This is a genomic window from Flavobacterium sp. NLM, from assembly GCF_002210235.1.
Taxonomy (GTDB): Bacteria; Bacteroidota; Bacteroidia; order Flavobacteriales; family Flavobacteriaceae; genus Flavobacterium; species Flavobacterium panici.
Window position 1 is genome coordinate 1 of record NZ_LIAC01000009.1, and the last position, 229,983, is coordinate 229,983.

Annotated in this window: 207 protein-coding genes and 3 tRNA genes; 112 read left to right on the forward strand and 98 right to left on the reverse strand. The window is 33.1% G+C overall.

Features of this window, described 5'->3' with window-relative positions; genetic code table 11:
* The 5 genes from nagB to APR43_RS12245 all read right to left on the reverse strand — a co-directional run.
* A partial coding sequence (gene nagB / locus APR43_RS12225; RefSeq protein ID WP_088636415.1) for a glucosamine-6-phosphate deaminase occupies positions 1–973 on the reverse strand: 973 nt, incomplete at its 3' end.
* Positions 974–1,303: 330 nt separating this feature from the next.
* Positions 1,304–2,677 carry a sugar MFS transporter gene (locus APR43_RS12230; protein WP_240514950.1) on the reverse strand — a complete coding sequence of 458 codons (1,374 nt, stop codon included), beginning with the start codon at positions 2,675–2,677 and terminating at the stop codon, positions 1,304–1,306.
* A gap of 206 nt (positions 2,678–2,883) precedes the next feature.
* The gene (locus tag APR43_RS12235; RefSeq protein ID WP_053473964.1) at positions 2,884–3,810 is read right to left on the reverse strand and encodes an SDR family NAD(P)-dependent oxidoreductase; all 927 of its coding nucleotides are present in this window, start codon (positions 3,808–3,810) and stop codon (positions 2,884–2,886) included.
* A 5-nt stretch (positions 3,811–3,815) separates the two neighbouring features.
* Entirely contained in the window at positions 3,816–4,919 is a 1,104-nt protein-coding gene (locus APR43_RS12240) for a phosphotransferase enzyme family protein (protein WP_053473963.1), read from the reverse strand.
* Position 4,920: 1 nt separating this feature from the next.
* Positions 4,921–5,829: a sugar phosphate nucleotidyltransferase gene (locus APR43_RS12245; protein WP_053473962.1), complete on the reverse strand. Its 909-nt coding sequence runs from the start codon at positions 5,827–5,829 to the stop codon at positions 4,921–4,923.
* Positions 5,830–6,149: 320 nt separating this feature from the next.
* Between APR43_RS12245 and APR43_RS12250 the strand changes: the two genes are divergently transcribed.
* A complete protein-coding gene (locus APR43_RS12250) occupies positions 6,150–7,190 on the forward strand; it encodes a substrate-binding domain-containing protein (RefSeq protein ID WP_053473961.1) in 1,041 nt (346 codons plus the stop codon).
* 410 nt (positions 7,191–7,600) lie between these two features.
* Here APR43_RS12250 and APR43_RS12260 read toward each other — a convergent pair whose 3' ends face one another.
* The 5 genes from APR43_RS12260 to APR43_RS12280 form a co-directional block, all read right to left on the reverse strand.
* Entirely contained in the window at positions 7,601–8,236 is a 636-nt protein-coding gene (locus APR43_RS12260) for a carbohydrate-binding family 9-like protein (protein ID WP_053473959.1), read from the reverse strand.
* A gap of 72 nt (positions 8,237–8,308) precedes the next feature.
* Positions 8,309–10,174, reverse strand: coding sequence for a T9SS type A sorting domain-containing protein (locus APR43_RS12265; protein WP_053473958.1), 1,866 nt, complete (start codon positions 10,172–10,174; stop codon positions 8,309–8,311).
* A gap of 408 nt (positions 10,175–10,582) precedes the next feature.
* On the reverse strand, positions 10,583–11,773 hold the full coding sequence (locus tag APR43_RS12270) for an MFS transporter (protein ID WP_165590708.1): 1,191 nt from the start codon (positions 11,771–11,773) through the stop codon (positions 10,583–10,585).
* Between the two features lie 65 nt (positions 11,774–11,838).
* Positions 11,839–12,420, reverse strand: coding sequence for a TetR/AcrR family transcriptional regulator (locus APR43_RS12275; protein WP_053473956.1), 582 nt, complete (start codon positions 12,418–12,420; stop codon positions 11,839–11,841).
* Between the two features lie 144 nt (positions 12,421–12,564).
* Positions 12,565–12,990 carry an NUDIX domain-containing protein gene (locus APR43_RS12280; protein ID WP_053473955.1) on the reverse strand — a complete coding sequence of 142 codons (426 nt, stop codon included), beginning with the start codon at positions 12,988–12,990 and terminating at the stop codon, positions 12,565–12,567.
* 95 nt (positions 12,991–13,085) lie between these two features.
* Here APR43_RS12280 and APR43_RS12285 point away from each other — a divergent pair, with 95 nt between their 5' ends.
* The 3 genes from APR43_RS12285 to APR43_RS12295 all read left to right on the forward strand — a co-directional run bounded on the left by APR43_RS12285 (position 13,086) and on the right by APR43_RS12295 (position 15,285).
* A complete protein-coding gene (locus APR43_RS12285) occupies positions 13,086–13,994 on the forward strand; it encodes a helix-turn-helix domain-containing protein (RefSeq protein WP_240514951.1) in 909 nt (302 codons plus the stop codon).
* Between the two features lie 72 nt (positions 13,995–14,066).
* Positions 14,067–14,897 (forward strand): NAD(P)H-binding protein, encoded by an 831-nt coding sequence (locus APR43_RS12290; RefSeq protein WP_053473953.1) that lies wholly within the window; start codon positions 14,067–14,069, stop codon positions 14,895–14,897.
* Between the two features lie 4 nt (positions 14,898–14,901).
* Positions 14,902–15,285, forward strand: a complete 384-nt coding sequence (locus tag APR43_RS12295) for a DUF5367 family protein (protein WP_053473952.1) — start codon at positions 14,902–14,904, stop codon at positions 15,283–15,285.
* A gap of 890 nt (positions 15,286–16,175) precedes the next feature.
* On the opposite strand, the gene APR43_RS12300 is transcribed toward APR43_RS12295, so the two are convergent.
* Positions 16,176–17,612, reverse strand: a complete 1,437-nt coding sequence (locus tag APR43_RS12300; protein WP_053473951.1) for a glycosyltransferase — start codon at positions 17,610–17,612, stop codon at positions 16,176–16,178.
* Positions 17,613–18,146: 534 nt separating this feature from the next.
* Between APR43_RS12300 and APR43_RS12305 the strand changes: the two genes are divergently transcribed.
* A complete protein-coding gene (locus APR43_RS12305) occupies positions 18,147–18,596 on the forward strand; it encodes a response regulator (RefSeq protein WP_053473950.1) in 450 nt (149 codons plus the stop codon).
* Between the two features lie 10 nt (positions 18,597–18,606).
* A complete protein-coding gene (locus APR43_RS12310) occupies positions 18,607–22,254 on the forward strand; it encodes a PAS domain S-box protein (protein ID WP_053473949.1) in 3,648 nt (1,215 codons plus the stop codon).
* A gap of 104 nt (positions 22,255–22,358) precedes the next feature.
* On the opposite strand, the gene APR43_RS12315 is transcribed toward APR43_RS12310, so the two are convergent.
* Both APR43_RS12315 and APR43_RS12320 read right to left on the reverse strand, forming a co-directional pair.
* Positions 22,359–22,736 carry a lipocalin family protein gene (locus tag APR43_RS12315; RefSeq protein ID WP_235992044.1) on the reverse strand — a complete coding sequence of 126 codons (378 nt, stop codon included), beginning with the start codon at positions 22,734–22,736 and terminating at the stop codon, positions 22,359–22,361.
* Positions 22,737–22,914: 178 nt separating this feature from the next.
* Complete coding sequence (locus APR43_RS12320; RefSeq protein ID WP_053473947.1) at positions 22,915–23,877, reverse strand: hypothetical protein; 963 nt, start codon at positions 23,875–23,877, stop codon at positions 22,915–22,917.
* A 352-nt stretch (positions 23,878–24,229) separates the two neighbouring features.
* Between APR43_RS12320 and APR43_RS12325 the strand changes: the two genes are divergently transcribed.
* From APR43_RS12325 to APR43_RS12390, 13 genes are all read left to right on the forward strand, one after another.
* Positions 24,230–24,421 carry a hypothetical protein gene (locus tag APR43_RS12325; protein WP_053473946.1) on the forward strand — a complete coding sequence of 64 codons (192 nt, stop codon included), beginning with the start codon at positions 24,230–24,232 and terminating at the stop codon, positions 24,419–24,421.
* A gap of 54 nt (positions 24,422–24,475) precedes the next feature.
* Positions 24,476–26,170: a tetratricopeptide repeat-containing sensor histidine kinase gene (locus APR43_RS12330; RefSeq protein WP_053473945.1), complete on the forward strand. Its 1,695-nt coding sequence runs from the start codon at positions 24,476–24,478 to the stop codon at positions 26,168–26,170.
* A gap of 6 nt (positions 26,171–26,176) precedes the next feature.
* Positions 26,177–26,845, forward strand: coding sequence for a response regulator (locus APR43_RS12335; RefSeq protein WP_053473944.1), 669 nt, complete (start codon positions 26,177–26,179; stop codon positions 26,843–26,845).
* A 158-nt stretch (positions 26,846–27,003) separates the two neighbouring features.
* Positions 27,004–27,234 (forward strand): hypothetical protein, encoded by a 231-nt coding sequence (locus APR43_RS12340; RefSeq protein ID WP_053473943.1) that lies wholly within the window; start codon positions 27,004–27,006, stop codon positions 27,232–27,234.
* 1 nt (position 27,235) lies between these two features.
* Positions 27,236–27,517, forward strand: a complete 282-nt coding sequence (yidD, locus tag APR43_RS12345) for a membrane protein insertion efficiency factor YidD (protein ID WP_053473942.1) — start codon at positions 27,236–27,238, stop codon at positions 27,515–27,517.
* Positions 27,518–27,636: 119 nt separating this feature from the next.
* Positions 27,637–28,134 carry a hypothetical protein gene (locus APR43_RS12350; RefSeq protein ID WP_053473941.1) on the forward strand — a complete coding sequence of 166 codons (498 nt, stop codon included), beginning with the start codon at positions 27,637–27,639 and terminating at the stop codon, positions 28,132–28,134.
* On the forward strand, positions 28,131–29,375 hold the full coding sequence (locus tag APR43_RS12355) for a DUF4407 domain-containing protein (RefSeq protein ID WP_053473940.1): 1,245 nt from the start codon (positions 28,131–28,133) through the stop codon (positions 29,373–29,375). Before APR43_RS12350 ends, APR43_RS12355 begins: the two co-directional genes overlap by 4 nt.
* Positions 29,359–30,903, forward strand: coding sequence for a DUF4407 domain-containing protein (locus APR43_RS12360; protein ID WP_053473939.1), 1,545 nt, complete (start codon positions 29,359–29,361; stop codon positions 30,901–30,903). The genes APR43_RS12355 and APR43_RS12360 overlap by 17 nt, the downstream gene beginning before the upstream one ends.
* A 3-nt stretch (positions 30,904–30,906) precedes the next feature.
* Positions 30,907–32,649 carry a hypothetical protein gene (locus APR43_RS12365; protein ID WP_053473938.1) on the forward strand — a complete coding sequence of 581 codons (1,743 nt, stop codon included), beginning with the start codon at positions 30,907–30,909 and terminating at the stop codon, positions 32,647–32,649.
* A gap of 2 nt (positions 32,650–32,651) precedes the next feature.
* Positions 32,652–33,161 (forward strand): hypothetical protein, encoded by a 510-nt coding sequence (locus APR43_RS12370; protein ID WP_053473937.1) that lies wholly within the window; start codon positions 32,652–32,654, stop codon positions 33,159–33,161.
* 99 nt (positions 33,162–33,260) lie between these two features.
* The gene (locus tag APR43_RS12375; protein WP_053473936.1) at positions 33,261–34,316 is read left to right on the forward strand and encodes a type I restriction endonuclease; all 1,056 of its coding nucleotides are present in this window, start codon (positions 33,261–33,263) and stop codon (positions 34,314–34,316) included.
* A 116-nt stretch (positions 34,317–34,432) separates the two neighbouring features.
* Entirely contained in the window at positions 34,433–34,840 is a 408-nt protein-coding gene (locus tag APR43_RS12380) for a hypothetical protein (protein ID WP_053473935.1), read from the forward strand.
* 430 nt (positions 34,841–35,270) lie between these two features.
* Positions 35,271–36,623 (forward strand): GH1 family beta-glucosidase, encoded by a 1,353-nt coding sequence (locus APR43_RS12390; protein ID WP_053473934.1) that lies wholly within the window; start codon positions 35,271–35,273, stop codon positions 36,621–36,623.
* Positions 36,624–36,736: 113 nt separating this feature from the next.
* Here the strand turns inward: APR43_RS12390 and APR43_RS12395 are convergent, their stop codons facing one another.
* Together APR43_RS12395 and APR43_RS12400 are read right to left on the reverse strand one after the other, a co-directional pair.
* Positions 36,737–37,102, reverse strand: coding sequence for a hypothetical protein (locus APR43_RS12395; protein WP_053473933.1), 366 nt, complete (start codon positions 37,100–37,102; stop codon positions 36,737–36,739).
* A gap of 160 nt (positions 37,103–37,262) precedes the next feature.
* Positions 37,263–37,796, reverse strand: coding sequence for a 5' nucleotidase, NT5C type (locus tag APR43_RS12400; protein ID WP_053473932.1), 534 nt, complete (start codon positions 37,794–37,796; stop codon positions 37,263–37,265).
* A gap of 88 nt (positions 37,797–37,884) precedes the next feature.
* On the opposite strand from APR43_RS12400, the gene APR43_RS12405 reads away from it, so the two are divergent.
* Positions 37,885–38,634, forward strand: a complete 750-nt coding sequence (locus APR43_RS12405; RefSeq protein ID WP_053473976.1) for a DeoR/GlpR family DNA-binding transcription regulator — start codon at positions 37,885–37,887, stop codon at positions 38,632–38,634.
* Positions 38,635–38,704: 70 nt separating this feature from the next.
* On the opposite strand, the gene APR43_RS12410 is transcribed toward APR43_RS12405, so the two are convergent.
* From APR43_RS12410 to APR43_RS12460, 11 genes are all read right to left on the reverse strand, one after another.
* Positions 38,705–40,144 (reverse strand): TolC family protein, encoded by a 1,440-nt coding sequence (locus tag APR43_RS12410; RefSeq protein WP_053473931.1) that lies wholly within the window; start codon positions 40,142–40,144, stop codon positions 38,705–38,707.
* Positions 40,137–43,304 carry an efflux RND transporter permease subunit gene (locus tag APR43_RS12415; protein ID WP_053473930.1) on the reverse strand — a complete coding sequence of 1,056 codons (3,168 nt, stop codon included), beginning with the start codon at positions 43,302–43,304 and terminating at the stop codon, positions 40,137–40,139. Before APR43_RS12415 ends, APR43_RS12410 begins: the two co-directional genes overlap by 8 nt.
* A gap of 128 nt (positions 43,305–43,432) precedes the next feature.
* Complete coding sequence (locus APR43_RS12420) at positions 43,433–44,515, reverse strand: efflux RND transporter periplasmic adaptor subunit (protein WP_053473929.1); 1,083 nt, start codon at positions 44,513–44,515, stop codon at positions 43,433–43,435.
* 173 nt (positions 44,516–44,688) lie between these two features.
* A complete protein-coding gene (locus APR43_RS12425) occupies positions 44,689–45,060 on the reverse strand; it encodes a hypothetical protein (RefSeq protein WP_053473928.1) in 372 nt (123 codons plus the stop codon).
* Positions 45,061–45,245: 185 nt separating this feature from the next.
* A complete protein-coding gene (locus APR43_RS12430) occupies positions 45,246–45,656 on the reverse strand; it encodes a GNAT family N-acetyltransferase (RefSeq protein ID WP_053473927.1) in 411 nt (136 codons plus the stop codon).
* A 97-nt stretch (positions 45,657–45,753) separates the two neighbouring features.
* Positions 45,754–46,371 (reverse strand): hypothetical protein, encoded by a 618-nt coding sequence (locus APR43_RS12435; protein ID WP_053473926.1) that lies wholly within the window; start codon positions 46,369–46,371, stop codon positions 45,754–45,756.
* A gap of 85 nt (positions 46,372–46,456) precedes the next feature.
* Positions 46,457–46,849, reverse strand: coding sequence for an ACT domain-containing protein (locus APR43_RS12440; RefSeq protein WP_053473925.1), 393 nt, complete (start codon positions 46,847–46,849; stop codon positions 46,457–46,459).
* 10 nt (positions 46,850–46,859) lie between these two features.
* Complete coding sequence (locus tag APR43_RS12445; protein ID WP_240514952.1) at positions 46,860–48,122, reverse strand: alpha/beta hydrolase-fold protein; 1,263 nt, start codon at positions 48,120–48,122, stop codon at positions 46,860–46,862.
* A 93-nt stretch (positions 48,123–48,215) separates the two neighbouring features.
* Positions 48,216–50,087, reverse strand: a complete 1,872-nt coding sequence (locus tag APR43_RS12450; protein ID WP_053473924.1) for a M1 family metallopeptidase — start codon at positions 50,085–50,087, stop codon at positions 48,216–48,218.
* 195 nt (positions 50,088–50,282) lie between these two features.
* Positions 50,283–51,863 (reverse strand): NADP-dependent glyceraldehyde-3-phosphate dehydrogenase, encoded by a 1,581-nt coding sequence (locus tag APR43_RS12455; RefSeq protein WP_053473923.1) that lies wholly within the window; start codon positions 51,861–51,863, stop codon positions 50,283–50,285.
* 74 nt (positions 51,864–51,937) lie between these two features.
* Positions 51,938–52,249, reverse strand: coding sequence for a rhodanese-like domain-containing protein (locus APR43_RS12460; RefSeq protein WP_053473922.1), 312 nt, complete (start codon positions 52,247–52,249; stop codon positions 51,938–51,940).
* 474 nt (positions 52,250–52,723) lie between these two features.
* Between APR43_RS12460 and APR43_RS12465 the strand changes: the two genes are divergently transcribed.
* Together APR43_RS12465 and APR43_RS12470 are read left to right on the forward strand one after the other, a co-directional pair.
* The gene (locus APR43_RS12465) at positions 52,724–53,350 is read left to right on the forward strand and encodes a Crp/Fnr family transcriptional regulator (protein ID WP_053473921.1); all 627 of its coding nucleotides are present in this window, start codon (positions 52,724–52,726) and stop codon (positions 53,348–53,350) included.
* Positions 53,351–53,748: 398 nt separating this feature from the next.
* Positions 53,749–54,534 carry a sulfite exporter TauE/SafE family protein gene (locus tag APR43_RS12470; protein ID WP_053473920.1) on the forward strand — a complete coding sequence of 262 codons (786 nt, stop codon included), beginning with the start codon at positions 53,749–53,751 and terminating at the stop codon, positions 54,532–54,534.
* Positions 54,535–54,801: 267 nt separating this feature from the next.
* Here the strand turns inward: APR43_RS12470 and APR43_RS12475 are convergent, their stop codons facing one another.
* From APR43_RS12475 to APR43_RS12515, 9 genes are all read right to left on the reverse strand, one after another.
* Positions 54,802–55,197, reverse strand: coding sequence for a helix-turn-helix domain-containing protein (locus APR43_RS12475; protein WP_053473919.1), 396 nt, complete (start codon positions 55,195–55,197; stop codon positions 54,802–54,804).
* A 544-nt stretch (positions 55,198–55,741) separates the two neighbouring features.
* Entirely contained in the window at positions 55,742–56,179 is a 438-nt protein-coding gene (locus APR43_RS12480) for a hypothetical protein (RefSeq protein WP_053473918.1), read from the reverse strand.
* Positions 56,179–56,628 carry a Panacea domain-containing protein gene (locus tag APR43_RS12485; protein ID WP_053473917.1) on the reverse strand — a complete coding sequence of 150 codons (450 nt, stop codon included), beginning with the start codon at positions 56,626–56,628 and terminating at the stop codon, positions 56,179–56,181. Before APR43_RS12485 ends, APR43_RS12480 begins: the two co-directional genes overlap by 1 nt.
* A 355-nt stretch (positions 56,629–56,983) precedes the next feature.
* Complete coding sequence (locus APR43_RS12490) at positions 56,984–57,742, reverse strand: SDR family NAD(P)-dependent oxidoreductase (RefSeq protein WP_053473916.1); 759 nt, start codon at positions 57,740–57,742, stop codon at positions 56,984–56,986.
* Positions 57,743–57,842: 100 nt separating this feature from the next.
* On the reverse strand, positions 57,843–58,433 hold the full coding sequence (locus tag APR43_RS12495) for a Crp/Fnr family transcriptional regulator (RefSeq protein WP_053473915.1): 591 nt from the start codon (positions 58,431–58,433) through the stop codon (positions 57,843–57,845).
* Between the two features lie 202 nt (positions 58,434–58,635).
* On the reverse strand, positions 58,636–59,106 hold the full coding sequence (locus APR43_RS12500) for a barstar family protein (protein ID WP_053473914.1): 471 nt from the start codon (positions 59,104–59,106) through the stop codon (positions 58,636–58,638).
* A 163-nt stretch (positions 59,107–59,269) separates the two neighbouring features.
* Positions 59,270–60,346 (reverse strand): cytochrome d ubiquinol oxidase subunit II, encoded by a 1,077-nt coding sequence (cydB, locus tag APR43_RS12505; protein WP_053473913.1) that lies wholly within the window; start codon positions 60,344–60,346, stop codon positions 59,270–59,272.
* A gap of 2 nt (positions 60,347–60,348) precedes the next feature.
* Complete coding sequence (locus APR43_RS12510) at positions 60,349–61,695, reverse strand: cytochrome ubiquinol oxidase subunit I (protein ID WP_053473912.1); 1,347 nt, start codon at positions 61,693–61,695, stop codon at positions 60,349–60,351.
* Between the two features lie 301 nt (positions 61,696–61,996).
* Positions 61,997–62,587 carry an HD domain-containing protein gene (locus APR43_RS12515; RefSeq protein WP_053473911.1) on the reverse strand — a complete coding sequence of 197 codons (591 nt, stop codon included), beginning with the start codon at positions 62,585–62,587 and terminating at the stop codon, positions 61,997–61,999.
* A 173-nt stretch (positions 62,588–62,760) separates the two neighbouring features.
* On the opposite strand from APR43_RS12515, the gene APR43_RS12520 reads away from it, so the two are divergent.
* The 8 genes from APR43_RS12520 (at position 62,761) to APR43_RS12555 (ending at position 70,581) form a co-directional block, all read left to right on the forward strand.
* Positions 62,761–63,798: an SMI1/KNR4 family protein gene (locus APR43_RS12520; RefSeq protein WP_053473910.1), complete on the forward strand. Its 1,038-nt coding sequence runs from the start codon at positions 62,761–62,763 to the stop codon at positions 63,796–63,798.
* A gap of 199 nt (positions 63,799–63,997) precedes the next feature.
* Complete coding sequence (locus APR43_RS12525; RefSeq protein WP_053473909.1) at positions 63,998–65,416, forward strand: MBL fold metallo-hydrolase; 1,419 nt, start codon at positions 63,998–64,000, stop codon at positions 65,414–65,416.
* A 145-nt stretch (positions 65,417–65,561) separates the two neighbouring features.
* Positions 65,562–66,131 carry a YeeE/YedE family protein gene (locus APR43_RS12530; RefSeq protein ID WP_371079497.1) on the forward strand — a complete coding sequence of 190 codons (570 nt, stop codon included), beginning with the start codon at positions 65,562–65,564 and terminating at the stop codon, positions 66,129–66,131.
* 10 nt (positions 66,132–66,141) lie between these two features.
* Positions 66,142–66,621: a DUF6691 family protein gene (locus APR43_RS12535; RefSeq protein ID WP_053473908.1), complete on the forward strand. Its 480-nt coding sequence runs from the start codon at positions 66,142–66,144 to the stop codon at positions 66,619–66,621.
* 460 nt (positions 66,622–67,081) lie between these two features.
* Positions 67,082–68,659: a glycerol-3-phosphate dehydrogenase/oxidase gene (locus APR43_RS12540; RefSeq protein WP_053473907.1), complete on the forward strand. Its 1,578-nt coding sequence runs from the start codon at positions 67,082–67,084 to the stop codon at positions 68,657–68,659.
* Between the two features lie 227 nt (positions 68,660–68,886).
* Positions 68,887–69,348, forward strand: coding sequence for a MarR family winged helix-turn-helix transcriptional regulator (locus APR43_RS12545; protein ID WP_053473973.1), 462 nt, complete (start codon positions 68,887–68,889; stop codon positions 69,346–69,348).
* 4 nt (positions 69,349–69,352) lie between these two features.
* Positions 69,353–69,985, forward strand: a complete 633-nt coding sequence (locus APR43_RS12550) for an NAD(P)H-dependent oxidoreductase (RefSeq protein ID WP_053473906.1) — start codon at positions 69,353–69,355, stop codon at positions 69,983–69,985.
* 29 nt (positions 69,986–70,014) lie between these two features.
* Positions 70,015–70,581 carry a YceI family protein gene (locus APR43_RS12555; RefSeq protein WP_053473905.1) on the forward strand — a complete coding sequence of 189 codons (567 nt, stop codon included), beginning with the start codon at positions 70,015–70,017 and terminating at the stop codon, positions 70,579–70,581.
* A 63-nt stretch (positions 70,582–70,644) separates the two neighbouring features.
* On the opposite strand, the gene APR43_RS12560 is transcribed toward APR43_RS12555, so the two are convergent.
* Positions 70,645–70,962, reverse strand: coding sequence for a type II toxin-antitoxin system RelE/ParE family toxin (locus APR43_RS12560; RefSeq protein ID WP_053473904.1), 318 nt, complete (start codon positions 70,960–70,962; stop codon positions 70,645–70,647).
* Positions 70,953–71,189 (reverse strand): hypothetical protein, encoded by a 237-nt coding sequence (locus tag APR43_RS12565; RefSeq protein WP_053473903.1) that lies wholly within the window; start codon positions 71,187–71,189, stop codon positions 70,953–70,955. The genes APR43_RS12560 and APR43_RS12565 overlap by 10 nt, the downstream gene beginning before the upstream one ends.
* A 227-nt stretch (positions 71,190–71,416) precedes the next feature.
* Between APR43_RS12565 and APR43_RS12570 the strand changes: the two genes are divergently transcribed.
* The 17 genes from APR43_RS12570 (at position 71,417) to APR43_RS12655 (ending at position 87,024) form a co-directional block, all read left to right on the forward strand.
* Positions 71,417–72,694 carry a hypothetical protein gene (locus APR43_RS12570; RefSeq protein ID WP_053473902.1) on the forward strand — a complete coding sequence of 426 codons (1,278 nt, stop codon included), beginning with the start codon at positions 71,417–71,419 and terminating at the stop codon, positions 72,692–72,694.
* Positions 72,695–72,992: 298 nt separating this feature from the next.
* Positions 72,993–74,393 (forward strand): anthranilate synthase component I family protein, encoded by a 1,401-nt coding sequence (locus APR43_RS12575; RefSeq protein WP_053473901.1) that lies wholly within the window; start codon positions 72,993–72,995, stop codon positions 74,391–74,393.
* Positions 74,394–74,589: 196 nt separating this feature from the next.
* Positions 74,590–75,030: a hypothetical protein gene (locus APR43_RS12585; protein ID WP_053473899.1), complete on the forward strand. Its 441-nt coding sequence runs from the start codon at positions 74,590–74,592 to the stop codon at positions 75,028–75,030.
* A gap of 89 nt (positions 75,031–75,119) precedes the next feature.
* Positions 75,120–75,686, forward strand: a complete 567-nt coding sequence (locus APR43_RS12590) for an anthranilate synthase component II (protein ID WP_053473972.1) — start codon at positions 75,120–75,122, stop codon at positions 75,684–75,686.
* 83 nt (positions 75,687–75,769) lie between these two features.
* Positions 75,770–76,762: an anthranilate phosphoribosyltransferase gene (gene trpD, locus APR43_RS12595; protein ID WP_053473898.1), complete on the forward strand. Its 993-nt coding sequence runs from the start codon at positions 75,770–75,772 to the stop codon at positions 76,760–76,762.
* Positions 76,763–76,833: 71 nt separating this feature from the next.
* Positions 76,834–77,619, forward strand: a complete 786-nt coding sequence (gene trpC, locus APR43_RS12600) for an indole-3-glycerol phosphate synthase TrpC (protein WP_053473897.1) — start codon at positions 76,834–76,836, stop codon at positions 77,617–77,619.
* A 140-nt stretch (positions 77,620–77,759) separates the two neighbouring features.
* Positions 77,760–78,392 (forward strand): phosphoribosylanthranilate isomerase, encoded by a 633-nt coding sequence (locus APR43_RS12605; protein ID WP_053473896.1) that lies wholly within the window; start codon positions 77,760–77,762, stop codon positions 78,390–78,392.
* Between the two features lie 12 nt (positions 78,393–78,404).
* Positions 78,405–79,586 carry a tryptophan synthase subunit beta gene (gene trpB, locus APR43_RS12610; protein ID WP_053473895.1) on the forward strand — a complete coding sequence of 394 codons (1,182 nt, stop codon included), beginning with the start codon at positions 78,405–78,407 and terminating at the stop codon, positions 79,584–79,586.
* A gap of 126 nt (positions 79,587–79,712) precedes the next feature.
* A complete protein-coding gene (locus APR43_RS12615; RefSeq protein ID WP_053473894.1) occupies positions 79,713–80,030 on the forward strand; it encodes a gamma-glutamylcyclotransferase family protein in 318 nt (105 codons plus the stop codon).
* A gap of 8 nt (positions 80,031–80,038) precedes the next feature.
* Entirely contained in the window at positions 80,039–80,776 is a 738-nt protein-coding gene (locus APR43_RS12620; protein WP_053473893.1) for a carbon-nitrogen hydrolase family protein, read from the forward strand.
* A gap of 107 nt (positions 80,777–80,883) precedes the next feature.
* Positions 80,884–81,645 carry a tryptophan synthase subunit alpha gene (gene trpA / locus APR43_RS12625; RefSeq protein ID WP_053473892.1) on the forward strand — a complete coding sequence of 254 codons (762 nt, stop codon included), beginning with the start codon at positions 80,884–80,886 and terminating at the stop codon, positions 81,643–81,645.
* Between the two features lie 45 nt (positions 81,646–81,690).
* On the forward strand, positions 81,691–81,933 hold the full coding sequence (locus APR43_RS12630; protein WP_053473891.1) for a hypothetical protein: 243 nt from the start codon (positions 81,691–81,693) through the stop codon (positions 81,931–81,933).
* Positions 81,924–82,241, forward strand: coding sequence for a type II toxin-antitoxin system RelE/ParE family toxin (locus tag APR43_RS12635; protein WP_053473890.1), 318 nt, complete (start codon positions 81,924–81,926; stop codon positions 82,239–82,241). Before APR43_RS12630 ends, APR43_RS12635 begins: the two co-directional genes overlap by 10 nt.
* Positions 82,242–82,400: 159 nt before the next feature.
* Complete coding sequence (locus tag APR43_RS12640) at positions 82,401–83,030, forward strand: TetR/AcrR family transcriptional regulator (protein ID WP_053473889.1); 630 nt, start codon at positions 82,401–82,403, stop codon at positions 83,028–83,030.
* A complete protein-coding gene (locus tag APR43_RS12645) occupies positions 83,020–84,339 on the forward strand; it encodes a TolC family protein (protein WP_053473888.1) in 1,320 nt (439 codons plus the stop codon). The genes APR43_RS12640 and APR43_RS12645 overlap by 11 nt, the downstream gene beginning before the upstream one ends.
* 11 nt (positions 84,340–84,350) lie before the next feature.
* Complete coding sequence (locus APR43_RS12650) at positions 84,351–85,430, forward strand: HlyD family secretion protein (RefSeq protein WP_053473887.1); 1,080 nt, start codon at positions 84,351–84,353, stop codon at positions 85,428–85,430.
* A gap of 4 nt (positions 85,431–85,434) precedes the next feature.
* On the forward strand, positions 85,435–87,024 hold the full coding sequence (locus APR43_RS12655) for an MDR family MFS transporter (RefSeq protein WP_053473886.1): 1,590 nt from the start codon (positions 85,435–85,437) through the stop codon (positions 87,022–87,024).
* Positions 87,025–87,253: 229 nt separating this feature from the next.
* On the opposite strand, the gene yaaA is transcribed toward APR43_RS12655, so the two are convergent.
* Entirely contained in the window at positions 87,254–88,012 is a 759-nt protein-coding gene (gene yaaA / locus APR43_RS12660; RefSeq protein ID WP_053473885.1) for a peroxide stress protein YaaA, read from the reverse strand.
* A gap of 531 nt (positions 88,013–88,543) precedes the next feature.
* On the opposite strand from yaaA, the gene APR43_RS12665 reads away from it, so the two are divergent.
* Genes APR43_RS12665 through APR43_RS12675 form a run of 3 tightly spaced genes read left to right on the forward strand, consistent with a single transcriptional unit; the run spans position 88,544 to position 91,347 of the window.
* Positions 88,544–89,974, forward strand: coding sequence for a CCA tRNA nucleotidyltransferase (locus APR43_RS12665; RefSeq protein WP_053473884.1), 1,431 nt, complete (start codon positions 88,544–88,546; stop codon positions 89,972–89,974).
* On the forward strand, positions 89,975–90,325 hold the full coding sequence (locus APR43_RS12670; RefSeq protein ID WP_053473883.1) for a hypothetical protein: 351 nt from the start codon (positions 89,975–89,977) through the stop codon (positions 90,323–90,325).
* Positions 90,322–91,347 (forward strand): COX15/CtaA family protein, encoded by a 1,026-nt coding sequence (locus tag APR43_RS12675; protein ID WP_053473882.1) that lies wholly within the window; start codon positions 90,322–90,324, stop codon positions 91,345–91,347. Before APR43_RS12670 ends, APR43_RS12675 begins: the two co-directional genes overlap by 4 nt.
* A gap of 250 nt (positions 91,348–91,597) precedes the next feature.
* Here APR43_RS12675 and APR43_RS12680 read toward each other — a convergent pair whose 3' ends face one another.
* The 9 genes from APR43_RS12680 to APR43_RS12720 form a co-directional block, all read right to left on the reverse strand.
* Entirely contained in the window at positions 91,598–92,365 is a 768-nt protein-coding gene (locus APR43_RS12680; RefSeq protein WP_053473881.1) for a LytR/AlgR family response regulator transcription factor, read from the reverse strand.
* A gap of 39 nt (positions 92,366–92,404) precedes the next feature.
* On the reverse strand, positions 92,405–92,773 hold the full coding sequence (locus APR43_RS12685; RefSeq protein WP_053473880.1) for a 2TM domain-containing protein: 369 nt from the start codon (positions 92,771–92,773) through the stop codon (positions 92,405–92,407).
* Between the two features lie 19 nt (positions 92,774–92,792).
* The gene (locus tag APR43_RS12690) at positions 92,793–93,098 is read right to left on the reverse strand and encodes a 2TM domain-containing protein (protein WP_235992041.1); all 306 of its coding nucleotides are present in this window, start codon (positions 93,096–93,098) and stop codon (positions 92,793–92,795) included.
* 2 nt (positions 93,099–93,100) lie between these two features.
* The gene (locus tag APR43_RS12695) at positions 93,101–93,430 is read right to left on the reverse strand and encodes a 2TM domain-containing protein (RefSeq protein WP_053473878.1); all 330 of its coding nucleotides are present in this window, start codon (positions 93,428–93,430) and stop codon (positions 93,101–93,103) included.
* Entirely contained in the window at positions 93,430–93,735 is a 306-nt protein-coding gene (locus tag APR43_RS12700; RefSeq protein ID WP_053473877.1) for a 2TM domain-containing protein, read from the reverse strand. The genes APR43_RS12695 and APR43_RS12700 overlap by 1 nt, the downstream gene beginning before the upstream one ends.
* On the reverse strand, positions 93,735–95,075 hold the full coding sequence (locus APR43_RS12705; RefSeq protein WP_053473876.1) for a histidine kinase: 1,341 nt from the start codon (positions 95,073–95,075) through the stop codon (positions 93,735–93,737). Before APR43_RS12705 ends, APR43_RS12700 begins: the two co-directional genes overlap by 1 nt.
* Before the next feature lie 20 nt (positions 95,076–95,095).
* Complete coding sequence (locus APR43_RS12710) at positions 95,096–95,716, reverse strand: hypothetical protein (RefSeq protein ID WP_053473875.1); 621 nt, start codon at positions 95,714–95,716, stop codon at positions 95,096–95,098.
* 44 nt (positions 95,717–95,760) lie between these two features.
* A complete protein-coding gene (locus APR43_RS12715; protein ID WP_082356473.1) occupies positions 95,761–96,168 on the reverse strand; it encodes a DUF2141 domain-containing protein in 408 nt (135 codons plus the stop codon).
* Positions 96,169–96,602: 434 nt separating this feature from the next.
* On the reverse strand, positions 96,603–98,762 hold the full coding sequence (locus tag APR43_RS12720) for a TonB-dependent receptor (RefSeq protein WP_053473873.1): 2,160 nt from the start codon (positions 98,760–98,762) through the stop codon (positions 96,603–96,605).
* Positions 98,763–98,904: 142 nt separating this feature from the next.
* Here APR43_RS12720 and APR43_RS12725 point away from each other — a divergent pair, with 142 nt between their 5' ends.
* The 10 genes from APR43_RS12725 to APR43_RS12770 all read left to right on the forward strand — a co-directional run bounded on the left by APR43_RS12725 (position 98,905) and on the right by APR43_RS12770 (position 107,196).
* On the forward strand, positions 98,905–99,363 hold the full coding sequence (locus APR43_RS12725; protein ID WP_053473872.1) for a DinB family protein: 459 nt from the start codon (positions 98,905–98,907) through the stop codon (positions 99,361–99,363).
* 163 nt (positions 99,364–99,526) lie between these two features.
* The gene (locus APR43_RS12730; RefSeq protein ID WP_053473971.1) at positions 99,527–99,985 is read left to right on the forward strand and encodes a YciI family protein; all 459 of its coding nucleotides are present in this window, start codon (positions 99,527–99,529) and stop codon (positions 99,983–99,985) included.
* A gap of 6 nt (positions 99,986–99,991) precedes the next feature.
* Positions 99,992–101,485, forward strand: coding sequence for a hypothetical protein (locus tag APR43_RS12735; protein ID WP_053473871.1), 1,494 nt, complete (start codon positions 99,992–99,994; stop codon positions 101,483–101,485).
* A 3-nt stretch (positions 101,486–101,488) separates the two neighbouring features.
* Entirely contained in the window at positions 101,489–102,064 is a 576-nt protein-coding gene (locus tag APR43_RS12740; RefSeq protein ID WP_053473870.1) for a sugar O-acetyltransferase, read from the forward strand.
* Positions 102,064–102,453, forward strand: coding sequence for a VOC family protein (locus APR43_RS12745; protein WP_053473869.1), 390 nt, complete (start codon positions 102,064–102,066; stop codon positions 102,451–102,453). Before APR43_RS12740 ends, APR43_RS12745 begins: the two co-directional genes overlap by 1 nt.
* 379 nt (positions 102,454–102,832) lie before the next feature.
* Positions 102,833–104,110, forward strand: a complete 1,278-nt coding sequence (locus APR43_RS12750) for a chloride channel protein (protein WP_053473868.1) — start codon at positions 102,833–102,835, stop codon at positions 104,108–104,110.
* A 79-nt stretch (positions 104,111–104,189) separates the two neighbouring features.
* The gene (locus APR43_RS12755) at positions 104,190–104,789 is read left to right on the forward strand and encodes an HPP family protein (protein WP_053473867.1); all 600 of its coding nucleotides are present in this window, start codon (positions 104,190–104,192) and stop codon (positions 104,787–104,789) included.
* Positions 104,790–105,077: 288 nt separating this feature from the next.
* On the forward strand, positions 105,078–105,620 hold the full coding sequence (locus APR43_RS12760; protein WP_053473866.1) for an IS1096 element passenger TnpR family protein: 543 nt from the start codon (positions 105,078–105,080) through the stop codon (positions 105,618–105,620).
* A gap of 113 nt (positions 105,621–105,733) precedes the next feature.
* On the forward strand, positions 105,734–106,093 hold the full coding sequence (locus APR43_RS12765; RefSeq protein ID WP_053473865.1) for a four helix bundle protein: 360 nt from the start codon (positions 105,734–105,736) through the stop codon (positions 106,091–106,093).
* A gap of 44 nt (positions 106,094–106,137) precedes the next feature.
* Positions 106,138–107,196: a nucleoid-associated protein gene (locus tag APR43_RS12770; protein ID WP_053473864.1), complete on the forward strand. Its 1,059-nt coding sequence runs from the start codon at positions 106,138–106,140 to the stop codon at positions 107,194–107,196.
* Between the two features lie 89 nt (positions 107,197–107,285).
* On the opposite strand, the gene APR43_RS12775 is transcribed toward APR43_RS12770, so the two are convergent.
* Entirely contained in the window at positions 107,286–107,867 is a 582-nt protein-coding gene (locus APR43_RS12775) for a TetR/AcrR family transcriptional regulator (RefSeq protein WP_053473863.1), read from the reverse strand.
* A 72-nt stretch (positions 107,868–107,939) separates the two neighbouring features.
* Positions 107,940–108,692 carry an SDR family oxidoreductase gene (locus tag APR43_RS12780; protein ID WP_053473862.1) on the reverse strand — a complete coding sequence of 251 codons (753 nt, stop codon included), beginning with the start codon at positions 108,690–108,692 and terminating at the stop codon, positions 107,940–107,942.
* 232 nt (positions 108,693–108,924) lie between these two features.
* On the opposite strand from APR43_RS12780, the gene APR43_RS12785 reads away from it, so the two are divergent.
* Positions 108,925–111,294 carry a GAF domain-containing protein gene (locus tag APR43_RS12785; RefSeq protein ID WP_053473861.1) on the forward strand — a complete coding sequence of 790 codons (2,370 nt, stop codon included), beginning with the start codon at positions 108,925–108,927 and terminating at the stop codon, positions 111,292–111,294.
* Positions 111,295–111,629: 335 nt separating this feature from the next.
* Here the strand turns inward: APR43_RS12785 and APR43_RS12790 are convergent, their stop codons facing one another.
* Positions 111,630–112,808: a Pycsar system effector family protein gene (locus tag APR43_RS12790; RefSeq protein WP_053473860.1), complete on the reverse strand. Its 1,179-nt coding sequence runs from the start codon at positions 112,806–112,808 to the stop codon at positions 111,630–111,632.
* A gap of 27 nt (positions 112,809–112,835) precedes the next feature.
* On the opposite strand from APR43_RS12790, the gene APR43_RS12795 reads away from it, so the two are divergent.
* The gene (locus APR43_RS12795; protein ID WP_053473859.1) at positions 112,836–116,564 is read left to right on the forward strand and encodes a metallophosphoesterase; all 3,729 of its coding nucleotides are present in this window, start codon (positions 112,836–112,838) and stop codon (positions 116,562–116,564) included.
* A 163-nt stretch (positions 116,565–116,727) separates the two neighbouring features.
* On the opposite strand, the gene APR43_RS12800 is transcribed toward APR43_RS12795, so the two are convergent.
* On the reverse strand, positions 116,728–117,585 hold the full coding sequence (locus APR43_RS12800) for a hypothetical protein (protein ID WP_053473970.1): 858 nt from the start codon (positions 117,583–117,585) through the stop codon (positions 116,728–116,730).
* 158 nt (positions 117,586–117,743) lie between these two features.
* Positions 117,744–118,796: a hypothetical protein gene (locus tag APR43_RS12805; protein ID WP_053473858.1), complete on the reverse strand. Its 1,053-nt coding sequence runs from the start codon at positions 118,794–118,796 to the stop codon at positions 117,744–117,746.
* 107 nt (positions 118,797–118,903) lie between these two features.
* Between APR43_RS12805 and APR43_RS12810 the strand changes: the two genes are divergently transcribed.
* Genes APR43_RS12810 through APR43_RS12820 form a run of 3 tightly spaced genes read left to right on the forward strand, consistent with a single transcriptional unit; the run spans position 118,904 to position 123,017 of the window.
* Positions 118,904–119,812, forward strand: a complete 909-nt coding sequence (locus APR43_RS12810; protein WP_053473857.1) for an ABC transporter ATP-binding protein — start codon at positions 118,904–118,906, stop codon at positions 119,810–119,812.
* A gap of 7 nt (positions 119,813–119,819) precedes the next feature.
* Positions 119,820–120,656, forward strand: a complete 837-nt coding sequence (locus tag APR43_RS12815) for an ABC transporter permease (RefSeq protein WP_053473856.1) — start codon at positions 119,820–119,822, stop codon at positions 120,654–120,656.
* Positions 120,657–120,671: 15 nt separating this feature from the next.
* Positions 120,672–123,017 carry a T9SS type B sorting domain-containing protein gene (locus APR43_RS12820; RefSeq protein WP_053473855.1) on the forward strand — a complete coding sequence of 782 codons (2,346 nt, stop codon included), beginning with the start codon at positions 120,672–120,674 and terminating at the stop codon, positions 123,015–123,017.
* Positions 123,018–123,188: 171 nt separating this feature from the next.
* Here APR43_RS12820 and typA read toward each other — a convergent pair whose 3' ends face one another.
* Positions 123,189–124,985, reverse strand: a complete 1,797-nt coding sequence (gene typA, locus APR43_RS12825; protein WP_053473854.1) for a translational GTPase TypA — start codon at positions 124,983–124,985, stop codon at positions 123,189–123,191.
* A 222-nt stretch (positions 124,986–125,207) separates the two neighbouring features.
* On the opposite strand from typA, the gene APR43_RS12830 reads away from it, so the two are divergent.
* Positions 125,208–126,863 carry a PAS domain-containing protein gene (locus APR43_RS12830; protein WP_235992075.1) on the forward strand — a complete coding sequence of 552 codons (1,656 nt, stop codon included), beginning with the start codon at positions 125,208–125,210 and terminating at the stop codon, positions 126,861–126,863.
* A 6-nt stretch (positions 126,864–126,869) separates the two neighbouring features.
* The gene (locus APR43_RS12835) at positions 126,870–127,280 is read left to right on the forward strand and encodes a response regulator (RefSeq protein ID WP_053473852.1); all 411 of its coding nucleotides are present in this window, start codon (positions 126,870–126,872) and stop codon (positions 127,278–127,280) included.
* A 229-nt stretch (positions 127,281–127,509) separates the two neighbouring features.
* Here APR43_RS12835 and rpsT read toward each other — a convergent pair whose 3' ends face one another.
* The 5 genes from rpsT to proS all read right to left on the reverse strand — a co-directional run bounded on the left by rpsT (position 127,510) and on the right by proS (position 129,773).
* Positions 127,510–127,761: a 30S ribosomal protein S20 gene (gene rpsT, locus APR43_RS12840; protein ID WP_053473851.1), complete on the reverse strand. Its 252-nt coding sequence runs from the start codon at positions 127,759–127,761 to the stop codon at positions 127,510–127,512.
* Positions 127,762–127,915: 154 nt separating this feature from the next.
* Positions 127,916–127,987: transfer RNA gene (locus APR43_RS12845), tRNA-Glu, on the reverse strand.
* A gap of 44 nt (positions 127,988–128,031) precedes the next feature.
* Positions 128,032–128,103: transfer RNA gene (locus tag APR43_RS12850), tRNA-Glu, on the reverse strand.
* Positions 128,104–128,144: 41 nt separating this feature from the next.
* Positions 128,145–128,216, reverse strand: a tRNA-Glu gene (locus APR43_RS12855).
* A 78-nt stretch (positions 128,217–128,294) separates the two neighbouring features.
* A complete protein-coding gene (gene proS / locus APR43_RS12860; protein WP_053473850.1) occupies positions 128,295–129,773 on the reverse strand; it encodes a proline--tRNA ligase in 1,479 nt (492 codons plus the stop codon).
* 101 nt (positions 129,774–129,874) lie between these two features.
* Between proS and APR43_RS12865 the strand changes: the two genes are divergently transcribed.
* The 5 genes from APR43_RS12865 (at position 129,875) to APR43_RS12885 (ending at position 135,427) form a co-directional block, all read left to right on the forward strand.
* Positions 129,875–130,846 carry a hypothetical protein gene (locus APR43_RS12865; RefSeq protein ID WP_053473849.1) on the forward strand — a complete coding sequence of 324 codons (972 nt, stop codon included), beginning with the start codon at positions 129,875–129,877 and terminating at the stop codon, positions 130,844–130,846.
* A 50-nt stretch (positions 130,847–130,896) separates the two neighbouring features.
* A complete protein-coding gene (locus APR43_RS12870; protein WP_053473848.1) occupies positions 130,897–132,417 on the forward strand; it encodes an OmpP1/FadL family transporter in 1,521 nt (506 codons plus the stop codon).
* A gap of 163 nt (positions 132,418–132,580) precedes the next feature.
* Positions 132,581–133,891: a 30S ribosomal protein S12 methylthiotransferase RimO gene (gene rimO, locus APR43_RS12875; RefSeq protein WP_053473847.1), complete on the forward strand. Its 1,311-nt coding sequence runs from the start codon at positions 132,581–132,583 to the stop codon at positions 133,889–133,891.
* Between the two features lie 42 nt (positions 133,892–133,933).
* Entirely contained in the window at positions 133,934–134,488 is a 555-nt protein-coding gene (locus APR43_RS12880; RefSeq protein ID WP_053473846.1) for a hypothetical protein, read from the forward strand.
* Positions 134,489–134,521: 33 nt separating this feature from the next.
* Positions 134,522–135,427, forward strand: a complete 906-nt coding sequence (locus APR43_RS12885) for an N-acetylmuramoyl-L-alanine amidase (RefSeq protein ID WP_053473845.1) — start codon at positions 134,522–134,524, stop codon at positions 135,425–135,427.
* A gap of 416 nt (positions 135,428–135,843) precedes the next feature.
* On the opposite strand, the gene APR43_RS12890 is transcribed toward APR43_RS12885, so the two are convergent.
* From APR43_RS12890 to APR43_RS12920, 7 genes are all read right to left on the reverse strand, one after another.
* Positions 135,844–136,935, reverse strand: coding sequence for an outer membrane beta-barrel protein (locus APR43_RS12890; protein WP_053473844.1), 1,092 nt, complete (start codon positions 136,933–136,935; stop codon positions 135,844–135,846).
* Positions 136,936–137,529: 594 nt separating this feature from the next.
* Entirely contained in the window at positions 137,530–138,495 is a 966-nt protein-coding gene (locus APR43_RS12895; RefSeq protein WP_082356478.1) for a glycoside hydrolase family 5 protein, read from the reverse strand.
* An 11-nt stretch (positions 138,496–138,506) separates the two neighbouring features.
* Positions 138,507–139,739, reverse strand: a complete 1,233-nt coding sequence (locus tag APR43_RS12900; protein ID WP_053473843.1) for a glycoside hydrolase family 27 protein — start codon at positions 139,737–139,739, stop codon at positions 138,507–138,509.
* A gap of 89 nt (positions 139,740–139,828) precedes the next feature.
* The gene (locus APR43_RS12905) at positions 139,829–140,887 is read right to left on the reverse strand and encodes a hypothetical protein (protein ID WP_053473842.1); all 1,059 of its coding nucleotides are present in this window, start codon (positions 140,885–140,887) and stop codon (positions 139,829–139,831) included.
* 17 nt (positions 140,888–140,904) lie between these two features.
* Complete coding sequence (locus tag APR43_RS12910) at positions 140,905–142,503, reverse strand: RagB/SusD family nutrient uptake outer membrane protein (RefSeq protein ID WP_053473841.1); 1,599 nt, start codon at positions 142,501–142,503, stop codon at positions 140,905–140,907.
* A gap of 12 nt (positions 142,504–142,515) precedes the next feature.
* Positions 142,516–145,713, reverse strand: a complete 3,198-nt coding sequence (locus APR43_RS12915; RefSeq protein ID WP_053473840.1) for a SusC/RagA family TonB-linked outer membrane protein — start codon at positions 145,711–145,713, stop codon at positions 142,516–142,518.
* A 309-nt stretch (positions 145,714–146,022) separates the two neighbouring features.
* Entirely contained in the window at positions 146,023–146,901 is an 879-nt protein-coding gene (locus APR43_RS12920) for a helix-turn-helix domain-containing protein (protein ID WP_053473839.1), read from the reverse strand.
* A 305-nt stretch (positions 146,902–147,206) separates the two neighbouring features.
* Here APR43_RS12920 and APR43_RS12925 point away from each other — a divergent pair, with 305 nt between their 5' ends.
* The 7 genes from APR43_RS12925 to APR43_RS12955 all read left to right on the forward strand — a co-directional run bounded on the left by APR43_RS12925 (position 147,207) and on the right by APR43_RS12955 (position 155,782).
* Positions 147,207–148,343, forward strand: a complete 1,137-nt coding sequence (locus APR43_RS12925; RefSeq protein WP_053473838.1) for a glycoside hydrolase family 26 protein — start codon at positions 147,207–147,209, stop codon at positions 148,341–148,343.
* 173 nt (positions 148,344–148,516) lie between these two features.
* A complete protein-coding gene (locus APR43_RS12930) occupies positions 148,517–149,908 on the forward strand; it encodes an MFS transporter (protein ID WP_053473837.1) in 1,392 nt (463 codons plus the stop codon).
* A gap of 25 nt (positions 149,909–149,933) precedes the next feature.
* On the forward strand, positions 149,934–151,124 hold the full coding sequence (locus tag APR43_RS12935) for a glycosidase (protein ID WP_053473836.1): 1,191 nt from the start codon (positions 149,934–149,936) through the stop codon (positions 151,122–151,124).
* Between the two features lie 5 nt (positions 151,125–151,129).
* A complete protein-coding gene (locus APR43_RS12940) occupies positions 151,130–152,320 on the forward strand; it encodes an AGE family epimerase/isomerase (protein WP_053473835.1) in 1,191 nt (396 codons plus the stop codon).
* Positions 152,321–152,552: 232 nt separating this feature from the next.
* The gene (locus APR43_RS12945; RefSeq protein ID WP_053473834.1) at positions 152,553–153,107 is read left to right on the forward strand and encodes a hypothetical protein; all 555 of its coding nucleotides are present in this window, start codon (positions 152,553–152,555) and stop codon (positions 153,105–153,107) included.
* A 3-nt stretch (positions 153,108–153,110) separates the two neighbouring features.
* Positions 153,111–154,346 (forward strand): glycoside hydrolase family 26 protein, encoded by a 1,236-nt coding sequence (locus tag APR43_RS12950; RefSeq protein ID WP_053473833.1) that lies wholly within the window; start codon positions 153,111–153,113, stop codon positions 154,344–154,346.
* A 149-nt stretch (positions 154,347–154,495) separates the two neighbouring features.
* Positions 154,496–155,782, forward strand: coding sequence for a glycoside hydrolase 5 family protein (locus APR43_RS12955; RefSeq protein WP_053473832.1), 1,287 nt, complete (start codon positions 154,496–154,498; stop codon positions 155,780–155,782).
* A gap of 298 nt (positions 155,783–156,080) precedes the next feature.
* Here the strand turns inward: APR43_RS12955 and APR43_RS12960 are convergent, their stop codons facing one another.
* On the reverse strand, positions 156,081–157,037 hold the full coding sequence (locus APR43_RS12960) for an aldo/keto reductase (RefSeq protein ID WP_053473831.1): 957 nt from the start codon (positions 157,035–157,037) through the stop codon (positions 156,081–156,083).
* 170 nt (positions 157,038–157,207) lie between these two features.
* Between APR43_RS12960 and APR43_RS12965 the strand changes: the two genes are divergently transcribed.
* Positions 157,208–157,438, forward strand: coding sequence for a DUF433 domain-containing protein (locus tag APR43_RS12965; protein ID WP_053473830.1), 231 nt, complete (start codon positions 157,208–157,210; stop codon positions 157,436–157,438).
* Complete coding sequence (locus APR43_RS12970) at positions 157,438–157,773, forward strand: DUF5615 family PIN-like protein (RefSeq protein ID WP_053473829.1); 336 nt, start codon at positions 157,438–157,440, stop codon at positions 157,771–157,773. The genes APR43_RS12965 and APR43_RS12970 overlap by 1 nt, the downstream gene beginning before the upstream one ends.
* A gap of 102 nt (positions 157,774–157,875) precedes the next feature.
* Here the strand turns inward: APR43_RS12970 and bglX are convergent, their stop codons facing one another.
* From bglX to APR43_RS12985, 3 genes are all read right to left on the reverse strand, one after another.
* Positions 157,876–160,173 (reverse strand): beta-glucosidase BglX, encoded by a 2,298-nt coding sequence (gene bglX / locus APR43_RS12975; RefSeq protein ID WP_053473828.1) that lies wholly within the window; start codon positions 160,171–160,173, stop codon positions 157,876–157,878.
* Positions 160,174–160,410: 237 nt separating this feature from the next.
* The gene (locus APR43_RS12980) at positions 160,411–161,790 is read right to left on the reverse strand and encodes a sialate O-acetylesterase (protein WP_053473827.1); all 1,380 of its coding nucleotides are present in this window, start codon (positions 161,788–161,790) and stop codon (positions 160,411–160,413) included.
* On the reverse strand, positions 161,780–162,871 hold the full coding sequence (locus tag APR43_RS12985) for an SGNH/GDSL hydrolase family protein (RefSeq protein ID WP_053473826.1): 1,092 nt from the start codon (positions 162,869–162,871) through the stop codon (positions 161,780–161,782). Before APR43_RS12985 ends, APR43_RS12980 begins: the two co-directional genes overlap by 11 nt.
* A gap of 196 nt (positions 162,872–163,067) precedes the next feature.
* Between APR43_RS12985 and APR43_RS12990 the strand changes: the two genes are divergently transcribed.
* Positions 163,068–163,568 carry a C40 family peptidase gene (locus tag APR43_RS12990; RefSeq protein ID WP_053473825.1) on the forward strand — a complete coding sequence of 167 codons (501 nt, stop codon included), beginning with the start codon at positions 163,068–163,070 and terminating at the stop codon, positions 163,566–163,568.
* Between the two features lie 57 nt (positions 163,569–163,625).
* Here the strand turns inward: APR43_RS12990 and APR43_RS12995 are convergent, their stop codons facing one another.
* Complete coding sequence (locus APR43_RS12995) at positions 163,626–164,039, reverse strand: DUF1573 domain-containing protein (protein WP_053473824.1); 414 nt, start codon at positions 164,037–164,039, stop codon at positions 163,626–163,628.
* 163 nt (positions 164,040–164,202) lie between these two features.
* Here APR43_RS12995 and APR43_RS13000 point away from each other — a divergent pair, with 163 nt between their 5' ends.
* The 4 genes from APR43_RS13000 (at position 164,203) to APR43_RS13015 (ending at position 167,644) form a co-directional block, all read left to right on the forward strand.
* A complete protein-coding gene (locus APR43_RS13000) occupies positions 164,203–165,468 on the forward strand; it encodes a sensor histidine kinase (protein WP_053473823.1) in 1,266 nt (421 codons plus the stop codon).
* Positions 165,465–166,151, forward strand: a complete 687-nt coding sequence (locus tag APR43_RS13005) for a response regulator transcription factor (protein ID WP_053473822.1) — start codon at positions 165,465–165,467, stop codon at positions 166,149–166,151. Before APR43_RS13000 ends, APR43_RS13005 begins: the two co-directional genes overlap by 4 nt.
* A gap of 107 nt (positions 166,152–166,258) precedes the next feature.
* Positions 166,259–167,023, forward strand: a complete 765-nt coding sequence (locus tag APR43_RS13010; RefSeq protein WP_053473821.1) for an MBL fold metallo-hydrolase — start codon at positions 166,259–166,261, stop codon at positions 167,021–167,023.
* Positions 167,024–167,122: 99 nt separating this feature from the next.
* Positions 167,123–167,644 (forward strand): hypothetical protein, encoded by a 522-nt coding sequence (locus tag APR43_RS13015; RefSeq protein WP_053473820.1) that lies wholly within the window; start codon positions 167,123–167,125, stop codon positions 167,642–167,644.
* 13 nt (positions 167,645–167,657) lie between these two features.
* Here the strand turns inward: APR43_RS13015 and APR43_RS13020 are convergent, their stop codons facing one another.
* A complete protein-coding gene (locus APR43_RS13020; RefSeq protein ID WP_053473819.1) occupies positions 167,658–169,862 on the reverse strand; it encodes a B12-binding domain-containing radical SAM protein in 2,205 nt (734 codons plus the stop codon).
* 132 nt (positions 169,863–169,994) lie between these two features.
* On the opposite strand from APR43_RS13020, the gene APR43_RS13025 reads away from it, so the two are divergent.
* Positions 169,995–174,071 carry a T9SS type B sorting domain-containing protein gene (locus APR43_RS13025; protein ID WP_053473818.1) on the forward strand — a complete coding sequence of 1,359 codons (4,077 nt, stop codon included), beginning with the start codon at positions 169,995–169,997 and terminating at the stop codon, positions 174,069–174,071.
* A 73-nt stretch (positions 174,072–174,144) separates the two neighbouring features.
* Here APR43_RS13025 and APR43_RS13030 read toward each other — a convergent pair whose 3' ends face one another.
* Positions 174,145–175,422, reverse strand: a complete 1,278-nt coding sequence (locus APR43_RS13030; protein ID WP_053473817.1) for an MFS transporter — start codon at positions 175,420–175,422, stop codon at positions 174,145–174,147.
* A 271-nt stretch (positions 175,423–175,693) separates the two neighbouring features.
* Here APR43_RS13030 and bshC point away from each other — a divergent pair, with 271 nt between their 5' ends.
* The 3 genes from bshC to APR43_RS13045 all read left to right on the forward strand — a co-directional run bounded on the left by bshC (position 175,694) and on the right by APR43_RS13045 (position 179,395).
* Positions 175,694–177,283, forward strand: coding sequence for a bacillithiol biosynthesis cysteine-adding enzyme BshC (gene bshC / locus APR43_RS13035; protein WP_053473816.1), 1,590 nt, complete (start codon positions 175,694–175,696; stop codon positions 177,281–177,283).
* 202 nt (positions 177,284–177,485) lie between these two features.
* Complete coding sequence (locus tag APR43_RS13040) at positions 177,486–178,757, forward strand: acyltransferase family protein (RefSeq protein ID WP_053473815.1); 1,272 nt, start codon at positions 177,486–177,488, stop codon at positions 178,755–178,757.
* 218 nt (positions 178,758–178,975) lie between these two features.
* Entirely contained in the window at positions 178,976–179,395 is a 420-nt protein-coding gene (locus APR43_RS13045; protein ID WP_031456090.1) for a nucleoside-diphosphate kinase, read from the forward strand.
* Positions 179,396–179,506: 111 nt separating this feature from the next.
* Here the strand turns inward: APR43_RS13045 and APR43_RS13050 are convergent, their stop codons facing one another.
* The 3 genes from APR43_RS13050 to APR43_RS13060 form a co-directional block, all read right to left on the reverse strand.
* Positions 179,507–180,223, reverse strand: coding sequence for a hypothetical protein (locus APR43_RS13050; protein WP_053473814.1), 717 nt, complete (start codon positions 180,221–180,223; stop codon positions 179,507–179,509).
* 140 nt (positions 180,224–180,363) lie between these two features.
* On the reverse strand, positions 180,364–180,660 hold the full coding sequence (locus tag APR43_RS13055) for a DUF721 domain-containing protein (protein ID WP_053473813.1): 297 nt from the start codon (positions 180,658–180,660) through the stop codon (positions 180,364–180,366).
* On the reverse strand, positions 180,641–181,081 hold the full coding sequence (locus APR43_RS13060) for a hypothetical protein (RefSeq protein WP_053473812.1): 441 nt from the start codon (positions 181,079–181,081) through the stop codon (positions 180,641–180,643). Before APR43_RS13060 ends, APR43_RS13055 begins: the two co-directional genes overlap by 20 nt.
* Positions 181,082–181,470: 389 nt before the next feature.
* On the opposite strand from APR43_RS13060, the gene APR43_RS13065 reads away from it, so the two are divergent.
* Positions 181,471–181,989 carry a hypothetical protein gene (locus APR43_RS13065; protein WP_123924585.1) on the forward strand — a complete coding sequence of 173 codons (519 nt, stop codon included), beginning with the start codon at positions 181,471–181,473 and terminating at the stop codon, positions 181,987–181,989.
* A 93-nt stretch (positions 181,990–182,082) separates the two neighbouring features.
* A complete protein-coding gene (locus tag APR43_RS13070) occupies positions 182,083–183,153 on the forward strand; it encodes a serine hydrolase domain-containing protein (RefSeq protein WP_053473810.1) in 1,071 nt (356 codons plus the stop codon).
* Positions 183,154–183,170: 17 nt separating this feature from the next.
* On the opposite strand, the gene APR43_RS13075 is transcribed toward APR43_RS13070, so the two are convergent.
* From APR43_RS13075 to APR43_RS13140, 13 genes are all read right to left on the reverse strand, one after another.
* Positions 183,171–183,764 (reverse strand): Zn-dependent protease, encoded by a 594-nt coding sequence (locus tag APR43_RS13075; RefSeq protein WP_053473809.1) that lies wholly within the window; start codon positions 183,762–183,764, stop codon positions 183,171–183,173.
* A 207-nt stretch (positions 183,765–183,971) separates the two neighbouring features.
* Complete coding sequence (gene ftsY / locus APR43_RS13085) at positions 183,972–184,925, reverse strand: signal recognition particle-docking protein FtsY (protein WP_053473807.1); 954 nt, start codon at positions 184,923–184,925, stop codon at positions 183,972–183,974.
* Positions 184,926–185,192: 267 nt separating this feature from the next.
* On the reverse strand, positions 185,193–185,345 hold the full coding sequence (locus APR43_RS13090; RefSeq protein ID WP_008468081.1) for a DUF4295 domain-containing protein: 153 nt from the start codon (positions 185,343–185,345) through the stop codon (positions 185,193–185,195).
* 77 nt (positions 185,346–185,422) lie between these two features.
* Positions 185,423–185,605, reverse strand: a complete 183-nt coding sequence (gene rpmG / locus APR43_RS13095) for a 50S ribosomal protein L33 (protein WP_008253902.1) — start codon at positions 185,603–185,605, stop codon at positions 185,423–185,425.
* Positions 185,606–185,632: 27 nt separating this feature from the next.
* Positions 185,633–185,869 carry a 50S ribosomal protein L28 gene (gene rpmB / locus APR43_RS13100; RefSeq protein ID WP_008468080.1) on the reverse strand — a complete coding sequence of 79 codons (237 nt, stop codon included), beginning with the start codon at positions 185,867–185,869 and terminating at the stop codon, positions 185,633–185,635.
* Positions 185,870–185,940: 71 nt separating this feature from the next.
* A complete protein-coding gene (locus APR43_RS13105) occupies positions 185,941–187,194 on the reverse strand; it encodes a competence/damage-inducible protein A (protein ID WP_053473806.1) in 1,254 nt (417 codons plus the stop codon).
* Positions 187,195–187,390: 196 nt separating this feature from the next.
* The gene (locus tag APR43_RS13110; protein WP_053473805.1) at positions 187,391–187,735 is read right to left on the reverse strand and encodes an Hpt domain-containing protein; all 345 of its coding nucleotides are present in this window, start codon (positions 187,733–187,735) and stop codon (positions 187,391–187,393) included.
* Positions 187,735–188,346 carry a fumarylacetoacetate hydrolase family protein gene (locus APR43_RS13115; RefSeq protein WP_053473804.1) on the reverse strand — a complete coding sequence of 204 codons (612 nt, stop codon included), beginning with the start codon at positions 188,344–188,346 and terminating at the stop codon, positions 187,735–187,737. The genes APR43_RS13110 and APR43_RS13115 overlap by 1 nt, the downstream gene beginning before the upstream one ends.
* Positions 188,347–188,434: 88 nt before the next feature.
* Complete coding sequence (locus tag APR43_RS13120; RefSeq protein ID WP_053473803.1) at positions 188,435–189,205, reverse strand: 3'-5' exonuclease; 771 nt, start codon at positions 189,203–189,205, stop codon at positions 188,435–188,437.
* A gap of 207 nt (positions 189,206–189,412) precedes the next feature.
* Positions 189,413–190,771 carry a dihydrolipoamide acetyltransferase family protein gene (locus APR43_RS13125; RefSeq protein WP_053473802.1) on the reverse strand — a complete coding sequence of 453 codons (1,359 nt, stop codon included), beginning with the start codon at positions 190,769–190,771 and terminating at the stop codon, positions 189,413–189,415.
* Between the two features lie 83 nt (positions 190,772–190,854).
* The gene (locus APR43_RS13130) at positions 190,855–192,018 is read right to left on the reverse strand and encodes a glycosyltransferase family 2 protein (protein WP_053473801.1); all 1,164 of its coding nucleotides are present in this window, start codon (positions 192,016–192,018) and stop codon (positions 190,855–190,857) included.
* A gap of 21 nt (positions 192,019–192,039) precedes the next feature.
* The gene (locus APR43_RS13135) at positions 192,040–193,353 is read right to left on the reverse strand and encodes a pentapeptide repeat-containing protein (RefSeq protein WP_053473800.1); all 1,314 of its coding nucleotides are present in this window, start codon (positions 193,351–193,353) and stop codon (positions 192,040–192,042) included.
* 77 nt (positions 193,354–193,430) lie between these two features.
* Positions 193,431–194,612, reverse strand: a complete 1,182-nt coding sequence (locus APR43_RS13140; RefSeq protein WP_240514953.1) for a hypothetical protein — start codon at positions 194,610–194,612, stop codon at positions 193,431–193,433.
* A 120-nt stretch (positions 194,613–194,732) separates the two neighbouring features.
* Here APR43_RS13140 and APR43_RS13145 point away from each other — a divergent pair, with 120 nt between their 5' ends.
* Complete coding sequence (locus APR43_RS13145; protein ID WP_053473799.1) at positions 194,733–195,314, forward strand: hypothetical protein; 582 nt, start codon at positions 194,733–194,735, stop codon at positions 195,312–195,314.
* 285 nt (positions 195,315–195,599) lie between these two features.
* Here the strand turns inward: APR43_RS13145 and APR43_RS13150 are convergent, their stop codons facing one another.
* Positions 195,600–196,787 (reverse strand): DUF5009 domain-containing protein, encoded by a 1,188-nt coding sequence (locus APR43_RS13150; protein WP_053473798.1) that lies wholly within the window; start codon positions 196,785–196,787, stop codon positions 195,600–195,602.
* Positions 196,788–196,914: 127 nt separating this feature from the next.
* Between APR43_RS13150 and APR43_RS13155 the strand changes: the two genes are divergently transcribed.
* The gene (locus APR43_RS13155; RefSeq protein ID WP_053473797.1) at positions 196,915–197,652 is read left to right on the forward strand and encodes a tyrosine-protein phosphatase; all 738 of its coding nucleotides are present in this window, start codon (positions 196,915–196,917) and stop codon (positions 197,650–197,652) included.
* A gap of 27 nt (positions 197,653–197,679) precedes the next feature.
* Entirely contained in the window at positions 197,680–198,651 is a 972-nt protein-coding gene (locus APR43_RS13160; RefSeq protein WP_053473796.1) for a hypothetical protein, read from the forward strand.
* On the opposite strand, the gene APR43_RS13165 is transcribed toward APR43_RS13160, so the two are convergent.
* Complete coding sequence (locus APR43_RS13165) at positions 198,635–199,324, reverse strand: DUF4386 domain-containing protein (protein ID WP_053473967.1); 690 nt, start codon at positions 199,322–199,324, stop codon at positions 198,635–198,637. The genes APR43_RS13160 and APR43_RS13165 overlap by 17 nt on opposite strands.
* 17 nt (positions 199,325–199,341) lie before the next feature.
* Positions 199,342–199,773, reverse strand: a complete 432-nt coding sequence (locus tag APR43_RS13170) for a DUF6326 family protein (RefSeq protein WP_053473795.1) — start codon at positions 199,771–199,773, stop codon at positions 199,342–199,344.
* A gap of 530 nt (positions 199,774–200,303) precedes the next feature.
* On the opposite strand from APR43_RS13170, the gene APR43_RS13175 reads away from it, so the two are divergent.
* The 4 genes from APR43_RS13175 to APR43_RS13190 all read left to right on the forward strand — a co-directional run bounded on the left by APR43_RS13175 (position 200,304) and on the right by APR43_RS13190 (position 204,472).
* Positions 200,304–202,166: an ABC-F family ATP-binding cassette domain-containing protein gene (locus tag APR43_RS13175; protein ID WP_053473794.1), complete on the forward strand. Its 1,863-nt coding sequence runs from the start codon at positions 200,304–200,306 to the stop codon at positions 202,164–202,166.
* Between the two features lie 121 nt (positions 202,167–202,287).
* On the forward strand, positions 202,288–202,770 hold the full coding sequence (locus APR43_RS13180) for an FKBP-type peptidyl-prolyl cis-trans isomerase (RefSeq protein ID WP_053473793.1): 483 nt from the start codon (positions 202,288–202,290) through the stop codon (positions 202,768–202,770).
* A 20-nt stretch (positions 202,771–202,790) separates the two neighbouring features.
* Positions 202,791–203,570 carry an O-methyltransferase gene (locus APR43_RS13185; protein WP_053473792.1) on the forward strand — a complete coding sequence of 260 codons (780 nt, stop codon included), beginning with the start codon at positions 202,791–202,793 and terminating at the stop codon, positions 203,568–203,570.
* Between the two features lie 50 nt (positions 203,571–203,620).
* Positions 203,621–204,472, forward strand: coding sequence for an alpha/beta fold hydrolase (locus tag APR43_RS13190; RefSeq protein ID WP_053473791.1), 852 nt, complete (start codon positions 203,621–203,623; stop codon positions 204,470–204,472).
* 381 nt (positions 204,473–204,853) lie between these two features.
* Here the strand turns inward: APR43_RS13190 and APR43_RS13195 are convergent, their stop codons facing one another.
* Complete coding sequence (locus APR43_RS13195; RefSeq protein WP_053473790.1) at positions 204,854–205,519, reverse strand: DUF6565 domain-containing protein; 666 nt, start codon at positions 205,517–205,519, stop codon at positions 204,854–204,856.
* Between the two features lie 290 nt (positions 205,520–205,809).
* Between APR43_RS13195 and APR43_RS13200 the strand changes: the two genes are divergently transcribed.
* The 9 genes from APR43_RS13200 to APR43_RS13240 all read left to right on the forward strand — a co-directional run bounded on the left by APR43_RS13200 (position 205,810) and on the right by APR43_RS13240 (position 217,550).
* The gene (locus tag APR43_RS13200) at positions 205,810–206,496 is read left to right on the forward strand and encodes an ABC transporter ATP-binding protein (RefSeq protein ID WP_053473789.1); all 687 of its coding nucleotides are present in this window, start codon (positions 205,810–205,812) and stop codon (positions 206,494–206,496) included.
* 131 nt (positions 206,497–206,627) lie between these two features.
* On the forward strand, positions 206,628–207,197 hold the full coding sequence (locus APR43_RS13205; protein WP_053473788.1) for a cob(I)yrinic acid a,c-diamide adenosyltransferase: 570 nt from the start codon (positions 206,628–206,630) through the stop codon (positions 207,195–207,197).
* Positions 207,198–207,459: 262 nt separating this feature from the next.
* On the forward strand, positions 207,460–207,681 hold the full coding sequence (locus tag APR43_RS13210; RefSeq protein ID WP_007138072.1) for a DUF2795 domain-containing protein: 222 nt from the start codon (positions 207,460–207,462) through the stop codon (positions 207,679–207,681).
* 87 nt (positions 207,682–207,768) lie between these two features.
* On the forward strand, positions 207,769–211,116 hold the full coding sequence (secA, locus tag APR43_RS13215; protein WP_053473787.1) for a preprotein translocase subunit SecA: 3,348 nt from the start codon (positions 207,769–207,771) through the stop codon (positions 211,114–211,116).
* A gap of 251 nt (positions 211,117–211,367) precedes the next feature.
* Positions 211,368–211,745: a hypothetical protein gene (locus tag APR43_RS13220; protein WP_053473786.1), complete on the forward strand. Its 378-nt coding sequence runs from the start codon at positions 211,368–211,370 to the stop codon at positions 211,743–211,745.
* A gap of 98 nt (positions 211,746–211,843) precedes the next feature.
* Positions 211,844–214,003 carry a TonB-dependent receptor gene (locus APR43_RS13225; RefSeq protein ID WP_053473785.1) on the forward strand — a complete coding sequence of 720 codons (2,160 nt, stop codon included), beginning with the start codon at positions 211,844–211,846 and terminating at the stop codon, positions 214,001–214,003.
* A 117-nt stretch (positions 214,004–214,120) separates the two neighbouring features.
* Positions 214,121–215,716: a PepSY-associated TM helix domain-containing protein gene (locus APR43_RS13230; RefSeq protein WP_053473784.1), complete on the forward strand. Its 1,596-nt coding sequence runs from the start codon at positions 214,121–214,123 to the stop codon at positions 215,714–215,716.
* A gap of 368 nt (positions 215,717–216,084) precedes the next feature.
* On the forward strand, positions 216,085–216,651 hold the full coding sequence (locus tag APR43_RS13235; protein ID WP_053473783.1) for a DUF2306 domain-containing protein: 567 nt from the start codon (positions 216,085–216,087) through the stop codon (positions 216,649–216,651).
* Positions 216,648–217,550: a YARHG domain-containing protein gene (locus APR43_RS13240; protein ID WP_053473782.1), complete on the forward strand. Its 903-nt coding sequence runs from the start codon at positions 216,648–216,650 to the stop codon at positions 217,548–217,550. The genes APR43_RS13235 and APR43_RS13240 overlap by 4 nt, the downstream gene beginning before the upstream one ends.
* A gap of 193 nt (positions 217,551–217,743) precedes the next feature.
* Here APR43_RS13240 and APR43_RS13245 read toward each other — a convergent pair whose 3' ends face one another.
* From APR43_RS13245 to cysC, 4 genes are all read right to left on the reverse strand, one after another.
* On the reverse strand, positions 217,744–218,406 hold the full coding sequence (locus APR43_RS13245; RefSeq protein ID WP_053473781.1) for a TrmH family RNA methyltransferase: 663 nt from the start codon (positions 218,404–218,406) through the stop codon (positions 217,744–217,746).
* Between the two features lie 60 nt (positions 218,407–218,466).
* Positions 218,467–219,435, reverse strand: coding sequence for a hypothetical protein (locus APR43_RS13250; protein WP_053473780.1), 969 nt, complete (start codon positions 219,433–219,435; stop codon positions 218,467–218,469).
* A 12-nt stretch (positions 219,436–219,447) separates the two neighbouring features.
* Complete coding sequence (locus APR43_RS13255) at positions 219,448–220,131, reverse strand: aspartyl/asparaginyl beta-hydroxylase domain-containing protein (protein ID WP_053473966.1); 684 nt, start codon at positions 220,129–220,131, stop codon at positions 219,448–219,450.
* 117 nt (positions 220,132–220,248) lie between these two features.
* Positions 220,249–220,782: an adenylyl-sulfate kinase gene (gene cysC, locus APR43_RS13260; protein WP_053473779.1), complete on the reverse strand. Its 534-nt coding sequence runs from the start codon at positions 220,780–220,782 to the stop codon at positions 220,249–220,251.
* A gap of 927 nt (positions 220,783–221,709) precedes the next feature.
* Here cysC and APR43_RS13265 point away from each other — a divergent pair.
* The 3 genes from APR43_RS13265 to APR43_RS13275 all read left to right on the forward strand — a co-directional run bounded on the left by APR43_RS13265 (position 221,710) and on the right by APR43_RS13275 (position 226,468).
* Positions 221,710–222,399, forward strand: a complete 690-nt coding sequence (locus APR43_RS13265) for an SIR2 family NAD-dependent protein deacylase (RefSeq protein WP_053473778.1) — start codon at positions 221,710–221,712, stop codon at positions 222,397–222,399.
* 205 nt (positions 222,400–222,604) lie between these two features.
* Positions 222,605–223,951 (forward strand): adenylosuccinate lyase, encoded by a 1,347-nt coding sequence (purB, locus tag APR43_RS13270; RefSeq protein WP_053473777.1) that lies wholly within the window; start codon positions 222,605–222,607, stop codon positions 223,949–223,951.
* A gap of 282 nt (positions 223,952–224,233) precedes the next feature.
* Positions 224,234–226,468 carry a cation:proton antiporter gene (locus APR43_RS13275; protein ID WP_053473965.1) on the forward strand — a complete coding sequence of 745 codons (2,235 nt, stop codon included), beginning with the start codon at positions 224,234–224,236 and terminating at the stop codon, positions 226,466–226,468.
* Between the two features lie 269 nt (positions 226,469–226,737).
* On the opposite strand, the gene APR43_RS13280 is transcribed toward APR43_RS13275, so the two are convergent.
* Both APR43_RS13280 and APR43_RS13285 read right to left on the reverse strand, forming a co-directional pair.
* A complete protein-coding gene (locus APR43_RS13280; protein WP_053473776.1) occupies positions 226,738–227,376 on the reverse strand; it encodes a peroxiredoxin in 639 nt (212 codons plus the stop codon).
* A gap of 370 nt (positions 227,377–227,746) precedes the next feature.
* Positions 227,747–228,658: an AEC family transporter gene (locus tag APR43_RS13285; RefSeq protein WP_053473775.1), complete on the reverse strand. Its 912-nt coding sequence runs from the start codon at positions 228,656–228,658 to the stop codon at positions 227,747–227,749.
* 525 nt (positions 228,659–229,183) lie between these two features.
* On the opposite strand from APR43_RS13285, the gene APR43_RS13290 reads away from it, so the two are divergent.
* Positions 229,184–229,983 (forward strand): IS110 family transposase (locus tag APR43_RS13290; RefSeq protein WP_088636416.1); only part of this gene is annotated, 800 nt, incomplete at its 3' end.

The following is a 229,983-nucleotide window of genomic DNA, read 5'->3' on the forward strand; positions in this document are numbered from 1 at the left end:
TATCGTATGCCGGACCAGAATCTGCCAATAAATCGCTCATTCCGTTTTCGATATAATCGGCGTCGGTAAGCATTAAAATTGGTTTTTTAAGATCTAATGCTAAACCTAAAACTGCTTTTCTGGTTAGTTTATCTGTCCAAACGATTTTTTCAACCAGCCAAGGTTTGTTAATTCTTGTTAGTTTTGAAGATGCTTCTTTATCTAAAATAAAAACTGCATCATCATGTTCCTGTAGAAATGAAGCTGGAACTCTGTTTGTAACTTCATCTTCAACAGATCTTTTTACAATATTTGCTTTTCCTTCTCCCCAAGCCAATAGAATTACTCTTTTGGCTTCCATGATTTTCTTTACCCCAAGTGTGATTGCTGTTCTTGGTGTATTGTTTAATCCGAAGAAATCTTTACTTGCTGCAACTCTTGTGATGTGATCTAAAGCTACTAATCGAGTTTTTGAGTTTTGAAGTGAACCTGACTCGTTAAAACCAATATGTCCGTTTCCACCAATTCCAAGAATCTGCAAATCGATTCCGCCCAAAGCTTCAATTTTAGCTTCGTATTCGTGGCAGTAATCTGCGATTTGTTCTTTTGTTAAAAGTCCGTCTGGAACGTGAGCATTTTCAGGTAAAATATCAACGTGATCAAACAAAAGTTCTTTCATGAAACGAACGTAGCTGTTGATTGAGTTGGGTTCCATTGGATAATATTCATCCAAATTGAAACTAATTACATTTTTAAAGCTCAATCCTTCTTCTTTGTGAAGTCTTACCAGTTCTGCATACAATCCTTTTGGAGAAGAACCTGTTGCTAAACCTAAAATACAAGGTTTATTTTCTTTTTGTTTCGACTGGATTAAAGCTGCAATTTCCTGTGCAACGGCTTTTGAAGCTTCGCCTGAATTTTCAAAAACAACGGTGTTGATGTTTTCGAAGCGTTTTTCAAAACCGGTTGCTTTGTCTATTTTACTTTTTAACATTGTGGATATTTTTAATATGTTTTTGATTTAATTTTTGAATGTCTTTTGGTTTAAAAAAGACATGAGTTGAGCTGGAGCACTTCAAATTTGGGTGTTTGAATGCTTGATTTTTTTATGTTGAAATGTTATGTTTTTTTGAAGTTACTAGACAATCTTGTCATCTCGACGAAGGAGAGATCGCACTAGAAACTCCGCAAAGTAAGTCGTCAATCTTTGTCGAGTTACGTGTGCGATTTCTCGTTCCTCGAAATGACAAACTTTGTGGTGAAACTTTGTCGAGTTTTTTAGTGCGGTTGCTTCGTTCCTCGCAATGACCCTACTTTGGGTTATTTACCATTTCCTGTATTTATGTCCTTTGAAAGCAAAAAACACAATCATTAAATAAGATGGTAATAATATTAAATACGCTAATTGATTTCCGCTTTTTGCTGTTTCGGTAATTCCTTCGGCTGCATTTGAGGTGTTGATTGTATCGGCAAGAAGACCGTAAAATAATGGAAAAACTGCACCGCCAATAATTCCCATAATTAGAATTGCGCCACCAATTTTTGTATATCCGCCTAAATCCTGAAGTGCCATTGGCCAAATTGCCGGCCAGCAAAGTGCGTTTGCTAAACCTAATAAAGCAACCAGAATAATTATCAACGGCAATTGTGGAATTCCCGGTAACTGAATCATAATTTTAGGAGAAAGTATTACGATTAATGAAACCAAAATAAGTCCTAAAAATCCGGATACTTTTAAGGCAGAAACCTGCGAAACGTATTTTGGAATCAATGTAATTCCCAGAATATAGCCGATAACCATAAAAGTCATTGTGAAAGAAGTTAGTTTTAAGTAAAAAGAACCGCTTTCGCCATAAACTTCCAATTGTTTTCCGAATCCGCCGATGGAATCTCCGGCCAGAACTTCTGCAGCAATGTAAACCATTAATGTAATTACGCCAAAAACCAATTGCGGATGTTTGAAGGCTTGTTTTATTTGTTTGAAAATACTTAAATGTTCAACTTGTCCTTCATCATCTAAATTGATTTCCGGAAGTGGAGAAAATTTTACCAAAACAGCCAAAACTACCATAATCACTGCCATATAAATATACGGAGTCTGCAATTGCAAAGCCAACGCATCTAAAGCGCTTTCTTTTTGTACCGAAGTCATAACGGCAATTTTATCTGCGGAGTAATCTCCAATATTCGATAAAACCAAAGAAGTCAATAATAACGGAGCCAGAAAACCTGCCAGTTTATTGGCAATTCCTAAAACGCTGATTCTTGCTGCGGCACTTTCACGCGGACCAATCACAACGACATACGGATTTGCTGCTGTTTGCAAAACGGCTAAACCTGTTCCCATTACAAATAATGCGATTAGGAAAAATCCAAAAGTTCTTGACGCTGCGGCGGGATAAAACAAAAGTGCTCCCACTGCAATTACGCCCAATCCTAATGAAATTCCGTTTTTGTAACCTACTTTTTCGATTAAAAATGAAGATGGAATCGCCATGACAAAATAGGCAATATAAAAGGCAAACGTCACAAAATACGATTGTGATTCGGTTAGTTCACACGCTAATTTAAAAAATGGAATCAGCGGCCCGTTTAACCAGGTTACGAATCCAAAAATAAAAAACAAAGAGGTTAAAATAACCATGGGAATCAAAGTGCTGTTTTGCTCTTTTTTTAAGGTAAGATCGATTTGTGACATATTTTTGGTTTTTGTTTGGTTTGTTCTTTGTTAGTAATTTTAACAATAGAAACATAGATTTGGGCGGTTTAAAAAAGACATTCACTTATTCAAATAAACATAGCTATGTGTGGAAACTTGTTTCTTTGGTATTCTTTTTTATACACATTTAAACCTATGTTTCTATGTGTTTAAATATTTATGCATTATATATTTTGGTCAAAAAACTATTTGCTGACTAATTCCTGATGGTAAAAAAGAATGGTTTCTTCTAATGCCTGATCAATTGTATATTCTGGTTTAAACCCCAATTGATTGAATTTTTCAGGATTGGCTTTTGAATGTTTGATATCGCCCGGTCTTTCGTCTAAAAATTTGATCTGCGATTTAGAATTGGTGATTTTTATAATTTTTTCGGCCAATTCTAAAACCGATGTACTGTGTCCTAAAGCAACATTATACGTTTCATTTCCTTTTTGCGAAGCGAGAATATTAGCTTTTACTACATCTTTTACATAAATAAAATCTCTGGTTTGTGATCCGTCTCCATAAATGGTTATCGGTTCGTTTTGAAGTGCTTTATTGATAAAAATGGGTACTGCCGCCGCATAAGCCGATTCTGGATTTTGACGCGGACCAAATACGTTGAAATATCTTAAAGATGCCGTTGGAACCTTATATTGATCTAAATACATTTTTAAATAATATTCGCCGTCTAATTTGGTAATCGCGTATGGTGTCATTGGTTCCGGAAACATCGTTTCTACTTTTGGTAAAACCGGATTGTTGCCATAATTCGCTGCCGATGTTGATAATACGACTTTGCAATCTATATTATTTTTTGCAGCTTCAAGAATATTAATGGTTCCAATCGTATTGATTTCAATACATTCTTTAATTTTTAAAAGAGATTCGGGAACGCTCACTAAAGCTGCCAAATGAAAAACACCACTTGCTCCGTTTATTACTTCATTAACCAAATTTTCGTCGCGAATGTCGCCTTTTACAAATTCAACATTTAATTCGTTTAGGTTATGTTCGAATCCCGTTCTAAGACTATCAAGTATCAAAACTTGGTGTCCTTGATTCGATAAATGTTCTGCAATATGGCTTCCTATAAAACCGGCACCTCCGGTAATAACATATTTTTTCATCTTTTTTATTTTAATGATCCAATGAAATTCAAATTATAATCTTCCATTTCCCTGAATTGTTCTGTAAGGCTTTCAATCAATTTGAATTGGTTTCTTGAACGATCTAAATTATGTTCCGGATATTCTGTTTTATAATACACATCGTCATTTAGGAAATCCGTTAAAAAACGAAGCGCCATTATGAAAGTCATTGTTTTTGCACCAAGCGGAAGATATTTTATTTCTAATGTTGAAAGCGATGAATTTGTCTTCTCCAAAAATCCTTTTACATACGCTTTGTAAAACTCTAAATTGAAATTTACCAAATCGAGATTTTGTTCGTCTTCGGCTGCTGTGTTGCAGATTGTTCTGATGGCATCTCCAAAATCATAATGAATAATTCCCGGCATAACGGTATCTGTATCAATCACACAAAGTCCTTTTTTATTTTGGTCAAAAAGTGCATTGGAGATTTTTGTATCGTTGTGCGTAACTCTAAGTTTTATTTTTTTAGCGTCTTTTAGATTTTGAAGAATGTGCATTTCTTCTTTTAAATCCTGAACATTTTGAATTAAGATTTTTGCCTGCTCAATTCTTTGTTCTGAAGCTTCTTTTAAAGCAGTATCAAACTGCGAATAACGAAACGCCATGTTATGAAAATTCGGAATTACTTCTGTCAATTTTCTGGCATCAAAATCGCTGGTAAGATTTAAAAATTCTCCGAAAAGTTTTCCGCCTTCATAAGCAATTTCTTCATTGTTTACGGTTTCAAAAGTTAAACTTCCTTCTATATAAACCATTACATTCCAGAAATTTCCATCTTTGTCCTGATAATAAAAAATGCCTTTTTTTGTTCCGATAAAAGTTAAAACCCTGCGCTTTAATTCAGCTTCAGATAAATTTTTTAATTTTTTCTGTAAATGTTTACTAACGCTTACTTTATTAGCAATTAATCCCGGAACATCTTTAAAAACACCTTCGTTAATACGCTGTAAAATAAATTGTTTACCACTTTGAGTCGTTAGTAAATACGTGTCATTAATATGACCGGAAGACAGTTCTTCGAAGGTTTTAAAAACCTCGATATGGTCAAACTGTTCGAATATAAATTTTAGTTGTTCGGCTGTCATATTACCAAAGATTTGTTGGATAAACTTTTTGCGCTCTTAACTTTTCAATTTCTTTTTTTACTATTTCTTTATCCTCTTTATAGGTTACTCCAAACCATTTTGCATTGGACTGAAGTACTTCGACAGACGCATTATCTGATTTTAAAATCTCATTTACGACAGATGTAATAAAAAACTCGGCTTTTAAATCGTGTTCGTTTTCTTTTAGGAATTGCTCAAAAAGTGCACCTCCAAATTCAAAACATTTTGGTGTAAAGCCCCAAAAATTCATAGAAACGATTGTATTTTCATCAATAGGAATAAATGCTCCGTTATCGTCTTTACGCATTAATTTCCCGTCTATTTTTTCGATATGCGTACGTTCTGTAACATCCGTCAAGTAATTATTTTCATCAACCTGACATTCACCTCTGGAAACAAAGCCATGATCTGAAACGGTATTTTTTAAAAGATATGCCATCATATTAAAATTGTATGATTCTTTATCTAATTCAGTCAAGGCTTTTGCCATGATTTCAAAAGCTTCTTTTCCGTAAAAATCATCGGCGTTTATGATGGCGAAATTTTCGGTTACTTCATCTTTTGCCATTAAAAGTGCGTGTCCGGTTCCCCACGGTTTTTTTCTTTCCGGATTTAAGTATTGCGGCGGTACATTTTCAATTTCCTGAAAAACATATCCTACCTCAGCTTTTCCTTCTAGTTTTTTATTGAATATTTCTTTACACTCTTCTTCAATGTTTTTACTTATAATAAATACAAATTTTCCAAAACCTGCCTGCAATGCATCATATATCGAAAAATCCATAATGGTATCTCCTTCGGGCGTAAATGTATCTAACTGTTTTAATCCTCCATATCGACTTCCAATACCTGCCGCCAGGATCACGAGAGTAGGTTTACTTTTGCTCATTTAAATAGTATTATTAGTTGGTTATTATTTTTAAGGTTTTTGGTCGTTTTTCGGCTTTTAAAAATGATTCTGTAAAAGCGATTATTTTGCAATTTTTAGATATTAAAAATTTCTCTTATAAATTGAAAAATAAATATTAATCTGACAATTATATCGTTAATATGATGCGTAATGTGATTAATATTCGGCTAAAGTATATATTAATATTTTATAAAAAAAGAAAATAGTGTTAAAATGTGCTCGAACACAATAAAAATGTTTTCGAACACATGTGATTTAATATTTTCTCATATTTGATTTTTATATATATTTGTTTCTATATGGATAAGATTTATACAATTAAGGATATTGCAGAACTTGCAGGAGTCTCAAAAGGGACTGTTGACCGTGTTTTGCATAAAAGAGGAAAAGTGTCTGAAGATGCCCTGAAAAAGGTGAATGAAGTTCTCGACAGAATTGATTATCAGCCTAATCTAATGGCACGAAGTTTAAAGAAAACTCAGATTTACTCGATTTGTGTCCTTATTCCTGATTCTGCAAACGATCCGTATTGGCAGCCTTGTATTGATGGTATAAACGATGCCAAAAAAGAGTTTAAATCTTTTAACGTAAAAGTGGAGATTTTCCTGTTTGATCCTACGAGCACGGCTTCTTTTGTAGAAACGAATCAAAACGTATTAAATTCTTCTCCAGATGCGGTTCTGCTTGTGCCGTTATTCCATAAAGAAGCTCTTGATGCTATTGAAACCTATAATTCTAAAGGTATTATTTCGAGTATTTTTAATAATCAGCTTAAATCGAGTGCAATAAAAAGTTTTGTTGGACAGGATTTATTTCAAAGCGGAAGAATTGCTGCACGTTTATTAGATTTATTGATTAAGAAAGGTACAATCGCAATTGTTCATATTGATGAAGATTACGAAAATGCTATTCACATGCAGGAAAAAGAGAAAGGTTTCAGGGATTATTTTGAAAATCTTGAAAGCAAAAAATTCGAAATTAAAACTTTTAAAGTAAAACATCCACAATTTAAAACTACTTTAAAAGAATATCTGGAATCAAATCCAGCTATTGAAGGTCTTTTTGTAACGACTTCTAAAGCGTATCAGGTTGCAAAAATTATTGCCAAAAATCCTGAAAAGAAAATCGCGCTTGTGGGTTATGATTTATTAGAGAATAATCTGGAATATCTGAACAATAAAACGATAGATTTTTTGATTCACCAAAATCCGAAACGTCAGGCTTATTTAGGAACTACGAGTTTAATTGAGCATTTTATTTTTGAGAAAGAGATCAGCCCCGAAAAATTACTTCCAATTGATATTGTAAATACTGAGAATGCTAAGGATTATTTTTTATAGGTTCTTTGCGTATATTTTTTTTAACACATAGAGACATAGGTTTTGTTGCGCTTAAAAAAGGCGTTTCACTTGCATTAACAAACATAGCTTTTCTACGCAATCTTGTCATTCCGAGGAAGTACTTTTGATCTTTATCTTTAAGCTCGCTACATAAAACATAGCCAGTGGTTTCAACCACTGGAACGCAATAAGAGAGCGCAATAAATTATCATAATTCGTTTCCCACGGTTGAAACCGCGGGCTATATTTGCCAATCTTTGGTGGATTTAAACACATAGAAACATAGGTTCAAATGTGTAAAAAAGAATATTAAAGAAACTAGTTTCACACATAGCTATGTGTATTAATGCAAGTGAAACGCCTTTTTTAAACGCAAAGAAAAGCTATGTCTCTATGTGTTTAAACAAACTCTAGCCTAAAGTCAGCGTTCCAAAAGAACTGGCAATATGAAAATTTGGAGTTTCTGTATTTGGGTTTACCCACGTAATCCAAGTTGGTTCAAATAATTTATTTTCCTGTTTTATGTATTTCGCCCTGAAAATTCCGGCTTCAATAACGTTGTCTTTTATTAAATGAAAGTTTTTCAGCGATTGAATGCTGATGGCGAATTCTACAATAAAATGATCGCTTTTTATACTTGATTTTACCGACAAAGTATTTTCCGGCCAATTCCAGTCAAAGTCAAATTTCTTTTTCGGAGAAGCTATGAAATCCATGATTCTTGGCGTTGGATCAATTTCCATACAATAATAGGGATTTAGGTTTTCATCTGTTCTAAAGAAAATCTCAACTCTGTCAGATTCTCCAATACTGTCAATAGAATCGTCTTGTCTGTCAATGTGAATGTTATCATCGTAAACCTTGTAGCAGAAATAAATATTTTCAGTATCCCATAAAGATCTGAATTCGATTTTTTCAGGTTCTAAATCACTCCAGGGCGAAGTAAAATCGGTTAATGTTTCTGCTTTATCCCAAAAAGGATTATCACCCAAACCATTTATTTGTAAAATGTTTTTCTCGATTCGGTTTACATTGTAATTTTTCATTCTAAAAAGGTACGCAATTTTGAAAAAAATAAAAAGGAGCAAAAGAAAAAATTCTTCTGCTCCTCAATAGTATTATTTTAAGTAAATTTTATTGTGCGTTATTTCGTTATCGGCATTAATTTGAAGAATTATTAATTGTGAATTGACCTTCAAACCTGAAATATTAATTCTTGCTGATTCAACCGAACTGAAATCTTGTTTTAAAAGTTCTCTTCCGTTTAAATCCAATAAAATAATATGGGCTGAATTGACGCTTTTTCCGAAATTAATATTGATTTCATCTGAAGCCGGATTTGGGAAAACAGAAAAGCTTGGGGCAATTTGTTCTTCAGCAACTTCTAATGTTGCTGCTTTTTTAGAGGTCGATCCTGTCTGTAATTCAGAACAACCAATATCAATTCTTCCGTTTCTTTTTCGAATATCATCATCAAAATCTAAAGTTCCCGAATTAGTCGAACTATAAGTTGGATCACCTTTGTCTGTTGCAAAAGCTCCCGAAGCCAGCGTAAAATTAAACGCCGCAGCATTTACAAATCCCGGAACACCAACTACAGAATTTACGTCTTGTCCGGTTGCTGTGGCAAACTGCGCCGCATTATAAGATCCGGTTGTCGAGCTTCCGTTAAAACTTGTTCCTGTTAAGTCGATGATGAAATCGGTATTTGTTTCTCTGTAATATAAATTATAGTTTGAAACAAAACTTGAAATTGTATATCCGTATGAAGCTAAAAATGCTTTTTTACCCGTTGTCGCATACATAATATTGTTTTTGTATGTAATTCCCGAACTGTTTTGAAAATGCACTTCACCTCCGTAAATATCGGCTAATGTAGAAACTGCAGTTCCCTGAATTGTAGTAACTCCGTTAATCGTTGCTCCGGTTCTGTTTTTGTAAAAAGTATTATTGAAGATTTTGGTATTTCCCACACTTGTAGTATAACCAGATCCGTTAACACCTCCAAAAATTGCTCCTGTGATTACATTGTTATAAACCGAATTGTTGTTGACAATATGTCCTGTAGAAAGACCTCCGTTTCCGGTTGAAGTATTTTGTTCTGCACCAACAGAAAGTCCTACTCCACAATTGAAAACTTCATTTCTTTGTACCGTACAATTTAAAGCACCGTCTACATAAATACCCGCGCTATTGGCAACAGCACTCATACAATTAAAAACTTCATTGGAAGCAATGATACCGTTTCGCGCCTGATTATTGCTTGCTGCTCCGGTTGATAAATAATTTCCTGCGGCCACAATTCCAATATTCGCAATGTCATAAACCGTATTTCCAGAAACCGAAAATCCGTTTACGTTTCCAGTTACGGTTACAGCTTCTCCCCAGCCTGTTGCGCAATTTGCAACTTCATTAGTTTCGATTTTTACGTTTGTAATGGCATATGTTCCGTTTCCTCCGTCGACTTTTATGGCATTGGTAACAATACCGCTGTTTGCAGGAATCGCCGAAAGATTATTGCTAATCCAGCCGATATTTTTAACAATACAATTTTTGATTGTAATGTTATTCAAATTGGCTGTTGCACCAGAATTGGCTAAAATCCAGATTCCTTTGCTTCCGTTTCCAATTTTGTTCGAAATCGTTAAACCATCAATAGTAACATTGCTTGTATTCACAATTCCTAAAACATACGTATCAGTACTTGTCCATCCTGAAGCGTTTACTACTACAGCGCCAGATCCGCTTTTTTGAATCGTTAAAGGTTTTCCAACAAAAATGGGTCCTGTAACAGCATAAGTTCCGGAAAGCACTAAAACGGTTCCTCCTGATGGCGCGGCCTGAACTCCTTTTACAATGGTTTTATACGGCAGCGCGGCGGTTCCCGTACCTGTTGTATCGTTTCCTGTTGTGGAAACATAGGTTTGCGAAAAACCTTGTACAAAACACATTAAAATAAAAAATGTAATTTTCTTGACTTTCATAATTTTGATATTTTGGGTTAACAACTAAAAAAAATTATAGATAGAATATTGCAATATTTTCTATTTCAAATAAGCCGCTTCTGCCTTTCAATTTTAGAACTAAAAACATCAATTTAATGTTCTATTTTGTTCTTTTTGAATCACATAAAAAAGCTTATTTCTGACTAAAGTAAATATTGTATTGTAATTTGCAAGAAAATAATTAGAAAAAATGTGTTCGAACACAAAATTTTAATATTTTGAAAGTTTTTTAGTACAGGTTTTTGACTTATTTTGACAAAACATTAAATGTGTTTGAGCACAAATAAATATTATACTACAAATAATATTGTGTTTAAATTTTAAAACCAAAAAAGATGCCTTTAAAAACTCAATTTTAAAGGCATCTTTTTATAGTAATTTTGAAGCTTAGTTTTTCAATCTGTATTTATTGAAAATGATAAAAACGATACCCACAATTGCAAGCAAAGAGATGTTTGCTAATCCTAATAAAAACTGACTTTTTACAGCGTATATATTCACAAAACTATAGCTAAAAAGAGCACTTACCATATAAGCTCCTCCGCCGGTTAATCCGCTGGCAACTCCGGCATTTTTAGAGAATCGGCTTAAACAATAACCCAAAACAATATTGTATATAAAACCTCCGCAGATATTCAGTCCCATTGTAAAAATGACCAAAGTGTAAATATTACTTTCTAAAGAAGAAGTAAAAATCATCAACAAAGCCAAAATCAGCTGAATGGTTATGGCTGTTCCCACTTTTTTTGCCAAAGGGTTTTTGATCATCGATTTTGCCGTGATTCCGCCAATCATAACAGATAATCCAGATAATAAAGCGCTGTAACCTGTTGTTATTGCCGAATATCCAAAAATACGTTCTATGATAAACGGACTGGTTAAATTGAACATAATAACGATCGCAAAAGTGATTCCCAGAATTACGAACCCTAAAGTAAAATCAACCGATTTCAGCATGTTTGAATACGTATTGGTAATGGCTTTAAATTTAAACGGATGCAGTTCTTTTATGGTTTCTCCACTATGGCGAAGTTCTAAAAGTAACATAAGCAGTGATAATCCGCCAAGGAAATAGAAATTAGATTTCCAGCCGAAACTATGTTCCAGGTATCCGCCTAAAAATGGAGCCATAATTGGCGCGCTGGCCCAAATGATAGAAAACAAACTAATGTAACTTTTTAATTTATCACCTTTAAATAAATCGACAAAATAAGCACGTTTTGCAATTACAATAAAAGCAATCGCAATTCCCTGAATAATACGCATGGCATAGATTACATAAATATCCGGAACGAGCGCAATAACAAAACTGGCTGCTGAGAACACGGCAAGCGATGCAATGCTGATTTTAAAACGTCCAAAACTGTCTAATATACTGCCAATAAAAATTTGGCTTATGCCGAGGCTGAACATAAAAAATACTAATGTAAGCTGAATGGCCGATGCCGAAACATTCAAATCTTTTGCCATTGCGGGAAGCGAAGGCAGATAAATATCTGTTGCAAATCCTGATAACGGAATTAAGGCTAAAGCCAATATGGTACTGAATCCTTTGTGATCCTCTTTTAAATTTCTCATTCTAATTATTAATTTATTCATTACAAAATAGACCAATCGGTCTAAAATATTTTAAAAAAAATATGTTAGATCACATATCTTTCAAATTCATTTTTTAAGATTTCTAAAACAACTTCCATTTGGTTGTTGTTATCAAAAACTTTTCGGCATAAAATAGCGCCTTCTATCATCGAAAATGCCATTATAGCAAATTTTTCAGGGTTGATTTCTGCCAAAAGCTCTTTGTTTTCAACTCCCAATTCAATTATATCCGTATATCTTTTATGCGCTGAAAGAATAGCTCTTTTTACCTGCTCTTTTATAGCCGGGTTTGTATCATCTGCTTCAATTCCAAAATTTAAAATTGGACAGCCGTCGGTCATGTTATCTTTATTTTCATAAACTGCCAATAATTTATAAAGCTTTTCTTTTGCTGTTTTTCCCTGCGAAACCGCATTGTCTAATTTGGCCGCTAACTGCGATCTTAAATACAAAAATGATTCTTTACAAATTTCTTCTTTGCTTTCAAAATTTCCGTAAATACCGCCTTTTGCCAGCTTTGTGGCTTCCATAATGTCGCTTAGAGAAGTTCCGGCCATTCCTTTTTTATTGATAATCGCAGCCGATTTTTCAATAATAAACTGTTTTGTACGTTCTGCTTTACTCATAATCTTTTTCATTTTGACACTGCAAATTTAGACCGATCGGTCTAAATTTGCAAACTTTTTTTAATTTATTTTTCATAAATCATTAAAAGTCAAGCAAAATCAAGAGTTTATATTTTTATTTTAAAAGAGAAAACGAAGCAATTATTAAAGAAAATAATCTAGTTTTAATTTTTCAAAAGCAATTTTATCGGTAGGAAGAACGAGCGGACAAGCTTCTGAATTCATATCAAACCATTCTAATTTTTCAATAGTTGGAATTTGAATATTTAATTCTTCCATATTCAAAATCTTAACCTGATAATAAATCGTAAAAATTTGCCTGTTATCTTTCATTCTGGAAACTATAAAATTTTCTTGTGTATAAATGTGTTTTATAACTTCTATTTTCAGGTTTAGTTCTTCCTGAAATTCTCTGTGCAGACAGTCAATTGTTCCTTCGCCAAATTCAAGTCCGCCGCCCGGCAGTTTGCAAATATGTGATCCGGCATAGCTTTCGTGCAGCGCTAAAACTTTGTTATCATTTACACAAAACGCATAGACTCTGACATTAAATCCAATTAATTCGCTCATAAAGTTTTAATTAACAACTTGCCGTTTTACAAAAATAAGCAATTGATCGCCTGCTGTTGAATAATATCTATTTAAAAAATAAATAGTAACTTTTCATGCTTTTTATTCAAACCTCAGCTTCCATTATGACAACCGATATTATAGAATTACATGATTGTATTGTTTTAGTAGAGCAATCGAATACGACTAAAACTATAGTCCAGAAATGCGAAATTGATGGCGATGCCGTGGGTTTTGCTTTTTATGGTTCGGGCAATGTTGAGCTGGAAATCAAGCATAATAATCAGACGAAATATTTAATGAATACTACGGGTTTGGCCATTTGTTTCTTCGGAAATCAAAAAGTTGAATTCTCGCATAAAATTGAACCAGATAAACCTTTGCAGTCCATTAGTATTTTTACCAAACTCAAAAATCTAAATTCACTTCCGCAGGCAGAAAGGGAGATTTTCGAAAATTACCTGCCACAGTTATTAAACCCGAAAGAGCATTTTGTAAAAGGCCCTTCTTTTTATATGACGCTAGAAATGCAATTGGCGGTTCAGAAAATATTCAATACATCGTATACCGGAAATACACGTTTCTTGTTTTTAAAAAGTCAAATCAATGAACTTTTGGCACATTTCTATGCACTTTTAGCTTCTGATAAAAAATCGGAATTATCAGAGATTGATAAAAACAAACTTTTTCAGGCTAAGGAAATTGTAACCACGCATTATTCTACACCGCCTTCTATAACTCAATTGTCACAAATGGTGGGTTTAAACAGCAATAAATTAAAGAAAAATTTCAAAGAACTTTTCGGGATTCCGGTTTTTAAATTTGTTCAGGAAGAACGGTTGAACAAAGCGTATGAATTACTCCGCGAAAGCGAAAAAACAGTTCAGGAATCGGCTTGGGAAGTTGGGTATGAAAGTCTGAGTTCGTTTTCGAATGCTTTTCATAAAAAATTCGGAATGCGCCCAAATGATGTAAAACAGCAATTCTTTTCAAACAAATCATAATTCTTTTACGACAAATGATTCTTTTTTAATCGAAGCAACTTTGTATCAGTAATCATTTAAAAAGATATTGATATGAAAACCAAAATTTTAGTTCTGGGTTCTACCGGAAAAACAGGAAGCAGAGTTGCTGCAAGATTAGAAAATAATGCTGAAGTTGAACTTCGTTTAGGTTCACGAAATGAGAAAATCCCTTTTGATTGGGAAAAACCAGAAACCTGGGAAAATGTTGTAAAAGATATTGACACGGTTTATATCACTTTTCAACCAGATTTAGCTGTTCCTTTTGCTGCAGATGCGATAGAAAATTTCACCAATATTGCCACAAAATCTGGCGTGCAGAAAATAGTTTTACTTTCTGGAAGAGGCGAACAAGAAGCGCAGGTTTGCGAAGAAATCGTAAAGAAAAATGCTAAAAACTGGACAATAATCCGCGCCAGCTGGTTCAATCAAAACTTTAGCGAAAGTTTCTTTTTAGATCCAATTTTGTACGGAATTGTTGCTTTGCCAAGAGCCGAAGCACTTGAACCTTTTACAGATGCAGATGATATTGCCGATGTTGTGACGGCTGCACTTTTAGACGAAAGTCATAACGGAAAAACGTATGAATTAACCGGGCCAAGATTATTGACTTTTAAAGATGCGGTTAATGAAATTGCCAATGCAAGTGGCAGAAATATTAGTTTTCAAAGTTTGAGTTTGGAAGAATATACGCAAATGCTAAAAGAATATCAAATTCCTGATGATCACATTTGGCTGGTAAATTATTTATTTGAGCAGGTTTTAGACGGAAGAAATTCGAGTGTGACTTTTGATATTGAAAAAGTGCTGGGCAGAAAAGCAAAAGATTTTAACGCTTACGCGAAAGAAACAGCCAAAACCGGAATTTGGAATCCTGAAAATTAAAAAGATGAAATATATCAGAGCAATATTTTCAGGAATTTTGGTTTGGTTCGCCGTTAGTATTTCTTTTTATATTTTAGAACAAATTCCTGTTGTAAAAGATTCCTTTTTCTGGCAGTCGGTTATTGTGGCGATTTGTATTGTGTTTTTCGCCATTGGTGCAGCGAAGTTTTATTATCTGAGAAATTATAAAATGGACGGTTTAAAACTCGGAATTATAATGTCGCATACGGCTTTGTTTCTGGATATAATTATTACGGTTCCTTTTGTTGAAATTCCAAACGGACGAAATTACGAGAGCTTTTTTACGAGTCCAATTTTATGGATTTTGGCTTTTGTAAATGCGGTTTCTGTTTTTCTTTGGCGAAAGCTAAATAAAAATGTGGTTTAATTTTGCCTCGACTTTTGAGACTACCTCTTTATTATTTTACATCTTACTTTGTTCCGTAGGAACATTTCATTGGTAGAAAATTATATTGTTATAATGGTTTTACGTTCCGTAGGAACGTCTGATTGGCTTTTTTTTAATAATCTGAATTATCAAACGTTCCTACGGAACTCAAATGCGGCTGGTCATTATTTTTTTCTACCTACGAAACATTCCTATGGAATGATAAATCGAATATCAAAAAGTGACCAATTAAGTCACTAAAAAAAACAAAATAATTATAGAAAAAGAGGCCGTCTCGACTTTGAGAGCCTCTTTATTATTTTACATCTTTCCTTGTTCTGTAGGAACATTTCATTGGTAAAAAATTATATTGTTATAATGGATTACGTTTCTTAGGAACGTCTGATTGGCTTTTTTTTTTAATAATCTGAATTATCAAACGTTCCTACGGAACGCAAATGCGGCTGGTCACTATTTTTTTCTACCTACGAAACATTCCTATGGAATGATAAATCGAATATCAAAAAGTGACCAATTAAGTCACTAAAAAAAACAAAATAATTATAGAAAAAGAGGCTGTTTCGACTTTGAGACAGCCTCTTTATTATTTTACATCTTTCCTTGTTCTGTAGGAACATTTCATCGGTAGAAAAATTATATTGTTATAATGGTTTTAGGTTCCGTAGGAACGTTTGATTCACTTTTTTTTTAATAATCTGAATTATCAAACGTTCCTACGAAACGCAAATGCGGCTGATCTTTATTTTTTTCTACCTGCGAAACATTCCTATGGAATGATAAAAATTAATCTCTTTAATACCATAAAAAAACTCCTGTTAGTGGAACAGGAGTTTTTCGGATTAATATATAATAGTAGTCAGTGGAATTTATTATCCTCGTGTAAGCCAGCCTTTTTTACGAACTGTAATAATTGAGTAAGGTGCAATCCAAAATAATGAAAAGGTATAGAAAACACTATAGGAATAGGCCCAAAATGCTTCGCCTAATGAATATCTTTTCGCATAGAATAAAACTGAAAAACTTGATACCAGCAATATTCCTAAAAGTGCAGAACTGATGAACAATAACGGATGTACTGCAATAAAATAGATCATGAATATAAAAAACGGATAAGTCATTAATATTCTTATAAACTGTTCTGTATACAAAAGTCTTGCTCCCACTTTAGATTCTTTTCTAAAATCTTTCCAAACATATTTTGCCATCATAATGTTTTCACGAACATTGCTTCTTCCCCATCTTATGAACATTTTGTACAATCCTGTATAATCTTCGGGAACGTTTGTTAAAACATAGGCATTACGCTGAAACAATACATGATGTCCTTGTTTTAAAATCATATTGGTCATGGCACGGTCTTCTCCAATGTCTGACGGCTGTCCCATAAAAGTCTGGTCAATCCATTCTGGCAGGCAGGCAAAAACAGCTGTTCTTTTGTAAGCTGCCAAAGCTCCCGGAGTACAAAGTACAGAACCTAATGCACTTTCGGCAGAACGCATGAATTCAAAACTCATTACAAAACTTACGTTTAGCATTTTTGGTAAAATTGCTTTTTCGTTGTTCAAAACCTGAACGTTTCCTGCAACGGCTCCACATTTTTCATCAACTACAAACGGACTTACTAAGTTTCTTAAAGTATCTTTTTTAACGATTGAATCTGAGTCAACAGTTACAAAGATTTCTCCTTTTCCTAAATTAAATCCACGGTATAAAGCGTGACGTTTTCCTTTATTTTGCGGCTGCTGGAAAATAGAAACACGATCGCCTAATTTTAATTTTGCCTGTTGAATCCAGTACCAAGTATCGTCTTTACTTCCATCGTCGATTGCTAAAAGCTCTAATTTATGAGCCGGAAAATCACTTTCGGCCAGACTCATTAAAGTTTCATACACTAATTTCCCTTCGTTATAAGCCGGAACAATTACGGTACAAGTTGGCAGTAATTCATCTGATACTGATTCGATTGGTTTGTATTTGAAATACAGAACTACGTTGTACAAAAACATTCCGCCTTTAAAAAGAAATAATGCTACGGTAATAGCTAGAAAAATAATTCCTCCCGTTGAGTTTAATCTTTCTAAATGCAGCTGATCAAAATCCGGCTGCAATTGAACAACTAAAAGAGATCCTGCAATTAATAATAAAAATGTTGCGGCAAGAACCATGAAACCAAAAAGGCTTTTTGGTCTTTCTATATGTGTTTTGGTTGAGTTGTTGTTTATTTTAAAAATAGATGGGCTGATTACTTCGCTGCTGATATCGCCTCCTGCATAAAATTGTTTTGAAATAATTGTTTCGCTTTCCATGTCCTGTTTGTTTGTATTAATTCACTAAAATGGCTTTTATCAAATGGTCTTTCTTTGCATTTTTCTTAAGTAAACATCAAAAAAATTAAAGAGTGACATGTTCCCAATTTGCAAGCGTTGTGCCATTTAGGTTTTAAGCTGGATTTAAGCGGTTTACGAATTATTACATAAAGTAAGGTGTGTAATAATTTTACACTTTGTAGAATGTTTATACAGTTTTTTGTGTGTAAACAGCAGTAAAATAAGGGATTTTTGAAAGCGCAAAGAAGTGTCTCAGAATATAAAAACGCATCCTTAATTCAAAAATTGTATTTGGTTTTGATAGTTTTTATAATTGTAATTTTATTTTAAAAAAACGAAAACTTTTACTTACAAAAGAACTATGTATCAAATTATTAAGAGAGAATCTTTTCAGATTTTAATTTAAATGAGTTAATTTTATAGGTATATAAGTAATTTTCCTGCGAAAATTAATTTTATCTTAGCACAAAACAATTCATTTTTGTTCCTATTTTTTTAAACATTTTATACTGCATGAACCAACAGATTTACAAAATTTTACTTGCTGACGACGACGATGATGACTGCTCTTTTTTTGAAGAAGCTCTTGATGAACTGTCGCTTGCAACAACTCTTGTAACTGTAAATGACGGCGTTCAGTTAATGAATTTTTTGGATGATAATTCTGGAAAGGATCTTCCTGATGTTCTTTTTCTGGATTTAAACATGCCTAAAAAAAATGGATCTGAATGTCTTACAGAAATCAGACGGATTGAAAGATTAAAAGATTTCCCTATTATTATATTTTCAACTTCTCTTGATACCAAAATTGTAGATGTAACCTACGATATGGGCGCTACATTTTATATTCGAAAACCCGGCGATTTTTCAAAACTAAAAACCGTTATTGAAAATGCACTTATCGCAGCTTCTCAAAATAATTTTAAACAGCCTGAAAGAGCGCATTATATAATTCAACCCTAATTTATTTTGAATGAGCCAAGAACATAAGGGACATTATTTTCTAGCCGATGGCGGTGAAATGGGAGTGTTAATTCGGTCCAAAGACTGGAGCAAAACTCCTTTAGGTGACCCTGAAAACTGGCCTCAAAGTCTGCGAACCATAACTTCTGTTATGCTCAATAATCCTTTTGGAATGTACATTGCCTGGGGAAAAGATTTTACGCAGTTATACAATGATGCTTTTTTAAAAATTATTGGTTCTGAAAAGCATCCTCAGGCTCTAGGAAATTCTCCCAAAGATACATTCTCGGAAATCTGGAATATTACAGAGCCAATGTTTGAAGAGGCGATGCAGGGAAAATCAGTTTCTTTTCCTGATTTTGTTGTTCCTTTAAATAAAAACGGAGTTGTAGAAACTTGTTATTTTGATTTTTCTTATTCTCCCATCCGAATTGAAAATGGTGAAGTTGGCGGCGTTTTAGTAACTGTTATTGAAACTACTGCAAAGAAAAAAGAAGTTATAGATCAGGTTGAAGCGCGTTCCAAACTTGAGGAAAGTGAACAAAAAATAAGACAATTGGTTGAAAATGCCCCTTTTCCTATTGCAGTTTATGTGGGAGAAGAAATGCGTATTGAACTCGCTAATGAATCTATTATAAAAGTTTGGGGAAAAGGCCATGATGTAATTGGAAAATCCTATCGCGAGATTTTGCCGGAACTCAACAATCAGTCGGTTTTTGAACAGGTTCTGGGTGTTTTAAAAACCGGAAAATCTTTTCATAATAAAAACGCTCAAATTGATATTACGATAAACAATAAACTGGAAACTTTTTATTTCAATTATAGTTTTACGCCGCTTTTTGATACAAACGGAAATGTCTATGCTGTTATGAATACAGCAGCAGAAGTTACTGATTTGCATCTTGCCTCTAAAAAAATTGAAATTGCAGACAAACGTTTTCGTGATACGGTCAAACAGGCGCCCATTGGGATTACTATTTTACGGGGCCCGGATTATATTGTTGAATCTGCAAATGAGGATTATCTTAAACTGGTTGCACGAGATGAAGAAAGTTTTGTAGGCAGACCATTATTTGATTCTCTGCCTGAAGTTAAAGATACTGTTGACTCCTTATTAAAAAATGTTTTAACAACCGGTATTCCTTATCATGGTAATGAAGTTCCCATTCCTTTAAACCGATATGGAAAATTAGGGATTTGGTATTTTGATTTTCTTTATCATCCTTTAAGAGAAGAAAATGGTGAAATTACAGGCATAATTGTCACAGTAACAGAAGTAACAGAAAAAGTCGAAGCCCGTAAAAAAATAGAACAAAACGAGGAACGCTTAAATATTATTGTTGAAGCCAGCGAATTAGGAACCTGGGAATTGAATGTAAAAACAAGGGAACCGCGTTATTCACAAAGATATCTTGAAATTATAGGCGGTTATAAGGAAGAAATTATGTTGTCGCACGAACAATTGCTGCAGCATTTGCATCCGGATGATATGCATATTAGAAACAAAGGTTTCAAAGATGCACTTAGTTTAGGAGCACTTCATTATGAAGTACGTACAATATGGCTAGATAAATCGATTCACTGGATTGAAGGAAGAGGAAAAGTTTTTTACGATGAAAATGGTAATCCGGAGAAATTAATTGGAACAATTAGAGATATTACTCCCGAGAAAAAACACCAGCAGGAAGTAGAACAAAGTGAAAAAAGATTTAGAAATCTCGTGATGCAGTCTCCTGTTCCAAAAGCTATTTTGAAAGGCAGCGAAATGGTTGTTGAAATCGCTAATTTAGCTTTACTTGAAACTATTTGGAACAAAAAAGAAAGTGATGTTCAGGGGAAAAAACTATTTGAAATTTTCCCGGAACTTCTCACTCAAAAATACAGTCAATTATTGAATGAAGTTTTTGCTACGGGAAAAACACATTCTGAAATTGAATCCCCAATACTTATTAACGGAAATAATGGCGAACAGCTTTTTTATATTGATTTTGAATATGCTCCAATATATGAAACAGACAATAGTGTTTCTGGAATCAGGGCTACAATAATCGATGTAACGGAAAAAGTTGAAACCCGAAAGAAAATCGAAGAAAGTGAGAAACGTTTCCGCTCTTTAACAGAAAGTATTCCGCAGTTAATCTGGGAAACTGATGAAAAAGGAAATGCGTTATTTACTTCTGGAAAATGGGAAGAATATACCGGAATAAAACCTGCGGGAGAAACGGAATGGAAAGCGATGATTCATCCTGATGATTATGAGGAAAATATCAAAATTTGGACGCACAGTTTAGAAACCGGACATGTTTACAGAACTGATGTAAGGGTCTTAAGAAAAGACGGAAGCTACAGATGGCATGCCGTTATTGGTGAACCTGTTCTGGATGAAAATAATAAAATCATTAAATGGGTTGGTGCTTTTACGGATATTCATACCGAAAAAGCTTTTACACATGAACTTGAGCAGCAAGTTACGGCGAGAACCAAAGAGTTAAGCCAGATGTATGATTCGCTTAAAAAAAGCGAAGAACGTTATCATTTAATGGTCGAGGAAGTTCAGGATTATGCGATCTTGTATTTAAATCATAAGGGAATTGTTGAAAACTGGAATGTAGGAGCTGAAAAAATTAAAGGTTATAAAGCACAAGAAATAACCGGAAAATATTTTGGCGTTTTCTATACTCCGGAAGATCAAAAAAATAATCTTCCAAATACTTTGCTTGAATTAGCCAGAGAAAAAGGCCGTGCGGTACAGCAAGGCTGGCGCGTGCGTAAAAACGGAAATTTATTTTGGGCAAGTGTCGTTATCACGGCGGTTCATAATAAAAATAATGAAGTAATTGGTTTTTCGAAAGTTACGCACGATTTAACCGAGAAAAAAAGAGCCGACGATAAAATTAAACTGAACGCGTTAGAACTGGAACAAAAAAATGCTGAACTGGAACACATGAACAAAGAACTTCAGTCTTTTGCTTATATTTCAAGTCATGATTTGCAGGAACCGCTTCGAAAAATTCAAACTTTTGCATCACAGATCTTAGATAAGGAATTTGAAAATTTATCAGATTCCGGAAAAGATAAATTCAAAAGAATGCAAAATGCTGCGAAGCGTATGCAGACTTTAATTAATGATTTGCTTTCGTATTCGAGAACAAATATCCAGGAAAGAATATTTGAAAAAGCGAATCTTTCAAATATAATTGATGAAGTAAGAGAGGATCTTAAAGAAGAACTGGAGCAAAAAAATGCGGTGATTGAAAACAACGATATTGGCGAAATAAATATTATCCCGTTTCAATTTAGACAGCTGCTTTATAATTTAATCAGCAATTCACTTAAATTTTCAAAACCGGATATTCCGGCCGTAATAAAAATTAACAGCGAAATTGCAAAAGGTTCCCATTTTAAGGTAGATGCTTTAGCAAAAGAAACCCGCTATTGTCATATTACTGTTTCAGACAACGGAATTGGTTTTGAATCTCAATATAGTAAAAAAATCTTTGATGTTTTCCAGCGTTTACACGGAAGGGATCAGTATACCGGAACCGGAATTGGTCTTGCAATCGTAAAAAAAATCGTTGAAAACCATAACGGAATCATTACAGCAAAAGGCGAAAAAAATAAAGGCGCTTCGTTTGATATTTACATTCCGCTGGAATAATTCTTCCACTAAAATTCATAAAAAAAACGGAAATAACTTTACTAAGTCATTTCCGTTTTTATTCCTGATTCTTCGAATTAGGAATTTACCTTAAAACCAATTTCTTATCTGGTATAAACTGTAATTATACCTGTAGTTTTGTCTTTAATTTTCAGTTCTTTATTAGTAAGGTTCATAATGTCACTCGTTGAACTTACATTACCAACAGTTATTGTTAAATCATTATGAGATCTTACATAAGTTCCTGTAGTTTCTACCAAAGCACAATTCTCACCGCTATAATCACCAATCACTGCTGCGTTACTTACCCTTAGATCTAAATAATCTCTATTGGCAGTACATCCTTCTTGATTTTCCGCTGCATCCACTAATACTTCATTTCCATTTACAATTGTTCCGGTTTTACTTAGATTATATTTTCCTGCTAACGGTACAATTGTTTCTCCTTCATTATCATCGTTGCTACAAGACGTAGCAAACATTCCCAAGCTTAAGGCTAATACGAATAATATGTTTTTACTTTTCATGTTGATTTGTTTTTATATTGATTTAATTTAATAATGCTAAATTAAAAGTATAATCTTACATAAATTTCCATGATTTTACGAATATTTTACATAAATCGCATTTTTTTCAAAAAGTCTGTATTCCTCAAGAGATTTATTTTTTTACCACATATTTATGGATGATATAGGGAGTTATTGGTCTTAAAGCTCTGCCGTTTTCCGGATGCATTCCATGGGTATTAAAAAACTCAACACTATCTCCCACCTTAGCGTACCAAACAACAGCTTTTTCATTTTTAAAAAAGGTTGTTGTATCGCAAACCTTAATTCTTCGAAGATCAATAATTCTTTCATCATAAGGTTCAGGCGCGTTAAATGTTCCTATTCCTTCCATTTTCAAATCACAGCTTACTTCTTCATAATGGTCACCAGACCATTGCATGCAATCATTTTTTAGTAAGGTTAAATAAATGATAAAACCTAATCCAGCGAGAACAGCTGCAATTCCTGAATATCTCCATATTCCAATTGGTGGTTTCTTACCGCCAAAAGTTGATGCTGATTCTTGTTTTTGTCCTTCTTGTTTTAATTCTGATTCTGGTTCCTCACTTTGATTTTCTTCTGGCTCTTCAATTTTCTGATCAATAACATTTTCGTTTTTCACCTCATCTATCAAATCATCAGAAGAATTTTGTGGACTAAAAAATTTGGTATCTCTAAGATCATTTATTAATTCTAAATCATCTGGATCAATTTGTTTTCTAAACTTGTTAAAAGGTCTTAATTGAAAATCAACAAGTATAGCCGCAAGATCTACAACTTCCATTTTATCTGGATCAGTTTCTCCTTTAAGAAAAGTTTCAATTGGCCTAAATTGATTTGTATTACTTCTAAATTTATTTTTTGTGTTTAAATCAAAAGGAAATCCTAACAGAGTATTAAAAACTACTTGATCATCTTTAGAAACAGGTTTTGTTTCAAATATTTCCCAACATAATTTATTGAGTTTTCCTCTTGTTGGCGCACTCAGATAAATGTAATCTTCTCCATTTTTTACTTCTTCATACTGTTTTATAACAGCCTTTTTATATAAGTCTTCCAGAGTAATGTTATTCATAAGCTCATGTTTTTTTTTGGAATTTCAAGGAATTTTAAGGAATTCTAAGGATTACAAAAAACTAAATCGGAAATCCCGGAATTCCATATCAATACTGCTCTACAACCGCCGTTACTTTGCTTCAACAAAATTAGTTAGCGCTTTGATCTGCAGGTCAAAAACAAATGTACAAAACTAGTTTATTCAAAAAGTGTGGAAAACCGTAAGACGGAGTTTATCCGGGAAGTATAAATAAAAATCTTACTGTTCTACGCACTTCACTTCCCAAACAAAATTTGGTATTGCACTCAACCAAAAACCCGGAAAAGTTCCGGCCAGCAATGCCTATGTCTAATTTTTAAATTTTAAAAAAATGAAATCATTATATTTATTGGGAGCGTGCGCGCTATTGTCAACTACATTATTTTCTTGTACTGCTGACGAATTTGATACAACGAGTAAAAAAACTGAAATACAAAAAGATGTGGTTCGAGACAGCATACAAGCAAGCGAACCAGATGGTCCTGGTGATGATCCAATTAATCTTCCACCACCAAAAAAATAACAAATAAATTCTGTTATTTTTAATAAATGACTAATTTCGGGGAAAGTAATCTTTATGTTACGATCCCCGTTTTTTTGTTTTTTTATCTTTTTTCTTTTTCTTTCCTGTGAGGAAAAAACAAATGTATTGCTTAAACCCAATAAGAATGAAAAAGAAGCTAAAGCAATACAGCAAAAAGCCACAGAACAATTTCAAAAAAGCAATTACAATAGTGCATTTTACTACTTCAATAAATCAAAAATTACATTTGAAAATTTAAAAGACAGTACCAATGTTGTCTACAATTTAATTCAAATGGGCTATATACAACAAATAAACGGCGATTATTACGGAAGTAAAGAGACATTTACAGAAGCTTTGCCTTTTATCAAAAAAAAGGATATTTACAGTGCTGCAATCAATAATTTCTTCGGAATTGCCGATAAAGAACTTTCCATTTATGATGATGCCATATTTTATTATAATCAGGCAATAAATGACTCAAAAGATGTCGCATCCAAACAATCTCCACTTAACAATATTGCTGTTGTTTATATTAAACAGAAAAAATACGACAAGGCTGTTAAAATTCTGGAAGGAATTTTAGAAACTAAAGCATTCGATAAATTTGTAAAAAGTAAAGCAAGAGTAATTGATAATCTCGGATTTGCCTATTTTAAAAAAGGCTTAAATGAAAAAGGACTTCAACTAATGAATGAAAGTCTTGAGTTAAGAACAAAAGCAGATGATTTATACGGAAGTATTGAAAGCCATCTTCATTTAGCAGAATTTTACTCAAAAATCAACATTCAAAAATCAAATGAAAATGCTAAAAAAGCTTACGAAATTTCTACTAATCTAAATAGTGTTGACGAACGTTTGAAGGCATTATCTTTTTTAATTTCTAATGGTTCCGGTACAAAATATGCCCAGCAGTATATTTCAATAAATGACAGTATAATCAAAATTAGAAACAACTTTAAAAACAAGTTTGCTAAAATTAAATACGATTCTAAAAAAGAAAAAGACGAAAATCAAAAACTTCGATTAGAAAAAATAGAAAATGAATTATCACTTCAAAAAGTAAAATACCAAAGAATATTTTTCATAATCGGGATTGTATCGCTTTTCTTTCTATTGTTATATTTAAGGAAGTTTTATCAAAACCGAAACCGAATCGAAAAGATAAAAACCGCCTACGATACCGAAACCAGAATCGCAAAAGACATTCACGATGAATTGGCCAATGATGTTTTTAATACCATAACTTTTACCCAGACACAGCCGCTGGAAATTCAAAACACAAAAGAAACTTTACTGCAAAAACTGGATCATATTTACAGTCGTGTGCGCGGCATTTCCAGAGAAAATAATGATATTGACACTGGATCAAATTACTCTGACAATTTAAAAGAAATGCTTTCTACATATAATAGTGACAATACGAATGTTATTATTACTAATATCGAAAAGGTAAATTGGGATTCTATTGAAGATTTAAAAAAGATAGCAATTCAGCGTGTATTACATGAATTAATGGTCAATATGAAAAAGCACAGCGAGGCTCAATTAGTTGTTTTGAAGTTTGAAAATGCTCAAAATACTTTATTGATCGACTATAAAGACAATGGAAAAGGCTGTGAAAAATCAAAAATTATAAAAAATGGTTTACAAAATATGGAAAACCGTATTCTGGCCATAAAAGGAACTATTACTTTTGAAACTGAACCAGATAAAGGTTTTAAAGTAAATATAACAATGCCTAAATAAAAGCCTATGTTTAAAAAAGTAATAATAGCCGAAGATCTTGATGCAATGAACTTAGGAATTCAGCAAGTTTTAAAAGATTTAAATATTGAAGATTTTCAACACTCTAAATTTTGTGACGAAGCGTTTTTAAAAATACGCGCTGCCATTCAGCAAAATGAACCTTATGATTTGTTAATTAGTGATCTTTCGTTTAAAACAGATCATCGTAAATCGGATATTGCTACTGGAGATGAACTGGTTCAAAAAGTTCGCGAGCTGCAGCCCAATATTAAAATTATTGCTTATTCTGTAGAAGATAAAAGTTACCGCATTAAATCTCTTTTTAACAATGCCGAAATTGATGGTTTTGTCCTGAAAGGTTTAAATAGTATCGAAGAGTTAAAAAAAGCAATTAATATTATTTCGACTTCAGATCAGATATTTATTTCTCCCGAAGTTGCTTCGGCTCTTCAGGAAAAAAACAATTATGAAATTGACGATGTCGATATTAAAATTCTGAAATTTTTATCTGCCGGAACTTCGCAGGATGAAATAATAGAAATTTTTAAAAGCACCGATATCAAACCCAACAGTAAAAGCGCCGTAGAAAAAAGATTGTCTAAACTCAAAGACTTTTTTAAAGCGAATAATACCGTTCATTTAGTTTCGATTACAAAAGATATGGGTATTATTTAATTCCTTATAATTATACTTTCTTCAAGCTCCTTCGGGGGCTTTTTTTATTTCTTCAAGATAAATTTATGGATTATGGATTTCCGTAAAATACTGGTTTCAAATAGGTTTAAGTTTGAATTATTAAAATCAATTTAAATATTAATTAAAATCAAAAAGTTATGGAATTCAAAGTAATACCTTTCGCCGCTTCAATCGATTTAAAGAAAAACACATCAACGCAAATTGCCGAACAATTAGAAAGCGCAATAAAATATCATACCGAACAAGGTTGGAAATATGTCAGAGTAGAAAACATTACAACTTTTGTTAATGCTGAAATAGGATGTTTTGGATTTGGAGCAAGACCCGCCCAAACGCTTTTCACTCACTTAATTGTTTTCGAAAAATAAAATGAAATATTTCATCTTATTAATTATTCGAATGTATTGGATTTTAATTCCTCAGTCTAAAAGAAGAAAATGCATTTTTAAAAAATCCTGTTCTCATTATGTTTTTGAAACAACTCAAAACGAAGGATTAATAAAGGGATTAAAAGCATTTCAATTTCGATATAAAAACTGCAGAGGAAACTTTTCAATTTTTCAAAATCCAATTAATAACGAAATTCAGATGATTCTTCCTTCACAAATAATAATTGATAAAGAGGAAATTGCTGAAAGATTAATTACTTAAATCATAAACAAAATCAGGTATTTGTACTCTTTCTCCAAGAGTCAATTCTAATTAGATTTATCGAATATCACATATCCTAAAGCCTTGAAATTTTGCTTTCACAATATCTAAAATATTTATTGAAACAGATTGCCTTTACTAAAACAGTATTGGCCAGATTCTTTGTCATTCTTTTTAAAAAAAATAAAAATATTGAACTTTTAAAATTGAACTACGAAACAAATTGCGTGTTCAAAAACAGTTTTGTTATTATTGATTATGAGTTCAATAATGCCTTGTGGTATTCATTTAACAATAAAAAGACTTTAGAAAAGAGCATCAAAATTTTCAATCTTGAAAATATCTTTCCAAACATGGATATAGTTGTACATGGTTTTTTTAGAAAGAAGAAATACTCGTTAAAACTTGAACCATCCTTAAAAATAGAAAATCAAAGCTTCAAAACGAATTTTTCAAATCTTTCTTTAAATCTAAAAGAGAATCACATTCCTCAATTAACTCATTCTTCAATTGAGATTTCTATTTCAAAACCAGAGATAAAAACATCAAAAGTTAATATAAAAAATCAAGCTCTTAATTTAAAACATAATACTTATAACCAAAACGAATTTATATGACACGAGAATATTACAAACTACCAGAATCAAGTCCATTAATGCGCTTTTTATGGAAATGCGCAGGAGGAGATCGTTACTTACTTGAAAGAGCTACCTATTCCGACCAAATAAAATACATGTGTTTGGGAGGAATTGTTTTCGCAACTGGAGCTTTGGCTGGAATTGCAGGTGGGTATGCCTTTTATACCATATTTGAGCCGCGAGGATCTGCAATTGATAATCCTATTGATTTACAAACTATTTGTATAGCATTTTTCTTTGGAATTGTTTGGGGGTTAATGATATTCAACATTGACCGTTTCATTGTAACAAGTACTGGTAAAGGAGACGGAACTGAAGCTATTACTATAGGGGAACTAAAAAGCGCTCTTCCTAGAATTTTAATGGGAATGATTATCGCAATGACAATTTCAAAACCTGTAGAAATTAGAATGTTTAAAACAGAAATTGACATAAAACTACGAGAAAAACAACTTGAGCAACAAGCTGAATATCAAAAAAAAGTAGATAAAACTTATGCTGATCGAGAAAAACTATTAACATCTGAATTTGGAACTATAGCAAAAGAAAGAGATGCATTGAATAATCGTATTAAAGTCGCTGAACAAGCTTATACTGATAATTTAATGGGAAAAGCTAAGGGAATTGTTGGGGGCAACGGACCATTATCAAAGGCATTAAAATCACAATTGGACGATTTAACCAATCAATTAGCAACTTTTGATAAACAAAATGGAAAAGATTTGGCTGAATTAAACAATAGAAAAGATATGCTACGAATTGAAAAAGATAAAGCACGAGCTGATAATACTAAAATAGCTAATGGTCTAGATGGTTTACTTGAGCGTATAAAAATTGCTCATGAAGTAGCCGGTTTTTGGATTTCTCTTTTTATCACTTTATTATTCATGGCAATAGAACTTACTCCTATTTTCTTCAAGCTAATGTTAACCAAAACGACTTATGACTATTTAGCAGAAAACAGGGATGAATTAATCAAAGCAGAGTACGGAATTGAAGTGAAATACGATTATTACAAAGACAAACAGGGAGTTGAAAAACATTTAGTAATTAATCATGAGGCTGAAAAGTTAATTTTTGAAAAAATTAAAGTTACAGAAATTCAAAAGGAGCTTACAAAATATGCTGTTGAAAAATATAAAGAAAGAGAAATGAATAAAATAGATAACAATCTGGATGCTTATATAAATTCAATCGAAAAAAATGAACAAAGCAGTTAACGAAATTCGGCTTTTTTTATTTACCTGTTCTGGAGAAGATAATTACATTTTAAAAAGATGTAATAAACGAATCCAGACAAGATTTGCTTTACTTGGCTTTTTTGTTCTTCTAATATTTATTGGATGTTTTTTTAGTGCAACTTTTTTTATTATTTCATTATTTAATGGAGCTCACTTTTTCGGCATCTCAATTGGTCTTATTTGGGGAGCAGTAGTTGTAAATATGTATTTATTATTACTCCATACTATCTCACCAGCAATAATTCCTTTATCATCAAAAAGAAAAAAGAGCAAAAACTCCAATAACAATGTCGAAATAAATCCGATCCAAAACAGTTTTGTAAATCTTTCTATGATTTTGAGGATTGGTTTCATGACATTATTAGCTGTCATTATTGCTCAACCTCTAAATGTATATTTACTTTCATACTCCATACAAAACGATATTGAAAAACATAAAATCTCGGAAAGAATTAAGCTATATACATTAACAAATAACCAATTAATTAAAGAAGAGCTTATAAATCAAAAAGAATTTAATAACAAAGCTATTAGCCAATTAAATTATAAAGAAACAAACTCCCTTCAAAATCAAATTGGTATAATAAATTCAAAAATTAAAACAGATAGTTTGTTCGTTATAAACGCAACAAAGAAATTAGCTCAATTTAATAAAATTGATAAAAAATTTAGTTTAAGTAACAAAGAGGAATTACAGAAAACAAAAATATTAAATGACCTGGAAAATTTGTTAACCAATGAATTAACATCAGATCATAATTTTATAATAGATATAAATTCTATAGTTATAGGAGGTTCACTAAAAACAGATTTTGATAATTTCAAAAACAATTTAAACACATTAGTAACAAATAAGGTTGATAACTATAATTCTTTAAATAGCCTTTTAAATAAAAGCAATTTTTATGTAAAAACAATTCAATTATTGTTTACTGGAAATCCAATTTCATGGATTATTACAGTAATTGTTTGTTTAGTATTTCTTTTCCCGATTTATTCTAAATACAAAGCCCGTAATTTATGTTCGAGAATATTTAAAACCAATGAAAGAAATGAACGTGATATTGTTAAATTAAGAGAAGAACTTATAAAAACAACAGATTTTAATTGGCTAGAAAGTAAAATAAAATCAGTTAATATAAACAGTATTAATACATCAGATTATTATTTCCAACGAATGTTAATCGAGCATCGAATTATTCTAGAAGAGTACGAAAGTTCAAAAAAAATATTTACAAAAATCCTATCTCATAATATATCATCTTTCAATAAAGAATCCCTAAAAAGACTAAAGCCATTATTAGAAAAACTGAAGCAATTTAATAGTCAAAAGTATAATACAATCGAAAGATCAATTAATAAAGAATATACGGATGAAGAAATGCGTAAATATGAATATTGGTTAGATTCTCCTTTTAGAACTAAAATGAGATTAATCACAAAGATTTCAAATGATGAAAAAGGATTACTAGAATTTCTCTATGATCAAAAAACCGAAAACGATTAGAAAATGCTAGATAAAATAGTAAATATCATCAATGAAGAAACCTTTATAGGAGAAGATAATCTAACCTATAAAAAAATCACATATGAAATTCTAACACCAAGAAAAACATATTTGAAAGGAATTATTTCGGGGAAATATAGAGGAGTCAAAATCGATGACGATTATGAGAAAGCTGATTTATTTGATTTTGAAATTTATGAAGCAAATGTAATAACTGAAAGTCGAGATGACTTTAGAGCTAACAAATCTTTCATTTTTCCTAAAGATTTTGAAAATGTTATTAAAAGGAAAAGAATAAAAGGGGATAAATTTCCAAAAGAAAAATTACCCAAAGATCTTCCTGTTACAATAACTGCAAATGAAAAATTATTTGGAGTAAATGTGTTAGAACCTGAATTATTTGAATTTGAAATAATAAGAAAACTTCATCAAACAGAAGGTGATGAAATTTTTGGGTCATTTAATGCTTACATTACAGGATACATTATTGATGAAACAAGGGAAATTGAAGAGAAAGTTATTTTAGTTCAAGATGAAGTAACTTGTATTCCAGAATCTCCCTCAATTTGTATATGTAGCAATATAGAAACAGGCAGAACAGAAACTAGCAATAATTATATCCGAAGAGAATATAAATGCAAAAATCATAATCATAATGTTTGGGGTAATTGGGAATATTTAAAAAATAGTCAACCATTAAATTTTAAATCTCCTAATACTAATGGCAATCCAGGGTGTGCAAGTCAAAGTTTGGGAATTCTTGGTATTTTATTCGGATTTGCATTTCTCATATTTATATTACCTAACATTTTATATATTATTGCTCTTTTCGTAATTATTCTAGTTTTGGGTAATCTTGGATCATTTTTCAAACCATTATTTAGAATAATTGGAATATTATTTTTAATTGGATTTATTTCTTCTCTAATTCATTCTATTAGTACACAATCACATACCTATAATCCAAAACCGCTAATTGTTGATTCACCAAGAGAAGTAACCCCCTACATTCCTATTGACGAAACTAGACATGAAGACCAAAATATTGAAAATGATAGTATCATAACAAGATATAGATCTTGGAAAGATTATTCTGGAAACAAATATGAAGGTGAATATAAAATTAAGTTAAGCGATTATAGAAAAGCTCATTTATTCAAGGAAAGTCTTCGTTTAAGCACAAATACTGTAAATGCTTATGATAAGGTTGTTTTTGATTTAAAAGAATTTGATAAAAGCAATTTTAATAGTTTATTCCAACTTTTTGATAGTATTGGTAAAGCAAAAAAATTAAACGAGATACAATTTGCAGAAATGATTGTAACATTTGTTCAAGATATACCATATGCCTTAGTTCTTGATAAAGACTGCAATTCTAATTTATACAGTGATCGCTTTACGAGAAATTATCTTTTAAGCAATAAAGGAGATTGTAATGGAAACCAACGATTCGGAATCAATACTCCTGTAGAATTTTTAGTCAATCTAAAAGGAGACTGCGACACACGCACATTATTATTATACAGCATTTTAAGCCATTATAATTATGATGCGGCACTTATGAGTAGTGAATTTTACGGACACTCAATAATTGGAATTAATTTACCAATTAATGGCACTACTTATAATTATAACAATCAAAAATATATTCTGTGGGAAACGACAGCTCCAAATGCTAAACCTGGAAATATATCAAATGAAATTTCAAATTTAAACAACTGGAGAATCTCCTTAAAATCAAAATAATCATGGACAAACAAAGTTTATTTTTCACCTGCCTTGTGGCAATAGTTTCAACTTTATTAATGTTAATGTCACTACAATTTTTAGCAAAAAAATTAAATATCAAATCTGAAGAGCAAGAAAAAATAAAAATTTCATACACAATATGGTATGTCTCCATTCTAATTAGTTATTTCCTATTTTTAAAAGTTGCTTTAGAATTAATTGAAAATTCAATTGAAATAATCATTTATTCCAAAACAATAGAAAATACATTTTTAACATCAATGCAAAAAATTACAATTTTTATTGGCTTTACATTTTTCTTCACTTTCATATCTTATTTCACATCTGAAAAAATATTGCAATTATCATTTGGTAAAAGATTAGATAGTATTGAGATTGAAAAGGAAAATATTGGTTATTATCTTATAAAAGGTTTTTTATTGGTCCTCTTAACTTTTTCTCTAATAACTATTTTTGAACATTTCTTAAAATGGTTTATTCCAACGGTAGATACTCCATTTTATCATTAGTCATAAATAGATTGTAAAATTTTACTGCATTACGGATTTCCATAATACACTGATTTTTATTGGTTTTACATTTGAATTATTAATTTAAACTACAAACCAATGGAAATGAATATTCAACTAAAATCGTTAGCCGATAAAATAAATCAGCTGAAAAGTAAAATTGAAACAGAAGAATCTACAAAACATGCTTTTGTATTGCCTTTTATACATATTTTGGGTTACGATGCTTTTAATCCGCTAGAAGTTGTTCCTGAATTTACTGCAGACCTCGGCTTAAAAAAAGGAGAAAAAGTAGATTATGCTATTTTTCAAAATGGAGAACCAATTATAATTGTTGAATGCAAAAGCTGGAAAGAAAAACTTACGGTTCATAATTCGCAGTTATTTCGCTATTTTCACGTTACTAAAACCCGATTTGCCCTTTTAACCAACGGAATTAATTATCAGTTTTTTACAGATTTAGACGATCAGAATAAAATGGACGAAAAACCGTTTTTGGAATTCGACATCTGCAATCTCAAAGAAAATACGATAAACGAAATTGCAAAATTTCATAAAGCCAATTTCGATGTAGATAATATTGTAAGCAACGCCAGTTCATTAAAATACATTAAAGAAATCAAGAAGCTGATTAATGCTGAATTAGAAAGTCCGTCAAACGATTTTACAAAAGTATTTGCCAGTAAAATATACACGGGAAGATTAACTGAAAAAGTCGTAGATGAATTTAAAGATTTGGTTCAGAAATCTGTCAGTCAATTTATTAATGACAAAATTAATGACCGATTAAATGCTGCTTTAACTAAAGAAACGATTAAACAGCAAGACGAAGAAATTACAACAGTTGAAGACGATAATAAAGTTAATACTACCGAGGAAGAACTTGACGCTTATCGTATAGTAGTGGCTATTTTACGTCGAAAACTGCCAACCAGCCGAATCGTTCATCGTGATACGCAATCTTATTTTGGAATCTTGCTGGACGATAACAACCGTAAACCTTTGTGCAGACTGCATTTAAACGGAGGTAAAAAATACATCAGCTTATTTAATGATAATAAAACAGAAGCAAAAATTTCTATTTCTTCTATTGACGATATTTATCAATTTGAAAAAGAATTATTAGATACAGCTGCCCTTTACGAAACAGAATAAAAACCCGTATAAGTACTCATTTTAAAGACCATAATTCTAATTAGATTTATCGTTGCTTTAAAAACTATAAAATATTTAAAAATAGGATTTTAAGTCTAACCAAATACCAAAAGCCTATGTCAAAAAACTACTTCATCTTATTTTTATTGTTTACGTTTTATTCCTGCGAAAAAGCCTCTGCTCCGCCTCCACCGCAAATAAATACATTTTATAAACCGGTAATTACAGCAGACGATCGTAAAACGATTACTCCCGAAGAAGCAAAAACGTATCATGTAAATAAAACCTATCACTACGAATACAGAACCGGAAATTCTGGGAATTATGAATACAATTATGATGTAAAAGGAATAAATGCAACAGGCGATTCGGTTTTTGGAAATATTAACGTGCAGGGAAAATACGGCGCCGGAATTTTAACGGACACAGTTGCCGAAATAGAAATTAATACCGAATGGATCGCATACGGAAAATTAAAGGCTGTTGATAAAAAAGGAAACGAATACAATTTAATTGTCAAATAAAAATGCACTAATGAAATATACTTTACTCTTATTTTTTGTTTTTTTAACCTCTTTTTCTTCTCCAGATAGCAGTGTTTATATCTGCGGATCAAGCGGATCGAAAAAATATCATTATAAAGAACATTGTCGGGGTTTATCATCCTGCAGGCAGGAAGTGGTCAAAACATCACTCAAACAAGCTCAGGGCCTTGGTTTAACACTTTGTGGATGGGAAGATTGATTTATCTTCCCGTTTTTTATTTAATTATTTGATAATAATGACTTTACAATAAATTCACATTAGTTTTCGTAATTTGAATAAAACTAATCGTTATGAAATTCTTTAACCTAAATTTTCTGGTATCATTCAAAGAATGGCTTTTTTTAAGAGCTATGCAATCTTCTTTCCTTCATTAATAAGCAGTTTAAAAATAAAGGAAAGTACTATTGAATGAATAAAATTGAAAACTCATTTTTGAACAAAAACCAATTTGGTGAAGATTTCTTGTGGGGTGTTTCTACCGCCGCTTTCCAAATTGAAGGAGCACATGATTCTGACGGAAAAGGTTCTTCTATCTGGGACGTTTTTACTTCTCAAAAAGGAAAAATAAAAAACGGACATCATGCCCTAACCGCCTGCGATTTTTATAATTCTTACCAAAATGATATTGATTTAATAAAGGAATTAAATATTCCGAATTTTAGGTTCTCTATCAGCTGGCCTCGAATTATGCCAACAGGAACTCATCCTGTAAATCAAGCTGGAATAGATTATTACAATAAAATTATCGACTCCTTACTTGCATCTGGAATAGAGCCCTGGATTACGCTTTACCATTGGGATTTACCACACGAACTCGAATTAAAAGGAGGCTGGACAAACCGCGAATCGGTTTCCTGGTTTTCAGAATATGTTGAAGTTTGTGCCCAGTATTTTGGTGATCGTGTAAAAAACTGGATGGTAATTAATGAACCTTCAGTATTTACTGGAGCGGGATATTTTTTAGGTATACATGCACCTGGAAAAAAGGGAATTACCAATTATCTAAAAGCGATGCATCACGTAACGCTGGCAACGGCTGCGGGCGCTAAGATATTACGAAACAAAATTCCGAATGCGAATATCGGAACTACCTTTTCATGTACGCATATTGAACCGGCAACAGATAGTCAAAAAGATGTTGAAGCCGCAAAACGTGTCGATACTTTATTAAACCGAACTTTTATCGAGCCAATTTTAGGTTTGGGATATCCGCAGAAAGATCTTCCGGTACTTAAAAAGCTTAATAATTATATTTTAGAAGATGATTTAAACAATCTCGATTTTGATTTTGATTTCATCGGATTACAATGTTATACGCGTGAAGTTGTAAAATCTTCTATTTTAACTCCTTATATTGGCGCCGAATTAATAAGTGCCGAAAAACGAAATGTAATTTCAACTGATATGGGCTGGGAAGTTTATCCGCCTGCATTGTATCACGTTCTAAAAAAATTCAACGAATACAAAGGCATCAAAAAAATTATCATTACTGAAAATGGTGCCGCTTTCCCTGATACTGTTACAAACGGAAAAGTATTCGATATAAAACGAACACACTTTATTCAGGATAACTTAGAACAAATCTTAAAAGCAAAAGAAGAAGGTTTAAATGTAGAAGGTTATTTTGTGTGGAGTTTAACCGATAACTTTGAATGGGCAGAAGGTTATAATGCCCGATTTGGATTAATTCACGTTGATTTCGAAACACAAAAAAGAACCATCAAAAACTCAGGATTATGGTTTAAAGATTTTTTATCATAACCTGCTTAAATAATTTTAACGCAAAGATCGCAAGGAATTTTATTTAAATATTTTTAGAAACCGCAAAAGTTCGCAAAGCTTTATTTTAAATATTAGCTTTGCGAACTTTGCGATTAATGAAATCTATATTTATAAGCTTGTTTTAAAATTCCGACATGGATTTTCCCATTTGTTTTTAAATGGGCAGTTACCATAATATATCTTTCTTCAGGATACTTTATTTCATAATTAAATACTGTGTCCTTTACTTTTATCTGAAGCTGGTGTTTTCCTTCGTCAGAAACTGGCAAATCAGCTGTTTCATAAGTAGGTAATCCCTTTGCCGCTTTTAAGTTAATATCCTGAACTTTCTCTTTATCCAGAAGCACTTCCATCTTTAAATTATCTAACTTCATATCTGTAGGCTGCTCAAACGAAACAACAAATTTTTTGCATCCAAAAAGGCAAAAAACGATTAATAACAGTAGAACTTTTTTCATAAAAATAATCTTTATTATTTTATAAATATAAATATTTTTATTGATCTGACTGCTATTTTTCAGTATAACCACGAAAGCTTTTTAAATATAAAAAGCCTTTCAGAATTTCTTCTAAAAGGCTTTTCTCTTCAAAAAACAATAAAATTATAACCTTTACAGCTTATAATGTTTCCTTTAAAAGCGCAACGGCTTCTTTCCAGTTATTTACTCTTATATGATGATCTTGATTCACATTATGAAATGCAGTGAACATAATAGGTTTTCCCATACAATAATCTAAATTTTTGCAATGATCATCAATCATATAATCGGTATTGATAATTCTTTTGCTGCCGCATAAAATAATATTATCCCATTTAATAAAAGGAAAATGCTCCGCAAGCCAGGCCATTTTTTCTGAAAGTGAAATAGGAAATTCTGTTGCGGCAGACACAATAAAGATTTCAAAATCTTTATCCAATTCAAGTAAACTTTCAACAGCATCGGGCATTACAGGCAATGTCCTAAAGAAGTTTTCTGAATGCAAAAGTTTATGAATAAAATCTCTTTCTTTAAAAGCAACATCAGAAGTTAATCCTTTAATACTTTCCTTTGATAAAGTAGTTCCGTGAGCTTTATTGTAATGGTCAATTAATTGTGCGTCAATGTCGGCAAGTACACCATCCATATCTATTGCAATTGTTTTCTTTCTCATTGTAAATTTATTTTGCGGTAAAATTATGCAAAAATTGCAATATATTGCAATTTTTAACTTATTTTTGCAATATAAAACCGCAAGTAAAATGAAAAAGGAAGAACGTCAACAGGTTATATTAGAATATTTATCTAAAGAACATCGGGTAACATCTATAGAATTAAGTGAATATTTAAGCGTTTCAGAAGATACTATCCGACGTGATTTAAAAGAACTTTCAGATCAGGGACTTTTAAAAGCCGTTCGCGGAGGCGCGGTTGCTCCTTCTCCAATTCCTTTGCATTATAGAAAAAGAGAAAAACACGATGTTGAAAATAAAAAGATTATTGCCGAAAAAGCGATTTCGTATTTAAAAGACGGGCAAGTTGTTTTTATTGATGGCGGAACAACTTCTGTAGCTTTAGTTTCGAGTTTTCCTTACAATTTAAAATTAACCGTTGTTACAAACAGTTTTCCCGTTGCTTTATTAGTGGAAGATTTACCGAATATTGAATTAATTTTTGCCGGAGGATTAATGAGTAAAACCTCTTTTACAACTTCTGGAATTGATACAATAGATTTTTTACGAAATTTTAGGGCAGATGTTTGTATTCTGGGAATTTGCAGTATTCATCACGAGCGTGGTATTACAGGCGTTTTATATGATGATTCTCAAATTAAAAAGAGCATGATTCAGAATTCTAATTTTGTCATCGCACTGAGTTCTATTGAAAAAGTGGGAACTGCAGAAGCTTATTATATTTCCCCAATTACAGATATTGATGTTTTGGTTACCAACATTTCTCCTGAAGATGAAATTTTAAAAACATATAAAGAAATAGGTTTGACTATTCTTTAAATAACAAATAAAAAAGCCTTTCAGAATTTAACTTCCGAAAGGCTTTTTCTCTACAAATTAACAGGCAATATTATTTCCATCCGCCGCCCAGGTCTCTGTAAACATGAACTGCAGCATTTAATTGTTCTTTTTTAGTATCTATTAATTCTAATTTAGCTTCTAATGCATCTCTTTGCGTCATTAAAACCTCAAAATAATCTACTCTTGCTGATTTAAACAAATCGTTTGAAACATCAATTGATTTATTTAAAGCGTCAACTTGCTGTGATTTTAAATCGTAACCTTTTTGAAGATTATCAATTTTAGAAAGCTGGGTTGAAACTTCTAAATATGCATTCAGGATGGTACGATCGTAATTGTACAACGCCTGAAGCTGTCTTGCATTAGCACTAGAAAATTCTGCTTTAATCGCATTTCTGTTAATTAACGGCGCAGCAATATCTCCGGCTAATGAATATAAAATCGATTCAGGGAATGTAAACAAATAAGATGGTTTAAAAGCCTGAACTCCAAAAGCTGCTGAAATATCTAATGAAGGATAAAATTCTGCACGAGCGACTTTTACATCTAATTTTGCAGCAACCAATTCTAATTCTGCTTGTTTAACATCTGGACGATTTGTTAATAATTGAGATGGAATTCCAGAGTTTACAGCTGCCGGAAGCAAATCTGTAAAATTGGTTTTGTCTCTTTTAATATCCTGTGGATATCGTCCTAACAAAAAGTTGATTTTGTTTTCGTTCTCTTTTATTTTCTGCAAAATATCAAACTCCAGACTTTTTGAAGTTAAAACCTCAGCCTGAAATTTCTGAACTCCAAGTTCAGTTGCTCTCGCCGCTTGTTTTTGAATTTTTACAATTTCTAAAGCGTTTGTCTGTAAAGTAATCGTTTGTTTTACAATCTCTAATTGGCTGTCTAAAGCTAATAATTCATAATAATTATCAGCAATCTCAGCAATAAGGTTTGTAATCACAAAATTTTTACCTTCAACTGTAGCTAAATAACGGTTTACAGCTGCTTTTTTAGAATTACGCAGTTTTTTCCAGATATCTACTTCCCAGTTTGCATAAGCTGCAATGGTATAATCCGGTAACGGATCTGGAGTTTCGATTCCCGGTTTAATTTCTGTTGTTGCATCACCCGCACCCTGGCTTGTGTAACGTCCTACTTTTTCGATTCCTGCACCGGCACGAACGCCGACAGTTGGCAATAGCGCCCCTTTACGAACTCTGATATCATTCTTTGCAATTTCAATTTCCTGCAAAGTCATATTCAGTTCCTGATTGTTTTTTAAGGCAACATCAATCAACTCTACAAGGTTTTGATCCTTAAAGAAATCTTTCCATTTTAAAGTCGATGTATTTGTTGTGTCCTGCGATTTTACGCTTCCAAATGCTTCCGGAACCGGAGCGCTTGTACTTGCTGTTTCAGCTGCAGGGGCTTTACATCCTGCCACGGCAAGACATAAACCCAATGCAATACTGTATTGATATAATTTAACTTTATACATGATTGTTATCAATTTCTTCTGTTAATGGATTTTCTTCTTCATGTTTTACCAGTTTGTGTTTCTCAGCAATTTTGGCAAATATGTAATACAAGCCCGGAATTACAAATACTCCGCAAATAGTTCCTATAAGCATACCTCCAGCGGCCGCAGTACCAATAGTTCTGTTACCAATTTTACCCGGACCAGTTGCAAATGCAAGCGGTAATAATCCCGCAATAAACGCAAATGAAGTCATCAAAATAGGACGGAACCTTGCTTTTGCTCCTTCCATTGCAGCTTCTAAAACGGTTCTTCCGGCTGCGTGCCTTTGTATCGCAAACTCTACAATCAATACGGCATTTTTACCTAATAAACCAATAAGCATTACCATGGCAACCTGCGCATAAATATTGTTTTCTAATCCTGCAACTTTCAATAAAAGGAAAGCTCCAAAAATACCCGCAGGTAAAGAAAGAATTACAGATAATGGTAAAATAAAACTTTCATACTGAGCTGCTAATACCAAATAAACGAATCCTAAACAGATTAAGAATACCCAAATTGCCTGATTACCTTGTGCAACCTCATCGGCAGAAATACCTGCCCAGTCAATATCATAACCTCTAGGTAATTTTTTAGCTGCTATTTCCTGAATGATTTTAATAGCTGTACCAGAACTGTATCCCGGAGCAGGTCCACCACTAATCTCTGTAGAAGTGTACATGTTATGTCTCGTAATTTCCGAAAGTCCGTATACTTTTTCTAACTTCATAAAAGCAGAGAAAGGAACCATTTCATCACGATTATTTTTCACGTATAATTTCAGAATATCATCTGGCTGTGCACGATATTCCGGAGCAGCCTGAACGATTACTTTATAGTTAATACCGTATTTAATGAAACTGATCTCGTAGTTACTTCCCACAAGAGTTGACAAAGTGTTCATGGCGTTTTCAATAGAAACTCCTTTTTGCTGTGCCAAATCATTATCAACTTTCATCATATACTGAGGGAAACTCGCACTAAAGAAACTGAATACGTTAGATAACTCTGGACGTTTGTTCAATTCTTCAACAAACTCCTTATTAACTTCTTCCAGTTTTTTGAAATCTGTAGTACCTGTTTTATCTAATAAACGAAGCTCAAATCCTCCCGCAGCTCCATATCCTGGTACCGCCGGCGGTTGGAAAAACTCAATATTTGCGCCTGCAATATCTTTTGACTTTTCTTCCAGTTCCGTCATAATTTCCTGAACAGATTGTTTACGATCGTTCCAGTCTTCTAAATTGATCAAACAAGTTCCCGCATTTGATCCTGTACCTTCTGTCAAAATTTCATAACCCGCTAATGCAGATACTGATTTTACACCTTCTACAGTTTCTGATATTTTTTGAAGCTTCAAGGCAACATCATTTGTTCTTTCTAATGATGAACCCGGAGGAGTTTGAATAATAGCGTAAAACATTCCCTGATCCTCATTCGGGATAAATCCAGAAGGAACTGTGCTGCTGATTAACCATGTTCCGGCACAGAAACCAAGAAGTGCTATAATTGTAACAGCTCTTCTGTTTACGATTTTACCTAATACATTTTGGTATTTACCTTGTGCAAGGTTGAACTTGTTGTTAAAACCATCAATAAATATATTTACAGGAGTTCTCTTTTTAGGTTTACCGTGATTGTTTTTCAACATCATTGCACAAAGTGCCGGTGTCAAAGTCAATGCCACAATACCAGAAAGAATAATCGCTGTTGCCATTGTAATCGAGAACTGTCTGTAGAAAACTCCAACAGGACCAGACATAAACGCAACCGGAATAAATACAGCCGCCATCAAGAAGGTAATCGCAATAATTGCCCCTGCAATTTCGTGCATTGCTTTTTTAGTCGCTTTTAATGGCGAAAGATGTTCTTCTTCCATCTTGGCGTGAACGGCTTCGATTACCACAATCGCATCATCGACGACGACCCCAATTGCTAATACTAAAGCAAACAACGTAATTAAGTTCAATGAAATATCAAAGAATGTCATGAACACAAATGTTCCAACTAATGAAACGGGTACCGCAATTGCCGGAATTACCGTAGAACGCCAGTCTCCTAAGAAAAGGAAAACTACTATACCAACTAAAATAAAAGCTTCAACAAGAGTGTGAATTACTTTTTCAATAGAAGCATCAAGGAATTTAGAAACGTCATAAGAGATTTCATAATTCATTCCTTTTGGGAATTTTTGCTTGATTTTTTCCAGTTTCGCTTTTACATCTTCAATAACCTGATTCGCATTACTTCCAAAAGATTGTTTTAATACAATCGCTGCAGAAGGTTTTCCGTTCAGGTTAGAATAGATATCATACATCGAGCTTCCAAATTCAACAGTTGCAATATCTTTCAATCGCAAAAGTTCTCCGTTAGCATTCGATCTTACCACAATATTTCCATATTGTTCTTTTGTTGTAAAACGTCCAGAATATTTCAATACATATTCAAATGCCTGAGAACGTTTACCAGAACTTTCTCCCGTTTTACCCGGCGAAGCCTCCAAACTCTGACTTGATAATGCTTCCATTACCTCATCTGCAGAAATTTTATACGCTAACATACGATCTGGTTTTAACCAAATACGCATGGCATATTCACGTGTTCCTAAGATATCTCCTGAACCAACTCCATTTACCCTTTTTAATTCAGATAATACGTTGATATCGGCATAGTTGTACAAGAACTTCATGTCGGTGTTTTTGTCCGTACTATAAAGGTTCACGTACATCAGCATACTCGGAACTTCACGTGTAATCTTAATACCCTCTCTAATTACTAAAGGAGGAAGTTTATTAGTAACCGAAGCCACACGGTTTTGAACGTTAATCGCTGCCTGATTAGGATCTGTTCCTAAATTAAATACAACCTGAATACTCGCTTCACCATCATTTCCGGCATCAGAAGTCATATATTTCATTCCCGGAACACCGTTTAAGGCTCTTTCCAACGGAATTACAACAGATTTAATCATAAGCTCTCCATTCGATCCAGGGTAATCCGCAGTAACGTTTACCATAGGAGGAGAAATCGAAGGGAATTGGGTAATTGGTAAATTCAATACCGACAATACTCCTAAAAAGACAATAATCAACGATATTACTATCGACAATACGGGTCTTTGAATAAATTTATTAAACATTTTTATATTTTTTTAATGATTAAACTTATTTGAAGTTTAAAAAAGGGTTTCAAGTTTCAAGTTTAAGGTTTCAGGTTTTCAGTGCGTAAACTTGAAACCTGAAACCTGAAACAATTAAAACAAAAAACTTACTCCGCTTTTAAGCGCAGGTTATTAATTACCTTTTTAGGAGACTCAAATTCGTATTTGATTTTGTCATTTTCTTTTACTTTCTGAACACCTTCAAGTAAGATTTTATCATTTTCATTAAGTCCCGTTTTAATCACATACAAATCAGGAATTTCACCTGTAATCGTGATCTCTTTTGAGCTTACTTTATCATTTTTATCAACTATAAAAACATATTTTTTATCCTGAATTTCGTAAGTCGCTTTTTGCGGAATTACGATTGCATTTTTAAGAGGAACCATCATTTGAACTTGTCCTGTTTCTCCGTTTCTAAGCAATTTTGCCGAATTTGGGAATCTTGCTCTAAAAGCAATATTTCCAGTTTCATTGTCAAATTCACTTTCGATAACTTCTACATTTCCTTTTTCTTTAAAAGTATCTCCATTAGCTAAAACCAAATTCACTTTGTTTTCGGCACGATCTTTAACATTTGTCTGATACTGAAGATATTCTGGCTCAGAAACATTGAAGTAAGCAAACATTTGACTGTTGTCTGAAAGACTTGTCAATAATTCACCTTCGTCAATAAGACTTCCTAATTTCAAAGGAATTCTGTCGATTGTTCCGTCAAACGGAGCTCTGATTTCTGTGAATGATAAATGAAGTTTTGCTAATGCAACTTCTGCTTTTGCAGATTGCAGTTTCGCCTGAGCAACGCTCAATTCGTTTTTAGAAACGATATTTTTATCTGCAAGTAATTTAGCATTTTGCAGTTCAATTTCTACTGATTTTTGTTCAGCCTGTGCTTTCAATAATTCTGCCTGATACATGTTTGGCATAATTCTGAACAATAATTGTCCTGCTTTTACAAACTGTCCTTCATCAACATAAATGTTTTGTAAAAACCCTTTTTCCTGGGCGCGGATTTCGATATTTCGAACAGACTTAATCTGCGAAACGTATTGTTTTGTAAATGAAGTATCAATTCTAACCGGATTTGTAACCGTGAATTTTTCTGCTTCTTCTTTCTCTTCTTTTTTAGATGTACAGCTAGTTAGGCACACTAGGGCAAACAAGCCCGTGAACACGATAATTTTTTTCATGATTTAGTTTGGAAATTAAGCGATTGAATGCTTGGAATAATGATTTCTTAAATGATAAAATGCATCAGCCAGCCTGAAGTCAGAACTTAATTTTCATATAAGCAGAAGTAAAAAAAATATACATCAACGAGATATGGAGATCACGACTTAGGTAACCGATGTATACTGTAAAATCAAATTCTTAATACTCGTTGAGTAATGTAGATAGGATTTGAATGCCCTAAAGAAGGCGTAAAAATTTTAAAACGATTGGAATCATTCGCAGCAGACTGATCTGAAAGTGCCAGATACAAATTGTCTACTAAGCTGTACGAAGCAGCAAAAAGCTTATTCGTAAGTAAAGCATCATCATTTCCTAACAGATCTTCTTCAAGATCAACATCGGCATCTTCAATTATAGAAGTTCCACGATCCTGGCTCGTGAATTTAACTCTGTGTTTCTGTGAAAGATTATGATGATGAGAAAAAGTATTTGCATTAAGATATTGGCCTCCGCCTAGCAGAAGCAAATTCATGAATACTAAAAATACTATTAACTTTCTCATTTGGGTGCGAAAGTAGTAAAACTATCAAAACAAAAAAAGAATTTTTAACAAGGTTTAACAGTTATATAAAACGAAAACGTTTTCATTTTTTTATTACATTAAAATTACATTCAAAAACGACGTTTTTTAAAGTATTTTAAGACAATAAACATCTTACTATTAAATTGTTAGCAGAATGTAGGAATCTATTTTAAGAAATTGATTTCCATAATGGTATATTCCTGTCCGGCTTTGGTGAAAGTTTTAAAAGTATCTTTCATTCCAAATTTTTCATAAAAAGACTTTTTATTGGTTCTGGCATTGCACCAAACTTTTTCTAAATCCCTTTCTTTAGCAAATTGTAAAATATATTCTAAAAGATGAGAAGCAATTCCTTTTCCCTGAAATGCTGATAAAGTAGCTAATTTTCGAAACTGCATTTCTTTACCTTCAATAAAACAGGAAATTATAGAAACTAATTTATGATCTTCAAAAACTCCAAAATGAAATCCTGAATTGTCTTCTTCTAATTGTACAAATTCAAAAGGCTGGTCCGGCCACATTACTTCGTGTCTTATCTGCCAGGTTTGTGAAGCCTGAATTGGTTTAATTTCCATTTTATGTTTATTTCTGAAAGTTCAAAATTACATCAATTTTAAAATAAAAAGGGAACCTTAAAACAGATTCCCTTTTCAATTATATTGATTTTTTGAATTACTTCTCTCTTATAAAATAAACTTCAGAATTATTTTCGGTTATTTTCTTGACGCCTTTTTTTCCGTACTTCCCTATATTAATGGCACGCATTACTTTATTATCATCATTTAAAAGACAATCCCAAACCCTTCCATCTGATAAAATAAATGCCGAATATAAAGAATCTGATCTGTCATCATTAAAATAAAGTAAATCCTCAGTTTTAACCAGCGTTTTTACTTTTGATTTGCGATCCTGTTCATAAAATAAAATTTTATCCTGCGCTATTTCTACTAATTTATCAACTTTTTGTTTTTTAAAATCTTCATTAGCTTTAAGTGTCCAAATTGGTTTATCGCCTGTAACTAACCAGGTTCCGCTTACTTTTTCTAAAACATCTTTTCTTAAAATTTCTTTTAAGGTATCTATCTCTCTTAATGATTCCTGCCCAATTTCGCTTTCCGGTTTAATTTTAGATGCCAATGAAAACAAATCAAGAGCTTTTACATACTCTGATTTCTTTAAATAAGAAAGGGCTAATTCGTATTTATTTTTCTGAAATGTTTCCTTTGAAGCATTTTGCGCTATACCTTTTATTGAAAAAAGCAAAATGATAAGAATCAAATAATTTTTCATCTGTTTAAACTTTATTTTTATTTTGCAATATTAGAATATTTTTCTTACAAAGTGAAATAAAAAATAAGTTTAATCTGATTTAAATTTAATTTGAAAATGAAATTAAAATTTGCATTGCTTTTGTGACATCTTTTTTATTGACAAAAATATGGTCGTGATAAAATGCTGCAACAACATTACAGCTTATATTATGATCTGAAAGTGCTTTTGAAAATGCGGCTGTTAAGCCCACAGCTTCCAGCGAAGAATGTACCGTAAGCGTTATCCATGACATTACTACAAAGTAATTCAGTTTCAGTTTTATTGCTATTTCTTCTTTTAAAATAATAGTTATAGCCTCTTTTTCCCTAAATAACATTTCAACTTCATCTAAGTTGAAATTCTCTAATGTATCAACTTTACAAAAAACATAATCGCCCCGTTTGTGTTCAGGTTTCATTGTTTTAAGTAATTTTTGAAGATCTTTTTCTCCTGACATTTTCTCTGTTTTATTTTAAAAGCTTATCTAATTTCCCTTTTGTTTCAGGAAAGTTTTTATCCATTGCTAATACCTTTTCATAATTTGCAATTGCATTTTTCTTATCTCCGCTTGCTTCATAAAAGTCGCCTAATGAATCATATACATTTGGGCTTTGCGGATAATTGGCAACATTTAACCTGAATAAATATCCGGCAAATTCTAAGTCTTTTTTCCCAAGCGATTGATACGCAAAATTATTCACTACATTTTCCGGCACATATACTTTATATCCTAAATGTTTTGAAACATCATTATAATGTTTTTCAATTTTGGTAAAAACGGCTGCATTAAAATTAATCTGTTCTGGTATAGAAAGCTTTAATTGACTGAATTTAAAAATGAAACGAAACGCATCATAAGTTGCAATTAAAGGTACAGAACCATGATTATCTTCGTTATAATATTTGTAATCATAATTAAGATTGCTCTTTTTATGCTCCTTCAGGAAATCATTTAAATTTAAAATAGCCCTGATATGTCTTGTAAAAGCAGTAGTATCTTTTCTAACTTTAATTACATCCATATTATCATCCATTGTATTGGCAGTTGCTAAAAACAAGGAAATATTGGTTAAGTTTTTTGCGGCTAATTTTTTAGTGGTTTCTTTTAAAAACTGGTCATGATCCCACCACATACTTGGGTCTATCGATACGTATGAATTGAATAAAGAAGTATGATTAGTCAAAATATTCATAACAGTCAATCCGCCAAAAGAATGCCCTACTAATGTTTTGTATGGCGCAGTTGGATATCTAGCATCAATATACGGAATCAGCTCTTTTTCAAGAAAATCGGCAAATTTTTCTCCGCCTCCAGATTGTTCACTGAGATTTTTAGGAACAAACGGAAGATCAACTTCAGAATGTGTTGGTGTTAAATCCCGATTACGATTTGTATTTGTGATCCCTACAACAATCATTTCCGGACAGTTTGTATTTCCATTTACTTCACTTAGTTCTTCGATTATCCCAACAACCGAGCTAAAATGTCCATCACCATCAAGAAGATAAACTACAGGATATTTTTGTTTTGCAAATCCTGTATTTTGAGCGCTTTTGGGCAAATGAATCCATATTTTGCGATTCTCGTTTAATATTTTTGAAGAAATACTATCGATAGTTCCTATTTCGATTTTTGAGTTTTTTTGAGCAAATCCAATAGTAGACAGCATTAAAAAAACAAAAAACAAGATTAATTTATTCATTAAAATCCTAACTAAGCTGCTTTTCATAATTGGTTATTTTATTTGGTTCATTGTTAAAAGATTTTTATGACTGATAAAAAAACCGCCTTAATCATTAGAAAAAGACGGCTTTTAAGTTTTTTATTTGGCTGCCCAGATATTATTGTCAGGCGTAGCATCCATAAAGATCCCGCCATCAAGCGTAACTTTTTTAATTTGCTTTTTACTGCTTAAAGCAACCGAAACTAAATTTTGATTTTTCTCCCAAACTGCCGGAGTTTGATGAACCGTTTCTGTTGAATCATCAGCATAAACAATATTTACATCAAACGGAATGGCAAAACCTCCTTTGTTTTCTATAGCAACTGTATTTTTTGAAACATCTTTAACAGAAAGATCAATATAATTATTTGTAAAAAACCAGTTATTGAAAAACCAATTCAGGTTTTTTCCTGAACCTGTGTTCATCGAATTAAAATAATCCCACGGAATTGGATGTTTTCCGTTCCACGTATCCATATAATGGTGCAGTGCTTTTTTGAATAAATCATCTCCAAGTAAATCTTTTAAAGCTATATAAGAAAGAGAAGCTTTTCCGTATGAGTTGTTTCCATAACCCGGGCCAGAAACTTGTGTAGACATTGAAATGATTGGCTGATCTTCTTCTGTTGATTTATCGTTAATGTATTGCTCAACTCTAAATTCTTTATAAAATTTATCTGCAGCTTCTTTTCCGTGTTCTGCAATTCCAATTAAATATTCAAAAGTGGTTGCCCAGCCTTCGTCCATAAAAGCATAACGCGTTTCGTTGATTCCCATATAAAAAGGAAAATAAGTATGTGCTACTTCATGATCCTGAACTAATTGAGCAAATTTTGGATCATTCATTTGTGAATCGTTACACATCATTGGGTATTCCATATCTGCAAAACCCTGAAAAGCTGTCATTTTAGAAAACGGATACGGAACTCCAGGCCAGTTATTAGAAAACCAGTCTAAAGCATATTGATTGTTTTTAATTGAATTTACAAAATCAGTTCCTTTTACATCATAAGCTGCCTGTACACTTGCGCGGCGATTTGTTTTTTTATCTACCACAACGCTGCTCGCATCCCATAAATAATGATCGCTTAAACCAAAACATACATCTGAAATATTTTTAACTTCAAATTTCCAGATATTCCATTCGTTTTGTTTGGTTACGACACCGTTTTTTATTTCCTGTTCGTTTGCAATATGCATGATTTCATCTGTTACGTATGATTTTTTCAAACGTGCTGCAAACTCAGGCTGTAAAACCTCATCTGGATTTAAGAAATCTCCGGTTGCATAAACCACATAGTTTTTTGGTGCTTTTACAGAGTAAACATAATCGTTGAAATCATTGTAGAATTCCTGACGATCTGTATGTGATATTCTGTCCCAGCCGTTGTAATCATCAAAAACAGAAACTCTAGGATAACTATACGCTACAAAAAATGTAGTTTCGTCAATTTGTCCTTCTCTTCCGCTTTCTTTTGATAAAGGATAATTCCAGTCAATATTAATGGTGATTTTAGAATGTGGTGCAATTGCTTTTTTCAATTTCACATTCCCCACAGTTCCCCAGCTTCTGGCATCTTCTTTATAGACTACATCGGCTACTTTTAGAGACGTAATTGTTAATCCGTTACTTAAAAAATCGTCACTTACGCTTCCGCCTCTTGGTGAAGAAGGTTTATGAAGATTGTTTACAAACCGAATTGCAAGGTTTCTTAAACTATCGTTACTATTGTTTTCGTAAACGATTGTTTCTGTTCCGCTTACCAATTTTGTTTTGGCATCAACAGTAATATCCATTGTATATTTTCCGTGGTTCTGCCAGTAGTTTTTTCCAGGTTTTCCGTCTTTCGAGCGAGTCCCTTTGGCGTAAGCCTCTTTAATATTTCTTGGCATATAAAGCTCTTGCGCAAAGCCCGTTTGTGCCAAAAACAAAAAAGTTATAAATGCAAATTGAAATAATGTTTTTTTCATAAGCTGGTTTTTGGTTTTATAAAATTTAAGTGTTTTATATAAGACCGCGTTTTTAAAATAAAGTTACAAAATTGATAAAATTTATCTTCCAAGTTATAAAAAATCAAACTTAGAATCTCAGCAACTTAAAAAAAGAAAAACCGCCTAATTCAAGAAGAAAAAGACGGTATCTACAATTAATATATAACCTTGATACTACAAAATATAATCGGTATTAATAAAATTTGATTCCTTGCTGTTTAGCAATTCCTGCAAAATTTCATTGTTATAAGCGATATCTTTTGAAGCGACAAACGTACGAATTGAGAAAGAACGCAAAGCATCTGGAATACTTAAAGTACCAACTGCAGAATCTTTACGACCTGTAAATGGGAAAGCATCCGGGCCTCTTTGGCAAGAACTGTTTAAGTTCACACGGCATACTAAGTTTACCAAAGCATCGATAAGCGGTGCTAGGGTTTTAATATCTTTTCCGAACAAACTTACCTGCTGTCCGTAATTAGATTCGGCCATATCTTCTAACGGCTGCTGAATATCTTTAAAAGAAATAACCGGAACTACGGGTCCAAATTGCTCTTCGTGATACACACGCATTTTGCTGTTTACCGGATATAAAACGGCTGGGAAAATAAAATTATCGGTATGTTTTCCTCCTTTTTCATTCAGGATTTTTGCGCCTTTGCTTGTTGCATCGTCAATTAATCCCTGAATATATTTTGGCTTATCTGTTTCTGGAAGCGGTGTTAATGCTGCTCCTTTTTCCCACGGATTTCCAAATTGTAATGCGTCTACTTTTTCAGAGAATCTTTTATTAAACTCTTCTATAATTGATTCGTGAACATATAAAACTTTTAAAGCCGTACAACGCTGTCCGTTAAAAGATAAAGTTCCCGTAATACATTCCTGAATTGCCAAATCTAAATCGGCATCCGGAAGAATAATTGCAGGGTTTTTAGCTTCTAATCCTAAAATTAAACGAAGTCTGTTTTTATTTGGATGCTGATCTTGTAAAGCAATCGCCGATTTACTGTTTCCAATTAATGCCAAAACATCAATTTTACCCGATTTCATAATTGGAGAAGCTACTTCTCTTCCTCTACCGTAAACAATATTGATAACACCCTTTGGAAAACTGCTTCTAAAAGCTTCCAATAATGGCGAAATACATAATACACCATGTTTAGCCGGTTTGAAAATTACAGTATTACCCATAATCAAAGCCGGAATCAACAAAGAGAAAGTTTCGTTTAAAGGATAATTATAAGGTCCAAGACATAAAACTACTCCAAGAGGTCCACGGCGAATCATTGCGTTTACACCCTGCACTTTTTCAAAATGTGCACTGCGTCCGTTTAATTCTTTGTAGCTGGCAATTGTATCATAAATATATTCGACAGTTCTGTCAAATTCTTTTTGAGAATCGCCAAGGTTTTTTCCAATTTCCCACATCAAAAGTTTCACAACTTCTTCGCGGGTTTCTTTCATTTGGGTAACGAAATTTTCCATGCATTTAATACGGTCTGCTACTTTCATAGTTGGCCATAATCCCTGCCCTTTATTGTAGGCCGCATTTGCAGCTTCAACAACTTCGGCAGCTTCTGCTTCTGCCATAAACGGAATAGATCCTAATAATGTTGGCGTATATTTTTCTGTAGAAGAAATAGTCGAAAAAACAGGTGTGGTTTGTCCTGTCCATTGTTTTAATTCTCCATTTACAAGATAAGTGTCTTGATTTATAAGGCTTTTAATTTCAAACTCTTCTGGAATTAAACTCATAATCTGGTAATTTTTATTTGGTTATTAATAGCGGTTTAATGAAAAAAGAGGCTTTTTTATGCCTCTTTTTCATTTTATGGTTGTACGGTTTCGCCTTCCCAGTCCAGGATTCCGCCTAGCAGATTATAGGCATTTTCGATGCCTAATTCATTCATAACCTGGCAAGCTTTTGCACTTCTGGCTCCAGAACGACAATACACGTAGTAATTTTTATTTTTATCTAATTCTTCGATTTCATAAATAAAACCCTGACCTTTATTGATATCAATGTTTAAAGCATTTTCAATATAGCCATCATTAAATTCGTCTTCAGTTCTTACGTCCAGTATAACTGCATTCTCGTCAGCAGCAAGCTGATTAACCCAATCTTCTTGTGATAAATTCATAATAAATGTGTTTTTGTAAAATTACGACGTTTCTATTAATTAAAAACGTACCAAATGCGATTTCGATTATTATTCTCAGAAAACGTTTTAGAGAAAGTATTATAATCAGTGAAACACAAATTTACTTACTATTTTTAAAAATACACCCTAGAAAATCGATAGAAAATAGGATTTTTTCATTTGCTCAAAATACCTTCAAATATAGTTTTCTGACAATTAATGACAGCTGAATCTATTATCTTTGTAAAAAATTATAGTATTTAATCTCTTTTTGATAAAATGTTTTGCCACGAATTACACGAATTTTCACGAATTATTTTTTGGAATTTTGTGAAATTCGCGTCAAAAAAATAATTTTCAACATATAAAAAAGACATCCAATATTTCAAAAAAAATATTCGTCATCAATTCAAAAATAATCACTAAATGAATTCGTGAAAATTCGTGAAATTCGTGGCAAAAAAAATATAATACATGCAAAATTCATTAAAAACCATCTTTCCTAATTTCTCCAGCGAACTTATTGCGACTATTGAAGAAAACGGAAGCCATCAGGATTTTGAGGCCGGAACTATTTTAATGCGCACCGGACAATATATTAAAAACACAGTTTTAATTACAAAAGGAAAAATCAAAATTTACCGTGAAGGCGAAGATGGCGGTGAGTTTTTAATGTATTACCTGCAGCCCGGACAAGCCTGCGCCATTTCGATGATCTGTACCGCAAAAAGTGAAAAAAGCCAAATCATGGCAAAAGTAGTGGAAGATGTTTCGGTTATGATGATTCCGCTGCAAATGATGGACAAATGGATGATGGAACACCGTTCGTGGTATGAATTTGTAATTGAAACTTATAGAAGTCGTTTTGAAGAAGTTCTGGAAGTTGTCGATAATATCGCTTTCCGTTCTATGGACGAACGTTTGGAGTTTTATTTAAAAAGACATTCTGATGCCTGCGGATGTTCTGAAGTAAAACTTTCACACCAAGAAATCGCCACCGAATTAAATACTTCAAGAGAAGTAGTTTCACGCTTACTTAAAAAAATGGAACAACGAGGTTTGGTCAAACTAAACCGAAACCAGATTGAATTATTAAAGTAATATTGCCCACAGATTTTACTGATGAAACGGGTTTTCGCTGATGTTTTGTCACATTGAGCGAAGTCGAAATGCTTTGCGGGTTCTTGACTTCGCTCAATGTGACAAACTTTATCTTCAATTTTAAACACATAAAAACATAGTTTTTTTGTCGTAATAATAGATTGAAATAAATATATAGATTATTTACACATAGCTATGTATATTAATGAAAAGTGAAACGCCTTTTTTTGAGTTAGTAAAGCTATGTCACTATGTGTTAAAATTTATCTGCTCAATGCAACAAATAATCTGTGTCAACCCGTTTCATCCGTAAAACCTGTGGGCAAAAAATCCCCTATGTGATAAATGTTACTGTAGATTTATAATTAACGAAGCAACTTTGCATAAAAATAAATGCAATGGAATATTTAGGATATTTTGCTTCAATCATTATCGGGGTTTCGCTGGGTTTAATTGGCGGAGGCGGATCGATATTGACAATTCCTATTTTGGTGTATTTATTTAAAGTAAATCCTGATCAGGCTACTTCGTATTCCTTATTTATTGTTGGATTAACCGCTTTATTCGGAAGTTACAGTCATTATAAAATGGGAAATCTTAAACTGAAATCAGCTTTGTATTTTGCGATTCCTTCTGTGATTTCGATTTTGATCATTCGCGAAGTTATATTTCCTCAAATTGCTGCGACACTTTTTTCTGTGGCGTCTTATACCGTTTCAAAAGATTTTCTGATTATGATTGTCTTTTCGGTTTTAATGATAACAGCGGCGATTTCGATGATTCGGAAAAACCTTTCGGAAACAAAAAGCACCGAAACCAATTATATTCAATTAAGTATCATTGGATTTTTAGTGGGAATCGTGACCGGATTTCTTGGTGCCGGCGGCGGATTTTTAATAATTCCGGCACTTTTGTTTTTTGCAAAATTACCTATGAAACAAGCCGTTGGAACTTCATTATTGATTATTACAATCAATTCTTCAATAGGTTTTGGAGGAGATTTATATATAGGAACTCCAATAGATTATACTTTTTTATTAGGCGTTTCGGGAATGGCACTTCTTGGAATGTTAATTGGAAGCCAGCTTTCTAAAAAAATCGACGGAACTAAATTAAAACCGCTTTTTGGCTGGTTTGTTCTCGTAATGGGATTTTATATAATTGCTAAAGAGGTTTTGTTTTAATTATTTTTTTCACGCAGATTTAGCAGATAAAGCAGATTTTTTTCTTTAAATATTTTTGAATGAGTTTCACTTGTAGAATCTTTTTCGAAGTTTAAACCAAGACTTTAAATAATTTTGATAAAAACTGCGGTTTAAAGTTGGTTTTCGCATTTTTGTCATTTCGACCGAAGGGAGAAATCGCACTAGAAGCTCCGTAAAGAATGTCGTCAATCTTTGGCGAATCCCGCGTGCGATTTCTCCCTTCGGTCGAAATGACAATGATTGTGGTTATTTTTTCAAAAGCTTTTCTAAATATTCAACCTTTTCTTTTTCGGCCTGAACTAAACGTTCATAAAGTTCAACTACTTTATCTAAAGGATTAAAAGTAGCATACATGCCTTGATTAAAGCTATTTCCCTGACTTGAACTATTATCGTAAAAATTATTAAAAAAATTAAAAACAGATTCTTCTGTAAAATTTTCAATAGCTTCTACTGTCACGCCAAGTGCTTTTGCAATTTGTACCAATTTTTCAAAATCGACAGTTTCACTGGTTTCAATACTGGAAATAGTTTGCTGACTTGTGCCAATGGCATCCGCAAGTGCTCCTTGTTTCATTCCGCGAAGCTCTCTTATTCGGCTTATGTTTCTTCCTATATTTCTGGGTCTGGTTTCTGTGCTCATAATTCAAAGATATTTAAAATTTCCCGAAAAAATTATTGGTTTGGTAAAATACACATTTGTCTTATGTACGATACAATTTCGTGTCTTTTAATCCAACCAAAAATATAATTTTTCTGACAAAAAAATAATACTAAATAAAAATAGTATCTTTTTTACTTGTAGATAATCTTTGTCAAAGTTTTAAACTTTGACAAAGATGAAACTATTTAATTCAAGTTGCTAGTCTGATAATTCAATAAATAAATTGGCTCTAGAAAAGTTTAATCCCTACGGGATATTTTTTCTGGTAGATTTTATTATTCTACTACCAATATTTAACTCCTAACGGAGTAACAAAAAAATATCTCGGAGAGATTATATATTGGTAGAAACCAATTTATTCATGTCAAATTTTGTCCCGTAGGGACTACTACTACAAATATTTAACTCCTAACGAGTAACAAAAAAATATCTCGGAGAGATTACATATTGGTAGAAATCAATTTATTCATGTCAATTTTTGTCCCGTAGGGACTACACTTTATTAACTAGCAACTTGAATTATTTAAGCTATTTTCTTCTCTGTAGTTTTAGCATTTGGTTTTCTATAGAATAAATACCTCAAAACCAAAGTATAAAAAGTAAAAATTGAAGTCGTTAAAGTTCCTACAACAAATAAAAATTCGGTTTGCGAAAGAATAAAGAATTTATAAGATGCGCCTGCTCCGTGCAGTAAAATAACAAGAGCAATAAAAATCGCCCATCTTGACGAAAAAATAAAAGCTTTTTTAGCGTTTTCCTGTCTCAGCTTTCGTTCCAGACTTTCGTTTGCCTGTTCGATTTCAAATCTTTTAAGTTCTATATATTCCGAATGGCTTTTTGGATCGTAAGGTCTCATTAAATGAGCTTCTTTCTCAGCCTCTTTCGTTACATCTTTTGGAACATTAATAATATCATTTCCTAAAGCACTTTCGGGTAATTTTTCTGCTAAAGTCTTTTCCATTAACTATTCAATTTTTGCTGATAATATTCTTTAATTAAATCATTTCCAATTACAACATCATGCGATCCGTCCCAGGTTTGCCACCACGGACTTCCCTCTTCATGCGTTAATGCCGAAAGCTGTAATCCCGATAAACCTTTGTAATTATCCCAGATTTTTTTCAGGAATTCTTTATCCTCTTCTTTTAATGGAGTTTTCGCAGAAATATTTAACAAAAACGGATCAACCGGATCTTTCCCAAACATTCGTATGGCATAATACAAATCTGGAATAACTGCGCCGTATTTCCACGCCTGAATTTCATTATCAAAAAGTGGTTTTCCGGTAATTCCCAAATGCCATCCATCCGAAATATAAGTAAGCTTTAGCAATTTCATTGGGTCAAGTCCCTGTCCTTCTGCTTTTGCCAATTCTATGAAGTACTTCGCTATATCAAAACAATTATACATTTTCTAAAATTTTAATTATTTCTCTTCTAACAAAACTAAGAAAATCCCAACCAAATACAATATTTGTAAAAATTATATTAAAAAAATTTAACGAGAAGTTTTTGGGCGTTACCTTCGGCCGGGCTATCCGCTTGTATCTTTTTGTTTTTGAAGAAAAAACAAAAAGGATACCGCTTCTATCCCTAACGCAACCTCGGATAAATAACTTATAGTTTTTCAATAAATTAGCTGGAGGTAAACAAATCTATATAAAAAAGGCTTTAGCCAAACTTTACGATTTGGGCTAAAGCCTTCTCAATATCAATAAAAAACCTCCAGCTAAAACTGGAGGCAATTGATCTTAAACCAAAATTACTTAGCGTTGTCCGCCAGAAACAGCAATTGTTTCGCCAGTAATCCAATACGAATCTTCAGAAGCAAGAAATACAGCAACTTTTGCAATATCTTCTGGTTTGCCTACACGTGCTAGAGGCGTTTCAGAAACATGCCATTTTTCTGCATCTCCATTCATAACTCCAGAACTATGAGAACCTTCTGTTTCGATTAGTCCTGGATTAATAGAATTGACACGTATTTTCTTTGGACCAAATTCTTTCGCAAGAATACGCGTCATGGCATCTACAGCATATTTAGTTTGTGTGTAAACCAATGTAGTTGGCATATCAAGTGTTGATACAATCGAACCAACATTAATAATAGCACCGCCGTTATCTCCAAATAATTTTGCAGCCTGCTGAATCGTCAATATACTTCCCAAGACATTAATGTTAAACATACGATGAAAAGATTCTTCGGTAATATCATCAATACCTGCAAAACTGTAAACACCGGCATTATTTACCAAAATATCAAGCTTACCAAATGTTTTTGAAATTTCTTCAAAAATGCGTTTTACATCAGCCGCTTTTTCAACATTACCTTGTATTGCAATTGCTTTTCCGCCATTAATAGTTATTTCTTCAACAACTTTATCGGCGTCATTTTTATTACTAGAGTAATTTACAACTACTGTTGCGCCTTGATTTGCGTATGCTTTAGCGATTCCGGCGCCTATACCTTTTGATGCGCCTGTTATTAAGGCTACTTTACCTTTTAATTTTTGTGAATTTTCCATTTTAACTTTATTAATTATACGTTGTTAATTGATAAAGCAAAGTTGGGTATTAAGTGAGGCTGAAAAGTTGAAGTATCTTAGGAAAAAAGGTTGAACTAGTTCAACCTTTTTTCTTTACTTTTTCATTACGTATTTTCGATAAAAACTCTGTAGTCATATTAAGATAAGACGCGAGGGCGTATTGCGGCAGTCTTTGCGCAACTTTTGGAAACTTTTCCAGAAACTCCGTATAACGTTCTTCTGCATTTTGCGTAAGCGTTGCAATAATACGACGCGCAAAAAATGCAGCAGATTTTTCGGCCATTATTCTAAATAATGTTTCAAGATTATGAGCGGAAGATTTAAGTTTCTGTTCGGCTTCATGATTTATTTGCAGAATCACGCTGTCTTCTAACGCGACTATAAACATCGTCGCCGGAGTTTGGTATATATAACTATTATAATCAGCTATCCACCAGTCTTCGATAGCAAACTGAATGGTATGCTCGTTTCCTTTTTCATCTACAACATAAGCGCGAAAAGCTCCTTCAAGCACATAAGTTCTGTGCTTGTTTACAAATTCCGGCTGTACGATAAACTGTCTTTTCTTTATTTTTCGCACTTTAAACTCAGACAATAAAGCATCTATTTCATACGGCAACAAAACGACTTTTTGATTAATATTTTCAATAAATGATGTCAGGTCTTCCATGAAGTTTAAGTTACGATTTAGAATGGATGTAAGCAGTATTATTAATTGCCTCCAGCTTTAGCTGGAGGTAAACAAATCTAAATAAATAAAAGGCTTTAGCCAAACTTTACGATTTTGGCTAAAGCCTTTTCTGAGTATCAATAAAAAAACCTCCAGTTAAAACTGGAGGCAATTAAATATAATTCTTCTTCAAAAATATTTTTTAGTACCAATATAAATTAAAAGCACCGTAAGGATGTAATTTAAAATTCCAACTTTCTACCTTAATCAATATCAATAATCTCTCTGAAAATATTAAATGTCTTTGAGCACTTGAAACAAATACATCAATTAAAGTATGAGCCAATTTTATATTCATAATATCAAGATTATCAAATACAACAACTAAACCATTTTCTTTGATTTCTATTTCGTTTAAGCATTCATCTAATGCATCCCAATTATGTCCGTAATAAACTGGAAAATCGAATTTACTATGTAGAGAAGTATGCATTATTTCTTTATTTGACCATTCTGTACAATCAAAGTTTAAAATATTATACCCTTCGGAGATTAACCAATCTGTATCATTTTTTAAAATTTGATAATCATTATATGGTTTTACAAAACCACGAGCCATTATTGTATAATCTAATCTTTTCCAGCTGTCAGGCCCATTTGTAAATTTAATCATGTTTTTTAAATCTATTTTTGATCTTCGGTTTCAGCCAAATATAACAAACATTTTGGCTAAAGCCGATACCTATAAATTAAATAACCGTTGGTTAAAACCAACGGTTATTGATATATAATTAATTCGTGAAAATTTGTGCAATTCGTGGCAAAAAACAAAAAAATCAATGTTCCCCATACCCAATATCATCCATCTTCCCGCTAAAAACACGATACTGAATAATAAAATAAATTACCACAAGAAACAAAGCCACAAAAAACCAGCTCATTCCGGCGTTTAATCCGTATTCTCCGGCGGCAGTATTATAAATCGTTAACGACGGATTTACTTTATTTGTCGAAGGCAGAACATTCGGAAAAATAGAAACCGCTGTTGAAGCAAATCCTCCCACTAAAAAGAAAGTAGAAAACATAAATCCGTAACCGTCTTTTTGAAACGAACGCACTTTGAATAATCCCAAAATTCCAACAAAAGTCAAAAGCGGAAAAAACCAAAGAATAGGGTTTTCAACGAAATTATGAAACGGTTTTGGTTCGATAAAATGCCAAACCTGCAATGAAATACAAACTAAAACCAACAGAACAATATTCAATGCAAAAACAACTTTTTTAAGCTTCGGGTTTAAAGATGAATTCGTTTTATAAATAATCCAGTTCGCACCGTGAATTGTTAAAGCAACAGTACTCACAATTCCAAGGAAAAGCGTAAACCAGTCAATAATTCCTAATTCATTTGCCTGCGGACTAAAAGTTGGATTCCACAAAGGAAGAAAGAAATAATGTGCTTCTTGAGTAGAAACTCCATTTTGCACCATTCCGAGATTGACGCCGCGAACAATATTTCCCAAAGCAATTCCAAAAAACAACGCTAAAAGCAAACTCGCAATTCCGAAAGCTTTATCCCAAATGGTTTCCCACATTGCGTTATGAATCTGTCCGCGCATTTCCAATCCAATAGCACGAAAAATCAAAAGCCATAAAATCATAATCAAAGGCAGATAAAATCCGCTGAAAGAAGAAGCGTATAAAGTTGGAAAAGCAAAAAACAAGACACCTCCGGCAGCAATAAGCCAAACTTCATTGGCATCCCAAAACGGCCCAATGGCACTCGTAATTGCTTTTTTATCTTTTTCTGTATCGGCAAAAAATAAATGAATAATTCCTGCCCCAAAATCATAACCGTCTAAAACCAAATAAACAGCCAGGATTCCCATTAAAACTACGTACCAAAAAAATTCCATATTTATATTTTTTCTGTTGAAAGTTCCACGTGACGAGGCCCTTTATTGATAATTTTTCCAACCAAAAGTAAAAACAACATTCCCAGTAAAAGGTATAAACCAATAAACCCAAGTAATGTAAACAAGGTATTTCCAGATGAAACTGTTGGCGAGGCTCCGGCAGCAGTTCGCAGTAAATTATAAACCAGCCAAGGTTGTCTTCCTAATTCGGCCGTGTACCAGCCTGTTGTATTCGCGATATACGGAAATGGCATCATAAACATAAGAGACCATAAAATCCATTTGGTTTCAAATAATTTTCCTCTTATTAATTGAAAAAGTGAAAGCACCATTAACCCAATGAAAACCGTTCCGAGTCCCACCATAATATGATAGGCATAATATAGTCCCGAAATATTTGTTGGATGTAAATCTTCTTCAAACTGATCTAAACCCTTAATTTCCTGATCCCAGTTTCCGTAAGTCAGGAAACTCAAAATATTAGGAACAGCAATTTTATTATCGAGTTTTTTATCTTTTACATCGGGCTGACCAATTAAAACAATTTCAGAACCTCTCTCTTCGGTATGGAAAATTCCTTCCATTCCGGCGAAAGTTACGGGCTGATATTTCACCACATTTTTGGCTAATAAATCTCCAGTTGGAACTGCTACAACAATGCTGGAAATCAATCCGAAGATAACTCCCGTTTTTAGGAATAATTTTCCAAAAGAAACATTCTTATTACTTAAAATATAGAAAGCGCCAATTCCGGCCACAACAAACGAACTTGTCACCAATGAAGCCACCTGATTGTGTAAATAAGAAGGCCAAAGCCAAGGATTTAAAAATAAAGCCTGAAAATTATTCAGAACAAATTTTCCGTTTTCAAGAATTTCATAACCCACCGGATTCTGCATCCACGAATGTGTGGCGATAATTAAAAATCCGCTGGTCCAGGAACCAATCATGATTAATAATCCAGTTACAAAATGCCATTTATGTCCGAGAAGTTTTTCTCCAAATAAAAATATTCCCAGAAAAGAAGATTCGAGAAAGAAAGAAAACATTCCTTCCATTGCGAGAGTCTGCCCAATGATTCCGCCTGTTAATTCGGAGAATTTTGCCCAGTTCGTTCCAAATTGAAATTCCATTGGAATTCCGGTTACAACACCCATTGCAAAATTGAGAGCAAAGATTTTCATCCAGAAATGAGTGGCGTGATTGTATTGTTCGTCGTTAGTTTTTAAGTATTTCCATTTGAAGTAAACAATAATGAGTGAAAGACCCATTGTAAGCTGCGGAAAAAGATAATGAAAAGTAATAGTGAATGCGAATTGCATTCGATCATAAAAGAGCATTTCTTCCATAAAGTGGTATTGTTTTATGAGGTTTCACAAATTTAACCATTACAACCCGAATTAATGCCTTTTAAAAGAAGTTTATCGCTTGATATTTGTTAAACTTTTCAACAATTTAAATGTGCAAACTGCACTTATTTTTTACGCCACAGTTTGTCATTTCTCCCTTCGGTCTAAATGACAAGATTATGTATAGCTATGCGCATTTAAACATAGTCCACGGTTTCAACCGTGGGAACACGATGCATATTCCCATACGTTTCCTGCGGTTGAAACCGCAGGCTATATTTAATTACACGGATTAATGTGATTATTTTTTTAGAATTCCTTTTTCTACACTTTCATTTATCAAACCTTCGGCATAATTCCATAAAGATGTTGAACCATTTTTTATAACGCTCTTTTTTTCGTAAACTTTATTATACTTTACATCAAATTCTTTCCATGTTCCGCCGTTGTTAGAAGTATTCTGCAGTAAAGGTTCTAATCTGTCCATGGATCTTGCAAATTTAGCTTCGTTTGTTTCGCCTGCTTCAAATTCTTCCCAAATAGTTATAAAGTCTTCAGCTTGTTTTTTAGGCAGTAAACCAAAAATACGATTCGCTGCTAATCGTTCTTCATCTGTATTATCATGACTTTTCAACGTATCATACATGAAAACATCTCCAGCATCGATTTCTACAATATCATGAATCAAAACCATTTTTACTACTTTCAAAACATCGATGGGTTCATTGGAGTGTTCTGCCAAAACAATAGCCATTAAAGCCAAATGCCAGCTGTGTTCGGCATCATTTTCACATCGGTCGCTGTTGAATAATTTTGTTTTTCTCTGAATGTATTTTACTTTATCAATTTCTTTTATAAAGGCAATTTGATTCAATAAATCTTCTGTGTTCATATAACTGATTTTTAAGACGCTGCAAATTTACAAAATACAGCCACAAAGCATTCTCTTGTTTCATGGTAATTACGTTTAATTTTCAACATATTAAACTTTCCCTAAAATTCAACTTAAAGAACTTTTCCAATTTATTTTATTTTAATTTTATCGATGCTTGAAAAAACAATAAAATGGCAAAAACAATAATACAATTTGAGGAAAGTTTATTTACTGAAACAGACGGCAGTAAATTCAATAAAACAAAAGATAAACTAATAAAAAGCTTTTCTCAAACCGATAGAGAAAAAATAATCGAGATTTTGATGGAGTATTCAAGAACCGGAAGTATGCCGCACTGGAGAAATTTTCTACTAACGGACATTCTTGAACTGATACAAGAAAATGAAACTCAATATGCTGATTTCTTTCAATGGACAATTACTCAACCAGAACTAACGTATTGGGGAATAGACGGGCTTATTAAAGTATTAGGCAGAAAATCGTATGACACTGTGATTAACTTAGTTTTAAATGAAACTTTATCAACAGAAACCCGTGCAAAAGCGATTAAAAGTATTGCTGTTTACAGTAAACAACCTTTTGATCGTGATTTTCCAAAAGATCCCGGTTATTGGAAAATTGAAAATTTTAGGATTGACGAAATATTAAACTGGCAAAAACAAGGATATAAGGACGGTGTTGGTTATGAAAAACCTACTATTCACCCAAGCTTAAAAAATCCAAAAACAGAACTTGAAAAAGCGGTTTCAAAATTAGATGCCTTACTCAAAAAAGAAAGAGAAGAAGATCAGGATTTATCAAACCCTTCAAACTGGCTTGTTGTTGCCAATGAAAATCAAATAAATGAAATACAGAAAAAATGGATTTTACCAGAAAATTATCTTCTGTTTTTACAAAACTTCTCACCTGTTAATGTTTTTATCGATAAAGATGCTTTTTTTCAAGGATTAACTTTATATGGTGCAGCTGATTTAATAAAAAACCAATCTGGATATTCACTAAATGGAATTACAGGAGAAGTTTTTAAAGACTGGCCTACAAATTATATTGTCATTGCAGATTCTGGTGCCGATCCGTTTTGCATAGATATTGCAGACATTACAATTAATGACGCTCCAATTTACACCAGCACGCATGGTGCAGGCAAATGGGAATTCGAAAAATACGCTGGCTCGTTTGTTGATTTTTTAAAAAATATTACAGAATAATTTTTTTGACAGGAAATGACATTCATCATATAGAAAATTATAAGTTGAAGCTTAATTACTGCCCATTAAATTTGCTTATATCACTTATATGGTTAATTTTCTATTTTTTATACAAAAATCAAATTTCTGTAACATTAGTCACCTATTTTAAAAGAAAACAGAGTTATCTTTGTATTCCCAATATTTTTCAATTCATATCATGAAAATAGAACAAATTTACACCGGATGCCTCGCACAAGGTGCATACTATATAACTTCAAACGGAGAAGCAGCTATTATTGATCCGTTAAGAGAAATCCAGCCTTATTTAGATCGTTTAGAACGTGACAATGTGAAACTAAAATACATTTTTGAAACGCATTTTCACGCTGATTTTGTTTCCGGACACATTGATTTAAGCAAGGAAACAGAAGCTCCAATTGTTTACGGACCAAATGCGGCCTGTGAATTTGACTGCATTTCTGCAAAAGACGGACAGGAATTTAAACTTGGAAATGTGACAATAAAAGCATTGCATACTCCGGGTCATACCATGGAAAGCACTACTTATTTATTGATTGACCAGGACGGAAAAGATTATGCAATTTTTTCTGGTGATACCTTATTTATAGGCGATGTTGGTCGTCCGGATTTGGCTCAAAAAGCAGCCGGAATGACTCAGGATCAATTAGCCGGAATTTTATTTCACTCTTTAAGGGATAAAATTATGACGTTGAACGATGATGTAATTGTTTATCCTGCGCACGGTGCCGGAAGCGCCTGCGGAAAAAACATGAGCAAAGAAACAGTTTCAACTATTGGAAATCAAAAAGCTACGAATTATGCTTTACGCGCCAATATGACGGAAGCTGAATTTATTGAAGAAGTAACGGACGGATTATTACCTCCTCCAGCCTATTTCAGCATGAACGTTGCCATGAACAAGCAAGGTTACGAAAGTTTTGAAACGGTTTTGCATAACGGAATGAAAGCTATTGATGCAAAAGATTTTGAGGCTGTCGCCGAAGAAACCGGAGCTTTAATTTTAGATACCCGAAAAAGCGGCGATTTTGCAAAAGGATTTATTCCGCAGTCTATTAATATAGGAATCAACGGAGATTTTGCTCCGTGGGTTGGAACTTTAGTGGGCGATGTAAAACAACCTATTATATTAGTAACAGAATTGGGTCTTGAAGAAGAAACGGTTACACGTTTAAGTCGCGTTGGTTTTGATTCTATTATCGGACATTTAGAAGGCGGTTTTGAAGCTTGGAAAAAAGCTGGTTTTGAAATTGATAGCGTTAACCGAATTTCGGCAGAACAATTTGCTGCTAAATTTAATATCAAAGAAGATAAAGTTATTGACGTTCGTAAAGAGACTGAATACGAAGCAGAACATATAGAAGATGCTTACAGTAAACCTCTCGCTTATATTAATGACTGGGTAAAAGATATTAATCCAAATGAGCATTTTTATTTACATTGCGCAGGCGGCTACCGCAGTATGATCGCAGCTTCGATTTTACAGGCTCGCGGTTTCAGAAATTTTAGCGAAATTGACGGCGGTTTTGGAGCTATCGCAAAAACTGAAATCCCAAAATCAGATTTCGTTTGTCAGAGTAAGGTTTTAAAAGCATAAATAAAAGTTTTACCATTAAGATATTAAGTTAATTAAGTTTTTGAGCTTAATGAAACTTTTCAAAGAAGGTTAGGAAAAATTAAGCATTCCAACTTAATTAACTTAATATCTTAATGGTAAAAAAACAAAACACTTAATTTTAATTATGAGTATATTAGAAATTATTCAAGAACCTTGGCCTTGGTACGTTGCGGGCCCGTTGATTGGTTTGACTGTTCCTATTTTATTGATTATCGGAAATAAATCTTTCGGAATTAGTTCTTCCCTTCGTCATATTTGCGCGGCTTGTATTCCAGCAAATATTTCGTTTTTTAAATACGACTGGAAAAAAGAAAGCTGGAATTTATTTTTTGTTTTGGGAATATTTCTTGGCGGTGTTATTGCGGCTTACTTTCTTTCAAATCCAAATGACGTTCAAATTACTCCAGAACTTTCACAGCAATTATCATCTTACGGAATCACAGATCATTCTGGTTTAGTTCCTTCACAGTTATTTTCATGGGAAAGTTTATTAACGCTTCGCGGATTCATCATGATTGTTGTGGGCGGATTTTTAGTTGGTTTCGGAACACGTTATGCCGGCGGATGCACTAGCGGACATGCCATAATGGGATTATCAAATTTGCAATGGCCTTCATTAGTAGCTACAATATGTTTTATGATTGGTGGTTTTGCAATGTCACTTTTGATTTTACCTTATATTCTTTCACTTTAAAATTTCAAAAATGAGTAATTTAGAAAATAAAAATATAGACGGCGAAGGAATCAATGCAAGTTATCAGAAAGAATCAGGATTCGCTAATATTAAATATTTAATCGTCGGAATCTTTTTCGGGATTGTATTTGTAAAAGCCGAAATCATCAGCTGGTTTCGTATTCAGGAAATGTTTCACCTGCAGTCATTCTTTATGTATGGCGTAATTGGGAGTGCAGTTGCTGTGGGCGTTATCTCAGTTTTCATCATTAAAAAATTCAATATTAAAACACTCCAAGGCGAGAAAATCGAAATTCAGCCAAAGACTTTCAATAAAGGACAAATCTATGGCGGATTGTTATTTGGTTTTGGATGGGCAATTACCGGAGCTTGTCCGGGTCCGCTTTTTGCTCAAATTGGAACTGGCGCAACTGTAATTATTGTTACTTTATTAAGTGCCATTGCAGGAACCTGGTTTTATGGTTTAATAAAAGATAAATTACCTCATTAACTTTTTTGTTTCAGGTTTAAAGTTTCAAGTTGCTTAACGAAACTTAAAAAAAATAAGTCCAAACTCATTCCGTAGGAATGTCTGGTTGGTAGAATTAAATTTGAGTTGCGGTTATACGTTCCGTAGGAACGTTTGATTAACGAGCCAAGAGTTTATTCTGTTGAAACAAGTGTCCCTACAGGACACAATGCAAAACAATTCTATTTTTTTTCTACCGACGAAATATTCCTAACGGAATATTAAAAAATTGTCCTTAGACTAACTTAAACGAAAATATAATTTACATCAAACCCGACAGGTTTTAAAAACCTGTCGGGTTTATTTTTTTGAAGTCTAGTCAAGCAACCTGAAACCTGAAACTTGAAACAAACTTTAACAACTAAGATATTTCTTCATCTAAATCTAATTTCGTTTCGTTAAGTTTGCTTTAAACAATAAATCCCAAAATAGAACCTAATATATGAACCGTTCAGAACAGCTATTGATATTAAAGAACACTGAAAAATGGGATGTAATTGTAATTGGAGGCGGAGCCAGCGGTTTAGGAACTGCTCTCGATGCTGCAAGCAGAGGATACAAAACAATTTTACTTGAAGCGGTTGATTTTGCAAAAGGAACTTCAAGCAGAAGCACTAAACTAATTCATGGCGGTGTACGTTATCTGGAACAAGGAAATATTCATTTGGTTATAGAGGCCCTGAAAGAAAGAGGCTTAATAGCTAAAAATGCAGGTCATTTAGTCAAAAACCAATCTTTTGTGATTCCAAATTACAATTGGTGGAGCACTTTTGTTTATACTATTGGGTTAACTGTTTATGATTTATTGGCCGGACGTTTAAGTTTGGGCCGTTCCAAATATATTTCGAAGAAAAAAACAATCGAAATGCTTCCTAACGTAGAAGAAGCCGGTTTGGTAAATGGCGTAATTTATCATGACGGACAATTTGATGATTCGCGCTTAGCCATTAATATCGCTCAAACTGCTGTAGAAAAAGGAGCTTGTATTTTAAACTATACAAAAGTTGTAAATTTAATAAAAGACGATAAAAACCAAGTCATTGGTGTTGAAGTAGAAGATCAGGAAACTGGAGATACATACAACTTAAAAGGAGCTGCAATTATAAATGCTACGGGAGTTTTTACAAATGCCATAATGAAACTAAACGATACTGTTTATAAAAAATATATCGTGCCGAGTCAGGGGATTCATCTTGTGTTTGATAAATCTTTTTTACCCGGAGATCATGCTTTAATGATTCCGAAAACAAGTGACGGACGAGTTTTATTCGCTGTACCTTGGCATAACCGAATTGTAGTAGGCACAACTGATACTTTAATCAAAAAACAAAGTTTAGAACCTGTTGCTTTAGAAAGTGAAATCAAATTTGTGCTAGAAACAGCTCGGCACTTCTTAGCAAAAAAACCAACCAGAGCAGATGTTTTATCGGTTTTTGCAGGCTTGCGTCCTTTGGCAGCTCCTGAAGAAGAAGGCAAAAAAACCAAGGAAGTTTCCCGAAGCCATAAAATTATTGTATCAGAAACTGGCTTAATAACTATTACGGGAGGAAAATGGACAACGTATAGAAAAATTGCTGAAGATATTATAAACAAAGCAATTACTATTGGTAAACTGCCTAAAAAACCATGTGTTACAGAACACCTTCCCATTCATGGAAATAAAACTACGACTACTTTAGACAGAGAAAATCATTTGTATATTTATGGTTCAGACATTCCTGAAATAATCGAGTTACAACAAAACAATCCTGAATTAAACGAAAAAGTACATCCTGATCACGAATTTACGATGGCAGAAGTGCTTTGGGCGATTCGATATGAAATGGCAAGAACTGTTGATGATATTTTAGCCAGACGTGTTCGTTTATTGTTTTTAGATGCAAGAGCCGCGATTCAATCTTCAGAAAAAGTTGCAAAACTGCTTGCCAAAGAGCTTGGACATGATGAAAACTGGGTAAATAATGAAGTTTTAAATTTCAAAAAAACTACAAAGGGCTTTCTTTTGTCCGAATTTCAATAAGTCTTTTCAAAGTTTGACAACTTTGATAGAATTTATAGCTACAATTTTAATTTTTAGTTAAATATTTAAAAATCAATATTTTAAAACTAAAAAATAAACTATTTTTATTTTAACTTTTTCCTTTCAAAATTGATGTTATTTTGAATTAACAAAAAATTAACATGACATTTGTATATACAACTATTAAAACTTCTACATTTGTATATACAAATTATACACTTACGACTATGACAATTGAAGAGGTTATTAAAAGTACAGTTAAGATGGATAATGCGAAAAAAGTTATTCTGAATATCATGTACACACAAAATGTGATTCAGGATCATTTCAGCGAGTTGATGAAACCGTATGATTTATCCGGAGAGCAATATAATGTATTGCGTATATTAAGAGGACAAAAAGGAAAACCTGCTAATATGTGTGTGATACAAGAGCGTATGTTAGCTAAAACGAGTAACACAACCCGATTAGTAGATAAATTATTGCTGAAAGATTTAGTAACAAGAAATGTCTGTCCGGGAAATCGACGCAAAATTGAAGTTTTGATTACACAGAAAGGATTAGATATTTTAAAAGAATTAGACCCAAAGGTAGATGAACACGAGCGTTTGTTTGCCGAGAATATAAGCCAAGAAGAATTAGGATTATTAAACACATTATTAGAAAAATACCGAACCCAACAAAATTAAAATTATGAGTACACTATTAGATAATTTAAACTGGAGATATGCAACTAAAAAATATGATGCATCTAAAAAAGTTTCTTCAGCAGATTTAAATACTATTAAAGAAGCCGTTAGATTAAGTGCTTCTTCATACGGATTACAGCCTTACAGAGTTGTTATTGTAGAAAATCCGGAAATTAGAGAACAATTAAAAGCTGCTGCTTATGGACAAACTCAGCTTACAGATGCATCGCAAATATTTGTATTTGCAAATGATGTAAATCTTGGAGCACATTCTGTAGACAGTTATATCAATAACATTAGCGAAACAAGAGGCATTCCTGCTGATGCTTTGGCCGGATTTAGCGATATGATGAAAGGTACAGTGGCAAACTTATCTGACGATGCTAAAAATACATGGACAGCAAAACAAACTTATATTGCTTTAGGAACATTATTAGCTGCAGCTTCTGAATTAAAAATTGATGCTACTCCTATGGAAGGTTTCAATGCTGCAGAATTCAACAAAATCTTAGGTTTTGACAAACTTGGCCTAAGTGCTACAGTAATTGCTGCTGTAGGTTACAGACATGATGAGGATGATACTCAGCATTTCAAAAAAGTTAGAAAATCTCACGAGGAATTATTTATCACTATATAATTATTATTAATCAAATTCAATTTTACAACATGAAAAATTTAAAGACAATTGCAATTGCATTATTCGTAGCAGCAGCTGGTATCTCAGTAAACGCACAAACTAAAAAAATCGACGAAAAAGCGTCTACTATCAAATGGGTAGGTAAAAAAGTAACTGGAGAGCACTCTGGAACAGTAAACTTTAAAGAAGGTGCTGTAGTTTTCAAAGGAAAAAAATTAGTTGGAGGAAGCTTTACAGTTGATATGACTTCATTAACTTCTACAGATTTAACTGGAGAATACCAAGGTAAATTAAACGGTCACTTAAAAGCTGACGATTTCTTTGGAACTGAAAAATTCCCAACTTCAAAATTAGTTTTCAAAACTATTGGTGCTAAATCTGCTGACGTTTACACTGTAACTGCTGATTTAACTATTAAAGGAATCACTAAACCAGTAACTTTTGATATTACTGTAAGCGGAAACACTGCTACAACTGCATTTAAAGTTGACAGAACTAAATATGATATTAAATACGGTTCAGGAAGTTTCTTCGAAGGTTTAGGAGACAAAACTATCAGCGATGATTTCGAATTAACAGTAGCTTTAAAATTCTAATTTCAGGCTTACCTAATTCATAAGAAAAACCCCAATAGTTGATTCTATTGGGGTTTTTCTTTTTTATTTATTTCTTTTAATATTTATTGGATTTTGTCTCGTATCAAATACATCTAAAATTTCAATTGAATTTCTTTCAGAATTAATCCAATAAATAATTTTGTAATTTTTAAAGATCAAATAACGAATTTCTTTAGAATAATTTTCTAAAAGTTCTTCTTTTTGTCCAATTTCAGATTGTCCTTGTAGCTTAATTGTTTCCTTCGTAATTCCTATAACAAGTTTTCTTGCAACGTTTAAGCTGGCTTCTTTTTTATAATAGTCAAAAATATTCTTAAGTTCTTTTTTAGCAAAATCAGTCCAATAAATCTTTAACTCCATTTCTCAATTTCAGAAATTAACTTATCAGATTCCGTTAAACGACCATTTGCAGAATCATCCATAGAATTATCAATTCTTTTTTGAAAATCAGCAATTGACATTGGCTTTAACTCAGAATCTGCCTTAGTTTCTTTTTTTAATAATTTTTCAAACTGAGATATAGCTTTCTCACTTTCAAGCTTAAGAAAGTCTCTAATAAAAATCACTTTTCGAGTATCTAAATCCATTTCTTTTATTTTTATCAAAGTTACAAATTATCTTTAAATGAAAATTTAATTGCAAACAATTTTCAAGTAACGTCTTCTAAGGCTTAAACACCTTATTTCTTTTCAAAAGCATAACATTCTTAACGATAAAATAACGCTTTCATAATAACTATCCCCGTATTGATTAACATTCGGGGTCTAATTTTGAGCAAATTAAAAATCCAAAACTAGAAATTAAAATTATAGTTATGAAAACAAAAATACGTGTTATAATAATTACACTTCTAAGCACTTTTTTACTTCAAGCTCAACAACAAACAAAAGGAATAATCGGTACTAATAACTGGATGAACAATTGGACCAATTTTAATCCGGCAAAAATGGAATATAGCGAAGCGACCAACATAATTGCAGGAACAATTGATAAAGATACCAGATTAGTAAAACGAAATACATATCAATTAGTAGGTATTGTTTACGTGACAAACAATGCCACTTTAACTATCGAACCCGGAACTGTAATACGAGGCGATGACAAAACCTGCGGAACTCTTGTTGTTTCAAATGGTGCAAAAATTGTAGCCGAAGGTTTAGAAACAGATCCAATCATTTTTACTTCAAACAAAGAAATTGCAGACAGACGTCCGGGTGACTGGGGCGGAATAATCATTTTGGGAAAAGCTCCAATTAATTTTCTTGGCGGACTTCATACACTTCCTTTTACTTTAGATCCAATAATAAATCATTATGGAGGTCAGGATGCCGAAGATAATTCAGGTATTTTAAAATATGTTAGAATAGAATTTGCAGGAAGAAAATTGAGCTCTGAAAAAGAACTTAACGGGCTTTCATTGGCTGGAGTTGGAAGAAAAACAATATTAAGCAATATCCAGATCAGTTTTTCAAATGACGATTCTTTTGAATGTTATGGCGGCGATTTAAATATGAACAACTTAATTTCATACCGAACAACTGATGATGATTTCGATTTTACGCAAGGCGCACAAATCAGCATCAGCAACAGTATTGCTATTCGTCATCCTTTTTCATCAGATATCTCTGGTTCAAGATGTTTTGAAGTCGATTCGTACGACAAGATTCAAAATACGGATATGAGTAAAAAAATGACAAAAATCACTGCAACCAATATCACTTTAGTTAATCTTGAAGAAAATAATCAAGGTTTGGTTAGAGAATCTGTTCATATTAGAGAAAATACTTTTTTTAGTTTAACCAACAGTATTGTTTCTGGTTTTTCTCCTTTTGTTTTATTAGAAAGTAATATTGGAGATGGAAATGATAACTTATCAAAAATGAGTTTTAAAAACATAATTGTAAACAATTGCAACGGCGGAATTACAAGTGAATCATCTAGTTCTGATGCCACAATTCAAAATTATTACAACCCAAATTTTGGGATAGAATACTCAAAATACAAGAACAGCGAGTTGTTTACAATGCCAAATATCAAAGGAAATCCAGATTTTAGAGCAAATGTAAACAATACGATTGCGATTGGAAATTAAGACCTTAAGCAGGTTTTAGATTTTAAAATTTAACAAATTTAGAAAATTAGAAAAGTTTTTTTTGAAATTTTATGTATTCTAATTCAAATTACATTTATATCTTTGTCACATCAAAATAAAGAAATGAAAACATTAATGAACAATACTTGGTGGTGGAACAATTTACGTCAAACGTCGTGAACTAAGCTTCCTATGGTATTTTCAAAACTATAAACAAAAAGGGCTTGTCATCACGACAAGCCCTTTTTTTTGGTCGAAACTTTAGCAGAAAAATATTAAAAACTAAAAACAACATACTTTGAAACCTTTTATACTCAACACACATTACAAACAAATTCTGGCAGACACCATTACGCCGGTTAGTATATATTTTAAAATAAGAGATAAATTTCCAAATAGTTTATTATTGGAAAGTAGTGATTATCACGGAAATGACAACAGTTTCTCTTACGTTTGCTGCAACCCGATTGCAACGATTAAAATCGAAAACGAAACAATTTCAAAAACTTTCCCTGACGGAACTTCAGAGCAAACTAAAATTGATGCTTCAACAAATATTCCCGAAGTAATTCAGGAATTCTCAAGCAAATTTCAATCGGAGAAAAACGATTTTAAATTTATCAATAATGGATTATTCGGATACATTTCTTACGATGCTGTTCGTTATTTTGAAAAAGTTTCAATTGCTAAAAAAGACAATGCAACTTCAATTCCAGATGTTTTTTATGCCGTTTATCAAAACATCATCGCCATCAATCACTTTAAAAACGAAGCCTATATTTTCTGCCACAGCGTTGATGGAACAAACAACATTGCTGTAATCGAACAATTACTGCAATCCAGAAATATTGCTTCATATAAATTTTCAAAAGAAGGCGAAGGTTTCTCTAATTTAACTGATGAAGAATTCAAGCACAATGTGGCTTTAGCTAAAAAACACTGTTTCCGTGGAGACGTTTTTCAGTTAGTTTTATCTCGTCGTTTTACACAAGGTTTTAAAGGTGACGAATTCAATGTTTACAGAGCCTTAAGAAGCATCAACCCATCTCCTTACCTATTCTTTTTTGATTATGGAGATTTCAAAATATTTGGGTCTTCGCCCGAAGCACAAATTATCGTAAAAAACAGAAAAGCCGAAATTCACCCCATCGCAGGAACTTTCAAAAGAACCGGAAATGATGAACGTGATGCACTTTTAGCCAAAGAACTTTCGGAAGATAAAAAAGAAAACAGCGAACACGTAATGCTGGTCGATTTGGCAAGAAACGATTTAAGCAGAAACGGTCACGATGTAAATGTGGAGAAATACAGAGAAGTTCAGTTTTTCTCGCACGTAATTCACTTGGTTTCTAAAGTGACCGGACATTTACACGAAAAAGCTACAACGATGCAGGTTGTTGCCGATACTTTCCCAGCAGGAACTTTAAGCGGCGCACCGAAACACAGAGCGATGCAATTAATTGAAGATTACGAAAAAACAAATCGTAATTTCTACGGAGGCGCAATTGGTTTCATGGATTTTAACGGAAACTTTAACCATGCCATTATGATTCGAACTTTCCTTAGTAAAAATCATCAGTTACATTGCCAGGCTGGAGCCGGAATCGTAGCAAGTTCTGACGAAGAAAGCGAAATGCAGGAAGTTTATAATAAATTAAGAGCCTTGAATACAGCGCTTGAAATGGCAGAAAAAATATAGTTTTCAGTCGCAGTTTTCTGTCACAGTAACACAGAATGATCAGCAATGTCTCCCGAGGTTGAAACCTCGGGCAATGTTTGAAAAGCAAACTATAAAAGGAATACTATATAAACATAGCCAACGGTTTCAACCGTTGGAGACAAAGATTGGTAAAACCTAAAACAATTAACAAACAAAGAATAAAACCATAAAAACCATGAAAAAAGCATTATCAATTCTAGTTTTAATCATTACTATAACCTCTTGTAATTCGGAAAAAAAAGAGAATCCAATTAAAGGAACCTGGCGTCTTATATCAGCAGAAACGACTGAAAAAGATTCAACGTTCTCGACTTTCAATCCAAAAACAAAAATGATTAAAATTATAAACGATACACATTTTGCTTTTTTCAATCATGATTTAAATAATGGTAAAGATTCAACAAATGCAGTATTCTTTGGCGGAGGCGGAAAATACACTTTAAAAGATAGTATTTATACTGAGAATTTGGAGTACTTCAACAACCGTCAATGGGAAAATGGAAAATTTGAATTTGTAGTAAAAATCAAAAACGATACTTTAACTCAAAAAGGAGTTGAAAAAGTAGAAAAATTAGGAATCGATAGAATTATTACTGAGAAGTACGTTCGAGAGTAAAAAATAGTTTCAGGTTTAAAGTTTCAAGTTTCACGTTCCAACAACTTGAAACCTGAAACAAAGAAAACTTGAAACAAAACAAAAAAGCCATGAAAAAAATATTAGTTATAGACAATTACGATAGTTTCACTTATAATTTAGTACACTATCTCGAAGATTTAAACTGCGAAGTAACGGTTTACAGAAACGACGAATTCGAAATTGACGAAATCGCTTCTTTCGATAAAATATTACTTTCTCCTGGCCCCGGAATTCCTGATGAAGCCGGTTTATTAAAAGCGGTTATCGAAAAATATGCGCCAACAAAAAGTATTTTGGGCGTTTGCTTAGGACAACAGGCAATTGGAGAAGTTTTTGGAGGAACGCTTTCTAACCTTGATAAAGTTTATCACGGCGTTTCGACAAATGTAAAAACTGTAGTTTCAGACGAAACTTTATTTGAAGGTTTAGGAAACGAATTTGAAGTAGGAAGGTATCATTCATGGGTTGTAGACAGCAATTTACCAGAAGTTTTGGAAGCAACTTCAATCGATGAAAACGGACAGATCATGTCATTAAGACACAAAAAATATGATGTAAGAGGCGTTCAGTTTCACCCTGAAAGTGTTTTAACGCCAAAAGGAAAAAGGATTTTAGAGAATTGGATTAAAAGCTAGTTTACAGTATTCAGCCCCAGTTTAAAGTCACAGTAAAAAAACTTAGCATCTCAGCATCTTAGAACCTTAGCAACTTAAAAAAAATGAAAACTATATTAAACAAATTAATCAATCACGAAGTGCTTTCTAAAGAAGAAGCAAAAGACGTTTTGATTAATATATCAACAGGTCAATACAATCCGAGTCAGATTTCGGCATTTTTGACTGTATTTATGATGCGAAGCATTACGATTGATGAGCTTTCTGGATTTCGTGAAGCTTTATTAGAATTATGTGTTCGCGTTGATTTATCAGCTTACAATACCATCGATTTATGCGGAACAGGCGGCGATGGAAAAGACACTTTCAACATTTCAACTTTAGCTTCTTTCGTATCGGCTGGTGCGGGAATTAAAGTTGCCAAACATGGAAATTACGGAGTTTCATCTATTTCAGGATCGAGCAATGTGATGGAAAAAATGGGAATTAAATTCAGCAATGATCCTTCGTTTTTAGAAAAATGTATCGATCAAGCAGGAATTTGTGTTTTACACGCTCCCCTATTTCATCCGGCAATGAAAAATGTTGGACCAATTCGTAAAGAATTAGCGGTAAAAACCTTCTTTAATATGTTAGGGCCAATGGTAAATCCATCATTTCCTCAAAATCAATTAGTTGGGGTTTTCAATCTTGAATTAGCCAGAATGTATGCTTATTTATATCAAAATACCGATATCAATTTTACCATTTTACATTCGCTTGACGGATATGATGAAATCTCTTTAACAGGTCCAACCAAAACGATAACATCGCATATGGAAGGAATGCTAAAACCGGAAGATTTTGGCGTTAGGCTTTTATCTCAAACTGAAATTGAAGGCGGAAAAACCATCGAAGAATCAGCAGAAATATTTACAAATATCATTTCTGGAAAAGGAACTGAAGCACAGAACAATGTAGTTTTAGCAAATGCTGCAATGGCGATTGCAACCGTTACAAAATGTTCTCCGCTTCAAGGTTTTGAATTAGCAAAAGAAAGTTTATTGTCTGGAAAAGGATTGAAAGCATTGCAAACATTACAGGAATTAAGTAAATAAAAAACAAACACAAATTTCACGAATTAGCACTAATTTTTGCTTCTTTGTGACTTTGTGGCAAAACAACGATCATGAATATTTTAGATAAAATAATATTTGATAAAAAACGAGAAGTCGTTCTCAAAAAATCAATCATTGCAGTTTCTCAGTTGGAAGCTTCGGTATTTTTTGGAAAAGAAACGATTTCATTAAGCCAGAAACTAAAAGCAAGTTCGACTGGAATTATTGCTGAACACAAACGTCGTTCTCCTTCAAAATCAGTTATTAATCACAATTTCACAGTTGAAGAAGTTGTAAAAGGTTATGAAAGTGCGGGAGCTTGCGGAATTTCGGTTTTAACAGACGGGAAATATTTTGGAGGTTCTTTAGACGATTTACTTTTGGCAAGAGCAAGTGTAAATATTCCGCTTTTGCGAAAAGAATTTATTGTTGATGAATACCAAATTTTAGAAGCAAAAGCACACGGAGCCGATTTGATTTTACTAATCGCAGCTGTTTTAACTCGTGAAGAAATCAAATCATTATCAGAAATTGCTAAAAATCTAGGTTTAGAAGTTCTGTTAGAAGTTCATAACCAAGAAGAACTGGAAAAATCAATTATGCCAACTTTAGACATGATTGGTGTAAACAACAGAAACCTAAAAACTTTCGAAGTCAGTTTAGATTTCAGTAAACAATTGGCATCGCAAATTCCAGATGATTTTGTAAAAGTTTCCGAAAGCGGAATTTCATCCATCGAAGCTATTCAGGAACTAAAACCTTACGGCTACAAAGGTTTCCTAATTGGAGAAAACTTCATGAAAACCGACAACGCCGGACAAGCCGCAACAGAGTTCATCAGCAAGCTTGGCCTGTAAAGGTTTGCCACAAAGTCACAAAGGCGCAAATTTAATTTGTGCTCGTTTATAAAAAATAAACTTAGTGTCTTAGCTCCTTAGTGGCAAAAAAACAAAAAAACTTAGTGTCTTAGCGCCTTCGTGGCAAAAACAAATATAAAATGAAACTCAAAATATGCGGCATGAAATATCCTGAAAACATTCTCGAAGTAGGCGCACTCCTACCCGATTATATGGGATTTATTTTCTGGGAAAAATCCGCGCGATATTTTAACGGAACCATTCCTGAACTTATAAAAACAATCAAAAAAGTGGGAGTTTTTGTAAATCAAACACAGGAAGAAATTCTGGAAAAAGTAACAAAATACAATTTACAAGCCGTTCAGTTACACGGAAATGAAACGGTTGAATTTTGTTCGGAACTAAAAAGTAAACTATCAAAAAAAATCGAAATCATAAAAGCATTTTCCGCAGATGAAAACTTTGATTTTGAAGTGATAAAACCTTTCGAACCAGTCTGTGATTATTTCCTATTTGACACCAAAGGAAAACTACCGGGCGGCAACGGAACAACATTCGACTGGACGATATTAAAAAAATACAATTCAGATAAACCCTTCTTTTTGAGCGGCGGAATCGGAATTAACGAATTAAAAGCCATTGAAGAAATTTCAAAAAGCAATTTACCTATTTATGCTATCGATGTAAATAGTAAATTTGAAATCGAACCAGGGCTGAAAAACAGAAATTTATTTAGCAATTTCAAACGAAAATTTGATGTTGCCAACTTTTAAACTTTAAACAAAATGAGTTTTAACGTCAACGAAAAAGGATATTACGGAGAATTTGGAGGAGCTTACATTCCTGAAATGCTTTATCCAAACGTAGAAGAATTACGCCAAAAATACCTAAGCATAATGGATGAACCAGATTTTAAAGCTGACTTCAACCAACTGCTGAAAGATTATGTAGGACGCCCAAGTCCGTTGTATTTTGCGAAACGATTATCTGAAAAATACAATACCAAAGTCTATCTAAAAAGAGAAGATTTAAATCATACCGGAGCGCACAAAGTCAACAACACAATCGGGCAGATTCTATTAGCAAAACGTTTGGGTAAAAAAAGAATTATTGCCGAAACCGGAGCGGGTCAACACGGCGTAGCAACAGCAACAGTTTGCGCTTTAATGGGAATTGAATGTATCGTTTATATGGGTGAAATTGACATTGCGCGTCAGGCACCAAACGTGGCTCGTATGAAAATGTTAGGCGCAGAAGTTCGTCCGGCACTTTCGGGTTCACGAACTTTAAAAGATGCTACAAACGAAGCCATTCGCGATTGGATTAATAATCCGGTTGATACACATTATATTATCGGATCGGCGATTGGACCTCATCCTTATCCGGATATGGTAACGCGTTTTCAGAGTATTATTTCAGAAGAAATAAAATGGCAGTTAAAAGAAAAAGAAGGACGTGAAAATCCTGATTATGTGGTTGCTTGTATTGGTGGCGGAAGTAACGCTGCAGGAACGTATTATCACTTTTTACATGAACCGGAAGTTGGAATTATTGCTGTTGAAGCTGCCGGAAAAGGTGTTGACAGCGGCCATAGTGCTGCAACAAGTAAATTAGGAAAAGTAGGCGTCATTCACGGTTGTAAAACGCTTTTAATGCAAACACCAGACGGACAAATTACAGAACCATATTCAATTTCTGCAGGATTAGATTATCCTGGAGTTGGGCCTTTACATGCGCATTTGGCACAAACGGGACGTGGCGAATTTTTCTCTGTTACCGATGATGATGCAATGAATGCAGGTTTGCAATTAACAAAATTAGAAGGAATTATTCCGGCGATTGAAAGTGCACACGCATTTGCAGTTTTAGATCAAAAGAAATTTAAGCCAACAGATGTTGTTGTTATTAGTCTTTCTGGCCGCGGTGACAAAGATTTAGATAATTATATTGACTATTTTAAATTGTAATAAAAATCGTAATTTGGGCGTTCCCTACGGTCGGGCTGTCCGCTATATCTTTTTATTTTTAAAGAAAAAATAAAAAGGATGCCGCTCCCATCCCTAACGCAAATAAATAACTAGAAAAAAGTAGATATGGAAAAGTTATTCTCTTACGGAACATTACGATCAAAACAAATTCAAATGCAGGTTTTCAATAAAGTATTAACGGGAACTGCAGACCAGCTTCTTGGATACAAACTAAAAAGCCTTCAAATAGAAGAAGAATTTGGAATGGCTGATTATGTAGTAGCGGTTCCAAGCGATGATCTTTCAGATATTATATATGGGGTTGTTTATACAATTTCAAATACAGATCTGGCTAAAGTAGATATATTCGAATCGAACTCATATAAAAGAGTTCAGGTAAGATTAAAGTCTGGAATACAGGCTTGGATTTATACAGAAAATTAATAATTGATATGATTCTAGCAGCCGCGCAAACAAAACCAACCCGAGGAGATATCGATGCTAATTTATCAGATCATTATCGTCTTATTGAATTGGCTATAAAAAATAAAGCGCAATTAATTGTATTTCCTGAAATGTCTATTACAGGCTATGAAAGAGAACATGCACAAAAATTAGCTTTCCAAAAAAACGATTCGCGTTTGGAGTATTTGCAAAAATTAGCTGTAGAAAATAATATTATAATTATCGCCGGAGCCCCTATTGAAATTGACTCCAATTTGTTTATTGGTGAATTTGTAATTTCTCCGGATAATTCGGTTTCCATTTATACGAAGCAGTTTTTACACGAAGGCGAAGATGACTATTTTAAATCTTCTTTTGATAATAATCCAATTATTTCAATTGAAAATCAAAAGATTTCATTTGCCATTTGTGCTGATATTGATAATCCGCTGCATCCGGAAAATGCAAAAAAGAGAGAAACTGATATTTATATTGCCAGCATTTTCTTTTCACCAAACGGAATTCCGAATGCGTATCGAGACTTGCAAAATTATGCCGAGAAACATCAAATGAATGTTTTGATGTCAAATTTCAGCGGTGAATCCTGGGGCTCTCCTTCGGCAGGTCAAAGTGCATTTTGGAATAATAAAGGAGAATTAATTAGCCAGATGAATGATTCAGATTCCGGATTATTATTAGTCGAAAACCATAATAATAATTGGACAACTCAAATCATTATTGACTAGCAAAGACTCCTGCAAGGTTTTCAAAACCTTGTAGGTATAAATAAATTACTTAAAATAAAACACCTACAAGGTTTTGAAAACCTTGCAGGAGAAAAAAGATATTAAAAATGAACAGAATAACTCAAAAATTACAAGAAGATAAAAAGATACTTTCGATCTATTTTTCTGCAGGATATCCTAACTTAAATGATACGGTGCAGATTATTCAGGATTTAGAAAAAAACGGTGTTGATTTAATCGAAATTGGACTTCCTTTCAGCGATCCTTTGGCAGACGGACCAACAATCCAGGCGAGTTCAACACAGGCGCTTCATAACGGAATGACAACTCAAATTCTTTTCGATCAGCTGAAAAACATCCGCGAAAGCGTAAAAATTCCGTTAATTATTATGGGTTATTTTAATCCGATGTTGCAATATGGAGTTGAAGCTTTTTGTCAAAAATGTGCTGAAATTGGAATCGACGGATTAATTATTCCAGATCTTCCAGTTGATGTTTATGCAGAAGAATACAAAGCAATTTTCGAAAAATATGGTTTAATAAATGTGTTCCTGATTACGCCTCAAACTTCAGATGAACGTATTCGTTTTATCGACAGTGTTTCAAACGGATTTATTTATATGGTAAGTTCTGCAAGTGTTACGGGATCTCAATTTGGTTTTGGAGATGTTCAGGAAAGCTATTTCGAAAGAATCTCAAATTTGAATTTAAAAAATCCTCAAATTGTTGGTTTCGGAATTTCAAATAAAGAAACTTTCAATCAGGCTACTAAATATGCAAAAGGTGCTATTATTGGAAGTGCTTTTATTAAACATTTGAGCGAAAGCGGAAGTGGGAAAATTGAGGAATTTGTTGGAGAGATTCGATAGAATTTAGTCTGTATAATTACTTATCTTTGAATAAAATAAAACAAAATGGATTTAGAAGCTCGTAAAATATCATTTGTTCAGGAATTCCTGAGACTTGAAAATGAAGAGATTGTTACTGGATTAGAAAATTTACTTCATGAAAAAAAAGTAGAATTATTAGATTCTGAAATGAAACCAATGAATATTGATCAATTTAACAATGAAATTGATCAATCAATTAATGACGCTTTTCAAGGAAGAATTGTTTCTGCTAAAGATCTAAAATCCAGAATTCAAAAATGGGATTAACGGTTTATTGGACTCAATTTGCAGAAAATAAACTTGAAGATATTTTTGAATACTACAAATTTAAAGCTGGTATTAGAATTGCTCAAGTACTTATAAATGGTATAATTGATTCTTCACTAACTTTAGAATTCAATGCATTTGGCGGGCAAAAAGAAGAACTTTTATCAGATAGAATTCAAGACTTCAGGTATTTAATTTTTAAAAATTACAAAATAATATATTGGATTGATGAAACTCGAAACACCGTTTTCATCTCAAACATTTTCGACACAAGACAAAATCCTGATAAACTTAAATTAGGAAAATAATTTCATAATCATTTTTCAAAAAGCTGAAATACTAAGTGTTTCAGCTTTTTTTTGCTCAAAAAACGAAACCGTTTTATGTTAATATTATGTTAAAAAAAAATTAAACAAGTGTTTAAATTAAACAAGTGTTTAATTTTGTATCCGATTAGAAACAATACCATGTCACACATCGAACTAAACGATAAAAAAATTCAGATTCTTACTGTTGCTGAAAAGCTATTTTCTGAGAAAGGATTTGAGGGGACTTCTATACGGGACATTTCGAAACATGCAAAAATTAATATTGCTATGGTTTCGTATTATTTCGGTTCAAAAGATAAATTACTGGAATCTTTAATCATTCACAAAACAGCCGATTTAAAACTGCAAATCGAAAGTTTACAACACGAAGATCTTCATCCTCTTGATAAAGTCAATAAATTAGTCGAAATTTATATCAATCGAATTAATTGTAACAGAGGGATTTTCAGAGTTTTACATTTCGAACTTAATTCTAAAAAAAGAGAAGAAAGTCTTGCGGCTTTTACAGAGCTGAAAAAGGGGAATCTAAAATCTCTTGAAACGATTATTAAAGAAGGCCAGTCAAAAGGAATTTTTAGAAAAGATGTCATAATTCCGTTGATTACACCAACGATTATGGGAACTTTTTTTCATTTCCACATGAACAAATCTTTTTTTGAAGAACTCTTAAATCTAAAAACAGAAACGTTATACAACGATTACATTAAAAACAGTCTTACAAAGCACATTCAACAAACTATAAAAGCGCTACTTGTTTATGAAAATTAGTCAATTAATGCTCTTTGGAGTTTTCTTTATAGGAATCTCTTCAATAGAAGCACAAGAAAAAACAAGTTTAACTTTAGATGAAGCCGTAAAAATGGCCTGGGAAAAGAGTAACGAAGTTACGCTTGCCAACACTAAGGTAAACTCAAAGAAATATGAATTACAAACGGTTAAGAATAACCAATATCCAGATTTAAAAATTTCAGGGCAATATCAGCGATTAACAAAAGCTTCGATCGATATGCCAAATCAGGGAGAAAGCGCTTCTTTAGCTTCTCCGGATCGTGCAATGCTTGGAATGGCTAATTTAAGCTTACCACTTTTTGCAGGATTTAAAATCCAAAATAGTATTGACGCTTATGAAAGCTTATACGAAGCGGAAAGCGTTACTGCGGCTAAAACAAAAGAAGATGTTGCTTTAAGAGTAATTACTTATTACACAGCTCTGTACAAAGCACAAAAAACTTTAGATGTTTTAACAGAAAATCAAAAAAGTGCTAAACAGCGTGTTACTGATTTTATTGAATTAGAGAAAAACGGAATCATTCCAAGAAATGATTTATTGAAAGCACAATTACTGGTTTCAAAAACGCAATTATCTATTGATGAAGCGAATAACAACATCAACAATATCAACTTTTATTTAACGACATTACTTAAATTAGAGCCATCTGTAAAAATTCAGGTTAATGAAGATGATTTCTTTAACTTAAAAACAACTGGTGCTCCAACATCTGATGCTTTGGCACTTGAAAGCAGAAAAGATTTAGAGGCAATTCGTTTACAACAAAAAGCTTCAGAGGCTAATGTTAAGATTGCAAAAGCTGGATACTACCCAACAATTTCATTACTTGGAGGTTATACTGCTTTAGATCTTAAAGACATTATTACGGTAAAATATGCTATGAATTTTGGTTTAGGTTTATCTTATGATTTATCTGGAATTCTTAAAAACAGCGCACACGTAAAAGAAGCAGAAAGTAAAGCTCTTGAAGTAAAAAATACTGAGGCTATTATGACTGACCGTATTAAAGTAGAAGTTCAAAAATCTATTGAAGATTATGACTTAGCGATCAATCAAAGTGTGGTTTATGAAGAAGCTTTTCAACAAGCTACTGAAAACTATAGACTTGTAAAAGATAAATTCGACAATGGTCTTGCAGATACCAATGATCTTGTTGAAGCGGATGTTGAGCAGTTAAGCGCAAAAATTAATACTGCTGTAGCAAAAGCAACCATCATCCAAAAATATTACGAATTACTTTCAGTATCAGGACAATTATCACAATCATTCAATCTTTCTAAAATATAATCGAAGCTCTCATGGAAAAGAAAAAGACAAATAAAAAATTCATCATCATACTAACCGTTTTGGTTTTAGTGGGAGGAACTTACGGAATATCAAAATACTTACACTCATTGGCACACGAAGAAACGGATGATGCTCAAATTGAGAAAAAAATGAACCCAATTATTCCGAGAGTATCAGGATATATCAGCAAAGTGTATGTGAAAGATAATGACTATGTAAAAAAAGGAGATACTTTATTTACTATCGATAAAAGAGATTATCAGTTAAAAATCGATGAAGCAAATGCTGCATTATTAGGAGCTGAAGGTCAATACGAAGCTGCAAAAGCTGATATTGGAAGTGCTTATGCAAGCATCTCTGTTTCAGACGCTCAAATGAGATCTGCAGGTGGTTCTATCGAAAGTGCTAAAATTAGATTGAGACAGCTTACAAACGATTTTAACCGTTACAGCAATTTATATAAAACACATACTATTACAAAACAACAATTTGAACAAGCTCAAACTGCAAAAGATGAAGCTGAAAATCAAGTACGTGTTTTAGAACAACAACAAAGAGCGACTTCTTATCAAAAATCGGTTATTCAGTCAAAATCTAAAGTTTCTGACAAACAAACAGAAGTTGCTGCAGCAAACATCAAAAAAGCAAAAACTATGTTAGATGTTGCTCACTTAAATTTAAGCTATACAGTAGTTACAGCGGCTATTGATGGTCAGGTTTCTAAAGTTGATATTCAGCCGGGACAATTAGTTCAGCCAGGACAATCTTTATTTTACATCATCAATAACAATGAAGCTTGGGTTGTAGCGAATTTTAAAGAAACACAATTAAACAAAATGGTTGTGGGGCAAAAAGTAAGTTTAAAAGTTGATGCTTATCCTAACTATGAGTTTAAAGGTACTGTAACTTCATTTTCTCCAGCAACAGGATCACGTTTTTCATTGTTACCTCCTGATAATGCTACAGGAAACTTCGTAAAAACAATTCAGAGATTACCAGTAAAAATTAGTTTAGATCAAGCAAACGATCCTGAAAAAGTAAAACTTTTAAGACCAGGAATGAATGTTGACGTAGACGTACATTTAAAATAAATAAATGGCAGCAGCAGTACAAGCAGACGACGATTTAGTAGAATACGGTTACCGACGCGTTATTATTACCATTACGGCAGTACTTTGTGCATTGCTGGAAATTGTTGATACGACGATTGTAAACGTAGCTCTAACAGACATGCGCGGAAGTCTTGGTGCTACCTTGACCGATGTGGCGTGGGTTATTACAGCATACGCAATTGCGAATGTTATTGTAATTCCGATGACGAGCTGGTTATCTCAGCAATTTGGAAGACGTAATTATTTTGTGGCTTCTATCATTATATTTACCGTTTGTTCCTTTTTGTGTGGAAATGCCAGTAATATTTGGGAACTTGTAGCCTTCCGATTCGTACAAGGTATGGGTGGTGGAGCGTTACTTGTAACAGCCCAAACGATTATTACAGAAAGTTATCCGGTTGCAAAACGCGGAATGGCGCAGGCAATTTACGGAATGGGTGTAATTGTTGGTCCAACTTTAGGTCCGCCTTTGGGAGGATATTTAGTAGATAATTATTCTTGGCCTTATATCTTTTACATCAATATTCCGCTTGGAATTATCGCTACTATTTTGGCTTTAACTTTCGTAAGAAGCCCGAAATATGGAGAAAAATTAAAAGCAAATCAGGTTGACTGGTGGGGAATTTTCTTGTTGAGCGCCTTTATTGGTTCTTTACAATTCGTTCTTGAACACGGACAACAGGATGACTGGTTTAACGATTCTCTTATTGTAACTTTAAGTGTTGTGACTGTTTTAGGATTGGTTCTTTTTATTTGGAGAGAGCTGACTTACAAACATCCAATTGTAAACTTAAGCGTTTTAAAAGATGGAAATTTAAGAATTGGAACTGTAATGTGTTTCATTCTTGGTTTCGGATTATATGGTTCAACTTTAATTATCCCTATTTATACGCAGTCAATTTTAGGATGGACGGCAACTGATGCCGGATTATTATTAATTCCGGGATCTATTACAACGGCGATTATGATGCCTTTTGTTGGAAATATGATTCAAAAAGGTGTTCCGCAAGGTTATATGGTTGGAGTTGGATTTTTAGTTTTCTTCTTCTTTACCTTCATGATGCAGACTCGTATGACCCCAGATACTGGTGTAGAACATATGTATTGGCCATTGATTTTGAGAGGAATTGGTCTTGGGTTACTTTTCGTTCCAATTACAACCCTTTCGCTTTCAACTTTAAAAGGAAAACAAATTGGTGAAGGAGCGGCTTTTACCGGAATGATGCGTCAGTTAGGAGGTTCATTTGGTATTGCAATTATTACCACTTTCATCACACGTTTTAGTCAGGAACACAGAGTTGATTTGATTAACAATTTAGATCCTGCACGATATGATGTTCAGCAGCGTATCGCAGGAATGCAAAGAGCGTTTATGTCTAAAGGATATAGCGCTGATGTTGCACTTAAAAAAGCTTATCAGGGAATAGAATATTCAGTATTAAAACAAAGTACTGTTTTAGCTTACATGGATATTTTTATGTATCTGGGAATTATGTTTTTATGCTGTATACCGATTATTCTCTTCATCAAAAAAGGGAAGAACAAGATTAGCGCAGCCGACGCAATGCACTAATAATAATAATTTTATAATACGCAGAAACGCCGAATTCTAAATTGAATTCGGCGTTTATTTTTTTAATTTAACCGCAAAGTGCGCAAAGAGTATATATTTATAAGAGGTTTAAAAAAACAAAGTTCGCAAAGGTTTGTGTAAAAACTTTGCGAACCTTGCGCAAATCTTTGCGCTCTTTGCAGTAAAAATCTTAGAATCTTAGCAACTCAGAACCTTAGCATCTTAAAAATCATCTTGTAAAAACCAAATGATTTCCTTTTGAAAGATTCGCGTCAAAATGATAACCTTCATAATTGAAACCTTTTAAGTCATCAATAGTTTCAGCATTTGTATCAATAATATAACGAACCATCATACCTCTCGCCTTTTTTGCAAAGAAACTGATCATTTTTAATTTTCCGTCTTTATAATCTTTAAAATCCGGAGTAATTACAGGAACTTTTAAAGCTTTTACATCAACTGCCGAAAAGTATTCGTTACTGGCTAAATTAACGAATAATTCTCCTTTCGTCAATTCTTTATTTAAAGCTTTTGTAACAACAGGTTTCCAAAATTCATGCAGGTTTTTATAATCGCCAACAGGTAATTTTGTTCCCATTTCTAAGCGGTATGCCTGCATTAAATCAAGCGGTTTTAAAACGCCGTAAAGTCCGGATAAAATTCTAAGTTTATCTTGTAAAACATCTAATTTTTCTAACGGAATTGAATAGGCGTCTAAACCTGTATAAACATCACCGTCAAAAGTATAAACTGCGGGACGGGCATTTTCAACCGTAAATGGAGTTTTCCAGTCTTGGTTTCGTTTCCAGTTTAAATCGGCAAGTTTGTCTGAAATTGACATTAAATGAGATAATTCAGCAGGCTTTTTTCCTTTTAGTATTTTATGAACCTGACGCGCTTCTTTTAAAAATAAAGGTTCAGTATGTTGAGCAGTAGGTAATTCTTTTTCGAAATTCAGTGATTTCGCCGGCGATATAACAATTTTCATTTGTGCATTTTTATATGACTCAAAAATACAAATTGAATTTTTAAAAATATGTTATTGCAATTGATTTGTTTTATTGTTGTATAATTTTTTCTGCCACGAATTACACTAATTTTCACGAATTATTCTTTCACATAGATTGCGAAGATTTTTGCCACAGATTAAAAAGATTTCCACAGATTTTTTAATCTTTTTAATCCTTTTAATCTGTGGCTATATTTTTCTGCCACGAATTTTCACGAATTATTTTTTCATGCAGATTGCGAAGATTTTTAGCCACAGATTAAAGGATTTCCACAGATTTTTTTTAATCCTTTTAATTCTTTTAATCTGTGGCAGAAAAAAAATAATTCGTGAAAATTAGTGTAATTCGTGGCAGCACTTTCTCAATTCATAAAAATCAACGCATCAAAATATGAAATTGTTCAAAAAAGTGAGCTATAGATTATAATAGGGATTTTCTATGTTGTAAATTTGCATGCATTTCATTTCTTCGAAAATTGAAATCATCTTTATTCAAAAATTAGTGAATTCGTGGCTATACAAACAAATTATAAAACTGCTTTACAAAACAAAATCTTCGATATTATTTCGAAAGCTTCTCAGGAATTAAATGTAGACTCTTATGTGATAGGAGGTTTCGTTCGTGATTTGCTTTTAAACCGAGGTTCTAAAAAAGACATCGACGTTGTAGCAGTTGGAAGCGGCATCGAATTAGCGCTTAAAGTTTCTGACTTACTTCCGAATAAACCAAAAGTTCAGGTTTTTAAAACTTACGGAACAGCAATGCTTCGTTTTGAAGATACTGATATTGAATTTGTTGGTGCCCGAAAAGAATCTTATAATTTCGACAGCCGAAATCCGATTGTAGAAAATGGAACGCTTCAGGATGATCAAAACCGTCGTGATTTTACGATCAACGCTTTGGCTTTATCTTTAAATAAAAACAACTTCGGAGATCTTTTAGATCCGTTTAATGGATTGGCGCATTTAGAAAGTAAAACCATCAAAACGCCTTTAGATCCGGATATTACTTATTCTGATGATCCGCTGAGAATGCTTCGTGCTATTCGTTTTGCCACGCAGTTGAATTTCGAAATTGAAGAAAATTCTTTGAATGCGATTACCAAAAATGCAGATCGTATCAAGATTATTTCAGGTGAAAGAATTGTAGACGAATTAAACAAAATCCTTTCTACACCAAAACCGTCAACCGGATTTTTACTTTTATATAAAACCGGACTTTTAGATTTAATCTTACCTGAATTAACAGCTTTAAATCAGGTGGAAGAAATTGAAGGTCATACACATAAAAACAACTTTTACCATACACTTGAAGTCGTTGATAACATTTGCCCAAATACAGATGATGTTTGGTTACGATGGTCAGCTTTATTACACGATATTGGAAAAGCTCCAACAAAACGTTTCAATAAAAAACAGGGCTGGACTTTTCACGGACATGAGTTTTTGGGTGGAAAAATGGCTAAAAAGATATTCGAACGTTTACATATGCCGTTGAATCACAAAATGAAATTTGTACAAAAAATGGTTATTATGAGTTCACGTCCAATTGTTTTGGCGCAAGATATTGTAACCGACAGCGCAGTTCGTCGTTTGGTTTTTGATGCGGGTGAAGATGTAGAGGATTTAATGACTTTATGTGAAGCTGATATTACAACCAAAAACCCAGCGAAGTTTAAGAAATATCATAAAAACTTTGAAATTGTTCGCAAGAAAATTGTTGAAGTTGAAGAACGCGATCACGTTCGTAATTTTCAGCCGCCAATTTCAGGTGAAGAAATTATGGAAATGTTCGATTTGAAACCTTCTCGTGAAATTGGAGTTTTAAAGGAAGCCGTAAAAGAAGCTATTTTAGAAGGTGATATTCCAAATGAATATCAGGCTGCGTATGATTTTGTGATTAAAAGAGCTGCGAAGTTAAATTTAACTCTTAAAAAATAAATGAGTCTTGCAGTTATAATTTTAAGAATTTTAATTTTAATGATAGTTGTATTACCTAACTATCTATTTTATAAAAAACTTAGAAATATTAAAACAAAGCGTTTCAAACATACATTATTTTTTTTCTTAATCAGTATAATTTTATCATTTACAGTCTTCTGTATTTTGGCTGTTTTAAGAGAATTAATATCTGATTTAGTAAATATAAGAATTAAGAACAACAACACTTTTATGATTTTGTTTGTTACGGCAACACTATTTTTTAGCGTTTTAGCAAACTTATTTTTCTTAAATTTTTATCTAAGAAAAATAAATCATAGAAAAGAAATCGAATTAATCGGAAAAGAATGAAAAAAGAGAATAAATCAGTAATCATTTGGTTACTATCAGGTTGTGTTTTATTATTTTTAATGGTTGTCGTGGGCGGCATCACGCGTTTAACCAATTCAGGTTTATCAATGACGGACTGGCATTTAGTTACCGACACATTTCCGCCATTAACTGATGCAAAATGGCAGGCTGCTTTTGATGAATATAAAAAATTTCCAGAGTACCAAAAAATCAATATTCACAACGATTTTCAATTAGCAGATTATAAATTCATTTATTTCTGGGAATGGTTTCACCGTTTCATCGGTCGTATAATTGGATTGGTTTTCTTTGTTCCTTTTGTTTATTTCTTAATCAGAAAAAAATTAGATACACCAACAATTAAAAAATGTATTGTTCTTTTGGCAATGGGTGCTTTTCAAGGTTTTCTTGGATGGTTTATGGTTCGAAGCGGATTAATTGATAATCCGGATGTGAGTCATTTTAGACTTTCCTTACACTTAACTTTTGCTTTTATAACTTTTGCATATACGCTTTGGGTGGCGCTGGATTTGATTTATCCTGAAAGAAACATCAATAAAATATTACCGCTTCGAAAAATCGCCAGATATGCTTTGGTCGCTTTATTGATCCAGATTATTTATGGTGGATTTGTTGCGGGATTAAACGCCGGATTAATTCACAATCACTGGCCTTTAATGAGCGATGGAGAATTTATTCATGAATCGGTTTTTATTGAGCAATCTAGTTTGATTAAAAATTTAATTGAAGGGAAAAGCGGTGTTCAGTTTGTACACAGAACTTTTGCTTATTTTGTAGTTGGGATTATTCTTTTTCTTTTCTTCAAAAGCAAAAAATATACACTTACTAATACACAGGCAAACGGAATCAACACTTTGGTAGTTTTTGTTTTTATACAATTCCTTCTTGGTGTTTTTACTTTATTATACAGCGTGCCTTTGGCTTTAGGATTAATTCACCAAATTATGGCTTTTTTCCTTTTGAGCGCAATGACATATACATTGCACCGATTGAGCAAATAATGTTTTGAATTAAAATAAAAAATTTACGTTTCGTTAACCGGATTGAAATCCGGCCCTACAATATAAATCGAGCCTCTGGCTCTTTATTGGGATAATTTAAAAAATTCCGATAAAATGACAATCATAGATCATAAAAGTTCCGAAGGAACGATTCATATTGTAGAGACGGATTTCAATCCGTCAGAAATGATAATGATGAACACATACGTTCCGTAGAAACATATGTGTTCATCATTTAAACAAATTCATTTTACCCCAGCCAGGTTTTAAAATCCTGCACCTTTTCACGGCTTACAATAACCTCATCTTCTTTGTAAGTTGGTAAAATTACTTTTAAACGTGAATTCGTATATACCTGAATTTCTTTAATGGCCTGAAGCGGGACAATAAATTTTCTGCTTACGCGAAAGAAATCCTTTTTGTCTAATTCCTGCTCCAGAATCTCTAAAGTCGAATCGATTAAATAATTTCGATTGTCATAAGTATGAATGTATGTTCCTTTGTTTTCACTAAAAAAACATTCAATTTCTTCAGTAGTAATTACTTTTAAATGCTGACCAATTTTAACTGTGAATCTCTTTTTGTATGTTTTTTCAAAAGGATTTGACAGCATTTGGCGAATCTGTTCAAAATCAAGCTGCACGTTTGAAGTTTCAGAAGCTGTTTTTGGAAGTCGGGATTTAAATTTTGAAACCGCTGCTTCGAGATCATCTTCGTCAATTGGTTTTAGAAGATAATCTATGCTATTTAGTTTAAACGCTTTTAATGCATATTCATCATAAGCTGTAGTAAAAATGATAGCGCTTTTAATATCTATTTTTTCAAAAATTTCAAACGACAATCCATCTGATAATTGTATATCCAGAAAAATTAAATCCGGATGCTGGTTATTGCTAAACCAATGAACTGATTCTTCAACGGAATGAAGCATCGTTTCTACGGTAACGTCTAACTTTTCAAGTTTTCTTTGCAGCAATCTTGCCGCTGGTTTTTCGTCTTCTATAATTAATGTGATCATTTACTATATACAAAATTTAGAAAAAATAGTATTTCAAAGTTACTCCCATTTATTTGTATTCGCGGCTTCTTTCTCCATATATTTTTGGATTTTCTTTTGCTCCCAATCGTCACTAAAGAAAAGATCACGTCCAAAAACAGACATTGCGTGCGCCAATAAACCAATTCCCCAGAAAAATGCTGTTGAATAAGTCTGCCAGTCCATTAATCCGCTTTCATGAATATTTTCGCTAAAAATATCCCGGTTTAAATTTGCGATTATAATGATTACATTCACAATAAGATAAACTCTTATATGCGAGTAAAAACCTTTTAACCTTTTAACTTTTCTATAAGCATTATTATAATTTTCGTCTGTGCTGAATTCGTGTGCATATTCTTCGTACATGCGTCTTCTAAAACGTCCCATAATATTTATTTCTTTAAAATTATTTCCATTTATTTTTATTCTCTTTTTCCTTTTCCATAAACTCTTTGATTTTTCTTTCTTCCCAGTCTTTTCCTAAAACCGGAAATACTTCAAAAACCTTTAATCCATGAAAAACAACTCCAATTCCCCACCACATTAACGGCCAGAAAAACCACAAATATTTTGGTGAAGTATATAGATTAATGAAAATCAAAATTGCGTTTACTAAAATATAAGCAACAAGATTTCCGTAAAATCCTTTAATACTTTCTACTTTCTTTTTTGCTAAAAAGTATTTATCATCTTCATTAAAATTCATTTCCATGATTACTCCCATTTTTGTGTTCTATTTTTCTTTTCTAAAAGGCTTCTCAATTTTCTTTCTTCCCATTCCTTGCCGAATATTTTGAAAGAAACAAACATATCAATTGCGGAACCTACATATACAGCAGACCAAATAATTACTACAACTCCGTTTAAAAAATGTATCGGAAAGAAGTTTAATGGCAATTCTGTATATTCTTTCAATACATAAAGAATCATTGCAGCGGCATACAGAAAAGTGTGTTTGTAAAATGATTTTAGTTTCAGCACTTTTTTACTTGCCAGCTCTTTCAAAACATTTTCTTCTGAACTATTATTAGAATTTGTTTCCATTATTCCCAAGTTTTTTGATTGCGTTCTTTCTCTAAAATTTCCCTGATTTTTCTTTCCTCCCATTTTTTATTAAAAAAAGGCGGAAGGTTAAAAACCTTTAATCCGTGTAAAACAACTCCTATTCCCCATCCCATTAAACACCATATAAACCATAAATATCCGGGAGAAGTCATAATATTAACCCCAATTACAATTGGGTTTACAAGTACATATACTGTGAGATGTTCATAAAATTCTCTTAGTTCTTTTACTCTTTTTTGAGCCTGATAATATCTTTCACCTTCGGCATAATTCTTTTCCGTCATTATTTCCAGGTTTTTTGATTATTTTCTTTCTCTAAAATCTCTCTGATTTTTCGTTCTTCCCAATCAGAGCTGTAACCAAAAACTTTAAAAGCATGCATCGCAACTCCAAATCCCCATCCTAAAGCCGAGAACCAAAACCATTGAAATCCTGGTGAAAATTTTAAATTGATGAAAACTAAAAACGGAATGACACATAAATATGAAATTACATTTCCGTAAAATCCTTTCAACTCTTCTACTCTCTTTTTAGCTCTGTAATACGCTTTTGCTTCGTCATTATATTCTGTACTAATGTCCATAACTGCAATTTGTTTAGTTAAAATTGGAATCTTAACCGAGAAGTTCTTTTCATCCTGCTCAATCAGCACTTTTCTGTCGGTTATAATTCCGTAACGATTTACAATATTCTGCAATCCAACGCCTTGCCTATCCTGCAGAACTTCTTTTTTCTGAAGATCATTTTGAATAACCAAATAATCTTTGTCAATAAAAATTCTAATATGTAATGGTTTCTGTTCGCTTACCACATTGTGTTTTACTGTATTTTCCAGTAAAAGCTGTAAAGAAAGCGGAACCACTTTGGCATCCGGATTTATATTTCCTGCTGGCAATTCATAAAACAAACTGTTTTCGAAACGCATTTTCAGCAGGTTCATATAAGTTTTTGCAAATGATAATTCATCTTCTACAGAAACCAGTTCTTTATCTTTTTGTTCTAAAACATATCTGTAAATTTTAGATAAAGAAGTGGTGAACCGCTGTGCATTATCCGGATTTTCTTCAATTAAAGAACTAAGAACATTTAAACTGTTAAAAAGAAAATGCGGGTCGATTTGATTTTTTAAACTTTCGAATTTGGCGTTTGCCGTTCCCGCAATTATCTTTTGCTGTATAACCTTATTTTCCTGATATAATTTGTAAAAATGTAATGCGTGAAATATCAGCAAAACGATAAAAGTAATGACCGAAGATTCTATGTAATTTGCCGGATCTTCATTTGCCAAAAAGCTTAATAACGGGCGTCTTTCTATAACAACCTGCGTGAAAATGCGTAGTATAAAAATGACGAAAAGCGAAATGAAAAATGAACTTATAAACCCTATAAAAATTCTTCTGGCAGAAAATCTGTTTGCTCCTTCAAAAACCTTATCTAAATACACAAATAGAGAAGCATTTACCACGTACAAAACAACGCTGTACAACATGCAGTACAAAAAATAGATGTACAAATCTTTGGTAAAAACTGCAGTTCCAAATGATGCAAAGCGAATCAGGAAGGAAAATAAAAATACTACTCCGCCAATTAAAAACGCTTTTAATAGATTTGGTTTTAAGGTCATTCTTTTATTTTTTTATAAAATTATTTACAATTTTTTTGAGTTTCCAAAGCTCTGTCTAATCCCCATTTAGGAGAAAAAGGAGTTTCTGGTTTAAAAGTAGCAAAAAGTTCTACAGCTTTATCAACCTGAGCACAAAGTGGTTTTGTATCAACACCTGTCCATTTTGCACCACCTATTTGGTAATCAGCTTCACCAAAAACAATTCTTGGGTTGTTTGGGTCAATCGCTTTTCCTTTTGCGTAAGCTTCCATTACTTTAGCCGAATATTTCATTCCGTTTGTCATTGGGTCAGCCACAACATATCCTGTATAAATTAAAGCTTGCAAAGCATAAAGTTCAGCATTGTTTTGATCTTTTATAAATTCTACATCTAATGCATCTTGCGCTTTAGTTAAAAGAAGATCGATTTTTGTTTTATCTTTTTCAGTAAAAACCGCTGTTGCATTCATCAAAGCAATATAATAATTTGGCAGATAACTGGTTTTATCAGCAGAAGCAATTCTTTCAAATAATGCCGAAGCTTCTGTAGTTTTTCCTTCTTTCCAAAGTGCGAAAGCTTTAGTCATTCCTTGCTCAAATTGAGTTTGAGCAGAGCTTATTACTACAACAAATAATGCGATTAAAGTGATGATTTTTTTCATTTTATAAGTATTTAAATGGTTATTTTGATTTGTTAGTTACTAATTTATAATACAATTTCAATTTTTGAATCTTTTGCTATAACAAATTTAGCATCTTTATAGGCAGGCGGCCCCATAAATCCTTTTGCATTGTTTGAAGCTGCATAATCTTCAGACGGAATTCCCATAGCGTTTCTATCCAGTTTCCCGTTATTATTTTCATCGTGATACGTTGAAATTGCGTATTCTCCTGCCGGAAGATTGTTAAATGTCACAACCGCTTCATTATTTTTAATTTCAGAAGAAAGGCTTTTGTACGTCGTTTTTAGAAATGTACCGTCTGAGTTGTACAAACCTACTTTTACAATTCCTGTATTGTTTTTTATACCTGAAACAGCAACAGTTAATTTTACATTTTGAGCAGACATTAAGCTGCAGATAAATAACGTGATTAGTGTAATAATTTTGGTCATGATTTCTTTTTTTTAAGTTTCTAAGATTCTAAGTGACTGAGATTCTAAGTTTTTTTGTTGATGATTAAAACTCTTTTTTCTAGGCTCAAAGGTTCTGAGTTACAAAGGGACAAAGGTTTGACTTTCTTATTATTAACATTCTAAAAAACTTTGAACCTTTGTCGCTTTGTTTCTGTGTCCCTTTTAATTTATACTTCAAAAGTATATCTGATTTTACTGTTTTAAAATTAAATGATACTGAGTTGTTGATTTTTGCTGCTGAATTGTTTCTTTTTAAGATGCAAAGGTTCAGAGGTGCAAAGCGACAAAGGTTTTTCTTTTAGGTTCAAAGTCTCAAAGTCTCAGAGGAACAAAGATTTATATCTTTTTTTTAAAAAAATTTAACGCTCAAAAAAACTCTGAACCTTTGTCACTTTGAACCTCTGTACCTCAAACTAAAGATTCTTCAACTGATTCTCGCTCTTATTCTGGCTGATGGTCCAGAAGAAACCTACGAAGAAAAATCTATCTGCGGTTGGTGTAATCGCTTGTCTGTTATACACTCCGTTTGGATCTGGTAATTTTGCGTAATCGTATCCAAAGATATTCTGTGTTCCTAAAAGGTTTGAAACTGAGAAATAAAGGATTTTTTGTGTCGTTAATAAATACGCCCAGTTAAAACTCAAACTATTATATGATTTCGTTTTTCCATTCATGAATTGTGTTTGGTTTGGATCGTTGTACGGACGTCCTGAACTGTAACTATTTGTAAATCCAATTTGTGATTTCCAATCGGTAATAAAATATTTAGTTACGACAGATAAAGTGTGATTTGCAATAAAACTTGGCGTTGCCATTGTTGGAAAATTCTTGTATTGTCTTTCAGAATCGATATAAGAATAGGAAATCCAATATTCTAAGTTTTTATACAAATTGCTGTCTCTCCAAAATAAATCTAATCCTTTTGCATACCCTTTTCCATTATTATTGAAAACCGAATTGTACTGAATATCTCTTGTATCGTATTGTACTAAATTGGTGTAATCTTTATAATAAGCTTCTGCTCTAAAAGTTTGTCCCGGCTGTGTAAACTGATAATTTAAAATATAATGCTGTGCTTTTTCACTTTCAAACTGATGGTATTTTGAATACTTAATATAATCTACAACAGGCGTTTGAGAAAAATCTCCATAAGCAAATGAAAACTGGCTGTTTTTTGAAACTTTATAAGCCAATGAAGCTCTTGGTGCAATATTATTTTCATTTAATAAACTATTGTTTGAATATCTTAAACCAACTTTCATTGCCAGCTTTTTAGAGAATAAAATATCTGCTTCGGTATAAGCTGCAAAAATGTTAGAATCATATCCGTTTTTAACATCAATAGAAATATTGTCATCAAAATTTTCATTGAATTTGGTAATGAAATAATCGGCTCCAAAAGACAATTTGAAATAGTTCGAAACTTTCTTTCCTAATTTTAATTTCAACTGTGCTGCATTTTCATCTGTATTAATATCGTTGATATCGTATTTCGTTTTGTTTTTGCTGTAACCGTAACTAATTCCAGAAGTTAACTGCCATCCTGTTCCAAAAGTTCCTTTATAAGAAGAGTTTAAATAAAAGTTATTGTTGTTTAAATCTGTTCTGATAGGATTTTCGAAATTGATGTTTTTCTGGTTCAAATCGAATTTTTCAGAATCAAAAGCAGCATATAATTTAAAGATTCCGTTTGTGAAATTGTATCGATAAACTGTTTCACCTCCAAGAGATTGATAAGGATTATTCCAGTCCACATTTTGTGGAATTACAGCTTGATAAGGTGCTAAATTAATATAAGCCATATTTACGCTTAACGAACTTTTTGTCCATTTTTGAGTATTTCCTAAACTCAAACCAACCGTCATTAAACCAATATCTGTTTTATTATGATCTGGTTCATCCTGTGTATTCAAAAGCAAAACACTTGATAAAGCTTCACCATATTCTGCCGAGTAACCTCCGGTAGAAAAAGCAATTCCGCTGAATAAAAAAGGAGAAAAACGGCTTCTTGTTGGTAAATTATTAGTTGTTGCTCCGTACGGCTGTGCCACGCGAATTCCGTCAACAAAAGTCTGAGTTTCGCTGGCTTCACCTCCACGTACAAACAAACGTCCGTCCTCGCCCACACTTTGTGTTCCCGGCAAAGTCTGCAAAGCGGCAACAATATTTCCTGCCGAACCTGCTGTTGTTACAATATCTAAAGGCTTTAAAACCGAAACTCTTGCTTTATCGCCAGATTCTAAAGTTCCGGCTGTAATCACAACAGCATCCAGAGCATTTACATTTTCTCTTAGTTTTACAATTTGATCTTTGTAGTTGGCAACATCAATTTCTTTTTTGAAAGTTTCGAAAAGTAAAAAGCTTACTACTAAAAACTGGTTTCCTGCTGCAGAAGTTTCAAAAGAGAAATCTCCAGTTTCAGAACTTGTTGCTCCGTCGTAAGTTCCGTCTATATAAATATTGGCTCCTGCAACTGGTTTTCCTTTTTGATCCAAAACTTTTCCTGAGATAACATTTTGTGCAAAAGTAAAAGTGCTTAGTAATAATAAAATAAAAGTAATTCTGGTTTTCATGATATTGGTTTTTTTTGATGAGGCAAATGTATTTTAACATTTCCTGTTAAAAAATATATAATAACCCAATTGTAGAATTTTAAGGATGAGTTGTAAAATACTAATTTGTATCTTAGCTAGAAATTGAAAAACATCGTTAATCATGTCAGAAAGTAAAAGAGTTTCGAATTTGTATCAATCCATTTATAATGGAAATCCGTGGCTTGAAGTTACATTAGCAGATACTCTAAAAGATGTAACTGCAGCTCAGGCTTATAAAAAAATCAACCCTAATTTAAACACGATTTGGGAAATTGTCAATCACCTAATTCAATGGAGAAGAAACATATTAAAACGTGTTCAGGGAGAAATAATCACAACTCCAGATCATAATTATTTTGTACCCATTTTAGATTCATCAGAGCCGGCCTGGGAACAATCACTGCAAAGTCTGGCAAAATCTCAGGAAATGTGGAATGATTGTTTGAGTAATTTTAATGATGCGGATTTTGAGAAAATAGATCAAAATAATAATCATAATTTTTATGAAGACATTCACGGAATCATTCAGCATGACGTTTATCATTTAGGTCAAATTGTTATTTTGAAAAAACTACTATAGCAGACAACAAAATTTTGTTTTTGGGCAATCTTGTCATTCCGAGGAACGAGGAATCTTCGTAAGAAACTCCATACTCAAAATCGCCAATCCTTGTCGAGCTACTTGTGAAGATTCCTCGTTCCTCGGAATGACAAAATTGAGAGCCATTTTAAATAAATATCATATGAAAAACTCACTTTTTATCATCGCATTTTTATTGATGAATGCAATTGGATTTTCACAAGAAACCGAAGTTAAATTCGATGAAAACCTTGCAAAATCTCTGAATGCCGATGAATATGGAATGAAGAAATATGTTTTCTGTCTTTTAAAATCGGGAACCAATACAACGGCTTCAAAAGAAGAAACCAAAAAATTGTTTGAAGGACATATGGCAAACATTAATAAACTCGCAAAAGAAGGAAAACTAGTTGTTGCCGGACCTTTTATGAAAAACGATAGAAATTATAGAGGTATTTATATTTTTAACGTAGAAACTGTTGACGAAGCAAAAGCACTCGTAGCAACAGATCCTGCCATAAAAGCCAATTTACTCGAAGCCGAATTAACGCCTTGGTATTGTACCGCAGCTTTACAGGAAACGGTAAAAATTCATGAGAAAATCGTTAAGACGAAAATGTAATCTTTGATGAACAAAATAAATTTAAAATCTACTCTATTTTTTTCTTTTGTAATTCTTCTTTTATCTGTTAACTGTTACGCAAAAACCGATTATGATGAATCCAAAATATCAGGTAAAACAAACCGAATTGTAAAAAAAATAGCAAAAGTTAATTTTTTAATGGGTTCGGCTGTGGGGCCTAACGGAATGATGCCAAAACAATTTGAGAATTTTTTAGAGTTAAAAAAGAATGCTTCAATAAACGAATTAGTCACATTAACCAACTACCCAAACGGAGTTGTAAGATGTTACTCTTTTTGGGCTTTACTAGATCTAAAAAATGTTGATTTATTTTCAATAGCAAAAAACCATTTAAGTGACGACACTATAGTTTACACTCAATTTGGATGTCTTGGCAGCGACGAAAAAGTGGGCGATTTTTACATAAGGCTGCTTACCACTAATTATGAAGATGAAGATGGAAATGAGGGTAAAAAATTATTAAGTGAAAAACAAGTCAAAGAATTAGATAGTCTTTTAATATATACTGAGAATAATCTGGATTCGAAATATCTTGCCATTGAAAATGCTGAACCAAATGAGATTTTATATCCAACAGTTAGAGAATTAGTAATAAAACAACATAATCAAAATGCTTTAGTCGCTCTGGCAAAGTATAGAAAAGAAAGCGACATAGAACTTATTCTAAAAAACAAAGATGAAAATACCGGGAATTTTTATACATACAAAGCAATTCAAAATTTTCCTGATGCAAAATTCTTCCCTTTCTTAGAAAAAAACTTAGATCTGACTTTAAAAGAAGGTTTTTATCAGAATGAGTGGATAGAATTTTACAAGGCAATAGCTGCATATAAAAATCAAAAAGCTTTGGAATTACTAAGTATTCCGTTTGCAAAAGCCGAAGACCAAAATATTAAACTATATCATGCAATCTATATTTATGATGCAATCTGGCTTAATAAATGCAGTCTTTATGATGCTTTATTTTGGAAAATATGGCAGGAAGAAAATCACATTACTACAGATGGCTTTATGTATCTTGTACAATTAGATCCTGCTAAAGCATACGAATTGAGTAAAAGAGAACTTATACCTAATTATCAGATTAAGAATACAATAGCTATACCTAATGTAAGTCAGGGTATCTTTACTGAAAATTTAAAAGAATCAATTCTAAATTTTATTCTTCTTAATGATAAACCTTTAGCTTATAATATAATTATCGGAAAAATTGATAATGCCGATTTTTTTGATTTTGAAATTTATTGCAAAAAAATCTCGGAATTAAAAGATGACATTTTTATTGAACCTCTTTTTAAAAGATTAAAAAATGAACAAAGTCCATATGTATATTTGAGAATTGTAGAAACATTAGTTTCTTTTAAAAATGATGCTATCAACAAGCGAATTCTCGAAACAAGAAAGGGAAACATCTATATGACAGATGGCTGGGGAAGTGACAATCTTGATGAAATCCTAAAAAAGAATAACATTCAATAAAATATGAAAACTGAAAAAGAAAAAATGATTTCGGGTGAATATTACAACGCTTTTGACCCGGAATTAGTAAAAGGCCGCAGAACTGCAAAAAATCTCTTACATAGTTTAAATGTAAAAGAATACAGAGTTACCAAAAAAGCAAAAGAAATTTTAAAAGAATTGATTCCCAATACTGGAGCTGGTTTTTACATCGAGCCTCCTTTTCATTGTGATTACGGTTATAATATTTTTTGCGGTGAAAACGTTTATTTTAATGTGAATTGCGTTGTTCTGGATTGTGCGCCAGTAAATATTGGTTCAAATGTTTTTATTGCACCAAATGTTCAAATTTATACAGCATCGCATCCACTTGACGCTGAATTACGAAAATCACTGGAAAATGCTTATCCGGTTACCATTGGCGACGATTGCTGGATTGGTGGAAATTCTGTTATTTGTCCGGGTGTGACAATTGGAAAAGGCTGTGTTATCGGCGCCGGATCTGTTGTAACAAAAGACATTCCAGACAATTCATTAGCCGTAGGGAATCCGGCAAAAGTAATCCGAAAATTAAATCAAGAACCTGAATCTAAATCATAATGCTTACCCTAAATAAAGTTCATCATATTGCCATTTTATGCTCTGATTATCAAAAATCAAAAACCTTTTATACTGAAATTTTAGGTTTAACAATTATCAGAGAAATCTACAGAGAAGAACGCCAGTCATATAAATTAGATTTGGCTTTAAATGGAATTTATGTAATTGAATTATTTTCATTTCCAGATCCGCCAAAAAGACCTTCAAGACCAGAAGCTGTTGGATTGCGTCATTTAGCATTTGAAGTAATTAATTTAAATGAAACCGTTGCTTTTTTAACTTCAAAAAACATAGAATCTGAGCCTATCAGAATTGATGAAACGACAGAAAAACGTTTTACTTTTATTGCAGATCCTGATTTATTGCCGATAGAGTTTTATGAAAGGTAAGTTTTTGCCACGAAGGCACTAAGGCGCGAAGTTTTCTTTTAAAAACAAGTACTGTTTGTCATTTCGAGGAACGAGAAATCGCACTAGTGAATCGATAAAGATTGGCAACATTCTGTGCGGAGTTTCTAGTGCGATTTCTCGTTCCTCGAAATGACAAAACTGTGTGTTTAGTCGTTGGCTTAAGAAAAAACTTTGAACCTTTGTTTCTTTGTTTCTTTGTTCCTAAATAACCGATATGCAGAGAAAAACACACTGAAAGAATTTTCTTATTTTAATAATTTTAACATATAATAAGGAGCGATTATTATTAAAAAACAGATTTGATTGCCTAATTTTGTGAAATCGCAAATAAAATCCTGCGACTACAAAATCACTTCTGATGAATAAAACGGCGCAAATCAAAAAAAATCATCAATTTATTAAATTCCGAAAATTAGTTATTGTTTCTATTTTAATTGGCTTCCTTTCTGCCTTCCTCGGAATTTCACTTAAAAAAATAACAGAGTATTACGAAGAAATCTTCTTTCATCAAGTTTCGGTAAACCCATTATTTTATATCCTTTTTCCGGTTTTCGGATTGTCTGTAATTTATTTTTTGAGGCAATATCTTTTTAAGAAAAAAGAAAACAAGGGAATCAAAGAAGTATTTGAAAGTACACAAACCACAAAAAATCTTCCTTCTTATAAAATCCCATCACACTTTATCAACGGATTATTGACTGTAGTTTTTGGAGGTTCAACCGGAATCGAAGTTTCTACCGTAGTTGCCACAGCGACAATTGGTTCTGTTGCACACGAAAAAGAAAATGTTTTCCGTCAATACAAAACAGAATTAATTTGCGCCGGAGTTGCTGCGGGAGTAACCGCACTTTTCAGCAGTCCAATTGCGGGAATTTTATTTGCTCTTGAAGTTATTTCAAGAAAAGTGACACGCGCTTTTATCATTTCAAATGTAATCGCAGTTTCCATTGCTTTTGGTTTGCTTTCTATTTTAAAAGAAGAACCTTTGTTTGCGGTTTCTATTGAAACCTGGCATTTAAAAGCGATTCCGTATTTTATTCTTTTAGGAATTTTAGCCGGAATGAACTCGGTTTATTTAACCAAATGTGTCTTGTTTTTTAAATCTCAATTTGGGAAAATCGGAACGCATTATTATAAAATCATTATAGGCTCTGCAGTTTTAAGTATTTCGTTATTTATTTTTCCTCAATTATATGGTGAAGGTTATCACGCTATAAAAGGCATTTTTGGAAATACTGCACAAATTCCATTAACGATAACATTAGCTTTAACATTCATCGGAATTTTAATTCTAAAACCAATTGTAACTTCTATAACATTAGCTTCTGGCGGCGATGGCGGCGTTTTTGCTCCGAGTCTGTTTATTGGGGCCTTCTTAGGATTATTATTGGCATCGGTTTTAAATAGTTTTTTCCATGTAAATGTAATTCCGGTTAACTTTATGATTATCGGAATGGCGGCTGTTTTAAGTGCCAGTATTCATGCTCCTTTTACAGCAATATTTTTAGTATGCGGATTAACGAACGATTATACTTTGTTTTTGCCAATTCTTGTTGTTTGTTTAATTTCAAAATACACAGCAAAAACACTTTATCCTTATACTGTATATAGTTACGCCCCAAGCTTAACGAAATAAATATTTTTTTTAGGCCACAGATTTCACAGATTAAAAGGATTATAAATCTGTGGCAAAAAATACCACAAATTATATTATTATGCCCACTCCTAAAATTAAAAGAAGCTATCGCAAAACACGTTACATTCTTTATAAAGAAACTTTAATTGATTACAAGGAACATTTTTGGTCGTTTTTAGGATCGTTTGTTGGAATTGGAATTCTGGCTTACGTACAATCGATTCACTTTTCCGGTAGCGATGCTGTTTATTTAATTGGTTCTTTTGGAGCTTCGAGCGTTTTGGTTTACGGAATTATTCAAAGTCCGTTTTCTCAGCCTCGAAATTTGGTTGGCGGACATGTAATCTCTGCTCTAGTTGGAGTAACCGTTCACAAACTGGTTCCGGATATTATGTATATCGCTGCTCCATTGGCAGTTTCAATTGCCATAATTTTAATGCAGATTACCAAAACACTTCATCCGCCGGGAGGCGCAACAGCTTTAATCGCTGTTATTGGAACAGAAAAAGTAAAAGCTTTGGGATATATGTATGTGCTTTCTCCGGTTTTAAGCGGTGTACTTATTTTACTTTTAACGGCTTTGATTTTTAATAATATGACTTCTAGCAGAAGTTATCCTAACCATAGTACGTACCACAAACATTATCATAAAATTAGAAAGAGATTTACTGGGAAGTAATACTCTTGTCTGCTCCTGCAAGGTTTTCAAAACCTTGTAGGTATAACTTGAGCAATACCTGAAACCTACAAGGTTTTGAAAACCTTGCAGGAATGTGAAATATACGATTGTCGCCCTGAGCGAAGTCGAAGGGCGCTCCTAATTAGATCGAGGCTTCGACTTCGCTCAGCCTGACAATCGACGCCACATAATCAGAAAGCTGAAAAAATCTTTTCAACAAATCGTAATTCACAATTCGTATTTCATCTTTTATATTTTACCTTTGACCTCTCAATAAAAACAAAGATTATGGTTTATAAATTTAGAGTAATTCTAGACGCCGAAGAAGATATTTTTAGAGACATTGCTATTCTTGAAGACGATACGCTTGAGGATTTACACAATGCAATCTTCAACGCTTTTGGTTTTGACGGATCAGAAGTTGCTTCATTTTATACTTGTGATGAGACTTGGAATCAGGAAGATGAAATTCCTCTTTTTGATACTGGCGATGTTCCGGGTGAACAAAGAACCATGAACGATTATCCGCTATCTAGTATTTTAGATAAAGAAAATACTAAGATTATCTACGTTTATGATTTCATCAGTATGTGGACTTTCTTAGTTGAACTAGCTGCAGTTGAAGATGAAGCAGTTGGAGCAACGTATCCTGAAACTTTATTCTCTCACGGAGAAATGCCAGACGAAGCTCTTGAAAAAAATTTCGAAGCAGATGATATGCACAACGACATCTACGGAGAATTTGAAGATGATTTAGACGAAGATGATCTTGATATGTTCGAAGGTGATGACAGCTTTGAAGATTATGGATTTGAGGAAAATTGGAATTGATCTTTTAAGGGACAGAGGTTCAGAGAGGCAAAGGTTCAGAGGTTTTCTTAGAGTCTTCGATTCTTTATTGTAGGAATATTTTTATTTTTATGTTTTATTTTTAAATACAAAATATGAATACTTTTAGAGACCTTCTGATTTGGCAAAAATCAATGAACTTAGTTACCGAAATTTACCAATTAACAAATTCATTCCCGAAAGAAGAAATTTATGGACTATCTTCACAAATTAGGAGATGTTCTATATCAATACCGAGTAATATTGCTGAGGGATATGGAAGAGATGGAAATAATGATTATTTGAGATTCTTAAATATTTCAATTTCATCATTGTTTGAAATGCAGACTCAGCTTGAAATTTCATTCAATTTAAAATATATAACCGAGTATCAATTCAATAAAATAAATGGAGAAAGCAGAGAAATAGAACGAATGTTAAGCTCTTTTATCAGAAAAATAAAAGGCAGAAAATAACCTTTGTCCCTTTGAACCTCTGTAACTCTGAACCTAAATAACACATGATAAATTTATTCAACACCCACATCGAGACGCTTGCGATACACCGCGTAGGGAACAAAAGCCGTAACGAAGCTATTTTTTTATCAGAGCAGCCATTTAATCTAAATGATGAAATTGTGCCTTTGATAAAAGAGTACTTCTTTAAACCTTTTAGAGAGAAAGAAGAAAACTATTATCAGTTTGCGCACGAAGTGGACTTGGATTACAACGACATGTTTAAATATGCAACGGAGATTTTTGCTAATCCATCTAATTTACAGGAGATTTCAAAAAAAATCACGACGCATTTATTTGAGCAGTCCAATCATCCGCATATTAAAAACGGAGAGGTTTATGTAACTTACTTAACAAACTTAAGTATTGATAATAATGTAGTTGACGCAATCGGGATTTTTAAAAGCGAGCTGCAAGCTGACTTTTTACAATTTGAAGAAAAAAACAGCAATCTGGAAATGATTTTGCAGCAAGGAATCAACCTGAGCAAATTAGACAAAGGATGTTTGATTTTTAACTATAAAAAAGAAGAAGGATATAAAATTCTAACTGTAGACAGCAACCGTTACGACGCGCGTTATTGGTTAGAGCACTTTTTATCTGTAGATGCTTTTGAAGACGAAAACTTCATCACTAAGAAATATTTAAAATTCTGCCAAAACTTCGCAAAAGATGTGGTTTTACCAGCAGAAGACAAAAAAGAAGAAGTTATGTTTATGAACCGATCTGTGAATTATTTCGCTAAAAATGATCAGTTTGAAGAGCAAAATTTCCTGAATGAAGTATTAGACAATCCAGACTTGATTCCTGAATTCAAAAATTATAAAGTTGATAAAGGAGAAAAATACAGCATCGAAGATGTAACCTCATTCCCAATTGCTAACGCAGCAGTTTCTGACGCCAGAAAATCGATTAAAAACGTAATTAACCTGGATACACACATTCAGATTAAAATGGATTTTATCAATCCTGAAAGTGCAGAAAAATTTGTTGAAAAAGGCTGGGATGAAGAAAAACAAATGTATTACTACTTAGTGTATTTCAATAAAGAAGAAAAAAGCTAAGAAGTTTTCATTTTCTATTACTTACTTAAAACAAAAAATGGCAGTTACAAAATGTAATTGCCATTTTTTTATTGTTCTTATTTTCGATATTATAAAAGGGAAAAAACTGCTTTTACAATATCATCATAAACTTGTTTATCTCTTTCTCCGGCACGGGCCAAAACCCTAATTCCGGAATAATTATTAAAGATGAATCGGGCTAAAATTTTCGCATCTAACTGTTTGGAAATATGTCCTGCCTCCTGCCCTTTTTTCACTGCATTTGTAAAAACTTCTTCCATTGTCTGGCTGTTGTTTTTTACAATCTTTGCAATGTCTTCATCGTGCATGGCTAATTCTACAGAAGAATTTACCATAAAACAACCTTTTGTAATTCTGTCTTCGAGGCTTTCTATAACTGCTTGTTTAAAAATAGCATGCAATGTTTCTTTGACATTTTCAGATTTATCCAAAAGCTCTTTTACAGCATCTTGATTCTGCTGTTGATAGCGCTGCAAAGATTTTGAAAATAACTTTTGTTTGTCGCCAAAAGTATCATACAAACTAGAGCGGCTTAAACCTAAATGTGTTACCAAATCCTGAGCAGATGTTCCGTTGTAACCTTTGTGCCAAAAAATTTCAATTGCTTTATCTAAAGCCTGATCTTCATTAAATTCCTTCGTTCTAGCCATGACATCAAAATTAAATTTCTTTACAAATATAAGAATTAAACGGAACAATCGTTCCTGAATAAGTCAAAAAAATTATAATACTGTGTTTACAGTAAGTCCGCCGTCAACCACAATTTCTGTTCCTGTAATGAAAGAAGAATCATCAGAAGCAAGGAAACTAATTGTTTTTGCAACCTCAGAAGCTTGTCCAAAACGTTTCAATAAGATTTTTTGACCTAAAGCAGCTCCTAAACCTTCCACTTCTTCTTTTTCTAAACCAACTTTACCATACAAAGGTGTTTCGATTGGACCAGGAGAAACCGCATTTACTCTGATTTTTCTTGGTGCTAATTCTGCTGCAAATATTCTGTTTAAAGATAGAACCGCTGCTTTACTTGCTCCGTATACGCTTGAGCCCGGCATTCCTAATTGAGCATTTACCGAAGTATTAAAAATAATAGATCCGCCATCGTTTAAAATTGGCAATACTTTTTGAACTGTAAAATAAACTCCTTTTACATTCACGTTCATAATACTGTCATAATGATCTTCTGAAGCTGAATCTACCGGAGCAAAAGCTGCGATTCCGGCATTTAAAAATAGAATATCTACTTTTCCAAATTGTGCTTTTACTTGTTCTACTAAACTGTCAATAGATTTTAAATCAGATTGATCTGCAACGATTCCGGTAACGTTCAATTCTGTTTCGGCTTTTGCTAAAGCTTCTTTGTTTCTTCCTGTCACAATTACTTTTGCCCCTTTTGATACTAAATCAGCTGCTGCTGCGTATCCAATTCCACTATTTCCACCTGTTACAATAGCTACTTTGTTTTCTAAATTTTTCATTTTATTTGTTATTTAAGTTATTGATTATTCAATTATTATGGTACAAAGATATAATAACGGAACGATCGTTCCGTTATTATTAAAGTTAATTTTTTGTTAAAATAATTATTCACTTCTGAAAGTGCCATTTTATAAGGGTTTATATCTATGTAACCATAAAGGAAACAAATCGTAAAATGTCGCCAATTCTTAATTTATGCTTAATTTTGTATTTCTAAAAACAAAAAAACAGATGGATCGTCTTTTACCAGCCGAAAGTCCTTTCGAAACGATAATCTCATTTCATAAACTAATTGAATCTTTTGAGCAGATTGCTTTATCTAATGTTGATTACCGATCTAACTACGCCAAAGCGATTTTAAAAGAAATTGAAGCGTACCCGGAATTCAGAACAGGAATTCGCGATTACAGTACTATTAAGGATAATGAAGCATTAATTAAAAACATTGCTGCTGACTTATTCCCTACGGCTTTAACAAACAATGAAATAAAAGCCATAACAATACCTTTTCAAAATATATCATTTAATTATACAGAACGTTTCAAGAAAATATTGCGTAATGCCGGTGATGAATTTTACATGGAAATTCGTGATTTTGATGATCACCAATTCTATATTAATAATTGCTGTTTGATTTTAAGCGCTTATTATCATCAAAATATTGATTTTAATAAACCTTTTTTCTATGATATTCCAGATGAAGAAGGTGTAGAAAAACATTATCGTATTCTCTATAATGCGGATTTCATGGAAATCACTCCAACAGAAAATGCACCGCAGCTTACACAGGACGATATTGACATTTTGATTGATAATTATAATGATATTGATTTATGGAAATCTAAATTCCCGCCAAGAAGCTGGATTTTAAAAGGTTTCGGGATTGTTTCTTTATTTGATGCAACTACAGAAAGTGCAATTTCCAATTTAAAAAGTAATCTTTTAAAACCGGAAACTTCAAGAGTTGCTTCTACAGATATTATAGAAAACATCTTCAGGTCTATTTTTAAAATTCCAAGTTTAAAAGTTGGTTTTATTATCTATAATCCTGAAGAAGAAAAATTTGTACGACCAATAAAGTTTGACAACCAAATGCAGAGTTTTTTACTTTCATCTACACAGGAAGTAGATTGTAAAAATGCTTTTTTTGGATGTTCATTTGAAAATCTTTTAGATAAAAAGGAACCGTTTGTAATTTCAAATGTGAAAAAGTTTATCGAAGAATCTTCAAACCCAAAACTTGGTGAGCATTTATTAAGTCAGGGAATTCAAAGCTGTGTTTTTGCACCGGTTATAAAAGACGATCATTTATTAGGCGTTGTTGAATTGGTTTCTGATAATATTCGTGAGTTAAACAGCGTAAATGCAACAAAACTAGAATTGGTTTTACCGTATTTAACAGATACTATTGATCGTTATAATACAGATATGCAACATCAGGTTGAAGCTATTATTCAACGTGAATATACTACGATTCACCCAAGCGTTTACTGGAAATTCAGAAAAGAATCTCAAAACTATTTCCAAAATATCAATCATACTAAAGATTATATTTTTAAGGAAATTGTATTTAAAAATGTATTCCCGTTATACGGACAAATTGATATTAAAGGTTCCTCTGAACACCGAAATGAAACGGTTAAAATTGACTTGAAAAATCAGCTTACGTCTCTTTTGGAAATTTTCGATAATCAAAAACCAAATTCAAACCTGGTACTTTTAGAGCAAAGAAAATTCGAATTGGAATCACTTCGAAGTGAATTGGACTTTCCGCTAAAAGCAGATATGGAACAGCATATTCAGCGTTATATTGAAGACGAAATTCATCCAATACTGAGAAACACTAAAGACAACGCTAAAAATAAACAGTTAGAAGAATTGTACTTTCAAAGTCTGGACGAAAAAACCGGAATGTTTTATCAGGAAAGAAAGAAGTTTGACAATGCGATGTCGATTATCAATAAAAGACTGGCTTCTGTATTAGACAAAAAACAGGTTGAAGCACAGCAAATTTATCCGCATTATTACGAACGTTTTAAAACGGATGGTGTTGAACATAATTTATATATTGGAGCTTCGATTTCGCCAACAAAACCGTTTGATATTATGTACCTGCACAATTTACGTTTGTGGCAGTTACAGACTTTATGCGAAATGGAATTAGAACATCATCAGCTTAAGGAATCGCTTCCGTATGAATTAGATGTTACTTCACTGATTTTGGTTTTCAGTTCGCCGCTTTCTATTCGTTTTAGAATGGATGAAAAACGTTTTGACGTTGACGGAACTTATAATGCAAGATATGAGGTCGTTAAAAAACGTATCGACAAATCGAACATTAAAGGAACAAACGAAAGAATTACCGAAAAAGAGAAAATTACAATTGTATATTCTCAAAACAGTGAAGAAGCAGAATATTTAAAATACATTAAATATTTGCAGCACAAAAAAGTTTTAGAACCGTCAATAGAACAATTTGAAGTCGAAGATCTTCAGGGAGTTTCTGGTTTAAAAGCGATTCGTGTAAAAGTGATTAATAACGTAAATAATTCAAAAATAAAGAAAATTACCTATCAGGATTTATTAGATGAGCTAAACTAAAAGTTGCGCTTTTTCTTTGAATTTATAATTTAACACATAGAAACATAGACTTTTGAAACTTAAAAAAGGCGTTTCACTTGTCTAAACAAACATAGATATGTGTTAGAAAACTTGTTTTCTTTTTATATCTTTTTCATTCCCCATAAAAACCTATGTTTCTATGTGTTTAAATTTTATAGACAAAGAACGCGGATGAAACGGATTCGCTTCGCAAAGACGCAGATTATACGGATAAATATTTAACGCGGATAATAACAGAAAAAAATCTGTTTTTATCCGCGTTTTCGCGAAGCGAATCCGTATCATCCGCGTCTAATTTTTATGCATTTTATAATTTAAATCGATTTAAAAGCAATTACAAACGCAATTACAGTAACAATAATTCCAAACATAAATAGGTTGTAAGCAATACGAAGTAGATTATATTTTCGCTGTAAAACCAATCCCAGATAATATAAATCTTTGATCATGTTCGAATAAAGATAATCACGGTCTTTCATCATTTCGTTCATTGCCCAGTCGTATTCTTCTAAAGGCATTTTGTAGAAATTTCCAAAAAACAATAAATTAATCTTTTTATTCTCGATATCTTCTCTTGTAAAAACACCCGAAGTTACTTTTGGTCTTGTAGAAAGAATCGCAAAAATAATAGTGATTACGCTCGACATCAGCATAATAAATGTTGGGATAACTAAATGTGCATTTTTCGGACTGTCTAATTTTGGAATAATAGACGAAAGTGCAATCGAAATAATAATCGCATTTACAGATAATAAAATATTGGCCTTACTATCTGCAATTCCGCTTAAACGGGTATGATTTCCAAGCGTAACGCGAAATAAGGTATCAACGCCGCGATCTGGTTTTTCTACTTTTTCGCTTTTTTTGGTTTCTTTTTCAAGTTCTTCCGCCGCTTTCAATTCCTGTTTATTTATTTTTTTCTGAATCAAAATTAGGTTTTTCTCTTTTAAAGGCTGCCATTTTTTTAAAGCATAATCCGTGTAGAATCTATGTTTATTTAGTAAAAAATTCAGGTTTTCCTTTGTCCATTCAGCATTTGAAAAATTCACAATTCCTGTATTTTTCAATTCTAAACGTAGTAATTCGCAGGTTGTAACATATTCAGTTCCCATTAAATGGGCATAATCAGCATCTTTAATTATTTTTTCCAAATGCGTTTTTGGATAGTAATCTTTGGCTGTAGCCAAAATCAAACTGGAAACCAATTCGATAAACTTTTCAGATTTTCCTTTTTCTTTTAAAAAATCAACAGCAATCTTTACGCTCTTAGCTTCATGATCTTCATAACCTTGAATATATCCTGTATCATGAAACCATGCTGCAACTAAAAGTGCCTCTTTGTCATCACTTTCTACATCTTCCTTTTTGCAAAGCTCTTTTACGGCTGAAACTACTGTGAAAGTATGGTTAAAATTATGGTAAGAATATAAATTAGAAAGTTTATCTTTGAGTAAATTACCGACGAAATCCTCGGATTGTTCTATTAGGTTCATAAAAGAATATTTTTATACCACTAAATTATGAAATTGTTTTTGGATAATCATTTTATTGCTAAGGTTAAAAAATTTTCATTAGCAATTATAACTTTAACATTTATTTATTCTTGTGCCACACATAAGGCGCAGTACGGAAAAGATGTTAGTGCTAACGAAACAGAAAACGCAACAGATACTATAAAAATTGCCCACACTTTTTATCTTGTTGGAGATGCCGGAAATGCTGATCAAGAGCAGGCACAGCAAACACTTGAGCTTTTACACCAAAAGCTTAAAAAAGCGAGTAAAAAATCGACTTTACTTTTTTTAGGAGACAATATTTATCCTAAAGGTTTTCCTACTGATAATACTGATAACAAAGCTTTGGCACAAACAAAATTGACGAACCAGTTAAAATTAGCTAAGGGATTTAAAGGAAAAACAATTTTTATTCCCGGAAACCACGATTGGTACAGCGGTATAAAAGGTTTAGAATTACAGGCCGATTTTGTGACAAAAAATTTAAATGATAAAAAAGCGTTTCTGCCAAGAAAATCATGCCCAATCGAGGATGTAAAAATTGACAGCATTACAACGTTAGTAACTATTGACAGTGAATGGTTTCTGGAAGATTGGGATAATCACCCTACAATAAATGATAATTGCGACATCAAAACGAGAGAAGACTTTTTTAAGGAACTGGAAAGTATCTTAAACAAAAATCAGGAAAAAACAGTTGTTTTAGCCATTCACCATCCTTTATTAAGTAACGGAAGTCACGGCGGTCAATATTCCTGGGAAAAACAATTATTTCCGTTAGAGAAAAAAATCCCGCTTCCGATAATTGGATCTTTCATTAATTTATTGAGAAAAACATCCGGAGTAAGTCCGCAGGATCTTCAAAATAAACAATATACCATTTATGCAAAACGAATAAAAACACTTTTGCAAAAACAGCGAAATGTAATTGTAGTTTCCGGACATGATCATAACCTTCAGTATATCAGCAAAGAAAATATTCAGCAGATTATCAGCGGCGCCGGATCAAAATCGGAAGCTGCAAGAGCCATAAATCCATTTGATTTTTCGTATGGCGGAAACGGTTATGCAGCTTTAACATTATATAAAAGCGGCGATGCCAAAGTTTCGTTTTACGGAAATGAAAACAATAAGGAAAAATTGCTTTTTGAAAAAGAAATTATAAAAGCAAAAGAAATTAACTGGGCATCAGATATCTCTAATAATTTTCCTTCAAGAATTACAACTTCTATCTATTCAGCAAAAATGACAGATAAAAGTATGTTTCACAGATTTTTATTCGGGCAGCATTACAGAAAATATTACAGCATGCCTATTGATATAAAAGTAGCCACTTTAGATACTTTAAAAGGCGGCTTAAAACCTATTCGCGAAGGCGGCGGACATCAATCTGTTTCTTTAAGAATGTCTGATTCAAAAAACCGTGAATATGTAATGCGCGGTATGAAAAAAAGTGCATCGGTATTTTTACAATCTGTAGCTTTTAAAGATCAATATATTGTAAATGATTTTGAAGATACTTATACAGAAAGTTTCTTATTTGATTTTTATACGACCTCACATCCATATGCTCCATTTGTAACTGGCAGTATGTCAGACAAAATTGGTCTTTTGCATACCAATCCGGTTTTATATTATATTCCCAAACAAAAAGGTTTAGGCGAATTTAACGCAGGTTATGGAGATCAATTGTATATGATTGAGGAAAGACCTGCTGATAATCATTTAGACGCTAAAAACTTTGGAAATCCGAGTAATATTATCAGTACAGATGATATGATGATGAATCTTCATAAAGATGAAAAATATTCGGTTGACGAAAAAGAATATATTAAAGCCCGTTTGTTTGATATGCTTATTGGCGATTGGGATCGTCACGCTGATCAATGGCGCTGGGCAGAGTTTAAAAAAGACGGTAAAGTTATTTACAGACCAATTCCCAGAGACAGGGATCAGGCTTTTGCAAAATATGACGGTGCGCTGCTTTCTATTTTAATGAACATTCCGGCATTGCGTCACATGCGTACTTTTAAAGACAAAATTGGCAATGTAAAATGGCTGAGCAGGGAACCTTATCCTATGGATTTGGCTTTTTTAAAAACCGCAGAAGAAAAAGACTGGATTGAACAGGCTAAATTTATTCAGGATAATTTATCTGACAGCGATATAGAAAATGCTTTTAAAGCTATGCCAAAAGAGGTTCAGGATGGAACGGTTGATGAAATCATTCGAAAATTGAAAAACAGAAAAAGAGAGCTTCAGGAATATGCTGTAAAATATTCTGATGTTTTGAGCAAAACGGTTATGATTGCCGGAACAGATAAAAAAGACAAGTTTGTTTTGAATCATAATGCCCGAAAAAGTATTGAAATTCAGGTTTTCAGAGTAAAAAAAGAAGGCGATGAATTAGTTTACAGTAAAACAGTAAATGATGCTAAAACTAAAAATTTATGGATTTATGGTTTAGATGACAATGATGTTTTTGAAGTAAAAGGCGATCAAAAATCGAGAATTAAAGTCCGTTTAATTGGCGGTCAAAACAATGATACTTACAATATTGAAAACGGAAGAAAGGTTATTGTTTACGATTTCAAATCAAAAGAAAACACGTATAACCTTGATTCTAAAACCCAAACGCAGTTAACAGATGATTACGATGTTAACTTGTACAATTTTCAAAAACCTAAATATAATGTTGTTTCCGGTTTACCAAATATTGGTTTTAATCCGGATGATGGTGTAAAATTAGGTATTAACTTAAATTACACAGTAAATAACTTTAAGCAAAATCCGTACACGCAGAGACATGTTTTAAATGCCTTTTATTATTTCGCAACCGGAGGTTTAGAGTTTAATTATGTGGCACATTTCCCCGGATTATTAGGTAAATGGGTTATAGATGTTGAATCTCTTTATACAACACCAAATTTTGCGATGAATTATTTTGGTTACGGAAATGAATCTCAATATGATGATAATCTTAGTATGGATTATAATCGTGTTCGTATTCGTAAATTTAATGCCTCAACTGCCATTCGCCACGTAGGAAGATATGGAAGTGAGTTCAGCATTCAGCCTATTTTCCAGAGAATGACGGTTGAAGAAACAGAAAACAGATTTATCGATACTCCAAATATTGTAAACCCTGATTTATTTAACAGTCAGAATTACGGAAGTTTAAAAGTGAAATATCTTTTCAAAAATTCTGATTTTGCTGCTAAACCAACTCTGGGAATGGCTTTCATGATTGCTGCAACCTGGACAACAGATTTTGATGACACGAAGAAAAATTTCCCAACGCTGGAAAGTTTTTTAGGATTTACACATAAATTGGATCATAACGGAAAATTGGTTTTAGCAACTTATGTAAAAGGAAAAGCCATTTTTAACAATAACTACGAATTTTATCAGGGAGCTGCTTTGGGCGGTGATACTGATTTAAGAGGTTTTAGAAATGAGCGCTTTTTAGGAAGTTCTTATTTCTCTCAAAGCTCTGATTTGCGTTTGAGTCTGGGTAAAATCCGTAAAACGATTGCTCCGTTTACGTACGGAATTTTAGGTGGTTTTGACTACGGAAGAGTTTGGCTTGACGGTGAAGATTCTAAAAAATGGCATCAGGATTACGGCGGCGGACTTTGGCTGAATGCTATTAATGTTTTAACGGCCAGAATTTCTTATTTCAAATCTCCCGATGAAGTTGGAAGGGTTATTTTTGGAGCAGCGTACAGTTTCTAGGTTCAGAGGGACAAAGTAACAAAGGTTCAAAGGTTTTTGCCACGAATTACACTAATTCTCACTAATTTTTATTTAAATATAATTCGTGGAAATTTGTGTAATTCGTGGCAAACTTTTTTCTTAGCATCTTAGAATCTCAGTCCCGAAGCTTCGGGATAGTAACTTAGAGTCTAAATTCATAAACGTTTCCTCCTATTTTGTTTGTTTTTTCGTCGGCTACGAGTAAGGTGTTGTTATCTTTAAAAACAATGGCTTCTTTTTGAGAGAAGTGGTTTAGGCTTATTTCGGTTTGGGTTCCTTTGTGGAATAAATCTCCTTTGAAACCTTTAAATAAAACTATTTTATCGTGGCTTAATAAAACCACTTTCTTACCGTCGGGACTTATCGTGGCGCTTGTTAAAACACAATGATTATAATTACTGCAGGTTTTAAACTCTCCTATTTTAACGGCTTTTTGAGTTCCTTTTGCATTTTTAATTTTATAGATAAAAGCAGTTCCGTCAAAACCTTTGCTTCGGTTTTTGGTGAAAAGATAAAAATAACCGTTGTGCTCAAAGAAACCTTCAACATCATAAAACATTTCTTTTTTCTTTGGAGGAAATTCGGTTTGTTCCGGATACGAAAATGAGATTTTATATTCGGCGGAAGCCACCTCTTTATTCAATTGATTTTTGGCCACTTTATAAATACACAAATCTCTGCGTTCGTTATCGTTGTTTCCGAAATCGCCAATATAAATATTTCCTGTTTTATCTTTGGTAATATCTTCCCAATCCACATTTTCGGCATTTGAGATCATAATTGTCTTTTCTAATTTTCCTTTAGAATTAATGGCATAAATGGCATTTTTATTTCCGCTGTCTTCCAAAGTATAAATCAAATTTGTTTCCGGGAAATAAGCAATTCCCGAAACTTCTTTTAATTTCTTCGGAAGCGAATAAAGCGTTTTCAAATCATCACCAGATTGCTGCTGACAAGCTAATAAAACAATAGAAACGACTATTAAAAAAGATTTTTTCATAAGATTTGTTTTTTTTTGAACCATATAAGTTATATAAGAAAATTTAAGTTTTTGCTTATGGACTTGTATTGACTTTTTTAAATCATATAAGTAATAAGAAATACAAGAAATTCAGGTTTTGCTTTAATGAACTTATATAACTTATATGGTTTAATCCTTTAAACTAAGTTTGTGTTTTTAAAATTACGGATGATGAATTCAAAAGCGGCCTGCATGATGTGTCCCATTGATCTGGCGTTTTTAAATTTCATATCGTTTGTGTATCGGTACAATTCCATTTTTAACTGACTCAAATGTTCCTCTGTCGAAATGGTATCGTGACACATTATATTTAATAATTTCTTGATTCTGTTTTCGGCAGAATGGATTCGTTTGGCCAAAATAGCTCTTTCTTCATCTTTATATTGAATGATCGAACGTTCTTCTAACTTTTCCTTAATCAACTGAATCATCGGATAGTTTTCCTTGAAAAACTGCGGACGATATACTTTGAAATTTCCTTCGTAACATTGCTGGTCAAAATCGATAGGCCGAATTTTATAAACGACCTGATCAAAATCGTGAATTGGCACAATTACATAATTATACGCTCTCATATCGCCCAAAAGCCTGATCATACAGCGTTCGTTAAACTTAACGAATTCTTTGGCGATTTGTGCTTTCTCCATTTCGGTACATTTATCAAGCAGCGTATCCATAAAAACATCGCCCGGAATCCCAATAATATGCTCTTCGATTAAAGTGTCGTTATAAACCAAAAAGTTGATTTTATCCGGCGAAAGAATATCTTCTAACTCTAATCCGTAAATTCTTGAAGCATCGGCTTTTTTAATATAAAAGTGAACGTAATTATCGTTGAGAATATTACGGACCTTAATTCTAAAAGGTTTTGAATTTCCGAATGTACAATAGTCAATGGCATCAATATTTAGAAACTGAATAATCTCGCTGTTTCCATCAGAATGCAAAAGTGAATAGATTTTCTTTAAATTGAGGTCAATTTCATTTCGTTCAAATTCATTGTAATAAACCCGAATCCATAATGTATCGGTTTCGTTTTTATCATAAACGTTAACCGAACCTGAAAATCGCAATAAGTCATCATAAAACACAGAAACTTTCGATATACGCTCGTATCTGTCTAAATAACTTAATAGTGGCTGTGTTAAAGGAAAAGAAGGTTTCTTTAACACCATCAACGGTTCGCTCATTTTGAATATCTTTATTACAAATTTACATCAATAAGATGATAAAAATAAATTTGGCGTAACAATATAGAATTTGAATCGTCATACTAAAAACTAAAACCGAAATAAATTTGGAAACCATCCTTACTATTCAGAATCTCAGTAAAAGATACGGGCGCATTCAGGCGCTTAAAAATGTATCTTTTAGCATACAAAAAGGCCACGTCTACGGAATCCTGGGCCCTAACGGAAGTGGAAAATCAACCACTTTAGGAATTGTTTTAAATGTTGTCAACAAAACATCAGGCGATTATAAATGGTTTGACGGAAATGTACAAACGCATGAAGCTTTGAAAAAAGTAGGCGCTATTATCGAGCGTCCGAACTTTTATCCGTATATGACCGCCGAAGAAAACCTAAAATTAGTCTGCAAAATTAAAAGCATCAATTATTCTAAAATTGGAGAAAAGCTTGATCTTGTTGGTTTATCTGAAAGAAAAAACAGCAAATTCAGTACTTTCTCTTTGGGAATGAAACAGCGTCTGGCAATTGCATCGGCACTTTTAAACGATCCTGAAATTTTGATTTTAGATGAACCAACGAATGGGTTAGATCCACAGGGAATTCATCAAATTAGAGATATTATTAAAGAAATTGCATCGCAGGGAACTACCATTTTACTGGCTTCACATTTATTAGACGAAGTCGAAAAAGTTTGTTCGCACGTTGTTGTTTTAAGAAAAGGCGAAGTTTTATATTCTGGTTCTGTAGATGGAATGTCTGCAAATGAAGGTTTCTTTGAAATTTCTTCAGATGATAATCTGGCGCTGAAATCTGCTTTACACAGCCATCAGGCCGTTGCAGAAGTTAAGGACGAAGATGGAAAAGTTTTGGTTTACTTAAAAGCCGATTTATCTGCTCAGGAATTGAATCAGTTTTTATTCTCAAAAAATATTATTTTAAGTCATTTGGTCAAACGTAAAAATAGTTTGGAAGCCCAATTTTTAGAATTAACCAAAAATACAAATCCAAAAATCTAACTAAGCCATGAAAAGAATTATCTCTATAGAATTACAAAAAATCTGGATGAATAAAGCCAGTCGTATTCTTACTTTAACTTATTTTATTCTGCTCTCCTTTATAGCCTTAATTGCTTCAATAAAGTTTAATCTTGGCCCGCTTAAATTTCACTTGGCCGAAATGGGAATTTTTAACTTTCCGTTTATATGGCATTTTAATACTTATGTTGCCGCTATCTTGAAATTATTTCTTGCGATCGTAATTGTTTCCATGATGGCTAACGAATACAGCTATGGAACACTTAAACAAAATTTAATTGATGGCTTGAGTAAAAAAGAATTTATTCTCTCGAAATTTCTAACTGTAGTTTTATTTTCAGTTGCTTCAACTGTCTTTATATTTGTGATGAGTTTGATATTAGGTTTAATTTTTTCCTCCTATACTGAACTTGATATTATTTTTAGTGATTTAGACTATCTTCTGGCTTTTTTTGTAAAGTTAACCGGATTCTTTTCATTCTGTTTATTTCTTGGAATTTTGGTAAAAAGATCGGCTTTTGCATTAGGTTTTCTTTTAGTTTGGAATATAATCGAAGCCATAATTAGAGGTTACCTTGCCTTTACTGTTTTTCCAGACAGCGATACCGATGAAAAAATCACGCAGTTTCTTCCGTTAGAATCAATGGCTAATTTAATTGTTAATCCTGGTCCAAGATTATCTATCGTTAAGAATATTGGAACACAAATGGGAATTAATACTGATATCGATTATAGTGTAAGCTACTTTGCAATTCTAATTGTATTAATCTGGACATTTTTATTTGTATATTTTTCTTACAAATTATTAAAAAATCGGGATTTATAGTATATTTGTTATACTATGAATCAGGCAAAAAGTTTTTTAATTATTTTATTTTTATGCTGTCTATCTGTAAAGGTAAATGCGCAGTTTATCACTATTGATGATCAAAAAACATCGCAGCAGCTTATTGAAGATATTCTGGTGAATAATTCATGTGCTGCTGCTACAAATTCAACAGGTAACGGAGATACTTTCAGGCCTGGAAAACAGAGTTTTGGTTATTTTAACAGCAACGGAAGTAATTTCCCTTTTGCCGAAGGAATAGTTTTGGCGACATCAACTGCTGAAAGTGCCGTTGGGCCTTTTGTTAGTGACTTAACAAGCAGTGACAGTCCTAACTGGCTTGGAGATAGTGATCTTGATCAAATATTAGGTATTCATTCTATAAATTCAACAGTATTAGAATTTGATTTCATTGCCTATACAAGTGCATTGAGCTTTAATTATATTTTTGCTTCAAATGAATATCAGTACGATTATCCTTGTGAGTTTTCAGATGGATTTGCTTTTTTAATTAAAGAAGCCGGAACATCTGACCCTTATAAAAATTTAGCTGTACTGCCTAATACAACTACGCCTGTTTCGTCCATAAATATTCGACCGAAAATTGAGCCCGGAACTAGACCCGGCGGAATTAACTATCAAGGCTGTGCGGCTTCAAATGAAAATTATTTTCATGGTTTAAATAACAATACAAGTCCGGTAAATTATGCCGGACAAACAACTGTTATGACCGCGCAGACTACCGTAACAACAGGAAAAACATATCATGTAAAATTAGTAGTGGCAGATGATACATATCGATATCTGGAATCTGCCATTTTCCTTGAAGCCGGAAGTTTTGCTTCAAAAATTTTACTTGGGCAAGATCGTACAACTGCCACAAATAATCCGGCTTGTTTTGGAGAAGAAATCGATCTAAACAGCAATCTTGATCCTGCCACTTATACTTTTAAATGGTTCAGAAAAAATGACCCGACTAATATTCTTGGTACAAACTCAACTTATAAGGTTACAAGTGCCGGAAATTATAGAGTTGAAGCTACTGTAATTGGTACAACGTGTGTACTTTCAGGTGAAATAAAAATTGATTACGCACCGGAAATTCTTTCCTCAAATACTTCTTTATTTCAATGCGACGATAATACAGATGGAATTTCAATTTTCAATTTAGATAAAGCCAACAACATTGTTAAAAATAATGCTGCTTATATTATTAATGAAGGCTATTATGAAACATTAGCACAGGCACAGGCTAAAACAAGTAAAATTGTAAAACCTGAAATGTATATCAATAAATATGCAGATCAAATTGTGTATGCGAGATTAGAAAATGAATTTGGCTGTTTTAAAATTGCCGAAGTAACCTTAAAAATTGCTCCAACCTCAATTCCAGATCCGAGTCCGATAGCTACTTGTGACCGAGACGAAATTCAGGATGGACTTTATCAATTTGATTTAAATGCAGAAGTTACGCCAGTACTAACTGCCGGGCTTCCAAGCGGATTGATTGCTACTTATTATTTAAATGCAAATGATGCTTTGGTTGAAATAAATCCATTACCAAATATCTTTAAAAATACAACGGCTTTTAATCAAAGAATATATGCAAGAGTCGTAAATGGCCCAGATTGTTATGATGTTGTACCAGTCAATCTTGTTGTTAATACTTTCAATCCGCCAAATTTTGAAGAAGAATCAAAATTTTTATGCCAAAATGGAGATACAACTTTGTCTGTAGCGGCTGGTTTTAGCGACTATTCATGGAATACTGCACCAACAAATAATGCGAATACTTTGGTAGTTACTGCTCCCGGCGATTACTCTGTAACGGTAACAGATGCAAATGGCTGCGAAAAAACGAAAAATTTCAAGGTTATTTTATCTGAACCTGCAATCATAACGAATGCAGTTGTAAAAGATTTTTCAGGAAATGAAAACTCTGTTTCTATCGAATATACCGGAGTTGGGAATTATGAATTTTCATTAGACGGAACAACTTTTCAAAACGAACCGTTATTTACAAACGTACCTGCAGGAACTTACACGGCAGTGGCAAGAGATAAAAACGGCTGCGGATTATCAAATGCATTTGTGGTTTATGTTTTAGATTATCCTAGATTTTTTACGCCAAACGGTGACACTTTCAATGACTTATGGCTTATTGGAGATTCTAATTTGTTACCTAATTACACTTTAAATATTTTTGACCGCTACGGAAAACTCCTGAAACAAATGAACCAAAACAGTCCGGGATGGAACGGTATTTTTAACGGACAACCACTTCCTTCTGATGATTATTGGTTTACTTTAATTTTTGCAGACGGCAAAAATGTGAAAGGGCATTTTAGTTTGAAAAGATAAAGTTTTTTTAAATTCCAATATTTAAATTTTAAATTCCAATAATATCGGTTTTAAAAATTCCAATACTTAAATTCCAAATTCCAATTTATAAAAGATTCGAATTTGAATCATAAAAAAAATCCCAAACTCCTAATTGGAATTTGGGATTTTTATATTGAAATTTAAATCTAATTAGATTTTAAATCTTTTTCTATCAGTTTCTGTCAAATAGATTTTTCTCAAACGAATAGATTTTGGTGTAACCTCTACGTATTCATCTTTTTGAATGTACTCTAAAGCTTCTTCAAGAGAGAAAATAATTGGCGGGATGATTCTCGCTTTTTCATCATTTCCAGAAGAACGAACGTTAGATTGTTTTTTCTCTTTCGTTACGTTTACACACATATCATCTCCACGAGAGTTTTCTCCAATTACCTGACCTTCGTAGATTTCAGCATTTGGTTCAACGAAAAACTTACCACGATCTTGTAATTTATCGATAGAATAAGGAATTGCTTTTCCTTTTTCCATAGAAATTAATGAACCTTTGTTACGTCCTGAAATTTCTCCTTTGAAAGGCTCATATCCAATGAAACGGTGTGACATAATAGCCTCACCAGCAGTAGCAGTAAGTAATTGATTTCTTAAACCAATAATTCCACGAGATGGAATATTAAATTTAATAATCATACGCTCACCTTTAGTTTCCATACTTAACATTTCACCTTTACGAACTGTTACGAATTCAACTGCTCTACCTGAAAGGTTTTCTGGTAAATCGATTGTTAATTCCTCAATTGGCTCACATTTTTTACCATCTATTTCTTTGATAATAACTTGCGGCTGACCAATTTGTAACTCATAACCTTCTCTTCTCATTGTTTCAATAAGAACAGATAAGTGAAGTACTCCACGGCCAAAAACCATGAATTTATCTGCAGAATCAGTTTCTCCTAACTTCATAGCTAAGTTTTTCTCTAATTCTTTTGTCAATCTTTCTCTAATATGACGAGAAGTTACAAATTTACCTTCTTTACCAAAGAAAGGTGAGTCATTGATTGTAAACAACATACTCATTGTAGGCTCATCAATAGCGATAGAAGCTAAACCTTCAGGGTTTTCATTATCTGCAATAGTGTCTCCAATTTCAAAACCTTCAATACCAACTACAGCACAAATATCACCTGCAATAACTTCTGTAACTTTTTTACGTCCAAGACCTTCAAAAGTGTGTAATTCTTTGATTCTTGATTTCGTTACAGTACCGTCTCTTTTTACTAAAGATATTGCCATACCTTCTTTCAAAATACCTCTTTCTAAACGACCAATAGCGATACGTCCGGTAAAAGCAGAGAAATCCAAAGATGTAATTAACATTTGTGGTGTTCCTTCAGAAACTTTAGGAGCAGGCACATTAGCAATAACCATGTCTAATAAAGGCTCAATATTTTCTGTTTGGTTTCTCCAATCATCAGACATCCAGTTGTTTTTAGCAGAACCATAAACAGTTGGGAAATCTAATTGCTCTTCTGTAGCACCTAATTCAAACATTAAATCAAAAACTTTCTCATGAACTTCTTCCGGAGTACAGTTTTCTTTATCTACTTTATTGATAACTACACAAGGCTTCAAACCTAAGTCAATAGCTTTTTGTAATACAAAACGAGTTTGCGGCATAGGACCTTCAAAGGCATCCACTAGTAAACATACACCATCGGCCATGTTCAATACACGTTCTACTTCACCTCCAAAATCCGCGTGGCCAGGAGTATCGATAATATTGATTTTTGTTCCTTTGTATTGAACAGAAACGTTTTTAGAAGTAATAGTAATACCTCTCTCACGCTCTAAATCGTTATTATCAAGAATTAAATCACCTGTATTTTCGTTGTCACGAAATAATTGACAGTGATACATAATTTTATCAACCAAAGTGGTTTTACCGTGATCGACGTGGGCAATAATTGCAATATTTCTAATAGATTCCATTTGTGATTTTTAATGGGTGCAAAAGTACACTTTATTTTGATAAAAAAAACGTTTCTGCGATAGTTTGCGTATATACAAGTAATTAGTTCATTAATCTAGTGTTAATTTGCACCCTAAAATGAACTTTAGTTATTGTTTAATTATAGTTAATTTAACTATATTTGAGTAATGAAAAGTAAAACTCTCCAAATTACTCTCGTTTACGTTATCATATCGCTAATTATGGCAATAGTCTGTCATAATTTACTCATAGACTACTTTTTTGAAGCAAAATACTCTTACTTCTTTTTTGCAAAGGACGTCTTTTTTATAATATCTACCGCATTCATTTTCAAATATATACTCTCAACAAATGAGACTAAAAATATTTCTGTTTTTCAGAAATTAAAAAGCACAAACGAGGAAATTAAAGAGTCAAACGAAAAATATGATATTGTTGCAAAAGCGACAAGTGACACTATTTGGGACTGGAAAATTCAGGAAGATACCATAAATTGGAACAAGGGAATTGAGAGCGTTTTTGGCTATAATCCGGAAGAAGTTGGAAAGACTTCAAAATGGTGGTTTGATAAAATTCATCCTGAAGACAGTATTAGAATGTCGATCAAATTATATTCTTTTATCGAACAAAAAACAGAAAAATGGCAGGATCAATACCGATTTAGATGTGCCGATGGTACTTATAAATATGTTTTAGACCGAGGTTTTTTACTAAAAGATGAAAACGGAAGAGCCATTAGAATGATTGGGGCCATCCAGGATATTACCAAACAGAAAGAAGAAGAACAGCGATTAAAACTTTTAGAAACCGTAATTACACAATCTAAAGATTCAATTTTAATTACCGAAGCCAACTCACAAGATCGCAAAATACCGAAAATTGTTTACGTAAATCCGGCATTTTCACAAATGTCCGGCTATCAGTCTAATGAAATTATCGGGAAATCAACCAATATATTCAAAGGTCCAAAATCTGATTCGGAAGAATTAAAAAAACTTTTGCGAGCTATAAAAGATGAGGAAGAATGTGTAATTGAGACCATAACATATACCAAAACTCAAGAAGAATATTGGGTACGTTTTGCAATGATTCCTATTTTCAATAATGAAGGAGCAATCACACACTGGATTTCAATCCAGAGAGATATTACAGATGAAAAGAAACTGGAAACAGAAAAAGAGCATCTTATTAGAGAACTTACACAAAATAATAAAGACTTAAAACAATTCTCTTATATAACATCACATAACCTTCGTGCGCCATTATCTAATTTAATCGGACTTTTAAATCTTATTGAAGATATTCCAATCGAAAATGAAGAACTGGAAGAAATTTTGGCTGGTTTTACAAAATCAACTCATTTATTAAATGAAACCATAAATGATTTAGTAAAAGTGATTATCATAAAAGACAACCCTTCCATGCAAAAAGAAGAGGTTTCTTTAAAAGAAGTTTTTGAGAATGTTTTTAGTCAGCTGTCTTTCCAAATAGAATTACACAAGCCTATTATCAAATTAAAATTTGACAGAGTTCCGCTTTTAATTACCAATAAAGCTTATATTGAGAGCATTTTATTGAATCTGCTTACCAATTCTATAAAATACAAATCTGAAAACAGAAAATTAAAAATATCAATTACAGCAGATCAAATAGATCATCATGCCATTTTAACCTTTAAAGATAACGGAATTGGAATTGATCTGGAAAGAAATCGTGACAAGGTTTTTGGACTTTATCAAAGATTTCATAATTATCCTGACAGTAAAGGATTAGGTTTGTATCTTGTAAAATCTCAGGTAGAAACTATGGGAGGAACAATTAGTATTGATAGTGAAGTCAATAAAGGCACCACGTTTACTATAACATTTAAAAATTAATACATTATGCTTGAGCAAATTTTATGCATTGACGACGATCCAATTACGTTGATGTTATGCAAAAAAGTAATTTCAAAATCTTCATTTTCGCATGAAATTATTACTGCTCAAAATGGCGAAGAAGCATTACACCATTTTAACACATTAAAATACACGAACAACAAGAATAAAGTAAACAAAAAACCTGAACTGATTTTTTTGGATTTAAATATGCCTGTAATGGGAGGATGGGAGTTTCTGGATCATTTTACTTCTGCTGATTATGCCGAATTCAACACTGCAAAAGTCATTGTATTATCTTCTACAATTGATCCCGATGATTTAGCGAAAGCAAAAAAATATCCTATTATAATAGACTTTCTTTCAAAACCTATTACTCAGGCTATGCTTGAATATCTTAAAAAGAAAATCACATAGATTAGTAAATTCCAATATTTGAAATTCCAAATTCCAAACAAAATAAACCTAGTATATAAAAAATCCAAATTTCAACTTTAAAAAAGTATTGAAATTTGGATTTTTCTTATTTAAAAATTAAACTCCAGATTGGAATTTGGATTTTTTTCATTGGAATTTCTCAATATGGTGTAAACAAAAAAAGTCCTCTAAAAGAGGACTTTTTGTATATTTAGGAAATTGTAATTAATTACAATTTAGCAACATGCTTAGTTAATTTAGACTTCAAGTTAGAAGCTTTATTATCATGAATGATGTTCTTTTTAGCTAATTTATCAATCATAGAGATTACAGTTGATAATTTTGCAGCTGCATCAGCTTTATCAGTAGCTATTCTTAATGCTTTAATAGCATTACGAGTAGTTTTGTGTTGATATCTGTTAAGAACTCTTCTTTTTTCGTTACTTCTGATTCTTTTTAATGCTGACTTATGATTTGCCATTTTCTTTTAATTTTAGATGTAATAATAATTATAAATACTAGTTAAAAAAGAAAAACCTCCCACAATTGTAAAACAATCACTTTGGTTTTAACTAATAAAACAAAAACCGAGACACCAATTTTTATTTTACAAAACTTATTTACAACTAATTTTGTAGTCTGTAAGGGAATCGAACCCCTGTTACCAGGACGAAAGCCTGGAGTCCTAACCCCTAGACGAACAGACCAGTTTCATTCTAAGTTTTCTTCAATTTAAATAAAATTGAAATTGTAGTCCGTGGGGGAATCGAACCCCCCTTACCAGGATGAAAACCTGGCGTCCTAACCGATAGACGAACGGACCATTAACATCAAGTATAATAACTTATTTTGCAGAAAAAAAAGTAGTCCGTGGGGGAATCGAACCCCCCTTACCAGGATGAAAACCTGGCGTCCTAACCGATAGACGAACGGACCGTGTTTCTCTAATGCGGATGCAAAAATACAACTATTTTTAAGATGTACAATACCTGATGTAAAAAAAATTAAAAATTTTTAATAAGCCTTAGCAAAAAGCACTCTTTTTGAAGAAGGATTCCCAGTAAACACACAGGTTCCCGCCTCTTCTACAGCATCTAAAGGGATGCAGCGAATCGTTGCTTTTGTCAAATCTTTTATTTTTTCTTCGGTTGCCGCAGTTCCGTCCCAATGAGCCGAAACAAAGCCGCCTTTACCTTCTAAAATTTCTTTAAATTCCTCAAAACTATTTACTTCTGTAATATGTGTATTACGATAGTCTAATGCTTTATTAAATAAATCCGTTTGAATTTGCTCTAACAAGTCATTAATATAATTTACGATTCCGTCTCCAGAAACAACTTCTTTTGTTAATGTATCGCGTCTTGCCACCTCAAAAGTTCCGTTTTCCAGATCTTTTGGTCCAACAGCAATTCTAACAGGAACACCTTTTAATTCCCATTCAGCAAATTTGAATCCTGGTTTTTGCGTCGTTCTGTCATCATATTTAACCGAAATTTTCAGTTTTCTCAATTTCGCAGTCAATTCATTAACCGCTGTCGTAATTTCAGCCAGCTGCTCATCTGTTTTATGAATAGGAACAATCACAACTTGTATTGGTGCTAAGTTTGGAGGAAGCACTAATCCCTGATCATCAGAATGTGTCATTACTAAAGCTCCCATCAAACGGGTAGAAACTCCCCAAGAAGTTCCCCAAACATATTCTTGTTTTCCTTCTGAGTTAGCAAATTTTACATCAAAAGCTTTTGCAAAGTTCTGACCTAAAAAGTGAGAAGTTCCAGCCTGTAACGCCTTCCCGTCCTGCATTAAAGCTTCGATACAATACGTTTCATCTGCACCGGCAAAACGTTCTGTTTCGGTTTTAAAACCTTTTATAACCGGAATCGCCATGAAGTTTTCTGCAAAATCAGCATATACATTCATCATTTTTTCAGATTCTTCTATTGCTTCTGCTTTTGTAGCATGAGCCGTATGTCCTTCCTGCCATAAAAATTCAGCAGTTCTTAAAAACAAACGCGTACGCATTTCCCAACGAACCACATTTGCCCATTGGTTAATTAATAAAGGTAAATCTCTATAAGACTGAACCCATCCTTTATATGTAGACCAGATAATTGCTTCACTCGTAGGGCGAACAATAAGTTCTTCTTCTAATTTTGCATTAGGATCAACTATTAATTTCCCTGGTTTATCCGGATCATTCTTTAATCTATAATGTGTTACAACAGCACACTCTTTTGCAAATCCTTCTGCATTCTTCTCCTCAGCTTCAAACATGCTTTTAGGAACAAATAAAGGAAAGTAAGCATTTTGATGTCCTGTTTCTTTAAACATTCTATCTAACTCTGCCTGCATTTTTTCCCAAATTGCATATCCGTATGGTTTGATCACCATACACCCTCTAACTCCTGAATTTTCAGCTAAATCTGCTTTGACAACCAGCTCATTATACCATTTAGAATAATCTTCTGATCGCGTAGTAAGGTTCTTACTCATATTATATAGTTTGGCACAAATTTTGTTTTAATAATTTTAACTAAATAGTTTGACAAAACTAACTATTTTTGTAATGTGCAACAATAAAAAACACCACAGATATGAAAACTTATATTACTCTCCGCCAAAACTCAAGTTCTTTTTACTTAATTGGATTACTGAGTTTTCTAGCAGTATCCTGTGGTTCTTACCAAAACACTTCATATAATGATAATGATGGAGTATATGGTAATTCTACCAACAGATATGCTCAAACAAATACCACAAACACAAACAATCAATATAAAGACTACTTCAAGTCTCTGCAAGACGACAACCAGCCTACAGAAATTTTTACAGATGTAGACAATTATGGTAATTATTCTGAAAGCGACAGTACACAAACAGCTGCTGTAGCTTCTTACCCAGCTTGGGGAAGCAGTAATTCAGATGTTTCTGTAAACGTTTATTCTGACCCAACATGGTCATTCGGATTCGGATGGGGATACCCTTATTACGGATACGGATGGGGATATGGCGGTTATTGGGGCGGCTACTGGGGATATCCTGGTTACGCTTGGGGATACCCTGGATATTGGGGACCTGGATGGGGCTATCCTGGATACTGGGGCGGCGGTTACTACGGTAACTACTCATATAGCTATGGAAGAAGAGGATCTGCAGCTTACTACGGAGGCAGAAACTATGCTTCAAACAGAAGTTATGCTACAAACAGAAACTTTGTAAACAGCAGAAACTATACTAACAGAGGAAGCTATACAACAAACAGAAACTACACTAACAGATCTAACGGTTATTCTGATTACAGAAGAAGCTCTGCTGTAAACGGAAGAACTTACAATTCTGGCAGTCCAACATTTACAAACAGAAGAAGTTATTCTCAAGGTCAAAGTAACAGCTACGATTATTCTAACAGAAGATCTGGCACAACTACTAACACAAGAAGTTACAGCAATGGCAACAATGGCAGTACTTCAAGAACCTACTCTCCTAGCCCATCACGCTCAATGAACAGTGGCGGAGGCGGAAGCATGAGATCATCTGGCGGCGGTGGCGGCGGTGGAAGAAGGTAACATTTTCCTTCTTTTCCACATCTAGTTTATATATTTAAAAATCTACCCAAATGAAAAAAATATTATTCCTTTTAATTACAGGACTAACTGTCAGCGTCTCACACTCTCAGGATGTTTCTGATGCTTTAAGATATTCACAAGATAACATAACCGGAACTGCAAGATTTAGAGCAATGAGTGGTGCTTTTGGAGCTGTGGGCGGTGATTTATCTGCTACAACAGTGAATCCGGCGGGATCTGCAATTTTCAACAACAATCAAGTTGGAATCACTTTGAGCAATCAAAACATTAATAATGGCTCGAAATATTTTAACGATGGGGAAACCCAAGACAAAGACAATTCTTTCATACTAAATCAGGCTGGCGGAGTTTTTGTTTTCAAAGACAGAAATCCCAACAATAAAGGATGGAATAAAATTGCAATTGGAGCCAGCTATGAGAACACAAATAATTTTAACAACAATACTTTCTCTGCGGGAAGAAACCCTAATAATTCTATAGCTAATTATTTCTTATCGTATGCAAATGGAACTGCTTTAGGTGATGCAACGAAAATTCCATACGCTGATCAATTTTACTATGAACAGCAAACCGGATTTGGAGTTAATGGAAAAATTATACTACCTGTAAATCCGAATGACGACGAAAACACGCAGTACACAAGTAATGTACCAGGATTACAACCTGGGCAAAGTTATTATCAGGAAAATAATATTTACGAAAGAGGCTACAATAGTAAAGTAAGCTTCAACATTGCAACATCATATAATGATCGTATTTATTTCGGTGCAAACTTAAATGTACATGTAACTGATTACAGAAGATCAAGTAGTTTTTATGAGTTCAATAACGCTCCCCTTACCGGAACACCAACTATTTCTGATGTAACATTCAACAATGAATTATATACTTATGGTAACGGATTCTCTTTTCAACTAGGAGCAATCGCTAAGGTTACTGAAGCTTTTAGACTTGGATTAGCATACGAATCAAATACTTGGTACGAATTATACGATGAATTATCTCAAAGCGTTTATACTACCACAGAGGCTACAGGCGGGGTACAGAATTTTTATAATTTAAATCCTAATACCATAAACGTTTATGAACCTTACACTTTACAAACTCCGGGAAAATTTACTTTTAGTGGAGCTTACATATTTGGTAAATCAGGTTTAATTAGTGTTGACTACTCTATCAAAGACTACAGTAATGCAAAATTTAAACCAACAAATGATCCAGATTTTAGAACTACAAATGGCTACATAAGCGATCAATTAACCACTAATGGAGAATTAAGGGTTGGAGCTGAATTTAAAATAAAACAGTTAAGCCTTAGAGGAGGATATCGTTTTGAAGGAAGTCCTTATAAAAACGGAACTACAGTTGGAGACTTAAACAGTTTTTCTGCAGGTTTAGGGTACAACTTTGGAGCAACTAAACTAGACTTGGCTTATGCGTATGCAGAAAGAAAATCTAATCAAGGATTCTTTTCTCAAGGATTTACTGACGGAGCAAAAATTAACTCAACACTGAATAATGTTTCTTTGACTTTATTATTTGAATTGTAATTAAAATTAAATAGATGAATGGAAATTTCCGTCAGGTTTTTACTTGGCGGATTTTTTTTACCACAAAACATTAAGAATCCCTTCATAAAAAACACCTAAAAGAAACCGAAACAAGCGGTGTTTGAATAAAAAAGTGTAATTTTGCACTCCAATTTATAAAAGTATGAGAACCAAGTCTTTAAAAAAGAACAAAATTAACGTAATCACTCTTGGGTGTTCAAAAAATGTATATGATAGTGAAGTACTTATGGGTCAGCTTCGTGCAAACGGAAAAGAAGTAACTCATGAGGCAACTAAAGATGAAGGAAACATTATTGTAATTAACACTTGTGGTTTTATTGATAATGCGAAAGCGGAATCAGTAAACATGATTTTGGAATATGCAGACAAAAAAGATAAGGGATTAGTTGATAAAGTTTTTGTAACCGGATGTTTATCTGAGCGTTACAGACCTGATTTAGAAAAAGAAATCCCAAATGTTGATCAATATTTTGGTACTACTGAATTACCTCAATTATTGAAAGCTTTAGGAGCTGATTATAAACATGAATTATTAGGGGAAAGATTAACTACAACTCCTAAAAATTATGCTTACCTAAAAATCGCCGAAGGCTGTGACAGACCTTGCAGTTTTTGTGCAATTCCGTTAATGCGTGGTTCTCACGTTTCGCAGCCAATTGAAAAATTAGTTAAGGAAGCACAAGGTTTAGCTAAAAATGGCGTTAAAGAATTAATATTGATTGCTCAGGATTTAACGTATTACGGTTTAGATCTTTATAAAAAGAGAAATCTGGCAGAATTGTTAGAAGCTCTGGCAGCTGTTGAAGGAATTGAGTGGATTCGTCTGCATTATGCTTATCCTACTGGTTTCCCAATGGATGTTTTGGAATTAATGAAACGCGAACCTAAGATTTGTAATTATATTGATATTCCGTTGCAGCATATTTCAGATTCAATTTTGAAATCGATGCGTCGCGGTACAACTCAGGCTAAAACAACACAATTATTAAAAGATTTTCGTGCTGCTGTTCCCGGAATGGCAATTAGAACGACTTTAATTGTTGGATATCCTGGTGAAACGCAGGAAGATTTCGAAATCTTAAAAGATTTTGTTCAGGAAATGAAGTTTGACAGAATGGGTTGTTTTGCTTATTCTCATGAAGAAAATACGCATGCTTATTTATTAGAGGATAATGTTCCGGATGATGTAAAACAAGCAAGAGCGAATGAAATCATGGAATTACAATCGCAGATTTCATGGGATTTGAACCAAGAGAAAGTTGGACAAGTTTTTAGATGTATTATTGACAGAAAAGAAGGTGCACATTTTGTGGGAAGAACGGAGTTTGACAGTCCGGATGTTGATAACGAAGTTTTAATAGATGCATCTAAACATTACGTAAAAACAGGCGAATTTGTTAATATCAAGATAATTGAAGCAACAGAATTTGATTTATACGGAGAACCTGCTTAAATTTACCGTAAAACTAGTGCTAACCTTAGACAAAACAACTTTATGAAAGCTACTCAAAACTTAATTCTATTAGTTTTTACATTATTCTGTTTCAATTTTGCTTCGGCTCAATACGGAAACGGATATGGTAATGGTTACGGCAATGGCTATGGTGGCGGCGGTTACGGAAGAGGCGGCGGAATGGGCATGGACAGAAGCATGATGGGAGGTCCGCAAGGCAATACCAGCAAACCTAAAGAAATACCTGTTGAGGAAACTGCCGGTAAGATCGTTGAACAAATGAAACCTGTTGTAAATCTTGATGAACTCCAGGTAATTGCGATTACAAATGTTTTTTCTGAAAGTTTGAGAGAACAAGGAATTCTTATAAAAAATGAAAGCAGCAGCCAGGACGAGAAAATGGAGCAGTTAAAAGCTCTAAAAGAAAGCATGGACAAAAAAATAACTGCTTTTTTAAATCCTGATCAAATCGAGAAGTACAAAAACTTTATGGCTGACTTTAAAGAAATTAAAAAGTCAAAATCAAAAAAGAAAAAAGATAAAGATTCAAAAGATAATAAGGAAGAAGAAAAACCAGCTGAAAAAGTTCAGGAATAATTGTTCTAATTCTATTAAAAAATGTAACCAACCATGGCAAAAAAACATTTTTGTTATTTGTTTTTAGCAATTATCATTACTTCTTGCTCAACAAATCCATATAAGCATACTGAAAAAGCTTATGACCAGCAATTAAAGACCTTAGAGAATCAAATTACAAGCAAAGAAGCACAAACAATTCCTCCAGTAAGTCCGTTGATTATTGATACTACTTATGCTTCGCAATTGGGTATTATAAAAGATACATTGTCTAAAACAGGTTCAACTGCTTTATTGAATGGCATTAGCACAGAATGGATTGGAACTGTAAATTTCAATTTAAGAAAACCAAGTTTTGTTATCATTCATCATACTGCTCAGGATTCTGTTCAGCAGACTATAAACACTTTTACTAAAACTAAAACTCAGGTTAGTGCTCATTATGTGATTTCTGAGAATGGAAAAGTGGTTCAAATGCTGAACGATTATTTAAGAGCGTGGCATGCGGGAGCATCAACCTGGGGGAAAAATACTGATTTAAATTCTTCTTCTATAGGAATTGAATTAGACAATAATGGTTTTAAACCTTTTACAGAGGCTCAAATCAACAGTTTAGTGGCATTATTGACAAAACTTAAAAAGGATTACAATATTCCAACTCAAAACTTTTTAGGTCATGCTGATATTGCTCCGGGAAGAAAACAAGATCCTAGTGCTTTATTTCCGTGGAAAACATTAGCAGAAAAAGGTTTTGGAATCTGGCCAGACGAAGTTCTCGAAGAAGCGCCGTTCGACTTTAAAATCGAACCTGCATTGAGAATTATTGGTTATAATACAAAGAATCTTTCTGCAGCTATTCAGGCTTTTAAACTGCATTATATTCAAACAGATGCAACTGCAACGCTTGACCGCAAAACAATTGATACGATATATTCTATATACAAAAAACAACTGCAATAAATAGTTTTTTAAAAGACATAAAAAGCGCATTTCTAAAGGTTTAGAAATGCGCTTTTTTTATGCTGGTAATTTAAGTTTTGCCACAGATTAAAAAGATTAAAAAGATTTTTTACTCTTTGGGTTGGTGTTTTTTTTGCCACGAATTTCACGAATTTTCACTAATTATTTGTGGTGTAAACTGTATGCAAGAAATGAATTTCAAGGTTTCTGTTAAGAAATTTCATTAACGATACTTTGTGTAATGATATAAAAAAATTAAGCAAAATTTAATTCGTGAAAATTCGTGAAATTCGTGGCAGAAAAAAAATCCTTTTAATCCTTTTAATCTGTGGCAAATAAAATCTAATAAAAAAGCTGCCAAAACATTAGTATGTTTCGACAGCTCCAAAAAAAAAAAAAAATATCAATCTTTATCTCTAGAAAGAGTATGTTGTAGCAAGTAAGGCGAAGAATGATCCTCCTGTTGGAACAGCATCGCTGTCTAAGAAAATATCTTCAGAAGCAGCATCGTATCTTAACTCAGGAATTATTGTTAGTTTTCCAACTTTATAGTTTAATGAAACTGTGTTTGCAAATACATTAGATCCAGTTAATGTTCCTAAACTTGGAGCAGCATCTTTTGCATCAAAATATTCAACTCTGTATGCTAAAAGCAAAGACGGACTGAATGAATAATTTGCATATCCCACTAATGAGAACCACTCTCCATCTAAAGTACTATCGAAATCATGTTTCGTTTTAGCGTAAGTTGCATTAAATCCAAGTCCGAAACTGTCGCTTATTGTTTTAGAAGCAGTCAAATCGAACTGAGTTTTATTTTCGTTTGATACTGGTATTGTACTTCCAGGAATTGGATTTGTACTTCCTGATGTAAAGTTTAAATAAGCACTTCCTGTATCACCCACAAAACCTACTTGTCCGATATACGTTTTTTGTGTAGAACCAGCATCCATTGCCGATTTAAAATCTGTTGGGTTAGTTATACCAAACATAGCAGTGAATTTACCAGCTGTATATTGTGCTTTAACCCCAGTATTAAAGAATGGCCCATAAGAGAAAGCATAAGACATACTGTAGTTTTTATTGTCTACGGCATCTAATACTTCATAACCTATGTGTGTACCAAAACTACCGGCAACAACTTTAAATTCTTCTGTAATTTGGTAAGTGAAATATAATTGTTTAATTAAAAATTTAGCGTTTATATCTTTATCTGTTGTTTCATTGTATGAGAATTCTCCTGCTCTTTTTCCGAAACCTAAGTCTACAAAAACAGAAGCTTTTCCGAAAGTATGACTTGCTTCAATCGAAGCCATTCCTAATTCAAACGAATCCTGAGAGTTGGTAAAGCTCGTTAATCCGTTCATTTGTTTAGAAAAATCATATTTATAGTAAGCGTCCGCAGACCCTCCCCATGTAGTTGCTGGTGAAGTTGCTTTTTCATCCTCTTGTGCAAAAGCAAAAGAACTCGTTAAAGTGGCAGCTAAAATGTAAAATACTTTTTTCATGTGTTAATTGGTTTTTAGTTATTAATTTGATTTTGGTTAGTTAATCGTTTATATATCTATTTAATAGTATAAGTCATTTTTTAAAACCTTGAATCTCCCCCTAAAACCTCTTCATTTTCATTAGCGAATTTATTAACTTTTGTATGAGTAGAATAATTGGAAAGTACTTTTTTGGCTTTTATAGCGAAGAATTATGGATTACAAAAATTAAACTGCCAATAATCGTTATTTGACATTTATAGCGTTTTGTTTTTGAAAATTCAACAACACATTTTTCATGTTTTAAACCAAAAAACAAGGGTTAAACTAAATTAATATACTAAAAAAAGACTTAAAATCATCTTAAAAATACTTTTAAAAAGTATTACCCCATATTTTTTTAGGGGTACATTTAAAAATAAAACATAAAACTAAAAATAAAGACATTAATCTTCCAAAAACCAACAACATCAAAGCTTAATGAAAAATTCCTACAAAAATAAATCACTAAAAACAACTATTGAAGATGTAATTCAAGACTCAAAAAATGGTTCATAAAACAAAAAAAGCCTGTTCAAATTTGAACAGGCTTCCTTATTATATAAAAGAGTTTTTTTATTCTTGCGTATTATATTTTCTTAAAAATTCACGAACCTTAATTCCGGATTCTTTTAAATCTTCATCTTTCCACTTTCCATCAGATTTTGCCGTTTTTTGTAAAATGGAACAAGTTTCATCTTTATCTGAAACTGACCATGTAATCCAGCTTAACTTTTTTGATTCCATCCAGTCAATATATTCCTGCCATGCTCTTAGATTTAAAGGTCCGTCGCCAGAAGCTTCCATCCCGGCAGATTCAGAGATAAAAATAGGAATACCTCTTTTTAATGCCTGATCTGTACGGTCTCTTAATTCTTTCCCGTGCGTTGCGGCATAAAAGTGCATGGTATACATTATATTATTGTATCCTAAAATTGGATCTTCTGCCGGAAGGTCAACATCCTGATCCCAATGCGGTGATCCTACTAATATAATATTGTTGGGGTCATTTTCTCTAATCACGCTTATTACTTCTTCGGCGTAGGTTTTTACTTCCCACCAGGTTTCATAATCGGGTTCGTTAAATATCTCATATATTATATTAGGATACTTGGAGTACTTTTGAGACATTTCTGCAAAAAATGCTTTTGCTTGTTTTAAATTAACATTATGACTGTGCCAATCGATAATTACATAGATATCAGATTTTATGGCACCATTAATTACGGCTTCTATTTTTTCTTTTGAAAACTGAGGATCATTAGTATAAGAGTAATCTCCAAGTTCGATTCCCATTGCGGCACGTACAACATTGCAATTGAAATCTTTTTTTAGCCAGCTTACAGCTTTTTCGTTATAAAATCTCGGCCACATACTATGCCACCCGAAACTTAATCCTCGCAAAACAATGGGTTCATTGTTTTTATCTACTAATTGAGTTCCCTGAAGACTTAATTGACCATGTTTTTTCACAAATTGTGCTTGTGCTAAGCAGCATACTAATAAGAATAAAATCGTAGTTAATTTTTTAAACCTCATCATAAATTTAAATTTTAAAGAGACAATTTTAATGTTATGCAATCATGTGAAGCTAATTCTGCTGTAAAATTCTTTTTCGTATTTCCTGAATCTTTATTTGTCCAAAGATTCTTTAATTTGAATGTAGTTTTATTAAAATCAGCTTCATAGCCGAAATCTACATCTTTTATTGCATTCTTTTTCCAATCGAAATTAATTTTTTTAGAAACCTCACTTCTGTTTAAAAAAGTGACGGCCCAATTTCCGTCTGATAGAGGTTTAACCCAAACTTCTAAACCATCTTCTGCTGAATGTTTGAAACCCTGAATTCCTAATTTATCCTGATTTACGGCGATTAATTCTTTATTGGTTAAAATCGCCAGCGTTTCTTTAGACATTTTTCTATAATCGTTTCCTGTAAATAATGGCGACGAAAGCATACACCACATAGCAAAATGCGATTTATCTTCGGTATCGTTCATTTCGTTTCCAACTTCCATCATATCAAAATCATTCCAATGATCAGGGCCGGAATATTTACGAATGTCTTTTCGCATTTCGGCGATTTTCATAAATCCCCAAGACGACCAATTTTCAGGATGTTTGAATTCGCAGTCAAAACAAGGATAAATATCTCCCGAAATTCTCCAAAGATTTCCAACAGGTTTTCCCCAGTCCCACGGCTGATTATCGCCCCATTCGCAAAGACTGAAAACAATTGGTCTTCCAGCCGTTTTTAATGCATTACTCATGGTTGTATACGCTTCTGGCGCAGTTATTCCTTTAGTGTTACACCAATCGTATTTTAAAAAGTCGATTCCTAATTTAGCATAAAAACGGGCATCCTGATATTCGTAACCACGAGTTCCCGGATATCCGGCGCAGGTTTGCGTTCCGGCACAATTATATAAGCCAAATTTTAAGCCTTTGCTGTGTACATAATCAATCAGCGCTTTCATTCCGCTTGGAAATTTAACGGGATCTGGAACTAAATCTCCATTTGCATCACGTTCTCTCGTCATCCAGCCGTCATCTAATACAATATAATTGTAACCTGCCGCTGCCAATCCGGATGAAACCATTATATCCGCTGTTTCTTTTACTAATTTTTCGTCAATGTTTGTTGCAAATGTATTCCACGAATTCCAGCCCATTGGCGGTGTCATGGCTAAACCTTCAAATTTTCCTGCTGCTTGTGTATGTGTATTTCCCTGGCTGAAGCCAAAAAAAGAAACACATAAAGCTAATCCTAAAATAATTTTCTTCATTTTATAAAATTTAAAAAGACATTATAAAAAGATATTCCCTAACTTTTCAATTAGGGAATATCTTAAACTAACTCAACTCGGTAATTTATTTATTTTAATACGAATCCTATATCATCAAATAATACCGTATTACCGCCGTCATTATTTGATTCCTGGAAGGTAAGCATAGTAAGACTTGTAGGGTTTCCTAAATCGCTAAAAGGAATTTCAAGATAAACCCATGTACTTGTAACAGGTAAAACATAATTTACACCGCCATTTACACTAAAATTAACGCGTCCGGTTTTTGTTCCTTTTATAGCAATACGTAATGCTTTATATGGAGTTAAATCGACATTGAAGCCCCAGTTTCCTCCATCCCATTGACCAAATTCCCACTGCCATGATTTTTCGCCTTGATAAGAATCTTTGTCATAAGCAAAATTAACACCTTTGCCTGCCCATGGGCCTCCCCATTGCATACCATATAATATATCATCATACAAGGCTGTTCCTATCGCTTCTTTTGATACGGCTGCTCCGGATATATTGGCAACAGAAAGATATCTGTGATTTGCATTTGCCGGGATTTTAACTACGATTTGCTCTAAAGTTGAAGATACTACGGTAACAGGAACTGCAGGCTGTGTTGCTGTTTCTGCCAAAGTAACTACAGGATTTAAGAAATATTTACCTTTTATTATTACCTGATCACCCTCTGCACAATTGATAGAATTAAAACCACTAAATGTAGGTACCGGAGGCGCAACTGTCAAATTATAAACAACAGTTCCTCTATCTGTAACCACTTTTAACTGATTAGAAGCATTCGCATAAGGCGTATCTTCATCAACCAATATAATGATATCTGTATCTGTTACAAATGTTGGTCTGAAATAAGTATCGAAATCATTAAAGTATACTTTTTTTGTGGTAAGCAATCCTTTTCCGTGAATTACATAATAGTTTTTTGGATCTACTAATGTTACCGGAGTTAAAGGTTTAAGGGTTCCATCTGCATTATAACCAGAAGGCATAACAGACTCTATTATAGGCGCACCAGTAGAAGCCTCAGCGCTGCTGTCATCACTTGAGCATGAAGTAAAAAGCATTAAAGATAACATCCATGCCATGCATGCTGCTAACGAAACAATTTTTATATTTTTCATATTTTTATTTTTAAAAATTATTTAAAAGTATACGGTGCTACTTCTGTTAATTTTGGATTTTTAATTAAATCATCTGCCGGATAAGGCAGTAAAAGATTTGTTGCCGAAATTGTAATGTGTTTTGGCGTTTCTTTATCTCCTCTGTTTTGAGCTTCTAAAATTGCTTTTGCTTTTGCAAATGGCAAACGTCCTAAATCAAAGTAATAATCTCCTTCGCAAGCTAATTCTGCACGTCTTTCTTTAAAAATATCATCAAATGAAATAGAAGCTTTTATTGGAAGACCTGCTCTTTTACGAACTGCGTTGAATGATTTTAAAGCTGCAGGATCAGAAGTGCTTCCGGTTTGAGAACCTAAAATAGCTTCGGCATGAATCAACAATAATTCAGCATAACGCATCATATAACTGTTCATGCTGCTTTCTCCATTAAATGGTGCGTTAAATGGCCCTGTAATTGGTAAATTTTCTTTTCCTATTACATATTTTTTCAAACCAGCTCCAGAATTCTGAGCTTCGTTTTCTTCTTCAAAAGTATATCCTAAAAGTTTTGGAGAATCTACTGCAAGTGTTTGTGCATATGTTAAGTTTGGATAATAATCTCCAGGAAGCATAAATGTTTCTGCTCTTCTTTTATCGCCCGGCTCATAAACATTATGAATTAAATCCTGAGACGGTGCAATTTGTCCTGAATAGGAAGTTTCTACTAATCTGTTCTCTGGAGCAAATAATGTGTTTGAAAAGTTTCCTTCAAAGTACGTTCCTGCACCAGTCCATTGCCATGAAAAGATAGACTCTTCATTATTATTATTTTTTTGAAGCCATAAGTCAGCAAAAGATTTTGTTGGAAGTTCATCTCCGCCTAATAATTTAAATTCTCCGCTGTTGATTACTTCCTGGGCCATGGCTCTTGCTAATTCATATTTCTTTTGATACAAATATACTTTTGCCAATAATGCTTTTGCAGAACCACTCGAAACGTGTGCATTTGAAGCATAATCAGAACCTCTGTTTTTAGATCTTAAATTAGCAATTGCAAATTTCAAATCGTTCTCTATAAAAGTGTAAACGTCTGCTACAGGATTACTTGGAATCACAAAATTCTTAGAATAATCGGCATTGTTTTCAATAATAGGCACATTTCCCCATAATCTTACCAAAAAGAAATATGAAAAAGCTCTGATAAAATGCATTTCACCTAAAGCATTGTTTAACGCTTCACTGCTTACATCCGGCCCAACACTTTGAGGCAGTAAACCTATATAGGTGTTACAATTTGCAACAGCTCCAAAACAAGATCTCCATGAATCACCAATAAAAGATTGTGAATTAGTAAAACTCAAGTCTGTAAATTTACCAAACTCATTATAAGGTCCCGCATACATATTACCAGAAATAACATCTGTAATACCATAAAAACCTTCCTTGTTCATATTAAACCAAACAATTCCGTAAAGTCCGTTACTAGCATTATCCAGTTTTACATCAGAATCGTAATAGTTTCCTATTGTTGGCACTCCTTCTGCAGGCACATCTAAAAAGTCCTGAGAGCAAGAAGAAGATATTAACATCAGTAGTGTCAAAGCTACGGCACCACCTCTTTTTATTATATTTTTCATATTAATTTCGTATTAAAATTCAACATTAAAACCAAAAGATATTTGTCTAGGCACAGGATAACGACCATTATCAACACCAGATAATAATGCATCCTGATTATAAGAACCAACTTCAGGATCGTATCCTTTATATTTGGTAAAAGTGTATAAGTTTTGTCCAGAAGCGTAAACTCTCAATCTTGTCAATTTTATTTTTGAGATGATGTCAGAAGGAAGTGAATATCCTAAAGTTACATTCTGAATTCTTAAGTAAGAACCGTCTTCGATAATTCTTGAAGAAACTGCATTGTTGATATCATTGTAAGCAGAAGGTCTAGGCAGTGAAGCATCTAAATTATCTGCAGAATAAAAATCAGCAGCATCTGTTAAATAATTAGTTCCTAAATTACTATTCAAAGTACCAGACATACGAGTTAAATTCATCAGTTTGTTTCCGGCAGTTCCCTGAAGGAAAATAGACAAATCAACATTTTTGTATTTAAAGTTGTTTGTAAATCCGTAAGTGAATTTTGGATTTGGATTTCCAATCGTAACTAAATCTTTAGTATCAATAATACCATCGTTATTTTGATCTTTATAAATAACATCTCCTTTTACAAAGTTTGGCAATAATGAATTGGTTCCGTTTTTTAATACAACTTTTGTTCCTCCAGCAGTTTCGTGTCCGTAAGTCAATAAATCCTCGTCTGTTCTGTAAATTCCTGTTGCTTGATAACCTATAAATGAACCTATTGGTAAACCTTCCTGAGTCCTTGATACCGTTACCGTATTATAAGCCAATGTTCCCATTGTTTTTACAATGTTTAAGCCCGCCATATTCGTAACTTCATTTTCATATTTTGTAAAGTTTGCACTTGCATTCCATGAAAAGTTTGGCGTGAATTGCTGTGTATAATTAAGTGTAACCTCAATACCTCTGTTTTTCATACTTCCAAGGTTAAAAGATGGAGGATTTACACCACCTTCATAATCACCGCCTCCAGAAAGGAAGTTTGGCAAAGGAACCTGATACAAGAAATCTTTAGAAACTTTTTGATACACATCGATCGTTGCAGAAAGTTTAGAATCAAACATAGTGAAATCTAATCCTAAGTTGGTCTGCTCCTGAGTTTCCCATTTCAAATCTTTATTAGCTGTATTTGATGGCAGGTAAGACGTTCCCATTGTACTATTAATTAAATGCAGGTTAGAATCGTATAGATTATTACCAATCTGGTTATTACCAGTTTGTCCCCATCCCACTCTTAATTTTATATTATCAACATATTTTCTGGTACTTTCCATAAAATCCTCATGAGAAAGTTTCCATGAACCGCTCGCAGAACTAAAAACACCCCATTTATTTCCTACGAAAAATTTAGAAGATCCATCTGTTCTAACTGCTCCGGTAACACTGTATTTATCACCAAAATCATAAACCACCCTTCCTAAATAAGAAGCCAAAGTCTGAGTTCCTGAGTAAACTCCGCTTGTAACCGCTTTTGATAAATCAGAAGCCGCTAATGATTTATCGTTATTATCTTTATAACCATAACCTGTTATTGTATATCCTTCCCAATGTGCTCTGTTTGACTCCTGAACTGCAAGAATCGTAAAATTATGTCTGCCAATAGTGTTTCTGTAAGTAAGCATGTTTTTTAAGTTCCATGAATTACCCGTAGAAGGATTGTGATATAAATTAGCAAAGCTTTTTACCGCATTTCCTAAAGAATACATTGGGTCAAATCTTTCTCCTAAATTGTCATAGATATAACCACCCGCTTCAAAACGATAATCCAAACCTTTTACGATATCAACCTGAGTATAGAAATTTCCTGAGTAATTTTTTCTAACCAAAGTATTTGATCCTAATAAAGAAGTCGCAACCGGATTAACAAATGATGTTGCTCCACCAGCAGGCGGGCCGGCAAAAGCTCCCGAAAGTTCTCTAACCGCAACATCCGGAGTTGCTAATAATGAAGTCGCCACAACTCCGTTAAACTGTCCGTTTAGCGTTAATTTTTCATCAGTAATTGCACCGCTTACATTAACCCCAACTTTTATAAACGAATTAACTTTAGCATCAATGTTTGCTCTAAAATTGTATCTTTTAAATCCTGATTCGATAACAATACCTTCCTGATTTAAAACTCCTCCAGAAATGTAATAATTCACTCCTTCTTTACCACCTGAAAAAGAAAGCTGGTTAGAACTCATAAATCCAGTTTCATAAATAGCATCCTGCCAGTCAGTACCTTTTCCTAAAAGTTCAGGATGAGCAAATTCCGGTCTGTAAGAAGTTGGATCATAAACTGAAGATAAAGCATTTTGATGCGCCGCATATTGCTGCAAATTCATTGAATGAAGTTTCTTTGGCAGGTTACTTATAGTATAAGAATTCTCGAAAGATAATTTACCAGTACCTTTTTTACCAGATTTTGTAGTTACAATTACAACACCATTTGCACCACGAGAACCGTAAATAGCTGTTGCCGAAGCATCTTTTAAAATATCAATAGATTCAATATCACTTGGATTAATTAGCGCTAAAGGGCTTTGCGTGATATTACCATTATTAGAAAAGTTAGAATTTCCCTGAGCATTTCTTCCAGAAGTTGATGAGTTTCTTGCATCTCCCGAAATTGGCACACCATCAATTACATATAAAGGTTCGTTTGTTCCTGTTAAAGATGAAACCCCTCTAATTCTTACCGAAACGTTACTTCCCGGCTCACCAGAGTTACTATTTACAACAACCCCCGCTGCTTTACCCTGCATCATTTGATCAAACGAAGCAACTTTTAGGTTTTCAATATCTTTTGAACTAATACTGGAAATAGCACTGTTTACATCTTTTCTCTTTTGTGTTCCGTAACCAATTACAACGACATCTTTTAAGTCTTCAGCACTTGATTTTAAAATTACATTGATTGTTTTTTTACCATCAACTGAAACTCTTTGCGTATTAAATCCAATAAAAGAATATACTAAAGTTCCATTTGCAGGAACATCAATAGAATATTTTCCGTCAAAATCAGTTGAAGTTGTTGTCTTTGATCCTGCTATCGAAATATTGGCACCAGGAATCGATAAACCTTTTTCATCAGATACCGTTCCCGATACTTTAACCTGAGCAGCAATATAATTACTTGTCAGTAACAAAAATAAAATCAGAGGAACCGCTCTGTGGTTAGCCTTCCAATGAATAAAGTTAGTCATTAGTTTTTTCATAATAAGTGTTTGGTTAGTTTAAATTTGTTCAATTCATAATTCAGCAGTAAGGGTATCTTTTACTTCGAAATTATTTAACAAATCTATAACAGATGAGATTATCAAATCGATAGTATTACATCATTTAATGATAATATTTTTACTATATCTCCTTAAAAAAACACATAATAAAATAAAACCATATAAATATTGAATTATTCGCAATGAAGCAACCCTTAACAACCACAAATTATAAAGAAAAGTTAACGAAATCGTAAAAATCAAACGTTTTCGTTAAAAATAATATTTATTTGTGCAAAAAAAGTATCACTACAAAATACGTTTTAATCCAGAAAAATCCTCACGATATTGACTAGGTGTGCAGTTTTTAATAGCCTTAAAGCTACGATTGAAGTTCGCAATATTATTAAAGCCAGATTTAAAAGCCACTTCAGAAACGCTCATATCTTTTTCAACAAGCCAGCGGGCAGCATATCCTATGCGGATATCATTAATATAATTGACAAAAGTTTTTCCCGTACGCTTTTTAATAAAACGATTAAAAGAAATTATAGACATGCTCGCAACACTCGCCACATCATCTAAAGTAATTTTATCAGCGAAATGTTTTTGTACATATTCGTAAACCAATTTCATTTTATCATAATCATCAAACTTATCATAATCAACAGTATAAGTAGAAAGTAAACGCTGATTTCTCGAATTGGCAAGATCATATAATAAGGAAGTAATTTCCAGGAAATAGTCCATACCGTCTAATTTAGAAAGCCTTACCAATCTTGGCGTCAATTCTTCGGCAGTTTTTTTAGAAAATAAAATTCCATGAATAGATCTGTTAAACATATCCCGAATTGGATTCATAATACGTCTGGCCAGCAAAGATTCATGAAATAAATCATTATGAAACTGAATCGTAATTTCGTGTATTTTTTTATTGGTACATTTATTTAATTCCCAGCCGTGGTATAAATTTGGTCCAATCAAAACCAATTCAACATTATCAATTTCTTCAATATTATCACCTACAACACGCCTTACCCCTTTTCCGTTTAAAATAAAATTGATCTCAAATTCAGGATGATAATGAACCGGAAAATCAAAACTATCTTTAACTCTGTCAAACACCAAAAAACTATCTCCGGCAGAAAGCGGAGCGATTTCTCTATAAAAATTTTTAGCAGTACTCATCTCTTAAAACTGTTTTTAAATGATATCAGTTGATTTTTTCCTGCAATAATATGATATATAATTGATAAAATAATATTAATTACGCTATAAACATACATTTATCTTTGAAAAATAGAATTATCAACTTTACAAAATCAGTATTAATAATAAACATTAATCATTTTTAATACTTAAACTTTTTATAGTTTTAATAATTTTATAAGGAAAACAATACCGAATCACAAATAGACAAATTCAGTTTCAGCAGCAAGTTGACAATTTCAAATCAGAAATTGAGAACGCACTGAAAAACAATATTTTCGAAAATGAAAAAATACTTTTTTAATCTTTTAGCCACCGCATTACTAGGAACTTCATGTTCTGCACAGTCTATTAATAGTAATACGAATTTGTCACTTTCAGATAAAAAAGCAACACCTGAAACCATTTCTCTGTATAAAAAACTGAATCAGCTTACACAAAGCGGTTATCTTTTTGGACATCAGGATGATTTAGCATACGGCGTAAACTGGAAATATGAAAACGGAAGAAGCGACATAAAAGATGTTGTGGGAGATTATCCAGCTCTTTACGGCTGGGACATTGCAGGTTTAGAAAAAGACAATGCCAATAATATAGACGGAATTCCATTCGCCAAAATAAAACAATATATTATTGAGGCCAACGAAAGAGGCGGAATCTCAACTATAAGCTGGCATTTTGATAATCCTGCAACCGGAAAAAGTGCGTGGGATAATACGCCAAATTCTCTAAAAACAATTTTACCAGGCGGAGAAAATCATCAAAAATTTATTGCATGGTTAGATAAAGCGGCGAATTTCCTTCTATCCTTAAAAGATAAAAAAGGAAAAAATATTCCAATTCTGTTTAGACCGTATCACGAACTTTCCGGAGGCTGGTTTTGGTGGGGAAAAGGAAATTGCACACCTGAAGAATTTAAGACCGTATGGAAATTTACATTTGAATACCTGCAAAAAAAAGGCGTACATAATTTAATCTATGTATACAACACAGGAAGTTTCAGCTCAAAAGAAGATTTTCTAACGAATTATCCCGGAGATGATTTTGCCGATATTTTAAGTTTCGATTCGTATCAAAACAACAATGATAAAGAAGGAACAAAATTTATTGAAGAAGTTCAAAATCAGCTAAAAATCTTAAACGAAATTGGTTTAGAAAAACATAAATTAATTGCCGTTGCCGAAGCGGGTTACGAAGCGATTCCTGACCCAAAATGGTGGACAGGAACTTTCTCAAAAGCAATTGGCGATTATAAAATATCCTATGTTTTATTATGGAGAAATCACGGCTGGCAGGAAAAAGAACAAAAAATGCATTATTACGCACCATTCAAAGGTCAAAAAAGCGAAAAAGATTTCATTGATTATTACAATCTCGACAAAACTCTATTTGAAAAAGACATTAAAAAAATTAAAAATTGAGAATTAAAAATTAAAAATCCGCGTCATCTGCGTGCCAAAGAATTCAAAAATAAAATCTGTTTTTATCCGCGTTTTTACGAAGTAAATCCGTTTTATCCGCGTCAAAAAACAACACAACGAAACATTAAAATAATTGCCCCAAATTAAACTTTACAACCTTTAAAAAATAACCAATGCACGACAAAATTAGTTTAAAAGAAAAAATCGGTTACGGACTTGGAGACGCCGCGTCATCTATGTTCTGGAAAATCTTTAGTATGTATCTTCTGTTTTTCTATACCGACGTTTTCGGATTGGCGCCTGCCGTTGTAGGAACCATGTTCCTGATTACCAGAATCTGGGATTCCTGCTTTGATCCAATTGTTGGAATCATTGCCGACAGAACAAAAACTAAATGGGGAAAATTCAGACCTTATCTTTTATGGGTTGCAATTCCTTTTGCTGTAATTGGAGTTTTAACTTTTTACACACCGGATTTTGACGAAAAAGGAAAAATAATTTACGCCTACGTAACCTACTCCTTAATGATGATGATTTATTCCTTAATCAACGTTCCGTACGCATCACTTTTAGGCGTAATGTCATCTGACAGAAAAGACAGAAACACATTATCATCCTACAGAATGGTTTTTGCCTTTGGCGGAAGTCTTTTGGCACTTTGGTTAATTGAACCGCTTGTCAATTATTTCGGCGGAAGCCTAAATTCTAAAACAGGCTGGCTGGCAACAATTATTGTTTTTGGAGTAATTACAACAGCATTTTTCTGGGCTTGTTTTTTATTTACAAAAGAAAGAGTAAAACCTATTGAAAACGAACAATCTAACTTAAAAGAAGATTTAAAAGATTTATTAAAAAATAAACCGTGGTGGATTTTACTAGGCGCCGGAATTGGAACTTTAGTTTTCAATTCCATTAGAGACGGTGCCGCAGTTTACTATTTTAAATATTATGTAAGCAGCTCCGTAAATTTTGATTTCTCGCTTTTTGGAACAGATTTCCACATGACGCCAACTTCCATTTATTTGGTTTTGGGACAAGCGGCAAATATTATCGGCGTAATTATCGCCACTCCTATCGCCAATAAAATGGGTAAAAAGAACACCTTTTTTGGTGCAATGGCAATCGCCTCAATTTTAAGTTTAGCCTTCTATTTCTTCGGAAAAGAAGATGTTCTCCTAATTATGAGTTTTCAGGTTTTAATCAGCATTTGTGCAGGCTGCATTTTCCCGTTAATCTGGTCGATGTATGCAGACAGCGCAGATTATTCAGAATGGAAACAAGGCCGCAGAGCAACCGGATTGGTTTTCTCAGCATCCTCAATGTCGCAAAAATTTGGATGGACCATTGGTGGTGCCGGAACCGGATGGCTTTTAGGTTATTATGGTTTTCAGGCCAATGTGGAACAAACTGCCGTAACCCAAAACGGAATTCAATTAATGTTAAGCATACTCCCTGCAATCGCAGCCGCAATATCAGTCGCTTTTATATTATTCTATCCTTTATCTGAAGAAAAACTGCAAACGATAGAACAAGATTTAAACGAAAAAAGAGACCAAACAAAATAAAAATAAATCAGATACCGAATCAAAAATGACAACAATAACCTCTTCGACTACTTTTCTGGATCGAAAAGCAGCATTAGAAAAAGAACATAAAGCACTAATCGAACGAAAAAATACTCCGGAAGAAAATGCTGGAAATGGGATTTATGAACGCTATAAAAATCCTGTTGTTACCGCATCTCACGTTCCGTTGAACTGGCGTTTTGATTTAAACGAAAAAACAAATCCGTTTTTACAGGAACGAATTGGCGTAAACGCCGCTTTCAATGCCGGAGCAATGAAATGGAACGGAAAATATCTTTTGGCAGTTCGTGTTGAAGGAATTGATAGAAAATCTTTTTTTGCCATTGCAGAAAGTCCAAACGGAGTCGATAATTTCAAATTTTGGGATAAACCGTGCGTAATTCCGCAAACCGAAGAACCAGATACAAACGTCTACGACATGCGTTTAATCAACCATGAAGACGGCTGGGTTTACGGTATTTTTTGTACCGAAAGAAAAGATCCAAAAGCACCAAAAAGCGATACAAGTTCGGCTGTAGCCAATGCAGGAATCGTACGTTCAAAAGATTTAGTAAATTGGGAAAGATTACCGGACTTAATTTCAAATACCGGACAACAGCGAAATGTTGTTTTGCATCCGGAATTCGTAAACGGAAAATACGCTTTATATACACGTCCGCAAGACGGATTTATTGACGTTGGAAGCGGAGGCGGAATTGGTTTGGGATATGTTGAAGACATGACAAATCCAGTTGTAAAAGAAGAAAAAATCATCTTCGGAAAACAATACCACACCATTTACGAATTAAAAAATGGTCTTGGCCCTGCCCCAATCAAAACAGAAAAAGGATGGTTACATCTTGCTCACGGCGTTCGTAATACCGCTGCAGGATTGCGCTACACTTTATATATGTTCATGACCGATTTGAATGATATTTCGAAAGTAACACACGTTCCGGCCGGACATTTTATGGGACCTGAAGGAATTGAAAGAGTCGGCGATGTATCAAACGTTTTATTCTCAAACGGATGGATTGAAGATAACGACGGAACTGTTTACGTTTATTATGCATCATCAGATACAAGAATGCACGTTGCTGTTTCCTCTGTAGAAAAATTAGTTGATTATGTGATCAATACTCCTGCAGACACTTTTATTTCTGCAGGATCTGTTGAAACGATCATCAATCAAATTGAAAAAAATAACGCAATTTAAGCATCGTGTGTACAACTGTAAAACAGCTAAAAACAGAATTAACAACAGAGCTGGATTCTATTTTAAATTATTGGATAAAACATACACTTGATACTCAAAACGAAGGTTTTATTGGTCAGATTGATTTTAACGATCACCTAATTGCCAATGCAGAAAAAGGCGCTGTTTTGAATTCAAGAATTCTTTGGACTTTTTCATCAAGTTATCAAGTCACCAAAAAAGAAAATCATAAAAAGATTGCCGAAAGAGCTTTTGATTTTCTTTCCAAATATTTTTATGATGCTGAATTTGGCGGACTTTTTTGGAGCATTAATGTTGACAAAACACCAAAAGATACCAAAAATCAAATCTATGCTTTAGCATTTGCGATTTATGGTTTAACCGAATATTATGCTATTTCTAAAGATGAAAAAGCTTTAGAAATAGCCAAAAATTTATATTTTAAAATTCAGGAACACAGTTACGATCCTGTAAACAAAGGCTATCTCGAAGCTTTTACAAGAAATTGGCAGCCAATTGACGATTTGCGTTTGAGCGATAAAGATGCCAACGAAAAAAAGACAATGAACACACATTTGCATATTATTGAAGCGTATGCAAATTTGTATAAGGTCTGGAAAGATGAAACGCTTCGAAAAAACAGTATCGAATTATTACAAACAATTGAAAAGCATTTTATAAATACCGAAACCGGGCATCTTCGTTTATTTTTTGATGAAAACTGGATCGAAAAGCCAGACGTAATTTCATACGGACACGATATCGAAGCGGCGTGGCTTTTATTGCAATGCGCCGAGATTTTAGAAGATGAAAATTTAGTTGCCAATTATAGAAAACACGCCGTTCAAATTGCCGAAGTTACCAAAGAAGGATTAGATTCTGACGGAGGTTTATGGTATGAATTTGATCCTGAAAAAAACGAATTAATTGCCGAAAAACATTGGTGGGTTCAGGCCGAAGCTTTAATTGGTTTTTACAACGCTTATCAACTAACCGGAAATGAAGATTATCTGGAAATCGTTTTTAAAAACTGGAAATTCATAAAAAAATACATTCTCGATCTTAAAAACGGTGAATGGTTTTGGGGAATTTACAGAGATTATTCTTTAATAGAAAAAGACAAAGCAGGATTCTGGAAATGCCCTTATCATAACAGCCGCGCTTGTATGGAATTGATTCAGAGAATAAAAGATTAAAAAAATTAAAATCGTTGAGTGAAATTAATTTAAACACATAGAAACATAGCTTCTCTTTGTCTTCAAAGGCGTTTCACTTGCATTAATACACATAAGCCTATGTGTGAGAAACTAGTTTCTTTCTTTAATCTTTTTTAAGCTAAATATAAATCTATGTTTCTATGTGTTAAAATTCTTTTATAAATGATATTTAACCACTAATAATCAATCAATTGTATTAAAAATATTACTTATGAAAACACTCTTTCTTTTTAGTTTATTATTTCTAAATACAATAACAAATGCACAAGGCAACCTTGTCAAAAACCCAGGTTTTGAATATGAGTTTGTCAACTGGAACGGCAGCGACGCGGCCTACATTTCTCCTTATGATAAAAAATCAGGAAAAAGCTGTGTTGCAATCAATCAGTTTGTTGGTGCCGAATGGAAAGCCGTTGACCAAACGATAAATATTCCAAAAAACATTTATGCTCTGGAATTCAGCGTTTGGATTAAATCTGAAAGTATCGAAGAGCAAAAAGAAGCCTACAAAGCCGGTGCAGCAATTGCAGAGTTTACAACCTTAACCGATAAAAAAATTACATCCGAAACTTTTGCCCAGGTAAAAGGAACAACCGAATGGACGAATTATAAAAAAACGGTAAAAATTCCAGCCGACGCAAAAAAAGTCCGCATTATGCTTGCGCTCGCACAAACCAACGGCACCATTTATTTTGATGACGTAAAAGTTACCACTCTTTTAGAAGAAGAGTATTTAAAACAAACCTCAGTAACTACCGAAAAATAAGAGATGAAAAAAACAATATTAAAAATAGCCTGCATAAGCTTCTCGATTTTAGTATTTGCAAGCTGTTCTTCAGATAACGAAAAAGAAGACGAAACTATAATAATAGTAGATCCACCAACGCAAAGCGATCCGTTGACAACACAAAACGCACCAACTTATATGGTTGATGCAAATGCAACTAAAGAAACCACCGCTTTATTTTACAACTTAAAAAGACTGGCGCAAAGTAAAGTGGCCATTGGTCAGCAAGATGCTTTTAATGGCTTTTATCAGGATGCAGGCGGAGATTCTGATATCAAAAAAAATACGGGTTTTGATCCTGCCGTTTTAGGTTCAGATTTTATGTTTATTACCGACAAAAACAATAACAATCAAGCCGATAACTGGTTTTATCAGCAAGAAGTAAAAATTACAAGCGATGTAAAAGCCGCTTACTCGAAAGGTATAATCAACACCTTTAGCTGGCATATTAGAGAACCTTTTAAAGACGAATCTTTTTATGCCGCCGATATGTCGGCACAAGAAAAAGCAACAGCTTTTAAAAGTATTTTACCTGGCGGAACTAATCACGAATGGTACAAGAAAAAATTAGACAAAGTGGCCAGCGTAGTTTTAAATTTAAAAGGCTCAAACGGCGAATTGATCCCGATAATTTTCAGACCTTTTCATGAATTCGACGGAAGCTGGTTTTGGTGGGGTGCAAATTACTGCACTGCCGATGAATACAAACAAGCGTATCAATTTACAGTTGATTATTTAAAAAACACAAAAGGCGTTCACAACATTTTATATGCCTTTTCTCCAGACAACTCATACACAACAGAAACCAGCTATTTAAGCCGATATCCGGGCGATAAATACGTCGATATTCTGGGAATGGACAATTACGGAGATTTCAACAATCAAGGCACAACAGGTTCCGGCAAAGCCAATGCAAAACTGAAAATGATCTCTGACATTGCTAAAACGAAAGTAAAAATCGCTGCTTTAACCGAAACGGGTTACAGAGTGACGAGTTCAATTCCGCCAGTTACAAACTGGTTTTCAACTTATTTATATGATGCTTTAACAGCAAATGATATTCAGGTAAGTTATGTAATGTTTTGGAACAATAACAGCGATGGATATTATGTTCCGAATGGTTCAGTTTCAAATGCTGCAGATTTTAAAACTTTTAGTACCAAAACAAAATCGGCGTTATTGAATTCCCTGCCGAAGATGTATGAAATGCCGAAATAATACTTTTGTTTAGATGGCACACGGATTACACAGATGAAACGGATTTTCACGGTTATTTTATAAACAATGTAAATAATAAAAAATCTGCTTTTACCTGTTCAAATCAGTAAAATCAGTGTGCCATCTAACACACAACTAAAAAATAAACAATGAAAAACAGATTTCTAAAACACCTCAGCTTTGCTTTAATTTTCTCCGCAATCGCTTGTCAGGCGCAGGAACGAATTACGGTAAAAGGAAACCAATTTTATAAAGGTGATAAACCATATGCTTATATTGGAACCAATTATTGGTACGGAAGTTTATTGGCTTCCAAAAAAGTAGGCAACAGAAAAAGATTAATTAGAGAACTGGATTTACTCCAAAAAAACGGAATCGATAATCTAAGAATTTTAGTTGGCGGCGATGGCGGAAAATACGATTTTACCGTTCGTCCGGCTTTGCAGTATGAGCAGGGAAAATACGATGAAGATTTATTGGACGGACTTGATTTCTTAATCAGTGAAATGAGCAAACGTAAAATGTATGCTGTTTTGTATTTGACAAACAACTGGGAATGGTCTGGCGGAATGTCACAATATTTAGAATGGAATGGAAAAGGTCCAATTCCGGTTCCGGCGATTCCGCCTAATACGTGGCCGCAATTTATGTCGTATACAGAACAATTTCATAGTTGTGAACCTTGTATGAAAGGTTTAGAAAATCATGTGAAATTTATTATTGGAAGAACAAATTCATATTCTAAAAAGAAATATACCGAAGATAATACCATTATGGCTTGGCAGGTTGGAAATGAACCCCGAACTTTTACTCCAGAAAACGAAACAAAATTCACAGTTTGGCTAAATAACATTGTCGATTTAATTGACAGCTTAGACAAAAACCACTTAATCTCGACTGGTTCTGAAGGTAAAAACAGTTCAAATGACAGCATGGAAATTTTTGAACGCACGCATCAGAATCCGAATATCGATTATTTGACGATGCATATTTGGCCAAAAAACTGGAATTGGTTTAAAGCAGATAATGCCGAAAAAACACTTCCGACAACTTTAGAAAATGCCGGAAAATACATTGACGATCACATTAAAGTCGCAAACAATTTAAAACGCCCCATTATTATTGAAGAATTTGGCCTGCCGAGAGAAAATGAAAATTTAATCGCAGGATCTTCCGTAGCAAATCGGGATATTTTCTACAATTATATTTTTAGCCGAGTTGCCGAAAGCATTAAAAATAATGGTCCGCTGCAAGCAGCAAATTTCTGGGGATTTGGCGGTGAAGGAAAAGCAATTAATAAAGACGGAAAATGGAATCCCGGCGATCCGTTAACAACAGACCCTCCGCAGGAACCTCAAGGTTTGAATTCTGTTTTTTCTTCGGATAAATCGACATTAAAAATTGTAAAAGATTATAATTTGAAATTGAAAAAATAAAGGAATCTTAAACCATATAAGTAATTTAAGAACATATAAAAGTCTGTGTCAATATATTATAAAATATAAATAACATATTATTCAGCCCCTATTTTACGTAAAGACGCACAGCAGTGCGTCTTATGCGCAACGAATATACGCGACGTTTACAATTGAAAAAATAAAAATATTATTCATCCCTATCTTCCGTAGAGACGCACAGCAGTGCGTCTTATCCGCAACGAATATACGCGACGTAAACCGGACGTTAGACGCACTGCTGTGCGTCTCTACGATTATGCACATGTTAGAATTATTGCTATGCTAAAATCTTTTCAATTGCATTCAATTCATCTTCTGCAAACACTGTATTTTGCAAACAATCGATATTATTACACAATTGTTTTACAGAACTTGCACCAATTAAAACAGAGGTAATTCGTTTGTCTTTTTGCAGCCATGCCAAAGCCAATTGCGCTAAAGACTGATTTCTATTTTGAGCAATTACATTCAGTTGAATTAATTTCTGAATGCGTTCTTGTGTAACTTCATTTTCTTTCAAGTGTCCGTTTGGATTATGTGCTCTTGAATTTTCGGGAATTCCGTTTAAATATTTATCTGTTAAAAGTCCTTGTGCCAAAGGCGAAAACGCAATACAACCCACTCCTTTTTCTTCTAAAACATCTAATAAACCATTTTCTACCCAGCGTTCCAGCATTGAATATTTTGCCTGATGAATTAAGCAAGGCGTTCCCAGTTGTTTTAAAACATCAACCGCAGCACGAGTCTGCTCTGCCGAATAATTACTGATTCCAACATACAAGGCTTTTCCACTTCTAACAGCATGATCAAGTGCCATCATGGTTTCTTCAATTGGCGTTTCTGGATCGGGACGGTGCGAATAAAAAATATCGACATAATCAATGCTCATTCGTTTCAAACTCTGGTCTAAACTTGACAATAAATATTTTCTGGAACCCCAGTCTCCGTAAGGGCCATTCCACATTGTATAACCAGCTTTTGTAGAAATCACAATTTCATCACGCAGATTTCCCTGAAAATTATGCCATAATATTTTACCAAAATTTTCCTCTGCAGAACCTGGAACCGGACCGTAATTATTGGCTAAATCAAAATGGGTAATTCCTTTATCAAAAGCTTCTACCGCAATACTTTCCGCATTTTCAAAATTATCTACTGAACCGAAGTTATGCCATAATCCTAAGGAAATCTCAGGCAGTAATAAACCGCTTCTTCCACATCTGTTATATTTCATTGTTTTAGTTTAAAGGTTGGAGTTTTAATAGAATTTAAAAATACAAAAAAACTCCCGCAGATTTTGCTGATTTGGGAGATAAAAAATCTACCTAATTTGCTAAATCTGCGAGAGAAAATTAAAAATCTAATTCATTTTTAATTTTGTAAATTTGTTTAAATTATAAAATTATGAATAATAACTGGCAAAATTTGATTTCAATAAATCCTGATATAAGATTTGGCAAGCCTGTAATTACAGGAACCAGAATTTGTGTTTCAGATATTCTTTCTTGGCTTTCTACAGGAATGTCTTTCGAAGAAATTATTGAAGATTTTCCTGAATTAAATAAAGAACATATTCTCGCCGCTTTAGCTTTTGCAGCTAATAGAGAAAATATTACAAAAATAATTGCAGCATAATGAAATTACTTTTGGATGCCAATATTTCCTGGAGAATAATCAAACTTATCGAGAATGATTTTCCTGATTGTTTTCACTCTAAAGATATTCCTGTAAATCAACCTGCAAAAGATTTAGAAATTTGGGAGTATGCCAGAAAAAACAATTTTATTATTCTAACACATGATGATGATTTTGAAAAATTATTACTTCTAAAAGGTGCTCCTCCAAAAGTCATTATATTAAAGACTTTCAATAAAAATACAAAACAAATAGCTGAACTTTTAATTTCAAAAAAGGAAATTATTATATCATTTATTTTAAATGATGAATTAATGATTTTAGAAATTTATTAGTTAAAAATAATTCGCCACGAATTCACGAATTTTTAAACAATTAATTCGTGAATTCGTGGCGAAAAAAAACTTCACGCATTAGTGCCTTTGTGGCAAAAACTTTTATTCCTTTATTTCAAAACCGTCTTGTAAACCTTTATCAGAGTTTCCTCCAACCATAATTTTAAAAGTTCCAGATTCAACTAAATAATCTCCTTCATTATCATAAAAACCAAGTTCCTTATCTGTTAAAGTAAAAGTTACTGTTTTTGTTTCACCTTTTTTTAAACTTACCAATTCAAAACCTTTTAATTCTTTTATTGGGCGAACGATACTTGCGTACTCATCATGGATATATAACTGAACTACTTCTTTTCCATCGTAATTCCCGGTGTTTGTAACCTCAACACTTACTTGTACATTTTCTCCTTTTGCAAATGACGTTTTATTCAATTTCAGGTTTTTATAATCGAAAGTTGTATAACTCAATCCAAAACCAAACGGATATTGCGGTGTTTTCTCCACATCCATATAATGCGACCAGAAAACATTTTTATCGCTGTCTGTCGGTCTTCCTGTACTGTATTTGTTATAATAAATTGGAACCTGACCTACATTTCTCGGAAACGACATTGGCAATTTTCCACTCGGATTATAATCTCCATATAAAACCTGCGCAACCGCATTTCCTGTCTGCGTTCCTAAATGCCACGCTTCTACAATTGCCGGAACATTTTCTGCCGCCCACGGAATACTCAACGGACGTCCGTTATTTAAAACCAAAACTACATTAGGGTTTACTTTATAAATTTCTTCTAATAATTCTTGTTGCAATCCTGGCAAGTTCAAATCAGTTCTACTTCTTCCCTCTCCGCTTTGAAAACCGTATTCTCCCAAAACCATTACGACAACATCAGCGTTTTTTGCCACTGTTTTTGCCGCTTCAAATCCGCTTTTGTCCGTTGTATTGAAAACAGTCTCCGTTAAGAAAGTTGCTTTTTGCTTCAATAAATCAACTCCTTTTTCAAAAAACAATTGATTGTCTTTATATTGCTGCATTCCTTCTAAAACCGAAACCGCTGTATTATCATCAGCAGCAATTCTCCAACTTCCCAGCGGACTGTTTTTATCGTTTGCCAAAGCTCCAATCAAAGCAATTTTTTGTCCTGATTTTTTTAGCGGCAATAAATTCTTTTCGTTCTTCAACAAAACGATAGATTTTTTCGCCATATCCAAAACGCCGTCGTTATTAGATTTACTTCCAACAACAGCCTTTTCACGTTTTTCATCGCAATATCTGTACGGGTCATCAAACAATCCCAATTCAAATTTCACACGAAGAATTCGTCGAACCGCATCGTCAACCAAAGATTCTTTTACTTTTCCTGATTTTACTAAATCAACTAATTTTGCGACATACAAATACGATTCCATATCCATATCAGAACCGGCAATTACGGCTTTTGCAGTTGCATCGGCTTCATCTTTTGCATATCCGTGCGCAATCATTTCACGAATCGAAGCATAATCTGAAATTACAAATCCGTCGAACTTCCATTTTCCTTTTAAAATATCTCTTTGTAAAAAGGCATTTCCGGTTGCGGGAACACCATTTAATGTATTAAACGAATTCATAAATGTTCTAACTCCCGCATCAACAGTCGCTTTAAAAGGAGGCAAAACCGAATTGTACAATTTCGAATTACTAATATCCACAATATTATATTCCAATCCAGCTTCAACATAACCGTAAGCGGCAAAATGTTTCGCACAGGCTGCAATCGTATTTACTTTAGTTAAATCTGCAGTAGTTTCTCCCTGAAAACCTTTTACTCTGGCGTAGCCCACTTTACTTCCTAAATATGGGTCTTCTCCGGCGCCTTCCATCACACGTCCCCAGCGCGCGTCATTTGCGACATCAACATTTGGACCAAAAGTCCAGTTAATTCCAGATGCCGAAGCTTCATCTGCCGCAATCGCCGCCGATTTTTTAATGGCTTCTAAATCCCAGCTTGCTGCTTCTGCCAGCGGAATTGGGCTTAACGTTTTATAGCCATGTATTACGTCAAAACCAATAATTAACGGAATCCCTAATCGTGTTTCTTCAACTGCGATTTTCTGCACAGCGCGAACTTCTTTTACGCCGCGAACTGTCAGCATTGATCCTACTAATCCTTTTCTTAAATGTTCGTATTTTAATTCAGCCGTTCCGCCTTTTGGAGCTGGTCCCGTAACATCCCAAAAACCATTGTATTGGTTCATCTGCCCGACTTTTTCCTCCAATGTCATCAAGGGCAAAAGCAAGTCAATTCTTTGCTCAATAGTTTTATTTTTATCCAGATACAGCTTTTTTTGTGCATTCATATTTCCAACGGTAAACAGGGACAAAACCCCAATAATTATTATTTTTTTATTTTTCATGGTTAGTTTTTTTAAAAGGTGCTATCCCGATAGCTATCGGGACTGAGATGCTAAGATTCTAAGTTTTTTTCCAAAACTTTGCGCCTTTGCGTCTTTGCGAGATTCAAATTATACATTGTGTGGCTTCGACTTCGCTCAGCCTGACAAAAGCAAGCAAAAACATCTGCGCAAATCAGTTGAATCAGTAAAATCTGTGGGCAAAAAATCTAAAATCTACATTCTAAAATCTAAAATTTCCTATTCTGTAATAAAACAAGAAGCCGGTAAATTTGCTTTATTAAACAAATCTGACTGTGTTGTATTTCCCCATGCAAATCTCACTTTTGCTGGGTTTATTACTTTTTTGCTTGTCAAAATCACCTGATTATTTTTTATTGAAGCTTCGGCTGGATAGAAAACTCCATCGACGCCAGCCACTTCAAATTGATTCGATTCTTTATCTTTGAAATACAATCCGTCTCCATAATCAAAAGAAACCACAACTTTATTCTTATCCACTTTAAAAGCTTTAAAAAGCGGACCATTTACCAAATTTGAATTCACTTTATAGGTTTCGGCTAAAGCCAAATTTGCTAAACGAATTCCGACTGATTTTTTATTCTTTGGATGAATATCAATCGTATCTGAAATATCCGAAGTTAAAACCATTCCTGTTTTTGGAACTTCTTTTAAAATTTTTCTTTGAGAATTTCTAACCGTAACATTCGAGAAATTATTTGTTCCGGTTTTGTAAGGTGCAATTTGAACGAAATAAAAAGAAAATTCGTCGTTCCAGTTTTTTCTCCACGAAGTAATCAAAGCAGAAAGTGTTTTATCGTAAACCAAAGAACCAACATTTGATTCTCCCTGATACCAAATTGTTCCTGCAATTTTGAATCCAACAATTGGAGCAATCATCGCATTATAAGCACGTCCGGGTTGATGTGGCCCATATTCCTGTTCGTATAGTTTTTTAGCGTTTTCTAATAAAACCGGATCGTTTTGAATCACTTCTTCCGGCATCCAGATTTCAGCCGGAGTTCCGCCCCAATTAGATGAAATTAATCCGATTGGAACATTTTTTAAATCTTCGCGTAAGCGTTTAGCAAAAAAATAACCAACGGCGCTGAAATACTTCATAGTTTCAGGAGTCGATTCAACCCAATTTCCTAATACATTATTTTGCGGAGTTGTTGCCGTGGATTTTGAAACGGTAAAAAATCGAATATTTGGATTTGCGGCATTTTTAACTTCTTCATCGCCGTTATCGATTCCCCAACTTGCCGACATTTCCATATTGGATTGTCCTGAACATATCCATACTTCGCCAATTAAAATATTTTTTAAAACAACTTCAGTATATCCTTTTATAGAAATTGTGTAAGGGCCGCCGGCTTCAGGAGTTTTAATTATAAGTTCCCATTTTGCCTGATTATTTGTAACTGCTTTATATTCCTGATTGTTCCAGCTCGAAACTAATTTAATTTCTTCTTTTGGATTTGCACAACCCCAAATTTTAACTTCTGAATTTCGCTGTAAAACCATATTATCTCCAAAAATATTCGGGAGCGTAACATTTGCTGTTATGCTATTTGAAATCATAAAAAAGAAAATAAGCTTAAGTATATTATTTTTCATTTAACAGCTTTTTTAAAAATGGAGCATATTCATCTGCCAAAACTTTATGATCAGCCACATCAGGATGCCCTGAACAGCCTTTTGGTGTCATTGGTTTGAATTTGAAAATCTGAATTGATTTGTGCTGTTTATCTTCTGCGAAAGCATTTTTCACTTTATTCAAACAATCTTCAAAAATAACTCCTCTTTCTCCGCCAACCATTGGACTGTTTGTAATAACAATCTGCACATTTGGATTGTGTTCGTAAAGCATTTTTATAAAGTTGATGTAGTTCGAAACATATTTTTCGGGATTAAAAGTCAGTCGTTCTTTTTTTCCGTCTCCGCCAGAAAAATCATTTGTTCCTAAAGCAATACTTATAATATCCGGTTGAAAAGCAAAATCGTATTTAGGTTTTGAAGGATCTTTTGTCAAATATAAATTAGGATAAACATCTGGCATTATGGCTTCGTCTTTGTTTTCGTCGTTCCAGTTTCTGTAAATTCCAATTCCCGAAACGCAGCTCATTAAATAGTTTACACCAATTTCTCTTGAAATTCTTGGTCCGTAAGCGTAATAACCATTATGATGATCCATATATTCTCCTTTATCGCATGGAATATCCGACGGATCACTGGCTGCACCGCAAGTAATGGAATCCCCTATAAATTCGATTTTCTTTTTCTTTTTAGAAGAAATTGAAGTCAATTTTGCTGTTGTTCCGGCAAACAGAATATTCCCGCTTTGGGCTTCGGTATTTTTATAAATTTCTAAATGATGTTCTTTTTTATTGGAAGTAACTTTTATAGGAAAGGATTGAACTGCTCCTTTTTCGATTCTGATTTTTCCAATATATTTTCCATCTAAAACCAGCTGAACATAATTATGATGTTCATAAGAATCTACACTTTGAAGTGAAATTGAACATTCATTTCCTGCAAAATTAAAAGATACAGAAGATGCAGTTCCTATTAAGATTACTTGATTATTTTGAAGTTTATCAACTCTTCCGGCATAAAGAAAGGTATTCTGGTTTTGTGATGTCGAAACAATTGAAATCAGCAAAAACAGAATTAAAAGTGCGTTTTTTTTTGGAAACATAATTTATTTGTTAAAATATAAATACGATTCACAAATATATTTGAAACTTAATAAACATAAAGATACTAAAACATCAAAAAGTAATAAAAAAACACCACGTAAACACATCGTTAAAATGCTAATTCTTACAATTTATACTGTATTTAGAAAAATAACGTTCTATCTTAGCAATTAAACCTTTTCTTATTTAAAAAAAATGAAACTCAACTTTTTCACCATCATATTTTCCGTCATCTTATTTTCTTTTTGTACTGCAAAAGAGAAAAATAAAACTATCATTCAAAAAGAGCAATCAGCAATCGATCGGGATTCTATAATAGTTTTTGCCAAAAAATATTTAGGGACACCTTATTTATATGCGAGCAGTAATCCTGAAAAAGGGTTTGACTGTTCTGGTTTTGTGAGTTATGTTTTTGGGAATTTTGGTATGACTTTACCGAGAAGTTCCAGCGGATATAAAAATTTAGGAACGGCGCTAAAACCTGAAGATTTTAAAGTTGGGGATATTTTGGTTTTTTATGGGTATAAAGACAAAACGGTAATTGGTCATCTTGGCATAATTTGCGAGGCAGACGGAATGCAGTCTAAATTTATTCATGCTTCATCTGGAAAAGCGCAGCAGGTTACAATCACTTCACTTGCTACTGAACATTACACCAATCGTTTTTATAAATGTATTGATGTAATTTCTAAATAAAAAAACTCCAAATACATGACATATTTGGAGCTTCCACTTTATAACTAACCTTTATTTTTAAATAACCGTTCCTTTTAACGTAAGTATTTTTGGAGCAGTTTCAGCACTTGTTGTTACGGTAACTGTTTTTGTAAAAGCGCCTTTGTTTGCTGCATTGTAAGTTGCTGTTACTTTTGCAGATTTACCAGGTAAAATTGGCTCTTTTGTGTAGTCTGTTGCTGTACAACCGCATGAACCCTGAACTTGTGTAATTACAACAGCAGTTTTTCCTGTGTTTTTAAATTCATAAACGATAGCTTTTGGAGTTCCTTGTGGAATTTCTCCAACATCAATTGTTTCTGCTTTCCAAACAATTGCCGAAGCTGTCTCAGTAATTTTTGTTTCAGCTGTTAAAGATTTTACCGGAGCAATTGCTGAAAAAGACATTAGGCTTAAAGCCAAAACCAGCATAGAAATTTTGATGATTTTCATAGTTAAATATATTAATGGTTTATAGTTCGATTTTTACATTACAAAGATATTTCAGACAAAAGCAAATCGCTGTTAAGCGGTTTCAAATGTTTGTTAATGACTTGTTAATCGCTGTTTTTAACTATATTTTTGATTAATATTACACTCTCAAAAGTCTGTTTTCTTGAAAATTAATAAACTCAATAGTATTATTGTTCTGGGATTGGTCGCCATTATTAGTATTTTGGTGGCGCAATTGCTTTGGACAAAAGAGGCTTTTACGATAGAGCAGAAAAAGCTGAGTCAAAAAGCGCATATCGCTCTTCTTGAGGTTGCTAAAAAACTATATGAAGGAACCAGTCACGAACTTCCGGCTCAAAGTCCTGTGCAGAAAATTTCAAATGATTATTATATTGTAAATGTCGACAATGACTTTGAACCTGATATTTTAGAATTTTATCTAAAAACAGAATTCAAAAAAATGAATATCACGACTGATTTTGAATATGCGATGTACAATTGCCAGAGTGATGAAATGATTTACGGCGATTATATTTCTTTATCGAAAAAAAAATCGGAATGCAAAAAGACGGTTTATTTCCCCAAACATAAAAATTTAGTCTACTATTTTGCGGTTCGTTTTCCTAATGAAACGACTTATTTATTTAGTTCGATGCGCTTTTGGTTTGTGCTTTCGATTATGCTGATCTTGATTTTGTTGATTTACGTTTATTCGATTTTTACGCTTTTACAGCAAAAAAAATATTCTGAATTACAGCGTGACTTTATCAATAATATGACGCATGAATTTAAAACACCTTTGTCTTCTATTTTAATTGCGTCCAAATATTTAAGTGAACAAAATCCTATTAAGGACGATAAAAAACTGCATACTTATACAGAGATTATTATTAATCAAAGTAATAAGCTGAATCATCATATTGAGAAGATTTTAAATATTGCCAAATCAGATTATGCACCTTTAGAATTAAAAAAGGAACCTGTTTTAATTATTCCGGTTATTGAAGAAGCGATTGAGAATATTCAGTTAAAATATCCTGAGGCGATTATTACTATTGAAAGTCCGTCTAAAGAATATTTATTAGAAACAGATGTTTTTCATTTTGGCAATCTAATTTACAACCTTTTAGATAATGCGGTAAAATACTGCAATAAAAAACCTGAAATTACGATTAGAATTTATGAGGAGAATTCCATTTTAAAATTGGAGTTTGTCGATAACGGAATTAGAATTTCTACTAAAAAATTATCTTATATCTTTGATAAGTTTTACCGAATTCAAAACGAAAAGAGCAATGAAGTAAATGGTTTTGGACTTGGTTTATATTACGTAAAAGAAATCTGCAGTTTGCAAAACTGGAAAATAAAAGCTGAAAATAATACTGAAAACGGGGTTACTATAACTTTGTCTATTCCTTATAAAAAATGAAAAATTTCAAGATACTTTATACCGAAGATGATGAAACGCTGGCGTTTTTGACCAAAGATAATTTGGAACAAAACAATTATGAAGTGGTTCATTGTACGAATGGAAAATCTGGTTTGGAAACTTTCAAAAATGAAGATTTTGACATTTGTATTTTTGATATTATGATGCCAAAAATGGATGGTTTTGAACTGGCTGAAGAAGTTCGAAAAATTGATACGGATGTTCCTATTATTTTTCTTTCGGCTAAAACTTTGAAAGAAGATCGTATAAAAGGACTTCGCCTTGGTGCCGATGATTATTTGGTAAAGCCATTCAGCATTGAAGAATTAATCTTGAAAATTGAAGTTTTTCTGAAACGTTCTCAAAAGAATAATAAAGTCGAAAAATCGGTTTATGAAATTGGTAAATATCAATTTGATACCAAAAATTTTATTCTTTTTAATGATGAAGAAAAAGTGGGCCTTACACAGCGTGAAGCCGAATTACTGAAATTATTTCTTGACAATAAAAATTTAGTTTTAAAAAGAGAGCAGATTTTAACTGCACTTTGGGGAACTGATGATTATTTTATGGGAAGAAGTCTTGATGTTTTTATTTCGCGATTGCGTAAAATTTTATCCAACGAAAAAGGTATTTCGATAGAAAATCTTCACGGAATTGGTTTTAGGTTTTCTATAGCGTAATTGTAAAGTGTATTCTTTCAAATAATCACAATTCTGTTAAAAATAAAGAATAATCTGTAAATAGATTTTGAAAAATCTTTGTATTTTTAAGTTCTAATTTTCCAGATATGAAAATACATCATTTGCGAAATGCCACATTGGTTATTGAGACAGAAAAGCATGTTATTCTTGTAGATCCGATGTTAGGAAAGAGAAAAACAATTGCTCCTTTTACTATTTTTCGTTACAATCCAAAACGCAATCCTCTAGTGGCCCTGCCTAAAAACAGCAGGGAAATTTTGAGCAATGTTACGCATTGTTTAATTACGCATTTGCACCCTGATCATATTGATAAGGCCGGTGAAGTATTTTTAAGAAGAAAAAGCGTTCCTGTAATTTGCAATGCTAAAGATGAAAAGACTCTATTACAAAGAGGTCTTAATATTGTGCAGACTTTAAATTATTGGGAACCTCAGCCTTTTTTAGATGGAAGAATTATTGGAATTCCTGCTCTTCATGGTTACGGCTGGATTGCAAAATTGATGGGAAATGTAATGGGGTTTTACATTGAACTTGCAAACGAAAAATCGGTTTACATAAGTTCTGACACTATTTTTACAGATGATGTTCAAAAAGCTTTAATTGAACTCAAACCCGATATTGCAACGGTTGCCTGCGGAACTGCCCGATTAGATATTGGACAGCCTTTACTAATGCGAATGAATGATATTTTGAAGTTTACAGCACTTTCACCTGGAAAAGTTTTTGCCAATCACCTTGAAGCTTTAAATCACTGCCCTACAACTCGCGAAGAATTAAGAAAAGCATTGACAGAGAATAATCTTTTGTCTAAAGTTGCTATTCCGAGTGATGGAACTAGTGTAGATTATTGATCCTAAATAAATTCTGTTTTTACTTAAAAATAGTTTCGTTTTGCTATTTCCTGTCTCGGTATTAATACTATATTTGGCTCTTAATCCAACCAAAAACAAATGGATAATTTTTTAAGGAAAATAAACTTAGTTAAAGATATTACAATAGAATTACCCGTTTCAAAAATAGATTTTACTGAAAAATTCAGAAACAATGTTGATGAATCTGATCTGGGTTTTGTCCCTTTTGAAGCTTTTCAATCCAGTAAAAATGAATACAAAGGAAATATTGACGGCAGTGCATTTGAATTAAAAAAAAGAAGACGATTATTTGACACTAATTATTCATTTGCTGAAGTAACTGGAAGTTTAATTGAGCGAAATGAAAAGTTGATTATTGATGCTGAAATTTTAGGTTTCAAAAAAAGAATGATTATCATTTTTGCATTTATAGTTTTATTCTATCTCATATTTATTGCAGGAATGATATCAGTAGGTGATGATACTTTTATTTTTTTACCTTTTTTACTTATTCATATGTCAATTATGTTAGGCATTCCTTACTTTATAATTAGAAGAAGCGTAAACAGAATGGCTTATGATTTAGAAAGAGATTTTCACTATTGGGTAACAAAAAACTAGTTCAATTTTTTTATTATAAAACTAACAATCTAAACTCTCTCAAAGTATTAATTGGTTTCGAATACCAGAATAATTCAAAATCTTCTAATGAAGTTTCGAAATCATTTTTTACTTCCTGAAAAGTATAATTTTTGGTATTCGAAATTGATATTTTTGTTAAGATATCAATTAACCATTCACCTTCTTCTTTACTGGTTTGAATGGTAAAGCTTTCTTTTTTATCATGAAAAGTCAACGACATCATTTCCCAGCTTCTTCCTTTTTTTGATTTTGTAAAGATTTCTGCCGAAGGTTTTCCACCAAGCCAAACAACTTTCGCATTTGGTTTTGTATTGAAATCATTTTGTTCTTCTAGCGCATTAAAAATAAAATCGGGATGAATTTTTGTTTTCGGAATTTTAAAATCAAACCAATCCTGCAGTTCATAGTCAAAACAAATTCCGTGCATAAAGTTGAACAGTGATTTCTTTAAGCCGAAGCTGAATTTATCGTGATTGATTCCTGTTGAATCGGTATACTCTATATCATTATTGGCAAAAGTTCCGATAACCTCTGTTTTTTTAGTAACACCAAATTGCTCCGGATATAATCCAACCGGACTATGAGCAGTTAAGGCAAACTGATGCCAAAATCCTGATTGCAAAACTCCGGCTTCAAATAATTGGCGAACCATTTCAAGACTGTCAATCGTTTCCTGAATGGTTTGCGTAGGATATCCGTACATTAAATATGCATGAACCATAATTCCGGCTTCAGTAAAATTTCGGGTTACTTTTGCAACTTGTTCTACCGTTACACCTTTGTCGATTAATTTCAATAATCTATCTGAAGCCACTTCTAAACCACCGGAAACGGCAATACAGCCGGAAGCTTTTAGTAATAAACATAAATCTTTAGAAAAGCTTTTTTCAAATCGAATATTTGTCCACCAGGTTACTGCCAGTTTTCGTTTTAAGATTTCGAGTGCCAATGCACGCATTAAAGCCGGCGGTGCAGCTTCATCAACAAAATGAAATCCGTTTTGACCCGTTTGCAGAATCAATTCTTCCATTCGGTTGCAAAGTAAACTTGCCGCAACGGGCTCGTAAACTTTAATATAATCAAGTGAAATGTCACAAAATGTACATTTTCCCCAATAACAGCCATGAGCCATTGTAAGCTTATTCCAACGTCCGTCGCTCCACATTCTATGCATCGGATTTACAATTTCGATAACCGAAATGTATTTATCCAAAGGAAGATCTGAATAATCCGGCGTTCCTACATAGGCTTGTTTGTAGTCGTGTTTTAAGGAATTGTTTTTGTAGACAACTTCTCCATTTTCTAATAAGAAAGTTCTTTTATAAGAATTGTAATTTGGATTTTCTAAATTGAAAATTAATTCTTCAATTGGAACTTCTCCATCATCTAAAGTAATAAAATCAAAAAACTTAAAAACTCGTTTATCCGAAAGTGAACGTAATTCAGTATTTGGAAAACCACCTCCCATTGAAATTTTAATTTCGGGATGATTTTGTTTAACCCATTGTGCAGATCTAAAAGCGCTATATAAATTACCCGGAAATGGAACAGAAATTAAAAATAATGTAGGTTTTACAGCTTCTATTTTTTCTTTTAAAATTGAAATTAAAATCGAGTCGATATAAGTTGGATATTGCTGTAAAGCATTGTATAATTCATCAAAAGAATTGGCGCTTCGACCTAAACGTTCAGCATATCGGCTGAAGCCAAAATTTTCGTCGACACATTCTACAATATAATCAGAAATATCTTCAAGATATAAAGTTGCCAAATGTTTTGCTTTATCTTGAGTTCCCATTGTTCCAAAAGCCCAATCGAGTTCTTCTAACTGTGCAAAACGAGAAGCTTCTGGCAGAAAATCTTCCTGACAAATCTGCAAAGCCAAAGTTGGATTTTTTCCCTGCAAAAACTGAATTACAGGATCAATCGTTTTAATATATTCATCCTGCAAAGCAAAAATACGTTTGGAGTTATCAGAAATAGTATTTCCAACAACTTCAAACTTGAAACCTGAAACCTGAAACAAATCAGAAAGTCCTTTCTTCGAAAACAATTCTAAAATCACATCAATTCCCAAATCTGCCTGAACAGATTCGATATTTTTTGTATTTAGAAAACCTTTTATATACGCCGTCGCCGGATACGGAGTATTCAGTTGGGTAAATGGTGGTGTTATTACAAAAAGTTTCGTTTTCAAAAGAATTTATTTTTTGCAAAAATACGGGATATTTAGGGACTTTTTAGGAAAAGATTTTATTGGTTTATGTTTTGATCTTTTGATTTTGTTTTGTAGATAATTAATTACATTTGCGGCAGTCAAATTAATCAGATGAAGCATAAATTACTTTTCGTTTTCTTTATAATTACTATTCAATTGTTTTCTCAGAATAAAAATCAATCTATTGGTTTTAAAGAGAACAAAGGTCAAATTGTAGATCAAAAAGGAAAACCAAATACTGCTGTAAAATATTTACTGAACACTAACGGGCTTAATGTTCAGTTAAAGAAAAATGGATTTTCGTATGATATTTATGAAGTTAAAAAAACGCCTTTTATACCTTCAAAAACAGCAAAGACACTTCCCGATTTAAATCCTCGAAAAGACCATCAAGAAAAGCCCGAGTTTAATTTAGAATATATTTTTCATAGGATAGACATTGACTTTGTAAATTCAAACTCAAAAGTTGAATTAATTTCAGAACAAAAATCAACTGATTTTGATAACTATTATAATGTTCCAAATAAACCAGAAGGCATTATTGGTGTTTATCAATTTAAACAAATTACCTATAAAAATATTTACCCCAATATTGATGTTGTTTTTACAATTCCAAGTGATCCTAAGGAAACTGTTGAATACAATTTTGTGATTCATCCAAAGGGAAAAATCTCTGATATTCAGTTAAAATTTAACGGTGCTGAAACTGATTTGGTTGATAATAAAATCCAAATGAATGTTCGCTTTGGAAAAATGGAAGAAACACTTCCTGCGAGTTGGATTGAAGATCGGGGGGCTAAAAAAGAAATTGAAGTTGGATATACTAAGATTAAGAAAAATGTTTATGGTTTTAGTAGTTTTGATAATACTTCTGATAAAACAGTTATTATTGATCCAGTACCAACAAGACTTTGGGGAACTTTTTATGGAGATGAAACCGGAACTACTGGTGCAAACTGGTACGAAGTTGATTTAACAACTGATTCCCTTGGCAATGCATATGTTTCAGGATCTACAACATCGCAAAGTCCTTCTTATGCAACTTCTGGAGCACATCAAACAAGCGGAAACCATCAGTATATCAATTCAATTACAAATGGGATTATATTTAAGTTTGACAAAAACGGCAATAGACTATGGGGAACCTACTATGCTGGTACACAATTTGTTTATATTTATGGAATAAAAACTGATTCACAAAATAATATTTTAATTACAGGATATACAGGTTCAGAAACAAACATCAGTACTGTGGGATCTTTTCAGCCAAATTTAAGAGGATCTTCAGATGCTTTCTTAGTAAAATTTAATAGTAATGGCGTAAGGCAATGGGGAACTTATTTTGGTGGTGAAGATAGTGATTATGCAACTAAATTGGATATTGACATTAATGATAATGTTTATATTGTTGGTACAACTTCCAGTAAAACAAATATCGCTGTAAATAGTAATTTCCAAACTGAATTAAGCTATTCAGCAAGTCCATATGGGATAAATACAGACGCGTTTATTGCAAAATTTAATCTAAATGGAAATTTAATATGGGGGACTTATCTTGGAGGGGACGGAAATGATAATTTAAGTGCTATTACAATAAAGGGTTCTTACTTAGTTGCTGGAGGGTCTACTAAAAGTACAAACAATATGGCAACTACTGGTGTTTTTCAGGAAAAACCGAACTCTAATTTTCCAGGAGATGGATACGTTTGTAAGTTTTCCTTAAACGGAGAAAGAATTTGGGGTACTTATTATGGTGGTAGCTCACCCATGGAGGAAATTAAATCAGTCAAAATTGATAATGAAGAAAATATTTATATTGGCGGATACACTTATAGTAGTGATAATATTACGACATCTGGAACTTTTGAAGACTCAAATGAAAATCTTTATAAAGGTTTATTAGCAAAACTAAATGCTAATGGACAAAGAATATGGGGTACGTATGTAGGAGATATTAGTATTTCTTCTATGGTTTTTCAAAATAATTCAATTTATATTGGAGGTGGAAATATTGATTTCAGAGCTGATTATAAATTAACCACACCATGTTCTTATAAACAAGATAGAATTAGGACTCATTATGGTTATATTGGTAAGTTTTCTACAGAAGGTAATTTTATTTGGGGAACATATATTGGTAATGATAATACTATAAAAACAGCTTTAGATTCTGACGGTGCAATTTTTGTAGCTGGATTATCAAGTTTTAATGACGATATTGCTGACGAAAGTTCTTATCAATCTAGTATTTTGGGAGATAAAAATTTTTTCTTAATGAAATTTCAAGAAGATTTTTCGTTTAGTGTTCCAGAAATCACATCAAATTCTCCAATATGCATCGGCAAAACTCTAGAACTAAAAGCCTCAGGAGGAACAAATTATTTATGGACGGGTCCAAACGGATTTACATCAACAGATCAAAATCCAACAATTATAAATGCAACAGCGGCTAATAGCGGAGAATATAGCTGCTTAATAACTGGAACTGGCGGTTGCGATGACACTAAAAAAATTACTGCTGTTATTGGAGATTACGAAGCTCCTGTTCCTACTATAACAACTTTGCCAACAATAACCGGAGATTGTAATACAATAATAAATACAATCCCAACTGCTATTGATGCATGTGCAGGACAAATTACAGGAACAACTACAAATCCATTATCTTATAGCTTACCGGGAACTTATACAATTGTATGGAATTACAGCGACGGAAACGGAAATACATCAATTCAAAATCAAACTGTTACAATTACAAGCCAGCCATTGCCAACTGCAAATACTCCACAAACTTTCTGTGTTGACAAAAACGCTACATTAAACGACATTCAAGTTACTGGCCAAAACATTAAATGGTATAGCAACTTAACAGCAGGAACACTTATATCACCTACAACTGTTGCTCAGGATAAAGCAACATATTATGCTTCACAAACCATAAATGGCTGCGAAAGTGAAAGAGTTCCTGTTACAATTAACATTCAGGTCACTTTTCCTCCAACAGGAAATGCAAATCAACCATTTTGTTCAGGACAAAATCCAACTATTGCAGATATTCAGGTTACGGGAACTGCAATAAAATGGTATGATGCAGTAAGTAACGGTTCTTTATTAGCAGAAACTACAAATCTGGTTAATGGGCAAACTTATTATGCATCGCAAACAGAAAATAATTGTGAAAGTCAAAGACTTGGAGTTACTGTTTCAATAGTAAATACACCTTCTGCACCAGTCTTAAATGGAAGTACAGCATTCTGCAAGAAAGAAAATTCAAAATTATCCGACATCCAAATGTCTGGGCAAAATATAAAATGGTATGATACTAATTTCTCTGCTGCCAGTTTGCCAAATACTACTTTATTAGAAGATAATAGAACATATTATGCTTCACAAACAATTGGATGTGAAGGGGACAGAACCCCTGTTTTAGTTCGTGTTAATGATACTCCGCTGCCAACCGGAGACAATAATAAACAATTTTGTATTGATGAAATTGCTACAATTGAAAATATTGCTATAACAGGAACATCTCTTAAATGGTATGATGCAGCAACAAATGGAAACAGTTTATCAGAAACAACTTTACTGCAAAACGACATTTATTATGTAACGCAAACTCTAAATAATTGCGAAAGTGAAAGATTTGCCGTTACTGTAAAAATTCAGGATACTCAAATTCCAATTGCAGATTCTCCACAAACATTTTGCATCCAAAAAAATGCATCTATTAATGGCATTGATATTACAGGACAAAATATAAAATGGTTTGAAACTATTTCTTCAAATAGTACTTTATCCGAATCAACATTACTTGAAAACGGACACACTTATTATGCTTCACAAACAATCAACAATTGTGAAAGCGACAGAATTCCAATTATGATAAATATTCTGGGAGCTACAACTGGGGATTGTATAATTTTTTTTGATGAACTGCCTTTTCCAAAATTCTTTACGCCAAATAATGACAACTTTAATGATCACTGGACAATTGATTCAGCTTATTTAGCTCCAAACACAGCAATTAGAATATTTGACCGCTATGGAAAATTAATAAAAGAATTAGCTCCAAATACTTCTTGGGATGGAAATTATCTGGGTCACCAAGAACCAGCATCCGATTATTGGTTTACCGTTACAAGATTAAACGGAACAGAATTTAGAGGACATTTTAGTTTAAAAAGATAATTTCAAATAAAAAGGCGCAGATTAAAAACCTACGCCTGTTTTTATTTCAAAAATTTAAAAATTCTATTATTATTTAAAATTTATGTTCCTCTTTGCTAATTACCAAAAATGAAACTAAAGAAATAAACGCTGCAATCGTTAAGTACAAACCAACATAACTTACATCATAAGTTTTGGCTAACCAAATAGCTATCATAGGCGCAAAAGCTGCTCCCAGAATTCCTGCTAAATTAAACGTTAATGATGCTCCAGAATAACGAACATTTGTTGGAAACAACTCCGACAGAAAAGTTCCTAAAGGCCCATAAGTGAATCCCATTAAAGCCATTCCGATACAAGCGAAAGTAGTAACTAAAACAATATTTCCTGAACTTAAAAAATAAGAAAAGAAAAATCCGAAAATCGCAATAGCCGCTGTAGCTATAATAAGCATTTTGCGTCGGCCAATTTTATCTGCAACTACAGCCGAAACCGGAATGAAAATAGCAAAAAACAATACCGAAAATAACTGTATTAATAATCCGTTTCTTTTAACAATCCCTAAATCTGAAGTTGCCCAGCTTAATGTAAAAACAGTCATCAAATAAAAAACTAAAAACGTTGTAATGGCTGCAAAGGTTCCAAAAATCAATTGATTTTTATACGATTTTACAATTGTCAAAAAAGGAACTTTAACTTCTTCCTGTTCTTTTTTAGAATTTTCGAAAGATGGCGTTTCTGTAATTTTTGTTCGGATATAAAAACCAACAACAACCAATAATGAACTGGCAATAAATGGAATCCTCCAACCATAATCCATAAAATCTTCATTGCTCATAGAATCGGTTAACAATAGAAAAGTTCCGCCAGAAAGCAGTAATCCTATTGGAGCGCCCAATTGTGGAAACATTCCGTACCACGCACGTTTATTTGGCGGTGCATTTTCTATCGCTAATAAAACAGCCCCTCCCCATTCTCCGCCTAAACCAACGCCTTGCCCAAATCGACATAACATTAATAATAAGGGAGCCGCCACACCAATACTGGCATAACTTGGCAAAAATCCTATTGTAACTGTCGAAATACCCATTGTTAATAAAGCGGCAACTAAGGTAAATTTACGTCCTATTTTATCTCCATAATGTCCAAAAAAAGCAGAACCTAACGGGCGAGATAAAAACGCAATTGAAAAAGTGGCTAAAGATTCCAGAGTCGCCATTGTCGAATCTGAACCGGGAAAAAATAATTGAGGAAAAACCAATACTGCGGCATTAGCATAAATATAAAAATCAAAAAATTCAATTGTGGTGCCAATTAGGCTTCCAAAAAGAACATGTTTAAGTGAGTTCTTCTTTTTAGGGTTTGTTTCCATGCAAAATCAGGTATATCTTTTTTTGTCTACAAAAATATAGTTTCGTTATTAATATTTCACATTTAAGACAATTAGTTTCAAAACACATCTGTATTTTTAACAAATTTCATGTATTTAACATTTTAAACAGTGTTTAATTTACTCAAAATTAAAAACCTGATTATAGGAACTTTAAAACAAAAAATAAAAATCAATCTTAAGCAATAGTTAAAACCGATTTTAACTGTATATTTTCATTAAATTTACAGCTGTCAAAAATAAATTTAAAATTATGCCTACCGACTGTATCAGCTATCAAACTTCTGGATATTTCTCTAAATTGATACAAGATTATTTAGATCAGAAATCAGAATTGAAACCGCTGTACAACAATTTCCCAACATTGGAGAATTTCGAAAAACAAATTGCCGAAAAAGCAGGTAACTTTGATAACAGCAACCGAATTCCTTTGGTTACCACTTTAAAAAAGCAATATCAAAGCATCGAAATTTCTGATTCGACAAAACAAAACATTGAGCTTTTAGCACTCGAAAATACTTTTACAATTACAACTGGACATCAGTTAAATTTATTTAGCGGGCCTTTGTATTTGTTATATAAAATCATTTCGACCATTAATCTTACCAAAGAATTAAAATCGAAATATCCGTCGTACAATTTTGTTCCCATTTATTGGATGGCGACAGAAGATCATGATTTTGAAGAAATAAACTATTTTAATTTTAGAGGAAAAAAATTCAGATGGAACAAAGAAAGTAACGGTCCCGTTGGCCGACTTTCAACTGAAGGTTTAGATGAATTCTTTGAAATTTATTCATTAGAATTAGGTTCAAGCACAAATGCCAATACTTTAAAAAAGCTTTTTCAAGATGCTTATTTAAAACACGATAATCTGGCCGATGCAACCCGGTTTTTAGCTAACAGTTTATTTGCTAATTACGGTTTAGTAATTATAGATGCTGACGATGCCGATTTAAAACGTGCTTTTATTCCGTATGCAAAAGAAGAATTAGAAAAACAGACTTCATACAAAGCGGTTCAGGAAACAATTGAACAATTGAAAGACTATACGGTTCAGGTAAATCCGCGTGAGATTAATTTATTTTATATTGAAGATAATCTGCGCGAAAGAATCATTTTTGAAGAAGATAAATACATTGTAAACAACACAAAAATCTCCTTTTCTAAAGAACAAATTCTTTCTGAATTAGAAAATCATCCTGAAAAATTCAGTCCAAACGTTATTATGCGTCCGCTTTATCAGGAAATTATTCTCCCGAATCTATGTTATATTGGCGGAGGCGGAGAAATTGCGTATTGGCTGGAATTAAAATCTTTTTTTGATGCCGTAAAAATTACTTTTCCAATGATTTTGGTTCGTAACTCTGTTCTTTTGGCAACCGAAAAACAAGGAAAAAAAGCAGATCAATTAAACTTAAGCTGGAGCGATCTTTTTACCAAACAAGAAAATTTAGTAAACGCGATTACACACAAAATTTCTGCATTTCCAATTGATTTAACACCTCAAAAAGAAATATTGAAAACCCAATTTCAATATCTTTATGAATTAGCAAATCAAACTGATAAATCTTTTTCAGGAGCTGTAAAAGCACAGGAAGTGAAACAGACAAAAGGTCTTGAAAATTTAGAAAAACGTTTATTAAAAGCACAAAAAAGAAAACTTAACGATCAATTGCAGCGGGTAATAGACTTACAATGTGAACTATTCCCAAATAATAGTTTACAGGAACGTCAAAGTAATTTTTCAGAATTTTATCTGGAAAAAGGCGAACAGTTAGTTCCGCTTTTACTGCAAAAACTGAAACCTTTAGAAATGAATTTTAACATCATAACAATTTAAAATAGTTTGCCACAAATTACACGAATTATCACGAATTATTTTTTCTTGCAAAGAATAGAAATTCGTGAAATTCGTGAAATTCGTGGCAAAATAATAAGTAATAATTCTCGAGAACCAAATAACCACCTATCTTCTCAAAATTATTATTCCAAACCAAATAGCGATTTTTAAAAATATTAACTAACCAATTTACCCAAAACCAATGGTAAAAGAACGCTTAATTTCGCTAGATGTCTTTCGTGGACTAACAATTTTATTAATGACCATTGTAAACAACCCCGGAGACTGGGGCCATGTTTTCCCGCCATTATTACACGCTGAATGGCACGGCTGCACACCAACCGATTTAGTATTTCCGTTTTTCGTTTTTATAATGGGAGTTGCCGTTCCGCTTGCAATGCCTGATAAATTTTATGACGGCACCACTTTCAACAAAATTTTAATTCGTTCTTTGCGAATGCTTTGTTTGGGGATTTTCTTCAACTTTTTCGGGAAAATCCAATTATTCGGACTGGAAGGAATTCCGCTTTTAATTGTCCGACTTGCCATTACTATTGGAGTTGGTTATGCTTTAATGGGAAATTTCAGTTCAAAAATCAAAAACATTCTGGCATTTTCAATTCTGATAATTTATCTGTTTCTCGCTTACAGCGGTATCGAAGCCTACAGTGACGTTAGACTTCCGGGGGTTTTACAACGAATTGCAATTGTTTATTTTGTAGTTTCTCTTTTGTATTTAAAAACTTCTCAAAAAACACAGATCATAACCGGAATCGTTTTGTTATTAGGATATTGGGCAATCATGACTTTAATCCCTGTTCCCGGAATTGGCGACGCAAATCTGGATAAAGGAACAAATCTTGCTTCATGGCTGGACAGCGTTTTACTAAAAGGACATATGTATCGTGGAACCGTAACGTGGGATCCGGAAGGAATTTTAAGCACACTTCCGTCAATCGTAAACGGAATTATTGGTTTATTAATTGGTCAATTATTACAGCAAAATTTTCCTAAAACTAAGAAAGCACAAAAAATGGCAATTGCAGGAGTTGCTTTAATTATTGTTGGTTTGCTTTGGAATATTGTTTTCCCAATAAACAAATCACTTTGGACAAGCAGTTATGTTTTATACACTACAGGATTAGCCACAACATTTTTAGCAATTTTATATTACATAATTGATATCGCCGATTATAAAAAAGGATTGAAACCTTTCTTAATTTGGGGTGTAAACCCAATGATCGTTTTCTTTACTTCGCAGATAATTCCGCAGGCATTAGTAATGATTGAGTTTCAAAATCCACATAAAACCGAAGAGAAAATTAATTTATTAAATTACCTGTACAGCTTTTGGATTGCACCATTTTTCAGCAATCCTATGACAGCTTCATTAGCCGGTGCATTAGTTTACGTTTGCATCTGGACTTTTATTTTATGGATATTCTACAGAAACAAATTAATATTCAAAGTATAAAAAACATTTCACCATATAAGTAATATAAGTTCATTTTAGAAATACGTAAAGCTTGCGAACATTTTGCACGCCGCTGTTTAAATGAACTTATATAACTTATATGGTTTTAAAAACCTTTTCTTGGCTAAAACATCATTCTATCATGTTTTAATTACGAATTAATTAAAATCAATTCATAAAAAAAGTCTACTTTTGCACAAAATTTAATAAAATATAAAATGGCAACAAATAGAACTTTTACAATGATTAAACCAGATGCTGTTGCAAACGGACACATCGGGAATATCTTAGCAATGATCACTAATGGTGGTTTCAAAATCGTTTCATTAAAATTAACTCAATTAACTGTAGCTGATGCAAAAGCATTTTACGCAGTTCACGCAGAAAGACCTTTCTACGGAGAATTAGTTGAATTCATGTCACGTGGACCAATTGTTGCTGCAATTTTAGAAAAAGACAACGCAGTAGAAGATTTCAGAACTTTAATTGGAGCTACAAATCCAGCTGAAGCTGCTGAAGGAACTATTCGTAAAGCATACGCAACTTCTATTGGAGAAAATGCAGTTCACGGATCTGACAGCGACGAAAACGCTGCAATCGAAGGTGCATTCCACTTTGCTGGAAGAGAGCAGTTTTAATTTATGATTTTAGAGTTCAGTCCCGATAGCTATCGGGATAGATTGCTGAACTTAATAAACAAAAAAAATCCCGTTTCAAATGAAACGGGATTTTTTTATGTCAAATATTGATTAAAGCTTATCTGCTTTTTTAACCAATTTCTCAACTTTTTCATCAAGATCTTTCAAAAGTTCTTCCAATGCACTTTCGCACATAGGCAATACTTTATCAAGACTTAAAACAGGAACTCCACCTACGATTGTTCCAGTTTTCTTAGAGTTTGCCCCTTCAGAAAAAGCAAATACTTTTTTTCCTGTTTTATCGTATAAAGCGATTCTGGCATAAGCTTTCATTTTTATTGTTCCAGTTCCTCCAACAGCGAATCCTTTTACTACAGCAAAATGAATTTCTGTAAATAAAACACCATCAGCTGTGTCTTTAAACATTTGAGCAGACGCTACTTCATTGGCAGAACCATTCATTCCTTCATAAATATATTTATATCCAGGATAGTTAATAATAGTACCGCTTTCTCCGCCTTCTCTTGCAAATTTAGGAGTAAAAGCAATGTATTCCGGCTTCTGAGTCACTTCAGTTTCAGGAAGTAAATCAAACGGGAATTTTTTAGCATAATCATTAAAAAATGCATTGTGATATTTCTCTAAAATTGGAGAAAGGTTAAAGTTCGGATTATTTCCTAGATCAGCTATTGCAGCCAATCCATTTAACCCTAACTCCGAAAGATCTATTGTTTTATCTGTATAAAAAGATACAACGGCAACTTTTTTCTTTTGAGAATAACTGTTTAAGGCAAATAATACGGTTAAAATAAGTAATACTTTTTTCATGTTTTGGTTTTGTTTTTTATTTGTTTATTATTAATCAGGCATTTATTAAAAACCACTTAATGCTCAAATATATCATAAAAAAAACACTTCCATTATGGAAGTGTAAAATTTATTTTTAAGTTTCAAATAACAATTTAAAATCAGCGTAAAACCACATCTTTTATTACTTCACGCCCAAGCTCTTCGTTAATCATTTTAACGATTTTAGACTTTCCGTGACTTAATTCCTCTCTTAAAACAGCCGATCCAAGTTCAACATAAAGTGTACTTCCTTTCAAAACAACATTTTTAGTATACGTTTTTACACCATTCCCCATTAATTGTGCCCAGGCTTCTTTTACATCAATCTGATCCATTCCCGGCTGTAACTTATTAACCTGAATAATTTGTTGTAAAACAGCCCCAATCGTACTTTGGTTATTTAGTCTTTTTGCCATCGTTTAAAATATTTATTGGTCCTGTTTTTTTATAATAATATTCTTTATTCTGATCATTTTTTACGACAAACCCTTCATCCGAAATCGAAATCAATTCCTCAGTCCATTTAGCATAATCTGTATTATAATCCAGAAAAGTTCCCTTATCCGTAAATCTTACTGAAACATTTTCAAAAGTATCAGTAGTTAAAAAAGTTCCGTCAAGCTGTGCCATTACTTTAGTACGAGTCCCTTTTGTACCTTTAATTTTAAAAAAATCAAAGTTTTCATTCATGCCATAAGCCTTTTCCTTCCCTTTATCAAAAACCACTTTTTCAATTTCCCAGTAACCATTTAGTTTTTCAATATCTGCCGGTTTTATTTCCTGTTTACAGCTTACAAACAAGAGCGACAAAACCAAAATCATAAAAGCATTTTTCATAGTAAAATATAATATTAATAAGGAGCTGTTTCCTGCTGTCCGCTATATCTTTTATGGCCTCGTTAAAAAGACGAGGCCATAAAAGGATGCCGCTTCCATCAGGGCTAGGACTCCCGTTTTCAAAAGAAAATTTAGAGAATTACAAAGGTAACTTTATAAATTTCAAAAGAAATATTTTAATCAATAATTATCTCATTTTTCTAAGACTTTATTTCCTAAATCTTTACAGACCATAAAAAAGCCTATTCTAACAATCTTATGTCATATCATGGTAGATTTTAATGCAAATCTGTCAGACTTTTGCAGCAAAATTATTTCAGTTACATTTTCCTTTAAAGAAGATAATTCCAATTAAATTTTTATACATAAATCCTTTTATTAAAAATAGAATGAAAAAATATTTCATAATAGCATTAAGCACCCTGCTCTTAATTTTTGGATGTAGTAAAACAAAACCCAAAAACATTGCACTCACAAAACCTGTGTATGTTCAAATAAATAATTATCATCAGCCTGAAGAAAAAGAAAATAGCGCACCTTCCCTAAAAGATGATTTTTTACAAAACAAAAATTCAAAAAACTCACCAGTAACAATTGTAGCTTCCAGCCTATCGAGAGCGCAGTACTCTGATCATAAAGACATTAAAATCGTTTTTAAAAATTCAAGCAAAAAGAGTATTCAGGCAATTAAACTGGAATGGTACTGCGAAAACTCATTTGATGAACCCGCAAATGGCAGGTATTTTTATGGAAAAGGAAGATCTACGGGAGAGATAGCAAATTTACTAAAGCCTGGTATGATCGAATCAAAAATCTGGGAAGATTTTTCTACAGATGCAAACCGTATTATAAAAGTAAGAGCTTACTATGTAGTATTTACAGACGGAACAAAATGGGAGCTTAAATAAAACACTTCATGGTTAAACATGTGAAATAAGTTTTCCTCTCCATTAAACTATTTTACATATTTTTGGTCAAACCCCAAACCAAAAACGAAAGCCATGACCAAAACTATTTTTACAATCCTGACAGCCTTATTATTGATAAGCTGCAGCAAAGATTCAGCAGAACCAGATCCGGTTCCAACTCCATCAGAAAGCATGTATTTCCCTCCATTAACCGGAACAACATGGGAAACAAAATCCATAGCCGATTTAAAATGGAATCAAAGTGCTGTACAGCCACTTTTAGACTATTTAGAATTAAAACATTCTAAATCATTCATCATTTTAGTAAATGGCCGAATTGTTTTAGAAAACTACTTCAACGGACATAACGCTTCAACAAATTGGTATTGGGCAAGCGCCGGAAAAACGTTAACTTCAACCGTTACCGGAATTGCACAACAGGAAAACTTACTAAACATCAATAATAAAGTTTCTCAATATTTAGGCACTGGCTGGACAAGCGAAACGTTAGCACAAGAAAACAAAATTACCTGCAAACATTTACTAACTATGACATCCGGGCTTGATGATTCAACCGATGATGTAGATCCTGCAGATCTAATCTACAAAGCCGATGCAGGGACAAGATGGGCTTATCATAATGTTTATGTAAAACTGCAAGATGTTATTGCAAGTGCAAGCGGACAAAGCTGGGAAAATTATTTCAATGCCAAATTAAGAGACAAAATCGGGATGAATGGTACCTGGCTAAAAATTGATGTAAACAGCGTTTATGCAAGTACTTCACGAAGCATGGCACGTTTTGGGCTATTAATGCTGAATAAAGGCAAATGGGAAAATAATATCATTTTAAATGAAGCCTATTTCAATGAAGCAACAACAACTTCACAAAACATTAATTTAGGGTACGGATATTTATGGTGGCTAAATGGTAAAAGTTCCTATCATTTACCGCAATCGCAGCTTACTTTTCAGGGAAGCGTAATTCCAACCGGACCAAGCGATATGTTTATGGCTTTAGGAAAAAATGACCAAAAAATATATGTAGTACCAAGTAAAAATATGGTAGTTATCAGAATGGGAGAGGCAGCAGATAATGAAAATCTTGCTCTATCTGATTTCGATAAAGTTTTATGGGAAAAAATTAGTGCTTTGTATCAATAAAAAGGACTGCACAAAATTTAAATCAACTGCCATCCTTTAGATTTTAAAAAGCTTTTGCAATCATTGCAAAAATCTTTTTCTTCATCCAGTGGGTTTCCTCCTTCAGCATCACGCATTAAACACGTTTTTATTGCACAATGCGGTAAACCCGCTGTATGACCTAATTCATGTAAAACTAGTTTATAAAACTGTTTATTTTTATTTTTGACAGACAATCTAAAATCTGAGACTACACAGGCTTTTCCGGGTCTATAACCTAAGCCCATTACACCCCAATCTTTAATTTCGTTTTTAGTTGTACTAATATCCGAATTTGATAATCCAACTATTACAGAATCTTTGCCAATATTATTTTTAAGACTTTTAATAATACTATCTGCGCGGTATCTATTTCTTGGTTTATAATAGAAATTTTCAGGAAATGAAATATTTGATCTTAAAACTACTTTTGGATTTATAGCTTTAATTTCTTCAAAAACCTTTTTAGCCTGTTGAGTTTTAAAACTACCTAAGGGCTGAATAACAATTACTTTTTGATTTTTATTACTTTCGTTTTTTCTGTTTGTACAAGAAAGCGCAATAAAAAGAAAAACGAAAAAGCAGTATTTCATAATCAAAAATGTGTCAATAAATTATTGCTTAGTTCTCAATCTTTTAAGAACTCCCATAAAGAAGAAACCTATTCCCAGAACTAATAAAACGTAATAAAAAGAAAGACTATTATCTCTCAAAATATTTGCAAAAACAAAACATATAACGCTTGCAAAATAAAAAGCAACAGCCGATATATTTTTAAAAGAAGAAAAACTCATTATAAATTATTTAAAGAAACTATCGACGAATTCATATTTATTAAAGACTTGTAAATCTTCAATTCCTTCGCCAACACCAATATATTTAACCGGAATTTGAAACTGGTCTGAAATACCAATTACTACACCGCCTTTTGCTGTTCCATCTAATTTTGTTACTGCTAATGAAGTTACTTCTGTCGCAGCAGTAAATTGTTTTGCTTGTTCAAAAGCATTTTGACCTGTTGAACCGTCTAAAACCAAAAGAACATCATGAGGTGCATCTGCTACAACTTTTTGCATTACACGCTTCACTTTTGTCAATTCATTCATCAAATTGATTTTATTATGCAAACGTCCGGCAGTATCAATAATTACAACATCGGCATTTTGAGCCACAGCAGACTGCAAAGTATCAAAAGCCACAGAAGCCGGGTCGCTTCCCATATTTTGTTTTACGATTGGAACGCCTACACGATCTGCCCAAACTTGTAACTGATCGATAGCAGCGGCACGGAAAGTATCGGCAGCACCTAAAACCACTTTATAACCGGCTTTTTTAAACTGATAAGCCAGTTTACCAATTGTTGTAGTTTTTCCAACACCATTAACTCCCACAACCATTAAAACGTAAGGTTTTTTATCTTTTGGAATATCAAATTCGGTTGCTTCGCCTGTATTGGTTTCAGATAATAAGCCGCCAATTTCGTCACGAAGAATTTGATTTAATTCCTCTGTTCCTAAATATTTATCTTCAGATACACGTTTTTCGATTCTTTCGATGATTTTCAATGTTGTATTTACACCAACATCTGAAGCTACCAAAACTTCTTCAAGATTATCTAAAACATCATCATCGACTTTAGATTTTCCTGCAACAGCTTTGCTTAACTTAGAGAAAAAAGTAGTTTTTGTTTTTTCAAGACCTTTATTTAAAGTCTCTTTTTTTTCGGTAGAGAATAATTTTTTAAAAAAACTCATTTTTTAATTTATTGTTAGTTTTAGATTGTTTCTAAGAGCTTTGAAACAATCTTAATGTTTATAGAATGCCTTTTGTTTTAATTTAACCCCAATTACACGATATCCTTCTATTTGTCTTTTTTAAACAAGTAAAGATAAAGAGTCTGATGGGAACAAATGTTTAAAAAAAACACAAATTGATTGGTTTCTATAAAATTTTAAACAAATATAAAAAATAAAAAAGCTACTTCCGAATGAAAGTAGCTTTTCTATATATTGTAATTGTAATTATTTCTTTTTCAAGAATTCATCAACTTCTTCAGGAGCCATAATAGATTCTACGAATGTATATGCACCAGTTTTAGGAGATTTTACCATTTTTATGGCTTTTGATAATCTCTTAGAAGATGTTTGTAACGATGCTACGGTTTTTTTTGCCATGATTCAAATGTTATTTGAAGTTTTTTATAAAACTCTAAATGGCAAAACCATTTGAGATTTACAAAAATCTCTAATTATTACTTAATTTCTTTGTGAACAGTTACACGTTTCAAGATTGGATTAAATTTCTTAATCTCTAATCTATCTGGAGTATTTTTTTTGTTCTTAGTTGTAATATATCTAGAAGTTCCTGGAACACCAGAAGTCTTGTGCTCAGTACATTCTAAAATTACTTGGATTCTATTACCTTTCTTTGCCATCTTGCTATATATTTATTTAGGAAAAGATTATTTGATAAATCCTTCTGACTGTGCTTTTTTCAAAACAGCAGTGATTCCATTTTTATTAATTGTTTTTATCGTAGATGCTGCTACTCTAAGAGTAATCCATCTATCTTCTTCTGGAAGATAAAAACGCTTTTTAACTAAGTTTACAGAAAACTTTCTCTTAGTTTTGTTCATAGCGTGAGAAACGTTATTTCCTACCATCGCTCTTTTACCTGTAAGGTCACAAACTCTTGACATTATACTTATCTTTTATCGTTATTCAAAATCAGGGTGCAAAGAAAAGAAAAATAAACCATTGTAGCAAAAAATTATTGCACAATTTTTAAAATTTCTTTTTGTAATATTTCTAAACTCTTAATAGTTGCTCTATCTATCACTTTTTCACGTGGTTGGCCAAAGTTAAATTCTTCCGTGATTACTCCCTCTGGTGTAGCCAAAGCGATAAAAACAGCACCAATTTCAGCATTTGAGTCTCCTTTTGATGGTCCGGCGTTCCCGGTTGTCGCGATTGCATAGTCGGTTTTTAGTATATCTTTCACATTCAAAGCCATAGCTGCTGCAACCTCAGCACTTACTACCGAAAATTGATCTATTAAATCTTGCGAAACACCCAAAACATTGACCTTCGCTTCTGTTGCGTAGGAAACCACACTTCCTTTAAAATATCTTGATGCTCCTTGCACAGATGACAAAAGCGAAGCAATTTTTCCACCGGTGCAGCTTTCGGCTGTAGAAATCGTTTTATTATTTTTCGCCAGCAGTTTACCAACTACGGTTTCAATCGTTTCATTTTCTTCATAACCCACTATAATATCATGAATTATAGCATCAAGCGACTGAACATTTTCTTCAATTGCTTTTTCTAATTCTTCTTTATCAGTTCCTCGGGCAGTCATACGCAGACGAACTCGTCCGGGATTTGGCAGATACGCCAGTTTGATAAAATCAGGCAGATTATTTTCCCAGTTTTCAATACGTTCTGCGACTAAACTTTCGCCCTGACCGTACGTTAAAATGGTTTTATGAATAATATAAGGACGTTTATATTCTTTTACAATTTTTGGGATTATCTCATTTTCTACCAGATATTTCATTTCATACGGAACACCCGGAAGCGAAACAAATACGGTATTTTCCTTTTTCATCCACATTCCCGGCGCAGTTCCCATTTTGTTATGAAGAACGGTGCATTTTGAAGGAACAAGAGCCTGATCTTTATTTAGCTGTGAAATTGGTCTTTTATAAAACCCTTCGATAAGTTCTGTTACGTGAGCCAGAACTTCAGGATTTACAACCAGCTGATCATCAAAATAATCACAGAAAGTTTTTTTGGTGATATCATCTTTTGTCGGTCCTAAACCTCCAGTAATAATTACAATATCAACCTTGTTTTGCAGCAGTGCAAAAGTGTTTAAAATATGCTGTTTGTCATCACTTATTGAAATCATTTCATAAGTTTCGACACCTATTCGATCCAGTTCTTTGGCTATAAAATTTGAATTTGTATCTACAATTTGACCAATTAAAATCTCATCTCCAATGGTAACTATTGTTGCTTTCATATTATTAAAAGTTTTACTTATAAAGGTATAAGTTTATTTATGAAGTAGGATTGCGGAAATGATTTGAGGCAGAAAAATTTAAAAGATAATTTCTTTTATCTTTTAATATGAAGTTAAAACCCTGAAAAATGAATTGAAATAAAATAAGAAAAATGATTCCGCTTTTTCGTTTTAAAAAAGCGGAATTAAATGAATTTTAGACGTCAAAATCTTTTTTGATTTCTTTAATTGCGTCTTTTACCTGCACTTTTATACTTTTAAAAGTCTCGATAATATCTTTTTTCTTTCCTTCTGCTTTTGTCCACGCTTCGACTTGCAGAATTTCTTCAAATGCAACATTTAACCCCATTAAGTCTAATGTAGGTTTAATTTTATGCGCATACGAATAAGCGTATTTATGATCCTTTTTCTTGATCCCTTCTTTGATTTGTTTTAAATCCTCAGGAACTTCTGTAACAAATAATTTTAGAATTTCGTTTACAAATTCGGGGTCATTGTCTGAAAGCGCATACACTTTCGAAAGATTATACTTTAAAGCCATTATTTTACTTGTATTCTGAATAATTTTTTATCTTCTAAAAAGCCTTCCAAAACATCATTTGGTTTAACCGGCGCAACACCTGCAGGCGTTCCTGTAAAAATAATATCTCCAATTTTTAACGTAAAAAACTGAGAAACATAAGAAACCAATTCATCAATTTTCCAAAGCATAAAACTTGTATTTCCTTTTTGAACGGTTTCAGAATTATTTTTGAGCTCAAACGTAAGATTTTCTAACGAAACAAAATCACTTTTTGGTAAAAAATCTCCAATTACTGCTGAGCCGTCAAATGCTTTTGCTTTTTCCCAAGGCAGTCCTTTTGCTTTTAATTTATCTTGTAAATCTCTGGCAGTAAAATCAATACCTACACTAATATCGTCATAATATTTATGTGCAAACTTAGGCTCAATATATTTTCCAACCTTGTTAATTTTCACAATTATTTCTAATTCGTGATGAACTTCCTGAGAAAATTCCGGAATTACAAACGGATGCTGCTTCAACAAAACCGCAGAATCCGGTTTCATAAAAACCACAGGTTCATCCGGACGTTCGTTTTTTAATTCTTCAATATGATTGGTATAATTTCTACCGATACAAATGATCTTCATTATTTTAAGTGTTCAGTTTTCAGTTTTTAGTGTTCAGGAAAACTTAGCACTCAAAAAACTGAACACTAAAAACTGAACACTGAATACTTTATTTTGTGTTTAATTTTCTCAATTTAATTCCTGTCAAAACTTTTTTGGTATATAAAGGAAAATCGGCGTTTTGAATCCAGCTGAAATATCCCGGTTCTGTTTCCAAAACTTTTAAAACTTTTGCACCTTTATGTTTTCCGAATGTAAAAATTTCTTCATCATCTTTATCAAAAGCAATCATTCCGGCAAAATCGGCGATTTTTTTACGGGTTGTAAATTCAGATAATGATTTCATGTCATTTTCCAGTTCAGGATAACGATCTAACTGCGCTTTCAAAATCTCGTAGGTTGCCATCGTATCTGCTTCTGCAGAGTGTGCATTTTCAAGACTTTTTCCACAGTAAAACTTCAAAGCAGCACTTAAAGTACGCTCTTCCATTTTATGGAAAATAGTCTGAACATCTACCGAAACTTTATTTTTCATGTCAAAATCTACTCCCGCGCGAAGTAATTCTTCTGCTAATAACGGAATATCAAAACGATCTGAATTAAAACCTCCCAAATCACTGTCTTTTATCATATTATGAACCAGCGGTGCCAATTCTGCAAAAGTAGGTTCGTTGGCTACTTTTTCATCAGTAATTCCGTGAACGGCTGTTGTTTGTGGAGGAATTGGAATTGTGGGATTAACCAGCCAGGTTTTACTTTCTTTATTTCCGTTTGGAAAAACTTTAAATATCGAAATTTCTACTATTCGATCTTTACCGATGTCAATTCCAGTTGTTTCAAGATCAAAAAAGCAGATTGGTTTGTTAAGTTTTAATTCCATTTTTAATTTTTATAAGATTACAAATGTAATTTTTTAATGCCAAAGTTCCCGCCCAAATTTCTATTTTTTTGACCAAAATTGGCTTTTTTTGTTGGTTTTGCATTCAAAATTAAACCAAAATAAGTCTCTTTTCTCTTTTTCTTATGAATGAAAAAACCCGAAAAACTTTTAAATTTTTCGGGTTTCAAATTTTATTATATGAATCGATTAGAAATCTCTGTCTACATCAAAAGCTTCTAAATATTCTGCTACTCTTTTTACAAAACTCCCTCCTAATGCTCCGTCAACAACTCTGTGATCGTAAGAGTGCGATAAGAACATTTTTTGACGGATTCCAATAAAATCTCCTTCCGGAGTTTCAATAACTGCAGGAACTTTACGAATTGCTCCAAGAGCTAAAATTCCAACTTGCGGCTGATTGATAATTGGCGTTCCAAAAACACTTCCAAAAGTACCTACGTTTGTAACTGTATAAGTTCCGCCTTGTGTATCGTCTGGTTTTAGTTTTCCTGCTTTTGCACGGTTTCCTAAATCGTTAACCGCTTTTGCCATTCCAACAAGGTTTAACTGATCTGCATTTTTAATTACAGGAACAATTAAATTTCCGTTTGGTAGCGCTGCCGCCATTCCTAAATTGATATTTTTCTTTTTGATGATGTATTCGCCATCAACAGAAATATTCATTCCAGGGAAATCTTTTAAAGCTTTTGCAACCGCTTCCATCATAATTGGTGTAAAAGTCAGCTTCTCGCCTTCTCTCTTTTCAAAAGCCGTTTTAACTTTATCTCTCCATTTTACAATGTTCGTTACATCAACTTCAATAAACGATTGTACGTGAGCCGAAGTTTGTACAGAAGCTACCATGTAACCCGAAATCAGTTTACGCATTCTGTCCATTTCGATGATTTCGTCACCGCCATTTACAGAAACCGGAACTGCCTGCTGGCTTTTTTGAACTACTGGTTCTGGTGCTTTCGCAGTTTCAACAGCAGCTTTTGGAGTTTCAACCACTGCTTTTGGTGCTTGCTCAACTACTTTTGGAGCCTGAACAATTCCTGCTTTGCGGTCTTCTATATATTTTAAAATATCATCTTTGGTTACTCGGCTGTCTTTTCCTGAACCTTGAATATTATCCAATTCAGCAAGAGAAATACCTTCTTCTTTTGCAATATTTTTTACTAAAGGAGAAAGGAATTTTTCAGATCCGGAAAAATCCTGAGGAGCAGCAACTTCTTCTTTTACTGCTTCAATTGTTTTTTCGATTTCTACAGCTTCTGCAGGAGTAGCAGTTTCTACAGCTGGAGTTGCAGCCGGCGCATCACCACCTTCAGTTTCGATAATTGCAATAGTCTGCCCTACCTGAACTAAATCATCTTTGCCAAATAATTGTTCAACTAAAATTCCAGATACTTCACTTGGCACTTCACTGTCAACTTTATCAGTTGCAATTTCCAGTACAGCTTCATCAGCTTCAATTTTGTCTCCCACTTCTTTCAACCAGTTAGTAATGGTTGCTTCAGCGACGCTCTCTCCCATTTTAGGAAGCTTTAATTCAAATCTTGCCATATTATTATTCTAAAGGGTGATTTTGATTTTCTGATTGCGAAATTACTGAAAAATTTAAATATAAATTACACTTAATATAATTTTTACTGAATTTTTCTAATTTCCCCTCTGTCGTTTCTTGAATTACTTCCAATAATAAAATTGGTGTTTTTGGGGAAAATCTTAAAAGTAATGTTCTTATCTTTAAGAGTTTCTATGATATTGATACATTTTTTGAATGAAACATAGTGATTATCCAAAATGATCTCTGTCTTTTTTCCCTTTAAAATCAGCGACGAATTTACCATTTTTTCTTTTTTGAAATCTAAAAAACTAACTTTATTTTCCAAAATCGAAGCCAACTTTTCAGACAAATTCTCATTTTCAGAGTATAAAATATAACTTTCCGGCAGCAGTTTTATTTTAGGTTTTCCCTGAAACATTTTTACAAATGAAAAAAAACAGGTTCCAACCTGAATGAAAAAGCTAAAAAACCATGATTTTTTAAAATGCTTTTGGTAGAAAAAATTCATTGCATCCTGAAAACGTTTCATATACAATTCATCTTTAACGGTACTTTCTCCTTTATAGTGTAAAACGGTTGTTTCGTGAAAATAATAATTGGATTTTTTTAGCAAAAGTGCCCTGTAAGACAAATCAATATCATCTGCATACATAAAGCAGTTTTCATCAAAACCATTTAATTTTTGGTATAAATCTTTTTTTAAAAACATAAAAGCACCTACAAGAATCTCCACTTTTCCAGTTTGATTTTCATTTAAATGCTGCGCATAATATTGATTAAAAAGATTCCATTTTGGAAATATTTTATACAAACCAAAAATTTTGGTAAAAGCCACCCACGGCGACGGAATGCCGCGTTTACTTTCTGGCAGGAAACTTCCGGTTCCGTCAATTAATTTACAGCCAATAATTCCTAAATCTTGTTTTTCTTCGGCGAAAGCCAAAATCTTGGTAAAAGTATCTTCGGCAACAACGGTATCAGGATTTAAAATACAGATGTATTTTCCGCTGGTTTGTTCAACTCCAATATTATTTCCTTTTGGGAAACCAAAATTTTCCTGGTTTTGAATCAATTTTACTTCCGGAAATCTCGTTTTCATCATCAAACAGCTGTCATCTGATGAATTATTATCGATAACAATAATTTCGGCATCAAGACCGGCAATTGCTTCCTGAACACTTAAAACACATTGTTCCAGAAAGTAACGCACATTATAATTAAGAATGATAACCGATAATTGCATTTATTTATTTTTACTATCAGTTTATTTCTTGTTTTTTTTATCCTTTTTAAAAGTAATTTCAAATCCTTTTAAAATATCATCATGCTTCTTCTTCGTCTCATCAACTTCCTCTTCAGTAAATACGCCAAATGTAAATTGATTATAAAACATTGCATCATGAAGATTAACTATTTGAGAAACATTACTTTCTTCATTAGTTTTTACTTCTAATTTATCTATCAATTGACAATAATCAAAAGTATAATTTGTATTAAGAACATTACAACCATTAAAATTTAATTCTAACGACTGAATATTAATTTTAAAGTTATTGAAAAGACTTCCTTTAAGATTAATTCCACTAAATATTTCAGTATTTTCGAAGCTTACATTTTTAAAACTTGAAAATGAAAAATCATTATTTATAATCTTAGAATTTGCATGAGTTGTTTCACTAAAAAAACAACAAATAAATTTAGCATTTGAAAAGTCACAACTATCAAAATTTACTTTAAAAAAATGAGTTGTTAAAAAATTAGTAGCCAGAACTGTAGCACTTTCAAAACTAGCATTTTCGATTTGTGCCATATTAAAAAGCGTTTGATGTAAATCCGCTTCAAAAAAAATAGTGTCTTTTATTCTTGAAAGAATAAATTGTGCTTTACTTAAATTAGCATTAGAAAAATTAACGTTATTTATATTCATATTAAAATAAGTAAATGACAAGTCAAACTTACTAAAATCTATATCGTCTATATTAATAGAACTTAAATTACAATGACTCAAATTCCCTTTAAAATCTTTATAAGGATTATTGATTTTATCTTTGTGTTTAAATAAATCATTGATTATAGTTTGCACGACTGTACTACTAAAATCATCCGCTTTCTTTGTGTAAATATTTGTACTAGATCGAATGTAGCTCGTTAATATATTAAATACTACTTCAGCATAATCTCTAGAATTCTCGATAGCAATCTGATTAAGAACAGCAATTCCTCCAAGAATTATAGGTTCTTTATCGTTACCTAAATGTTCTACGGCATTTTTAAATCTTTCATCTATTTGTGATTTTCTAGACAATTCCAGTTGATCCGATTGCTTCGAAATTGCTAAACTTTGTAATTGTATTGCTTTATCAGATAATTTAGTTCTTTTATAATTAAGATAAAGTCCGAATAAAATACCTAATGCCCCAATTACTGTCAACAAAATTTTTAATAGTTCTGCATTTCTACTTTCATCAAAAGGATAAAGCCAACAAGCAAATTCTTCAAAAGATTTTAAAATAATGCTCCAATATAAATAAAATACAACGGAAACTACACCTAAAAGAATAAAGCTGATTTTTTTCATATAAATAAAGTATTACGAACCAAAAGTAGTATAATACTAACTCATTTTAATTTTTTTGTAATTGATTTTGGGGAAAGTTAGAAATTTTCGGCCAAACCTAATCGCAATGACCAATCGTTTTTACTAATTCCGTAATCAAGCACTAAATTGCTGTTGTTTTTCTTGTTCCATTTAATACGTAATCCGGTTCCAATGGCTGGATTCCATTTTTTAAATTGATACGTATCTAACTTTGAAACAGAGGAAACATTAGTAAAAAACACAGCGCCCCAAAAACCGTTTTTTGAGATATCAGTTCGGTATTCGGTTTCAAAATAAATCAGTGCATTACTACGAAATCTGTTTCGGGTAAAGCCCCGTCCGGTCCTTCCGTCGCGATCCCAGCCAATACTTGGCAGATCTAAATAATGCGGTTTCCCGCCAAAAGTCGACCAATAAAAAGCTCTGTAAGCCAAAACCCGATGTTTGTATTTATGGAAAGAATGGTATTTTCGGGCATCAAAATAAACCGAATTCCATTTTTTACCTTCCACTCCGCTTGTATTGATTCGGTAATCTGCTTCGACATATAAGCCTTGTTCAGGATTTACATTGTTTTCTCTGGAATCATAAAGCCCCTGAATGGCAATTCCGAAGGAACTTTCGTTAGAAAAATCGCCGTTCATATATTTAGAATAATCTGTTTCTTCATCTATATATGATTCTTCAGAAATATTCTGGTAATTATCAAATAATAAACCTAATCCTAATCGATAGTTTCCAATTATTTTTCGGGTGGCAAATTGGTAAAAACGCCATTGCTGATAATCCAGAGTTGACATTTTTTTATCTGTATTATGTCCGCCGAGACCGTACGTATCCTGAGGATAAATCATAAAGCGGTAATCGCCTATAAAATTCCAGTAATTATCTTTCGTATATATATAAGTTTGAATGGGGAAAACATATTGTTTGGTAAAACTAAAATAAGGCGAAAATGAAACTTGGGACATTTTGGTCGTGTTGCTGTCACCCAAATAAAAAGTAGTTAAAAAAGAAACTACCAAACCGGCATTTTTATTGGCATCGATTGGAACAGGAAGCAATGAAAAGGCTATTTTTTTATCCTGATTTTTTCGTAATGAATCGTTTTTATTAAAAAGCTTGTACAAAACATCCAGAATATCTTTGTTGTTATTTGAAATGGAGTCGTTTTGGCAATAGCCGAAATGCATTTGAAAAAAGAAAAAGAAACCTAACAGAACCTTTGCATTTTTCATATCGTAAGTTTTTCAGATACAACTTCTTACAAATTTAAAGTTTTATTCAGAATATACGCTTCTTTCAAAATAAATAAAAAGAAAATTCTATTTTTGAAGTAAATCAAAATCTCTTTTTCAATGAAAATCAAAGCAGTTGTTTTAATTGGTTCTCTCCTTTTTGTGTTTGCAATTTTAGGTTTCGCTTCCGCGGAAGAAGTTTCGAATTCCAATACAGATTTGGTAAAAACTTCAACTTGGTACATTGCTGGCCAAACGCAAGAAAATCAGGAAACAATTAATAAAATCAGAAAAGAAAAAGGGATAATTAAAGTTACAGCAAAAGATAATCCGGTTGGAGAAATTGAGCTGAATGTGATGCTTACAGAATCTGATTCAAACGATGGCAAACCAACAAATTTGTCTGAAAGTTCAAAATATCTAAGTATTACGTATAAATCATCACATCTTATAAAATTGCAGGCACGCGAAGGAAATGCAGAAGGAACGGGATGTGTGCATGGCGGTTCACATCCAAGAATAGATTTGCCTGTTTCTGCTAAAAAATTTACAACCATAAAAATTCCGTGGACGGATTTCAAACAAGACGGCGATCCAAACGGAAAAACTTTAGATATTCACAATCTGTGTAAATTCAATTTTGTGAATTATAATCCGGTTTCGGGTGCGACATTAGAAATAAAATCAGTTATTCTAAATTGAAATGAGGATATTTTAACGCAAAGCGCGCTAAGGTTTTTCGCAAAGTGCACAAAGTTTTTTCTAAGTGAGTTTTACAAACTGCAAAGTTCTCAAAGCTTTGTCAATACAAAGCTTTGAGAACTTCAGCTAATTTTTTAGCTACAACTTAAAAATCTTTGTGCACTTTGCGAAAAAACCTTAGCGAACTTTGCGGCTAATTTTTTAGCCACAGATTTAAAGGATTAAACAGATTAAAACTTTGTGTCCTTTGCGAAAAACCTTAGCGCGCTTTGCGTTACAAAAACATTATAAATGTAGCTGAATTTTAAACCTATTGAAGATTTTCATTACGAATAACATTATTGTTGAGAAAACCAGTGACCAAATAATTCCCGGAACTCCTTCTCTAAAATATTCTGGTATAATGTGAATTTTAAAAGCTAGATTAAAATAATAAATAACGCCCGGTAGAATATAAATCAATAACGGATTTGCTGCAGCGGGCATAAAAAACTCGCTCCATTTGGTTTGTTTTTTAACTTCCATTAACCAATACAAACAGTAAAATAAAACGGTGCAAATTCCGGCAGAAATTAATGTCCAGGAAGGCGTTCCTTGTATTTTTGAAATTCCGTAATGTGGTCGAAGGAAAAAGCCAACGGCGAAAAACAAAACAATAAATCCTATTACGGCCCAATTGATTTTATTTTCAATTTTCTTGTCAAAAAAGAGTAATGAAATTATTATTCCGGCCGTTACTAAAGTTACATGCGTTAAATGTCCGGCAATAAAATGCAGCCATTCCGGCATAACTAAACCTTTTGTCAAATTAGCAGAATTTGCGGCAACACAAACTACAAGAAAAGCAATCATCGCCCATAATCTGCCTGAAACCAGCCAATAATAAATTACCGAAATAAGATAAGCCCAGCCAATTAAACCCAGAATTCCCCACCATTTTGGCGTGATTCCTATTTTTCCGGTTTCTTCCTGAACGTATAAAAAGTAAAGTGCAATTAAAACCAATATTCCGCCGTATTGAAGAATGTATTTTAACCAAACTGAAAAATCTTTAGGATATTTATTCCAAATAGGAATTGGCATTGCATAAGCCAAAAGTCCCCAAAAAGCAGGCGCAATTATCATTTTTGAAGCGTCGTAACCATATTCGGCATTTACCATATAAACACCAATTATGATTAAGGCTACAGCACGTTTTAAAGTATGTGTCCAGATTACTTTTGGAGTGTCGCCTTTTATTAATCTGGCATTAAAGGCAAACGGAACTGACATTCCGACTATAAATAAAAAAGCAGGGAAAACTAAATCGACAAAGGTCATTGCATCGGCATCTGCGGGCATGTGTTTCATCCATTGCGGCACATTTTTGACACTTGCAAGTTCATTTACAAATATCATTACAAAAATGGTAATTCCGCGTAAAGCGTCAATCGAAATAATCCTTTGATTATATAAATTCTCTTTAATTTTCATAAAATATTACTTTTTTATCAAATATAATATAATTCTAAAATGTCGGTTACATTGTTACATAAATTTTCTTTTGCAATATTTCTTTAAAGAGAAATAAAAACAACATCAATTCTTTACTTTTGCAGTTATGCTATCATTCTTTAAATCAAAACCTTTTTTAAAAGACCTTCTGGCGGGCGATTATGTCGATATTCACTCCCATTTGCTTCCGGGAATTGATGATGGCGCATCATCTGTCAAAAAAACAATCAAACTTGTAAAGGCATTTCAGGAATTGGGAATTTCTCAGTTTGTAACTACGCCGCACATTAATCATTTTGTTTGGGACAATGCTGAACAGGACATTTTAGACAGGCAAAAGGAAACTGAAGTTTTATTGAAAGAACAAAATATCAATATTCCGTTTAAAGCAGCATCTGAGTATTTTATGGATGACTGGTTTGAAAATCATGTAAAAACAGAAAAGCTTTTAACCTTAAAAGATAATTATGTATTAGTTGAAATATCGTATTTAAGTGCGCCTTTAAACTTATACAAGATTATTTTTGAAATACAGCTTGCAGGATATATTCCGGTTTTAGCGCATCCGGAACGGTATTTATATTTTCATAATAACTTTGAGGAATATGAAAAACTAAAGAAAGCGGGTTGTTTATTTCAGTTGAATTTATTGGCTGTTATGGGTTATTATGGCAGCGAAATCACCAAAACTGCTGCGCTTTTATTAAAGAAAGGAATGTATGATTTTTCGGGAACGGATGTGCATCACAGCAATCATATCGAATCTTTACATCAAAAAATAAAAATTGATTCAGTTGAAAACTTAAAGGAAGTTATTGCCAATAATCAGTTTTTTAGATTCTAATTTTTTTCCAATTTAAAGCATAAAAAAATGCTACGGATTCTATTTTTTTTTATTCTGTCTGTTTTTTCAGTTAAAGCCCAAACTTCGGGCTGTACAGATGTGCTTTCAAAAAATTACAATCCAAATGCCGTACAAAATGACGGAAGCTGTATTTATGAAAATTTAAAACTAAGACCTGAATATTCCATTAAACTTAGCGACTCTATTAAAGAAACTTCGGGCTTAATTGCTTTTAATGGTTTATTGTGGACTCATAATGACGATCACGATAAAACGATTTACGGATTAGATTCTTTGGGGAAAATCAAAAAGAAAATCATTCTGGATCAGGTTGTAAATCATGACTGGGAAGAGATTTCGCAAGACAGTTCGCATTTGTATATTGGAGATTTCGGAAATAATTATAGCGGAAACCGAACGGATTTAAATATCCTGAAAATTGAAAAAAAATCATTTTTAGAAGGAAATCCCATTATTGAAAAAATCTTATTTCAATATGCTGACCAAACTGATATTTCGGCACAAAAACCAAATTCAACCGATTTTGACTGTGAAGCTTTTGTAGTTTCTAAAGACAGTATTTATTTGTTCACCAAACAATGGAAATCGTCTAAAACCAGTATTTACATTTTGCCTAATAATCCCGGAAAACATATTGCACAATTTAAAAACACGCTTGACACAAAAGGTTTAGTTACGGGTGCAACTTACTTAGAAGAAAAGAAAATCGTGGTTCTTTGCGGTTATTCTAAAACCGGAAAAACATTTCTTTATCTTTTGTACGATTTTAAAAACAATGATTTTTTATCGGGAAATAAACGAAAAATTGATCTCAAACTTCCATTCCATCAAATAGAAGGAATTGCGACAAAAGATGGTCTTCATTATTTTATTACCAATGAATCCTTAGTTCGAAAACCCATTTTAAATAATCCGCAACAAATTCATTATTTAGATTTGAGTTCCGTTTTAAATCAATATGTTAATCGGCAGCAATAATGTTGTTTTTTGCTCCCATTATTAAAAGCCATAAACACGTCCCTATTTCACCAAGAGTTGCCGGAAGTCTTACATAAGAAGATATTCCAAGGTCAGAATAATTTGAAAATAATGCATTTCCGAAGAAATTTATTAAATAACTTATACAGCCAAGCATTAATAATATTCCTAAAAATTTCGGGATTATTGCTGATTTAAAAATTAAATATCCCAACGGAAACAGCCAAAGTCCCCAAAATACCTGAACGATTAAATTTCCGTAATCATATTGATTGAGATAAAACATTACCAGATCTTTTTCCTCTCCGCCCGAATTAATTATAGAAAGTACTGCAAATTTATTCTGCATGTTTATAAAAGAAATCGGCACGCTTACAATCGCTAAAACAACCATATATATGGCGTACGTTTTATGAACGGGTTTTAATAATTTGTACAAAACCAAAGGCAGAAACAAAAAGAAAGTGTAACAGATTAATCCGCTTATAATACCAAGTCTAAAAAGAAATTGTGAATTAGCAATATTAGTAAAAGTTTTAGCAGCATCACTCCATACAATTAATTTTGAAGGAACATATCCTAAACTAAAAATCCCGGTTATTACGACTACTAAATATAGTAAACCCGCAATTCTTCCTGTATTTCTAAACGATAGTTTTGATTCTTGATTCATACTTTTATCTTTAAAATTTAAACTTGTTTTGGCCATTTAAGTGCAGTCCAAAATATAATTGAAGTCAAAATACTTTCTATTATGGCGAGAAAAATGTAAAAACTCCACCAGGCTCCAGTTGTTGTAAATGCTATTAACAGCATTATGGCAGTATAAATAATTCCGAAAATGAGATTAAGCCAGCGGTTTATTTTTGGTTTTAAAATAACCGATGCAAAAATCATTAAGGCCGGAATTGTCATTAAAAGTGTCGCGAGAAATAATTTCATTGGAGAATCCAGTAATGTATCTCCGCTTATAAAATCTTCGACTTTTTTTGGAACATACAGCGAGAAATAATCTCCATAGATATAACAAAACATTATGGAAGTCCACAATGCTGCAAGTTTGATTTTTGTGTTTATTTTAAAATCTTCAAAACCATTGGTGTTTATTTCTTTCTCACTCATATTTAAGGAATTAAGTTTTTAAATATGTCGGAGATAGTTCTAAAATGTTACAATTTGTTTTCTTCTAAAAGATAAGAGGCTGTCTCAAAAGTTGAGGCCTCCGTTATACCATAACTATTTTGTTTGTTTTTTTTTAGTGACTTAAATGATTGCTTTTTGATATCCTATTTATCATTCCATAGGAATGTTTCGTTGGTAGAAAAAAAATAAAAAACAGCCGCATTTGCGTTCCGTAGGAACGTTTGATAGATCAGATTATTAAAAGCAATATAAAATCAAACGTTCCTACGGAACGTAATCCATTATAACAACATAATTTTCTACCAATGAAATGTTTTCTACTACGGAACAAATAGGTAAAATAACAAAGAGGCTGTCTCAACTTTTGAGACTGGTTCTTCTAATTTTCCTATTCTAAAACTTAAATAAGATTAACAATTCGCAAATCGTAAGATAAAAGTTTACTTTTGCAAAAAGTTATGTTTTCCAAAACACTCATAACTCATAATTTATAACTTACAATTTACAAAGTGAATTACTTATCTGTAGAAAATATATCGAAGTCATTTGGCGAAAGAGTCCTTTTTGACAACATTTCATTTGGAATCAACAAAGACCAAAAAATCGCTTTTATTGCTAAAAATGGTTCTGGAAAAACCACCATTATGAGCATTATTAATGGCTTAGACGAACCAGATACGGGACAAGTTGTTTTGAGAAAAGGAATCAGAATGGCGTTTCTTTCACAAGACAATAATCTGCAGGATGAACTTACGATTGAAGAAAGCATTTTTGCATCTGATAATGAAACGCTTAAAATAATCGAGGCTTACGAGAAAGCACTTGAAAACCCAAATGACGAAGAAGCGTATCAAAAGGCTTTTGACGGAATGGACCAGCATAATGCGTGGGATTTTGAAACGCAGTACAAGCAGATTTTATTCAAATTAAAACTGGAAGATTTTAAACTTAAAGTAAAAAATCTTTCGGGAGGTCAAAAAAAGCGTCTTTCATTGGCTATCATATTGATCAATCGTCCTGATTTATTGATTCTTGATGAGCCAACCAACCATTTAGATCTTGAAATGATCGAATGGCTAGAAAGTTATTTTGCCAAAGAAAACATTACCTTGTTTATGGTAACGCACGACCGTTTCTTTTTAGAGCGTGTGTGTAACGAAATTATCGAATTAGACAACGGAAAATTATACCAATACAAAGGAAATTACTCTTATTATTTAGAGAAAAAAGAAGAAAGAGTAACATCTGAAAATTCGAGTATTGACAAAGCTAAAAACTTATTTGTAAAGGAATTAGAATGGATGCGCCGCCAGCCAAAAGCGAGAACAACCAAATCTAAATCCCGTCAGGATGACTTTTATGTAATTAAAGAAAAAGCACAAAGCCGACGAAAAGAAAATAAAGTGGAACTTGAAATTAATATGGAAAGAATGGGAAGCAAAATTATTGAGCTTCATAAACTTTCTAAAAAATTCAAAGACCGTGTGATTCTGGATAACTTTAGTTTTGATTTTCAGCGTGGTGAAAGAATCGGGATTATTGGTAAAAACGGAACCGGAAAATCTACTTTCTTGAATCTTCTTACAGGGACAATTCCGCCAGACAGCGGCCGCGTTGTAAAAGGAGATACTATTAAAATTGGTTATTATACACAATCTGGAATTAACCCAAAACCGGGTCAGCGTGTTATTGATATTATTAAGGAATATGGTGAATATATTCCGCTTGCAAAAGGAAAAATTATTTCGGCTTCGCAATTGTTAGAGCGTTTTCTTTTTGATGCGAAAAAACAATACGATTATGTTGAAAAATTAAGCGGAGGAGAATTAAAACGTTTGTATTTATGTACAGTTTTAATTCAAAACCCGAACTTTTTGATTCTCGATGAGCCAACAAACGATTTGGATATTGTAACATTAAACGTTCTTGAAAGTTTTCTTTTAGATTATCCGGGATGTTTATTGGTTGTTTCGCACGACCGTTATTTTATGGATAAAATTGTCGATCATTTATTTATCTTTAGAGGACAAGGCGAAATCGAAAATTTCCCAGGAAACTATTCTGATTTCCGTGCTTATGAAGACAGTGCCGATGTGGCTCAAAAAGAAGAAAACAAAGCGGAAAAGAAAGACTGGAAACAAAATAATCCAACCGGAAATTTAAGCTTTAATGAGCAAAAAGAATATCAAAAAATCGAAAGAGAAATCAAAGATTTAGAAATCGAAAAAACTAAAATCGAGCAATTATTCGCTGACGGAAAAGTTGCTGATGCTGATATCGAGAAAAAAGCTAATGAATTACAAAGCATCATAAATAAAATCGAAGCTAAAGAAGAACGTTGGTTCGAACTTTCTGCGAAGATAGAAGGATAAGTTAATTACACAGAGATTCACAAAGAAAGCACAGAGGTGCACGAAATTTTTTGTGAATCTTTGCGTTTTCTTTGTGAATCTCTGTGAAACTAAAATATTTAATTATTTTAAAAAATAAAAAATGAAACAACTTTTAACAGCATTATTAGCATTGACTCTTTTCGTTTCTTGTTCTAAAGACAAAGATGAAGTTAAAGATTATACGGCTCAGAATGAACAGGAAATCAAAGATTACTTGGCTAAAAACAACTTAACTGCAACAAGAACAGATTCTGGTTTGTACTATATTATAAATGAACCGGGTGAAGGTGAAGTATTCCCTGATGCTAATGCAAATGTAACGGTTGTTTACAAAGGTTATTTCACAAACGGAAATGTATTTGATGAAAGCGACAAAAATGTAGATGAAGCTGACAAAAAAGGAGTAGCATTTGGTTTAAGTCAGGTAATTCAAGGCTGGAAAGAAGGAATCCGATTTTTTAAACCGGGAGGAAAAGGCGTTCTTTTAGTTCCCGCACATTTAGGTTACGGAAGCAGAGATTACAACGGAATTCCGGGCGGATCTGTTTTGGTATTTGATATAACTTTAAAATCAATTAATTAAGATATTTTCAAAATTTCGGCATGCTTTTTCAAATCAAATCTTATCTAAAATTTCTTTGGAATTCTAAAAACGAACACGGTGTTCATTCGCCTTTTGTTTTTAGTTTATTGACCAAATGCTTTTATGATAAGAAGCCGAAACGTGAATATTTAATTCTAAAAAACTATAGAAAATCACTTCTTGAAAATAAAAATTTTATTGAAGTAACTGATTTTGGTGCAGGTTCAAAAGTTTTTAAATCAAACAGAAGACAGATTTCTAAAATCGCATCTACAGCCGGAATTTCTCCAAAACGGGCTGAATTATTATTTCGTGTAACTAATTATTTTCAGCCAAAAAACATTCTTGAAATTGGGACTTCACTAGGTTTGGCAACTGCTGCCCTTGCTCTTGGAAATACTGATGCTAAAGTTATTACAATTGAAGGTTGTCCAAATACGGCAAATACGGCACAAAATCAATTAGATAAATTTGACTGCAAAAATGTTGAAAATATAATCTCAGAATTTGAATCTTTTTTAATTTCTGAAAATCTGGATTCTAAGAGTTACGATTTAATATACTTTGACGGCAATCATTCTAAAAAAGCAACTTTAACTTATTTTGAAATTTTACTGCAAACCATAAACAATGATTCTGTTTGGATTTTTGACGACATTCATTGGTCTCCGGAAATGGAAGAAGCCTGGGAAATCATAAAAAATCACCCAAAAGTAAAAGTTACGATCGATACTTTTCAATGGGGTTTTGTATTTTTTAGATACGAACAGGAAAAAGAAAATTTCGTGATTCGCGCCTAACAAATTTCAGTATACAATTTTTATTACATTTGTTACTATACGAAGTTTATATGAATGCAATAAAAATTGATACACCTTTACAATATTCAATAGCTGTAACTGAATTTATTTCAGACAATCCAAATGCCAATTGTGTTATTATTGCTTCTGCTACAGGAGTTAAGCAAAATTATTATCACAATTTTTCAAAGTTTTTATCTCATAATAATTATTCTGTTTTCACCTTTGATTATGGCGGAATTGGCGATTCAAAACCAGAATCTCTAAAGAAGTTTTCTACAACCGCAACAAACTGGGCTCAAAACGACTTTGAAAGCGTCGTTCAGTATGTTAAAAGCAAAAAGCCAGACAGCAAAATATTCATCATAACACACAGTATTGGCGGTCAGCTTATTGGTTTAGTTCCTTCAAATAATTTATTTGAAGGCGTAATTATGGCTGTCTCACAATCAGGAAGCTGGATTCACTGGAAAGGATTTGAGAGACTAAAAATGCAATTTTTGTGGTATGTTACTATACCTTTATTTTGCAGAATTTTCAATTATTTACCTTCCAGCCATTTTACGCGTATGGAAGATTTACCAAAAGAAATGGCTCTGGAATGGGCAAAATGGTGTAAAAAACCAAATTATCATTTTGATTGTATCGACAATGTAAAAGAGCATTATGATAAAATTAAATGCAAAATTATTTCTTATAGTATCGACAATGATTTTTATGCAACTGTTCCGGCAGTAAACTGGATTGCATCACAATTTAAAAACGCTGAAGTTACCAGAACGCATTTAAAAGCCGAAGACTTTGGAGTAAAAGACATTGGGCATTTTGGCTTCTTTAAAAATAGATTTAAAGATAGTATTTGGAACGTGTTTTTAGAGGATTTAAGGAAATTCGAGAATTAGGATCTTCAAAATTCAGATATATTATCTCCCATTAAAAATAAAAAAAGGCATCTCAAAAGTCAGAGTAACATCATTTTATTTTACATATACTTGTTCCGTAGGAACATTTCGTGGGTAGAAAATTATATTTTTATCATCGTTTACGTTCCATAGGAACGTTTCATTTTAACATCGCTATTTAAAATCTGGCATATCAAACGTTCCTACGGAACGTAATCGTGTCTAACCTCTATTCTTTCTACCTACGAAACATTCCTAATGGAATGAAACTGTATAAAAAATGGCAAGTATTAGTTTACATTAAAATAGTTTACATTAAAAACATAAAAAAAATGGCAATCATTTCTGACTGCCATTTTTACTAATTCAAAATATCTACAATTATTTTTTAGCGTCTTTATTTTCTTCAGATTTTGCACCCATTCTGTTAACAGTATACATTGGTGCAAATTTAATTTTTAAACCGGCAATTTTTCTGTTATCTTCAGATGTAAGTCCTTCTTTTTCAACTGTATTTTTACGGCTGTCAAGTGCTTCATACATCAATTTAACTTCATCCCAGTCTTCTCTTGAATATTTATCTTTATTATCTTCAACAGTGTGAACGAATTGTTGGTAAACGCTGTGAATATTTTGGGCATTTACCCAGCTAAAATTCATATCATCACCAATTTTTCCTGCACCAAACAAAGCATCTCTTAATTGTTGTTTTGGACTTGGAGCCGGAGCTGGAGGGGCAAAAACGGTGGACATCTCATTTTTAAACTCTTCGTATTTAACTTTGCTGGCATTTATTTTTTCAGTAGCAGCCGAATTATCTTTTAAGTCTGCCAGTGCTGCCTGAGCTTCCTGAGATCTTCTGTCATATTCAGCATCAACTGCTTTCCAGTCTGCTTTTAAATTTTCTGCTGAAACATTTTTAACTGAATCGACGTATGCTACATAAGCGTCAACTTTTTTCTGAGCTTGTTCTTGTTTTTCATCTTTACACGATGTAAAGCTTAATGCAATTAATGCGATTCCTAATACCATTTGAATATTTTTCATAATACTGATTGTTTTAATTAATTATAATCAAATTTACCAAATAGCTAACTAAACAAATTACATTATTGTCATGTTTGAAAATTTAAAAACATTTTAATACTATAAAATTCATAAAATAATGACAATTATGCAAAATCAATCGAAAATGATATAACTATTTCTGCTTTAAAAACCATATTTATTTTAATACATATCTATTAAAAAGCTTTTGTAACAAAATTCAATTCTAACCTACTTATCATTTTTATGAAAAGTGTTTTGTACTTTTAAATCCAAAATTGTAAAACGAAATGGCAAATCCATTAATTAAAATAACTGACATAAGACGAAATTTTGTACTTGGTAATGAAATCGTGTATGTTTTAAAAGGAATTAATTTAGAAATCAACAAAGGCGAATATGTTGCCCTAATGGGACCTTCGGGATCTGGAAAATCAACTTTAATGAATTTATTAGGTTGTTTGGACACGCCAACTTCCGGACGTTATGTTTTAAATGGAAAAGATGTGAGCCAAATGCGTGATGACGAATTAGCCGGAATTCGTAATACAGAAATCGGATTTGTTTTTCAAACTTTTAATCTTTTACCAAGAACCACGGCTTTAGACAATGTAGCTTTACCAATGATTTACGCTGGATATTCAAAATCTGACAGAAATGCGAGAGCAACAGAGGTTTTAGCACAAGTAAATCTAGCCGATAGAATGGATCACCAGCCAAATCAGCTTTCTGGAGGACAACGCCAGCGTGTTGCCATTGCCCGCGCTTTAGTCAATAAACCTTCGATTATTTTAGCCGATGAACCAACAGGAAACTTAGACAGTAAAACTTCTGTAGAAATCATGAAACTTTTTGGAGATATTCATGCACAAGGAAATACTGTAATTCTAGTAACGCACGAAGAAGATATCGCTGCCTACGCACACCGCGTAATTCGTTTAAGAGACGGATTGATTGAAAGCGACACCACTAAATAATTTTAAATTTCTGATTTTAGATTGCCTTTCAGTTTAGATTTCTGATTTTAGATTTTAGATTGTTTTCTAAATCTAAAATTTACGACTCTAACATTTAATCTAAAATCATAAATCTACAATCTCAAATAACCATGAAAGTATATACCAAAACAGGCGACAAAGGAACAACGGCTCTTTTTGGAGGCACTCGTGTTCCTAAAGATCATATCAGAATTGACAGTTATGGAACTGTTGATGAATTAAACTCCTATATAGGCTTAATTCGCGATCAGGAAATTGATTCACATTATAAGACTCTTTTAATAGAAATTCAGGATCGTCTTTTTACTGTAGGCGCCATTTTGGCAACTCCACAGGAAAAAGAAGTTTTAAAAAACGGAGAACTTCGCTTAAAAAATCTCGGAATAATTGATTCGGATATCGAATTACTCGAAAACGAAATAGATAAAATGGAAGAAAGTCTTCCGCAAATGACTCATTTTGTTTTACCGGGTGGTCATCCAACCGTGTCACATTGTCATATTGCCCGCTGTATATGCCGCCGCGCAGAGCGTTTGGCAGTACATTTAAGTCATAATGAACACGTTCCTGAAATCGCAATTATGTACTTAAACCGACTTTCTGACTACCTTTTTGTCTTGGCACGGAAGTTGTCGTTTGACCTTAAAGCGGAGGAAGTGAAATGGATACCCAGAAAATAAATTTTCTGCAAATTCCAAATTTTTGAAATCCCAAATTCCAAAGAAAAAATTAAATTCTTTTGAATTTAGAAACATACAAAAATAACCTTCCAGCATTGGGATTTGGAATTTAAATATTGGATTTTAAACCCATTTTTTGGGATTTGAAATTTAAAAATTGGAATTTAACAAGAGACGTTCTTAAATTTTATTAAAATAAATCAAATTTTACTTGTCTTTTTCAGTAAAAAATTTATTTTTGCACAAACTAAACAGATAACAGATGTATTGGACATTAGAATTAGCATCTTATTTAAGTGATGCGCCATGGCCTGCTAACAAAGACGAACTTATAGACTACGCTATTAGAGCTGGTGCTCCATTAGAAGTAGTAGAAAACCTTCAGTCAATAGAAGACGAAGGCGAGATATATGAATCAATGGAAGAAATTTGGCCTGATTATCCAACAGACGAAGATTATCTTTGGAATGAGGATGAATATTAAAAAATAAACCAAAGGAAAAAGTCTCATCACAGAGGCTTTTTTTTTGGTTCAAATACATATTATATAATAAAGAAATACAAATAAATTATGAGTTTCATAAATAGCATCATTAAGGTCTTTGTAGGTGATAAATCTCAAAAAGATGTCAAAGCTTTACAACCTTATTTAAACAAAATTAAGACTTTCGAAACTAGTTTAATGAGTTTATCTCATGACGAACTAAGAGCGAGAACCGCTTATTTTAAAGAAAAAATTAAAGAAGCAAGGGCAGACAAAGATGCTAAAATCGCTTCTCTAAAAGCTGAAGTTGAAAATATTGAGGATATCGACAAAAGAGAAGATATTTATGATGCAATAGACGCTCTTGAAAAAGAAGCTTATGAAATTTCTGAAAAAACTTTATTGGAAATTCTTCCGGAAGCATTTTCTGTAGTAAAAGAAACGGCTCGTCGTTTTAAAGAAAACTCTCATATTGAGGTTACTGCAACTGCAAAAGACCGCGAATTCTCTGCAACAAAACCATATATTACTATTGACGGTGAAAAATCTATCTGGGCTAACAAATGGAATGCTGCCGGAAAAGATATCACTTGGGACATGATTCACTATGATGTTCAGTTGATTGGTGGAATGGTTTTGCACGAAGGTAAAGTTGCCGAAATGCAAACGGGTGAAGGTAAAACTTTAGTTGCTACACTTCCTCTTTACTTAAACGCTTTGACAGGAAACGGAGTTCACTTAGTAACGGTGAATGACTACTTGGCAAAACGTGACAGTACATGGAAAGCTCCTTTATTCGAATTCCACGGCTTATCTGTTGACTGTATCGACAACCACCAGCCAAGTACAGAAGCTAGAAAAAAGGCTTATGATGCTGATATCACTTACGGAACCAACAACGAATTTGGTTTTGACTACTTAAGAGATAACATGGCACACTCGCCTAGTGATTTAGTGCAGAGAAAACACAATTATGCTATTGTCGACGAGGTCGATTCTGTATTAATTGATGATGCTAGAACACCGCTTATTATTTCAGGACCAGTTCCGCAGGGAGATCGTCATGAATTTAACGAATTGAAACCAAAAATCGAGAACTTAGTTGCTCAGCAGCGTCAATTAGCGAATGGTTTCTTAGCTGAGGCTAAAAAATTAATCAAAGAAGGAAATACTAAAGAAGGCGGATTCTTATTATTAAGAGCTTACAGAAGTTTACCTAAAAATAAAGCATTAATTAAATTTTTAAGTGAAGAAGGAATTAAACAATTGCTTCAAAAAACTGAAAATCAATACATGCAGGATAACAATCGCGAAATGCATAAAGTGGATGAAGCTTTATACTTTGTGATTGAAGAAAAAAACAATCAGGTTGAATTAACAGATAACGGTATTCAATACCTTTCTGGAGATACTGATGCTGACTTTTTCGTACTTCCAGATATTGGAACTGAAATCGCTGCTATCGAAAAACAAAAACTGGATAAAGATGCTGAAGCAGAAGCTAAAGAAAGATTATTTCAGGATTTTGGAGTAAAAAGCGAGCGTATCCACACTTTAACTCAGCTTTTAAAAGCATATGCTCTTTTTGAAAAAGATGTAGAATACGTTATCATGGACAACAAAATTATGATTGTCGATGAGCAAACAGGTCGTATCATGGATGGTCGTCGTTATTCTGACGGGTTACACCAAGCGATCGAAGCTAAGGAAAACGTAAAAATTGAAGCTGCAACTCAAACTTTTGCAACCGTTACATTACAGAATTATTTCAGAATGTACAGCAAATTAGGCGGTATGACTGGTACGGCGGTTACAGAAGCTGGCGAGTTATGGCAGATTTACAAACTGGACGTTGTTGAAATTCCAACCAACCGACCAATTTTAAGACAAGACAAAGAAGATTATATCTATAAAACTACGCGTGAAAAATTCAACGCTGTAATTGAAGATGTTACCGAATTATCAAACGCCGGAAGACCAGTATTGATTGGAACAACTTCTGTAGAGATTTCAGAATTATTAAGCCGTATGCTTAAAATGAGAGGAATCACTCATAACGTATTGAATGCTAAAATGCACAAGCAAGAGGCACAAATCGTTGAAGAAGCTGGTAAAGCCGGAGTTGTAACTATTGCAACTAACATGGCTGGTCGTGGTACCGATATTAAATTATCTCCAGAAGTAAAAGCTGCCGGAGGTTTAGCAATCGTGGGTACAGAGCGTCATGATTCACGTCGTGTAGACAGACAGTTACGTGGTCGTTCTGGTCGTCAGGGAGATCCTGGAAGTTCTCAATTTTATGTTTCTCTTGAAGATAACCTAATGCGTTTATTTGGTTCTGAAAGAGTGGCTAAAGTAATGGACAGAATGGGATTGAAAGAAGGTGAAGTTATTCAGCATTCTATGATGACTAAATCTATCGAACGTGCTCAGAAAAAAGTAGAAGAAAACAACTTTGGTGTTCGTAAACGTTTATTAGAATATGATGACGTTATGAACTCTCAGCGTGAAGTAGTTTACAAACGTCGTCGTCACGCATTGTTTGGCGAGCGTTTAAAACTGGATATCGCAAATATGCTTTATGATACTTGCGAATTAATCGTAAGCAACAACAAAGTGGCAAATGATTTCAAAAGTTTTGATTTTGACTTAATTCGTTATTTTGGAATTACTTCTCCAATTTCAGAAGCTGATTTCCAAAAATTATCAGACATTGAAATCACTGGAAAAGTATACAAAGAAGCTTTAGCTTTTTACACTGAAAAAACAGAAAGAAGCGCAAGAGAAGCTTTCCCTATTATTAGAGGAGTTTATGAAGAGCCAAACAATCATTTCGAAAGAATTGTAGTTCCTTTTACAGACGGAATCAAAACTTTGAATGTTGTTACAGACTTGAAAAAAGCTTACGAAAGCGAAGGAGCGCAATTAATTGCTGATTTTGAGAAAAACATAACACTTTCGATTGTGGATGAGGCCTGGAAAAAACACTTGCGTAAAATGGACGAATTGAAACAATCTGTTCAATTAGCTGTTCACGAACAAAAAGATCCATTGCTTATTTACAAATTAGAAGCTTTCAACTTGTTTAGAGGAATGTTAGACAACGTTAATAAAGAAGTTATTTCATTCTTGTTTAAAGGTGATTTACCAGCTCAAAACGTTACTTCTGAAATTCACGAAGCAAGAGAAGTTCGTCAAAAAGAGAATTTACAATTAAGTAAAGACGAAATTCCTAACAGTGAAAGCATCAACCGCGAAGCTGGAGAAACACAACAGCGTCAGGTTACAGAAACGATTGTGAGAGATATGCCAAAAATCAATCGTAATGATACTGTAACAGTTCAGGAAGTTGCAACTGGTAAAACAGAAACAATGAAATTTAAAAAAGCAGAAATTCTTTTAGCTTCTGGAGCTTGGGTTATTGTTAAAGAATAAGTTTTCAGTATTCAGTCGCAGTTTTCAGTTTACAGACTAGACGAATTACATATCAAACCCGACAGGTTTTAAAAACCTGTCGGGTTTTTAGTTTACAGTATTCAGTCGCAGTTTTCAGTATTCAGTTTACAGACTGTGACTGAAAACTGCGACTGAGACTGAAAACTTTTTCAAAAAAACTTTTTCCACAAACTCTTGGTAATAAATGCGAATTAAATGTATTTTTGCATTCGAAACATAGAAACAGCGTTTTGAAACGATTTTTGATCATATTGCTTTCATGTACACTTTTACTGCCCTCTTTTGGCAGTTTCTTTGTTTACACTTCTTTCAAACTTAATCAGGAAGAAATTTCAAAAACGATTTGCGTACAGCGAAAAATGGTTTTTAATTCCTGTAACGGTCGATGTGAACTTCAAAAAAGTTTAAAAAAATACGCTGATAACGAAAAAAGAATGCAAAACAACCTGAAAGAAAAAGCAGAAGTTGTTTACATTCAAAATACTACTACAACTAATTTCAAATTAGTTACAACAATCGAATCAAGAGCAAAAATCTTTGCTTCTTTTGATACAAAACCAATCTCGGTTTCAAACACTACGTTTCGACCTCCATCCTATTTTATATAAATTTCTGATAACCGCTTTTCAATAGTTTTTGAAAAGATTTTTTCTTGTCGTAAAGTCAGGAAAAGCACACGTTACTTTAAAATTTATATAAATTTAAAATGAAAAAAATATACATTATCCTATTACTTATAGGACAATTTGTCTTTGCGCAGAACAAGGTAGAAAAAGACACAACAAAATCTCAAGAGCTTGAAAACGTTTTTATAACTGCCAACAGAACTGCCACTAAACGCAAGGAAACTCCTGTTGCAATTAGCAAAATAACAGCCAAAACCATTAACGAAGCAAAAGCAACTGCTGTTTATGAAATTATAAACAAAACACCGGGAGTTTTAATGGTTAATTTAGGAAACGAACAGCACATGATGTCTATTCGTCAGCCAATGACAACAAATGCTTATTATCTGTACTTAGAAGATGGTTTGCCAATTCGTCCAATGGGAATTTTTAATCACAATGCTTTATTAGAAATCAATCAATATAATTTACAAAGTATTGAAGTTGTAAAAGGTCCGGTTTCATCTTTATACGGTCCAGAAGCTGTGGGCGGAACAATTAATTTAATTTCGATAAAACCACCTGTTGATCCGGAATTTAAATTTGGAGTTCAGGCAGATAATTATGGTTACAGAAGATTTCAGGCTGCCGGCGGTGCAACCGTAGGAAAAGTTGGTTTTCATATTGCCGGAATTTCAAGTTTACAGGAAAACGGATGGATGACTTATTCTGATTATAATAAAGATAATCTGAATGCGAGAATCGATTATAACATCTCTCCTTCTACCCGATTAATAAGCAATACGATGTATGGAAAATATTATTCGGATATGAGTGGTTCGGTCAATGAAGAAGCTTTTTATAACAGAACATACAAAAGCACTTCTAATTTTACTTATAGAAAATCTGATGCTTTAAGAACCCGCTTAACGCTGGAACATGATTGGAACAGCAATTCAAACAGTTATATTACGGCTTATTTGCGCGACAATAAATTAGGACAAAATCCTTCTTACGGAATTAAATGGAGCCCAACTGTAAATCCTACAACTGCTAAAGGCGAAGTAAATTCAAATAACTTTAAAAGCTACGGAGCAATTGTCCAACACGTTCAAAAATTTAATTTACTTAATATGAAACTTGTTGCCGGAGCTTTATACGATTATTCTCCCGTAACCTATTGGTCCTATGTAATTGACTTAAAAGCAAACCTAAATCCGGGAGAAGCGGGAAAACAAACCGTTGATTCTTATGAAATTATTGCAGAACATCCAGATTCAAAATTAGCTGATTATACTGCAGATATTTATAATTATGCTCAATATGCTCAATTTAGTTTTAGCCCTATCGAAAAATTAGTTATTACAACTGGCGCTCGATATGATAACATGAAAGTAAATTATAATAATGCTTTAGACAAATCTACCGGAAGCAAAGTGTATGATAAAACAACTTATAAAACGGGTATAAATTTCAATCCTTTTGAGTTTGCTGGCATTTACGCTAATTATTCTCAAGGTTTTGCCCCTCCGGGAATTACCTCTATTTTTAGAACCAAACCCGGAACTGGAGGCACAACAGGTGTTCCGGCTGATTTTTATTATAACCTAGAACCTGCCACTTTTGATAATGTTGAATTTGGAGGATGGTTTTCTTTGCTTGAAAACAAATTAAATTTTGATTATGCCTTTTATTATATGGAAGGTAAAAACGAGCTGTTAAACATTAAACTTCCAGATAACTCAACAGATTATCGTTCGGCAGGAGAAACCCGTCATAAAGGAATTGAATTTGGAGCTTCATATCGTCCTTCACAGCAATTTAATATTCGCTTGGGCGGAACTTACGCGCAGCATACATATATCGATTTTAAACTTTCGGACAAACCAAGCGATCCTGTTCAGGATTTAAACGGAAAAGAAATGCCGGCAGCACCAAAATGGTCTGGAAATTCAGAGGTAAGTTATTATCCAAACTGGCTTCCTAATTTAAGAACTTCTATCGAATGGCAGCTTGTGGGAAGTTATTATCAAGATCAGATCAATACGGTAAAATACGACGGTTATAATATTTTCAATGCAAGAGTGGGTTATCAGTGGAAAGGAATTGAAGTATATGGAAACGTAATGAACTTAACTGATAAATTATACGCTTACAATGTTTCGAGAGCCAATACCACAAACGCACAGCCAACATATACAGCGGCAGCTCCAAGAACTTTTGTATTTGGAATTCAGTACAATTTTTCATTAAAAAAATAAAATTATTTGCCCACAGATTACACAGATTAAAAGGATTAATCACAGAGCTTAAATAAAAAAATCATTTTAATCCGTGTAATCTGTGGCAAAAAAAATAAAAACAAAAACAACTCAATTATGAGTAAAGAAATCAAGAAAAAATCTTCTAAAAAGAAAGATTCTAAAATCGTAAAAAAAATCAAGCAGCACATGTACAAGTGGCATCGTGTTATTGGCTTAATTACCATTATTCCTGTTATTTTCTGGACGTTATCTGGTTTGATGCATCCTTTTATGGCGCATTTTTTCAAACCTGAAATTGCACACGAAAAACTGGAGCCGCAAATAATCGACAAAAGTCAGCTGAAATTATCTATTCAGGAAGTTTTACAAAAAAACGAAATCACTCAATTCAAAAATTTCCGAATCATCACTTTTAATAATATTACTTATTATCAGGTAAAAACCATTTTTGGTGAATTATGGTATTATGATGCTTCAAATGGAAAAAAACTGGAAGACGGAGATCAAAAATATGCAGAATGGCTTTCTCGCTATTTTCTGGATGATCAAAAAAGCACCATAAAAAAGAGTGAAGTTGTAACCGAATTTACATCACAATACAAATATGTAAATCGCTATTTACCGGTTTACAAACTGACTTTTGAGCGTCCTGATGCTATGGAAGTTTATGTCGAAACATCTTCCAGTAAACTGGCTACTTACAATCCAACTTCAAGACAGGCTTTTATCTGGTTTTTTGATACTTTTCATAATTGGTCATTTATTGATGCGATATCTAACAATAGTATCAGGATTATTACGATGATTTTTTTATTGTCAATTATTGGATTTTCTGCTTTAAGCGGTATTTTGATTTACGGTTTATTGTGGAAACAATTCAAAAAAACAGATAATGCGGCTCCTAAAAAAGGGCTTAGAAAATACCATCGCCAAATTGGGATCTGGGTTTCACTTTTCACTTTGACTTTTGCTTTTAGCGGAGGATATCATGCCACAACAAAATGGGCACCTTATACTTTATCGCAAATGGTTTATGAACCTACATTTGTGACTAAAGAAATTCCGCTGGCTAATAATGCGCTGGATCTAGACTGGACCCGTTTTCAAAATGCTAGTATTATTACTTTAAACGATACAACTTATTTCCGTTGTCAATTGCTTGAAAAAAGTAAATTCAAGACTTCAAAAGTAGATTCTAATTCAAAATGGAATAAAAAGAAAGATCAAAAATCGGAAGTGATTTACATTAACGCTGCAACCAATAAAGTTGTCCCAAATGTTGATCTTCATTATGCCGAATATCTGGCTTACTATTTCACTGGCGGAGCTCCGCAAGCGGCTTGCTGCGAAATGATCGAAACTTCTGATGAGCCCGAAGAATCAATAGAAAACGTAAAATTATTAGAATCAAAAGTTTTAACTGATTTTGAAAGCAGGGAATATGGTTTTGTAAATAAACGTCTGCCTGTTGTAAAACTAGCATACGGTACTCCGGAAAAAACAACCTATTTTATTGAAACTTCAACTTCAAGACTGGCGGCTGTAGTTAAAAACGCTGATAAAGTTGAAGGTTATTCTTTTGCGATATTGCATAAATTTTTATTCATGGATTGGGCAGGAAAAAACATTCGTGATTTAGCCACAGTTTTAGCTGCATTGAGCATTTTAATTGTCAGCATTTTAGGTTTTATTTTATTCTTAAAAAAGTAAACAACTCCACAACAACCTGCAAGGTTTTCAAAACCTTGTAGGTTTTAAGTTTTTAATATCAAGTCTTTTTTCGCCACGAATTCACGAATGTATTTGTATAAAAATTCATGAATTCGTGGCGAAAACTTTATCCTGTTTGTGTGTAATGTTACACCAAAATACCTACAAGGTTTTGAAAACCTTGCAGGATATCGTGATTTCTAATTCGTGTAATTCGTGGCAGAAAACTTTCCCCAACTACCAAAAGTGCCTGGGGATTTTTTATATTTGGTGACTAATAAACCTTTTACAATAAAGAATTGAGAAAAAAGATTCAGTTTTCGTTATTACTAATTTGGGCAATCCTTTTTAGTTATTTCTTTATTTTAATGCTGAAGCTAACCTTACAGTACATTCCGCTAAAAAACGACGCTGCTTTTCTCCAAATCAAACAAACCGAAGTTTCTGAAATTCCATATTACATTGTTTTCTTTTACATTCATGTCTATTCGGCGATTTTTGTTTTGCTATCGGGATTTTTTCAGTTTAACAATTTTCTTTTAAAGAAATATCCTCTTTTACATCGAAATCTTGGAAAACTATATGTTTTTATAATTCTGTTTTTAAGTGCGCCTTCAGGGCTATTTATTGGCTTTTTTGCTAATGGCGGATTTTATTCTAAAATATCTTTTGTCACTTTATCCGTTCTTTGGTTTTACTTTACTCTAAAAGGTTTTCTGTTCATTAAAAACAAAAATATTACACAGCACAAGGCCTTTATGCTGCGAAGTTTTGCTTTAACATTTTCTGCCGTTACCTTACGTTTTTGGAAGGTGATTCTTGTATATTTGTTTCACCCTGCGCCAATGGATTTATATCAAATTATTGCCTGGTTAGGCTGGATTCCGAATTTATTAATCATCGAATATTATCTTTATCATCAATCAAAAAAATGAAAAACCTTCTTTATTTATTTTTAGCCATCTCGCTTTTTTCTTGTAACTCTAAAGAAAAACAACCACAAATCACTGATAACAAAATGCCCGAAGAAATTCGAACTGATTTATACGGCTCATGGGTTGGCGATTTTGTTGTTGCAGAACGTGACACAACCCAGCCGGAAAAAGAAAGATATAGTAATAAGATTAATATCGTTATCAAAAAAATTACCGAAACAGAAGTTACAGGTCAAAGTATTGTTGCAGGTAATAACAGACCGCTTACTGGTACAATGAAAAGAACGGGAAATACAATTTCTTTTACACTAAAAGAACCGGGCGATGATAAAAACGATGGTGTTTTTACTTTCGAAATACAAAATGATACTCTTTTAAAAGGAACATGGACAGCAAATAATCCGAAAAAAGAAGTTCAAAAAAGAAAATTTGAACTAACTAAAAAACAGTTTAAATATGATCCTACAATAATGCTTCCGGATAACGATATGTATGTTGATTATGAAAATCCAAAAGAAGAGGAAGTAACTTATGAAGAGGAGAATGAAGGCGAAGAAACAAAAGACTCAACAAAAACCGAAACATATTTTGAGAATGTATACAGAATGGCATCTGAAAATATTTTAAAAATCAATTCTTCTACACAAAAGTTAAAAGAATCGGATGTTAAAAACTTAAAGAAAATCGATCTGGAAATTCTTAGAAATACCATTTTTGCCAGACACGGATTTTCTTTTAAAACGAAAACGGTACGCCAGTTTTTTGATGACGTTGAATGGTATATTCCGGTTTCGACTAATGTTGACGATCAATTAACTTCTGTAGAAAAAGAAAATATTGTATTATTAAAACGTTTTGAAAAATACGCCGAAGATAATTATGATTCTTTTGGAAGGTAGTTTATAAGGTGCTAAGATTCTAAGTTTTTCTCAACGACTCTCCTGCAAGGTTTCCAAAACCTTGTAGGTATAACATTTTAAGACTTAAGTTTTTTTTTCGCCACGAATTCACGAATGTATTTGTATAAGTGGATTCGTGGCGGAAAACTTTTCTTAAATACCTACAAGGTTTTGGAAACCTTGCAGGAAATCGCTATCTCGGGTTTTCTTCGTAATAACGTGCTTCGATTCGCTTAATATCTTTAATTGAATTTTTAGCCCACAACAGACGTTTTTCTAATATTTCTTCATCAGATAAATGCCAGTCAATATCTGAATTTCGTAGTCTGTTGGTAAGGTTTTGAATGATGATAGCAGCAGAAACAGAAATATTCAAACTCTCTGTAAAACCTACCATTGGGATTTTTAAAAATCCATCAGCTTTTTCTAAAATTTCCGGCGAAAGACCGTCTTTTTCAGTTCCAAAAAACAAAGCACTTGGTTTTGTGATATCAAAATCCTGAATCATACAGTCGTTTTCATGCGGTGTTGTCGCAATGATTTGATATCCTTTATTTCTTAAAGAAGAAACACAGCCTTCAACACTATCAAAACGGTTAATATCAACCCATTTTTGTGCCCCTAAAGCAATTTCTTTATCTATTCTTTTACCAAAACGCTGTTCGATAATATTAAGTTCCTGAATTCCAAAAACCTCACAACTGCGCATTACGGCACTCGTGTTATGCATTTGAAAAACATCTTCGACCGCGATAGTAAAATGTTTGGTTCGGTTTTCTAATACTTTTAAAAATTTCTCTTTTCGGTTGTCTGTCAATATATTTTCGAGAAATGCCAGGTAATCTAAATCAATCATTTTGTTTGTATTTGGCGCAAAAATACATATAAATCAACAGAAAGAAAATTCATCTGTATTTTAGCTTTCCTGATGCTCCAAAAACATGTTGTTTAATTTTTCGTGTAGCAGGTTAAGCTTTGTAAAATTAATTCCTAATTCTTCTTCCTTAAAAGAATCTCCGTTAAAAGCCTCATTTTCGTTTTTAGAATGGGCATTTAAACGCTCATACATTTTATCAAGTTCTGCATAAGCGTAATTGACTTTGATAAACGAAATAAATTTTTCTACAACCTGTTTCATTCCGTCATTGTAATAAAGAGCCGTAACATTTTGATCTGTTTCGTAAAAGTTCAGAAAACCTTCAAAATATTTCTCTAAAACTAAAGCTCCATATTGCTGAAAACTTATTTTATTTATTTCCTGCGCCGTAATTCCAAAAACACTCGGCGGCAGTAAATTGGGAACCATATGCATTCCCATCTTTTTTTGATGCGATTTTAAAACTTCTGTTGGATTTCTGTAAAGCAGCGCAAAAGGTGTTTCGGCAAAAATGCTTCTTAAATAACCCGCATTAAAAATATGCCAGGCATCCAGTTTTAAAATTAAATTCTTTTGTTCGGCAAATCTTTTTTGTCCTAATAATTTAATGACTGCTTTTAAAAGTGCCGATTTTTTGTCTAAACCAAACAAATTACTTCGCAAAATTTCATCCACGATTGGCGCTTCAGAAACCATAATATTTTCTGATGAAGTCGCTAAAGACTGACTCAGCATGGTAGAACCGCATCTTGAAACGTGAAATACCAACGATTTTAAATCGACCGAATCTATTTCTTCAGACCATTCTATAACATTTTCAGGAGTACTTATTACTTTAAACGACTTTGAATTGTATTCGTGTTTTCGGCATTTTAAAATTGTTTCCTCAAAAAAAGGTTCGGCATATTTTAAATCTCCCACATAAATCCATTCAAAATAAATATTATTTTCTTTTTCAATTAACTTATAAGGAATCCAGTTAGAAAGAGGATGGTGAATGTTTTCCATTGGTAATTTATTTTATTTTGACTGAAGATCTGCGATAATTTTTGCTGTCATTTCAGATGGATTCCGCGAAAGCTCAGCAATAATCTGTTGTTTTACCTCATCAGAATATTCATTTTTATTGGAAGAAGCATGAATATCAAAACCCATTTCGGCAAATAATTTATCCGACCAATCATTCCGAATGCAGTCCAGTGTAAGATGAATTCGCGGTTCGGCGCTCTTATTTTCAACACTGTGCGGAAGCTGGAAATTAGCATACCAGCACTCTCCCATTTTCATAGGAACGAGTTTTTTATCTACATAAAAATATACTTCTGAATTTGTAATGATAGGAACATGAATTCTAAAAAATCCATCTTCATAAGAAGTATCATTATCCACATGTTCTTTGATTTCGCTGTTTTGCCCTAACCGAAGTAATCGCACAGCTTCTTTTTCGCATTGAAACCAATCCATAATTTCCTTAAAATAATGACAGCGATCCAACAGCGGCGTATTTTGGTATTCCTTATTTGAGAAAGAGGTAATATCGTTTACCAAACCCGATTGTGATCGTAAAGAAACACTTGTCCAGTTTCCCTCATACCGGTTGGTGTTAAAATGCGGGGTCCATAAATCATTTTCGCAAATTGTAAGTTCTTGCTGCAGTTTTTCAATCGAAAAAGTAATAGGAAGTCTGCTTGACGAAGGATTCATAAGCTTAGGGTTAAATTTGAGATTTTTGTTTTGGTCCTGTAAATATATAAAATACACCAACCCAATTGTCAAATAGATAAGCAAAATTTTACAAATTCAGGAATCCGTTTTTTAAGATTAAAGTTCTTTCTTTAAATTATCAATAATGAAGTCATAAAGTTTATTTGTTGAAAAAGACACCGTTTCTGAATCGGTTTTTAAGACTAAATCTGCTGTTTCGGGAGTTTCAAAAACATCACTTATTCCGGTGAAATTTTTAATTCTGTTAAGGTCATCTTCCGGTAATAAAGCTTTTTTATACAAACCTTTCGGATCTCTTTTAATCAAATTATTTATCGAGCAATCTAAAAAAACAGTTCGCACAAATTCGTGAGTTCTTAATTCATTTCGCAGACTTTCGTACGGATTTATTACTGACATTAAAGTAATGGTATCTTCAGCAACAAAATTTCGTCCCACATCAAAAAGGCGTCTTACATTCTCACAGCGGTCTTCTTTAGAAAATCCTAAATCTTTACAAATCGTTTTTCGGTACACATCTCCGTCAACGATTTCAGCTTTATAACCGTTTTCGATTAATAAATGCCGAACATTTTGAGCTAATGTCGTTTTTCCTGAACCCGATAATCCTGTAAACTGAATTAAAATCATTTAGAATTTCTTTTGTTTTTATGAGGCATTAAAACTAAATAATCTGCAAGGTCAAAACAATAAGTATAATTACGGTTTTATTGTCTCTCAAAAATATTAAAAAGATAATCCGCAAATGTGCCGATAGGCACTAAATATCGGTAGAAACAAAAGTTTAAATTGATTTTGGCGTGCCGTAGGTACGCAATAGTCATTCTGTTGCGTACCTACGGCACGCTAAATTGTTTTCCATCCCTAATTTTCTACCGATATTTAGTGCCTAACGGCACACTCTTGATTCGCATAAATTGCTGCTTTTCGATTAAACAGAAACGTGCCGTTAGGCACATAATATCGGTAGATATTTAGAATTCGGTGTTCGTTGGCGTGCCGTAGGTACGCAACATAACAATAACTGTTGCGTACCTACGGCACGCTAAAATTTGGTTCCATTGCCATTTCTACCGATATTCAGTGCCTGACGGCACAAAGCATACATTTTTAAGTGGCTCACAAAAATCATTATTTTCAACTACTGTGCCGTTAGGCACATAATATCGGTAGATATTTAGAATTCGGTGTTCGTTAGCGTGCCGTAGGTACGCAACATAACAATAACTGTTGCGTACCTACGGCACGCTAAAATTTGGTTCCATTGCCATTTCTACCGATATTCAGGCCAGGCGGCACAAAGCATACATTTTTAAGTGGCTCACAAAAATCATTATTTTCAATTACTAAAAGAAACGTGCCGTTAGGCACATAATATCGGTAGATATTTAGAATTCGGTGTTCGTTGGCGTGCCGTAGGTACGCAACATAACAATAACTGTTGCGTACCTACGGCACGCCAAATTAATTCAACTCTTGTTTTTACCGATATTTAGTGCCTGACGGCACACTCAATATTGGCATAAATTGCTATTTTTATCTTTTAATAAATTTCAAATGAAAAAGAAACTTGTTGTTTTAACCGGCGCCGGAATTAGTGCCGAAAGCGGTATTAAAACCTTTCGTGACAGCGATGGTTTATGGGAAGGTCACGACGTTATGGAAGTTGCAACTCCCGAAGGCTGGAACAAAAATCAGGAATTGGTTCTCGATTTTTACAATAAAAGACGCCAGCAGCTTAAGGAGGTACAACCCAATTTAGGACATCAAATTTTAGCCGAATTAGAAAAAGATTTCGACGTTTATATCATTACTCAAAATGTTGACGATTTACACGAACGTGCCGGAAGTACCAAAGTTTTGCATTTGCATGGAGAATTATTAAAAGTGAGAAGTGTTAAAAATCGAAATTTAATTTTAGACTGGACAGCCGATTTACTGACGGGTGATTTAGATGAAAACGGACATCAGTTGCGACCGCATATTGTGTGGTTTGGAGAAGAAGTTCCGGCACTGGAAGAAGCTATTGATATAACCGAAACAGCAGATTATTTTGCCGTAATTGGAACTTCATTACAGGTTTATCCTGCGGCAGGATTAATTTCTTATACTCCCAGCACAACGCCTGTTTTTTATATTGATCCAAAACCTATTTCAATTCCCAATATTCGAAATAAAGTAGAAGTGATTGCCAAAACAGCAACCGAAGGCGTTGCAGAATTAAGAGAAAAATTAAAATCAATTTAAGAACACAATTATTGAACACGAATTTCACGAATTAGCACGAATATTTTGTGTTATCTAAAAATTAAGTAAAAAAAATTAGTGTCAATTCGTGAAATTCGTGTTTTATCTACTTTTTTCCCTTTTAAAATACTTTCAATTGACTTTGTGATTACTTTAAATCCGCAAATTCTGTTTATATTTGCACCTTTCGAAAAACAACATAACAATGACTACTCTAAACGAATTGAATGCTATATCGCCAATTGACGGAAGATATAGAAATAAAACTCAAAATTTAGCACCTTTCTTTTCTGAAGAAGCTTTAATAAAATACCGTGTATTGGTTGAAATTGAATATTTCATCGCTTTATGCGAAATTCCTTTACCTCAGCTTTCTGGAGTAAATGCAGACTTATTTGACAGTTTAAGAAATATCTACAAAAATTTCTCTACTGAAGATGCGCTTTGGATTAAAGAAACAGAAAAAGTAACCAACCACGACGTAAAAGCGGTTGAATATTTTATTAAAGATGCTTTTGAAAAATTAGGATTATCTCAATACAAAGAGTTCATTCACTTCGGATTAACATCTCAGGATATCAACAATACTGCCATTCCGCTTTCTACAAAAGAAGCTTTTGAGCAGGTTTATACTCCATCATTAATTGCTGTAATTTCAAAATTAAAAGAATTAAGCGTTGAATGGAAAGATATTCCAATGCTGGCACGTACGCACGGACAGCCGGCTTCTCCTACTCGTTTAGGAAAAGAAATCCTTGTTTTTGTAGAGCGTTTAGAAGAGCAGATGCGTTTGTTGTTCAATATCCCGTTTGCGGCTAAATTTGGCGGTGCAACAGGAAACTTTAATGCACATCATGTGGCATATCCGCAAATTGACTGGAAAAAATTTGGAACTAATTTTGTTGAAAATGAATTAGGTTTACAACATTCATTCCCAACAACTCAAATCGAACATTACGATCATTTTGCTGCGTTTTTTGATGGTTTAAAAAGAATCAACAATATCATTATCGATTTAGATCGTGATATCTGGACGTATGTTTCAATGGATTATTTTAAACAAAAAATCAAAGCAGGCGAAATTGGTTCATCTGCAATGCCGCATAAAGTAAACCCAATTGATTTTGAAAATTCTGAAGGAAACTTAGGAATCGCTAATGCTATTTTTGAACATTTATCTGCTAAACTTCCAATTTCAAGATTACAGCGTGATTTAACAGATAGTACAGTTTTACGTAATGTTGGTGTGCCAATTGGGCATACAATTATTGCTTTTGAAGCTACGCTGAAAGGTTTGAACAAATTATTACTAAACGAAAGCAAATTTGCTGAAGATTTAGAGAAAAACTGGGCAGTTGTTGCCGAGGCTATTCAAACCATTTTACGTCGCGAAGCGTATCCAAATCCGTATGAAGCCTTAAAAGGTTTAACAAGAACAAACGAAGCTATTGATAAAAACGCAATTCATAATTTTATTGCGACTTTAGAAGTTTCTGATGCTGTCAGAGCCGAATTAATGCAGATAACACCTAGTAATTACACAGGAATTTAAAGAAAACCTAAAATATTTTGTCAAAAAAAGCTATCTTTATCGAGATAGCTTTTTTTATTTTAACTCGGGAAGTTTTTAGCCCAGATTACTTCACCTAACTTTTATTTTTTATAGGAGTTCAGTGAATATATTTGCAATGAAAAGCCTTTTGCGAAAAAAGCCATATTTTTTTGTAGTTGAAGAGCGACCAACGGAAGCTCCTGAAACTGCTTAAAAAATAGGCGTTTTGAGTAAAAGCTTGAAATGGAAAGCTGGATTAAGCTCCTGAAAAAATACCACTTTATGATTGCCTTAAATGCCGCTGCAGAAACTACACATCATTTACAACCTTTAATTAGTGATCTGGGATTAATCCTGATGACTGCGGGAATTGCCGTACTATTATTTAAAAAAATGAAACAACCGCTGGTTTTAGGATACCTGATTGCAGGATTCCTGGCCGGAAACCACTTTGATTTTTTCCCATCAATTACAGAAATGAAAAGTGTAGAAGTTTGGGCAGAAATTGGTGTAATCATTCTTCTTTTTAGTTTAGGACTCGAATTTAGTTTTAAGAAATTAATGAAAGTTGGAGGAACGGCCTCCATTACAGCCAGTACACAAATTATAACCATGGTTTTACTGGGATATCTGGTAGGACGATGGATGGATTGGTCACAAATGGACAGCATTTTTTTAGGTGTAATTTTATCGATTTCATCTACAACAATCATTTTAAAAACCTTTGATGAACTGGGCGTTAAAGCGCAAAAATTTGCCGGAATCGTTATTGGCTCTTTAATTGTACAGGATATTGTAGCCATTTTAATGATGGTATTGCTCTCTACAATTGCAGTAAGCCAGCAATTTTCAGGAAGCCAGTTATTAATGTCCGTTTTAAAACTTATATTTTTCCTTACTGTTTGGTTTTTGGGCGGTATCTTTTTTATTCCCACGCTTCTTAAAAAAGCAAAACATTTACTGACAGATGAAATGCTGCTTATTATTTCTATCGCATTATGTCTTACTATGGTAATTTTTGCTTCAAATGTTGGATTTTCTCCAGCTTTAGGCGCTTTTATAATGGGATCGATAATTGCCGAAACAACACAGGCTGAACATATTGAACATTTAATAAAACCGGTTAAGGATTTATTTGGCGCAATATTTTTTGTATCTGTGGGAATGTTAATTGACCCTAAAATGTTGTATACGCATGCTGTTCCGGTGGCTATATTAACTGTCGTGACTATTTTAGGACAATCTGTAAGTTCAACAATAGGCGCATTACTGGCAGGACAGCCTCTTAAACAATCGGTTCAGACGGGAATGAGTTTGTCTCAAATTGGTGAATTCTCGTTTATTATTGCAACATTAGGAATGACATTAAATGTTACCAGTTCCTTTTTATATCCTGTTGTTGTAGCTGTTTCGGCAATAACGACTTTTACAACTCCGTTTATGGTAAAATATGCCGTGCCTTTTTCTCATTTCTTAGAACAAAAACTGCCCAAAAAATGGGTTAAAAATATCAACCGATACAGTATGAACGCGCAGGCAATAAAATCAGTCAGTATTTGGCAGAAAGTATTAAATGCCTATGTAATTCAAATTATACTGCACACCGCTATCATTACGGCAATTATTTTGTTATCGTCAAAATTTGTAGCTCCTTTAGTGGCCGATACCAGATTTGGAAACACTCTGGCCGCACTTATTACGCTGGTAGTTATTGCACCATTTTTATGGGCACTTTCACTTCGTCGTATAGCTCCCGAAGAAGTCGAATTATTATGGGAAGAACGCAAATACCGAGGTGCGCTGTTAATGATGATTTTAATACGCATGAGCCTTGGTTTATTTTTTGTTGGTTTCCTATTGAATATATTCTTTTCTCCTTTGGTCGCATTCGTAGCATTGGTAATTGCTATTGGAGTTTATCAAATATTCCCTAAAAAATTAAATGAGCAGTATCACAGGATAGAAAATCACTTTTTGAAAAACCTAAACGATCGTGAAAACAAAAAAATAGACAGAAGATATGCCAATTTAATGCCGTGGGACGGTCACATGTCTATTTTTGAGATTGGAAAAGAATCGAACATTGTCGGAAAAACTTTAGAAGAACTAAGAATCAGAGAACTTATGGGAATTAATATTGCGTATATACGACGCGGTGAAGTTACAATCCCAATTCCGTCAAAAAATGAACGCCTGTTTCCCGGTGATGAAATTTCTGTAATTGGTACCGATGCTCAAATTACCGAGTTCACGAAATACCTGACTCAAAATGAAAATGAAGCCCCAAAAGCAGTTGAAGAAACTGAAATTGTTTTACGTCAGTTAGAAGTTTCCCAGGAAGAATTCACACAAAAAAGCATTGGTCAATTTAGAGGAAAAACCGGAGCAATGGTCGTAGGAATTGAACGAAACGGAAATCGTATTTTAAATCCTGAATCAAGTTTACTTTTACAGCCAAATGACATTATATGGGTTGTAGGAGACAGAAGAAAGATGAGTGAGCTTCTGAGAGGCTAAGTTTCTGAGAGGCTAAGTTTCTAAGATTCTAAGTTTCTAAGATTCTGAGATACTAAGTTTTTTTCTTTACGAATATATCTTAAAAAAAGAATCTAAGATACTGAGATTCTAAGTTACTAAGATTTTTTTATATTCTAAAAACTCAGAATCTTACTATCTCAGCCACTTAGCATCTAAAAAAAAAGCGCTAAAATTCTAAATTTATAAGAGTTTAATCTCTTCAAAAAACTTAGAATCTTAGCAACTTAGTATCTTAGCAACTTAGAACCTTATTTATTCGGCTGCGGAGTTAAACGCAGATAAGGTTTAATAGGTGTATGCCCTTTTGGGAATTTTGCCGGAATATCACTGTCAGGAACAGCTGGCGTAATTACTACATCTTCACCATCTTTCCAGTTTGCCGGAGTAGCTACGCTGTAATTTGCCGTTAATTGCAAACTGTCAATAACACGAAGCAATTCGTCAAAATTTCTTCCCGTTGAAGCCGGATAAGTCAATGTTAATTTAATTTTTTTATCAGGCCCAATAACAAAAACAGAACGTACCGTAAATTTATCGCTCGCATTTGGGTGAAGCATATCATATAGATTCGCTATTTTTTTATCCTCATCGGCAATAATTGGAAAATTAACCTCTGTATTTTGAGTTTCGTTAATATCTTTAATCCACTCTTTGTGCGACTCTAAACCGTCTACACTCAAAGCAATTACCTTAGTATTTCTTTTGGTAAATTCCGGAACATAGTTCGCTACAGTTCCCAATTCAGTAGTACAAACCGGAGTAAAATCTGCTGGATGCGAAAATAAAACGCCCCAAGAATCTCCTAACCATTCATGAAAATTGATTGGTCCTTGTGTGGTTTCTGCATGAAAATCCGGAGCTATATCGCCTAATCTTAATGTTGACATAATTTATATTTTTTAGTTCCTCTAAAATTAACTAAAAAATACATTTAGAAAACACGTAAGAATTAAAAAAAAGTTAAAATTCTACATTATCTATCTAATTACTATTTTAAACTCATTTGAAGATTAATTTCAACACATAGAAACATAGCTTTTTGTAATGTTTACGGAATTATAAGTCTCTTTCTTCAACTGCAGAAATTGCTCGCAAAGTCGCAAAGACGCAAAGTTTTATAAAGAAAACTTAAAAAAGAAAAACTCAAAAAAAGAAAAAACTTTGCGGCTTCGCGACTTTGCGAGATTAAAAAAAATTAAATCTTAGCATCTTCGCTCCCGATAGCTATCGGGATTGCGAGATTAAAAAAATAAGCATTTAAATAAACCCCACAACAAAGTACCAAATCGCAAGCGTTACAAACGAAACAGGGATCCCAAAACCAATCATCATACTGCTTAATTTTGGTTTTAAACCATAGGTCGAAGCCAGAATTGCGCCTGTAATCATGGGCGCCATGGCGATTTCTATAATCGTAATTTTTATAGCTTCAGAACGCTGGTTAAAAACAAAAACATAAAGAATAAAAATAATAAGCGGCGTTACAATAAGACGAAAGAAAAGTCCCAGACGAAGAAATTTCCAATGTTTGCTGTTTCGATCAAAAGTCAATTGTAATCCAACCGAAAACAAAGCCAAAGGCGTAACCAAACTTCCCAGTTTTAATAAAAAAGGCTGAATATTCGAATCTAAATCATAATCAAAAACGTTGAGCAAACACGCCGCGACGAAGGTAATAAACGGCGGAAACAAAAGAATCTTCTTTGCAATACTTTTAAAATCCGGACTTCCTTTAGAATAAAAAGCCGCCACAAAAACACCCAGAGTCGAAACCACCACAAAAGTTCCCGGCTGATCGACCAATACTGCCGTTTCTAAACCTTTTTTTCCAAACAAAGCCTCAACAATAGGATATCCTAAAAACGATGAATTGCTTAATCCCGCAGTCAGGATCAAACAGCCAATTAATTTATTTGACCAGCCCAGTCGTCTTCCTAAAAAATGAAAAAATACAAAAGCCAGGAAAAAACTAATCCACCCCGCTCCTATTGGAAACAATAATTCGTTGCTCCATTTTATCTTCGGAATATGATATAAAGTTATCGCCGGAAGACAGACATAAATAACAATTTTATTAATCGTTTTATAAATATGAGTTGGAAACCGCTTTACATGCTGCAAAAGCAATCCTAAAAATAAAAAGAAGAATATTATAATAAAGTTGTTCATAGCAAGGGTTAGTGACAAAAATAGGGATTTATAAATTGATGTATAAAACAAATTACACACCTAAATAAAATTAACACATAGAAACATAGCTTTTTGAAAATAAAATTAATCTCGCAAAGACGCGAAATCGCAAAGGCTTTGTCATTTCGACGAAGGAGAAATCTGCGCAAGTAGCTCGACAAAGATTGGCGATTTAGTTTGCGGAGTTACTTACGCAGATCCCTCGTTCCTCCTTTAGATTTGTTTTTTGAATTTTTAAGTAAATTTATGATTGAGAAAGGAAGCAAAAGTGAACTATTCGTTCCTCCGAGTTTGTGGCTCATATCTTGATTAAGACTTTAGCTTCCTTTTCATCAAAGACTCAGATAGAAATTTGGGCTAGAGACCCGTTCTCATATCTTGATTAAGACTTTAGCTTCCTTTTCATCAAAGACTCAGATAGAAATTTGGGCTAGTGACCCGTTATTAAGGAGTTGAGCTTATGATGAATTTCTCAAATCATTGTTGAATCGTAAAAGCAAAGTTATGAAAAACATTATTATTGGCATTGATATCAGCAGCAAGACTTTAGATATTTGTGTAAAAGAAGAATCATTAAATTACTTTTCTATTGAGAATAACGTTCCGGCTATAAAGCGCTTTTTTAAAAAATATTCAGATGAGAATGTAATTTTAGCAATGGAAAATACAGGCAGATACAATTGGAATCTTTTTGAAGTATTGGAAAAATTCAACTTTAAAGTTTATGTAATATCGGCTCTGCATATCAAGAAAAGTATAGGTCTTGTCAGAGGTAAAAATGATAAAATTGATGCCCTGCGAATTTGTAGTTTTATTGAGAAAAATTATCAAGAAAATAGAGAATGGAAACCAAGTTCGTGCTCCATTAAAAAAATAAAAATACTATTGACCGAAAGAGCTTTAAGAATAAAAATCAAAAAGCAGCTTATGGTTCAGCAGCATGATTACAAATTAATGAAAGGCATTGGATTGGACAAAGAGCTAAAAAGTCTAAATGTAAAACTCATTAAAAATATTGAAGGACAAATTAAGATTATAGAAAATGATATTGAAAATATTATCCGAAGCGATGAAACTCTTAATGACCAGCAGAAATTGATAAAATCTGTTCCTGGAGTAGGTCAGGTTTTATCTTGGACATTATTATCAAAAACAGAAGGATTTACAATTATAACCGATCCAAGAAAAATGGCATGCTATAGTGGAGTTGTACCTTTTGATTTTCAATCCGGAACATCATTAAAAAGAAGGCCTGGAGTATCAATGCTTGCTGATAAAAATTTAAAAACTATTCTGCATCTGGC

Bases quoted from the DNA above. Each gene is read 5' to 3' on its own strand.
- APR43_RS12230 (WP_240514950.1), bottom strand. From the start codon at position 2,677: ATGTCACAAATCGATCTTACCTTAAAAAAAGAGCAAAACAGCACTTTG.
- APR43_RS12235 (WP_053473964.1), bottom strand. From the start codon at position 3,810: ATGAAAAAATATGTTATTACCGGAGGTGCCGGTTTTATAGGAAGCCAT.
- APR43_RS12240 (WP_053473963.1), bottom strand. From the start codon at position 4,919: ATGACAGCCGAACAACTAAAATTTATATTCGAACAGTTTGACCATATC.
- APR43_RS12245 (WP_053473962.1), bottom strand. From the start codon at position 5,829: ATGAGCAAAAGTAAACCTACTCTCGTGATCCTGGCGGCAGGTATTGGA.
- APR43_RS12250 (WP_053473961.1), top strand. From the start codon at position 6,150: ATGGATAAGATTTATACAATTAAGGATATTGCAGAACTTGCAGGAGTC.
- APR43_RS12260 (WP_053473959.1), bottom strand. From the start codon at position 8,236: ATGAAAAATTACAATGTAAACCGAATCGAGAAAAACATTTTACAAATA.
- APR43_RS12265 (WP_053473958.1), bottom strand. From the start codon at position 10,174: ATGAAAGTCAAGAAAATTACATTTTTTATTTTAATGTGTTTTGTACAA.
- APR43_RS12270 (WP_165590708.1), bottom strand. From the start codon at position 11,773: ATGAGAAATTTAAAAGAGGATCACAAAGGATTCAGTACCATATTGGCT.
- APR43_RS12275 (WP_053473956.1), bottom strand. From the start codon at position 12,420: ATGAGTAAAGCAGAACGTACAAAACAGTTTATTATTGAAAAATCGGCT.
- APR43_RS12280 (WP_053473955.1), bottom strand. From the start codon at position 12,990: ATGAGCGAATTAATTGGATTTAATGTCAGAGTCTATGCGTTTTGTGTA.
- APR43_RS12285 (WP_240514951.1), top strand. From the start codon at position 13,086: ATGCTTTTTATTCAAACCTCAGCTTCCATTATGACAACCGATATTATA.
- APR43_RS12290 (WP_053473953.1), top strand. From the start codon at position 14,067: ATGAAAACCAAAATTTTAGTTCTGGGTTCTACCGGAAAAACAGGAAGC.
- APR43_RS12295 (WP_053473952.1), top strand. From the start codon at position 14,902: ATGAAATATATCAGAGCAATATTTTCAGGAATTTTGGTTTGGTTCGCC.
- APR43_RS12300 (WP_053473951.1), bottom strand. From the start codon at position 17,612: ATGGAAAGCGAAACAATTATTTCAAAACAATTTTATGCAGGAGGCGAT.
- APR43_RS12305 (WP_053473950.1), top strand. From the start codon at position 18,147: ATGAACCAACAGATTTACAAAATTTTACTTGCTGACGACGACGATGAT.
- APR43_RS12310 (WP_053473949.1), top strand. From the start codon at position 18,607: ATGAGCCAAGAACATAAGGGACATTATTTTCTAGCCGATGGCGGTGAA.
- APR43_RS12315 (WP_235992044.1), bottom strand. From the start codon at position 22,736: ATGTTTGCTACGTCTTGTAGCAACGATGATAATGAAGGAGAAACAATT.
- APR43_RS12320 (WP_053473947.1), bottom strand. From the start codon at position 23,877: ATGAATAACATTACTCTGGAAGACTTATATAAAAAGGCTGTTATAAAA.
- APR43_RS12325 (WP_053473946.1), top strand. From the start codon at position 24,230: ATGAAATCATTATATTTATTGGGAGCGTGCGCGCTATTGTCAACTACA.
- APR43_RS12330 (WP_053473945.1), top strand. From the start codon at position 24,476: ATGTTACGATCCCCGTTTTTTTGTTTTTTTATCTTTTTTCTTTTTCTT.
- APR43_RS12335 (WP_053473944.1), top strand. From the start codon at position 26,177: ATGTTTAAAAAAGTAATAATAGCCGAAGATCTTGATGCAATGAACTTA.
- APR43_RS12340 (WP_053473943.1), top strand. From the start codon at position 27,004: ATGGAATTCAAAGTAATACCTTTCGCCGCTTCAATCGATTTAAAGAAA.
- yidD (WP_053473942.1), top strand. From the start codon at position 27,236: ATGAAATATTTCATCTTATTAATTATTCGAATGTATTGGATTTTAATT.
- APR43_RS12355 (WP_053473940.1), top strand. From the start codon at position 28,131: ATGACACGAGAATATTACAAACTACCAGAATCAAGTCCATTAATGCGC.
- APR43_RS12360 (WP_053473939.1), top strand. From the start codon at position 29,359: ATGAACAAAGCAGTTAACGAAATTCGGCTTTTTTTATTTACCTGTTCT.
- APR43_RS12365 (WP_053473938.1), top strand. From the start codon at position 30,907: ATGCTAGATAAAATAGTAAATATCATCAATGAAGAAACCTTTATAGGA.
- APR43_RS12370 (WP_053473937.1), top strand. From the start codon at position 32,652: ATGGACAAACAAAGTTTATTTTTCACCTGCCTTGTGGCAATAGTTTCA.
- APR43_RS12375 (WP_053473936.1), top strand. From the start codon at position 33,261: ATGGAAATGAATATTCAACTAAAATCGTTAGCCGATAAAATAAATCAG.
- APR43_RS12380 (WP_053473935.1), top strand. From the start codon at position 34,433: ATGTCAAAAAACTACTTCATCTTATTTTTATTGTTTACGTTTTATTCC.
- APR43_RS12390 (WP_053473934.1), top strand. From the start codon at position 35,271: ATGAATAAAATTGAAAACTCATTTTTGAACAAAAACCAATTTGGTGAA.
- APR43_RS12395 (WP_053473933.1), bottom strand. From the start codon at position 37,102: ATGAAAAAAGTTCTACTGTTATTAATCGTTTTTTGCCTTTTTGGATGC.
- APR43_RS12400 (WP_053473932.1), bottom strand. From the start codon at position 37,796: ATGAGAAAGAAAACAATTGCAATAGATATGGATGGTGTACTTGCCGAC.
- APR43_RS12405 (WP_053473976.1), top strand. From the start codon at position 37,885: ATGAAAAAGGAAGAACGTCAACAGGTTATATTAGAATATTTATCTAAA.
- APR43_RS12410 (WP_053473931.1), bottom strand. From the start codon at position 40,144: ATGTATAAAGTTAAATTATATCAATACAGTATTGCATTGGGTTTATGT.
- APR43_RS12415 (WP_053473930.1), bottom strand. From the start codon at position 43,304: ATGTTTAATAAATTTATTCAAAGACCCGTATTGTCGATAGTAATATCG.
- APR43_RS12420 (WP_053473929.1), bottom strand. From the start codon at position 44,515: ATGAAAAAAATTATCGTGTTCACGGGCTTGTTTGCCCTAGTGTGCCTA.
- APR43_RS12425 (WP_053473928.1), bottom strand. From the start codon at position 45,060: ATGAGAAAGTTAATAGTATTTTTAGTATTCATGAATTTGCTTCTGCTA.
- APR43_RS12430 (WP_053473927.1), bottom strand. From the start codon at position 45,656: ATGGAAATTAAACCAATTCAGGCTTCACAAACCTGGCAGATAAGACAC.
- APR43_RS12435 (WP_053473926.1), bottom strand. From the start codon at position 46,371: ATGAAAAATTATTTGATTCTTATCATTTTGCTTTTTTCAATAAAAGGT.
- APR43_RS12440 (WP_053473925.1), bottom strand. From the start codon at position 46,849: ATGTCAGGAGAAAAAGATCTTCAAAAATTACTTAAAACAATGAAACCT.
- APR43_RS12445 (WP_240514952.1), bottom strand. From the start codon at position 48,122: ATGAAAAGCAGCTTAGTTAGGATTTTAATGAATAAATTAATCTTGTTT.
- APR43_RS12450 (WP_053473924.1), bottom strand. From the start codon at position 50,087: ATGAAAAAAACATTATTTCAATTTGCATTTATAACTTTTTTGTTTTTG.
- APR43_RS12455 (WP_053473923.1), bottom strand. From the start codon at position 51,863: ATGAGTTTAATTCCAGAAGAGTTTGAAATTAAAAGCCTTATAAATCAA.
- APR43_RS12460 (WP_053473922.1), bottom strand. From the start codon at position 52,249: ATGAATTTATCACAAGAAGATTGGGTTAATCAGCTTGCTGCTGACGAG.
- APR43_RS12465 (WP_053473921.1), top strand. From the start codon at position 52,724: ATGCAAAATTCATTAAAAACCATCTTTCCTAATTTCTCCAGCGAACTT.
- APR43_RS12470 (WP_053473920.1), top strand. From the start codon at position 53,749: ATGGAATATTTAGGATATTTTGCTTCAATCATTATCGGGGTTTCGCTG.
- APR43_RS12475 (WP_053473919.1), bottom strand. From the start codon at position 55,197: ATGAGCACAGAAACCAGACCCAGAAATATAGGAAGAAACATAAGCCGA.
- APR43_RS12480 (WP_053473918.1), bottom strand. From the start codon at position 56,179: ATGGAAAAGACTTTAGCAGAAAAATTACCCGAAAGTGCTTTAGGAAAT.
- APR43_RS12485 (WP_053473917.1), bottom strand. From the start codon at position 56,628: ATGTATAATTGTTTTGATATAGCGAAGTACTTCATAGAATTGGCAAAA.
- APR43_RS12490 (WP_053473916.1), bottom strand. From the start codon at position 57,742: ATGGAAAATTCACAAAAATTAAAAGGTAAAGTAGCCTTAATAACAGGC.
- APR43_RS12495 (WP_053473915.1), bottom strand. From the start codon at position 58,433: ATGGAAGACCTGACATCATTTATTGAAAATATTAATCAAAAAGTCGTT.
- APR43_RS12500 (WP_053473914.1), bottom strand. From the start codon at position 59,106: ATGATTAAATTTACAAATGGGCCTGACAGCTGGAAAAGATTAGATTAT.
- cydB (WP_053473913.1), bottom strand. From the start codon at position 60,346: ATGGAATTTTTTTGGTACGTAGTTTTAATGGGAATCCTGGCTGTTTAT.
- APR43_RS12510 (WP_053473912.1), bottom strand. From the start codon at position 61,695: ATGGAAGAAATGCTCTTTTATGATCGAATGCAATTCGCATTCACTATT.
- APR43_RS12515 (WP_053473911.1), bottom strand. From the start codon at position 62,587: ATGAACACAGAAGATTTATTGAATCAAATTGCCTTTATAAAAGAAATT.
- APR43_RS12520 (WP_053473910.1), top strand. From the start codon at position 62,761: ATGGCAAAAACAATAATACAATTTGAGGAAAGTTTATTTACTGAAACA.
- APR43_RS12525 (WP_053473909.1), top strand. From the start codon at position 63,998: ATGAAAATAGAACAAATTTACACCGGATGCCTCGCACAAGGTGCATAC.
- APR43_RS12530 (WP_371079497.1), top strand. From the start codon at position 65,562: ATGAGTATATTAGAAATTATTCAAGAACCTTGGCCTTGGTACGTTGCG.
- APR43_RS12535 (WP_053473908.1), top strand. From the start codon at position 66,142: ATGAGTAATTTAGAAAATAAAAATATAGACGGCGAAGGAATCAATGCA.
- APR43_RS12540 (WP_053473907.1), top strand. From the start codon at position 67,082: ATGAACCGTTCAGAACAGCTATTGATATTAAAGAACACTGAAAAATGG.
- APR43_RS12545 (WP_053473973.1), top strand. From the start codon at position 68,887: ATGACAATTGAAGAGGTTATTAAAAGTACAGTTAAGATGGATAATGCG.
- APR43_RS12550 (WP_053473906.1), top strand. From the start codon at position 69,353: ATGAGTACACTATTAGATAATTTAAACTGGAGATATGCAACTAAAAAA.
- APR43_RS12555 (WP_053473905.1), top strand. From the start codon at position 70,015: ATGAAAAATTTAAAGACAATTGCAATTGCATTATTCGTAGCAGCAGCT.
- APR43_RS12560 (WP_053473904.1), bottom strand. From the start codon at position 70,962: ATGGAGTTAAAGATTTATTGGACTGATTTTGCTAAAAAAGAACTTAAG.
- APR43_RS12565 (WP_053473903.1), bottom strand. From the start codon at position 71,189: ATGGATTTAGATACTCGAAAAGTGATTTTTATTAGAGACTTTCTTAAG.
- APR43_RS12570 (WP_053473902.1), top strand. From the start codon at position 71,417: ATGAAAACAAAAATACGTGTTATAATAATTACACTTCTAAGCACTTTT.
- APR43_RS12585 (WP_053473899.1), top strand. From the start codon at position 74,590: ATGAAAAAAGCATTATCAATTCTAGTTTTAATCATTACTATAACCTCT.
- APR43_RS12590 (WP_053473972.1), top strand. From the start codon at position 75,120: ATGAAAAAAATATTAGTTATAGACAATTACGATAGTTTCACTTATAAT.
- trpD (WP_053473898.1), top strand. From the start codon at position 75,770: ATGAAAACTATATTAAACAAATTAATCAATCACGAAGTGCTTTCTAAA.
- trpC (WP_053473897.1), top strand. From the start codon at position 76,834: ATGAATATTTTAGATAAAATAATATTTGATAAAAAACGAGAAGTCGTT.
- APR43_RS12605 (WP_053473896.1), top strand. From the start codon at position 77,760: ATGAAACTCAAAATATGCGGCATGAAATATCCTGAAAACATTCTCGAA.
- trpB (WP_053473895.1), top strand. From the start codon at position 78,405: ATGAGTTTTAACGTCAACGAAAAAGGATATTACGGAGAATTTGGAGGA.
- APR43_RS12615 (WP_053473894.1), top strand. From the start codon at position 79,713: ATGGAAAAGTTATTCTCTTACGGAACATTACGATCAAAACAAATTCAA.
- APR43_RS12620 (WP_053473893.1), top strand. From the start codon at position 80,039: ATGATTCTAGCAGCCGCGCAAACAAAACCAACCCGAGGAGATATCGAT.
- trpA (WP_053473892.1), top strand. From the start codon at position 80,884: ATGAACAGAATAACTCAAAAATTACAAGAAGATAAAAAGATACTTTCG.
- APR43_RS12630 (WP_053473891.1), top strand. From the start codon at position 81,691: ATGGATTTAGAAGCTCGTAAAATATCATTTGTTCAGGAATTCCTGAGA.
- APR43_RS12635 (WP_053473890.1), top strand. From the start codon at position 81,924: ATGGGATTAACGGTTTATTGGACTCAATTTGCAGAAAATAAACTTGAA.
- APR43_RS12640 (WP_053473889.1), top strand. From the start codon at position 82,401: ATGTCACACATCGAACTAAACGATAAAAAAATTCAGATTCTTACTGTT.
- APR43_RS12645 (WP_053473888.1), top strand. From the start codon at position 83,020: ATGAAAATTAGTCAATTAATGCTCTTTGGAGTTTTCTTTATAGGAATC.
- APR43_RS12650 (WP_053473887.1), top strand. From the start codon at position 84,351: ATGGAAAAGAAAAAGACAAATAAAAAATTCATCATCATACTAACCGTT.
- APR43_RS12655 (WP_053473886.1), top strand. From the start codon at position 85,435: ATGGCAGCAGCAGTACAAGCAGACGACGATTTAGTAGAATACGGTTAC.
- yaaA (WP_053473885.1), bottom strand. From the start codon at position 88,012: ATGAAAATTGTTATATCGCCGGCGAAATCACTGAATTTCGAAAAAGAA.
- APR43_RS12670 (WP_053473883.1), top strand. From the start codon at position 89,975: ATGAGTCTTGCAGTTATAATTTTAAGAATTTTAATTTTAATGATAGTT.
- APR43_RS12675 (WP_053473882.1), top strand. From the start codon at position 90,322: ATGAAAAAAGAGAATAAATCAGTAATCATTTGGTTACTATCAGGTTGT.
- APR43_RS12680 (WP_053473881.1), bottom strand. From the start codon at position 92,365: ATGATCACATTAATTATAGAAGACGAAAAACCAGCGGCAAGATTGCTG.
- APR43_RS12685 (WP_053473880.1), bottom strand. From the start codon at position 92,773: ATGGGACGTTTTAGAAGACGCATGTACGAAGAATATGCACACGAATTC.
- APR43_RS12690 (WP_235992041.1), bottom strand. From the start codon at position 93,098: ATGGAAATGAATTTTAATGAAGATGATAAATACTTTTTAGCAAAAAAG.
- APR43_RS12695 (WP_053473878.1), bottom strand. From the start codon at position 93,430: ATGGAAACAAATTCTAATAATAGTTCAGAAGAAAATGTTTTGAAAGAG.
- APR43_RS12700 (WP_053473877.1), bottom strand. From the start codon at position 93,735: ATGACGGAAAAGAATTATGCCGAAGGTGAAAGATATTATCAGGCTCAA.
- APR43_RS12705 (WP_053473876.1), bottom strand. From the start codon at position 95,075: ATGACCTTAAAACCAAATCTATTAAAAGCGTTTTTAATTGGCGGAGTA.
- APR43_RS12710 (WP_053473875.1), bottom strand. From the start codon at position 95,716: ATGAAAAAAATCATCACTTTAATCGCATTATTTGTTGTAGTAATAAGC.
- APR43_RS12715 (WP_082356473.1), bottom strand. From the start codon at position 96,168: ATGACCAAAATTATTACACTAATCACGTTATTTATCTGCAGCTTAATG.
- APR43_RS12720 (WP_053473873.1), bottom strand. From the start codon at position 98,762: ATGAAAACCAGAATTACTTTTATTTTATTATTACTAAGCACTTTTACT.
- APR43_RS12725 (WP_053473872.1), top strand. From the start codon at position 98,905: ATGTCAGAAAGTAAAAGAGTTTCGAATTTGTATCAATCCATTTATAAT.
- APR43_RS12730 (WP_053473971.1), top strand. From the start codon at position 99,527: ATGAAAAACTCACTTTTTATCATCGCATTTTTATTGATGAATGCAATT.
- APR43_RS12735 (WP_053473871.1), top strand. From the start codon at position 99,992: ATGAACAAAATAAATTTAAAATCTACTCTATTTTTTTCTTTTGTAATT.
- APR43_RS12740 (WP_053473870.1), top strand. From the start codon at position 101,489: ATGAAAACTGAAAAAGAAAAAATGATTTCGGGTGAATATTACAACGCT.
- APR43_RS12745 (WP_053473869.1), top strand. From the start codon at position 102,064: ATGCTTACCCTAAATAAAGTTCATCATATTGCCATTTTATGCTCTGAT.
- APR43_RS12750 (WP_053473868.1), top strand. From the start codon at position 102,833: ATGAATAAAACGGCGCAAATCAAAAAAAATCATCAATTTATTAAATTC.
- APR43_RS12755 (WP_053473867.1), top strand. From the start codon at position 104,190: ATGCCCACTCCTAAAATTAAAAGAAGCTATCGCAAAACACGTTACATT.
- APR43_RS12760 (WP_053473866.1), top strand. From the start codon at position 105,078: ATGGTTTATAAATTTAGAGTAATTCTAGACGCCGAAGAAGATATTTTT.
- APR43_RS12765 (WP_053473865.1), top strand. From the start codon at position 105,734: ATGAATACTTTTAGAGACCTTCTGATTTGGCAAAAATCAATGAACTTA.
- APR43_RS12770 (WP_053473864.1), top strand. From the start codon at position 106,138: ATGATAAATTTATTCAACACCCACATCGAGACGCTTGCGATACACCGC.
- APR43_RS12775 (WP_053473863.1), bottom strand. From the start codon at position 107,867: ATGGCTAGAACGAAGGAATTTAATGAAGATCAGGCTTTAGATAAAGCA.
- APR43_RS12780 (WP_053473862.1), bottom strand. From the start codon at position 108,692: ATGAAAAATTTAGAAAACAAAGTAGCTATTGTAACAGGTGGAAATAGT.
- APR43_RS12785 (WP_053473861.1), top strand. From the start codon at position 108,925: ATGGATCGTCTTTTACCAGCCGAAAGTCCTTTCGAAACGATAATCTCA.
- APR43_RS12790 (WP_053473860.1), bottom strand. From the start codon at position 112,808: ATGAACCTAATAGAACAATCCGAGGATTTCGTCGGTAATTTACTCAAA.
- APR43_RS12795 (WP_053473859.1), top strand. From the start codon at position 112,836: ATGAAATTGTTTTTGGATAATCATTTTATTGCTAAGGTTAAAAAATTT.
- APR43_RS12800 (WP_053473970.1), bottom strand. From the start codon at position 117,585: ATGAAAAAATCTTTTTTAATAGTCGTTTCTATTGTTTTATTAGCTTGT.
- APR43_RS12805 (WP_053473858.1), bottom strand. From the start codon at position 118,796: ATGAGCGAACCGTTGATGGTGTTAAAGAAACCTTCTTTTCCTTTAACA.
- APR43_RS12815 (WP_053473856.1), top strand. From the start codon at position 119,820: ATGAAAAGAATTATCTCTATAGAATTACAAAAAATCTGGATGAATAAA.
- APR43_RS12820 (WP_053473855.1), top strand. From the start codon at position 120,672: ATGAATCAGGCAAAAAGTTTTTTAATTATTTTATTTTTATGCTGTCTA.
- typA (WP_053473854.1), bottom strand. From the start codon at position 124,985: ATGGAATCTATTAGAAATATTGCAATTATTGCCCACGTCGATCACGGT.
- APR43_RS12830 (WP_235992075.1), top strand. From the start codon at position 125,208: ATGGCAATAGTCTGTCATAATTTACTCATAGACTACTTTTTTGAAGCA.
- APR43_RS12835 (WP_053473852.1), top strand. From the start codon at position 126,870: ATGCTTGAGCAAATTTTATGCATTGACGACGATCCAATTACGTTGATG.
- rpsT (WP_053473851.1), bottom strand. From the start codon at position 127,761: ATGGCAAATCATAAGTCAGCATTAAAAAGAATCAGAAGTAACGAAAAA.
- proS (WP_053473850.1), bottom strand. From the start codon at position 129,773: ATGAGTAAGAACCTTACTACGCGATCAGAAGATTATTCTAAATGGTAT.
- APR43_RS12865 (WP_053473849.1), top strand. From the start codon at position 129,875: ATGAAAACTTATATTACTCTCCGCCAAAACTCAAGTTCTTTTTACTTA.
- APR43_RS12870 (WP_053473848.1), top strand. From the start codon at position 130,897: ATGAAAAAAATATTATTCCTTTTAATTACAGGACTAACTGTCAGCGTC.
- rimO (WP_053473847.1), top strand. From the start codon at position 132,581: ATGAGAACCAAGTCTTTAAAAAAGAACAAAATTAACGTAATCACTCTT.
- APR43_RS12880 (WP_053473846.1), top strand. From the start codon at position 133,934: ATGAAAGCTACTCAAAACTTAATTCTATTAGTTTTTACATTATTCTGT.
- APR43_RS12885 (WP_053473845.1), top strand. From the start codon at position 134,522: ATGGCAAAAAAACATTTTTGTTATTTGTTTTTAGCAATTATCATTACT.
- APR43_RS12890 (WP_053473844.1), bottom strand. From the start codon at position 136,935: ATGAAAAAAGTATTTTACATTTTAGCTGCCACTTTAACGAGTTCTTTT.
- APR43_RS12895 (WP_082356478.1), bottom strand. From the start codon at position 138,495: ATGATGAGGTTTAAAAAATTAACTACGATTTTATTCTTATTAGTATGC.
- APR43_RS12900 (WP_053473843.1), bottom strand. From the start codon at position 139,739: ATGAAGAAAATTATTTTAGGATTAGCTTTATGTGTTTCTTTTTTTGGC.
- APR43_RS12905 (WP_053473842.1), bottom strand. From the start codon at position 140,887: ATGAAAAATATAAAAATTGTTTCGTTAGCAGCATGCATGGCATGGATG.
- APR43_RS12910 (WP_053473841.1), bottom strand. From the start codon at position 142,503: ATGAAAAATATAATAAAAAGAGGTGGTGCCGTAGCTTTGACACTACTG.
- APR43_RS12915 (WP_053473840.1), bottom strand. From the start codon at position 145,713: ATGAAAAAACTAATGACTAACTTTATTCATTGGAAGGCTAACCACAGA.
- APR43_RS12920 (WP_053473839.1), bottom strand. From the start codon at position 146,901: ATGAGTACTGCTAAAAATTTTTATAGAGAAATCGCTCCGCTTTCTGCC.
- APR43_RS12925 (WP_053473838.1), top strand. From the start codon at position 147,207: ATGAAAAAATACTTTTTTAATCTTTTAGCCACCGCATTACTAGGAACT.
- APR43_RS12930 (WP_053473837.1), top strand. From the start codon at position 148,517: ATGCACGACAAAATTAGTTTAAAAGAAAAAATCGGTTACGGACTTGGA.
- APR43_RS12935 (WP_053473836.1), top strand. From the start codon at position 149,934: ATGACAACAATAACCTCTTCGACTACTTTTCTGGATCGAAAAGCAGCA.
- APR43_RS12945 (WP_053473834.1), top strand. From the start codon at position 152,553: ATGAAAACACTCTTTCTTTTTAGTTTATTATTTCTAAATACAATAACA.
- APR43_RS12950 (WP_053473833.1), top strand. From the start codon at position 153,111: ATGAAAAAAACAATATTAAAAATAGCCTGCATAAGCTTCTCGATTTTA.
- APR43_RS12955 (WP_053473832.1), top strand. From the start codon at position 154,496: ATGAAAAACAGATTTCTAAAACACCTCAGCTTTGCTTTAATTTTCTCC.
- APR43_RS12960 (WP_053473831.1), bottom strand. From the start codon at position 157,037: ATGAAATATAACAGATGTGGAAGAAGCGGTTTATTACTGCCTGAGATT.
- APR43_RS12965 (WP_053473830.1), top strand. From the start codon at position 157,208: ATGAATAATAACTGGCAAAATTTGATTTCAATAAATCCTGATATAAGA.
- APR43_RS12970 (WP_053473829.1), top strand. From the start codon at position 157,438: ATGAAATTACTTTTGGATGCCAATATTTCCTGGAGAATAATCAAACTT.
- bglX (WP_053473828.1), bottom strand. From the start codon at position 160,173: ATGAAAAATAAAAAAATAATAATTATTGGGGTTTTGTCCCTGTTTACC.
- APR43_RS12980 (WP_053473827.1), bottom strand. From the start codon at position 161,790: ATGAAAAATAATATACTTAAGCTTATTTTCTTTTTTATGATTTCAAAT.
- APR43_RS12985 (WP_053473826.1), bottom strand. From the start codon at position 162,871: ATGTTTCCAAAAAAAAACGCACTTTTAATTCTGTTTTTGCTGATTTCA.
- APR43_RS12990 (WP_053473825.1), top strand. From the start codon at position 163,068: ATGAAACTCAACTTTTTCACCATCATATTTTCCGTCATCTTATTTTCT.
- APR43_RS12995 (WP_053473824.1), bottom strand. From the start codon at position 164,039: ATGAAAATCATCAAAATTTCTATGCTGGTTTTGGCTTTAAGCCTAATG.
- APR43_RS13005 (WP_053473822.1), top strand. From the start codon at position 165,465: ATGAAAAATTTCAAGATACTTTATACCGAAGATGATGAAACGCTGGCG.
- APR43_RS13010 (WP_053473821.1), top strand. From the start codon at position 166,259: ATGAAAATACATCATTTGCGAAATGCCACATTGGTTATTGAGACAGAA.
- APR43_RS13015 (WP_053473820.1), top strand. From the start codon at position 167,123: ATGGATAATTTTTTAAGGAAAATAAACTTAGTTAAAGATATTACAATA.
- APR43_RS13025 (WP_053473818.1), top strand. From the start codon at position 169,995: ATGAAGCATAAATTACTTTTCGTTTTCTTTATAATTACTATTCAATTG.
- APR43_RS13030 (WP_053473817.1), bottom strand. From the start codon at position 175,422: ATGGAAACAAACCCTAAAAAGAAGAACTCACTTAAACATGTTCTTTTT.
- bshC (WP_053473816.1), top strand. From the start codon at position 175,694: ATGCCTACCGACTGTATCAGCTATCAAACTTCTGGATATTTCTCTAAA.
- APR43_RS13040 (WP_053473815.1), top strand. From the start codon at position 177,486: ATGGTAAAAGAACGCTTAATTTCGCTAGATGTCTTTCGTGGACTAACA.
- APR43_RS13045 (WP_031456090.1), top strand. From the start codon at position 178,976: ATGGCAACAAATAGAACTTTTACAATGATTAAACCAGATGCTGTTGCA.
- APR43_RS13050 (WP_053473814.1), bottom strand. From the start codon at position 180,223: ATGAAAAAAGTATTACTTATTTTAACCGTATTATTTGCCTTAAACAGT.
- APR43_RS13055 (WP_053473813.1), bottom strand. From the start codon at position 180,660: ATGGCAAAAAGACTAAATAACCAAAGTACGATTGGGGCTGTTTTACAA.
- APR43_RS13060 (WP_053473812.1), bottom strand. From the start codon at position 181,081: ATGAAAAATGCTTTTATGATTTTGGTTTTGTCGCTCTTGTTTGTAAGC.
- APR43_RS13065 (WP_123924585.1), top strand. From the start codon at position 181,471: ATGAAAAAATATTTCATAATAGCATTAAGCACCCTGCTCTTAATTTTT.
- APR43_RS13070 (WP_053473810.1), top strand. From the start codon at position 182,083: ATGACCAAAACTATTTTTACAATCCTGACAGCCTTATTATTGATAAGC.
- APR43_RS13075 (WP_053473809.1), bottom strand. From the start codon at position 183,764: ATGAAATACTGCTTTTTCGTTTTTCTTTTTATTGCGCTTTCTTGTACA.
- ftsY (WP_053473807.1), bottom strand. From the start codon at position 184,925: ATGAGTTTTTTTAAAAAATTATTCTCTACCGAAAAAAAAGAGACTTTA.
- APR43_RS13090 (WP_008468081.1), bottom strand. From the start codon at position 185,345: ATGGCAAAAAAAACCGTAGCATCGTTACAAACATCTTCTAAGAGATTA.
- rpmG (WP_008253902.1), bottom strand. From the start codon at position 185,605: ATGGCAAAGAAAGGTAATAGAATCCAAGTAATTTTAGAATGTACTGAG.
- rpmB (WP_008468080.1), bottom strand. From the start codon at position 185,869: ATGTCAAGAGTTTGTGACCTTACAGGTAAAAGAGCGATGGTAGGAAAT.
- APR43_RS13105 (WP_053473806.1), bottom strand. From the start codon at position 187,194: ATGAAAGCAACAATAGTTACCATTGGAGATGAGATTTTAATTGGTCAA.
- APR43_RS13110 (WP_053473805.1), bottom strand. From the start codon at position 187,735: ATGGCTTTAAAGTATAATCTTTCGAAAGTGTATGCGCTTTCAGACAAT.
- APR43_RS13115 (WP_053473804.1), bottom strand. From the start codon at position 188,346: ATGAAGATCATTTGTATCGGTAGAAATTATACCAATCATATTGAAGAA.
- APR43_RS13120 (WP_053473803.1), bottom strand. From the start codon at position 189,205: ATGGAATTAAAACTTAACAAACCAATCTGCTTTTTTGATCTTGAAACA.
- APR43_RS13125 (WP_053473802.1), bottom strand. From the start codon at position 190,771: ATGGCAAGATTTGAATTAAAGCTTCCTAAAATGGGAGAGAGCGTCGCT.
- APR43_RS13130 (WP_053473801.1), bottom strand. From the start codon at position 192,018: ATGCAATTATCGGTTATCATTCTTAATTATAATGTGCGTTACTTTCTG.
- APR43_RS13135 (WP_053473800.1), bottom strand. From the start codon at position 193,353: ATGAAAAAAATCAGCTTTATTCTTTTAGGTGTAGTTTCCGTTGTATTT.
- APR43_RS13140 (WP_240514953.1), bottom strand. From the start codon at position 194,612: ATGAAAAATGCAAAGGTTCTGTTAGGTTTCTTTTTCTTTTTTCAAATG.
- APR43_RS13145 (WP_053473799.1), top strand. From the start codon at position 194,733: ATGAAAATCAAAGCAGTTGTTTTAATTGGTTCTCTCCTTTTTGTGTTT.
- APR43_RS13150 (WP_053473798.1), bottom strand. From the start codon at position 196,787: ATGAAAATTAAAGAGAATTTATATAATCAAAGGATTATTTCGATTGAC.
- APR43_RS13155 (WP_053473797.1), top strand. From the start codon at position 196,915: ATGCTATCATTCTTTAAATCAAAACCTTTTTTAAAAGACCTTCTGGCG.
- APR43_RS13160 (WP_053473796.1), top strand. From the start codon at position 197,680: ATGCTACGGATTCTATTTTTTTTTATTCTGTCTGTTTTTTCAGTTAAA.
- APR43_RS13165 (WP_053473967.1), bottom strand. From the start codon at position 199,324: ATGAATCAAGAATCAAAACTATCGTTTAGAAATACAGGAAGAATTGCG.
- APR43_RS13170 (WP_053473795.1), bottom strand. From the start codon at position 199,773: ATGAGTGAGAAAGAAATAAACACCAATGGTTTTGAAGATTTTAAAATA.
- APR43_RS13180 (WP_053473793.1), top strand. From the start codon at position 202,288: ATGAAACAACTTTTAACAGCATTATTAGCATTGACTCTTTTCGTTTCT.
- APR43_RS13185 (WP_053473792.1), top strand. From the start codon at position 202,791: ATGCTTTTTCAAATCAAATCTTATCTAAAATTTCTTTGGAATTCTAAA.
- APR43_RS13190 (WP_053473791.1), top strand. From the start codon at position 203,621: ATGAATGCAATAAAAATTGATACACCTTTACAATATTCAATAGCTGTA.
- APR43_RS13195 (WP_053473790.1), bottom strand. From the start codon at position 205,519: ATGAAAAATATTCAAATGGTATTAGGAATCGCATTAATTGCATTAAGC.
- APR43_RS13200 (WP_053473789.1), top strand. From the start codon at position 205,810: ATGGCAAATCCATTAATTAAAATAACTGACATAAGACGAAATTTTGTA.
- APR43_RS13205 (WP_053473788.1), top strand. From the start codon at position 206,628: ATGAAAGTATATACCAAAACAGGCGACAAAGGAACAACGGCTCTTTTT.
- APR43_RS13210 (WP_007138072.1), top strand. From the start codon at position 207,460: ATGTATTGGACATTAGAATTAGCATCTTATTTAAGTGATGCGCCATGG.
- secA (WP_053473787.1), top strand. From the start codon at position 207,769: ATGAGTTTCATAAATAGCATCATTAAGGTCTTTGTAGGTGATAAATCT.
- APR43_RS13225 (WP_053473785.1), top strand. From the start codon at position 211,844: ATGAAAAAAATATACATTATCCTATTACTTATAGGACAATTTGTCTTT.
- APR43_RS13230 (WP_053473784.1), top strand. From the start codon at position 214,121: ATGAGTAAAGAAATCAAGAAAAAATCTTCTAAAAAGAAAGATTCTAAA.
- APR43_RS13235 (WP_053473783.1), top strand. From the start codon at position 216,085: ATGCTGAAGCTAACCTTACAGTACATTCCGCTAAAAAACGACGCTGCT.
- APR43_RS13240 (WP_053473782.1), top strand. From the start codon at position 216,648: ATGAAAAACCTTCTTTATTTATTTTTAGCCATCTCGCTTTTTTCTTGT.
- APR43_RS13245 (WP_053473781.1), bottom strand. From the start codon at position 218,406: ATGATTGATTTAGATTACCTGGCATTTCTCGAAAATATATTGACAGAC.
- APR43_RS13250 (WP_053473780.1), bottom strand. From the start codon at position 219,435: ATGGAAAACATTCACCATCCTCTTTCTAACTGGATTCCTTATAAGTTA.
- APR43_RS13255 (WP_053473966.1), bottom strand. From the start codon at position 220,131: ATGAATCCTTCGTCAAGCAGACTTCCTATTACTTTTTCGATTGAAAAA.
- cysC (WP_053473779.1), bottom strand. From the start codon at position 220,782: ATGATTTTAATTCAGTTTACAGGATTATCGGGTTCAGGAAAAACGACA.
- APR43_RS13265 (WP_053473778.1), top strand. From the start codon at position 221,710: ATGAAAAAGAAACTTGTTGTTTTAACCGGCGCCGGAATTAGTGCCGAA.
- purB (WP_053473777.1), top strand. From the start codon at position 222,605: ATGACTACTCTAAACGAATTGAATGCTATATCGCCAATTGACGGAAGA.
- APR43_RS13275 (WP_053473965.1), top strand. From the start codon at position 224,234: ATGATTGCCTTAAATGCCGCTGCAGAAACTACACATCATTTACAACCT.
- APR43_RS13280 (WP_053473776.1), bottom strand. From the start codon at position 227,376: ATGTCAACATTAAGATTAGGCGATATAGCTCCGGATTTTCATGCAGAA.
- APR43_RS13285 (WP_053473775.1), bottom strand. From the start codon at position 228,658: ATGAACAACTTTATTATAATATTCTTCTTTTTATTTTTAGGATTGCTT.